We start from the raw sequence: 226,120 nt of genomic DNA on the forward strand, positions 1-226,120 counted from the left end.
CACCCGCAGCGGAAAGCCCTCGACCTCGTGGACGAACGCCACGTCCAGCTGTCCGGCGGCCACCATCCGCAGCAGCGCGTTGGCCGAAACGTCGACGACCAGCGAGGTCTCCGTGTCCGGCGCGCGCCGGTGCAGCCGCCGCAGCCACCCCGGCAGGGCGCGGCTCGCGGTCGAACCGAGCCTCAGGCGGGGCCCGTGCGCCGCCGCGTGGGCCTCGGCGACCAGCGCGGCCATCTCCGCGAGCAGGGGCCGGGCCCGGCCGAGCACCGTACGCCCGAACGGCGTCGGCCGGCAGCCGGTGCGCTCCCGCAGGAACAGCTCGCCGTCCAGGGCCCGTTCGATCCGGCGCAGCTGGGTCGTCAGCGAGGGCTGGCTCACGCCGAGCTGCCGCGCCGCCTTGTGCAGGCTGCCGGCGTCGGCGATGGCGCAGAGCGCCCTCAGGTGCCTGACCTCAAGCTCCATGTCCCGAGGGTAGGGGGCGGCCGACGGACCGCACCAGTCACCTATAGCCCCCCGAATCCCGCCATTCTCACGCCAGTTGCCCTGTCGAAATCTTCCCGATAGGCCGGCGCTATCGGGTGCTGACATCATCCCCGGGCCCCTTCGGCTCCCGCAGACTCCGGTACCGGATGACCCATCCACCCCCCACCGCACCGGCTGAGTAGGAGCCCCCCACATGCGCCACTCCCGCAGGATCACGCTGTCCGCGACCATCGGCCTCGGCATCGCCGCGGCCCTCGGCGGCGTGGTCCCCACGGCCACGGCGGCGAACGCCCCGGCCGGCAACCCGGCCAGCTACGCCGCGTACGAGCGTTCCGCGGAGAACCAGGCCGCCAACAGCGCCTTCTTCGAGGCCGTGAAGCGCTCGGTGGCCGAGCAGCGCGCGGCCAACCCCGGCCTGGCGGCCGTCACCGTCACCTACAACACCCGCAACGCGCCGAGCTTCCGCAGCGTGATCGCCCGTTCCACCCAGATATGGAACAGCTCGGTGTCCAACGTGAAGCTCCAGGAGGTGTCCTCCGGCGGGAACTTCTCGTACTACGAGGGCAACGACTCCCGCGGGTCGTACGCGAGCACCGACGGGCACGGCCGGGGTTACATCTTCCTCGACTACGCCCAGAACCAGCAGTACAACTCGACCCGCGTGACGGCGCACGAGACGGGTCACGTGCTGGGCCTGCCGGACCACTACTCGGGGCCGTGCAGCGAGCTGATGTCGGGCGGCGGTCCGGGCACCTCGTGCACGAACCCCAACCCGAACAGCGCCGAGCGCTCGCGCGTGAACCAGCTGTGGGCCAACGGCCTGGTCGCCTCGGGCATGGACACCAAGGGCTAGCCTCCGGCGTACCGCGTGCAGTCCGGGTTCCGGCAGGGACCCGGGCTCCACTCCGGCACGAAGATGCCGAGGGACTTGCGCCGTCTGAGCAGGGTGTCGACGGCGCGCCCGCAGGCCGGGCACGTCTGCTGCTCGTGCCCGGCCCGCGGGGCCACCGTCCCGCGCGCCCGCTGTTGCTGTTCACCGGCCATACCTCCACGGTAGGCCGGTTCGGCGCGGGCGGCGCGGTTCAGCGCCTGACGTCGTACGAGGTGATGATCTGGCCGCCGCCGAGGACGGTGCAGCCGGTCAGCTCCAGCGGACGCACCCCGAAGCCCGCCCGGGACATCGGCATGCCGGTCCCCACGGCGACCGGGTAGGTCTTGACGATGTACTCGTCGATCTCATCGGCCAGCTGCCCCGCGAGGTCGGCGCCGCCGCAGAGCCAGATGTCGAGCCCGTCCTGCGCCTTGAGCTCGCGGACCCTGGCGGCGACGTCCCCGGAGATCAGCCGGACCTCGGGGTCCGGCGGGACCGTGAGGGAGCGCGAGACGACGTACTGCTCGCGCATGTGGCCGTAGGGGCTGGTCATGCCCACCTTCAGGCCCGGCTCGTAGGTGCCCCGGCCCATGAGGACCGTGTCGAACCGCTTCGGGGCGGCGTCCTCGATCCCGAGCTGGGCCCGGCCGACGGCGGCGATCGTCTCGGGGTACTCGGCCGTCAGGTGGCCGATGAACTCCGGGTCGAGGTGGGCGTAGATGAAATCGGCGTCGCCGTCGGGGGCTCCGATGAAACCGTCGACCGTGGCGGCGATGAAGTACGTGAGCTTGCGCAAGCGATTCTCTTCCGTCAGGCAGTGCCACCGCTCCAGGGCACGACGACGAAAGTACTTCACCTGAAGTACTTCAACAACCCCCTTTTCCGGGGCTCCTCCGGAAGCCCCCGGAAGCCCCCGGTATCCCGCCGGCGGCTCAGCCCAGCGGCTTGCGCCACATCGGCCACATCAGCGGCCCGTCCGGCAGTCGCACCGCCTCGCCCGTGAACTCCCAGCCGAGCCGCTCGTAGAGGGCGCGGCTGCGCTCGCTGCTCGCCTCCAGGTACGCCGGGACGCCCTCGCGGTCGCAGCGCTCCAGGACCGGCCGGATCAGCTCGGTGCCCAGCCCCTCGCCCTGCCGGCCCGGAGCCACCGCGATCATCAGCAGGTACTCGTGCTCCTCCGCGGTGGGGTGCACCGCGCCCGTGAGCCGGCCCACCAGCTCGCAGCGCTCGTTGCCGGGATCGGCGACCGCCCGCATCTTCGCCGGGACCTCGTCCTCGACGGGCTCCGCCTCCGGATCGCCCGCCGGGATCCGCAGCCACAGCGCCGCCGCCGAGCCGTCCGCCGCGTAGTCGATCCGCCCCTCCGCCAGCGCCACGTCCACGAAGACGCCGAGGAAGCGGCCGTGCACGGCGGCCCGGTGCTCCGGATCGGGGAAGACCCAGCAGCTCACCGGGTCGCTGCGGAAGGCCTCGTCCAGCAGCCGCGCCACCGCGTCCCGGTCCGACTGATCCGCCTGACGTATGTCCAGCACCACAGGTCACACCCTCCACTCAGGTCTCAACAACACTGAGTGATCCTAGAGTTGGGCCACCTGCGCGGTAAGGCCCGTTCCGGCACCTCCCGGTGCCGGAACGGGCCTTGCCCGTACGCCCCCGCCCCACGCGCTCACCTCGTACGGCGCGTCACGAACTCCGCCAGGGCCAGCAGCCCGCCCGCCGCCCCGAGGTCCGGGACGGCCCGGGACAGCTCCTGCACCGCCCGGCCCATCCGGTCGGCGGCATGGGCCTGCGCCCAGTCCCGCCCGCCCGCCCGCTCCACCGCGCGGGCCGCGGCGCGCACGTCGTCCCCGGCCATCGGGCCCGCGTACAGCTCTGCCAGCTCCGCCCCGGCGCGGGTGCCCGAGGTGAGGGCGGCCACGACCGGGAGGGACTTCTTGCGGGCCAGCAGATCGGCCCCGGCGGGCTTCCCGGTGTGCGCCGGATCCCCCCAGATGCCGATCAGGTCGTCGATCAGCTGGAAGGCCAGCCCGGCCTCGCGGCCGAAGGCGTCCATCGCCTCGACCTCCTCCGGCCCGGCCCCCGCGTAGAGCGCGCCCAGGGCGCACGCGCAGCCCAGCAGGGCCCCGGTCTTCGCCGTCGCCATGGTCAGGCACTCGTCGAGCGCGACGTCCGGACGGCTTTCGAAGGCGCAGTCCGCCTGCTGTCCGGCGCACAGCTCGATGACGCAGGCCGCGAGCCGGGCGGAGGCGGCCGCCGCGGCCGGGTGCGGGTCCTCGGCGAACAGCCGCAGCGCGAGCGCCATCACGGCGTCGCCGGTGATGATCGCGTCCGGTGTCCCGAAGACGGCCCAGGCCGTGGGACGCCCGCGCCGGCGGACGTCCTTGTCGATGACGTCGTCGTGCAGCAGCGTGAAGTTGTGCGCCAGCTCCACGGCCACCGCCGCCCGTACGACCCCCCGCTCACCGGACCCGCCGGGCCCGCCGAGCGGACCGCCCAGGGCCTGCGCGGAGGCGAGGACGAGCGCGGGCCGGATGGCCTTGCCCGCGCCCCCCTCCGTCGGGCGGCCCTCCTCGTCCTCCCAGCCGAAGTGGTACATCGCCACCCGCCGCATGGACCCGGGCAGGCTCTCGACGGTCCGGCGCAGTTCCGGGTTGACCGTTTCTCTGGTGCGCTCCAGCAGGGCCGCCGCCTCCTGCCCCTCGCCCGCGGCGATGGCGTTCGCGGTCATCAGCGCCAGCGGCCGATCTCGACGTTCTCCAGCACCCCGAGGGCGTCCGGCACCAGCACGGCGGCCGAGAAGTAGGCGGTGACCAGGTAGGAGATGATCGCCTGCTCGCTGATGCCCATGAAGCGCACCGACAGGCTGGGCTCGATCTCGTCCGGGATGCCGGGCTGGTGCAGGCCGATCACGCCCTGCTCGTCCTCGCCCGTGCGCATGCACAGGATGGACGTCGTACGGGCGTCGCTGACCGGGATCTTGTTGGACGGGAAGATCGGCACCCCGCGCCAGGCGGGCACCCGGTGGCCGCCCACGTCCACCGACTCCGGGTAGAGGCCGCGCTTGTTGCACTCGCGGCCGAAGGCGGCGATGGCCTTGGGGTGCGCGAGGAACATCTTGGAGCCGCGCCGCATCGCGAGGAGGGCGTCGAAGTCGTCGGGGGTGGGCGCGCCGTCGTGGGGCTGGATGCGCTGGTCGTAGTCGGCGTTGTGGAGCAGGCCGAAGTCGCGGTTGTTGAGCATCTCGTGCTCCTGGCGCTCGCGCAGCGCCTCGACCGTGAGCCGCAACTGCTGCTCGGTCTGGTTCATCGGCTGGTTGTACAGGTCTGCGACGCGGGTGTGGACGCGCAGGACCGTTTGTGCAATGGAGAGTTCGTACTCGCGCGGGCGGGCCTCGTAGTCGACGAAGGTGCCGGGCAGGACGGCTTCGCCGTGGTGGCCCGCGGAGAGGTCGATCGCGGCCTCGCCGTAGGTGTTGGTGCGCTGGGCGGGCGCGGACCGTGCCCGGTCCACGTGCGCGCGCAGCGAGTCGACCCGGTCGGCGAGGAGCTGGAAGTCCTGGCGGGAGAGGACGAGCGCGGTGCCGGAGGTGGCGGCGCGGGCGGTGTACTCCCAGATCGCCTCCTCGTCCGTGAGGGCGCCGTCGCCGAAGTAGGCGCCGTCGGCGACGGTGCGCAGGACCGCGTCCTCGCCGTAGGGGCCGGGGCCGATCTGGTCGATGCGGCCGTGGGCGAGCAGGAAGACCCGGTCGGAGGGGCTGCCGAAGGAGGTGAGTTCCTGGCCGGCTTCGAAGTCGACCTGGCGGCAGCGGGCGGCGAGTTCGGTGAGGGCCTCCTCGTCGTCGTAGTCGCGCAGCAGCGGGAGTTCGCCGAGTTCGGCGGGGATGACCTGGACCTGGGTGCCGGTCTTGATGAACTCCACGATGCCGTTGCCGACGGAGTAGCTGAGGCGGCGGTTGACGCGGTAGGCGCCGCCCTGCACCGAGACCCAGGGGAGCATCTTCAGGAGCCACCGCGAGGTGATCTCCTGCATCTGCGGCGCGGACTTGGTCGTGGTGGCCAAGTTCCGCGCGGCCGAGGTGCCGAGACTGCGCTGCGGTGTCTGGGGTTCGGTTTCGGAACCCGCCTGGACCGACATGTCTTTCCCTTTCGATCACTCCATGGATCTGCGGGACGGAACACTTCCAGCACGCAACGTGGTGAGACCATTACACAAAAGGGTGGGACTACTCCGTGTGGGTCTGGGCATCCTTCACGGTTGAACGTCTTCACAGGACCCCCTCCGCACCCCACCGGTTCCGGCCACTTCCCACGCCCCCGCCCCTTAAGTTGTATCTGTGATGCAAGTTTTCTAACCTGGGGTCATGCGGCTGACGCGATTCACCGACCTGGCGCTGCGCGTCCTGATGCGCCTGGCCGTCGAGAGCACCGAACTCCCCACCACCCGGGAGGTGGCGGCGACCATGGAGGTCCCGTACACCCACACGGCCAAGGTGGTCGCCCGCCTGCAGCACCTCGGACTGGTCGAGGCGCGGCGCGGCCGCGGCGGCGGGCTCGCGCTCACCCCGGCCGGACGCGCCGCGTCGGTCGGGGGCCTGGTGCGGGACCTGGAGGGGGACGGTGACGTCGTGGACTGCGACGGGACGGTCCCGTGCCCGCTGCGCGGGGCGTGCGTCCTGCGCGGCGCGCTGCGCCGGGCCCAGGAGGCCTTCTTCGCCGCCCTGGACCCGCTCACGGTGGACGCTCTCGTGGCGGCCCCGACGGGCCCGCTGCTACTGGGGATCTCGGGCGGGAACCGGAGCGGGTCCGAAGGTCCCGCCACCGAGGGCCGAATGGCCGATTAAGTGCGCCGCACCGCCCGCCCGGCCTGACCCCGGGGGCCCTTCCGAACGAACGTCCGCATCGCGGAGGCACCCTTCGGTGGGCTTGAATATGAATCTGAAATACCAATTATGCAAGGAGCTCCGCATGCTGTCCGAGAAGTCGGCCGCGACCGTACGCGCCACCCTGCCCGCCGTCGGAGCCGCCATCGGCGAGATAGCAGAGCTGTTCTACGAGAAGCTGTTCGCCGCCCACCCGGCCCTGCTCCGGGACCTGTTCAACCGGGGCAACCAGAACGCCGGACTCCAGAAGCAGGCCCTCGCCGGTTCCGTCGCGGCCTTCGCGACCCACCTCCTGGCACACCCGGACACCCGCCCCGACGTGATGCTGAACCGCATCGCGCACAAGCACGCCTCCCTCGGCGTCACCCGCGAGCAGTACCCCGTCGTCCGCCTGCACCTCTTCGAGGCCATCGCCGAGGTCCTCGGCGACGCCGTCACCCCCGAGGTCGCCGAGGCCTGGGACGAGGTCTACTGGCTGATGGCGAACGCCCTCATCGCCATCGAGGAGCGGCTCTATGCCGAGCAGCGGGTCACCGCCGGCGACGTCTGGCGGGAGTGGACCGTGGCCGCCCGCGTCGAGGAGACCGCGGACTGCACCACCTTCCGCCTCTCCCCCGCCGACGGCGCGCCCGCCCCCTCCTTCCGGCCCGGCCAGTACGTCTCCGTACAGGTCGAACTCCCCGACGGCGCCCGCCAGATCCGCCAGTACAGCCTCAGCGGCGCCCCCGGCTCCCCGGTCCGCTCGATCACCGTCAAGCGCGTCCACGGCCCGGCCGCCGGCGGCCCCGACGGCGAGGTGTCCAACCACCTGCACGCCCGGGTCCGCACCGGCGACGCCCTGCGCGTCTCGGCCCCGTACGGCGACCTGGTCCTGCGGGACTCCGCCGCACCGGTGCTGCTCGCCTCGGCCGGCATCGGCTGCACCCCGATGCTGTCGATGCTGGAACACCTCGCCGAGACCGGGCACGCCGCCCCCGTCACCGTCCTGCACGCCGACCGCACCCCGGCCGACCACCCGCTGCGCTCCGACCACCGCGCCCTGACCCACAAGCTCCCCGACGCCTCGGCCCGCTTCTGGTACGAGGCCGACGCCGAGGCGGGCGACGCCACCGGGCTGGTGGACCTGGAGTCCGTACCGGTCGCCCCCGGCACCCAGGCGTACCTGTGCGGCCCGCTCCCCTTCATGCGGTCGGTGCGCACGCAATTGATCGCCAAGGGGGTCCCCGCCTCGGACATCCACTACGAGGTCTTCGGCCCGGACCTCTGGCTCGCCTCGGCCTGATGTCCGCTGTCCGGATCGGATCGCACGGCGTACGAACGCCCTAGCGGCGGAACGGCCGCCTCCGCTAAACCGGTAGGTGACGAGACGAACACACAGGGTGTCCGTCGCGCACCGCCACACGAGGAGGCGGCCATGTCCGTACCCATGTCCGCGGACCGGTTCCTCGGCGCCCTGCGCGCCGAGGGCCTCACCGTTGTCCAGGTCGGGGCCTGGCGCACCCACAACCGCAACCACAAGGGCCCCTGGGGACCGGTGAACGGGGTGATGATCCACCACACCGTCACCCGGGGCACCGCCTACAGCGTGGAACTCTGCCGCGACGGCGACTCCGACCTGCCCGGCCCGCTCTGCCACGGGGTCATCGGCAAGGACGGACGCGTCCACCTGGTCGGCTACGGCCGCGCCAACCACGCCGGAGCCGGCGACTCCGACGTCCTGGCGGCCGTGATCGCCGAACGGCGGCTCCCCCCGGACAACCAGGCCGACACCGATGGCAACCGCCACTTCTACGGCTTCGAGTGCGTGAACCTCGGCGACGGCGAGGACCCCTGGCCGGCCGTCCAGCTCGACGCCATCGCCCGCGCGGCGGCCGCCGTCTGCCGGGTCCACGGCTGGGGCTCCCGCTCGGTGCTGGGCCACCTCGAATGGCAGCCCGGGAAAATCGACCCCAAGGGGTTCACCATGGACTCGATGCGCGCCCGCGTCGCCGAACGCCTCAAGTGACCAAAACCGGTTGACCCCCCACCCGTCGCCGGTATCCCCTGCACCCATGTCCACCGACCTGCGCATCCTCCCCGTGGCCGCCGACGACGAACGGGCCGTCCGCGACTGGCACGACGTCCACAACCTGATCATCCCGCCGGACGCCCTCACCCTCGACGAGGTCCGCGAACGCGCCGTGCGCAACCGCCTGGACGTCGCCTACCTCGGCGACACGCTGGTCGGCTGCGCGACCCTGCGCCCGCCCACCCCCGACAACGACGGCACGGCCACCGTGATCGCCCGGATCCTCCCCGCCCACCGCCGCCGCGGCCTGGGCACCGCCTTCTACGCCCACGTCCTGGAGCGGGCCCGCGCCCTCTCCCCGGCCGCCGTGGAGACGATCGTGCTGGAGTCCAACCAGGACGGCCTGCGCTTCGCCCTGGCCCACGGCTTCACCGAGACCGAGCGCTACCTCCTGCCCGGAGACACCGTCGCCTACCTCACCCTCCGGCTGCCCTGACCGGACAATGGACGGGTGACCCACCCCGAGCTGCTCCCCCGCCCGCCGTCCCCGCTGGTCGAAGCCGACGACGACCGCTTCGCCGCGCACGGGGTCCGGCTCCTCCTCAAGCGGGACGACCTCGTCCACCCCGAGCTGCCCGGCAACAAGTGGCGCAAGCTGGCCCCCAACCTCCGGGCGGCCCTGGACGCCGGGCACGACCGGCTCGTCACCTTCGGCGGGGCCTACTCCAACCACCTGCGGGCCACCGCCGCGGCCGGCCGGCTGCTCGGGCTCGCGACGGTCGGCATCGTCCGCGGGGACGAGCTCGCCGGCCGGCCGCTGAACGACTCCCTCGCCCGCTGCGCGGCGGACGGCATGCGGCTGCACTTCGCCACCCGCTCCGACTACCGCCGCAAGGCCGAACCCCGGACCCTGCGGCGGCTGCTGGAGTCGGCCGGGGCCTCGGACGCCTACGTGGTCCCCGAGGGCGGCAGCAACGCCCTCGCCCTGCGGGGGTGCGCCGAGCTGGGCCGCGAACTGCGCGGCGCCTGCGACGTCGTGGCGGTGGCCTGCGGCACGGGCGGCACCCTGGCCGGACTGGCGGCGGGCCTGGACCCGGGCCAGCGGGCCCTGGGCGTACCCGTCCTGGCAGGCGGCTTCCTCGCCCCGGAGATACGTTCCCTCCAACACCGGGCCTTCGGCGGCCCGGCCGGCGACTGGACCCTGGCCGAAGGCTACGACCACGGCGGCTACGCCCGGATCCCGGAACCCCTGGAGGCGTTCGCCGCCGACTTCGAGTCCCGCCACGCCTTCCCCGTCGAACGGATCTACGTGGCAAAGCTCCTCTGGGCCCTCACCACCCTCACCGGCACGGGCACCTTCCCCGAAGGCACCACCCTGACCGCCGTCATCACCGGCCGCCCCTAGCCGGGGGCGGCCCCCGACCCCGCCCCACCAGAACCGCCCGGCCAGGGCAAGGGCAAGGTCACGTCTCCTCCCGGTAAGCCGCCGCCTCCTCCAGGTCCAGCCTGCGCAGCAACCCCCGCAGCATCTCGTCGTCGATCCGGCGCCGGTCCCGCAAGGACACGAACACCTCCCGCTCGGCCTCGATCATCTCCCGCGCGAGCCTGCGGTAGACGTCGTCCGCGGACTCCCCCGTCAGCGGGTTGACCTCGCCCAGCCGCTCCCACACCGCGTTGCGCCGCCGCTCCAGCACCGTCCGCAGCCGGTCCACCAACGGCGGCGGCAGGCTGCTGTTCGCCGGGGACTCCAGCAGCTCCACCAGCCGTTCCTCCGCCGCCCGCGAGGCCTCGCTCTGCGCCTGCGCCTCCGCGAGGGTCTCCGCCTGCCGGTCCTTCGGCGGCAGCTTCAGCATCCGGATCAGCGGCGGCAGGGTCAGCCCCTGCACCACCAGGGTCCCGATCACGGTCGTGAAGGTGAGGAAGAGGATCAGGTTCCGGTGCGGCACGCCCATCGGCACCGAGAAGGCGATCGCCAGCGACACCACCCCCCGCATCCCGGCCCAGCCCACGATCACCGGCGCCTTCCAGTCGGTGTCCGGCTCGCGCAGCCGGATCCGCTCCGACACCCACCGCGGCACGAAGGTCGCCGGGAACACCCACAGGTACCGCGCCGCCACCACCGCCAGGAACACCACCAGCGCGTACCCGGCCGCGGCCGCGCCCTCGTACTCGCCGAGCCCCTTGAGCACCACCGGCAGCTGCAGCCCGATCAGCGCGAAGACCACCGACTCCAGCACGAAGGCGACGACCTTCCACACCGCCTCCTCCTGGAGCCGGGTCGCGAAGTCGACCTGCCAGTTGCGGTGACCCAGGTACAGCGCGACCACCACCACCGCCAGCACGCCCGACGCGTGCACCCGTTCGGCCGCCGCGTACGCCACGAAGGGGATCAGCAGCGACAGGGTGTTCTGCAGCAGCGGCTCCTTCAGCCGGGTGCGCAGCTGGTGGATCGGCACCATCAGCAGCAGGCCCACGCCGACCCCGCCCACCGACGCCAGCAGGAACTCCGCGACCCCGCCGGCCCAGCCCGCACCGACCCCGACCGCCGCCGCCAGGGCCACCTTGTAGGCGGTGATGGCGGTGGCGTCGTTGACCAGGGACTCCCCCTGCAGGATGGTCGTGATCCGGTTCGGCAGCCCGAGCCTGCGGGCGATGGCCGTCGCCGCGACCGCGTCCGGCGGCGCGATCACCGCGCCCAGCACCAGCGCCACCGGTGGCGTCAGCCCCGGCACCACCATGTACGTCACCCAGCCGACGGCCAGCGTCGCGAAGAGCACGTACCCCACCGACAGCAGCGCGATCGGCCGCGCGTTGGCCCGCAGGTCCAGGTACGAGCTGTCCACCGCGGCCGTGTACAGCAGCGGAGGGAGCAGCAGCGGCAGCACGATGTGCGGATCGAGCGTGTACGCGGGCAGCCCCGGCACGTACGCGGCGATCAGCCCGACGACGACCAGCAACAGCGGCGCGGGCACCGGCGTCCTGCGGGCCAGCCCGGCGACGGCGGCGCTCCCCGCGACCAGCGCCACCAGCGGCAATACCTCCATGCGCTTCCATCCCCACTCGTCGCCCCACCCGTACGCTGGCCATCATGAGCGAGTGCACCCATGTTGCCGAACTGCCGCGCCCCGAGCCCGTCCCGCATGCGCCGACCTGTCCCGAATGTGAGGTGCTCGGGAGCCATCCCGTCCAGCTGCGGATGTGCCTGGTGTGCGGGCACGTGGGGTGCTGCGATTCCTCCCCGTACCGGCACGCCACCGGGCACCACGAGGCGACCGGCCATCCCGTCATGCGCAGCTTCGAGCAGGGCGAGAGCTGGCGGTGGTGTTTTGTCGACGGTTCGATCGTGTGAAGCGGGGTAGGTCAACCCTCCGCCGGTTCCCCTTATTTGGGCCCGCAGACCCCTAGCCACTGTGCGTACCCGTGGGCTTACCATCAGTCACCGGACAGGAGCGGGGTCGGCCCTGACGTTCCAAAACGGGCGCCATGAGGGGTGCCGCGACACGATCGCCCGGATCGCGGTAGCGTCACCGGCGAACAGAGCTCGTACCACCTTGGAGGTGAGGGTGTCCCAGATCGCAGGCGAGCCCGGGACCCAGGACTTCGTGGAAGTCCGGCTGCCGGCTGCGGGTGCCTACCTGTCGGTGCTGCGAACGGCCACGGCCGGTCTCGCGGCACGTTTGGACTTCACCCTCGACGAGATCGAGGACCTCCGCATCGCGGTGGACGAGGCCTGCGCGATCCTGCTCCAGCAGGCCGTGCCCGGCTCCGTCCTCAGCTGCGTCTTCCGGCTGATCGACGATTCGCTGGAAGTGACCGTCTCGGCACCGACCACCGACGGGCGCGCACCCGAGCGCGACACGTTCGCGTGGACGGTCCTGTCGGCGCTGGCCGGCAAGGTCGAGGCCACGGTCGAGGAGAACCGGACAGTGAGCATCAGCCTCTACAAACAGCGCGGCGCGGGGCCAGGCCCGGCGTGAGCGGCGGGGAGATCCCGGTGCGGGGCGGGGATCGGCCCCGGGTACGGCACGAGGTCGACGGGGGCATCCCCGAACAGCAGCACGCCCGGCCGCACCCGGCTGACGCGGATGCGGAAGACGGCTTTTTGGACTCGGCGGAGCGACGGGCGGGCCCTATGAGCGAGAACCAGCACGAGGAACCACAACCATCACGGCCACCGGCGGCCGCCGCCGCGGCCCCGGGCGCGTCCCCCGCGCTGCCGGACCCGCGGGACCGCAGCGGTGCGCGAGCCCTGTTCTTCGAGCTGCGCGAGCTGCCCGAGGGGTCACCGGAGCGGGCGGAGCTGCGCAACCGGCTGGTGCGGATGCACCTGCCACTGGTGGAGCACCTGGCGCGGCGGTTCCGCAACCGCGGCGAGCCGCTGGACGACCTGACCCAGGTGGCCACCATCGGCCTGATCAAGTCGGTGGACCGGTTCGACCCGGACCGGGGCGTCGAGTTCTCGACGTACGCCACGCCCACCGTGGTCGGCGAGATCAAGCGGCACTTCCGTGACAAGGGCTGGGCGGTACGGGTGCCCCGGCGTCTGCAGGAGCTGCGGCTCTCGCTGACCACGGCCACGGCGGAACTGTCCCAGCAGCACGGCCGCTCCCCCACCGTGCACGAACTGGCGGAGCGGCTGGGGATCTCCGAGGAGGAGGTGCTGGAGGGGCTGGAATCGGCCAATGCCTACAGCACGCTGTCCCTGGACGTGCCGGACACCGACGACGAGTCGCCGGCGGTCGCGGACACGCTGGGCTCGGAGGACGAGGCGCTGGAGGGCGTCGAGTACCGCGAGTCCCTCAAGCCGCTGCTGGAGGGACTGCCGCCGCGGGAGAAGCGGATCCTGCTGCTGCGGTTCTTCGGCAACATGACCCAGTCGCAGATCGCGCAGGAGGTCGGCATCTCCCAGATGCACGTCTCCCGGCTGCTGGCCCGCACCCTGGCCCAGCTCCGCGAGAAGCTCCTGGTCGAGGAGTAACCGGGGGCAGCAGGGGAGCGGTACCCGGGACGGACTATCGGGCCTGGTCGCCGGGCCCGATTCCGAGGGCGCGGGTCGCCGTCGGGTTCACGAGGAGGGCCGCGACGGCCACCGCGGCCAGGGCCAGGGCGACGGCGGCGATCCGCATCGCGCCGCCGGTGTTCCACAGGGTCCAGGCCACCGGCAGCGCCATCAGCTGGGTGATCAGCGCCGGGCCGCGGCTCCAGCGGCGGCCCAGGCGCAGCCCGCGCGCCGCGATCAGCGGCAGGGCGGCGAGCCCGAGCAGGGTGATCCCCCCGGTCTCCGCCTGCTGGGGGGAATCGGGGTGGCCGGCGATGCCGACGAACAGCATGTAGAGGCCGAGCCCGGCCAGGGCCAGACCCTCCAGCGCGGTGAGCGCCGCGGCGCCGGTCAGCCGGCCGGGCAGGGTCGCGGGCCGCTCCGCGGCATCGGTGACGGGGGCGGCGGGGGTGTGGGGGGTCGGCTTTTTGCTCACCCCAGCAGGGTAGCCGCGGCCCGTGGGGCGCTGACGGTACGGTCGGTAGGGGCCGCATATGACGGGGTGGGTAGTCTGGCGCTCATGCGTGCACTTCTCGTGGCCAACCCAGCAGCGACGACCACCAGTGCGCGCACGCGCGACGTCCTGACCCATGCGCTCGCCAGCGAGATGAAGCTGGAGGCGGTGACCACCGAGTACCGGGGGCACGCCCGCGACCTGGGCCGCAAGGCCGCGCACGAGGGGGTGGACCTCGTGGTGGCGCTGGGCGGCGACGGCACCGTGAACGAGGTCGTCAACGGACTGCTGCACGAGGGCCCCGACCCCGAGCGGCTGCCGCGGCTGGCGGTGGTCCCGGGCGGTTCGACGAACGTCTTCGCCCGCGCGCTCGGGCTGCCCAACGATTCGGTGGAGGCGACCGGCGCCCTGCTGGACGCGCTGCGGGAGCAGCGCGAGCGGACGGTGGGGCTGGGGCTGGCCGCCGGCACGCCCGGCACCGAGGACGAGTCGGTCCCGGCGCGCTGGTTCACGTTCTGTGCGGGCTTCGGCTTCGACGCGGGCGTGGTGGGGCGGGTCGAGCAGCAGCGCGAACGCGGCAAGCGTTCGACACACGCCCTGTACGTGCGACAGCTCATGCGCCAGTTCTGGGAGGAGCCGAACCGCCGGCGCGGGACGATCACTCTGGAGCGGCCCGGCGCGGATCCGGTGACGGATCTGGTGCTGTCGATAGTCTGCAACACCTCGCCCTGGACGTACCTGGGCAATCGGCCCCTTTACGCCTCTCCGGAGGCGTCGTTCGATACTGCGCTTGACGTATTGGCCCTCGACCGTTTGTCAACTCCGGCCGTCGCCAGGTACGCCACGCAGCTCCTGACCTCGACTCCTGAGCGCGGTCCGCACGGCAAGCATGCGGTGTCTCTGCACGATCTGACCGACTTCACCTTGCATTCGAAGGTTCCCCTCCCGTTCCAGATGGACGGGGACCACCTCGGACTGCGCACCAGCGTTCGGTTCACAGGCGTACGCCGTGCACTGCGTGTGATTGTGTGAGTGGAAGGGCCAAAAGTCCTTCCACTCGAACGTTTACACGCCGGTCCACCCCCAAGAACTAGGGCTGTGACCTAGTAGACACCGACGAATCCAAAAAAACTTTCCGGAAGGGGTTGTATCCCCGTCCGAGGTTTGCGAATCTCTACATGGCGATCGGGACAGCCCGCAGAACCCGGCACCCACACAGAACGCCAGAACCCCTCCACGAATCTTCGGACCCCACCAGTCACCTGGGGGTCGGCCCTTCCCTCACGGGGGGATTCGTGAAAGCGTTCACATTCACAAGCAACCTGCCCGCAATACAAGGAGATGGAGCAGCCATGGACTGGCGTCACAACGCCGTTTGCCGCGAGGAAGACCCCGAGCTCTTCTTCCCCATCGGCAACACCGGTCCTGCGCTGCTGCAGATCGAGGAAGCCAAGGCCGTCTGCCGCCGCTGCCCCGTCATGGAGCAGTGCCTGCAGTGGGCGCTTGAGTCCGGTCAGGACTCCGGCGTCTGGGGTGGCCTCAGCGAGGACGAGCGCCGCGCCATGAAGCGCCGCGCCGCTCGCAACCGGGCGCGCAACGCCACCGCCTGACATCGACTTTTCGAGCCTCGACGCGCAGCGCGTAGTACCAGACAAGCGCTCAGCAACGTGCTCTTGAGCCCCGGACCGGGAACCATTCGGTCCGGGGCTCAGTGCTGTTCCCGTCACATTGCGTGACGGGTCCGCGGGTCCCCCTGCGGGTTACTTCTGCGGGCTCGCGGGCACGTCGAGGACGACCTTGGTGCCGCGCGGCTCGGCCCGGAGCATGTCGAAGGTGCCGCCGAGCTCCCCCTCCACGAGGGTCCGTACGATCTGCAGCCCGAGGTTGCCGGCCCGCTGAGGGTCGAAGCCCTCGGGCAGGCCGCACCCGTCGTCGAGCACCGTGATCAGCAGCCGGGCATCGGCGCGGCCGGTACCGGAGCGGGTCGCGGACACCTCGACCGTGCCGCCCTCCCCTTGCGTGAAGGCGTGCTCCAGGGCGTTCTGGAGGATCTCGGTCAGCACCATCGACAGCGGGGTGGCGACCTCGGCGTCCAGGATCCCGAAGCGGCCGACGCGCCGGCAGCGCACCTTTCCGGGCGAGATCTCGGCGACCATCGCGATCACGCGGTCGGCGATCTCGTCGAACTCGACGCGCTCGTCGAGGTTCTGAGACAGGGTCTCGTGCACGATCGCGATCGAACCGACGCGCCGCACCGCCTCGTTCAGCGCCTCGCGGCCGTTCTCCGAATCCATCCGGCGGGCCTGGAGGCGCAAGAGCGCGGCCACGGTCTGGAGGTTGTTCTTCACCCGGTGGTGGATCTCCCGGATGGTGGCGTCCTTGGTGATCAGTTCACGTTCGCGACGGCGCAGTTCGGTGACGTCGCGGCAGAGCACGAGGGAACCGATCCGGGTGCCCTTGGGCTTGAGCGGGATGGCGCGCAGCTGGATGACCCCGCCGTTGCCCTCAACTTCGGTCTCCCGGGGGGCCCAGCCGCTGGCCAGTTTGACGATGGCCTCGTCCACCGGGCCCCGGGTGGGGGCGAGTTCGGCGGTGGTGGTGCCCAGGTGCTGGCCGACCAGGTCGGAGGCGAGGCCCAGGCGGTGGTAGGCGGAGAGCGCGTTGGGGGACGCGTACGTCACCACGCCCTCGGCGTCGAGCCGCATCAGGCCGTCCCCGGCGCGCGGGGAGGCGTCCATGTCGACCTGCTGGCCGGGGAAGGGGAAGGAGCCCGCGGCGATCATCTGCGCGAGGTCGGAGGCGGACTGGAGGTAGGTGAGCTCCAGCCGGCTGGGTGTACGCACAGTGAGCAGATTGGTGTTCCGTGCGATCACGCCGAGGACCCGGCCCTCGCGGCGGACGGGGATCGACTCGACGCGGACCGGGACCTCCTCGCGCCACTCGGGGTCTCCCTCGCGCACGATGCGGCCCTCGTCGAGGGCGGCGTCGAGCAGCGGGCGCCGGCCGCGCGGCACCAGGTGGCCGACCATGTCGTCCTGGTACGAGGTGGGGCCGGTGTTCGGGCGCATCTGCGCGACCGAGACGTAGCGGGAGCCGTCGAGGGTGGGCACCCAGAGCACGAGGTCGGCGAAGGAGAGGTCGGAGAGCAGCTGCCACTCCGAGACCAGCAGGTGGAGCCACTCCAGGTCGGTTTCACTGAGAGCGGTGTGCTGGCGTACGAGGTCGTTCATGGAGGGCACGTGGCGAGCGTACCCCGGGTACGGGGATGACTTTCCACACGGCGAATACTCAGGAGTACCCAGGAGGGGCCCACTCCGCGTACTGTTGGAGGAAGTGACGGGATTGCAGACCCCGCCATTGGATGGACAGAACAGATTGGTCTAGTCCACAATTGTGTCAAGTTTCCGCCCTCCCCGCACAGGAGGACGGATCGAGGTAACCGCGCGCTCTGCCCTGACCGCGCAGGCACCTCCCACCGGCCGTCGGGAACCGCACACCCGGTCGGCCGTAAGTACTCCGGGCTACGGTGCCGGACGGGTTGAGGGTCCCGTCCTGCACCGTGGCCCAGAGGAAAACAACGCTGCGGAAAGCCGGCGCGACGGAAAGTGAGCGCGCCGAAGGGGCGCGGGGCGATCGAATTCGCCGCCCGGGAATTCCCCCGCCGATAGGCGCGGAAATCCTCATCGATCACCGGCGGGTCGTCGCCTGCGACGGCCAGGCGCCCAGTGCCAGCTCGGCCACCGCCTCCAGTTCCTCCCGGGTCCCCCCGTCGCGCGACTGCTGCGACATCCCCTGGAGCACGGCCGCCGCGTAGCGGGCCAGCGCCCGCGCGTCCGTACCGGCGGGCAGCTCGCCGGTGGCGATGTCGGCCCGGATACGGCTCTCGAACAGCTCCAGACTGGCCTCGCGCCGCTCGCGCAGGGCGTCCGCCACCTCCTGCGAGGTGGTGTTGACGGCGGCGCTGATCACCATGCAGCCCGGCGGGTGGGCGGGGTCGGTGTAGATCTCGGCGGCCTCGCGCAGGATCCGGCCGATGGCGGCGCGGGCGGTGGGCTCCTCGGCGAGCGCGACGCCCGCGAAGTCCGCGTACCGGCCGCCGTAGACCACCACGACCTCGTCGAAGAGCTTGCGCTTGTCGCCGAAGGCGGCGTAGAGGCTGGGCGCGCCGATGCCCAGGGCCCTGGTCAGGTCGGCGATGGACGTCGCCTCGTAGCCGTTCTCCCAGAAGGCGAGCATGGCCTTGTCGAGGGCGGCGTCCCGGTCGAAGGAGCGGGGCCTGCCGCGCTGTCCGGTCACCATGGGCCACATTCTATAGCGGCCGTTAGGGATCTGGTACGGTCCTTTCTGTAGCGACCACTAGCGAATGCTGAAGGGGGGCGCGTCATGGGCGTGCTCAAGGGGAAGACGGCACTGGTCACGGGCGGCAGCAGGGGGATCGGACGGGCGGTGGCGGAGCGCCTCGCCCGCGACGGCGCCCTGGTCGCGGTCCACTACGGACACGACGAGGCGGCCGCGAAGGAGACCGTCGGGGCGATCGGGGCGGCCGGGGGCCGGGCCTTCGCCATCGGGGCGGAGCTCGGGGTGGCCGGGGACGCCCAGGCGCTCTGGGCCGCGTACGAGGCCCATCCGCTGGCCACGGAGCGGGTGGACGTCCTGGTGAACAACGCCGGCGCGGCGACCTTCGCCGGCATCGAGGAGACGGACGAGGAGACCTTCCTGCGGATCCAGGCGCTCAACGCCCAGGCGCCCTTCTTCGTGATCAAGCACGGGCTGGAGCGGCTCACCGACGGGGGCCGGATCGTCAACGTGACCGGCACCCCGGCCATCGCACTGCCGGCGATCCTGGCCACGATCATGGCCAAGGGCGCGGTGAACGCGCTGACCGTGTCGCTGGCCGCCGCGCTCGCCCCGCGCGGGATCACCGTGAACTCGGTCGGGCCGGGCATCACCGAGACCGACCTCAACGCCGCCTGGCTCGCCGACCCGCAAGCCCGCGCGCACGCGTCCTCGCGGTCGGTCTTCGGCCGGGTGGGCACCCCGCAGGAGGTCGCCGACGTGGTCGCCTTCCTGGCCTCGCCCGACTCCCGCTGGGTCACGGGCCAGCATCTGGACGCCACGGGCGGTCTCCAACTGGCGCTGTAGCACCCCGGCGCGCGGCCGGGCGGAGGACGGGAAACGGGAACACGATGGAAGGGGCAAGGGCCCGCCATCGGCGGGCACGCTCTGCTAGATTGGTCTATACCACAAGTGTCCGCACCCCTCTCAGATCGGCAGGCCCCCGCGTGGAAGTTGTCATCGTCCCGGACGCCAAGGCAGGCGGCGAGCTCATCGCGGAGGCCATGGCCGCCCTGGTCCGCCGCAAGCCCGACGCCCTGCTCGGCGTGGCGACCGGCTCTACCCCGCTGCCCGTCTACGAAGCCCTCGCCGCCAAGGTCCGGGCCGGTGAGGTCGACGCCTCCCGGGCCCGGATCTGCCAGCTCGACGAGTACGTCGGCCTGCCGGCCGGGCACCCGGAGTCCTACCGCGCCGTCGTGCTCCGCGAGGTCGTGGAGCCGCTCGGGCTGGCCGAGGACTCCTTCATGGGTCCCGACGGCTCCGCGGCCGACGTCCAGGCCGCCTGCGTCGCCTACGACCAGGCCCTCGCGGACGCCGGCGGGGTGGACCTCCAGCTGCTGGGCATCGGCACGGACGGCCACATAGGCTTCAACGAGCCGTGTTCCTCCCTGGCCTCCCGCACCCGCATCAAGACGCTGACGGAGCAGACCCGCGTGGACAACGCGCGCTTCTTCGACGACGACATCGACCAGGTGCCCCACCACGTCATCACCCAGGGCATCGGCACCATCCTCGACGCCCGCCACCTGGTCCTGCTGGCCACGGGCGAGGGCAAGGCCGAGGCCGTCGCGCAGACCGTCGAGGGCCCGCTGTCCGCGCTGGTCCCGGCCTCCGCGCTGCAGCTGCACCGGCACGCCACCGTGGTCGTGGACGAGGCGGCCGCCTCGAAGCTGAAGCTGGCCGACTACTTCCGCCACACCTTCGCCAACAAGCCCGCCTGGCAGGGCCTGTAGCAACACCGGCACCACACGGAAAGGGCCGGGCCCCCCCTCGGGGGCCCGGCCCTTCGCGCGTGCCCGGACGCGGCGGCGCCGGACACCCCCGTGACGGGTGCCCGGCGCCGCGTCCGGCGGGGCTAGCCCCGCCGCTCCCCCGCGATGACCTCGGCGGCGGCCCGCCCGCAGACGCGGGAGGCTCCGTGCGTGGCGACGTACAGGGCCCCGCGCGGCTCGGCGAGCGGTACGCCCATCTCCACGACCACCGTGTCCGGCCGGGCCGCGACCAGGGCGTCCAGCACCTCGGTCATCCAGGGGTGCCGGTGCGCGTCGCGCACCACGGCGACGACCGTACGGTCCCCCGCCGCGGCCAGCACGTCCCCGGCGGAGCAGCCCTCGGGGTAGACGCCCGACCCGGTGCCCGGGACCAGCGCGGCCAGCTCCGCGGCCACCCCCCACGGGGTCTCGTCGCCGACCGCGATGTTCGCGACGGGCGCGAGCGTGGCCACGTACGGGGCGGACACGGTGGCCGGGGTGCCCGAGACGACCACCGCGCGGCGGGCCGCCGTCAGGCCGATGCCGGACGCGCGGCTCCCCTCCGGTCGCGCGTCCGGCCGTGCCCGGCGGGTCCATTCGGCGAGGGCCCGCACCCGGGCGGCGGCGTCGGCGAGCCGCTCCTCCGCGAGCGTGCCCTCGCGCACGGCGGCCACGAGGGCGTCCCGCAGGCTCAGGACGGTCGCCTCGTCGGCCAGTCCCCCGCCGACGCAGATCGCGTCGGCGCCGGCGGCGATGGCCAGCACCGAGCCGCGCTCGATGCCGTACGTCCCGGCGATGGCGTTCATCTCCATGCCGTCGGTGACGATGAGGCCCTCGTAGCCGAGCTCCTTGCGCAGCAGGCCGGTCAGGATCTGCGGGCTGAGCGTGGCCGGGCGGGTCGGGTCGAGGGCGGGCACCAGGATGTGCGCGCTCATCACGGCCTTGGTGCCGGCCTCGATGGCCGCCTTGAACGGGATCAGCTCGCGCACCTGGAGGGTGTCCAGGTCCACGTCGATGCGGGGCATGGCGTGGTGGGAGTCGACGTTGGTGTCGCCGTGGCCCGGGAAGTGCTTGGTGCAGGCCGCGACCCCGGAGTCCTGGAGGCCCTCCACGTAGGCGGCGGTGTGCCGGGCCGCCAGCGCGGTGTCGGCGCCGAAGGAGCGGACGCCGATGACCGGGTTGTCGGGGTTGGAGTTGACGTCCGCGGACGGCGCCCAGTTGAGGTTGACCCCGCACTCGGCGAGGCGGCGGCCCAGTTCCCGGGCGACCTCGCGGGTCAGGGCGGTGTCGTCGACGGCGCCCAGGGCCAGGTTGCCGGGGAAGGACGAGCCGCCGCGGACCTCCAGGCGGGTGACGTCCCCGCCCTCCTCGTCGATGGCGACGAGGACGTCGTCCCGTTCGGCGCGCAGTTGCGCGGTCAGGGCGGCGAGCTGCTCCGCGGAGGCGATGTTGCGGCCGAAGAGGCCCACGGCGGTGAGGCCTTCGCCGACCCGGCGCAGCACCCAGGCGGGGGCGGTGGTGCCCTCGAAGCCGGGCTGGAGGACGGCGAGGGCGTCGCGGGTGAGGGTGTCCGTTCGGTGCGCAAGGACAGTCATGGGCCGTTATCCCTTCACGGCGCCGGCGGTCATGCCGCCGACGGCCTTGCGCTGGAGGAAGATGAAGATCAGCAGGACCGGGACGGCGAACAGCGAGGACGCGGCCATGGTGGCGCCCCAGTCGTTGCCGAAGGCGGTCTTGAACTGGGTCAGCCACAGGGGCAGGGTCTGCGCGGTCTTGTCCTTGTTCAGGATCAGGACCATCGCGAACTCGTTCCACGCGGTGATGAAGCCGAAGAGCGAGGTGGACATCAGGCCGGGCGCCAGCAGCGGGAAGATCACCTTGCGGAAGGCCTGGCCGCGGGTGCAGCCGTCGATCTGGGCGGCTTCCTCCAGGCTCACCGGGACGGCGGCGATGAAGCCGCGCAGGGTCCAGATGGTGAAGGGGAGGACCATCACGAAGTAGATCGCGGTGAGCATCGGGAGGCTGTTCAGCATCTCGGCGTCGCGCAGGATCATGTACATCGCGATGACCATGACCTCCCAGGGGGCCATCTGCGCCATCATCACGGCCAGGACCATGCCCTTGCGGCCGCGGAACCTCATGCGGGCGATCGCGAAGCTGGCGGCGAGGGCGACGAGCAGGGCCAGCAGGACCGCGCTGACGGTGACGACGAGACTGTTCGTCACGTACGTCCAGAAGTTGTCGACCCCGGTGGCCTTCTCGAAGTTCTGCATCGTCGGGGTGAAGACGAACACCGGGTCCTTGGTGAGGATCTCGCTCGACGGCTTCAGGGCCGAGGAGAACATCCAGTAGACCGGGAAGAGGAAGAGCAGGGCCAGCAGCAGGGCGCCGAGGTTCTTGGCGACGGTCGCGGGGCGCAGCGGCCCGCGGGTGCGCAGCCGCTGGGCGGGCTGCGCGGACGGGGCGGTGGGGGCCGGCTTCGGGGCGGTGGTGGTGCTCACTGCTCCTCCTCCTGCTTCAGGATCAGGCGGAAGTAGAACGACATGATGACGATCAGGATCAGGATCGTCAGGACGGAGATGGCGGCGGCGAGACCGTAGTGGGACTGGCTCTGGCCCTCGACGAAGGCGAAGACCGGGAGGATCTCGGACGCGCGGTCGGGGCCGCCCTTGTTCATCGCGTAGACCTGGGTGAAGGCCTTGAAGACCCAGATCACCTCAAGGAAGGTGGTGATCAGGAAGAAGGGCTTGAGCTGTGGGAAGACGACCTTCCAGAAGGTCTGCCAGCCGTTGGCGCCGTCCATGCGGGCGGCCTCGTACAGTTCGGCGCCGACGGTGGTCAGCGCGGCGTACATGTTGAGGGCGACGAAGGGGATGGAGCCCCAGACCACGAGGACGGTGACGATCGTCAGGGTGGACAGGCCGGTCTCGAACCAGTTGTGCTGCTCGTAGCCGGAGAAGCCGGCGGTGCGCATCACCCAGTTCATCACGCCGAACTGCTCGTCGAACAGCCAGTAGAAGACCTGGACGGAGGCGACGATCGGCATGGCCCAGGCCATCACCAGGGCCATCGACAGGACCAGGCGCATCTTCTTGCCGAGCTTGTTCAGCAGGAGGCCTATGAGGCTGCCGATCGCCATGATCAGGACGACGTTGGCGAGGGTGAAGCCGAAGCTGCGCAGGACGACGGTCCAGAAGTTCGAGTCGCCGAGCAGCTGGGTGTAGTTGTCGAAGCCCGCGGAGGGGTACTTGCGCTGGATGAACTCGATCTTGTTGATGTCCTGGAAGGACAGGATCACGTTCTTGATCAGCGGGTACACGAGCAGGACCGCGAGGCTGAGCACGGCCGGTGCGATCAGCAGGTACGGCAGCCACCCCGTGGGGAGCTGCTTTCTGCCCCCGCGAGGAGACGGTTGGCTGGGGCCGGCCGGGGCGGCGGGTGCCTTCGGCGGCAGGCCGGCGGACTTCAGTGGTGCGTCCTGTGGAGCGCTGGTCGCCGCTCCCTGGGAGTGCACGGTCATGTCTGGGCTTCCTCGCGGTTGACTGTGGAGTCAAATGCGCGACCGGGGGCGCGGCAGGCGCTGCGGGGCGCCTGCCGCACCCCCCGGTGCGATCACACTGCTGGGTGCTGCGGGTGCTGCGGGTCGTGCGGGTGCTGCCGGTACGGCCGGGCGGTACTACTTGTTGATGCGGTTCGCGATTTCCTTGTCCGCGTCCGCGCCCGCCTTGGCGGCGTCCTCACCCTTCAGGACCTTGGTCATGAACTCCTTGATGGGGTTCGGCTCGGTCTCGACGTTCGCCCAGCCGGCCGTGACCGGGGTGATCTTGCCGGAGAGGGCGGCCTTGGCCATGGACTCCGCGAAGGAGCCGGGGGCGGCGGCGAAGTTGGCGGCGGCCTGGTTCGGGAGCAGGGCGCCCTCGGTGGCGGCGGCGTACTTGGTCATCTGCTCCTTGCCGGCGGCGAGGGCGAGCCACTCCTTGGCGAGCTCCTTGTTCTTGGAGCGCTCGGCCACGGCGAGGTTCGAGCCGCCGAGGAAGACGGAGCCCGGCTTGTCGGCCGTCTTGCCCGGGATCGGGAAGTAGCCGAAGTCGCCTTCCTTGCCCGCGTCCTTCAGGGCCTTGAGCGCGCCCTGGGCCTCCCAGCCGAGACCGATCCAGGACGAGACGCCGCCCTTGGGGATGATGTCGGTGGACTGCTGCGGGGTGGCCTCGTCCTTGTCCTTGGGGGCGGTGGAGTAGGACTGGAGCTTCTTGTAGAAGTCCATCGCGGAGGCGGCCTGCGGGGTGCTCAGCTGGCCCTTCCACTTGCCGCCGTCCTTGACGGCGAGGTCGCCGCCCTCGTCCCAGACGAAGCCGGCGAGGATGTACCAGCTCTGGCCGGGCAGGTAGATCGGCTGCGCGGACGGGTCGGAGGCCTTCAGCTTCTCCAGACCGGCGACCCACTCGTCACGGGTCTTGGGGGCGGTGATGCCGGCCTTCTCGTAGGCCTTCTTGTCGTAGATGACGACGCGGTTGGCGGCGTACCAGGGAGCGGCGTACAGCTTGCCGTCGACCTCGGCGGAGGACAGCATGCCCTTCGACCAGGCGTCGGCGCCGAGCTTGGACTTGTCGCCGGACAGGTCGGCGAGGCCGCCGGTGACCGCGTAGCCGACGGTCTGGGTGTTGCCGAGCTCCAGGACGTCCGGCGGGGTGTTCTCGGAGAGGGCGGTGGTGACCTTCTCCTGGATGCCGGTCCACTTCTGCTCTTCGACCTTCACCGTCACACCGGGGTGCTTGGCCGAGAACTGCTTGTTGACCTCTTCGAGCCAGGCCTTCGGTGCGGAGCCGTCCATCACCCAGACGGTGATCTCCTTGGCGCCACCCGACGCGTCGGCCTTCGGCTTGTCGTCGCCGCCGTTGCCGCACGCCGCGACACCGACCATCATGCCCACGACACCGACCGCCGCAATGAGCTTGCGCTTCACGCCACCCTCCTCAGGGATGCTGCCTGCAACTTCCCTCGCCCGCCGCGGTGACGTACGTACCAAGTACTGCCCGTGGGGCCGGGATCCGATCCATATTGGTGTAGACCAGTACCGGGAGCTTGGCCTAGACCTTTAGGGGTGTCAAGGGTCTAATGAGCGGGTGCTCGGTCCGTTACCGGACCGACACCTGGGGGAGGGAGGAGGCCTGCCCTCCCACCCGTGTCACCATGTGACCGCACATATCGGAGGAGCCGGTGACGGCAGCGAAACTGGAGTCGGGAAGGCGGGCGGCGATGGCCACCGAAGGGGCGACCACGGAGCCGGAAGGCGGGGCAGCCACTCGCACGGCGCGTGTGCCCAAGTACTACCGACTCAAGCGGCACTTGCTCGACATGACCGAGACGCTGCCGCCCGGCACCCCGGTGCCGCCGGAGCGCACGCTCGCGGCCGAATTCGACACCTCCCGGACCACCGTCCGGCAGGCCCTGCAGGAACTCGTGGTCGAGGGCCGGCTGGAGCGCATCCAGGGCAAGGGCACCTTCGTGGCGAAGCCCAAGGTCTCCCAGCCGCTCCAACTCTCCTCCTACACGGAGGACATGCGGGCCCAGGGGCTGGAGCCGACCTCCCAACTGCTGGACATCGGCTACGTGACCGCGGACGACACCCTTGCCGGACTCCTCAAGATCGCCACCGGCGGCCGGGTCCTGCGCATCGAGCGGCTGCGCCTGGCGAGCGGCGAGCCGATGGCCATCGAGACCACGCACCTTTCGGCCAAGCGCTTCCCCGCGCTGCGCCGCTCGCTGGCCAAGTACACCTCCCTCTACACCGCGCTCGCCGAGGTGTACGACGTCCGGCTCGCGGAGGCCGAGGAGACCATCGAGACCTCGCTGGCCACCCCGCGCGAGGCCGGGCTGCTCGGCACCGACGTCGGCCTGCCGATGCTGATGCTCTCCCGGCACTCGCTCGACGCCGACGGCGAACCGGTCGAATGGGTGCGATCGGTGTACCGCGGCGACCGTTACAAGTTCGTGGCCCGCCTTCAGCGACCCGCCTTGTAAAAGGAGGTTGACTCCCGTTCGGCCCCCGGTGGAACCTCGTACCGCTATACGGACGGGGGCTTACGTCCACCGGTCGTGCCCCCGTAGATTCCCTGCGCTCGGCAGATGATCAACGAGGGGACGAGGATCATGGCGGAACCGGAAGCAACACAGACGGATCGGGCTCCGAATCCGAGGGGCGCGGCGAGCCCCGGCGACGGGCCGGGCTCGCTCCCGCCGGCGGGAAGGCTCTCCCCCCGGTCCCTGGCGATATGGGCGGCCGTGGCCCTCGTCGGGGCCGTCGGCTGGGGCGTGCTGGCGCTCTCGCGGGGTGAGGAGATCTCGGCCGCCTGGCTGCTCGCCGCCGCACTGGGCTCGTACGCCATCGGCTACCGCTTCTACGCGCGGTTCATCGCGGACCGCGTACTGAAGGTGGACAGGACCCGGGCCACCCCGGCCGAACGCCTCGACAACGGTGTCGACTTCCACCCGACCGACCGGCGCGTGCTCTTCGGCCACCACTTCGCCGCCGTCGCCGGCGCGGGCCCGCTGGTCGGCCCGGTGCTCGCCGCGCAGATGGGCTACCTGCCGAGCACGATCTGGATCGTCGCGGGCGTCATCTTCGCCGGCGCCGTGCAGGACATGGTGACGCTGTTCTTCTCCACCCGGCGCGACGGCCGTTCGCTCGGCCAGATGGCCCGGGACGAGATCGGCCCGGTCGGCGGAGCCGCCGCCCTCCTCGCCGTGTTCGCCATCATGATCATCCTGCTGGCCGTGCTGGCGCTCGTCATCGTCAACGCCCTGGCGCACTCGCCGTGGGGCGTCTTCTCCATCGGCATGACCATCCCGATCGCCCTCTTCATGGGCGTCTACCTGCGCGTCCTGCGGCCGGGCCGGGTCACCGAGGTCTCCGTCATCGGCGTGGCGCTGCTGCTCCTCGCCATCGTCGCGGGCGGCTGGGTCGCCGAGTCCTCCTGGGCGGAGTTCTTCACCCTGGAGAAGGAGACCCTGGTCATCTGGATGATCGCCTACGGGTTCATCGCCTCGGTGCTGCCGGTGTGGCTGCTGCTCGCACCGCGCGACTACCTGTCCACCTTCATGAAGGTGGGCACGATCGCGCTGATGGCGGTCGGCGTGGTCATCGCGATGCCGACGCTGAAGATGCCCGCGGTCACCGACTTCGCCACGCGCGGCGACGGCCCGGTCTTCGCCGGCTCGATGTTCCCCTTCGTCTTCATCACCATCGCCTGCGGGGCGCTGTCCGGCTTCCACTCGCTGGTCGCCTCGGGCACCACCCCGAAGATGATCCAGAAGGAGACCCAGGTCCGGGTCATCGGCTACGGCGCGATGCTCACCGAGTCCTTCGTCGCGATCATGGCGGTGATCGCCGCCTGCATCATCGAGCCCGGCCTGTTCTTCGCGGTCAACTCCCCCGCCGGGGTCATCGGCACCACCGTCCAGACCGCCTCCGAGGCCGTCACCCACTTCGGCTTCGCCATCACCCCGGACGCCCTCGCGCAGGCCGCGAAGGACGTGGAGGAGGCGAGCCTGCTGTCCCGTACGGGTGGCGCGCCGACCTTCGCACTCGGAATGTCGGAGATCTTCTCCTCCGTCATCGGCGGATCCGGCATGAAGGCGTTCTGGTACCACTTCGCCATCATGTTCGAGGCCCTCTTCATCCTGACCACGGTCGACGCGGGCACCCGCGTCGGGCGGTTCATGCTCCAGGACACCCTGGGCAACGTGCACAAGTCCTTCAAGGACGTGAGCTGGAAGCCCGGCGTCTGGCTGGCCAGCGCGGTCGTGGTCGGCGGCTGGGGCTACTTCCTGTGGGTCGGGGTGAAGGACCCGCTGGGCGGCATCAACCAGCTCTTCCCGCTGTTCGGGATCGCGAACCAGCTGCTCGCCGCGGTGGCCCTGGCCGTCTGCACCACGCTGCTGGTGAAGTCGGGGCGGCTCAAGTGGGCCTGGATCACCGGCGTTCCGCTCGCCTGGGACGTGGCCGTCACCCTCACCGCGAGCTACCAGAAGGTCTTCTCCGACGACGTGAAGGTCGGCTTCTTCGCCCAGCGCGACAAGTACCGGACCGGCATCGACGCGGGGAAGGTGCTGCCGCCCGCCAAGAACATGGACGAGATGCACACCGTGGTCACCAACGCCACGGTCGACGGCGTCCTGTCGGTGCTGTTCGCCGTCCTGATCCTGATCGTGCTGGCCGACGCGGCCCGGACCTGCCTCAAGGCCGTCGCCGACCCGGGCTCCGTGCGGCTCTCCGAGGTGCCGTGGACCGAGTCGAAGATCGTCGCCCCGGCCGGCCTGCTGGCCTCCGCCGAGGAGAAGGCCGAGCTCGCGGCGGCCGGCCTCGACTCGGGCGGCGGCCGGGTCAAGGAGCCCGTGGCATGAGCGGGGTCCGCGCGGCCCTGGCCAGGGCGCGTTTCTACGTACGGGAGTTCTCCGGCGAGGCCGCGTACGACCGCTACGTCGCCCACGCCCGCTCCCACGACCCGGACGCCGAGGTCATGACCCGGCGCGCCTTCGAACGGGCCCGCACCGACGCCCGCGAGGCGGACCCCCGCGAGGGCTTCCGCTGCTGCTGAGTCTCACCCGAAGGGCCCGCCGGGCAGCGGGCCCTTCGGCATGCTCAGCGCACCCAGTCCTTGAGGACCTCGGTCTGGAGGGTGATGCCTACGGGGTCGGGGAGCTCGACGTCCTTGCCGTACGCAACGACGTGGACGCTCTCGTACCGCTGCCCGTTGGGCTGGCTGTAGACGGAGACCTCGCACTTGGCCCGGTCGATCAGCAGGTATACGGGGATCCGGGTCTCCGCGTAGGTACGGGGCTTCTCGACGTGGTCCCGCCGACGGGTGTCCGAGTCCCATGAGGTCACCTCGACGGCCATGAGGATCGGATCCGGATCGACCCAGTCTCCCTGTCCGACGAACGCTTTGGAGGGTGCCAACGCTGCGTCAGGAATCGCCCGGCCCGCCCGGTACTCCTGCGCCTTGATCCCCTGCCCCGGGTGCAGCCAGAGTTCCGGCCGGTACTGCATGCAGATCCGGGTGAGCCACTGGATGATCATCTGGTGGTCGCCGTCCGGCATGGCCTTGCTCCTGATAACCCCGTCGATGAACTCCAGCCGCGTCCCCACCCTCTCGCGGGCCGCTATCCGCGCCACGGCCTCGAAGTCCTCGGTCAGCATGTGGGGCCGGTCGGTCGTCACGGTCCTGCCTCGCTCACCTTCCTCGACGGTGCTGTCTCCGACGATAGCGGCGGGCACCGACACCCGCCCTGCACACTCGACCGCATGGACATCGAGATCAGGGCGGCGCTCCCCGCCGAGTACGCGGAGCTGGGCGAGATCACCGGGCAGGCCTACACCGGGGACGGGCTGCTCGACCTGAACGAGGACGACCACTACCTCAACGTCCTGCGGGACGTCGCCGGCCGGGCCGGTCACGGGGAGGTGATCGTCGCGGCCCGGGACGGCGAGGTGCTCGGAGGAGTGACGTTCGCCGCACCCGGGAGCCCCCTCGCCGACATCGCGGGCCCCGGCGAGGCCGAGTTCCGGATGCTGGCCGTGGCCTCCGCCGCGCGCGGCAAGGGGGTCGGCGAGGCCCTCGTACGCGCCTGCGTCGACCGTGCCCGGGCCCTGGGGGTCCCGGCACTGGTGCTGTCGACCCAGCCCGCCATGCTCGGCGCCCAACGCCTCTACGGGCGCCTCGGCTTCGTCCGTACGCCGGAGCTGGACTGGTCCCCGATCCCGGCTCTGAGGCTCCTCACGTACCGACTGGAACTGTGAGGCCACGCTGAGCGAACGGCGCGCCGACACAACATGTGGGGGGTCACGCATCGGGGCGCCCCCACATGTATGCTCATCCTCGCTGTCGCCGCAGGGGAATCCGGTGGGAATCCGGAACTGTCCCGCAACGGTATGACGTGCACCCATTGGTGCATTCCGCAAGTCCGAGGACCTGCCGGCAGCGCGCCCGGATCGACCGAACCGGGTGGAGACACGTCCGGGCCTCGCGGTTGGGCCGGTGGACGCCATGCGGCACGTCGCGCCTTCCCGCGCGCCCGCATGCGCCCGCCCGCGCCCCGCCGATGCACCGGGCCGAGCGAGGGAGAGCTCCCGCCGTGACCATCGCGCCTTCCGCACCGCGCGCCGAGTCCACTTCTGGCGACACCACCGAAGGCCCGGGGGCCGCGCTGCTGCGTACTCTCACCGAGCTGACCGTCGACCTCCCCGACACCGACCCCGGCCGGGTCGCCGCCGCCGCCCTGCGCGGGCGCAGCGCCGTCGCGGACGAGGCCGAGCTGCGGGGGCTGGCCACCGAGGCCGCCGCGGGCCTGATCTCCGAGGACCCGGCGTACTCCCGCCTCGCCGCCCGCCTGCTCACGCTGGCCGTGGCCGACGAGGCCGCGGGCCAGGGTTCGGCCTCCTTCGCCGAGTCCGTCGCCGTCGGCCACCGCGAGGGCCTGATCGCCGACCGCACCGCCGAGTTCGTCGCCCAGCACGCGGCCCGCCTGAACTCCCTGGTCGAGCACGCGCTCGCCGAGGGCGCGGACGACCGCTTCGGCTTCTTCGGCCTGCGCACCCTGCACAGCCGCTACCTGCTGCGCCACCCGATCACCCGTCAGGTGATCGAGACCCCGCAGTACTTCATGCTGCGCGTGGCCTGCGGCCTCGCCGAGAACGACACCGTCCAGGCCGTCGAGGAGGTCGCCTCCCTCTACCGGCTGATGAGCCGCCTGGACTACCTGCCGTCCTCCCCCACGCTCTTCAACTCCGGCACCCGTCACCCGCAGATGTCCTCCTGCTACCTGCTGGACTCCCCGCTGGACGAGCTGGACTCGATCTACGACCGCTACCACCAGGTCGCGCGCCTGTCCAAGCACGCCGGCGGCATCGGCCTCTCGTACTCGCGCATCCGCGCCCGCGGCTCCCTGATCCGCGGCACCAACGGCCACTCCAACGGCATCGTGCCGTTCCTGAAGACCCTCGACGCCTCCGTCGCCGCCGTGAACCAGGGCGGCCGCCGCAAGGGTGCCGCGGCCGTGTACCTGGAGACCTGGCACGCGGACATCGAGGAGTTCCTGGAGCTCCGCGACAACACGGGCGAGGACCAGCGCCGCACGCACAACCTGAACCTGGCCCACTGGGTGCCGGACGAGTTCATGCGCCGCGTGAACGCCGACGCCGACTGGTCGCTGTTCTCCCCGGCCGACGTCCCCGAGCTGGTGGACCTGTGGGGCGACGAGTTCGACGCCGCCTACCGCAAGGCCGAGGCGGACGGCCTGGCCCGCAAGACCATGCCCGCCCGCGACCTGTACGGCCGGATGATGCGCACCCTCGCGCAGACCGGCCAGGGCTGGATGACCTTCAAGGACGCCTCCAACCGCACGGCGAACCAGACCGCCGAGCCGGGCACCGTCGTCCACTCCTCCAACCTCTGCACCGAGATCATCGAGGTCACCAACGACGGCGAGACGGCCGTCTGCAACCTCGGCTCCGTCAACATGGGCGCCTTCGTGGTGGACGGGGAGATCGACTGGGAGCGCCTGGACGAGACCGTCCGCACCGCGGTCACCTTCCTCGACCGCGTCGTGGACATCAACTTCTACCCGACCGAGCAGGCGGGCCGCTCCAACTCCCGCTGGCGTCCGGTGGGCCTGGGCGCGATGGGCCTCCAGGACGTCTTCTTCAAGCTGAAGATGCCCTTCGACTCCCCCGAGGCGAAGGCCCTGTCCACCAAGCTCTCCGAGCGCATCATGCTGGCCGCCTACGAGGCCTCCTGCGACCTCGCCGAGCGCAGCGGCCCCCTCCCGGCCTGGGAGCAGACCCGCACCGCCCGCGGCGTGCTGCACCCCGACCACTTCGACGTCGAGCTGAACTGGCCGGAGCGCTGGGACGCCCTGCGCGCCCGCATCGCGAAGTCCGGCATGCGCAACTCGCTGCTGCTGGCCATCGCCCCGACGGCGACCATCGCCTCCATCGCGGGCGTGTACGAGTGCATCGAGCCGCAGGTCTCCAACCTCTTCAAGCGCGAGACCCTGTCGGGCGAGTTCCTCCAGGTCAACGGCTACCTGGTGGAGGAGCTCAAGAAGCTCGGCGTGTGGGACGCGCAGACCCGCGAGGCGCTGCGCGAGTCCAGCGGCTCCGTGCAGGGCTTCGGCTGGATCCCGGCCGAGGTGCGCGAGCTGTACCGCACGGCGTGGGAGATCCCGCAGCGCGGCCTGATCGACATGGCGGCGGCCCGTACGCCGTTCCTCGACCAGGCGCAGTCGCTGAACCTGTTCCTGGAGACGCCCACCATCGGCAAGCTCAGCTCGATGTACGCGTACGCCTGGAAGCAGGGTCTGAAGACCACGTACTACCTGCGGTCCCGCCCGGCGACGAAGATCGCCCGCGCCGCCTCCGGCAGCGCCGTCCCGGCCACCGCCACCCCCCTCCCGCAGGCCGTCGACGCCGAGGCGCTGGCCTGCTCCCTTGAGAACCCCGAGTCCTGCGAGGCCTGCCAGTAATGAGCACCACCGACAAGAAGAAGAACCTGCTCGACCCGGGCTTCGAACTGACCCTGCGCCCCATGCGCTACCCGGACTTCTACGAGCGCTACCGGGACGCGATCAAGAACACGTGGACGGTCGAGGAGGTCGACCTGCACTCGGACGTCGCCGACCTCGCGAAGCTGACGCCGGCCGAGCAGCACATGATCGGCCGTCTGGTCGCGTTCTTCGCGACCGGTGACTCGATCGTCTCGAACAACCTGGTGCTGACGCTCTACAAGCACATCAACTCCCCGGAGGCGCGCCTGTACCTGTCGCGCCAGCTGTTCGAGGAGGCCGTGCACGTCCAGTTCTACCTGACGCTGCTCGACACCTACCTGCCCGACCCGGACGACCGCGCGGCCGCCTTCGACGCCGTCGAGGAGATCCCGTCGATCCGCGAGAAGGCGCAGTTCTGCTTCAAGTGGATGGACTCGGTCGAGAAGATCGACCGGCTGGAGACGCAGGCCGACCGCCGTCGCTTCCTGCTGAACCTCATCTGCTTCGCCGCGTGCATCGAGGGCCTGTTCTTCTACGGCGCCTTCGCGTACGTGTACTGGTTCCGCTCCCGCGGCCTGCTGCACGGTCTGGCCACCGGCACCAACTGGGTCTTCCGCGACGAAAGCGCCCACATGAGCTTCGCTTTCGAGGTCATCGACACCGTCCGCAAGGAGGAGCCGGAGCTCTTCGACGCCGAGCTCCAGCAGCAGGTCACCGACATGCTGAAGGAGGCCGTCGAGGCGGAGCTGCAGTTCGGCCGCGACCTGTGCGGTGACGGCCTGCCGGGCATGAACACCGAGTCGATGCGCGAGTACCTGGAGTGCGTCGCGGACCAGCGCCTGATCCGCCTCGGCTTCCCGGCGGTGTACGGCTCGCAGAACCCGTTCTCGTTCATGGAGCTCCAGGGCGTCCAGGAGCTGACGAACTTCTTCGAGCGCCGTCCGTCGGCCTACCAGGTCGCGGTCGAGGGCACGGTCGACCTGGACGAGGACTTCTAGTCCCCGCTCACGAAGGCCCCGCCCCGGATTCCGGGGCGGGGCCTTCGGCGTGGGCGCGTCGCGTACGGGATCAGTCGTTCGGGACGACCGGGTAGCGGGGGGTGCCCTCTTCCATCTGGCGCAGGGCGTCCTTGCGCTCGCGCTTGGAGAGGCGGTCGATGTACAGGTACCCGTACAGGTGGTCGGTCTCGTGCTGGAGGCAGCGGGCGAAGTAGCCGGTGCCGCGGACCTTGACCGGGTTGCCCTGGGCATCCTGGCCGGTCACCTCGGCGTAGTCCGGGCGGGCGAGGGGGGCGTAGGCGGTCGGGACCGAGAGGCAGCCCTCGTTGGAGTCGTCCAGGACGCGGCCGGCGGCCGGCAGTTCCACCAGCTTCGGGTTGACCACGTAGCCGGTGTGGCGCTTGCCGTCGTCGTCCGGGCAGTCGTAGACGAAGACCTTGGCGTCCACGCCGATCTGGTTCGCGGCCAGGCCCACGCCCTCGGCGGTCTTCTGGCTGGCGAACATGTCGTCGATCAGCTGCGCGAGCTCTTCGCCGAACTCGGTGACGTCCTTGCACTCGCGGTGCAGCACCGGGTTGCCGACCACGGTGATGGGGCGGGAGGTACCGCGCTCGCGGTGGGCGAGCTCGCGCGCCTCACAGTCCTCGGTGTCCACGACGTAGCCCTCGTCGTCGATCGGGGTCACCTGGTTCTCCTGCTGCGCCATGTCCGCCGTACGCCTTCCCTCAAGTCCGTGGTGTGCCCGTACAGCCTACGGCCCGGGGTCAGCAGACTTCTTCGAGATCCCGCCACTCGCGGCTGTCGGGGCTGTCGGCGACCCATCCGTCGAGCAGTCCGCGCACCAGACCGGCGGGTGCCGCGATGCCGCATTCACGCTCGGGCACCCACAGGGAGCCGGAACCGGCCGTGCGGTGGCCGAGCGGGCCCGGATGGCCCGGTTCGCTGTGGTCGTGCGGGTCCAGGTGGTCCCCCTCGCCCTCCCCGCTGGGCATCGCGCTCTCCGAGCAGGTCCGGCACAGCAGCCGGACGGACGAGGACCAGTCCTCGGCGGCGAAACCGGCGTCGGAGGCCAGCTGTTCCAGGGCGTCGCGGTCGGCCTCGGTGGCCGCCTCCAGCAGCACCACCCAGGTCGGCACCGGGGAGGGGGCCCACAGCTCGATCTCGTCGAAGACCGGGTACGAGGGGCCGGCGGCGGTGATCCGCTCGCCGTGCGGCACGCCGTCGTGCAGGACGACCTCGCCCCAGCGCCGCCCGGAGGAGGGAAGCGGAATGGACAGGACCTCCATCCGGGCCGGATCGAGCCTGCGGCCCCACACGACCTCGGCCTCGCCCTCCGGCGACAGCCGTACGGCCGCGCTGCCGAGCTCCATGCCGACCGGCTCGCCCGTCCCGGCGGTGCTGTGCGGGTCTCCGGGCACCCTCAGCCCGTACGCCTGCCAGGCCCGGCGGGCCAGCGGCCAGTCCTGGAGGGCGGTCGCGGCGATGCCCACGTTCCACCAGTCCGGGGCGCCGGTCTCGCGGTCCAGCAGGGCCACGGCCCGCAGCCCGGCGGCCCGCGCCTGCTCCCAGTCGTGCCGGAACTTGTGCAGCAGGGCCAGGTTGAACCAGGACTCGGACAGCCAGGGCTCCAGATCCGCCGCCCTGGTCAGCAGCGCGCCCGCGTCCTCGTACCGACCGTCGCCGATCAGCGTGAACGCGCGGTCGGTGGCCTGCCGCCACGAGGCGGAGGGCCGATGCCGTACCTTCCCGAAGATCCTCACGATTCCCGCCTGCCGGTCCAACGGTGCAGCCTTGCGGACACCCTCACGGACACTCCTACTGCATCCAACCATGCCCGCTCGGACGGCCGCTCATTACCCATGGGTTACCCCGGTGGAACGGGGACGACTCCGGACCGCCCGCCCCTGGCCAGAACCCTCGCCAAGGACTCCACGACCTCCGGCTGGTAATCGCGCCCGGTGCCCAGCCGGAGCTGCTCCAGGGCCGCCAGTGAGCCGCCCGGGTGACGGTTCCCGCCCACCAGGTCGTCGTACGCGTTCACCGCGCGCACGATCCGGGCGGCGACGGGCTGGTCCCGGTACGGGTCCGCCTGCCGCTCCACGATCACCGCGACCTCGGACGGCACCCCGGTCTGGCGGGCCACCTCGCCGCCCAGCCCGGCGATCCGGCGGGCCTCGTCGGCGGGCAGGGCGGCGGTGGCCCCGGAGGGGACCGGGTCGACCAGCGAGAGCTGCCCGATGTCGTGCATGAGGGCCGCGTACTCCAGCACCGTGAGCTCCCGCTCCGAGAGCCCCAGCTCCCGGCCGACGGCGCAGCTGAGGGCCGCGACCCGGCGGGAGTGCCCCGGTGGGGTGTAGCCCGCGATCTCGGTGGCCCGGGCCAGGGAGGTGATGGTCTGGCGGTAGGTGGTGCGGATCGCGTTGATCCGGTGGAAGGAGGTCTGGGTCAGCAGCAACGGCACGCTGAAGACGGGCAGGGCCCACAGACCCGCCACGGCCACGCCGAGGGCCATGACGACCCCGGTGGCGCAGATCGCGGCGCCGATGCCGAGCCGGGCGCGCAGCTCGTCGCGCAACAGCGGCCCATAGGGCCATCCGGTGCGGGACCGGGCCGAGACGGCGGCGAGCACGGCGTCGCACAGGGCGGTCAGGCCGAGCAGGAGCAGCAGGAACAGGACGAGGTACGGGCCCTGCCCGAGCCAGCGCTCCAGCCGCCCGGAGTGGTGCAGGGGCTGGAAGCAGGAGGCGGCGAAGGCGACGGTCAGGACCCGGCGGGCCACGTGGTCCAGGGCCGGCCCGCGGCCCCGGGCAACGTGCGGAACCACCCCGGCCAGGGCCGCCGCGACGACGACGGCGACGGTCTGCAGGACCCCGTGCTGGGTGGGGTGCCCGGCGTTCTGGCCGAGCAGGGCGTACGCGAGGGCCGCGGCGAAACCGAGCGGCGCGGGCCGGCGCTCCTCACCCGGAACGTGCCCGGCGGGGTCGCGGTGGTCGTGCCGGGCCAGTTCCCCCACGGTGATCAGGATGCCGAAGGCGAGGGCCACGCCGGGGTCGGCGACTCCGGTCCACAGGGTGTGGCCCAGCCCCGCCAGCGTGAGCAGGGCGGCGGCCCCCCGCACGCCCCACGCGGACGGGGCCCTCACCGGGAACCCGGCGCGGGCCGCTCGGGCGCCGGTCCGCCCCCGCCGCGCGGGCGGTCGGCCGCGAGCCCCGGCGGCTGGGCCGGCACCGCGGGCAGCGCGGCGGCGGCCGTACCCGCGGGGCCGGCGGCGGCCGTACCCGCGGCGGCGCCGGCGGGTGTACCCGAGGCAGTGGCCGTAACCGCGGCGGCGCCCGCGCCGATCACCTGGAGGTCGTCGTCGGAGGTGACCACGGGGTGCCAGCCGTGCCGCCCGATGGCGGTGACCAGCGCCCGCACCATGGCCGGGTCGAACTGGGCCCCGGCGCAGCGCTCCAGCTCCGTCAGGGCGACCTCCACCGGCCGGGCCCGGCTGTAGGAGCGGGTCGAGGTCATCGCGTCGAAGGAGTCGGCCACCGCCACCACCCGGGCCAGCACCGGGATCTGCTCCCCGCTCAGCCCGTACGGGTACCCGGAGCCGTCGACCCGCTCGTGGTGGTGCAGGATCGCGGACCGGGCCTCCCCCAGGAAGCCGATGCCCCGGACCATCTCGTGCCCGTACTCGGGGTGCAGCTCGATGACGCGGCGCTCCTCGGGGGTCAGCGGCCCGTCCTTGCGCAGCAGCCGGGTCGGTACGCCGAGCTTGCCGACGTCGTGCAGGATCCCGGCGATGCGGACGACCTCCAGGCGGTCGTCGGCCATGCCCAGCTCGCGGGCGATCATCGCGGAGGCCTGGCCGACGCGTTCGCTGTGGCCGCGCGTGTAGCGGTCCTTGATGTCGACGGCCTGGACCAGGGCGCGGATCGTGGCCCGGTGGGCGGCGCGCTCGCGGTGGTACTGGGCGAAGACCCAGCAGGAGACGTACATCGGCAGGAGGACGAGGAGGGCGGCCGGGATCCCGTAGGAGCTGCGCCACATCACGGCCATCATCAGCCCTGCGAGGCCGTGCACGCAGTGCGGGGCGAGGGACCGGGTGAGGAGTCCGTGCCGGGCGTCGGCGGCCGGCCGGCCTTCGGCGGCGGCCAGGATCCCGGTGTCGAGAGCGGTGAGCACCAGGCAGAAGACGACGGCGGCGGCCGCGGCGGGGAGCAGCACGGAGGGGAAGTCGGCCACCCAGGGGGAGGGGTCCGCGCCGTGGCCGGTCCCGCCCGGCGCCCCGGATCCGGGTCCGGCGGTCGCTCCCCGGCCGCCGAGGAGCCCGTGGACCCGGCCTGCCAGGTGGGCGGCCACCGCCTGCTGCGCCGCGTGCCACACCCGGCGGACCCCGGCGGGCCGCTGGACGACGGTCTGGGCGAGCGCGCCCGGCACGGCCACGAGCGCGGCGGCCGCGGGCGGCAGCAGGAAGACGGCCGCCATCACGACGGGGAAGAAGCAGCCGAGGCCGTCGGGCGCCCGGCGGTCCGTCGGCGCGAGCACCCGGACCAGTTCGCAGCCCAGGTAGAGCGCGGCGAGCACGACGACGGCCGTCCAGGGCGTGGCGGGGTCCGTCAGGGCGGGTGCGGCACAGGCGGCGGCCGCGAGCACGGCGGCCAGCACGAACGCGCGCGCCGTCGGCGGAAGTGCCCGCATGGCGCTCGCCTCCCCCCTGTGCCGCGCACATCGGGTGCCGAAGGGAACCGGCACCGCGAGGGGAGAATAGGCGCGCCCTCGGGGAAAGCAGGGCACATTTTCGCATTGCGCCGTACGGGCGCCCCCGGATTAGCACCTTCGAGTGAACGAAGTGGGCTTCCGGGGGCGGTTGTTCGGCGCGGCCGTTTCAGCGCGGCCGTTCGGCGCGGCCGCTCAGCCGGTCGCCGGACCGGCGGTGACGTCGTGGTCGGGCACGGCCTGGCCCGAGCGGATCAGCTCGATCCGTCCCATGACCTTGGAGCGCAGATCGCTCGGTACGTCGTCCGAACCGCAGCAGCGCTTCACCAGCTTCTTCACGGCCTGCTCCAGGCCGTACTTCTCAAGACAGGGATTGCACTCGCCGAAGTGCGTCTCGAACTTCGTGCAGTCACTGTCGGGCATCTCGTGGTCCAGGAACTCATAGAGATGGTCCAGAACCTCGGCGCACTCCGTCTCGTGCGGCTCTCCGCAGCTCATGAGCCCGAGCCTTTCAGGTCGTTCGACTCTCCCGCGCCCGCGGGGACCAGCCCGCGCTCACGGGCATAGTCCTCCAGCATTCCGCGGAGTTGACGGCGGCCACGGTGCAGTCGCGACATGACCGTACCGATGGGTGTACCCATGATGTCCGCGATCTCCTTGTACGCAAAGCCCTCTACGTCGGCAAGATAGACCGCGATGCGGAACTCCTCCGGAATGGCCTGCAGGGCTTCCTTCACGTCGGAATCGGGCAGGTGGTCGAGCGCCTGCGATTCCGCGGAACGCAATCCGGTCGACATGTGCGACTCGGCGCGCGCCAGCTGCCAGTCCTCGATCTCCTCCGCCGCGCTGCGCTGCGGCTCGCGCTGCTTCTTGCGGTAGGAGTTGATGAACGTGTTGGTCAGAATGCGGTACAGCCACGCCTTGAGATTGGTGCCCTCGCGGAACTGGTGGAAGGACGCGTACGCCTTCGCGTACGTCTCCTGGACCAGGTCCTCGGCGTCGGCCGGGTTGCGCGTCATGCGCAGCGCGGCGGAATACATCTGGTCGAGGTAGCCGAGGGCGTCCCGCTCGAAACGCGCGTTGCGTTCCGCCGTTGTCTCCTGCGCCTGGCCTTCGTCGGTCCCAGCGACAGGACCCACCTCCTCCGACAGCGTGGCGGCTCCGAAAGCGGACCCGCTCGAATCGGAGAATAGTCGACCATCCCGGCCTTCCGCCGCCCGAAGCGAGGCACGCTTGGGGGCAGGCAGCACCGTCCAGTCCAGGTCAGCGGCCTGCGGACGGTTCTGGCTGATGACCTGGGTCATGCGCTCCCTCTCCTCCGACGAATTCCCCTACGTTCCGACACTCCGCACAACAGGCGGGCCGTGCAGGGCATTCCCGGGCCCGCCAAGGGCTTTCGGCCGTTTTCCGGCCCGTCCGGGGGCGGGTGACCGGGATCACTCCGGAATCCGTCAGGTCGGGAGCGCGGCCGCCCTCATCCGATGCGCCGGTCGAGCCACGGGCCCACCGCCCCGGTGATCACGGCGAGGGTCTCCTCCTGCGTCGGGCCCGCCTTCTTCGGCACGGCGAAGCCGTGGTCGGCGTGGGCCACCTCCACCAGCTCGTACGGGTGCGCCCCGGCCGGCGGCGGGAACTCCCCGGGCCGCCCGAAGGGGTCCCGGCCGCCCTGGACCACCAGGACCGGCCTCCCGGCGCCCAGCAGCTCCGCCTCCCGGGACTTCTCGGGCCGGCCCGGCGGGTGCAGCGGGAACGCCAGCGCGAGCACCCCGGCGGCGTCCAGCTCCACGGCGGTCCGGCAGGCCACCCGGGCCCCCGCGCTGCGTCCGCCGGCCACCACGGGCAGGCCCGGCCGGCGCAGCACGGGCCACACGGCCCGCCAGCCCGCGTCGAGCGTCCCGGGGGCGGCGGCGACCTTCTTGCCCGCGACCCGCCAGGGCTGCTCGACCAGGGCGACGGTGACCCCGCGCGCGGGCAGGGCGGCGGCCAGGGCGGCGAGGTCCCGGGCCTCGATGCCGCCGCCGGCACCGTGGCCGAGGGCCAGGACGAGCCGCGCGGAGCGGGCGGGGTGCCAGGTGACGCGGGCCTCGCCCGCCGGGGTGTCGACGCTCTCGGTGGTCATCCCCCGATCATGCCGGTCACCGGGTCAGAAGAGGGTGCCCTCCTCCGGCGCGGCCAGCTCGCCGAGCAGCTCGGGCCCGTTGTTGCGGACGTTGCTGACGGCGGTGGACACCGGGTAGGCGCGCATCAGCCCGCCGGGCGGCGGGGCGAGGAGGCCGCGCAGCTCGTCCTCGTCGGTGCGGGCCGGGTCCAGCCAGGCGTCCCAGCGGTCGGGGGTGAGCATGAGCGGCATCCGGGGGTGGATGTCGGACAGCGAGCGCGGGCCCTCGGCGGGGGCGGTGCCCAGCGGCCCGGTCTCGGCCTCGGCGGTGATCACCGAGCAGGTGGCCCACCAGGCCTGCGGGTGCTCGGGCGGCAGGGTCCCGTCGCGCCAGAACTCGTAGATCCCGGCCATCGCGAAGACGGAGCCGTCGGTGGGCAGGACGAAGTACGGCTGCTTGCGGGCCCGCTTCTTCTTCCCCTCGACCTCCAGCTGCCGCTCGTCGTGGGCGGTGACCCACTCGTAGTAGCCGTCGGCGGGGACGATGCAGCGGCGCTGGGCGAAGGGGCGGCGGAACGACGGCTTCTCGTGCAGGGTCTCGGACCGGGCGTTGATCATCCGGGCGGCGCCCTCGGGGCTCTTGGCCCAGGAGGGGACCAGGCCCCACTTCAGCACCCGCAGTTGGCGAACCGGACGCGGGTCCCCCGCGTCCTTGAGGGGACGGTCGAGGACCACGTGGACCTCCTTCGTCGGCGCCACGTTCCAGTCGGGGGCCAGGGTCTCCTGCGGCTCCCAGCGCTCGACACCGAATATCGCCGCCAGCTCCCGGGGCGTCCGACTCGCCGCAAACCTTCCGCACATGGCTGACACACTGCCATGGCACCCGCCCTCCACCGCAAGGAGTCCGCCACTCCATGGACAGCACCACGACGGCCGGTCTCTGGGACCGGCTGACCGGCATACAGCCCGAGCCCTCCTGGTGGCTGGTGGTCCTGACGGGCCTGGCCGCCCTGGCGGCGGTGGTGCCGCGGCCGGTGTGGCTGCTCTCGCGCAACGCGATCACCATCGCCCACGAGGGCGGGCACGGGCTGCTGGCCCTGCTGACCGGCCGGCGGCTCGACGGGATCCGGCTGCACTCGGACACCAGCGGGGTCACCGTCAGCAGCGGCAAGCCCACCGGGCTCGGGATGATCCTCACGGCCGCCGCCGGGTACACGGCGCCGTCGCTGCTGGGCCTGGGCGGGGCCGCCCTGCTGTCGGCGCACCGGATCACGCTGCTGCTGTGGGCGGCGACCGCGCTGCTGCTCGCGATGCTGGTGATGATCCGCAACGCGTACGGACTGCTGACGGTGGTGCTGACCGGCGCCGCGTTCGTCCTGGTGTCCTGGCTGGCGCCGTCCGGGGTGCAGGCGGTGTTCGCGTACGCGGTGGTGTGGTTCCTGCTGCTGGGCGGCGTGCGGCCGGTGTTCGAGCTCCAGGCCAAGCGTCGGCACGGCGGAGCCCCCGATTCGGACGCCGACCAGCTGGGGCGGCTCACCCATGTGCCCGCACTCGCCTGGCTGCTGCTCTTCCACGCCGTCGCCCTGTGCTCGCTGATCGGCGGCGGTCGCTGGCTTCTCGGCCTCTGAGACGGGCCCGCGATCAAGATCTGGGCCCGGGGGAAGCCACTAAAGTGGTGGCCATGACCGAGACCCCCGCGCTCCACGCCCTCTGGCCCGCCCCCCTCGCCGACGGGGCCGTCCACGCCACCGTCACCGTGCCGGGGTCCAAATCGGTCACCAACCGCGCCCTCGTCCTGGCCGCGCTCGCCGCCGAGCCGGGCTGGGTGCGCCGCCCGCTGCGTTCGCGCGACTCCCAGCTGATGTCGGACGCGCTGCGCGCGCTGGGCGTCGGCATCGAGGAGACCGTCTCCTCCAGCTCCGGCGACGGCGCGGGCGGCGAGGCCTGGCGGATCATCCCGGCGGCCCTGCACGGCCCGGCCACCGTGGACGTCGGCAACGCGGGCACGGTCATGCGCTTCCTGCCGCCCGTCGCGACCCTGGCCGCCGGCGACATCCGCTTCGACGGCGACCCGCGGTCCTACGAGCGCCCCCTCGGCGAGGTCATCAACGCCCTGCGCGTCCTCGGCGCCCGGATCGACGACGACGGCCGCGGCGCGCTGCCGATGACCGTCCAGGGCGGTGGGGCCCTGGAGGGCGGCACGGTCGAGATCGACGCCTCCAACTCCTCGCAGTTCGTCTCGGCGCTGCTGCTCTCCGCACCCCGCTTCAACCAGGGCGTCGAGGTCCGCCACACCGGCGCGAGCCTGCCGTCGATGCCGCACATCCGGATGACGGTGGAGATGCTGCGCGCGGCGGGCGCCCAGGTCGACACCCCCGAGGCCGGCGGCGAGAAGAACGTGTGGCGCGTCGCGCCCGGCGCGCTGCTCGGCCGCGACATGGTCGTGGAGCCGGACCTGTCCAACGCCCAGCCGTTCATGGCCGCGGCCCTGATCACCGGCGGCACGGTGACCGTCCCCGACTGGCCGCGCCGCACCACCCAGCCCGGTGACGCGCTGCGCCGGATCTTCACCGAGATGGGCGGCTCCTGCGAGCTGACCGACGCGGGCCTGGTCTTCACCGGCACCGGCAAGATCCACGGCATCGACGTGGACCTGAGCGAGGTCGGCGAGCTGACCCCCGGCATCGCGGCGGTCGCGGCGCTGGCCGACTCGGAGTCGGTGCTGCGCGGTGTCCAGCACCTGCGCCTGCACGAGACGGACCGGCTGGCGGCCCTCACCGCGGAGATCAACGGGCTCGGCGGCGACGTCACCGAGACCGCCGACGGCCTGCACATCCGCCCGCGCCCGCTGCACGGCGGTGTCTTCCACACCTACGACGACCACCGGATGGCCACGGCCGGCGCGGTGATCGGCCTGGCCGTCAAGGGCGTGGAGATCGAGAACGTGGCGACGACCGCGAAGACCCTGCCGGACTTCCCGAAGATGTGGACAGACATGCTCGCGGGCACGGGAGCGGGAGCGTAGGGCCCGTCATGCGCAGGTACGGCAAGCACACCGACGAGGACGACATCCGCCAGCGCCCGAACCCCAAGGGCAACCGGGCGCGGACGAACATCCGGCCCAAGCACGAGGACGCCTCCGAGGGCTTCGTGCTGACCGTGGACCGCGGCCGGCTGACCTGCCTGGTCGGGGACCGCACGATCACCGCGATGAAGGCCCGCGAGCTGGGCCGCAAGGCGGCGGTGGTCGGCGACCGGGTCTGGATCGTCGGTGACCTGTCCGGCAAGAAGGACACCCTCGCGCGGATCGTGCGCATCGAGGAGCGCAAGTCCGTCCTGCGGCGCACCGCCGACGACGACGACCCGTACGAGCGGGTGGTCGTCGCCAACGCCGACCAGCTGGCCATCGTCACGGCGCTGGCCGATCCGGAGCCCCGGCCCCGCATGATCGACCGCTGTCTGGTGGCCGCGTACGACGCCGGGCTGGAGCCCCTGCTGGTGCTCACCAAGTCCGACCTGACCTCCGCGGACAAGATCCTGGAGATCTACTCCACCTTCGGCCTGAACTACGTGGTGACCAACCGCGAGGAGCTGGCGACCGGCGGCGCCGCCGACCGGGTGCGCGAGCGGCTCAACGGCCGGATCACCGCCTTCGTCGGCCATTCCGGCGTCGGCAAGACCACCCTGGTGAACTCGCTGGTCGCCGAGGGCCGCCAGCGGGCCACCGGGCACGTCAACGCGGTGACCGGCCGCGGCCGCCACACCACCACCTCGGCGCTCGCCCTGCCGCTGCCCGCCGGGGACGGCTGGGTCATCGACACCCCGGGCGTGCGCTCCTTCGGCCTGCACCACGTGGACCCGTCCCGGGTGATCCTGGCCTTCCCGGAGCTGGTGCCGGGGACGGAGGGCTGCCCGCGGGCGTGCAGCCACGACGAGCCGGACTGCGCGCTGGACCAGTGGGTGGAGGACGGCCACGCGGACCCGGCCCGGCTGTACTCGCTGCGCCGGCTGCTGCAGACGCGGGAGCGTCGCGAGGGCGACTGACCCGGGGGCGGGGTTTGCAGGGCGTCCTGTCTGGTAAATGCATCATCGCACCAAGTGACGCGACGTCACGCGAGGCGGGGAGGCAATCGACATGGCGTGGCTGCTGGTGGTGGTCGCGGGAATCCTGGAGACCGGTTTCGCGGTCTGCCTCAAGCTGTCCCACGGTTTCACCCGGCTGTGGCCGACGATCGCCTTCGCCTGTTTCGCTCTGGGCAGCTTCGGGCTGCTGACGCTGGCGCTGAAGAAGCTGGACGTGGGTCCCGCCTACGCGGTCTGGACGGGCATCGGGGCCGCCGGGACCGCGATCTACGGGATGGTCTTCCTCGGCGACCTGGTCTCCACCCTCAAACTCGTCTCGATCTCGCTGGTGATCCTGGGGGTCATCGGGCTCCAGCTGTCCGGTTCGGCGCACTGAGGCGCGGGCCGGGCGGCGCCTGCGCCGGCGGCCGGGCCGACGGTCCGGCCGGCACTCCGAGCAGCCGCAGCAGCTCGGCGGCGGCCCCGTCCCCGATGGCGTCCTCGCCCGGGGCGATCACGTAGGACAGCGCGAGCCGGACGGCGAGCTCGCAGCGCCAGGCCGGTTCCGGGCTCAGCGCGGCCGCGGCCCGGTCCCGTACCGTCCGGGCCAGGTCCCCCGGCGCGAGTGCCTGCCGGGTCCCCGGCGGGGGCGGGGCGGGCAGCGCCGGCTCCCAGCCGCCGGTCAGCAGGGCCCGTACGAGGGGCCGGGTGCGGGCGGCGCGTACGGTCCACTCCGCGACGGCGGCGAGCCGCCCGGCGGCGTCCGCGTCCGGTAGGGAGAGGGGTCCGGGGGCCAGCGCGCGGTCGACGCCGTCGAGGTACTCCTCGGCCGCCCGGCGGACCAGGGCGCGGCCCAGGCCGTCCTTGCCGCCGAACTCGTTGTAGAGGGTCTGCCGCGAGACCCCGGCCGCGGCCGCGACCTCCACCATCCGCACGGCCGGCCAGGGGCGCGCGGACAGTGCCGCTCCGGCCGCTCGCAGCAAGGACTCCCGGCCCGCCGGCATCGTCGCCTCCCCGCTGTCGGTCTCCCGCTGGGCTCCCCCGCCAGAGTTGACGGGCCGACAGATCCTGTCAAGGGCGCCTCCCGGCCGCACTGTGGACCCCGTTCGCCGGGCCGCCTCCGTGTCGATACTGTTCGGGCATGTCCACGTATGCCGATGATCTGCGCCTTGCCCTCGAACTCGCCGACGCGGCGGACGCCGCCACGATGCAGCGGTTCCGCGCCCTCGACCTCCAGGTCGAGACGAAGCCGGACATGACCCCGGTCAGCGAGGCCGACAAGGCCGCCGAGGAGATCGTCCGGGCGGGGATCCTGGCGGCCCGGCCCGCCGACGCGATCCTGGGCGAGGAGTACGGGCTCCGGGGCGAGGGCCCGCGCCGCTGGGTCGTGGACCCGATCGACGGCACGAAGAACTACGTGCGCGGGGTCCCCGTCTGGGCGACGCTGATCTCCCTCATGACGGAGGGCGACGACGGGGTGTTCCGCCCGGTCGTGGGCGTGGTCTCGGCCCCGGCGCTGGGCCGCCGCTGGTGGGCGGCGCAGGGCGCGGGGGCCTTCTCCGGCGGGGCGCTGGGCGAGCCGACGCCCCTGGGGGTCTCGAAGGTCGCGGGCCTGGGCGACGCCTCCTTCGCGTACTCCTCGCTGGGCGGCTGGGAGGAGCAGGGCCGGCTCCCCGGGTTCCTGGACCTGACCCGCGCCTGCTGGCGCACGCGGGGCTACGGCGACTTCTGGCCGTACATGATGGTCGCGGAGGGTTCGCTGGACCTGTGCGCCGAGCCCGAGCTGAACCTGTGGGACATGGCGGCGATCGCGGTCGTGGTCCAGGAGGCGGGCGGCCGGTTCACCGACCTCGACGGTGTCGAGGGCGTCCACGGCGGCAACGCGGCGGCGTCCAACGGCCTGCTGCACGAGGAGATGCTCGCGCACCTGCGCCCCCGGGCCTGACCCCGCTGCGCGGGTGAGTGCGCTCAGCGCGCCCTCTTGATGACTCTCCGTACTCGTGGGAATCTGAGACTCCCCCGCTTGTGCACTTGTGAAGCGATTCTCGAAAGGGGCGCCCGCGGGTGCACCCACCCAAGCGGGGGACTCACCCAGGAGGTGGCTCCTTTCATGCTCGTCCGTGACGCCATGAGCACCGTGATCCTCACCCTCGGACCCGCGCACACCCTTCGTCAGGCGGCCTGCCTGATGTCCGGCCGGCGCGTCGGCGCGGCCGTCGTCCTCGACCCCGACCACAGCGGCATCGGCATCCTCACCGAGCGCGACATCCTCAACTCGATCGGCGCGGGCCACGATCCCGACCGGGAGTCGGTAGGCGCGCACACCACGAACAACGTCGTCTTCTGCACCCCGGAGGCCACCGTGCAGGAGGCCGCCGAGGCCATGGCGCTCGGCGGCTTCCGGCACCTGATCGTGCTGGAGGACGGCGGCCCGGTGGGCATCGTCTCCGTCCGCGACGTCATCCGCTGCTGGGTACGGGCACGCAGCAGCCTCGCCGCATAGGCCGAAGGGCCGGACCCCCGAGGGGGTCCGGCCCTTCTGCCTCTCGGCGGGGGCGTCAGCCGCGCAGGGCCTGGACCGCAGCTTCCAGCCGCTTGCCGAAGTCGCCGTCCGCCTGGCGGAAGTTGTCGATCGCCCGCTCGGCGATGTCGTCACGGGAGACCTTGGCGATGAAGCCGGACAGGTTCTCGATCAGACGGGACTTCTCGTCCTCCGACATCAGGCGGTAGAGGTCGCCCGCCTGGACGAAGTCGGTGTCCTCGGAGTGCGACGGGGTGGCGTGGTTGCCCGTGCCGCCGGTCACCGCGGAGGACTGCCACAGCGGGCGGTCCGTCTGGAAGGGACCGCCGAAGCTGTTCGGCTCGTAGTTCTTCGCGCCCTTGTGGCGGCCGTCGTACAGGAAGCCGTCACGGGAGTTGGTGCGCGCCTCGGTGGCGTGCGGACGGTTCACCGGCAGGTGGTCGGCGTTGATGCCGACGCGGTAGCGGTGGGCGTCGCCGTACGCGAAGAGACGGCCCTGGAGCATCTTGTCCGGGGACGGACCGATGCCGGGGACGAAGTGCGCCGGGGAGAAGATGGACTGCTCGACCTCGGCGAAGATGTTCTCCGGGTTGCGGTTGAGCTCCAGCTTGCCGATCTCGATCGGCGGGTAGTCCTCGTGCGGCCACACCTTGGTGAGGTCGAACGGGTTGAAGCGGTAGTTCGCCGCGTCGGCGTCCGGCATGATCTGGACCTGCACGGTCCAGGTCGGGAACTCGCCGCGCTCGATGGACTCGCGCAGGTCGCGCTGGTGCGAGTCGGGGTCCTCGCCGGCCAGGGTGTTGGCCTCGGCCTGGGTGAGGTTCTTGATGCCCTGGTCGGTCTTGAAGTGGTACTTGACCCAGAAGACCTCGCCGGCCTCGTTGTTCCACTGGAACGTGTGCGAGCCGTAGCCGTTCATGTGGCGGTAGGACGCCGGTATGCCGCGGTCGCCGAAGGGCCAGGTCACCTGGTGGGTGGACTCGGGCGACAGACCCCAGAAGTCCCAGACGTTGTCCGCCTCCTGCGAGCCCGTGTACGGGTCGCGCTTCTGGGTGTGGATGAAGTCGGGGAACTTGATCGCGTCCCGGATGAAGAAGACCGGGGTGTTGTTGCCGACGAGGTCGTAGTTGCCCTCTTCGGTGTAGAACTTGAGCGCCCAGCCGCGGGGGTCGCGGCGGGCGTCGGCGCCGCCGAGGCTGTCCGCGACGGTGGAGAAGCGCAGAAACGTTTCCGTCTGCTTGCCGACCTCGGAGAGGAACTTCGCCCGGGTCCACTGCGTCACGTCACGGGTGACGGTGAAGGTGCCGTAGGCGCCGGCGCCGCGGGCGTGCACCACGCGCTCCGGGATGCGCTCGCGGTTGAAGTGGGCGAGCTTCTCCAGGAGGAGCTGGTCCTGGACGAGAACGGGCCCGCCGACGCCAGCGGTCTCGCTGTTCTGGTTGTCGGCGACCGGAGCCCCGGCCTCCGTGGTGAGCGGTCCCTGCTGCGTCACGTGCGCCTCCTGCGTCATTCCTGCATGTCCTGTCCTTGGCGTTTGCCGTTCCCGATCCTACGATGGACTTTGTCTAAGTCAAGTAAGCATCCAAGTCCACACCGGTTCGGGATCTGCACCGAATCCCCACTGTTAGGCTGGCGTGTATGAGTGACCTGCTGGAACGACTTCGCGGACGCGGCTGGCGCATGACGGCCCAGCGGCGCGTCGTGGCCGAAGTGCTCGACGGCGACCACGTCCACTTGACGGCCGACGAGGTCCACGCACGAGCCGTCACCAAACTGCCCGAGATCAGTCGAGCGACGGTCTACAACACCTTGGGCGAGCTGGTCACACTCGGCGAAGTGCTGGAGGTCTCCACGGACCGGCGGGCCAAGCGGTACGACCCGAACGCCCACCGCCCCCACCAGCACCTGGTGTGCGCACAGTGCGGAGCCATCCGCGACGTCCACCCGGCGGGGGACCCGCTGGCCGACCTGCCCGCCGACGAGCGCTTCGGCTTCGTGGTCTCGGCGGTCGAGGTGACGTACCGCGGCGTCTGCCCGAACTGCGCGGGCGCGTAGCCGCGGCGGCGGCGGCGCGAACGAGCGAACGGAAAAGGCCGGGGCCTGTGGCCCCGGCCTTTTCGCCCGTTCACGATCAGAAACGACTCAAGGCCCGGATCCATGGGATCCGGGCCTTGGGCCTTCAGTAGCGGGGACAGGATTTGAACCTGCGACCTCTGGGTTATGAGCCCAGCGAGCTACCGAGCTGCTCCACCCCGCGTCGGTAAACCCGACTGTACGTGAGGCCACCCGGCAGATGCAAATCAGTTAACCGGCAGTTCAGGCCGACAGCTCCTCCGCCAGCGCGTCGCGCAGCCGGGCCGCGCGCTCCGAGACCTCCGCCGGGCCCAGTTCCATGGCCCGGACGCACCACTTCTGCCCCTCGGCCAGGTCTCCGTGCCGGGCCGCGAGCAGACCGAGCCGCAGCGCCGCCCTGCCGTGCCCCGCCACCGCGGCGCGGGTCCACCACAGGGCCGCCTCGGGTTCGTTGCCCTCGCGGGCCAGCAGCAGCCCGAGGTTGAACGCGCCGTTGCGGGAGCCGGCCTCTGCAGCCTCCCGGTACCAGCGCGCGGCGACCGTCAGGTCGCCCCGGGCTGCGGCCAGCATCCCGACCCGGACCTGGGCCCGCCGGTGGCCCTGCTCGGCGGCGCGCTCGTACCACTCCTCGCTCTCGGTCCGCGCGGCCCCGCCGACCGGCTCGCCCAGCGCCACCGGCTCCGGCGGCGGGGCCAGCGACTCCAGCAGGGAGGCCAGCCGGAACGCCGCCTCGGCGCTGCCGCCGCCCGCCGCGCAGCGCAGGTGCCGCTCGGCGGCCCGCTCGGCCCCGTCGCGCACCAGGGCGATCCCGACCTGGAGCGCCGCGTCGGTGTGCCCGGCCGCGGCGGCCCGCTCGTACCACTTCAGCGCCGTGCGGTCCTCGTCGCGGCTGGCGAAGAGGATGCCGAGGTTGAAGGCGGCGTCCACGCTGCCGGCCTCGGCCGCTTTGGAGAACCAGGGCTCGGCCCCGGCCGCGTCGCCGCCCTGGAGGAGCAGGATGGCGAGCGCGTTGGCGGCCTCGCGGTGGCCCGCGTAGGCGGCCCGGCGGTACCACTGCTCGGCCTGGGCGGTGCGTTCCTGCGCGGCGCAGAGCAGGGCGAGGTTGTAGGCGCCGTTCTGGTCGCCCGCGTCCATCGCGGCCCGGTACCACTTCTCGGCCGTCTGGGTCTCGCCGCGGGCGGCGTGCAGCGCGCCCAGGGCGTTGGCCGCGTTCCCGTCGCCGTCCTGGGCGGCCCGCAGCCACCACGAGGCCGCGCTCTCCTCGTCCCCCGCGTCGCGCAGCAGGAAGCCGAGGGCGCACGCCGCCCGGGCCTCGCCCTGCTTCGCCGAGCTGAGGTACCAGCGCCCGGCCTCCTTGAGCTCGCCGCGCGCCTCCAGCAGGGCGCCCAGGTGCAGCCCGGCGCGGCGGTGCCCGCGCGCGGCGGCCTGGCGGTACCACTGCTCGGCCTCGGTGGGGTCGCCCTTGCGCAGGTGCCGTGCCAGGCGGTACGCCGCCTCGCGGTGCCCCTGCTCGGCGGCGGCGCGGAACCAGCGCTCGACGCCCTTGTCCCCGCGGTGCTCCAGCAGGTCGGCCAGGCCGTAGGCGCCCAGGGCGTGGCCGGATTCGGCCGCCTGGCGCAGCCAGTACTCGGCGGCGGGCTCGTCCCCGCGCTCGCGGTAGTGGCGGCCCAGGGCGTGCGCGGCCGGGGCCGATCCGGCGACGGCCGCGACCCGCCACCAGCCGGCGGCGTCGTCGGGGTAGCCGCGCTGGTGCAGGAGGACGCCGAGGTTGTTCGCGGCGGCGCGGTCGCCCGCCGCGGTGGCTCCGCGCAGGTACGGTTCGGCACCGGCCAGGTCGCCGCGGCGCAGCAGGAGGGCCCCGAGCACGCTCATGGCGCCGGAGTCGCCCTTGTCGGCGGCGACCCGGTGGCGGGCCTCCAGCTCGGCCTCGGTCGCGCCTTCGGCCTCGCCGAAGGCTTCTTCCGCGAACACCGCATCGGTCAGTGCGGTCTGCGCGTTGACAGACTGAGCCGCCTCACCGGACTCCGTACCCGACTCGGCCTCCGCCCTCACAAACCGCCCTGTCTCCAGCAGAGTTGACCTGTCCCCCATAAATCCCATCGTCGCATCACCTGCTACCCGCGTACACCTGGTATGTCGCAGCCAGTGAGGTCACTACAGCGTTTTGTCGACATGCCCACAGAGAGACAAGTCAAACACGCTCATACCCCAACTCACCCGCCCCAGTGACCCCGTGTCTTCCGGCTTCTTCTTCCGGCTTCTTCTTCCGGCCCCCGCCCGGACATGACGAAGGCCCGGATCCCATTGGATCCGGGCCTTCGTTTTCAGTAGCGGGGACAGGATTTGAACCTGCGACCTCTGGGTTATGAGCCCAGCGAGCTACCGAGCTGCTCCACCCCGCGTCGGTGAAACCACAGTATCACGATGCGGGGCGGGGCCTTGACCACGTGGTGCCTAGCCGCCCGTCTTGGGCGCCGTCAGCTTCGCCTCGGCGTCGATCGCCCGCTTCAGCGCGGCCTTGATGTCGTCCTGCGCCTTGCCGTAGGCCGTCCAGTCGCCGGACTGCCGGGCCTTCTCCGCCGCCTCGACGGCCTTCTGGGCGTCGTCCAGGGCGGCCTTGACGGTCGGGTCCTGGGCGGTGGGCGGAGTGACGGTGCCCTCGCCCGGCGGGGTCGTCGTCGGAGGCGTCGGCGTGGTGGGCGTGGTGGGGGCCTCGGCCCCGAAGACCACGTTCAGCGCCTTCTCCAGGGTGTCCTCGAAGGCCGTCTGGCCGCCGTAGGTCACGAGCACCTTGCGCAGCAGCGGGTACTTGAGCCCGGAGCTGCGGACGTACACCGGCTCCACGTAGAGCATGCCGCCGTCCAGCGGGACCGTGAGCAGGTTCCCGTACTCGACCTCGGAGTCACCGCCGCGCAGCAGACGGATCGACTCCGCGATCTTCGGCTCGGAGTTGAACTTGCTCTGGACCTGCTTGGGGCCGTCGACCGGGCTGCTGGTCGGCAGCTTCAGGAGTCTGATCTTGCCGTAGTCCGGGGTGCCCGGATCCGCGTTGACCGCCATGAAGGCGCTCAGGTTGTCGCGGCCGTTGGGCGTGAAGGTCGTCGTGAGGGAGAAGACCTGGTCCTTCTCCTTCTGCGCCGGCATCTTCATCGACAGGTAGTACGGCGGGACCGCCGTGCCGGCCTTGGTCGTCGGGTCGTCCGGGACCTGCCAGGCCTCGCTGCCGCTGAGGAAGGTCTGCGGGTCGGTGACGTGGTATCGGGTGAGCAGTTCGCGCTGGACCTTGAAGAGGTCCTGCGGGTAGCGCAGGTGGTCCATGAGCGCCTTGTCGATCGCGCTCTTGGGCTTCACCGTGCCCGGGAAGGCCTTCATCCAGGTCTTCAGGACCGGGTCCTCGGTGTCCCACTGGTAGAGGCTGACCGTGCCGTCGTACGCGTCGACGGTGGCCTTCACCGAGTTGCGGATGTAGTTGACCTGGCTCTCCTGGGCCACCACCGCGCGCTGGCTGTTGGTCAGCGAGTCGGCAGTGCTGTCGCCCAGCGTGGTGCGCGAGGCGTACGGGTAGCCGTTCGTCGTCGTGTAGGCGTCGACGATCCACTTGATCCGGCCGTCGACGACCGCCGGGTACGGGGCCCCGTCGATGGTCAGCCAGGGCGCGACGGCCTCGACGCGCTCCTTGGGGGTGCGGTTGTAGAGGATCCGCGAGCCCTCGCCGATGGCGCCCGAATACAGGATCTGCGGCTCGCTGAAGGCGAGCGCGTACGCGGCCCGGTTGACCGGGTTGTCGAGGTTGACGCCGGAGTCGCCCTTGTAGCTCGTCTCCTTCTCGCCCTCCTTGTCGTCCGAGTAGTCGAGCTCCTTCTGCGGACCGCCGACGATCGAGTACTGCTTCGTCTGCTCGCCGTAGTAGATGCGCTGCTCGAAGTCCGTGCCGAACATGCCCTTGGAGGGGAGGTCGGCCTGGGTGAAGTCGGGGGCGCCCTTGTCGGTGGCGGTGTTGCCCTTGGCGGCGACCACGCCGAAGCCGTGCGTGTAGCGGAAGTGGTCGTTGATCCAGTTGTTCTTCGGGATGCCGCCGATGTTCAGCTCGCGGAGCCCGATGACCGTGTCCTGGCCGCTGTAGCGGTCCACGGCGAGCGTGGACGGGAAGGCGTAGTAGCCCTTGACCTGCTGGAGCTGCTGGAAGGCCGGGGAGACGATGTTCGGGTCGAGGAGCCGGATGCTGGCGGTGGTGTCCGCCGTCTTGCGCAGCTGGTCCTTGTTCGTGCCGGCGTTGGGCACGCCCGGGTAGTCCTTGACGTCGCTGCCGGCGATCCCGTAGGCGTCGCGCGTGGCCTCGATGTTCTTCTCGACGTACGGGGATTCCTTGGCCTGCTCGTTCGGCTGGACCTGGAACTTCTGCACGATCGCCGGATAGAGCCCGCCGATGAGGATCGCCGAGAGGACCATCAGGCCGAAGCCGATGACCGGCAGCTGCCAGGTGCGGCGCCACAGGGTGGCGAAGAAGAGCAGTGCGCAGATGGCCGCGATGGCGACGAGGATCGTCTTCGCGGGCAGGTAGGCGTTGGCGTCGACGTAGCGCAGGCCGGTCCAGTTGTCGGCGGCCTTGAAGTCGCTGGACTTCACGGCGAGGCCGTACCGGTCGAGCCAGTAGGCGACGGCCTTGAAGGTCACGAAGAGGCCGAGCAGCACCGACAGGTGCCCGGTCGCCGCGGCGGTGGCCCGGGCGCCAGGGCTCGTCACGCGCAGGCCGCCGTACAGGTAGTGCACGACGACGGCGGCGATCACCGAGAGCACGACGGCGGCGAAGCCGAAGCCGAGCAGGAAGCGGTACCAGGGCAGGTCGAAGGTGTAGAAGGACACGTCCAGACCGAACTGGGGGTCCTTGCGCCCGAAGGGCACCCCGTTCACGTACATCAGCCAGGTCTTCCACTGGCCGGCCGCCGAGGCGCCCGCGATCAGTCCGACGACCGCGGCGATGCCCAGGAGCAGCCACTTCTTATACGGGGCGACGCTCATCCGGTAGCGGTCGAGGCTCTGCTGCTCCATCGACATCGCGCTGAGCGGCGGCCGCAGCCGGTGCGCCAGCCAGATGTTGAACCCGACGGCACCCGCCATCAGCAGGCCGAAGACGGCGAAGAGGCCGATCTTGGTCCACAGGGTGGTGGTGAAGACCGTGGAGTACTTGACGGAGCGGAACCAGAGCCAGTCCGTCCAGAACCCGGCGAACATGATGAACGCCATGGCCAGGACGGCCAGGACGCCCAGGGTCATCAGAAGAGTCCGGGCGCGCCGGGACGGGCGGCCGACTCTCATCCGTGGCCCGGAGGGGCCTCCGCCGCGGTCCGGCATCTGGAAAGCCAAGGTGCGCACCTCGAAAGTCGCTGTGGTCTGGTCGGTCTCTGGCGTACTGGAAAAGTGTCCAAAGCTGGGCCCCCGATCGTAGGGCCCACTCATGCAACTTACTGAGGCTTTAGTCAGTTCCCGCTATCGGGGAGAAAGGAGGCAGGATGTTGTCCATGTCCAACCTTTCTCCCTCCCCCGGCACCCCGATGGCGGCCGGTCCGCTGACCCGCGCCGTCCTCGAAATCGACGAGTACGCCTCCACCCTCGGCTGGGACAAGCCCGCGCGGCTGTTCGCGCTGGTCGACACGGCCCGCCTGCGCCGCTCGGAGCCCGGCCTCGCGAACCAGCTGGGCCTGGACCGGGACGACGCCGGCAAGAGCCAGCTGACCCCGATCGAGCAGGACCAGGTCCCGGCCGGGATGCCGCTGGACAAGTTCCTGGGAACCATCGCGTGGCCCGATGCGATCGTCGGCTGCGCCCTGACCGTGGAGCGGCTGATGCTGCCGCCGTCCGCGGAGGCCTCCGTACCGGAGGGGCTCAGCGACAAGCAGCTGGCCAAGTGGGTCGCCGGGCACCCCGACCGGCAGGAGGTCCGCCTGACGGTGGGCGTGCTGCGCGACGGCTCGCGGGAGTCGGCCGTGCGGCTGCGGGAGAAGGACTCCTCCAGCGAGGTGCTGACCGGGGCGAGCCTGGTGCCGGGCCTGGCCGAGGCCCTGGCCGCGACCTTCCTGGACTAGCCGGACAGGCCGGGGCGGCTCGACCGGCCGGCGCGTCCCGCCCTGCCGGACCGGCCGGGCGGGACGCGGCGGGGCCGGGTGCGGCGGGGTCCTGCGGTCAGGACTTCGTGCACCGCGGCAGCCCCGCCGTGTCCCCCTTGCCGATCTTCTCCAGGGCCTTGGTGGCGTCGTCGATGGTGGAGACCTTCACCAGGGTGAGGCCGTCGGGGGTGTGCGCCGACGCGGAGGCGCAGTTCTCGGCCGGGGTGAGGAAGTACTCGGCGCCGGCCTGGCGGGCGCCGATGGTCTTCATCTGGATGCCGCCGATGGGGCCGACCTTGCCGGTGTCGTCGATGGTGCCGGTGCCCGCGATGAACTTCCCGCCGGTCAGGCTCTGCGGGGTGAGCTTGTCGACGATGCCGAGCGCGAACATCAGGCCGGCGCTGGGGCCGCCGACGTCGGCGAGCTTGATGTCGATCGGGAACGGGAAGGCGTGGTCGTTCCCGGCCCGGATGCCGACGATGGCGTGGCCGTCGTCGGGCGCCTTGCCCGCGGTGATGGTGATCTTGGTGCTGCCGGTGGGCTCGCGGTTCTCCTTCTCGGCCGCGGCGGCATCGGCGGCCGGGACGACGGTGAACTCCACCGGCTCCCCGGGCTGGTGCTTGGTGACCAGCTTCGCCACGTCGCCCGGCTCGTTGACCGGCGCGCCGTCCACGTCCTTGATCACGTCCCCGGCGTGCAGCTTCCCCTCGGAGGGGCTGCCCTTGACGACGGTGGAGACGATGACGCGGGCGGTGACCGGGATGCCGAGCTGCTTGAGGGCGGCCACCTTGGCGCTCTCCTGCGACTGGCTGAACTCCTCGGCGTTCTCCTGCGTCGACTCCTTGTCCGTCTTGCCGTTCGGGTAGAGGTTCTCGTGGGGCACGACGATGTTGTCGCCGGCCAGCCAGCCGTAGACCGCTTCCAGCAGGTTCATGTCGTAGTCGGCGCCGGTGACGCGGACCGTGGTCATGTTGAGGTGACCGCTGGTCGGGTACGTCTTGTGGCCCGAGATGTTCAGGACCGGCTCGCCGCGCGAGTCGCCGAGCGTGTTCACGGTGGGGCCCGGGCTCATCTCCGAGTACGGGACCTTGATGAACACCCCTGCGCAGAGCAGCGCGAACAGCACGAGGAAGGAGGCGAGCATCGTCGCGGTGCGGCGTGGCATGGCTCGACAGTACGTGACGGCCTCTGCGGGCGGCCCCCGGGGCCGGTCCGTACGGGGCCCCGTGCGGGAACTCTCAGGGGATTCTCAGCGGAGCCGAACCTTCCGGCGGCGGGGCCCGCGGTACTCCCCGCGGCGCTTCCCGCGGAGCCGTGCGGCGGTGCTTCCCGGCGGGACTCACGGGACGCGTCAGACGGCGTCGGAACCGGAGTGCGCCTTTTCTTTCCTGCGGGCCTGATGGGCCCGGTCCACCTCGTCCATGACCTCGCGGAACCTCGCGTAACCGGCGAGCTCGGATATGTCGCCTTGAGTGCGGTCGCGTGCCGCCCAGCTGCCCCATATCGCCGCCCCGATCGCGGCGAACAGCGGAATCAGCAACCACGCCAGTGACGCCATGGACGTGCCTCCCTGCCCCGAAAGTACGTGTCGTCTGTGGCTTCAACGCTCGTGCCCGGGAGGGGGTTACGCAAATCGAGGGCGTGTTGCGCGGCCGAACGGGTGTGAGGCTACTCCGCGGCGGGGACACCCCCGCGTCCGGGGTGCCCGTACCCGTACACTGCCCGGCCGTCCGCGTCAGCAGGCGCCGACCCACTCCTCCGTGCCGTTCGAGAAGGTCTGGTGCTTCCAGATCGGGACCTCGTGCTTGAGGTCGTCGATCAGCATCCGGCAGGCCTCGAAGGCCTCGCCGCGGTGCGGGCAGGAGACGGCGACGATCACGGCCAGGTCGCCCACGGCCAGGTCGCCGACGCGGTGGACCGCGGCCAGCGCGCGGACCGGGTACTTCTCGATGACCCGGTCGGCGACGCGCCGCATCTCGGCCTCCGCCGTGGGATGGCAGGAGTAGCCGAGCGAGTCCACGTCGGCGCCGCCGTCGTGGTTGCGCACCGTGCCGACGAAGAGGGTCGTACCGCCCGTCGCGTCGTCGCCGACGGCCCGGAAGACCTCGTCGATGGAGAGCGGGGCGTCACGGATTTCGAGCAGCCGAATCGGGTCCGGAGCGGCCTGCTCGCCGGGGTGGTCGAAGTGCGGTGCCATGCCTTCCATCGTGCCCTAGCGGCCGGGGCGGTGGAATAGCCGATTCGCCCGGGCCCGGCCCGCCCGCTTGGGAGCCTCCTACAGGAGCCCCGCCCGGCCGGGCCGGGCGGCGCCGCGGTTCAGATGCCCCGGCGCCTGCGGGCCCGGCGGACCGCGGCGGCGGCGCCCAGGAGGGCAACCGTCGCACCGGCGGCGCCCGCGGCGGTGGCGGCGTCCTTGCGGCCCAGCCGGCGGCCCGCGACGGTGTGCCGGCCCGCCACCTCCTGGAGCAGCTCGGCGAGGACCTCCTCGTTGGTCCAGCGGGGCCGCCAGCCCGCCGCGTGCAGCCCGCTGACGCTGACCACCCACGGGTGCATCGTGTACGCGAGGTCCCCGGCCGGGGACGGGGTCAGGCCGATCCGGTGCAGCCGGGCGGCCGCGCCCAGGGCGACCGCCGAGGGCAGCTCCATGCGGCGGATGCCGCTCAGCTCCTCGACCTCCTCCTGCTCCAGCCAGCCCTCGCAGCCGACGGCCAGCTCGCCCTCGGCCTTCTCCAGCGCCGCGTACTCCAGGGCGCTGACCAGGTCCTCCACGTGGCAGAACTGCCAGGTGGGCCGGGATCCGGCGACGACGAGCAGGCGCGGGGACTCGAAGTAGCGGGTCAGGGCGGTGTCGGTGCCGCCGACCAGGACCGCCGGGCGGACCACGGTCACGTTCAGCCCGGGGTGCGCCCGCGGGGCCCGGCGGCCCAGGCGCTCGATCTCCAGCAGGTCGCCGACACCGGTCGCCTCGGCGGTGGCGCGCAGCTCGGAGTCCTCCGAGAGCGGGATGTCGTTGTCCGGGAGGGCCCCGTAGACCATCGCGGAGGTGCACAGCACGACCCGGTGCACGCCGGCCGCCGCCGCGGCGGTCAGGACGGTCTGGGTCCCGCGTACGTTGTACGCGGTACGGGCCGCGGGGTCGGTCTCCAGGTCGAGGTCCAGCGCGAGGTGGACGACGACGTCCGCGCCGCGCAGCTTCTCCGCGATCGCGGGGTCCCGTACGTCCAGGACGTGCCACTGCGCGGAGGCGCAGTCCCCGCGCCGCTCGTCGATGGCGACGACCTGCTTGACCTCGTCGGACTCGGCGAGGCGGGCGACCAGGGCCGCGCCGACCCCGGAGGCCGCGCCGGTCACCGCGATCACGGGGCTGCGCCGTCGCGGTTCGGCCTGGTTTCGCGACTGGCGAACGCCGGGGGCGCTGTCGCCGTGCTCGGGGCGGTTTTCGGCGTCGTGCGGCGCGCGAGCCTGCGGATCTGGGGAACTCACCGGGCGTCTCCAGCGGTTGTCTTCAGTAGGGACGCGTCGTGACGCGTACCCACCAGGTGATGTCCATCCTGCCGCAGCCCAGGAGTCGGCGGAGCACCGAGCCCGGAAGCGGGAGTGGTGTCTACGCTGGGTGTGTTGTCGGACCATTGCCCGTCGGCTCCCGCCGACGGCCCTACGAGCCGAGGAAACCCGTGAGCGACACCCCATTCGGATTCGGCCTTCCGCCGGAGGAGCCGGAGAACGGCGACGAGGGCAAGAAGGGCGGGCAGGGCGGTCCCGCGAATCCGTTCGGGTTCGGCCCTGGCGGCCTCCCCGGCGGTGCGGACAACCCCTTCGCCGCGATGTTCGGCTCGATGAACCCGAACGACCTCGGCGCCGCCTTCCAGCAGCTCGGCCAGATGCTGAGCTACGAGGGCGGTCCGGTCAACTGGGACATGGCCAAGGACATCGCCCGCCAGACCGTCGCCCAGGGCACCGCGGACGGTGTGAAGGACGTGAGCGTCGGCGTCGCCGAGAAGTCGGCCGTCGAGGAGGCCGTGCGCCTGGCCGACCTGTGGCTGGACGGGGTGACCTCCCTGCCGTCCGGCGCCAACGCGGCCGTGGCGTGGAGCCGCGCCGAGTGGGTCGAGGCGACCCTGCCGGTGTGGAAGGAGCTCGTCGACCCGGTCGCCGAACGCGTCGGCGCGGCCATGGGCAGCGTGCTGCCCGAGGAGATGCAGGCCATGGCGGGCCCGCTGCTCGGGATGATGCGCTCCATGGGCGGGGCCATGTTCGGCCAGCAGATCGGCCAGGCCGTGGGCACCCTCGCCGGCGAGGTCGTCGGATCCACCGACATCGGGCTGCCGCTCGGTCCGGCCGGGCGGGCGGCGCTGCTGCCGCTGAACATCGAGGCCTTCGGCAAGGACCTCGGCGTCCCCTCGGACGAGGTCCGGCTGTACCTGGCCCTGCGCGAGGCGGCCCACGCCCGTCTGTTCGCGCACGTGCCGTGGCTGCGTTCGCACCTGTTCGGCGCGGTCGAGGGCTACGCGCGCGGCATCAAGGTGGACACCTCGAAGCTGGAGGACGTGGTCGGCCAGCTCGACCCGTCGAACCCGGAGCAGCTCCAGGAGGCGCTCCAGGGCGGCATGTTCCAGCCGCAGGACACCCCGGAGCAGAAGGCCGCGCTGGCCCGCCTGGAGACGGCGCTCGCGCTGGTCGAGGGCTGGGTGGACGCCGTCGTGCACGAGGCGGCCAAGCCCCGCCTGACCTCGGCCGACGCGATGCGCGAGACCATGCGCCGGCGCCGTGCCTCGGGCGGCCCGGCGGAGCAGACCTTCGCGACGCTGATCGGGCTGGAGCTGCGCCCGCGGCGGCTGCGCGACGCCTCGCGGCTGTGGGCCTCGCTCACCGACGCGCGCGGTGTGGACGGCCGCGACGGGCTGTGGGAGCACCCGGACATGCTGCCGACCGCCTCCGACCTGGACGACCCGGACGGTTTCGTGCACCGCGAGCAGCTGGACTTCTCCGAGATCGACAAGATGCTCGGCGAGGCGGCCCGCAAGCACGACGAGGGCGGCGCCCGCGGCGACGACCAGAACGGCGACGACCAGGACGGCGACGAGAAGAAGTGAGCCTGCACGAAGACGCGGTCCTCGTCCTGAAGCGGTACGAGGCCCAGCCCGAGCTCCGCGACCTTTACCTGGAGCACCTGGCCGCCCACCCGGACGGGGTCTACAAGCCCTGCACCGCCGGACACGTCACCGGCAGTGCGCTGGTCGTCGACCCGCAGCGCGGGCGCGTCCTGCTGACCCTGCACAAGAAGCTCGGCATGTGGCTCCAGATGGGCGGGCACTGCGAGCCGGGCGACACCACGCTGGCCGAGGTGGCGCTGCGCGAGGCCGCCGAGGAGTCGGGGATCGCCTCCGGGCTGACGCTGCTGCCGGGCGGGCCGGTGCGCCTGGACCGGCATCCGATCCCGGCGCCGTGCAACTGGCACCTGGACGTGCAGTACGCGGCGCTGGCCCCGGCCGGTGCGGTGGCGGAGATCAGCGAGGAGTCGCTGGACCTGCGCTGGTTCCCGTACGAGGAGGTGGCGGCGGTGGCCGACACCTCGGTGGTGCTGCTGCTGGAGGCGACCCGGGCGCGCCTGGGCGCGTAGGGACGCCGGTACGGCGGAGGGGGCCGGTCCGGGCGGACCGGCCCCCTCCGCCGTCGCGCGGGGCGCGGTGGCTCAGTTCCAGGCGTTGTTCTGGTTCTGGGCGTGGGCACCGTGCTGGCCCATGCCGAACTGGGCGGCCATGCCCTGTCCGAGCTGGGCGTTCTGCGGCGGGAGCAGCTCGCTGGGCTGGACCAGGGCGAAGCCGGTGCCGAGGAAGCTGAGCTCCCAGCCCTCTCCGGTGTTGCCGCGGCGCCGCCACACGCCGGTGGAGTGCGTCTGGGCCTGCATCTGCACACGCAGCGAGGTGGACCAGGCGACGATGGCGTCGGCGTCGGCGTTGACGTACTTGTCGGGGGTGACCTGCATCATCAGCGGCTGGCCGGAGGTCATCAGCGCGACCTTGCCGCGGCCGGAGATGTTGAGCTGGTACTTGCCGGAGCCGGAGATGCCGTACTGGCTGTCGACGGCGATGGCCTCGGTGTGCAGGGTGGAGTCCAGGGCCAGCACGTAGCTGCTGTCGACGGTGAGGCCGTCCTGGTCCACGTCCACGACGTGCACGTACTGGGCGAGGTTGGCCAGGTAGACCGTGCCCTGCCCGGAGCAGCGCATCAGGTCCAGGCCCTCGCCGGTGCGGGCGCGGGCGGTGCGCTGGGTGGTGCTCTGGTACTCGCCGTCGAAGTCGACGATGCCCTGGTAGGCGACCATCGCGCCCTTGCGGGCGAGGACGTCGTCGGAGCCGGTCAGCGAGACCCGCAGGAGCTGCGGGTTCTGGACGGTGTACCGCTCCTGGGACTGCGCTTCCGCGTAGCCGAAAAGTGAGCTCTGCATGATGTGTCCGCTCCCCCTCAGCCCCGGGTCCGGAGCCGGTCGGTGCTGTCCTCGCTGGGCTGTACGACGACGATGCCCTGGCCGGAGAAGGCCATCTGGTAGGCCTCCCCGCTGCCCCGGCCGATCATCGACGAGGCCTTGAAGCTGCGCTTGCCCTTGACCTTGAGGTTCGGGGACCAGGCGACGAGCGCGTCCGGGTCCACGTAGGTCTCGTCCTCGCCGCGGCCGCAGTCGACGACGATCGGGGTGCCGCGGGAGGTGATGGCGACCCATCCGGTTCCGGACACCTGGACGTTGAACAGGCCCTGGCCGGCGAACTTCGCCATGCCCTTGACCCGCTCGACGCCCCACTGGAGGTGGGCGTCGAAGGCGAGGAGGTTGGTGCCGTTGACGGAGAGGGCGTCGTTGTTGAGGTTGACGCAGACGACGTCGGCGCCGTAGTCGGCGAGGTAGAGCAGGCCGTCGCCGGTGCACTTCATCAGCGGGGCGCCCTCGCCGGTCAGCCACTGCGAGGCCATCTGGCGCACGGCCGGGGGGTTGGGCTCGTACTGGACGAAGCCCTCGTAGGCGACCATCGAGCCGGTGCGGGCGAAGAGGTCCTGGCCGCTCTGCATGGCGACCTTGAGCATGGCGCGGCCGTGGTTCTCCATGCGGGCCGTGACGGGGGTGGGGGCGTAGCCCGCGAGCTGCTGGTTCATTGCGTTCATGGCGTTCATGTGGGGCTCCCTCAGACCTCGTACGGCTGGACGACGATGAAGTTGCCGGGAGCGCCGCGGAACTGGAGGTTCACGGTCTCCCCGCTGTGGCCGGGGTAGGCGTTGCGCCGCAGGCGCACCTGGCTGGAAATGATCACCTGGGAGGCGGCCGACCACGCGACGATGGCGTTGCTGTCCGCGAAGGTGGTCGGGGTGACGGGGAGGACGACGGGGGCGCCGTGCGTCTTGACGATCACCGTGCCGGAGCCCTGGAAGAGCATGGTGAACAGGGCGCCGCCGGGGATGCCGTGGCCCTCGATCCGGCGGACCTCGTGCTGGAGGGACTCGTCGAAGGCGAGGACGGACTCGGCGGAGACGCAGATGCCGTCGCCCTGGAGCTCGATGGCGTGCAGGTGGGCGCCGTTCTCGGCGAGGAAGACCTGGCCGCGGCCGCTGCAGCGCATCAGCTGCATCTCCTGGCCGGTGGCGTTGCCGACGATGCGGCCGGCGAAGCCCGCGCCCTTGTAGCTGAAGTCGACCTTGCCCTGGTAGAGGACCATGCTGCCCTGGCGGGCGAGGACGGGCTGGCCGCCCATCGCCAGGTCGACCCGCATGAGCTGCTGGTTCTGCGGGGTCCAGCGGGCGCCCGTGGGGGCTTCCTTGTACGGCTGGAGGGCGGCGGCGAGGCCGTGGCCGGCGGCCTGCGGGGCCTGGCCGTAGGGCGCCGGGGGCTGCTGGCCGTACGCCGGCTGCTGCTGGCCGTAGCCGGGCTGCTGACCGTACTGCTGGCCCGGGACCTGGCCGTACGGGGCCTGCGGCTGCTGGCCGTAGGGCGCGGGGGCCGGGGCCGGCGGGGGGACCTGTGCGCCGTACGAGGAGTGCGGCTGCTGCTGGCCGCCGTAGGAGGGCGGGCCGGGCTGCTGCGGCGGGTGGGGCGGCTGGCCGTACGGGGCCGCGGGCGGGGCCAGCGGGGCGATCATGGTCGGCTGGGAGTGCACGGGCGCGGGGGCCGGGGGCTGCTGCTGCGGCGCCGCGTAGGGCGCGGGCTGGGGCGGCTGGGGCTGCTGCGGCTGGGCGGGGGCGGCGAAGGCCGGGGCCGGGGCGGCCGTCTGCGGCGGCGGGGCGAAACCGGGCGCGGCGCTCTGCGGCGGGGCCTGGGCCGGCACCTGCTGCTGCGCCGGCTGCTGCTCCTCGTCCTCGGCGACCTCGCCGCCGAAGTGCTTCAGCAGGGCGGCGAGTCCGCCGTCGAAGCCCTGGCCCACGGCGGCGAAGCGCCACGCGTCCTTGAAGTAGAGGTCGCCGATCATCAGCGCGCGTTCGGTGCTGAACTCGGAGCCGGTGAAGGAGTACCGGACGACCTCCTCGCCGCCGGCCACGATCCGGATGTAGCCGGGGCCGATCTGCGACATCTGGCCGGCACCGTCGAGCGTGGCGCTGAAGGACAGCTTGCGGACGGCCGTCGGCACGCGGTCGAGGGTCACCCGGAAGGATTCCGTGTCACCGGCCTGCGGTCCGAGTTGCTGGATGGACTCCTCGGGCGATGCGGGCTGGTTGTAGAAGACGAAGTAACGGTCGTCCGAGAGCTGCTCGTTGGCGTCGAGGCCGAAGCAGCTGATGTCGAAGGTGAGCCCGGGCCCGGCGATCTGGACGCCCACGTACAGATCGGTGCCCGCCGTCAGATCACTGATCTTGGCCTTGTGGCCGCGTTGGAATTCCCTGGCCATACGTCCGACCGTCCCCCATCCCGACTGTGAATGCGTACCGCTGAATGCGTGCCGCTCAGGCTAACGGCTCCTGCGGACATCCGGCCAAGCCGGTACCGACCCGGTACACAAATCGCGTTCTGTGACAGAAGGTCATTCCTCGCGCGCGCCCGGAATCCGGGGGAGGCGTTCCGCGGCGACCACGCCTTCGAGGAATCCGCGGGCCCGCTCCGTCTTCGGGTAGGCGTCCAGCAGCTCCCAGAAGCGGGGGCCGTGGCCGGGCACCAGGAGGTGCGCCAGCTCGTGGAGCAGCACGTAGTCGACGACGTACTCGGGCATGCCCTGGAGGCGGTGGGAGAGGCGGATGCTGCCCTCGGACGGGGTGCAGGAGCCCCAGCGGGTGTTCTGGTTGGTGACCCAGCGGACCGAGCGGGGGCGGGCGCGGCCGTCGAGGTACTGCTCCGACAGGTGCCCGGCGCGTTCGGTCAGTTCCGTGTCGCCCAGGGTGCGTTTGCTCTCCTGGGCGGCGAGCTTGTCGAGCATGACGCCCACCCAGCGCCGCTCCTCGGCCTCGGACATCCGGGCAGGGATCAGCACGACCGTCCGGTCACCCTCGCGGTAGGCGGACACGGTCCTGCGGCGGCGCGCGCTCCGGCGGACTTCCACGGCGCGCTGGGGTGGGTCGGCGGACACGCCTCGAAGGTACCCGGTCGTCGTGGCGGAAGTCCCGCGCGTCCGCCGTTGGAACGTGAGCGGGGCGCGGGCGGCGGCGGAAGGGTCCTGAAGAAGGGTCCTGAAGGGGGCGCCGGGGACACCTCGTTATCCCTCTCATATGCCTAATACCCCTTGCCTGTGGACAAAATCCCGCACGTCCGGCGGAAGACGGGCATGGTGACGGAAGGAGAGAAGAGCGGGCGAGGCGGGGGCGGTGGTCCCCGGCCGCGCACCGGGACGCACCACGACGAGGGGGAAGCCGTGTATCCGAAGGTGAAGCCGGCCCTGGCACGGGCCTGGAGGGATCTGCAGACGGTCCAGTTCGGTGTGACGCCCGCGCACGCGGTGGTGCTCGGGCCGGTCGACACGGCCACGGGCGCGCTGATCGACCGGATCGACGGTACGCGGGGCATGGACCTGCTGCGGACCGAGGCCCGGGGGATGGGGCTGCCGGAGGGGCAGGTGGACGAGCTGGTGCGGCGGCTCGCGCGCGCCGGGCTGCTCGACGACGTCACCGCGGGAGGGCCGCGGGCCCAGGCGGTGCGGCGCCGCCCCGAGACCCTGGAGCGGCTCGGGCCCGATCTGGGTTCGCTCTCGCTGGTGCGCCGTGAACCGGGCGGTGATCTACGGGGCCTCGCGGCGCGGCGGGCGATACGGGTCCAGGTGCGCGGGAGCGGGCGGGTGGGGGCGGTGGTCGCCGCCGTCCTGGCGTCGGCCGGGGTCGGACGGGTCGATGTGCTCGACGGGGGCCGGGTGACCGCGGCCGACGTGGCGCCGGGCGGGCTCGGTCCGGCCGATGTGGGCCGGCTGCGGGCCGAGGCCGCGCGGGCCCTGGTACGGGGGTCGGCGCCGGGGCGGCCTCCGCGCACCGGGGATCCCGAGGGGCCGGAGCCCGGACCGGCGCTGGTGGTGGTCGCGCCCCGGGACGGGCTGCAGGCGTGGGCTCCCGATCCGGCCGCCGCGGCCGACTGGGTGGCCGCGGGCACCCCGCACCTGTACGCGGGGGTGCTGGAGGGGACGGGGCTGGTCGGCCCGCTGGTGCTGCCGGGCGCCACGGCCTGCGCCGGGTGCATGGAGCGCGAGCGCGTCGACCGGGATCCGGCCTGGCCGAGGATGCTGGTCCAGTGGCGGTCGGCGCACCGCCGCCGGGACTCGGGGGCCTGCGACGTGGGGCTGTCCACGGCGGTGGCGGGGCTGGCCGCGGCGCACGCCCTGGCCTTCCTCGACGGGGAGCTGCCCGCCTCGACGGCCGCCCGCTGGGAGGCCGCGCTTCCGGGGGCCCACTGGGAGCGGTCCCCGCTGCACCCCCATCCGGACTGCCCCTGCGCGGCGGCGCCCGCCGTGGCCGCCCCGGCGGTGCGCTCGTGAACGGCCGGAGTCGCGGCGGACCGGGGGCGGGTGCCCGGGTCCGCGGGCCGGGGGGCTCGTGACAGGATGCGTCGGGGGCCGAGGGGCCGTCCCGGATCCGCCGCTCGCGGCGCAGCCGTCTGGGAACAGGAGGGGCGTATGTCTGATCTTCCCCGGAAGGCGGTCACCCGTACCGTCAAGCTGGCCGCGCTGCCGCTCGGCATAGCGGGCCGGGCGACCTGGGGGCTGGGCAAGCGGATCGGCGGGAAGTCTGCCGAGATCGTCGCCCGGGAGCTCCAGCAGCGCACCGCCGAGCAGTTGTTCCGCACGCTCGGCGAGCTGAAGGGCGGCGCCATGAAGTTCGGGCAGGCCCTGTCGGTGTTCGAGTCGGCGCTTCCCGAGGAGGTCGCGGGTCCGTACCGGGCGGCGCTGACCAAGCTTCAGGAGGCGGCCCCGCCGCTGCCGGCGGCGCGGGTGCACCAGGTGCTGGCGGAGCGGCTCGGCGAGGACTGGCGGGAGCTCTTCGAGGAGTTCGAGGACAAGCCCGCCGCGGCCGCCTCCATCGGGCAGGTGCACCGGGCGGTGTGGCACGACGGCCGGCAGGTGGCGGTCAAGGTCCAGTACCCGGGGGCCGGAGAGGCACTGCTGTCGGACCTCAAGCAGCTGAGCCGCTTCGCCGGACTGCTCGGGCCGCTGATCCCCGGCATGGACATGAAGCCGCTGATCAACGAGCTGCGCGACCGGGTCGCGGAGGAGCTGGACTACGAGCTGGAGGCCGAGGCGCAGCGCGCGCACGCGGACGCCTTCGACGCCGACCCGGACGTGGTGGTTCCGGACGTGGTGTACCAGGGCGACCAGGTGCTGGTGACGGAGTGGATGGAGGGCGTCCCGCTGTCGGAGGTGATCGCCGACGGCACTCAGGAGGAGCGCGACCGCGCCGGGCAGCTGCTGGCCCGGTTCCTCTTCTCCGGGCCCGCGCGCACGGGGCTGCTGCACGCCGATCCGCATCCGGGCAACTTCCGGCTGATCGAGGGGGCGGACGGCCGGATGCGGCTGGGCGTGCTCGACTTCGGCACTGTCGACCGGCTGCCGGGCGGCTGGCCCAAGCCCATAGGCCGGTCCCTGCGGTTGACCCTGGACGGGGACGCCGAGGGGGTATACGGACACCTGCGTGCCGAGGGGTTCGTGAAGGAGTCCATCGAACTCGACCCGGAGGCGGTGCTCGACTACCTCAAGCCGATCATCGAGCCCGCCGAGGCGGAGGAGTTCACCTTCACCAGGCCGTGGCTGCGCGGTCAGGCGGCCCGGATCGCCGATCCCCGCTCCCCCGCGCACCAGTTGGGGCGGCAGATCAACCTGCCGCCCTCGTACCTGCTGATCCACCGGGTGACGCTGAGCACCATCGGGGTGCTGTGTCAGCTGGGTTCGACGGTGCGGCTGCGCGACGAGCTGGAGTCCTGGCTGCCGGGGTTCCTGCCCGAGGACTGAGTTCCGGGGGCGGGACCGGCGGCGGCCGGGGTCACCACCAGGCGGAGTCGAGGCGGCCCTCGATGGCCCGGAGGTTGGCCCGCGCGCAGTCCACGCAGAAGTACTGTCTGGTGCCGTTCTCCACCGAACAGGTCCAGGTCGGCGGGGCTCCGTCCGGGGAGCGTGCGCCGCAGCGCGCGCAGACGACGGGCCGGGCCCCGGATCCCGGCGGGTCGGGGTGGGGAGTCTGCTGGTCCACCTCCAGACGATATCCCCGCGGGGGGCGTCCGGGCTCCGCAACGCACCGGGGGGACCGGTCCGTTCGGACCGGTCCCCCCGGGGGCCGGGTCACCCGCTGGGTGACCCGGTGGCTCGGTGAGCCTCAGTGCATGACGGCCATGGCGAGCGCGCGCCGGGCGCGCATGGAGACGCGCTCGGCCCGGCGCTGCATGCGCCGCGCGGCGACCAGGCGCAGGGCGTGACGCTCGGCGTCCGCCTCACGCATGCGGTCGTCCATATGGGCACGGGCCAGGGCTTCTGGGATGAGTTGCATTTCGCGGGTCCTGTTCTGACGCGAGGTGATCGCGCCGGCGGTGATGAAGTCTGCGGTGGCGGAGCCGTGCGGCTGCTCGCTCGTGGTGGCGTAGGGGGACATGGGGGCCTGCTTCAGGGGGTCGCGCGTCAGGGGGCGGTCGATGGTTCCGATGGCGGTCATGCCGCTGCAACCGGGTTCTTGCGCGGACGGCCACGGGGACGCTTGCGCGCCACGACGACGCCCTGGACGAAGAGCTCTCCGCCCCAGACGCCCCAGGGCTCGCGGCGCTCCTGGGCGCCGGCGAGGCAGGCCTCGACCAGCGGGCAGGTGCCGCAGAGGGACTTGGCGTACTCGACGTCGGCCGGGGACTCGGCGAAGAAGACCTCGGGGTCGAAGGTGCGGCAGGGAACCGGGACGCCGAGGTTCTCGATGGCGTCGTCGAGCGCGGTGAGCGCGGTGAGGGGGGTCAAGGTGGAGTCCTCCGGGACTGCGGGCGGGGAGATCGTTCGGTTCTGCGGTACGGACGGGGCGTGCGCTTCGAGTTGCACGGTGTTTTCTTCCTCGTCTTGTTCGACTAGTCGTTCCGGCCGGTTGGCCGGTCGCGGCTTGGTACCTGGTCTTGCCAGTCCCGAGGCCCCTTCGCTCCGTCGTCCCCGTTCGGGGACAAACAGAAGGGCCGCGGATCCCGGGTGGGGTTCCGCGGCCCTGAAGGCGCCGGCCTGATCATGAGATCAGGCTGGATCACTCCAGGGTTCGAGCCCGCGGAAGGCCCACATCAGGTGGTGCTGCTGCTTCTTCGTCTGCGTCTGGGATCCGGCACCGGCTGCGGCCGCGAAGCCATAGGCGCCATGCGCCTGGGCTTCCAGTACTGCCACCGGTGCCTGGGTCGGTCGCTCATTGCGCTCGCTGACCGCAAGGGTCGCCAGCAGGGCGGGCCGGTCAGCGGAAATCGCGGACAGACCGGTACCCAGGAGGGAGACGGAACCGAGCAGGCAGGAAGCGTCGACCGAGCGATCGGTCATTTTGGTGAAGGTCATGAAGCTGGTCACTGGTCTCGCCTCCTCTCGGCGTCTCGGGGACTCGGCCCGAAGGCCCGTCCCATGCGTATTCGGATAAGTACAGCACGGATCCTGGGCTTCGGAGAAGCCACCGTTTCCGTTGCTAAGAACCTATGGGGATTCGCTGGGCATGTGCAAACTATTTTTCCGACGAGTTTCTACGCGTCGTCAGGATCCGCGCCCGCAGGCTCCTGGCCTGCGCAGATGGCCAGGACATCGGCTCCGTACCGCTCAAGCTTGCGACCACCCACGCCGGAGATCATCGAGAGCTGCCCCGCCTCGCCCGGCGCGGCCTCGGCGATGGCCATCAGGGTCTTGTCCGTGAACACGCAGTACGCGGGCATCCCCTGGAGCTTCGACTGGCCGGCGCGCCAGTCGCGCAGCCGCTCGTAGAGGCCCTCGTCCATGTCCGACGGGCAGTCCTCGCAGCGCATCAGCTTGATCTCGCCGGCCTCGGTGAGGGTCCTGCCGCAGACCCGGCACAGCGCCGGTCCGCGGCGGCCGCGCTTGCGGGCCGCTCCCGCCTCGGGCCCGCCCGGCCGGCTGCCGAGGGCCGCCGAGCCCGGCCGCAGGCCGTTCAGGAAGCGGCTGGGGCGACGGGAGGCCCGGCCGCCCGGAGCCCGGGAGAGCGCCCAGGAGAGGGTCAGGTGGTGCCGCGCGCGGGTGACCCCGACGTACAGGAGCCGGCGCTCCTCCTCGACCTGCTCGTCGGTCTTGGCGTAGGTGATCGGCATCATGCCGTCGGTGAGGCCGACCAGGAACACGGCGTCCCACTCCAGGCCCTTGGCGGCGTGCAGCGAGGCGAGGGTGACGCCCTGGACGGTCGGCGCGTGCTGGGCGGCCCTGCGCTCGTCGAGCTCGACGACGAGGTCGGCCAGGGTCACGCCGGGCCGGCTGCGGGCGAAGTCCTCGGCGAGGCGGACCAGCGCGGCCAGGGACTCCCACTGGTCGCGCACGGCTCCGGAACCCGTGGGCGGCTCGGTGGTCCAGCCGGTGGAGCTGAGCACGGCCCGGACCTGGGAGGGCAGTTCCACCACGTCCTGCAGGAGGGGGTCGTCGCTGCCGCCGGACCGTGCGGATCCGCGCAGGGCGAGGACGGCCTTCTGGACCTCGGCCCGCTCGAAGAACCGCTCGGCCCCGCGCAGCTGGTACGGGACCCCGGCGTCGGCCAGGGCCTGCTCGTACACCTCGGACTGGGCGTTGATCCGGTAGAGGACGGCGATCTCCCCGGCCGGGACGCCGGCCGCGATCAGGTCCCGGACCCGGCCGGCCACGCCCTCGGCCTCGGCGGGCTCGTCGGGGTACTCGGCGTAGACCGGGTCGGGGCCGGGCTCGCGCTGGGAGACCAGTTCCAGGCGGTGCTCCGCGGCCCGGCCCCTGGCCTGGCCCAGCAGGCCGTTGGCCAGGTGGACCACCTGGGGGGTGGAACGGTAGTCGCGGACCAGCTTGACGACGGTGGCCTGCGGGTAGCGGGTGCGGAAGTCGAGCAGGTGGTCGGGGGTGGCCCCGGTGAAGGAGTAGATGGTCTGGCTGGCGTCGCCGACGACGCAGAGGCTGTCGCGGTCGCCGAGCCAGAGTTCGAGCAGGCGCTGCTGGAGCGGGCTGACGTCCTGGTACTCGTCCACCACGAAGTGCTGGTACTGGGCGCGGATCTGCTCGGCGATGTCGTGGCGGTCCTGGAGGACGCCGACGGTGAGGAGCAGCACGTCCTCGAAGTCGATCATCCCGCGGTCGCGCTTGAGTTGCTCGTACGTGCCGTAGATCTGGGCGATCTCGGCCAGGTCCCGGGGTGCCTCGCGGCCGGCCTTGAGGGCGGCGGCGGGGTAGTCGGCGGGGACGGTCTGGGTGACCTTGGCCCATTCGATCTCGCCGGTGACGTCGCGCAGCTCGTTGCGGTCGAGGCGGATGCGGCAGCGGGCGCCGGCCTCGGCCACGAACTGGATCTTGCGCTCCAGGAGCCGGGGCAGCTCGCCCCCGACGGCCCGGGGCCAGAAGTACTGGAGCTGGCGCAGGGCCGCGGAGTGGAAGGTGCGGGCCTGGACCCCTCCTGCGCCGAGGGTGCGCAGGCGGCCGCGCATCTCTCCGGCGGCGCGGTTGGTGAAGGTGACGGCGAGCACGCTGGCGGGCATGAGCATGCCCGAGCGGACCCCGTACGCGATGCGGTGCGTGATCGCGCGGGTCTTGCCGGTGCCGGCGCCGGCCAGTACGCACACCGGGCCGCGCAGGGTCGTGGCGACCTCGCGCTGCTCCGGGTCCAGGCCCAGGAGCACGGCGTCCGCGGCGTCTGCGTCGGCCGGGGAGACTGAGGAGTGCGTTGCTGCTGTCACCCCGCCATGCTGCCAGGTCCCGAGGGGCGGGCGGGAAAACCGTCCACAGGCGAGGGGCGTCCTTCATACCGTCACACCGGCCCCACCAGCCGGAGCGTCCGCGGCAGTCGGATCCGTCACACCGGCCGTCCCGGCACCCGGACCGGGAATGGGCCGGGGACGGGGGACGTTCGATTACTCGGACCGATCACCGAGACCCGGTCCACCGAGACCTCCCAGAGGAGCGAGCATGCAGGACACGGGCACCGTCACGATGTACAGCACCACCTGGTGCGGCTACTGCAACCGGCTGAAGAAGCAGCTGGACCGCGAGGGCATCGCGTACAACGAGATCAACATCGAGCTCGACCCGGAGTCCGCGAAGTTCGTGGAGCAGGCGAACGGCGGCAACCAGACCGTCCCCACCGTGCTCGTGAAGTCTTCCGGCGGCAACGAGTCCGTCATGACGAACCCGAGCCTGGCCCAGGTCAAGCAGGCCCTCGCCGTCTGACCGGTCCCGGCCCCGCAATGGCCCCCGCCCCGGCGGGGGCCTGCTGCGTCCGGCCCGGCGTCATGGTGCCGCGCCGGGACCCGGGCGGTGCGTGGGGCGGTCGGGCCGTGATGCCGGGCGTCCTTCGCCGGAACCCCGGGCAGGTGCCCCCGTACGCGGCGGGCCGCCGCGTACGGGGTCGGCCGTCAGAGGGTCGTGGCCGGCTTCGGGAGGGGCTGGCCGTACCAGAGCTCGACGAGGCGGGCCGCGATGGAGATGCCCGAGGGCGGCAGGACCTCGCCGGCCTCGATGGCGGCGCGCAGGTCCTCCCGGGAGAACCAGCGGGCCTCCTGGATCTCCTCGCCGTCGACCGTGATCTCCGAGCTGACGGCCCGGGCGTTGAAGCCCAGCATCAGGCTGTACGGGAACGGCCAGGGCTGGCTGGCCACGTACTCGACCGTGCCGACCTTGACGCCCGCCTCCTCCCACACCTCGCGGATCACCGACTGCTCGATGGACTCGCCCGGCTCCACGAACCCGGCCAGCGTCGAGAAGCGGCCCTCGGGCCAGTGCACCTGGCGGCCCAGCAGCGCGCGGTCCTGCTCGTCCGTGACCAGCATGATCACGGCCGGGTCGGTGCGCGGGTAGTGCTCGGCGCCGCAGCCCGGGCAGCGGCGGATGTGCCCGGCGGCCGCGACCACCGTGCGCTCGCCGCAGCGGGAGCAGAAGCGGTGCATGCGCTGCCAGTTCTCCAGCGCCACCGCGTGGACCATCAGCCCGGCGTCGCGGGGGCAGAGCAGCAGCCCGGCCTCGCGCAGTCCGGCCGGGCGGGCCGACTGGTCCATCCGGCCCGGCAGGGAGTCCTTCTGCAGCGCGAAGTACCGTACGCCGTCCTCGTCCGTCCCCAGGAAGTAGCGGTGGGTCTCGGTGACCGGGGCCTCGAAGGCCGGGGTCATCACGATGGCGGTGCCGCCGTCGGGGGTGTCGTCGATCAGGACCTGGCCGCCGGAGACGACGAAGACGCGGGTCGTCGGGTGGCTCCAGGCCGCGGCGAGCCACGCCTCGTCGAGGCGGTGGTGCGCGGCGCGGTCGATTCCGCTGGGCGCGGCGAGCGAGAGAGGGCGCTCGGGCTCGGTATGGGTGCTCACAGGTACTTCCAACTCCCCCGGTGTGTGGGACAAGGCAGGCTGCTCGGGTGGCGGTGCGGCGCGGGTGGCCGGTGTGGCCGGTGTGGCGGTTGTGTCAGGCGGTCGCGGGCTTCCAGTGCTCGGCGAGGTCGCCCCACAGGTAGGCGGTGGTCTCCACGCCCTTGAGGAGGAGGTCGAGCTCGACCTTCTCGTTCGGGGAGTGCCAGCCGTCGGACGGCACGGAGATCCCGAGAAAGAGGACGGGGGCTTCCAGCACGTCCTGGAGGTCGGCCGCCGGGCCCGAGCCGCCCTCGCGGGTGAAGCGGACCCGCTGCCCGAAGGCGCGGCCCATGGCGCGGACCACGGACTGCAGCGCGGGGTGGTCCAGCGGGGTCAGGCAGGGCCGGGTGGGGGCGCCGAAGACGATGGAGTGCCGGATCCCGGCGGGCACACGGGCGGCGACCCAGTCCCGGACGGCTGCCTCGACCTCGTACGGCTCCTGCCCCGAGACCAGGCGGAACGAGAGCTTCAGGTGCGCCGAGGCGGGCACGATGGTCTTGCCGCCGGGGCCCTGGTAACCGCCGCCGATGCCGTTGACCTCGGCTGTCGGGCGGGCCCAGACGCGCTCCAGGGTGGAGTAGCCGGCCTCGCCCGCGGCCGCGTGGGACTTGGCCGTACGGAGCCACTCGGCCTCGTCGAAGGGCAGCTCGGCGATCAGCGCGCGCTCGGCGTCACTGAGCTCGGCGATGCCGTCGTAGAAGCCCGGGATCGTGACCCGGCCGTCCTCGTCGTGCAGGGCCGCGACGAGGCGGGCTGCGGCGGTGGCCGGATTGGGCACGGCACCGCCGAAGGCGCCCGAGTGGATGTCCTGGTCGGGGCCGTGGAAGTCGATCTCGCAGTCGGCGACGCCGCGCATGCCGGTGCAGACGGTGGGGGTGGTCTCGGACCACATGCCGGTGTCGGAGACGATCACGACGTCCGCGGCGAGGCGCTCGGCGCGCTCCTCGACGAGGGCGCGGAAGTTCGGGGAGCCGGACTCCTCCTCGCCCTCGATCAGCAGCTTGAGGTGCACCGCGGGGGCGGCGGCGCCGGTGGCGGCGAGGTGGGCGCGCACGCCGAGGGTGTGGAAGAAGACCTGGCCCTTGTCGTCGGCCGCGCCGCGGCCGTACATGCGGCCGTCGCGGACCACCGGCTCGAAGGGCTCGGTGTGCCAGCCGTCCGCGAGGGCGGCGGGCTGGACGTCGTGGTGGCCGTAGACGAGGACGGTCGGGGCCGACGGGTCCTCGCTGGGCCACTCCGCGAAGACCGCGGGCGCGCCGGGGGTCGGCCAGATCTCGGTGACCGGGAAGCCGGTCTCCTTGAGCTTCGCCGCGAGCCATTCAGCGCTGCGGCGCACGTCGCCCGCGTGCTCGGGCTGGGCCGAGACGGACGGGATGCGCAGCCACTCGGCGAGGTCGTCGAGGAAGGCCGTGCGGTGGGTGTCGATGTACGTGCGGACGACGCTGTCCGGCTGGGTTTCGCTCATGGCCCCGAGCCTATCCGTCCGCCTGAGCGTCACCGTCCGTGCCCGTTTCGCCTTGGAGGATCCGCTCAAGACGGGCCCGTCCGGGCAGGTCACGGGGGCGGATCACGCGGCCGCTGCGGACGTGGAGGAAGGCGGCGGAGACCCGGTCGAGGGGGGTGCCGGTGGCTTCCGCCCAGGCGAGGCGGTACACGGCGAGCTGGAGGGGGTCGGCCTGGGTGGTGCGGCCGGTCTTCCAGTCGACCACCTCGTACGAGCCGTCGGGGTTCTTGTACACGGCGTCGATCCGGCCGCGGATCACCCGGCCGGCGAGCGTGAGCTGCACCGGGGCCTCCATCCGGTACGGGGTCCGCTCGGCGTACTCGCTGCGCTCGAAGGCGGCCTTGAGGGCGTCGAGGTCGGCCTCGTCGGCGACCTCCTGGTCGGAGCCGGGCAGTTCGGTGGCGGGGTCGAGGAGGTCGAGGAGCGGCAGGGGCAGCTCCTCGAAGCGGGACTCCACCCAGGCGTGGAAGCGGGTGCCCTGGCGGGCGGCCGGCTGCGGAGGCCTGGGCATGGGGCGGGCGAGATCGCGTACGAAGCCCTGCTCGTCGGCGGCGAGGCGCATGAGCTGGCTCGCGGAGAGGGCGGAGGGCAACTCGACCTCGCGCACGGCCGCCCGTGCGCGGCGGAGCTCGCCTTCGAGGGCGTCGAGATCACGGTCCCAGGAGGCGATGGCGCGGGCCTCTTCGGGGGTCGGCGGGGCAGTGCCCCCTGGCTGCGACGGGCCGGCGGGGGCGCCCTCTGCCTCCGGCCGGTACGGGCCGGCGGGGGCGCCGTGCCGGCGGGGTCCGGGCAGCCGGGCGGGATCCCCGGCGCGGGGCGCACCGACGGGCCGCGCGGCCTCCCCGGCCCACAGGTCATCGGCCTGCGCGGCCGCCCGGGACCGGAGGCCGCCGGGTTCACCGGGCCCGGCGGGCTCGGCCGGCGCGGCGGCCCAGGAAGCGTCGGCGGCGTCGGCGGGTTCGGTCGCCCAGGGGTCGTCGGCCCAGGGCTCGGTCGCCCAGGGGTCGTCGGCGGGGCCGGGCGGAAGATGAAGGTCCCCCACCCCGCCCCTTCCCGGAACCGGGGCTCCGCCCCGAACCCCGCCGCGGCCGTCAGCCGGCGCGGGCACGCCGGAGCCGCCCGGCCGGGCCTCGCCAGGCCAGAGGTCGTCGGATTCGGGGGGCAGGGGCCACGGGGGGTCGTCGTAGGACGGGTCCTCGCAGTGCGGGGGCCACAGGTACGGGTCGGGGGCGGGGGGCGGGGTGAGGGCGGTCAGGAGGTGGGATTCGACCAGGGCGGCCGCCTCGCGGCGGAGGGCGAGGGAGGCGGGGTCCAGGGGGAGGGGCCAGGAGTGGTCGGGGTCGGCCGCAGAGGTCAGGGCCGGGTTCTCGGCGTCTTCGGCGGGCTCGGCCGCCCAGGCCTCGATCTCCCCGAACCCGGCCTCGCAGTGCGCGCGCAGGGCGTCCAGGAACGCCGACGGGCCGCGGCGGCGCTTCTGCGTCGGCCCCCACCAGTGGCCGGAGGCCAGCAGCAGGGAGCGCGGCCGGGTGAAGGTGACGTACCCGAGGCGGAGTTCCTCGGTCTGCTTGTGGGTCTTGAGGGCGGCCTTGAAGGACTTCAGGCCCGCCGAGGTCCACTCCGGGTCGGCGGGAAGGGTGGGGGCGTCGCCGCGCAGCCCGTACGGGAGGACCTTCGCGTACGAGGTCCAGGCCTCCGGTGGCTTCTCCTTCGGGAAGGAGCCGGCGCACAGGTCGGGGACGACGACCACGTCCCACTCCAGCCCCTTGGACTTGTGGGCGGTCAGCACCTTGACGGTGTTCTCCCCGCCCGGCAGGGCGTGGTCCAGGCCCTTCTCGTACTGGGCGGCCGTGCGCAGGAAGCCCAGGAAGGCGAGGAGGGTCGCCTCCCCGTCGAGCGCGGCGAAGCCGGCCGCGACGTCCATGAAGTTCGACAGGGTCTCGCGGCGGCGGGCGGCCAGCGCGTGCGGGGACGCGGAGAGCTCGACCTCCAGGCCCGTGGTGGCCAGCACCCGGTGCAGCACGTCCATCAGCGGATCGGCGAGCGAACGCCGCAGGTCGCGCAGCTCCTGCGCGAGGTGCGCGAAGCGCACCCGGGCGGCGGCGGAGAAGGGCAGGTCGTCGGGGGCGGACTGGCCGGCGCCGTCGAGGAAGGTTTCCAGCGCGTCGGCCAGGGAGACGATCTCCGCCGGGTCCACGCCCTCGACAGCCGCCGCGAGCCGCCCGTCGGGGCCGTCGGCGGCGGAGGCGCGGGCCACCAGCTGCCGGGCCCGGCGGCCGAGCAGGGCGAGGTCGCGGGCGCCGATCCGCCAGCGCGGGCCGATGAGGAGCCGGACGAGGGCGGCATTGGCCCCCGGGTCCTGGAGCACCTCGCAGACCGAGACCAGGTCGGCGACCTCGGGGAGGTGGAGGAGCCCGGACAGGCCGACGACCTCCACGGGGACGTCACGGGCCACCAGCACGGCCTGGATCCGCGCGAAGTCCGCGGCGGAACGGCACAGCACCGCGATCTCGCCCGGTTCGGTACCCGTCCGCACCAGGTGGGCGACGGAGTCCGCGAGCCACTCCAGCTCCTCGGCGTGCGTCTCCAGCAGGGCGCAGCGCACCACGCCGTCGCGTTCGGCCCCGGGGGCGGGGCGCAGCGCCTCGACCCCCTCGTGCATCGCGCGCAGCGGGGCGGCGAGGCCGTTGGCCAGGTCGAGGAGGCGGCCGCCGCTGCGCCGGTTCTCGCTGAGGGAGAGCCGGGTGGCGGGGCTCCCGTCGGCGTGCGGGAAGTGGGCGGGGAAGTCGTCGAGGTTGGCGACGGAGGCTCCGCGCCAGCCGTAGATGGCCTGGCAGGGGTCGCCCACGGCGGTCACGGCGTGCCCGGTGCCCCCGCCGAAGAGCCCGGAGAGCAGCAGGCGCTGGGCGACGGAGGTGTCCTGGTACTCGTCGAGGAGGACCACGCGGAACTCCTCGCGCAGCAGCGCGCCGACCTCGGGGCGGGTGGTGGCGAGCCGGGCGGAGAGGGCTATCTGGTCGCCGAAGTCGAAGAGGTCGCGGGAGCGTTTGGCCGTGCGGTAGCGGGCGACCAGTTCGAGCAGCTCCAGGCGGCCGCGGACGGCCTCGGGGACCTTGCGCAGGTCCTCGTTGGTCAGTCTGACGTCGGCGAGGGAGTCGAGCAGCCGTGTGTCGTACGCGCGCAGCCCGTCCGGTTCGACGAGGTGCTCGGAGAGCTCCCCGTCGAGCGCGAGGAGGTCGCTGACCAGGTCGGGGACGGACTTGGTGAGGGAGGGGTAGGGGCCGGGGGCCTCGCGGATCACCTTCGCGGCGAGCTGGAAGCGGGTGGCGTCGGCGAGGAGGCGGGCGCTGGGCTCCAGCCCGATGCGCAGGCCGTGGTCCTTCAGGAGCTGTCCGGCGAAGGCGTGGTACGTGGCGATCCGCGGCTCGCCGCCGGCCGCTTCGGCCTCGGCCGGGGAGGGGTCGGGGTCGGTGACTCCGGCCCGGGCGAGGGCCTTGCGGACGCGTTCGGCGAGCTCGCCTGCGGCCTTGTTGGTGAAGGTGAGGCCGAGGACCTGCTCGGGGGCGACCGCTCCGGTGCCGACGAGCCAGACCACGCGGGCGGCCATGACGGTGGTCTTGCCGGAGCCGGCTCCGGCGACGATCACCTGGGGGGCGGGCGGGGCGGTGACGCAGGCCAGCTGTTCGGGCGTGAAGGGGATCCCGAGGAGCTCCTTGAGCTGCTCGGGATCGGTGAGTGCGGGCGCGCGCCCGGACCCGTACGCGGTCACGGCGGTCACATCGAAAGGCTAGCCGCCGCCACCGACATCACGCTGCGGCGTCTCATTCGACGGTCTGCCGGCCCTCGGGACGGGCACTGCACGCGCTGCGGAAGGAGCAGCGCGCGCAGTGTTCGCCGGTGGCGGGGGCGAAGCGTTCGTCCAGGACCCGGCCGGCGGCGGTGGCGAGCAGGTCGCCGACCCACGCGCCGGACGGGCCGCCGTCGAGGGGCTGCTGCGCCTGGACCTTCGGGACCTCGTCGCCGCCCTCCTTCTTCGCGGCGCCCTGGCGCAGCTGGACGAGTTCGGCGCCGCCGGTGCCGGGGCGCAGGCCGTCGAAGACCTCGTCGACGGCGCCCTCGCGGACGGCGAGCTGGTAGACGGCGAGCTGGGGGTGGCGGGCGACCTCGTCCCGGGTGGGCGCGCCCTTGCCGGTCTTGAAGTCGACGACGTAGGCGCGGCCCTGCGGGTCGGCCTCGACGCGGTCCATGGAGCCGCGGATGCGGACGGCGTACTCGCCGGCGTCGAGGGTGACGTCGAAGTCGTGCTCGGTGGCCACGGGGGTCCGGCCGCCGCGGTCGGTGGTGTGCCAGCGCAGGAAGCGTTCCAGGGCGGCACGGGCGTTGTCCTTCTCCTGGCGGGACTTCCAGGGGGCGTCGAAGGCGAGGGCGTCCCAGACGGAGTCGAGGCGTTCCATCAGGACGGCGAGGTCGGCGGGGGTGCGGCCGGAGGCGACCTCGTCGGCGAGGACGTGGACGACGTTGCCGAAGCCCTGGGCGGCGGTGGAGGGGGCGTCGGCCTTGACCTCGCGGCCCAGGAACCACTGGAGGGAGCAGGTGTTGGCGAGCTGGTCCAGGGCGCTGCCGGAGAGGGCCACGGGACGGTCGCGGTCGCGCAGGGGGACGGTGGAGGCGGTGGGCTCGTACAGGCCCCACCAGCGCTGGGGGTGCGCGGCGGGCACCAGGGGGCGGTCCTCGTCGTCGGTGAGCGCGGCGAGGCGGGCCAGGCGCCGGGCGGCGGCGTCGCGCAGGGCGGGCGAGGCGTCGGGGTCGACGGTGGTGGCGCGGAGTTCGGCGACGAGGGCCGGGACGGCGAGGGGGCGGCGGGGGCGGCCGGTGACGTCCTTGGGGGTGACGCCGAGTTCGGTGAGGAAGCGGGAGGGCTGGTCGCCGTCCTCGGCGGGGGCCTTGACGGCGGTGACGACGAGGCGGTGGCGGGCGCGGGTGGCGGCGACGTAGAACAGCCGGCGCTCCTCGGCGAGGAGGGCGCCGGGGGTGAGGGGTTCGGCGAGGCCGTCGTGTCCGATGCGGTCGGCTTCGAGGAGGGAGCCGCGGCGGCGCAGGTCGGGCCAGAGGCCCTCCTGGACGCCGGCGACCACGACGAGGCCCCACTCCAGGCCCTTGGAGCGGTGCGCGGTCATGAGGCGTACGGCGTCGGTGCGGACGGCGCGGGTGGTGAGGGTGTCGGCGGCGATGTCCTCGGCTTCGAGCTGTTCGAGGAAGTTGAGGGCGCCGCGGCCGCCGGTGCGTTCTTCCGCGCGGGCGGCGTTGTCGAAGAGGGCGCAGACGGCATCGAGGTCGCGGTCGGCGTTGCGGCCGGAGGTGCCGCCGCGGCGGGCGCGGCGCTCCAGGCGCTGCGGCCAGGGGGTGCCGTCCCACAGGGTCCACAGGGCCTCTTCGGCGGTGCCGCCGCCCTGGAGGAGCTCGCGGGCCTTGCGCAGGAGCAGGCCGAGGCGCTGCGCTCCGCGGGCGTACGCGGGGTCGTGCGCGGTGAGCCGTTCGGGCTCGGCGAGGGCGCGGGCGAGGAGTACGTCGGAGGGCGCGGGGACGGTGACCCCGGCGGCCCGCTCCTCGTCGCGCAGGGCCCGGCCGAGGCGGCGCAGGTCGGCGGCGTCCATCCCGCCGAGCGGGGAGGAGAGCAGCTCGATGGCCGCCTCGACCCCGACCCACCCGTCGCCTCCGGCGGGCTCGTCCGCAGCCCCCTCCGGCCCGCCGGCGGCGTCCGCCCCGGGCCCGGGGACCGCCACGCCGGATGCCGATCCGTCGGGGTCGGGCAGCGCGACGGGATCGGCGGGGCCGCCCGGCACGGGATGACCGGCCGGCTCGGCGTCGTCCGACGGCGCGGCGGGAGCCGCCGCATCGGCAGGGACGGACAGCACGGCGGAGTCGGACGGCACGACGGGAGCCGCCGCATCGGCGTCGTCCGACGGCGCGGCGGGGGCGGACGACGCCGATGCGGGGGCGGGCGGACCGGACGGGTCGGACGGGGTGGTTGGGGGCTTGGGGGTGGGTTGGGTGGCTGTGGCGGTGATGCGGAGGGCTGTCAGGAGGGGGGCCACGGCCGGTTCGTGGCGGAGGGGGGTCGCCGAGGCGTCCGTCTCCGCCGGGACGCCCGCCGCGATCAGGGCGCGCCGCATCGCCGGGAGGGTGCGGCCACCGGAGCGGACCAGGACGGCCATGTCCCGCCAGGGCACGCCGTCCTCCAGGTGGGCCCGCCGCAGGATGTCGGCGATGTTGTCGAGCTCGGAGCCGGCCGTCGGGTACGTGTACACCTCCACGCGGCCGCCTTCCCGTACCGGCTCCAGCGCCCGGTGGGCCCGTACCGCGGCGGCGGGCAGGCGCGGGACGGCCATGCGGGTGGTGAGCAGCCGGGTGGCGGCCAGCAGGGCGGAGCCGGAGCGGCGGCCGACGGTCAGCGCGCGCACGGCCGCACCGGGGAAGGAGGTCTCGAAGCCGAGGATGTTGTTGAGGTCGGCGCCCCGGAAGGCGTAGATCGACTGGTCGGGGTCGCCGAAGGCGACCAGGGTCCCGCCCGGGCCGTTCAGGGCGCGCAGCAGCCGCAGCTGGGAGGCGTCGGTGTCCTGGTACTCGTCCACGAGGATCACGTCGTAGGCGGAGGACAGCGACGGGGTGCTCTCGGCCAGCAGGACGGCCCGGTGGAGGAGCTCCGCGTAGTCCAGCGCCCCCTGGAGGTCGAGGACGTCGAGGTACTCGGAGAGGAAGGCCGCGGCGGCCTTCCAGTCCGGGCGGCCGATCCGCTCGGCGAAGTCGGCCAGGGCGCGGGGGCCGAGGCCCAGCTCGCGGGCGCGGGCCAGGACGGCGCGCACCTCGTCGGCGAACCCGCGGGTGGTCAGCGCGGCCCGCAGGTCGTCCGGCCAGCGGATCGAACGGAGCCGGCGCTGGCCCTCCAGCAGGGTGCGGACCATCACGTCCTGCTCCGGGCCGGAGAGCAGCCGCAGCGGGTCCGCGAAGAGTTCGTGGTCCTGGTGGGCGCGGACCAGTCCGTAACAGAAGGAGTGGAAGGTGGTGGCCTGCGGGGCGCGGGCGCCGCCGAGCCGCAGGGCCGCGCGGTCGCGGAGTTCCACGGCGGCCTTGCGGCTGAAGGTGAGGATGAGGACGCGGGCGGGGTCGACCCCCGCCTCGACCCGGGCGGCGGCCGCCTCGATCAGGGTGGTGGTCTTGCCGGTGCCCGGTCCTGCGAGGACCAGCAGGGGGCCGCGGGTGTGATCAACCACCGCACGCTGCGCTGCGTCCAGCACAGGGGGAGCCACCCGTCCCGGCCCGGTACGCACCAGCCGGTACGCGTCAGGGGTCCGCGTACGCCGCTCTGAGCGGTCGGAAGGAGAGGTGATCACGTGGGGTGCCGGTCCTGGTGGGTCTGCGGTCGCCGCGGTTGCCGCGCTGGCGGTTTCGGGGTCGGTGACGGCGGCGGCCGTGGTGGCCGTCGCGCGCGCCGAAGAGGCAACGCTACGCCAACCGCGTCGGCCGCCGCAGTCCGTGCCGGCGGGCCGGGACGTCGTCCCGGAGGCCTTCCGGGTCGTCCCCCGTACGCGCCTTCGAGCCCGTGCCGGTGCCCGGCACGGCCGAAGCCGTCAGATGTGAGCCTCGTCGCCTCCGTCCCTCTCGTCACGACCGTCCCAGCGGGCCCGTCGCATCGCGATCCGCGGCTCGCCGGAGGGCGTCTCGCGCAGCGGAGTACCCTCGGTCCGGTAGTGCTCCAGGGCCCGCCGCTCGCTGCCGGGCAGGGGTACGCCGTCCGCCCGCACCACGCGCCACCAGGGCACGGCTCCTCCGTACAGGGCCATGACGCGGCCGACTTGGCGGGGTCCGCCCTCGCCGAGCCACTCCGCGACGTCCCCGTAGGTCATCACCCGGCCGGGCGGAATCCGCTCGGTCACCTCCAGCACCCGCTCCGCGTACGCGGGAAGCTCTTCGCTCATTCGGGACATGGTGCCGGACGGCACGGACACCTCGGCGGAAGCTTTCCTTCCGAACCGGCGCGCACCCTGGTGCCCCCTTCGGCCGCCGGTCCGTGCCACCATCTTCCGGGCGGTGACTGGTGATACGTGATCAAGAAGAGACGGATGTGACGGCGAAGGAGCAGGGTGTGAGCCCTCCGGACGGTGCGACGAGAGACGAGGGCGCGCGGCCGAACAACGGCGCGCCCGCGGGCTCCGGCGCGCCTGCGGAAGGCGACGCGCGCCCTGACGCGCCCCTCCCCGACGCGACCCTCCCCGACGCGGCGCTCCCGGAGCGCGCGCGCCCGGAACCCGCGGCCTCCGAGCCGACGCGCTCCGGCCGGCCACGCCCCGAGCCCGCGCACCCCGAGCCCGCGCGCTCCGGGCAGCCGCGGCCCGGCGCCGGGCCCGAGGTGCCCGTCTGCGATCCGCACCCCGACGACCCGCCCGGCCACACGCCGACGGCGGCCGACCGGGTGGAGGTCGACGAGCCGCTGCTCGCCGCGCGCGTGCACCGGCCCTCCGACCTCGTACGGCTCCTCGTCGGCGTCCTCGGCATCGCCGTCGTCCTGTGCATCGCCGCCTTCGCCCACGGCACCACCGCGGGTCTGGAGCAGGACATCAGCGCCGGCACGGGCCAGGCGCCCGACCTGCTGATCAAGGTCGCCGGGCTGGTGTCCTCCATCGCCGTCCTCCTGGTGCCGGTCGCCTTCGCGATCGAGCGGCTGATCAAACGCGACGGGCTGCGCATCGCGGACGGCGTGCTCGCCGCGGTCCTCGCGCACGGCGTCACCCTCGCCACCGACCTGTGGGTCTCCCAGGCCGCCCCCGGGACCATCCAGGAGGCGCTGACCCGGACCACGGGAACCACCGGGACCCTCACCGACCCGGTGCACGGCTACCTCGCGCCCGTGATCGCGTACATGACCGCCGTCGGGATGACGCGCCGGCCCCGCTGGCGGGTGGCGCTGTGGGTGGTCCTGCTCCTGGACGCCTTCGCCATGCTGGTCGGCGGGTACACGACACCGTTCTCGATCATCCTGACGGTGCTGATCGGCTGGAGCGTCGCGTACGGCACCCTGTACGCGGTCGGCTCCCCGAACGTTCGCCCGACCGGGCAGAACCTCCTCGCGGGCCTGCGCCGCGTCGGCTTCCAGCCGGTCAGCGCGATGCGCGCGGAGGCTCCCGAGGGCGAGGGCGCGGAGGCCAACGACCGGGGCCGCCGCTACCACGTCACGCTGGAGGACGGGCCGCCGCTGGACGTCACCGTCGTGGACCGCGAACAGCAGGCGCACGGATTCTTCTACCGGGTGTGGCGCCGGATGACCCTGCGCGGGATCACCACCCGGCGCAGCCTGCAGTCCCTGCGCCAGGCCCTGGAGCAGGAGGCCCTGCTCGCCTACGCGGCCATCGCGGCCGGGGCCAACGCCCCCCGGCTGATCGCCACCTCCGAGCTCGGCCCCGACGCCGTGATGCTGGTCTACGAGCACCTGGGCGGCCGGACCCTCGACGCGCTGCCGGACGAGGAGATCACCGACGACCTGAGCCGCAACGCGTGGGAGCAGGTGCGGGCCCTCCAGTCGCGCCGGATCGCGCACCGCCGGCTCACCGGGGACGCGCTGGTGGTGGATCGTTCCGGCAACGTCATCCTCACCGACCTGCGGGGCGGCGAGATCGCGGCCGGCGACCTGGTGCTCCGCATGGACATCGCCCAGCTGCTCACCACCCTCGGCCTGCGGGTCGGCGCCGAACGCTCGGTGGCCTCGGCGGTGTCGGTGCTGGGCCCGGACGCGGTGGCGGACTGTCTGCCGCTGCTCCAGCCGATCGCCCTGAGCCGCTCCACCCGCGCCACCCTGCGCAGGCTGGCCCGCGAGCGGGCCGACCGGCAGCGCGAGGCCGTACTGGAGTCCTCGCGGGCGGCGAAGGCGGCCCGCGAGGCGCAGGCCGCGACGGGCGCGCGGGACGGCGCCGCCAGCGCGGCCGCCGACCGCAAGGCGGAGAAGCGGGCGCTGGACGACGCGCTCGAAGGGGCGCGCGAGGAGGACCTGCTCAGCCAGATCCGCCGCCAGGTCCTGCTGATCCGTCCGCAGGCCCCGGTGGAGCCGGCCCGGCTGGAGCGGATCCGTCCGCGCACCCTGGTGTCCTTCATCGCGGGCGCGTTCGGCGCGTACTTCCTGCTCACGCAGCTGGCCCACGTGGACTTCGCGACCATCGTCGAGCAGGCGCAGTGGAGCTGGGTCGGGGCGGCGCTCGCCTTCTCGGCGCTCAGCTACTTCGCGGCGGCGATGAGCCTGCTGGGCTTCGTACCGGAACGGGTGCCCTTCCTGCGGACGGTGCTCGCGCAGGTGGCGGGGTCCTTCGTGAAGCTGGTCGCCCCGGCGGCGGTCGGCGGTGTCGCGCTGAACACCCGCTTCCTCCAGCGGGCCGGCATCCGCCCCGGCCTGGCCGTGGCCAGCGTCGGCGCCTCCCAGCTCTTCGGCCTGGCCAGCCACATCCTGCTGCTGCTGTCCTTCGGCTACCTGACGGGCACCGAGAAGACGCCGGAGATGACCCCCTCGCGGACGGTCATCGCGGGCCTGCTCACGGTCGCCGTACTGGTCCTCGTCGTGACGGCGGTGCCCTTCCTGCGGAAGTTCGTCGTCACCCGGGTGCGGGCCCTGTTCGCGGGTGTCGTCCCGCGCATGCTGGACGTGCTCCAGCGCCCGCAGAAGCTGATGACCGGCATCGGCGGCATGCTGCTGCTGACCGGCTGCTTCGTGATGTGCCTGGACGCCTCGATCCGTGCCTTCGGCGGCGGGCAGGCCATCAGCTACGCGAGCATCGCGGTGGTCTTCCTGGCGGGCAACGCCCTGGGCTCGGCGGCCCCGACCCCGGGCGGCATCGGCGCGGTGGAGACGACCCTGACGCTGGGGCTGATCGCGGCGGGCCTGGAGAAGGAGGTCGCCATCTCGGCGGTCCTGCTCTTCCGTCTGATGACCTTCTGGCTGCCGGTCCTGCCGGGCTGGATCTCGTTCAACTTCCTGACCCGCAAGGAAGCGATCTAGCCCCCTCGGGCTCGAACCGGGAAGGCCCCGCCGGGACACCACGCGTGTCCCGGCGGGGCCTTCGCGTGTCCCGTACCGGGCGGAGCTGCGGGCTCTGACCGAAAGCACGATGTGCCGGCCCGGGCCCCTCCCCTACCTTCACAAAGGGGATATACCGTTACAGGAGATGACCATGCGTTCAGTGATCGTCGTGGGCGGCGGCATCAGCGGCCTCGCGGCCGCCTGGCAGCTGCGCGGCCAGGCGGACGTCACCGTGCTGGAGGGCCAGGCCGTGGAGCTGGCGACCGCCGTCGGACTCGGCGACGCCCTGCGCGAGCCGACCCCGTCCGCCACCGCCATCTGGACCCACGGCGGACTGCGTACGCTGCCGCCCGGCCACGTGATGGGCGTCCCGGCCGACCCCGCCGCACTGGCCGGCACGGGCCTGCTCTCGGCGGAGGGCATCGCCCGGATCGCGGCCGAGGAGAGCCTGCCCGCCGCACCGCTCACCGAGGACTGCTCGGTGAGCGCCTACCTCGGCGCCCGCTTCGGCCAGGAGGCCGTGGACCGGCTGGTCGAACCGATGCTGGGCGGGGTCTACGCGGGCCGCGCCGACCGGCTCTCGCTGCGCGCGACCCTGCCCCGGATCGCCGCCCTGGCCGAACGCGGCGGCCCGCTGCTGCCCGCGCTGCGCCGGATGAAGGCCGCGGGCGCCCCGCGCCCGGCGGCGGGCGCCGTCCGGGGCGTGGCCGGCGGTACCGGCCGCTTCCCGAAGGCGGTCGCCCGCGCCTGCGGGGCGCGGATCCTCACCGGGACCACGGCCCGCTCCCTGCAACGGCTCCCCGGCGACCGGTGGCGGGTACGGGCCGTGACGTCCGACGGCCCGCTGACCGTGGACGCGGACGCGGTGGTCCTGGCCCTGCCGGCCTTCGCGGCGGCGGAACTGCTGCGCGCGCACTCCCCGCGGGCGGAGGCCGAACTGTCGGCGATCCCGCACGCCTCCACCGCGGTCGTCACCATGGCCTTCTCGCGGAGCCGGGCGCACCGCCTCCCGGAGGGCAACGGCTTCCTGGTCCCGGCGGTGGACGGGCACGCCCTCAAGGCCGCGTCCTTCCTCTCCACCAAGTGGTCCTGGATGCACGAGGCGGCGCCCGACACCTTCGTGCTGCGCGCGTCGATCGGGCGGATCGGCGAGGAGGAGCTGCTGGACCGCCCGGACCGGCACCTGATCCGCACCGCCGTCGCCGAACTCCACCGGGCGGTGGGCCCGATGGGCGAGCCCCTCGCCGCCCGCGTGACCCGCTGGGACCGGGGCCTGCCGCAGTACGGCGTCGGGCACGCGGAACGCGTGGCCCGCATCCGCGAGGCGGTCGCTCAGCTGCCGTCGCTGGCGCTGTGCGGAGCGGCGTACGAGGGCGTGGGCGTGGCCGCCTGCGTGGCCACGGGCCTCGCCGCGGCCCGCCAGGCCCTGACCCCGGCACCGGCACCGGCACCGGCACCGGCACCGGCGGCTCCTGCCCCGGCCGTGGCGCCGGTCCCCGCCCCGGCCGCGGCCTGACGCCGCCCGGCCGGGCCCGGCGGGGCGCCTGATGCGGCCCGGCCGGATCCCCCGGACGGGTCAGCGCGGGGGCGGGCCACGGGGTGGGGGCAGAGGATGGAGGCATGCCCAGAAACGTCGTTCGGACAGCCGCCGCCGCAACCCTCACCGCCGCGCTGCTCACCACCGGCGCCTGCGCCGGAGGCGGCTCCGGTACGGCGGGAAGACCCCAGGGCGGCAGCACCCGGGAGCCCAAGCCCCTCAAGTGGGGCGAGTGTTCCGCCCCCACCCCCGCCGAAGGCGGCGGGCAGGTGCCCGGCAAGGACTGGCAGTGTGCCACCCTCGATGTGCCGCTCGACTACGCCGACCCCGAGGGCAAGACCATCCCGATCGCCCTGATCCGCGCGAAGGCCCGGGACCAGAAGCACCGCCTCGGCTCGCTCGTCTTCAACTTCGGCGGCCCCGGGGGCTCCGGGATCAGCACCCTCCCCGGCGCCGCCCAGGAGTACACGGCCCTGCGCGCCCGCTACGACCTGGTGAGCTTCGACCCGCGCGGGGTCGGCCGCAGCGCGCCCGTGCGCTGCGAGGACGACAAGCAGCTGGACGCGTACTACGCGCAGGACTCCTCCCCCGCCACCCCGGCGCAGGAGAAGGCCTACCTCGACGGCCTCAGGAAGTACCAGGAGGCGTGCAAGAAGAACTCCGGCGCCGTCCTGCCCCACGTGGGCACCGAGAACGCCGCCCGCGACCTGGACCGCATCCGCCAGGCCCTGGGCGACGAGAAGCTGAACTACTTCGGGATCTCCTACGGCACCGAGCTCGGCGGGGTCTACGCCCACCTCTTCCCGAAGAACGTCGGCCGGGCGGTGTTCGACGCCGTCGTCGACCCGACCCAGAACGCCGAACAGGGCGCGCTCGGCCAGGCGAAGGGCTTCCAGCTCGCCCTCGGCAACTTCGCCCAGGACTGCGTGGACCGCGGCGACGCCTGCCGGCTCCAGGGCAGCACCGCCAAGGAGATCGAGGCGAACGTCATCAAGCTCCAGAAGGCGCTCGCGGCCAAGCCCATCCCCGGCATCGGCGACCGGATGCTCGGCGAGTCCGCCGCGACCAACGGCATCGCCCAGGCCCTGTACTCCAAGGAGCTGTGGCCGCTGCTGGAGCAGGGGCTGGACGAGGCCGAGGGCGGCCAGGGCCAGCTGCTGATGGCCCTGTCGGACGCCCTCAACGGCCGGGACCAGCAGGGCCGGTACAGCAACCTCGGCGCGGCCAACGCCGCCATCAACTGCGCCGACTCCAAGGACCGGTACAGCCTCGCGCAGACCAAGGCCAAGCTCCCCGAGTTCCGCAAGGCCTCGCCGGTCTTCGGCGACTTCCTCGGCTGGGCCATGCTGAGCTGCACGGACTGGCCGGTCCCGGGCTCCTGGAACACCCCGGACGTCTCGGCCCCCGGCGCCGCCCCCATCCTGGTGATCGGCAACACCGGCGACCCGGCGACCCCGTACGAGGGCGCGCGGAAGATGGCCGAGCGGCTCGGCAAGGGCGTGGGCGTGGAGCTCACGTACAAGGGCGAGGGGCACGGCGCGTACAACAGCGGCGACGCGTGCGTGCAGCAGGCCGTGAACACGTACCTGCTGGACGGGAAGGTGCCGACGGCCGGCACCGTGTGCACCCCGGCCGCCAGCCCCAGTCCCGCCGCCAGTCCCGGCCCCGCCTAGGACGCGCCGAAGGGGCCGTACCCGCGCCGGGTACGGCCCCTTCGGACGTCGCCTTCGGACGTCGCCTTCGGACGTCGCTTTCGGACGTCGCCGCCTAGTAGACCGGCTTCTCGGGCTCGATCTGGTGGACCCAGCCGATGACGCCGCCGCCGACGTGCACCGCGTCCGCGAAGCCCGCGGACTTCAGGACCGCGAGGACTTCCGCACTGCGGACACCCGTCTTGCAGTGCAAGACGATGCGCCTGTCCTGCGGCAGGTCCTGGAGGGCGGTGCCCATCAGGAACTCGCCCTTGGGGATCAGCTTCGCGCCGGGGATCGAGACGATCTCGTACTCGTTCTTCTCGCGGACGTCGATGATCTCGATGGGCTCGTCGGCGTCGATCCACTCCTTGAGCTGCTTGGGAGTGATCGTCGAACCGAGGGCGGCCTCCTGGGCCTCCTCCGACACGACGCCGCAGAAGGCCTCGTAGTCGATGAGCTCGGTGACGGTCGCGTTCGGACCGCAGACCGCGCAGTCGGGGTCCTTGCGGACCTTGACCTGGCGGTACTGCATCTCCAGGGCGTCGTAGATCATCAGACGGCCGACCAGCGGCTCGCCGACGCCCGTGAGGACCTTGATGGCCTCGGTGACCTGGATGGACCCGATGGACGCGCAGAGCACGCCCAGCACGCCGCCCTCGGCGCAGCTCGGGACCATGCCCGGCGGCGGGGGCTCCGGGTAGAGGCAGCGGTAGCACGGGCCGTGCTCGGACCAGAAGACCGAGGCCTGGCCGTCGAAGCGGTAGATCGAGCCCCACACGTACGGCTTGTTCAGCAGCACGCAGGCGTCGTTGACCAGGTAGCGCGTGGCGAAGTTGTCCGTGCCGTCGACGATGAGGTCGTACTGGCTGAAGATCTCCATCACGTTCTCGGCTTCGAGCCGCTCTTCGTGAAGGACCACGTTGACGTACGGATTGATGCCCAGCACGCTGTCGCGGGCCGACTCGGCCTTGGAACGGCCGATGTCCGCCTGGCTGTGGATGATCTGGCGCTGCAGGTTCGACTCGTCGACCTCGTCGAACTCCACGATGCCCAGCGTGCCCACGCCGGCCGCGGCCAGGTACATGAGGGCGGGGGAGCCGAGGCCGCCCGCGCCCACGGCCAGCACCTTGGCGTTCTTCAGGCGCTTCTGGCCGTCCATCCCGACATCCGGGATGATCAGGTGGCGGGAGTACCGACGGACCTCGTCAACGGTGAGCTCAGCAGCTGGCTCTACCAGGGGTGGCAGCGACACGGGGACTCCGTAGATGGGTATGTCTGAACGGTGGTTCTCCCCGTAACACTGCCACGCCCTTCTTCATTCCGAGACACCCGGTCCGATCCGCGAGACGATTTCGTCCCAGTACCCGGGCATCGAGGCCCACGGGTCCCGGTCGCCCGCCGCGCGCCGGTCCGTGAACCAGATCGTGCCGGCGCCCTGCCAGCGGGCGATCCGCAGCGCCTCCTCCAGGTGGGTCCGCGGCACGCCGTGGACGAGGTGACAGAACGTCTCGGGCGGGTGGTCGGCCGTCCACTCGGCCACCTGCGACCAGCGGTAGTCGGCCCAGGCCCCGGAGAAGGTGACCAGCTGGTCGGCGGCCTCCGTGTAGCCCTCGCACGGGTGCGTGCCGTGTCCGAGGACGATCCGCAGCCCCTCGCCGAGCCCGCGCAGGGTGTCGGTGAGCCGGCGGACCCCGGCGAGGCCGTCCCGGTCACAGGGGGCTCCGGCGAGGTAGAAGCCGCCGACCCCGTACCAGTCGCGGAAGCGGTGGGCGTCGGAGACGAGCTCCCCGAAGGACCGGCTCCCGTCCCGCATGGCGAGATGCCCGAGGACCGTGCCGTCCGCCCGGCCGAGCTTCGCGGCGGCCTCGGTGCAGTGCGGGTCGGGGCGTCCCCCGGGGCCGTCGGAGACGTTGAGCACCGCCCAGTGCAGCGGGGTCCCCGGGCGGGTCAGCTCGGCCCACTCCACCGGGGCGAGCAGCGGGTGCGCGTAACCGGGGATGCCCAGGCCCAGCCGGCCGGCCTCGGTCGCGGCCGCCGCCGTGGCCCCCGGCGGAGTGGTCAGATACGGCACGCCGCCTCCATCCAGATGTCCGCGAGGGACTCCTCCAGGTTGATCCGGGGCCGCCAGCCGAGCCGGTCCCGGGCGGTGCGCACGTCGGCCTGCTGCCAGGCGCCGCAGCCGTCGGGGTAGGGGTACGGCTGGGGAGCCGCGGAGGCGATCTGCTCCGCGGTGGCCTCGGAGCGCGGCGAACCGATGGCGGCCAGGCCCTGCGGGCGGCCGGGGTGACCGTGCGCGGGACCGCCGTGCCCGGGGCCGCCGTGCGGGACGTCCAGTTCGTGCAGGGCGCCGCCGTATCCGGCGACGCGGGCCAGGACGGCCGCCGCGTCGCGCAGCCGGACCGCCCGGCCGGTGCCGATGTTGACGACCCCCTGGGCCGCGGAGAGGGAGGCGGCGTGCACGGCCCGCGCGACGTCCCGTACGTCGACGAAGTCGCGCTGGACGCCGAGGCCGCTCAGCTTGAGCTCGCCGTCCCCGGACTGCATGGCGCGCCGCATCGCCTCGGCGAGCCGGCCCAGCGGGGAGCCCGCGGGGGTGCCGGGGCCGACGGGCGAGAACACCCGCAGGACGACGGCGTCCAGCCCGGACCCGAGCACCAGCTCGGTCGCGGCGAGCTTGCTGACGCCGTACGGTCCGCCGGGTCTCGGCACGGCGTCCTCGGCCGTGGACGAGCCGGGCTGGCTGGGCCCGTACTCGGCGGAGCAGCCGAGCTGGACCAGCCGGGCTCCGCAGCCGCTGCGGCGCAGCGACTCGCAGATGGTGGCGACGGCGACGGTGTTGTGCCGGGTCAGCTCCCGGGCCCCGCCGCGGGTGGCGCCCGCGCAGTTGATGACGACGCCGGGGTGGACGGCGTCCAGGAACCGGGTGAGGGCTCCGGGACTGCCGGTGGCGAGGTCGAAGCGGACGTCGGCGTCGTCGCCGCGGCCGAGCGCGGTGAGCTGGACCGCGGGGTCGGCGAGCAGCCGGTCCGCGACGTAGCGGCCGAGGTAACCGTTGGCTCCGATCAGCAGCACCCTCATCGCGCGGCCCCTGGGTTGGTTGGCTGGCCGGTCATCCTGTTTCTCCTTGGGTGGGTCGGTGGGTGGGGTCGGGGGTCGGTGGGCGGTAGGGCGCTCAGGGCCGCGCGTGGGCCGAGGCGCGGGACAGCGCGAGCACGGCGTGGACGAGGAGTCCCGCGGCCGCGGCGGCCACCGCCGCCGGGGCCGGGACCAGGGCGAGGGCCAGGGCCGCCGCCAGGGGGGCGCGGTGCGCGCCGTGCCGGAGCAGCAGCCGGACCAGGAACAGCAGCACCGCGAGCGGTACGGCCTCGGCCGGGTCGGCTCCGGCGAGCGCGGCCGCCCCCGCGGCGGCCGCGCCGAAGGGCAGCAGGACCCCGGCGAGCAGGGGCCGGGCCCCGGCGGCGAAGTCCTTCAGGGCCCGGCTCCCGGCGAGCCGGCGGCGGGCCCGGGCGGCGTAGTACGCGGCGGCGAGGTGTCCGGGGGCCACGGCCAGCGCGAGGGCGGCTCCGAGCGCCGCCCCGTGCCGGTGGACGGCCCATCCGACGACGGCCGCCGCGAGCAGGTGGGCGGCGTAGGGGAAGCGCCCGGCGGCCCACCGGCCGGGCCACACCAGCGCGCCGGCGGTGAGGAGCACCGTGAGGGGGCCCGTCCACGGCGTCCCGGCGGCGGCCGCGGCGAACGCGAGGGCGCCGGGCAGCAGGGCGCAGCCGAACCGGCGCACGGCCCGGGGCCCCGCCGGGGTCCGCGCGGGCGGCGGCGTAGGGGTCTCGCCGCGCGGGGTGCGGGCGTACAGCTCCTCGGCGAGGGAGAACACGTCCCGGTGCCGGAACCGTGCGGCGGTGCGGTCGGTGATGCCGTGCGCCTCCAGCCCGGCGGCGACCTCCAGGGCGTCGACGGCCCGCTCGCACAGCTCCCGGTGGCGGTGCAGCAGGGCCTTGACGGGATCCCCGCCGCCCCGGCGCCGGGCCGACTGCGCGCCCGCCGGTCCGGCCGCGCCCGCGCTCGGGGCGCGGGGGCCCGGGGACGGGGCTCCCGGCCGCGCGGTACCGGTGTCGTCGGCTGCGGGGCCGTCCGTGACGGCGTACGGGTCGACGGTCGTCATGCCGCCGCCTCCGGATCCGGTGCGGGGGTGACGGGCGGGGCCCACGTGGGGGTGGTCCAGTGCCCCGGCACCCGTGCCTCGGCGGGCCGCTCGAAGGGGACCTCCCCGTCGGGCCGTGCGGAGCCGCGGGCGAGCAGCAGCTGGTAGCCGTCCTCGAAGGCGGCCGCGTTCTGCTCGACGGTGAACAGCTCCAGCGCCCTGGCCCGTCCCGCCGCCCCCAGCCGCTGGGCCCGCTCGGGGTCCCGCAGCAGCGCGAGGCAGGCGTCGGCGAGCGCCCGCGGGTTGCGGGGCGGCACGACCAGTCCGGTGCCGCCGATGACCTCGCGGACGGCTCCGACGTCGGTGGACACGGTGGCGCGCCCGCAGAACATGGCCTCGGCGAGGGTGAGGGGGAAGCCCTCGATCACCGAGGACAGCAGCACGATCCGGCCTGCCCCGTACGCGTCGGCCGGGGCGGGCGTCTCGGGGCCGCCGATCTCCTCGAAGGAGACCGGGTTCTCCCCCACCGTCCGCGCGTCGGCGGCCTCGTCGGGGAAGAGCTGCGCGGCCAGCGACCGGCAGTCGGCCAGGTAGCCGGGCACGGCGGCGGTCGCGAAGATCCGCAGCCGGGTGTCCGGCGCGGCCCGGCGGACCTCGGCGAAGGCGTGCAGCAGGCCGATCAGGTCCTTGGCGGGTTCCACGCGGCCGATCCACACCAGGGTGTCCGGGTCGCCGCGGTCCGGGTCCTCGCCGACGGCGGCGAATCGGTCCGCCTCCATCCCCGGGTACACGGTCCGCAGCCGCTCCCGCGGGGCCCCGCAGCGCTCCTGCCAGCGGCGGGCGTGCGCGTTGCCGGGGGTGAGGAGGTCGGCGGCGGCGTAGATCTCGCCGGCGAGCCGGCCGTGGAAGGCCGCGAGCAGGGCGCGCAGGGCGGGCCGGTCGTCGCCGCCGTGCTCCAGGTAGTGGGTGCGCAGCGCGACCCCGTACTCGGTGACCAGCAGCGGGACCCCGAAGAAGCGTTTGGCCAGGAGTCCGGGGAGCGCAGCCAGCCCGCCGGCCGCGGCGTGGCAGACGTCGACGGCGCCGAGTCCGGGGTCCTCGTACCAGTCGAGGGACAGCGGCCGCAGCATCCGTTCGAGGGCGTCGACGAACTCCAGCAGGTCGGGGACCCGGGCCGTCGCCACGCTGCGGCCCGCGCCCGGGGCGCGGCAGCCGGCCTCCACGGTCCGTACGGCCGTCTCGGAGCGCAGGGCCGCGTACATCCCGCCCTGTTCCCGGGCGAGGGCGGCCAGTTCGTAGAGCCCGGCGGCGAAGGATGCGGCGGCTTCGGGCCCGTCCGCGCAGATCCCTCGGACCAGGTCCTCGAAGCCGGCGGTGAAGCGCCGCCGTTCGCGCCGCGAGTACGTGCGCCCGTCGTCGCCCGGGGCCCACGGCGCGGCGGTCCGCACCCGGATGACGTGCCCCGGGAGCGGGAGCAGGCCGCGGGCCTCCTGGCCGGCGCTGCGGCTCAGCGCGTAGAGCTCGAACTCGTGCCGCGGGAGCCCGCGCACGAGCCGGTCGCACCAGAGCCCGGTCTCTCCCGCCGCATACGGATAACCACCTTCCGTGACCAGTCCGATCCGCACGAGTGCACCCCCGATCTCCCGTTCCTGGCGGTCGCCGTCGGTCCGGCGACCCGCCGCGGAAGAACTCAAGCGGATGTGCCGGTGGCGCGACGGACGGTTGTCCGTCGCGCCACCGGAAGGGGTGAAGAGTCGTAACTTTCCCGTACGGTTCGCGTTCGAGCACGCTAAAAAGGGGGTCCGCGTCCGTGCGGGCCTACGCGAACGCCTCCTGCCGCGCGGAGCGCCGCCGTGCCGCCAGGCCCGGGTCGAGGGCCGGTACGGCGTCCAGCAGCCGCCGGGTGTAGGGGTGGGCGGGGCGGTCGTAGACCTCGTCGACCGGGCCCTCCTCGACGATCAGTCCGCCGCGCATGACCGCGACCCGGTCGCTGACCTGCCGGACCACCGCGAGGTCGTGGGCGATGAAGACGAGCGCGATCCCCAGCTCCCGCTGGAGTTCCGCCAGCAGGGCGGTGACCTGTGCCTGGGTGGTGACGTCGAGGGCGGACACCGGTTCGTCGCAGACGATCAGCGACGGTTGCGGGGCCAGGGCGCGGGCGATGCCGACGCGCTGGCGCTGGCCGCCGCTGAACTCGTGCGGGTAGCGGTCGTAGTGCCCGGGCTCCAGGCCGACGCGGGTCAGGAGTTCCTCGACGCGGGCCCGGATCGCGGCCTCGTCGCGCTGCCCGGCCGCGCGCAGCGGATCGGCGATGGACTCGCCCACGGAGCGGCGCGGGTTGAGGGAGGACACCGGGTCCTGGAACACCATCTGGGCGCCGGGCGCGATGCCCGCGGTCTCCCGGCCCTCGTGGTGGATCCGGCCGGAGCCGGGTTCCAGCAGTCCGACGAGCATCCGCCCGAGGGTGCTCTTGCCGCTGCCGGACTCCCCCACGATGCCGAGCGTCTCCCCGCGGCGCACCGCGAGCGAGACCCCTTCGGCCCGGTCGGGCCCGCCCACGGCGAGGACGCGCCGCTTCCCGCGGCCGAACTCCCGGCGCAGGCGGAAGGCTTCGACGACGGGTTCGTCCGCGTCGGTGGCCGGGCGCGGCCGGGGGGTGCGCGGCCCGTCGAGCCGCGGGACGGCCGCCAGCAGCTCGCGGGTGTACGGGGCCCGGGGGGCGGACAGCACCCGGTCCACGGGCCCCCGCTCCACGGCGGCGCCGCCGCGCATCACCAGCAGGTCGTCGACGCTGCCGGCCGCCACGCCCACGTCGTGCGTAACCAGCAGCAGCCCCAGGCCCCGCTCCTCGCGCAGGCCGTGCAGCAGGTCGAGGATCTGGGCCTGGACGGTCACGTCGAGGGCGGTGGTGGGCTCGTCCGCGATCAGCAGCCGGGGTTCGCAGGCCAGCGCCATCGCGATCAGGGCCCGTTGGCGCATGCCGCCGCTGAACTCGTGCGGCCGGGAGCGGGCGCGGCGGGCCGCGTCGGGGATGCCCACCCGGTCGAGGACCTCGACGGCGCGGGCGCGGGCGGCGCGCCTGGTGGCGGTGGTGTGGATCCGGTACACCTCGGCGATCTGGTCGCCGATGGCGTGGTACGGGTCGAGGGAGCTGAGCGGGTCCTGGAAGACCATGGCAGCGACTCCCCCGCGCAGCCGGCGCAGTTCCCCCGCGTCGGCGGAGCCCACGTCGGTGCCGCCGACGCGGACGGTGCCGCCGAGCCGGGCGCCGGTGCCGCGGTGCAGTCCGAGCAGGGCGGCGGCCACGGTGGACTTGCCGCTGCCGGACTCGCCGACGAGGGCCAGGGCGCGGCCGGGTTCCAGGGTGAAGGACAGCCCGTCCACGGCGCGCAGGTACTCCCCCGGCGCGCCGACGGGGAAGTCCACCACCAGGTCGACGGCGTCCACGAGCGGTTCGGTCATGCCAGGGCCACCCTTCGGTCCGCTACGGCGTACAGCAGGTCGGCGACGGCGCCGGCGATCACGACGGCCGTGCCGATGGTGAGGACGACGCCGACGACCACGGGCAGGTCCACGACCCGCACCCCGTCGATGAGGGTCTTGCCGAGGCCGGGGATCCCGAAGAGGGATTCGGTGAGCACGGCGCCGCCGATCATCGTGCCGAAGTCCACGGCGCTGAGCGCGATCACGGGCGCGACGGCGCCGCGCACCGCGTGCCGGGTGACCAGGGCCCGCTCCCCCACCCCGTAGGCGCGGAAGGTGCGGATGTGGTCCTCGGCGAGGGTCTCCAGGGTGGAGCTGCGGGTGAGGCGCGCGTATTTGGCGCTCTCGAAGAAGCCGAGGGTGACCCAGGGCAGCAGCAGGTTCCAGGCCCACTGCTCGGGGTCGTCGCCGAAGGGCACGTACGTCGGGAAGGGCAGCCACCGGAGGTAGGCGCAGACGGCCATGAGCAGCAGCAGTCCGAGGATGAAGACGGGGGTGCCGGTCGCGGCGAGGGTCACCACGGTCAGGAGCCGTTCGGTGAGCCCGCCGCGGCGGACCGCCGACAGGAGTCCGGTGCCGACGCCGATGACGAGCCAGATCACGAGGGCGCCGAGCGCCAGCGAGAAGGTGGCGGGCAGCCGCTCCAGGAGGAGTTCGGTGACCTGCCGGTCGTTCTGGTACGAGAAGCCGAGGCAGGGCGCGTCGCAGTGCAGCACCAGTCCGGCGCCGCCGGAGTAGTCCCGGCCGGCCAGCACCCCCTGGAGGAAGCGCAGGTACTGGGTGGGGACGGAGTCGTTCAGCCCGAGCTGTTCGCGGACCTGGGCGATCTGCTGCGGGTTGCAGCGTTCCCCGCAGGCGAGGCGGGCGGGGTCGCCGGGGGCGAGGTAGAAGAGGGCGTAGACGACGGCGGACAGGGCGAGCAGGACCAGCAGGGCCGCGCCGAGCCGTCTGAGCACGAAGCCGGTCACGTCGTGCGCTCCTTTCCGGTGCCGACCCGCAGGCGCGAGCCCTCGCGCGGGTCGAGGGCCGTACGGACGCCGTCGCCGAGGACGGTGAAGGCGAGCACGGTGACGAAGAGCAGTCCGGCGGGGAGCAGGACGTAGGCGGGGTCGGCGCGGAACCAGGTCTGCGCGCTGGAGAGCATCTGCCCCCAGGACGGGGTGGGCGGCTTCACGCCGACGCCGAGGAAGGACAGCGAGGCCTCGATCACCATGTTGGTCGGGACCTTGATGGCGGCGAGGGTGATGACGGGTGCGGCCAGGGAGGGCAGCAGTTCGCGGCGGGCGATCCGCAGGGTGCCGTTGCCCGACAGCCGGGCGGCCTCCACGAAGTCCAGGCCGCGCAGGGAGAGGGTCTGGGCGCGTACCAGCCGGGCGGTGCCGCCCCAGTCGAGGACGCCGATGACGAGGACCAGCAGCAGCGGGCGCGGGAAGTCGGGCGGGACGACGGCGGTCAGGGCGATGGCCAGCACCAGCATGGGCAGGGCGATCATCACGTCGGTGACGCCGCCGATGAACCGTCCCAGGATGCGGTGGCCGAGGGCGGCGGTGAGCCCGGCGGCGACGCCGAGGAGGACCTGGAGGGCGGTGGCGCCGAGGGCGACGAGCAGGGAGATCCGGGCGCCGTAGAGCAGCCGGACGAACAGGTCGCGGCCGCTGCCGGGTTCGACGCCGAGCCAGTGGTCGGCGGAGATCCCGCCGAAGGAGCCGAGGGGTACGCCGCCGCGGGCGGAGTCGACGAGGTCGTCGTGGTAGGCGTTCGGGTCCTGGCCGGTGAGCTGGGCGAACAGCGGTGCGGCGAGGGCGAGGAGGACGAGGAGGGCCAGGACGGCGGCGGCGGCGACGGCGGAGGGCCGCCGGCGCAGCCGCCGCCAGACCTGGCGGCCGGTGCCCGCGGCCGGGGTGGTGACCCCGGCCGCGGGCACCGGCCCGGTGGTCAGGACGCTCACTTGACGGCGACCTGGGAGATGTCGAGGACGCCGGTCCAGTCGCTGATGACGACGTTCTTGACGCCCTTGCCGACGAGCCGCTTGTAGACGGGGTGGAAGAGCGGCACGTCCAGGGCCTGCTCGCCGATCTTCTTGTCGAGGGCGCCCCAGCGCTTGCCGGCCGCCGCGAGGTCGGTGAGCTTGGCGATCTCGTCGATCTCGGCGTTCACGGCGGGGTCGTTCAGCTGGGCGTGGTTGTAGTTGGAGCCGTTGGTGACGATCTGCCGGCCGTCGAAGATCGGCGCGAGGAAGGGTCCGCCGGAGGGCCAGTCGGCGCCCCAGCGGGAGAGGAAGAAGCCGGGGGTGTTCTTGGCGTCCCAGCGCCGCTCGTTGAAGGCGTTGGTCTCCAGCCCTTCGAGCTTGACGGTGATGCCGGCGGCGGCGAGGGCCTGCTGGACGGCGGTGGCGATCTCGGGGCTGGTCTGGCGGTTCTGGGCGTTGGAGTGGGTGAGGGTGATGGTGAGCCCGTCGGCGAAGCCCGCCTCCTTGAGGAGCTCCTTGGCCTTGGCCGGGTTGCCCGTCTTCCCGGCCGGGAAGGGGTCGTACGGGGTGTACCCGAAGGCCTCGCGCTCGGGCAGGAAGGTGGTGGCCGGCTCGGCCAGCGCGGAGCCGCCGGCCGCGTTGACGACGCTGGTGCGGTTGACCGCGTAGGCGATGGCCTGGCGGACCTTCGGATTGTCGAAGGGGGCCACCTTCGGGTTGAAGGCCAGGTAGTTGACGTAGCCGAAGTGGCCGGTGCCGACGCGGGAGGCCAGCTCCTTGTTGTCGCCGATCTGGGCGAGTTCGGCGGGGCCCAGGTTGGTGTCGGTGGTGACGGCGGCGGCGTCGGGGCCGGAGCTGGTGGACAGCCGCTGGTTGATGACGGCGGCGTCGAGCCCGGAGCGGACGTCGATCCGGTCCGGATAGGCCTTGCGCTCCTCGTCGGTCTTCGGGTCCCAGTTCTCGTTGCGCTCCAGCAGCAGGGTCTCGCCGTCGCCGGTGTTCTTGGCGACCTTGTACGGGCCGGAGGACACCGGGTGCTCCTCGTACTTGACGCCGGTGTCCTTGGCCTTGGGCACGGGGGCGAACTGCGTCTGGGTGGCGAGGAAGGGGAACTCGCCCTCGGGCTTGCGGAGTTTGAAGACGATGGTCTTCGCGTCGGGCACCACGATGGAGTCGAGGCCCTTGCCGCCGTCCTTGTACGGGCCCTCGTAGGTCTCCCCGCCGACCAGCCAGTCCCGCAGGTAGGGGGCGCCGCCCGAGAGCTCGGCGGCGAAGGAGCGCTCGATGCCGTACTTGATGTCGGCGGTGGTGATCGGGCTGCCGTCCTCGTACTTCAGCCCGTCCTTGAGGGTGTACGTCCACTCGGTGGCGTCGGCGTTGGGCCTGCCGAGGTCGGTGGCCAGGTCGGGGACGACCTTGGCGCCGGCCGGACCGTCCTCGCGGTTGCGGGTGGTGAGCGTGCGGAACACCAGCGAGGGGACGTTTCCGCCGCCCGAGGTGTAGAGGCGGGCGGGGTCGAAGTCGCTCTGCGGCTCGTTGTTGAGGACGGTCAGGGTGCCGCCCTTCTGCGGGGCCGAGCCGGAGGCGCCGGGCCCGCCGCCGGCGGAGGCCTTGTCCGCGGCGTCCTCGGGCCCGCAGGCGGCGGCGCCTCCGGCCAGTACGAGGCTGACGGCGACCGCGGCCACACGGCGCGATATCTGGGACTGGCGCATGGGAAAAGGGACCTCTCGGCGTGCAGCGGCACGATGGCTGCCGGCTGCTGGATGCGGTGTACGGGATGCGGAAGCGGCCGCGCGGGAGGCGGCGTTCGGGATCACCGGTGGAAATGCGCACCGAGGAGGAGGACGCCGCGCCCGCGGGCAGGAGGGCCCGGGCGCGGCGAGACGGTTCGGAAACGGGTCGCGCGCTCAGGCAGGCGTCAGCGACAGAAGATGTCGGCCACGCTGTGCGCGGCCACACCGAGGAGCGCCAGCTCTATGGCGGCGCTCGCGGCGGTGGTGTGGCGGTGCGACATGCGGAGAACAATTACCGATCACCGGACGCGCTGTCAACGCGGCATCCGGTCGCCCATCGGTCTTCTCCGGTCAACTCCCGGGGAACACCCACGGGTTGGGCAGGCAGTGGATGTTGTCGATGTCGAGGGACTTGGTCTGCTGCTGCATGATCGGCGCGAGCGAGCCCGGGGTCTGGCAGCTCACGTGCCCGTGGCCGAGCCGGTGGCCGACCTCGTGGTTGATGAGCATCTGCCGGTACGCGAGCATCTGGTCCGGGCCGTAGGTCGGTGAGCCCTGGGCCCACCGGAAGGCGTTGATCATCACGCGTTCGGTGGCAGCGGAGTCGCAGGAGACGTTGTCCACGGTGGTGTCCAGGCCGGACTTCGCGCACCAGGTGCCGGTGGTCCCGGGGCTGGCCAGGGTGATCACGAAGTCGGCCTCGCCGGCCGGGACCCGCTCGAAGGTCATCGCACCGCCGTGGCCCCAGCTGCGCGGGTCGTTGAGGGTGCGCTGCACGGCCTCGGCGAACAGCTGCGGGTCCAGGCCCAGCCCCTGTTCCACGTCGACGCGGTAGCGCACCACCTTGCCCTTGCCCGGCGCCTTGGCAAACCCGGGGACGGTGTCGAAGGTGCCGGGACCGGCGAGCTTCGCGTCGATGGGCAGCTGCCGCGCCATCTGCTGTTCGTAGGTCTGCGGCTGCGCGGCGGCGGCGGGCGGGTTGGCCGGGGTGGCGCGGCCGTCGGAGCGGGAGGCGGCGGACTGGCCGCTCAGGGAGCGTTCGGGGGCGTCGTCCCCGGCGGCGTGCGCGTTGCCGGGGGCGGAGTCGCTGTCGGCGACCACCTGACCCGCGACGACGACGGCCAGCACGGTGGTGACGGCCGCCGCGGCCATCCCGGTGTACGTACGGATCCGCCCGCCCCGGACCGGCGCGGACGGCTCGGCGGCCCCGGAGCCCGCGGGGGTCTCGGGTGCCTGGGGCCGGCGCGGACCGGGCACCCGGCGGTGGGAGCCGGTGGAGGTCAGGGGGTCGGGCGCGGGCGGCGGGGGCGCCACCGTGACCCGGGGGAAGCCGACGGCGGGGGTGCCGAAGGCCGGGGTGTCGGTGTCCCGGGCGGGCATCCCGGCGTCGCGCACGGGGATCCGGGCGCCGCGCACGGGCGTGTCGGCGCCGCGCGCGGGCGGGGTGTGCACGGGCGGGGTGGGCGCGGCCGCGCGGGGGGCGCCGCGCCAGTCCCCGTGGACGGCGGCGGACGCGGGGGCGGGCTCCGCTCCCCAGGCCCCGCCGGGCTCGCGCTGCTCGGGGTGCCCGCCGGGGCGGGCACCGGGCGGGGCGGGACGGGCCGGCGGGGCGTAGCCCCGGTGGCTGACGGTGGCCTCGGCGCTCCGGCGCGCTCCGGGCGCGCCGTCGAACACCGGTCCGGGTGTGAAGGGCTCGGGCTCCGGCTCCGGCGGCGCGGCCTCCGGCCGCGGACGGGCAGGGGCGGAGTCCTTGCGACTATGTCGTCCCACGGTTCAGCCCTTGCTGTCTTCGGTGTTCCGGTCGGTGTCGTGCAGCAGCTCCCGGAAGGCGGCGGCCACCACCTCGGGGTACTCCATCATCGCCACGTGGCCGGCCTCGGGCAGGCTCAGCAGTCTCGATCCGCGGAAGGCCGCGGCGGCCCTGCGCGCCATCCGGTACGAGACCAGCTGGTCCCGGCCGCCGTAGACCAGCAGCGTCGGCGCGAGCACGCGCCCGGCCTGGCGCCACAGTCCGTGCTGGCCACCGAGGGTGTAGGCGTCGACGATCCCGCGCGAGGAACGCGTCATCGCCTCCCAGAAGTACGGCAGCTCCATCCGGCGTCGCATCTCCTCGACGGCGGCCCGGAAGCCTTCCTCCGTCACCCGTGAGGGGTCTCCGTAACAGAGGCCCGTCACCCCCAGGGTGCGTTGTTCGGCGCTCAGGCCCCGGGTGAGGCGGACGAGCAGGGGTGCCGCGCCCGGTACGGCGAGCAGGGCGGTGGGCACCGCCGACCACTGCACGCGCAGCTCGGGCAGCGCGGGCGAGACCAGGGTCAGGGTGCGCACCAGGTCGGGCCGGACCGCGGCGACGCGGGTGGAGACGGCGCCGCCCAGGGAGTTGCCGAAGAGGTGGACGGGGCCGCGCCCGGCGGCGTCGAGGTGGCGGATGACCGCGCGGGCGAGTCCGGTGACGGAGTAGTCCCGGTCGGCGGGCGGCGGCGACCAGCCGAAGCCGGGCAGGTCGACGGCCTCGCCGTCGACGCTGTCGGCCAGCCGCTCCATGAGCTCCGACCAGTTCTGCGAGGAACCGCCGAGTCCGTGCACGAAGAGCGCGGGCGGCAGCCCTTCCCTCGTCGGTGGCCGGAAACGTACGTTCATCTCCAGGCCCGGCAGCGCGACGGTGCGCAGCTGCTCTCCTTCGGCCACCCGCGCGGCTCCCACCTGGGGGGTCGGCTCGACGGTGGACCGCACACCCGGCAGCTCGGTCGAAGACATGGGCCAATGTTACGAGACGATCACGCTCGCCCCCGTGTCTTCGCTTGTGTTGGCGGTCACAGGATCGTCTGGCGGCCTGCCCCCGATCCTCCTAGGCTCATAGGGAGGAGGACGAGGGAAGCGAGGGGAGCGCGATGACAGTCGATCCTGCGGAACCGGAGACCTTCCGCAAGGAGCTCCGGGAAACGCTCAACACCGAGGCGCCGGAGGCGGACGCCGCAGAGCAGGACATCGAGATCCAGCCGCAGGAGGACGATTCGCTCACCGACCTGGAGCCCCTGGAAGCCCCGGAGGCGGATGCCGCGGAGCAGGCGCGAGTGGTCCCGCTGGACGAGGACGACTACCGCTGACGGGCGCTGACCAGCGTGTCAGGGGTGTGTCCGGGTGGTCCGTACCGCGAGAAAACTCGGCTTGAACCCACCAGATTCGGTTACCGAAAAGTACGATGGCGGCGCGGCGCAGAGCGCACTGTGTTCTTAGAGAAAGTGGGAGGCGGCGTGACAGCCATCGAGCAGACCGAGGCAGCGCGTCCGCGGGGCACGCGACTGCCGCGCCGTGCCCGGCGCAACCAGCTGCTGGGCGCAGCCCAGGAGGTGTTCGTCGCGCAGGGCTACCACGCCGCCGCGATGGACGACATCGCGGAGCGCGCCGGGGTCAGCAAGCCGGTGCTGTACCAGCACTTCCCCGGCAAACTCGACCTGTACCTGGCGCTGCTGGACCAGCACTGCGAGGCACTGCTGGTGGCGGTGCGCACGGCACTGGAGTCCACCAGCGACAACAAGCTGCGCGTCGCCGCGACGATGGACGCCTACTTCGCGTACGTCGAGGACGAGGGTGGCGCGTTCCGGCTGGTGTTCGAGTCCGACCTGACGAACGAGCCCGCGGTGCGCGAGCGCGTCGACCGGGTCTCGCTCCAGTGCGCGGAGGCCATCTCGGACGTCATCGCCGAGGACACGGGCCTGTCGAAGGACGAGTCGATGCTGCTGGCCGTGGGCCTGGGCGGGGTTTCCCAGGTGGTGGCCCGGTACTGGCTGTCCAGCGAGAGCCCGGTCGCCCGTGACACGGCGGTGGGGCTGCTGACCTCGCTGGCCTGGCGCGGTATCGCCGGCTTCCCGCTGCACGGCACGGAGGGCTGAGCGGGCGGGGCCGGGCGAGGGGTCCGGGCGGGCGCCGGGGCCGGGCCCTGACCGGCCGCTGTTCGCTGCGAGCGTGTCCGCCACGAGCCGATCGCATCCCCTCACCGGGCTAATGTGGACCGGGTAACGGCGCGGCTGATCGCGCGAAACGGACCGTCGGAGGGACATAGCCGTGGAGGTCAAGATCGGCGTGCAGCACGCACCCCGGGAGATCGTGCTGGAGAGCGACCTGAGCGCCGAGGAGCTGGAGAGCGCCGTCGTCGCCGCACTGTCCGGCACGGCGCCGCTGCTGAGCCTGACCGACGTCAAGGGCCGCAAGGTCCTCGTGCCGTCCGACCGCCTGTCGTACGTCGACCTGGGCGAGCCGAGCGTGCGGAAGGTCGGTTTCGGAGCTCTCTGAGGCACCGGGAACTGAGGGGAACGGCCCGGCGGTTGACACCGCCGGGCCGTTTCCGTTTCTTCCGCTTCGGGTAGGACCGCAGTGACCCGGTTTGCCCTGACGTATGGGAGTGACCTGATGCTGCTGTTGGAGGCGATCGGCTCCGGCCTGCTGGGCCTCGCCCTGGCGGGCGCCGCCGTGCGCGTACTCGCCAAGCGGCTTCCGTCCACCAGAACGGTGCTGGTCAGCGGGGTGGCGGGGGCCCTGTTCGGGGCGTACCTCACCCACACCGCGCTCGGTCCGTGGCACAACACCGTGGCCGCGACCTGCCTCGGCGGGCTGGGCGTGTCGGCCGTCGTGCTCTCGCTGCTCCTGCGGCCGGCGGCGGGTTCCGGGCGCAGGTCCCGCAGGCCTCCGTTTTCGCTCCCGTCGCGGGGTTGAGCCGCGCTGGAGTCTGACCCGCGGCGCACACGCGCGAAGGCCCCGGCCGCCGCGGGGCTGCGCGGCCGGGGCCTTCGCCCGCGTACGGACGGGCGGGGCGGGTTCAGGCCGCGAGGCCGAGAGCCGCCATCCGCTTGGTGTGGGCCTTGGTGATGCGGGTGAACATCTCGCCGACGGCCGCCAGGTCGAAGCCGGCCGCCATCCCGTCGACGCCGCCGACCAGCATGGTGGAGAGCGCGTCGCGCTCGGCGACCACGCGCTGGGCCTGCGAGAGGGCCTCGCCCATGAGACGGCGGGCCCACAGCGCGAGCCGGCCGCCGCAGCGCGGGTCGGCCTCGATCGCGGCACGGACCTTCTCGACGGCGAAGCCGCCGTGGCCCGTGTCGTCGAGGACGCCGACGACCAGGGCGCGGGTGTCGGTGTCGAGGTGGGTGGCGACCTCGCGGTAGAAGTCGCTGGCGATCGAGTCGCCGACGTAGGCCTTGACCAGACCCTCCAGCCAGTCGGAGGGCGCGGTCTGGCGGTGGAAGTCGTCCACGCCCTTGGCGAAGGGCTCCATCGCCTCGGTGGGCTCGGCGTCGATCGCCGCGAGCCGGTCGCGCAGCCGCTCGAAGTGGTGGAATTCGGCGGAGGCCATCTTCGCGAGCTCGGCCTTGTCGCCCAGGGTGGGCGCGAGCTTGGCGTCCTCGGCGAGGCGCTCGAAGGCCGCGAGTTCCCCGTACGCCAGCGCGCCGAGCAGGTCCACCACGGCGGCGCGGTACTGGGGCGAGGCCGAGGCGGTCGCCCAGTCCTGGGCGGCGATGCCCTGCGCGCCGTCGGGCGCGCCGTCGTCGGCGGGAGATGCGTTTTCTACGGTCGACATGCTCCGCACAATAGCCCGCCGAAAGGCGACACGAACCACCTGCTCAGTCCACGTAAACGCGCCTACCCGGTGAATTCACCCGACACACCTGCGCGATTCCGGGGTACAGTGGTAATGCGCCTGCCGGAATGCTCGGCGGGCCATCCGAATGAGGATGCCCGGTCGGTGGCCCGATCGGCTCCAACCCGACCGCCCTCTGTGCGGTGCGTACGTCCATGCGTACCACCTCCGCACGAGGGGCCCCCTCAGCGGCACGAGCGCTTGAGCGAAGGCTAGTGGTCCCGCGCAGCTTCGTACGACCTGCCCGAACCTGGGTGGGCGCAGTACTGCAAGCCCGGCACGGTACGACCCCCCTCGCCGCCTCGCGCCGCGTCTCACAGAAGAGGCAGCACCCTGACTACGTTCCGAGACCTCGGGATCTTTCCCGAGACGGCCGAGGCCCTTGAGGCCGTCGGCATCGTGTCCCCCTTCCCGATCCAGGAGATGACCCTCCCCGTCGCCCTCTCCGGCACGGACGTCATCGGCCAGGCCAAGACCGGCACCGGCAAGACGCTGGGCTTCGGCCTCCCCCTGCTGGAGCGGGTCGTCGTCCCCGCGGACGTCGAGGCCGGCCGGGCCACGCCCGAGCAGCTGACCGACGCGCCGCAGGCCCTCGTGGTGGTTCCCACCCGCGAGCTGTGCACCCAGGTCACCAACGACCTCCTGACCGCGGGCAAGGTCCGCAACGTCCGCGTCCTCGCCATATACGGCGGCCGCGCGTACGAGCCCCAGGTCGAGGCCCTCAAGAAGGGCGTCGACGTGATCGTCGGCACCCCGGGCCGCCTCCTGGACCTGGCCGGGCAGAAGAAGCTGGACCTCTCCCGCGTCAAGGCCCTCGTCCTGGACGAGGCCGACGAGATGCTCGACCTGGGCTTCCTGCCCGACGTCGAGAAGATCATGGGCTACCTGCCCGCGAAGCGTCAGACGATGCTGTTCTCGGCCACCATGCCGGGCGCCGTCATCGGTCTGGCCCGCCGGTACATGACCCAGCCGACGCACATCCGCGCCGTCTCCGAGGACGGCGAGGGCGCGACCGTCGCCAACATCAAGCAGCACGTCTTCCGTGCGCACAACATGGACAAGCCGGAGCTGGTCTCCCGCATCCTGCAGGCCGAGGGCCGTGGCCTGGCCATGATCTTCTGCCGCACCAAGCGCACGGCGGCCGACATCGCCGAGCAGCTGGAGAAGCGCGGCTTCGCCTCCGGCGCCGTCCACGGCGACCTGGGCCAGGGCGCGCGCGAGCAGGCCCTGCGCGCGTTCCGCAACGGCAAGGTCGACGTGCTGGTGTGCACCGACGTCGCCGCGCGCGGCATCGACGTCGAGGGCGTGACCCACGTCATCAACTACCAGACGCCCGAGGACGAGAAGACCTTCCTGCACCGCGTGGGCCGTACCGGCCGCGCGGGCAACAAGGGCACCGCCGTCACCCTGGTCGACTGGGACGACATCCCGCGCTGGCAGTTGATCAACAAGGCGCTGGAGCTCGACTTCCACGAGCCCGAGGAGACGTACTCCACGTCCCCGCACCTGTACGAGCAGCTGAACATCCCGGCCGGCACCAAGGGCATCCTGCCGCGCGCCGAGCGCGTGCGGGCCGGCCTGAAGGCCGAGGAGCTCGAAGACCTCGGCGAGACCGGCGGGCGCGGTGGCCGTGGCGGCCGCGGCGCGGCCGCTGCCGCCGTGGTGACCGAGGAGCGTCCCGCGCGTACCCGTACGCCGCGCCAGCGCCGCCGCACCCGTGGTGGCGAGGAGCTGGGCGACACGGCCGTGGCCGCCCCCGCGGCGGCTCCGGCCGCCGAGGCCCCCTCCGCCCCTGGCGCGCCCGCCGCCGACGAGCCGCGCCGCCCGCGCCGCCGCCGCACCCGGGTCGCCGCTCCGGCCGTGGTGGCCGAGGCCGCCGTGGTCGAGGCCCCCGTGGCCGTCATGGTCGAGGCGCCCGTGGCTCCGGCCGTCGTCGAGGTCCCGGCTCCGGCCGTGTCCGAGGAGACTCCGGCCAAGCCGAAGCGCACCCGGACCCGCAAGCCCACGCAGACCCCGGTCGCGCCGCTGGCCACCGCCGCCCTCGTGGTGGAGGAGGCTCCGGTGAAGGTGCGTCGTCCCCGCAAGGTCGCCGCTCCCGCCGTGGACGAGCCGGACTTCCAGATGGCCCCGCCGGTGGAGCCCGTCAAGGCCCGCCGCACCCGGGCGCCGCGCAAGGCCGCCGAGGCGCCCGTCGCCGCGGTGACCGAGGAGGCCCCCGCGAAGCCGAAGCGCACCCGGACCCGCAAGGTCGCCGAGGCCGCGCCGGTCACCGAGGCCGCCGCCGAGGCTCCCGCGAAGCCCAAGCGCACCCGGACCCGCAAGGTCGCCGAGGCCGCGCCGGAGGCGTAGGGCTCACACCCTCACGACGGCCCCGGCCCCCTTCCCAGGGGGCCGGGGCCGTCCTCGTACCCGGGCCTACGGGCCGGTAACCTCGGGGCCATGAGCAAGCCGCCGCGCCTCACCCTGCCGCCCGCCGCCCGCGCGTACCGCCTGACGACCGACCGCGGCGCCTTCGCCGTGCACGAGGCCGGTGAGCCCGTGCTCGGCACCGCCCTCCTGCTCCCGGGCTTCACCGGCAGCAAGGAGGACTTCATCGCCCTGCTGGAGCCCCTGGCCGCGGCCGGCTTCCGGGTCCTCGCCGTCGACGGGCGCGGCCAGTACCAGACCCCGGGGCCGCGCGAGGAGTCCGCGTACGGGCTCCAGGAGCTGGGCCGGGACGTCCTGGCGCAGGCCGCGGCGGCCGGCGGGGGGCCGCTGCACCTGGTCGGCCACTCCCTGGGCGGCCTGGTCGCCCGCGCGGCGGTGCTGCGCGACGCCTCCCCCTTCGCCTCCCTCACCCTGATGAGCAGCGGGCCGGGCGCGATCGCCGAGGAGCAGCGGGCGCGTACGAAGCTGCTGGTCGCGGCCTTGGAGGCGATGCGGGAGGACATGCCGGGGGTGTGGGAGGCGATGCGGGCCCACGATCCCGAGGACGCGGTTCCCGACGCGCCGGAGCTGGCGCGGTTCCTTCGCGAGCGCTGGCTGGGCACCGTACCGGAGCAGCTGATCGCCACGGGGCGGGTGCTGATCTCGGAGCCGGACCGGGTGGCGGAGCTGGCGGAGGTGCCGCTGCCGAAGCTGGTGCTGTCGGGGACGGTGGACTACGCGTGGCCGGTGCCGCTGATGGACGAGATGGCCGTCCGGCTGGGCGCGTCCCGGGTCCTGGTGGAGGCTGCCGAGCACTCGCCGAACGCCGAGAACCCGCAGGTCACAGCCGATTCTCTAGTGAGGTTTTGGCGATCCTTGAGCGCTCGGTAGTTAGCTAAGGAAAAAATTTCCTTAGCGTAGGGAATGTTTCTGGTGCACCACCCGTTGAACCCTTCGCAAGGAGAAAACCGACGAAGGGAGAAGCCATGCGCTTCGAGATTCTGCGCCTGAACGACGTCGACGGGTCCGCCGTGGACAGCACCGTCGTGGACGCGGCCTCCGTCAACCGGATCGTGCAGCAGGCCGCCGCGGTGGGCCAGCGCATTCTCATCCGGCCGGCCGAGACGGCGTCCTCCTGATGCTTTCGACGGCGCCCCCGCACCGAGGACGGTGCGGGGGCGTTCGCATGCGGTCTCAGGCGCCGTGCACGACCTGGAGCACACCGTTGATGATCTGCTGGACGGCGATGGCCGACAGCATCATGCCCGCGAGGCGGGTGACCAGGACGACGCCGCCGTCCTTGATGATCCGGATGATCACGAGCGAGTAGCGCATGGTCAGCCACAGCACCACGTGCATGGCGATGATCGCGCACCACACGGAGACCTGGCCGGTGAAGCCGTCGGCCTTCTGCACGGCCAGGATCACGGACACGATCGCACCGGGGCCGGCCAGCAGCGGCATGCCCAGCGGGACGAGGGCGACGTTGACGTCCTTGGTCTGCTTGGGCTCGTCCGTCTTGCCCGTGAGCAGGTCGAGCGCGATCAGCAGGAGCAGCAGGCCGCCCGCGATCATCAGCGCGGGGACCGAGACGTGCAGGTAGTCGAGGATCTGCTGGCCGCAGATACCGAAGACGGCGATGACGCCGAAGGCCACGCAGACGGCCTGCCAGGCCATGCGGCGCTGGACCTTGGCGGGGCGCCCCGAGGTGAGGGCGAGGAAGATCGGCGTGATCCCCGGGGGGTCCATAATCACAAAAAGCGTGAGAAAAAGGGATCCGAAGACGGCGAAATCAAACACAGTGATGCCTTGCAGGTGAGGGGTGTCGCGAAAAGAGGGGTGTGGGGAGGGCCGCGCGCCGCTCAGGCGCGGGCGGCGGATCCGCCGGCGCCCGGAACGGGGAAGGCCCCGGTGGCGCGGCGCGTGATCTCGCCGTAGATCTCGGGGTCGGTCGTGTACTCCCCGAGGCGGCAGGTCTTGCGGCTGCCGTGGTAGTCGCTGGACCCGGTGGCCAGCAGGCCGAGGTCGGCCGCGAGGCCGCGCAGCCGGTCGCGGGTAGCCGCGTCGTGGTCCATGTGGTCCACCTCGATGCCGTCCAGACCGGCGGCCGCGAGGGCGGCGATCGCCGACTCGGGCACGCACTCGCCGCGCTTGACGGCGGCGGGGTGCGCGAAGACGGTGACCCCGCCGGCCGCCTTGACCAGGCGGATGGCGTCGAAGGGGTCGAGCTCGTGCTTCTCGGCGTAGGCGCGGCCGCCGTCGGCGAGCCAGTCCGCGGTGAACGCGTCGGAGACGGTGGGCACCACGCCGAGCTCCACCATGGCGGTGGCTATGTGCGGGCGCCCCACGGAACCGGCGCCCGCGATCCGGGCCACCTGCTCCCAGGTGACGTCCACGCCGAGCGCCCGCAGCTTGCCGACCATGGCCTGCGCGCGGGGGGTGCGGTCGTCGCGCACGAGCTCGCGCTCACGGGAGAGCTCGGGCTCCTGCGGATCGAAGAGGTACGCGAGCATGTGCATCCCGACCCCGTCGAGACGGCAGGACAACTCGGCGCCGGTCACGAGCGTGAGGCCGGGCGGCAGGGCCGCGATGGCCTCGGCGTATCCCCCGACGGTGTCGTGGTCGGTCAGCGCGACGACGTCCAGCCCGGCGGCCGCGGCGTTGGCGACCAGCTCGGCGGGGGTGTCGGTGCCGTCCGAAGCCGTGGAGTGGGTGTGCAGGTCGATGCGCACAGCCGGGCTCCAGGGTTTGAACGGACGGGGACACTCCAGGGTACCTGTGCCCTGGGCGGGCGGCGTCCGTGCGCCTTGGGCGGGTCCGCCGCTGCGCGGGGCCGTCCCCTACCCGCCCTTCCACCATCCCCCAGACTCCGTCCGGGGGGACCCCCAACCGGGCTCCGCCCGGACCCCTTCGGGGGCTCCGCCCCCCACCCCCGCGCCTCAAACGCCGGCGAGGCTGGATGTGCCTGGCGGCGACTGGATTGCCCGGAGGGCAATTCCAGCCCCGCCGGCGCTTGAGGCGCGGGCGCGGAGCGCCGTGTGGTGAGCCGCGCCGGCGTCTGAGGCGGGAACGGTGGAAGGGCGGGTAGGGGACAGCCCGCGCAGCGGCACGCACCCGCAGACGACGGGCAGCGGCCCCGCCCAGCAGGCCGCCGGACGGAGTCCGGCGCAGCGGCGCGAAGCCGGAGAGGCCCGCCAGGGCCGAGCCGCGCGAGCGGCGCGTCAAGAAGGCGACAGGATGCGGGGGGTCAGTGCCCCGCAAGGGAGGAGTTCGACCTCCGAGCCCGCGTCGCGGAGATCGGTGAGGACGAGTTCGTCGTACATGAGGAGACCCGACTGCTCCGGCCAGACGATGGCCCACAGCCACAGCCCCCGCGCCTCGCCCGCGAACACCGCCCGGTCGTCCGGCGCCCCCGCGACGTGCCACAGCGGCGTCGGCCGCCCCGCCGCGACGACCTTGGCGTGCGGCGGGGCGGAGACCTTCATGTACGGGCCCGGGTCGGGGCCGTCGATGCCCGCGAAGCGGGAGCCCAGCCCCACGCCCAGTTCCTCCGCGATCAGCAGCAGCTCGCCTATGCCGCCCAGCGGCCCCGGCCCGGAGCAGGCCACGGCCGTGGCCCGGCCCCCGCTGCGGTCGTCACCGGCGGTCGCGACCCCGGTGAAGAGCCACCCCACGGGCAGTGGCCACGGCATCCAGACGGGCACCTGGGCCCGGTTCACCACCACGCCGAGACCCTCGACGCTCGGTGGGATGACAGGCTGTAGCGGATGGACGGCGCCGTGCACCGCGCACTGCCAGGAGTCGGCGAAAAGACCGGGCGCTCGGACCCGGCCACCGCACTTCGGGCAACTCGGTTCGCCCCTCATAAGAAGCACGCTCCTCCCCGCCCGGCGCGCCGTCAAGGCACGATCACCCGTCCGGATGTCATCCGTACCCGCGGGCGCGCCGGTCAGTCCAGTGCGACGGCCGTACGCAGAGGGTCCCGCAGATCGGTGCCGCGCGCGAGCCAGCGTTCCTGGAGGGCCGCCGCGCCGTGCACCCGCTTCCACGCGGCCTCGTTCGCCGTCATCGGGAGGAGGGGCAGGAAGCGGACGGGGTCCATGGGCTCGTCCAGTGCGAGGTCCTCGACGAGTCCGCCCGGCTCGGCGACGAGGACCGAGCTGAACGCGGCCCCCTCCCACAGCGGTTCGCCCACGTCCAGGGAGGCGCCGGGGGCCACGATCAGCCCCTCCACCATCGGGGAGGCCGCCAGCACCGCGAGCGGGCGCAGGAGTTTGTCGGTCGGGGCCAGGCCCGCCCGCACGGTGAGCACCAGCTCGGCGCGCGGGCCGCGCACCGGGTCGGCGACCACGGCGGTGGGGTCGGTCATCGGGTGTGCGGACATCCCGAGGGTCGCGTACCGGACGAGGTCGCCCTCGGCGAAGCGGAGTACCTCGATGCGGTCGGTGCCCAGGAAGGTGACGGCGGCACGGGCGTCGGGTTCGCCGAACGCGTTGCGCAGCCGGGCCTCGACGAGGGCCAGAATTTCTGCCATGGAGCGAGCATAGAACTCCTATCCCCCGGGTAAAGGGCGGGTCTTGACCATCCGTCGGCTGATAGTGTTGACAGCTGGTCGGGGCCGCACGCAGAAGCGATGTTTCGGTGCTCCGGCGACAGGACGTCCCTCACGGGGGACCGGCCGGAGGAGGTGGGGCTGCGATGGATCGAAGTCGATCGTGCAGTACCGATCGCTCTTCCGCTTCTGTGCAGGGTGCGTCCCGCCCCCTTTGATCTTCTGATCAGCAGAAGAGCGACGGCAGAACTTCCGTCCTCCCGTCCTGTTTCCCTCCATCCGCCCGGGTCTGCCCGCCCGCGCTCCCGGAGGGCCTCCCACCCGTACGGTCCGCAGCCGTGCGCGCGAAGGAGCCTGCCATGTCGATGCTGCCCTACCTCCGTGCCGCCGTCCGTCCGTCCCTGCGCCGGGCCACGCCCGTCCAGCCCGGCTACGACGCCACCCGCGACCCCTCCGCCAGCAGCGCGGTGGTCGACTGCGCCGTGTACCGCGACGGCCGGCGCGACCCCCTGGAGCCGGGCCGCGGCTGCCTGACGCCGCGTGAGGCGCTGCGCCGGGTCCGCGAGGGCGGCGGCTTCGCCTGGATCGGGCTGCACGAGCCCACCGAGGCGGAGTTCGCGGGGATCGCCGCCACCTTCGGCCTGCACCCCCTGGCCGTGGAGGACGCGGTGCACGCGCACCAGCGGCCGAAGCTGGAGCGCTACGACGACACGCTCTTCACCGTCTTCAAGACGATCCACTACGTGGAGCACGCCGAACTCACCGCCACCAGCGAGGTGGTGGAGACCGGCGAGGTGATGTGCTTCACCGGCCCCGACTTCGTCATCACCGTCCGCCACGGCGGCCAGGGTTCCCTGCGCAGTCTGCGCCACCGCCTCCAGGACGACCCGGAGCTGCTCTCGCGGGGCCCCTCGGCCGTGCTGCACTCGATCGCCGACCACGTGGTCGACGGCTACATCGCCGTGGCGGCGGCGGTCCAGGACGACATCGACGAGGTGGAGAGCGCGGTCTTCGCCGCCCCCGCCAAGGGCGTCAGCCGGGGCGGCGACGCGGGCCGGATCTACCAGCTCAAGCGCGAGGTGCTGGAGTTCAAGCGGGCGGTCTCCCCGCTGCTGCGGCCGATGGAGCTGCTGAGCGAGCGGCCCATGCGGCTGGTGGACCCGGACATCCAGAAGTACTTCCGCGACGTGGCCGACCACCTCGCACGGGTCCACGAGCAGGTCATCGGCTTCGACGAGCTGCTGAACTCGATCCTCCAGGCGAACCTGGCGCAGGCCTCCGTCGCCCAGAACGAGGACATGCGCAAGATCACCTCGTGGGCGGCGATCATCGCCGTGCCGACGATGATCTGCGGGGTGTACGGGATGAACTTCGAGCACATGCCGGAGCTGCACTGGCGCTACGGCTACCCGATGGTGATGGTCGCGATCGTCGGCAGCTGCTTCGCCATCCACCGGACACTCCGCCGCAACGGCTGGCTGTAGGCACCCCGGGGCGGACCCCCTAACCTGTGCGCATGACTCTCAGCGCACTCGACCTGGCCCTCGTCGAGGAGGCCTCCAAGAAGTCCGGCCTGATCTGGGTCCGCGGCGCGGGCGCCGACCGGGCCCTGTGGCACGCCTGGGTGGACGGAGCGGCGCACGTGCTCGGCGACGGCCCCGGCGAGCAGCCCTTCCCGGGCCTCACCGACGGCGCCGCGGCCGAGGTGACGGTGCGCAGCAAGGACAAGGGCGGCCGGCTCGTCGCCTGGACGGCGGCCGTACGGGAGCTCGTGCCCGGCAGTGAGTCGTGGGAGGCCGCCGTCGCCGAGCTGAAGGGCAAGCGGCTGAACGCGCCCGACTCGGAGCGGATGACCGAGCGCTGGGCCCGCGAGTGCCGGCTGCTGCGCCTGGAGCCCGTGGCGGTCGCCGACGGGCTGCCCGACGGGTCGCTGGCCGCGGCTCCGCTGCCCTCCCCGGCGGTCACGCGCCGGCCCGTACCGGCGGGGCTGCCGAAGCTGCTGCTGAAGCGGAAGAAGGCCAAGCGCTGACGCGGGCCCGGTGAGGGAGCGGGCTCAGCCGGAGCCGGGGTCGGAGCCCTGGCCCGAGCCCTGGCTCTTGGACGGGGACGGGCCGCCGGTGCCGCTCCCGGTTCCCGAGCCGGATCCCGATCCGGTGCCCTTGCCCGTACCGGTTCCCGTACCCGTACCCGTGTCCTTGCCGTCCTTGGTGGTCGGCAGCTGCGAGCCGTAGTCCACGGTCTGGTCCTGCGCCGGTGCCTCCAGCGGGAAGGGCTTCCCCCATTCGGAGAGCTCCACCCGGCCCGCGCCGCCGGCACGTTCCATCAGCAGCGGGTACGGGGTCCCCTCCAGGGACACCGTCAGCTTGCCGCTCTTGCCCGCGTCCGCCGAGATCGGCACCGCGCGGGTGTGCCCGACCGTGGTGTAGGCGCCCTTGGTGAGCTTGCCCTGGAGGCCCAGCAGCCCGTCCAGCAGCACGTGCATGTCGGTGAACCCGCGGAACTGCTTGTACGAGGGGTCGTTCTCCGGCACCTTCACGTACTTGTCGCCGAGCTTGCCCGCCGAGTCCGACTTCCCCCAAAAGGCCGCGCCGGCCTTCAGGTAGAGCTGCTCGCCGACCCGCAGCAGCTGGAAGGTGTCGTTCTGCGACTTCACCTCGCCGGAGCCGCCGTCGGCCTTCAGCCGCATGTCGAGGGTGAAGGTCTTGCCCCCGGTGACCAGGCTCCCGGACAGGTGCACCGAGCTCGCGGCGGTGGCGGCTGCCTTCGACTGGCCCTCGATCTTGTCCGCGCCGAGCTTGCCGATCCCGTTCGTGCCCTTGTCGGGGTCCTCCGCCTTGCCGCCGCAGCCCGTCGCGGTGACGGCGAGACCCGCGCACAGGACACCGGCGAAGGCGGCCCGGCGCAGCCGTGCGGCGGGGGTGTAGGGGGTCACGGGCAGGTGCCTCTCGTCGGGGGTCTGCGGGCAGCAGGCAGCGTACCCGCCGCCGCGCACACGCCCACGGGACCCCCGGGCGGACGGCCCCACCAGGACGCCTTCCCGCGGCACGGGCTAGCCTGAGGCACGGCAGGACCGGTGATGGACGCTCTAGGAGGCGCTCGGATGGCTGCAGGCGCCCCTCGGATCTTCGTCTCGCATCTGTCGGGTGTGCCCGTCTTCGATCCCAACGGCGACCAGGTGGGCCGCGTCCGCGACCTCGTCGCGATGCTGCGCGTCGGCGGCCGGCCGCCCCGGCTGCTGGGTCTGGTGGTGGAGGTCGTCAGCCGCCGCCGGATCTTCCTGCCCATGACCCGGGTGACGGGCGTCGAGTCCGGACAGGTCATCACCACCGGCGTGATCAACATGCGGCGCTTCGAACAGCGCCCGACCGAGCGGCTGGTCCTCGGCGAGCTGCTGGACCGCCGGGTGACGCTCGTGGCCACCGGCGAGGAGGCCACCGTCCTGGACGTGGCCATCCAGCAGCTCCCGGCCCGCCGCGACTGGGAGATCGACCGGATCTTCGTCCGCAAGGGCAAGGGGGGCGCGCTGCGCCGCCGCGGCGAGGCCCTCACGGTCGAGTGGTCGGCGGTGACCGGCTTCTCGCTGGAGGAGCACGGACAGGGCGCCGAGAGCCTGGTGGCGACGTTCGAGCAGATGCGTCCCGCCGACCTGGCGAACGTCCTGCACCACCTGACGCCGAAGCGGCGCGCCGAGGTGGCCAACGCCCTCGACGACGACCGCCTCGCCGACGTCCTGGAGGAGCTCCCCGAGGACGACCAGGTGGAGATCCTCGGCAAGCTGAAGGAGGAGCGCGCCGCCGACGTCCTGGAGGCCATGGACCCGGACGACGCCGCCGACCTGCTCTCCGAGCTGCCGGAGGAGGAGAAGGAGCGGCTGCTGACCCTGATGCAGCCCGACGACGCGGCCGACGTGCGGCGCCTGCTGTCGTACGAGGAGAACACCGCGGGCGGCCTGATGACGACCGAGCCGATCGTGCTGCGGCCGGACGCCACGGTCGCCGACGCGCTGGCCCGCGTACGCAAGTCGGACCTGTCGCCGGCGCTGGCGGCGCAGGTGTACGTGTGCCGTCCGCCGGACGAGACGCCGACGGGCAAGTACCTGGGGACGGTGCACTTCCAGCGGCTGCTGCGGGACCCTCCGTTCACCCTGGTCAGCTCGATCGTGGACACCGACCTGCCGCCGCTGCGGCCGGACGCCTCGCTGCCCGCCGTGACGAGCTACCTGGCCGCGTACAACATGGTCGCGGCGCCCGTCGTCGACGAGAGCGGCTCGCTGCTGGGCGCCGTCACCGTCGACGACGTCCTGGACCACCTGCTGCCGGACGACTGGCGGGAGACGGACTTCCACTCCGAGGAGGCCGTGCGTGGCCACTGAGCGGGGCCGCGGGGACGCGGCGCGCGAACGGCGCCGGGAGCGGCGCGAGCATGCCCGTGACGGGCTCTCCGAGCGGCTGGAGGAGGCGGCGGAGCGGTTGCGCACCGAGCGGCCGGAACGTTCCTCCGAGCGGGCGAAGGCCAGCGTCGCCCTGGGCGCGAGCGCGCTGGCGCGTCCGCGCGTACGGCTGGACCAGCCGCGCCCGGCGCGCCGCAGGCTGCTGCCCGAGTACGACCCGGAGGCCTTCGGGCGGCTGTCGGAGCGGGTCGCGCGGTTCCTCGGCACGGGCCGGTTCATCGTCTGGATGACCCTGGTCATCGTGGTGTGGGTGCTGTGGAACATCTTCGCGCCCGACCACCTGCGCTTCGACCAGTACCCCTTCATCTTCCTGACCCTGATGCTGTCCCTCCAGGCCTCCTACGCCGCCCCGCTGATCCTGCTCGCGCAGAACCGGCAGGACGACCGGGACCGGGTCAACCTGGAGCAGGACCGCAAGCAGAACGAGCGCTCCATCGCGGACACCGAGTACCTGACCCGCGAGATCGCGGCGCTGCGCATGGGCCTGGGCGAGGTCGCCACGCGCGACTGGATCAGGTCCGAGTTCCAGGACCTGATCAAGGAGATGGACGAGCGGCGGCTGTTCCCAGGCGAAAGTGACGAAGGCGACCGCTGACGGCCTTTCCTGAGCCGTGCTACCGAGCCGTACCATCGGGGCATGGCTACCGACACAAGCTCCGCCGCCGACGCCGCCGCGCCCGAGCAGGACGCGATCCTGGACGCGCTGTCGACGGTGAACGACCCCGAGATCCACCGTCCGATCACCGAGCTCGGCATGGTGAAATCGGTGGAGATCGGCGAGGGCGGCGCCGTCGCCGTCACGGTCTACCTGACGGTGTCGGGCTGCCCCATGCGCGAGACGATCACCAAGAACGTCACCGAGGCCGTCGAGAAGGTCGCGGGCGTCAGCTCCGTCGCCGTCACCCTCGACGTGATGAGCGACGAGCAGCGCAAGGACCTGGCGGCCACGCTGCGCGGCGGCACCGCCGAGCGCGAGGTCCCCTTCGCCAAGCCCGGCTCGCTGACCCGCGTCTACGCGGTCGCGTCCGGCAAGGGCGGCGTCGGCAAGTCCTCCGTCACCGTCAACCTCGCCGCGGCGATGGCCGCCGACGGCCTGAAGGTCGGCGTCGTCGACGCGGACATCTACGGCCACAGCGTGCCGCGCATGCTCGGCGTCGAGGGCCGCCCCACCCAGGTCGAGAACATGATCATGCCGCCGTCGGCGAACGGCGTGAAGGTCATCTCGATCGGCATGTTCACCCCGGGCAACGCCCCGGTCGTGTGGCGCGGGCCGATGCTGCACCGCGCGCTCCAGCAGTTCCTCGCCGACGTCTTCTGGGGCGACCTGGACGTGCTGCTGCTCGACCTGCCGCCGGGCACCGGCGACATCGCGATCTCCGTCGCCCAGCTGGTGCCGAACGCCGAGATCCTCGTCGTGACCACCCCGCAGCAGGCGGCGGCCGAGGTAGCCGAGCGGGCCGGCTCGATCGCCGTGCAGACCCACCAGAAGATCGTCGGCGTCGTCGAGAACATGTCGGGCCTGCCCTGCCCGCACTGCGACGAGATGGTCGACGTCTTCGGCTCCGGCGGTGGCCAGAAGGTCGCCGACGGGCTCACCAAGACGGTCGGCGCGTCCGTGCCGGTCCTCGGCAGCATCCCGATCGACGTACGGCTGCGCGAGGGCGGCGACGACGGCAAGCCGGTCGTCCTCTCGGACCCGGACTCCCCGGCCGGTGCGGCGCTGCGCGCGATCGCGGGCAAGCTGGGCGGCCGCGCCCGCGGCCTGTCGGGCATGTCGCTGGGGATCACCCCGCGCAACAAGTTCTGACGCGGGGCTCCGGTACGGAGCCCGGCACGGAAGGGCACCGCCGCCGGCGGTGCCCTTTCCCGTATCCGTCTGCCCGTACGCGTCTGGCCGTACGGGTCTACTCGTACGCGCCCAGGTCGGCGATCGCCGAGAACCCCAGCCCGTACGCGCTCATCCCGCGCCCGTACGCGCCCAGGTGGACCCCGCTCCCGGTGGAGCCGGCCAGCACCCAGCCGAACTCCGACTCGCGGTAGTGGAAGGGCGTCGGCTGCCCGTCCACCGGCAGGGACAGCGTCGACCAGTCGGGGCCCGCGAGGTCGTCGGCGAGCTCCCACGCGGCCTCGGTCTGCTGGTCCAGCCAGTCGTCGCGCAGGGTGTGGTCCATCTGCTGCGGCCAGCTGTAGGACAGCAGGCCCGAGCCGGCCAGCCAGGCGGCCGAGGAGACCGAGGTGGCCTCCAGCACGCCGGTGCCGTCACCGCTGCGGCGCAGCGGGTTGCTGGCCACGGTGATGACCACCGCGAAGCGCTCCTTCTCCCCCGTCGCGATCTCGCCGCGCACGGACGGCTCGTCGCCGTGGCCGGTCGACCCGTGCTCCACGGTGCCGTCGGCGCCCGCGGAGACCTGCATGAGCCAGCGGGGGCCGGTGAAGGCCCCGTCCAGCCCGTACCAGGGGAAGTCCGCCCTCAGGTACCCCTCCGCCGCCCGGCGGGCCGCCGGGACGGGTGCGGTGCCCTCCTGGGCCTGCCCCGGGGGCTGCTGCTCGGTCTGCGGGGGCGCGTCAAGGGCATCGGCGGGCTGCGTACCCACCCGGCTGCTGCGCGTCGTCTCCATCTGGGCGGCCTCTCGTTCCGTGGGGTCCGGAGCGGCCGGCCCCCCTCGGGCGTCCTGGGTCCGGACAGATGGAGGATAGCCATCCGACTCCGGATCGCCGGGCAGGCGGTGGCTCAGGTGGCGTCGGCGTCGAAGGGGGTACGGGCCTCGGGGGCCGGGGCGGAAGGCTTCTTCAGCAGGTCCGGACCGGTGCCCGCGGCGGGCGTGGCGGGGCCGGCGGGGGCGGCCGGAGCGGGAGCCGCCTCCTTGCTGTTGACCGCGTCGGTGACGTCGTTGAGCTCCTTGCGCAGGTCGAAGCTGCTGCGGATCTCCTTGAGGTCCTCGTTCTCGGTCAGCTGCTTACGGATGAAGGTCTTCGGGTTCAGGTCCTCGAACTCGAAGTCCTTGAACTCCGGTCCCAGCTCGGAGCGGATGTCCTGCTTGGCGCTGTCGGAGAACGAGCGGAGCTTGCGGATCATGCCGGAGACGTCCTGGATCACCTTCGGCAGCTTGTCCGGGCCGAAGATGAGGATGGCGAGCACCACGATCGTGACCAGTTCGAGTGCGCCTATGTCGTTGAACACCTTGCCGCTCCTCGGCTCTCTCCACATCGGGCCCGGACAACGGTACCCGCCGTTCCTTGCGGGCCCCTACGCCGGTGCGGTCCTCTTCCCGGATTCACCCGGGCGTCATGCGGTGTTCGGGTCAGGAACCGCTGGCCGAGCCGAGCTGCACTTCCAGCGTGCGCTCCGTGCCGTCGCGCAGCACGGTCAGGGTGAGGCGGTCGCCGGGGCGGTGGGCCCTGATCTTGATGATCAGCTCGTCCCCGCCGTGCACGCGGACCCCGTCCACCTTGGTGATCACGTCGCCCGCCCGGATCCCGGCGCGCGCCCCGGGGCCGTCGGCGGCCACCGACGGCTTCCCGTCCTCGCCCTTGGAGTCCACACGCGCTCCGTCCCCCCTGTACTGCATGTCCAGGGTGACGCCGATGACGGGGTGGGTGGCGCGACCGGTGCGGATGAGCTCCTCGGCGACCCGCTTGCCCTGGTTGACGGGGATGGCGAAGCCGAGGCCGATGCTGCCGCTCTGGCGGGTGCTGTCCTTGTCGTCGCCCTTGTCGGCGCCGCGGATCGCGCTGTTGATGCCGATGACGTGGGCGCGGGAGTCCAGGAGCGGGCCGCCGGAGTTGCCGGGGTTGATCGGGGCGTCGGTCTGGAGGGCGTCCACGTAGCTGACGTCGCTGCCGTCGCCCTTGTCGCCGCCCGCGGTGATGGGGCGGCCGGTGGCGCTGATGATGCCCGCCGTGACCGTGTTGGAGAGGTCGAAGGGGGCCCCGATGGCCACGACCGGGTCGCCGACCCGGACGTTCTCCGAGTTGCCCAGGGCCAGCGGGCGCAGGCCCCGGACCCCGGTCACCTTGACGACCGCCAGGTCGTAGCCGCCGTCGCGGCCGACCAGCTCGGCCGCGACGCTCTCGCCGGTGCTGAAGGTGACCGTTATGTTCTTGGCGTCGGCGACGACGTGGTTGTTCGTCAGGATGTGGCCCTGCTCGTCCAGGACGAAGCCGGTCCCGGTGCCGCCCCCGCCGCTGCCGCTGACGTGCAGGGTGACCACGCCGGGCAGGGCGGTGGCCGCGATGCCGGCCACGCTCTCCGGGGCCCGGTCCTTGTGGTCGGCTGCCGCCTGCGGGAGCTCCAGCCGGGTGTCGGCGCGCCGCTCGGCGAGGATGCCGAGGTAGCCGCCGACGCCACCGGCGAGGAGGGCGATCACCGAGCCGAGGACCACCAGCCGCCAGATGCCGGGGGCGCGGCGCTCCCCGCCGTGGTCCACCACGTGGAAGGGGCGGTCGGCCCAGGGGTCGTAGCGCGGTCCGGGGGCGGTGTCCGGCTCCCCGGTCCCGGGCCCCGCCGCGAAGTCCGCCCCGGAGGCCGTCCCGGAGTCCGGGACCTGCGGCGCGGTGCCGTCCGCCGGAGCGGAGGGCGCCGGATCGGCGGGCCGGCTCCACCAGGACGGAGCCGGACCGCTCCGCTGACTGTCGCGACTGTCGGACATGGACGCTCCCCGCAGGCCTGGCGCACCGCACGGCGGCGCATCTGCCGGAGATTCAACCAGGTGCCGCGCGCCGGCGGAGCCCCGGCTCCCGCCGGGGCTCCGCCGCGCGCCCTCAGCGGGCCAGCGAGGCCGGGACGGCGGTCGCCGGGACCGCGGTCGCCGCGGTGGGGGTCGGCGTGGGGAACTGCCCGGCCGGGACCGGGCCGGGGACGACGCCGGGGCTGGGCAGCCGCTCGCGCACGAAGGCGTCGGTCAGCGGGACCGAGGGGCCGGGCCGGGTGGCGGGGGCGTCGCCCCGCAGGTTCGGCTCGACCGGGTCCAGCGGCAGCGAACCTCCGAGCGCGATCGCGGCCAGCGACACGGCTCCCGCCGCGGCGAAGGCGAACCGGCGCCGGGGACGGCCGACGTCGTGGATGCGGAAACCCTCGCGCGGGGCGGCAGGGGCGGCGTACCCGAACGAGGCGAAGGGATCGGCACCCGGCGAACCGGCTCCCGGCGAACCGCCGGGAGCACCTCCCGGGGGCCCGGAGGCCCCGTCGGGACCTGCGCCCGGCAGACCGCCCGGCAGGCCCTGCAGGCGCGCCAGCAGTCCGGCGGACAGCGGCGGCGGGGCGCTCTCCACGAACAGGGTCTTCAGCCGGCGCTGCGCGTCGGCCTCGGCCTTGCACTTGGCGCAGGTCGCCAGGTGCGCCAGCACCCGCTCGCGCGCGTCGTGCTTCAACTCCCCGTCCACCAGGGCGGCGAGCCGGTCGCCCAGGTGCTGCTCGGCGGGGGACGGACTGACTCCGCTCACTCGGCTCCGCCCTCTCCCCCGGCGCCCGGGGCGCCCACCGCGACGCCCGCCAGGGCCCGCTGCTCGGCACGGGCCTCCGGGGACCGGTGCTTGAGCGCCTTGCGCAGGTGCGAACGGCCGCGGTGGATGCGGCTGCGGACGGTCCCGAGCTTCACGCCGAGCGTCGCGGCGATCTCCTCGTACGACAGGCCCTCGATGTCACACAGGACCACGGCCGCCCGGAACTCCGGGGCGAGGGTGTCCAGCGCCTGCTGCACGTCCGCGTCGAAGTGGGTGTCGTGGAGCACCTGCTGGGGGGACGGCTCCTTGCTCGGCAGCCGCTCGGCGGCGTCGTCGCCGAGGGCGTCGAAGCGGATCCGCTGCTTGCGGCGCACCATGTCCAGGAAGAGGTTCGTGGTGATGCGGTGCAGCCAGCCCTCGAAGGTGCCGGGGGTGTACGTGGACAGCGAGCGGAAGACGCGGACGAAGACCTCCTGCGTCAGGTCCTCCGCGTCGTGCTGGTTGCCGGTGAGGCGGTAGGCGAGGCGGTAGACCCGCGCGCTGTGCGTGCTGACGATCTCCTCCCACGTGGGAGGGGTCCACGCCTGGGAGCCCGCATCGGCGGCAAAGGTTGCGGTGGTGGCGGTGTGGAAGCGGTCAGCAATGTCGGTCACGGATTTCGGCTCACCCGCCGACCAGAAGAGACGTCTCAGTACGCCTCCACGATCCACAGGCGCAGCCGCACCTCCCCTATCGGCTCTGGTGGTGTCCAGTGGAGCCCCTACCATAGCCACCCCTCCCGTCAGCTCTGGATAAGCATTTTTGCAGTAACTTTGCACGGGTCTTGGGTCCCGGGCCGCCGATCTGCCCGCTGCCGTCCCCTCTATCCCGCCTCTGTTACTCCCAACGCCCGGTCCCATCTGCGGGTTCCCGACGTCAGCGGATACAGTCACCGTTGCGCCAACTATGGGGACAGGAGAGGGTCATTAGCGGCAACCGGCAGACGAGCTGGGCGTTCGCCGACGCGTTTGTCGCCGAGGACGACGCTCTGCGGTGGGCCCGCGACCGGTCCAGGGAAGCGGGCCTTCGGTCCGTCTCCCCCGGGACCGGGGCCGCGCTGCGCCTGCTGGCCGCCACCGCGGACGCCAAGGCGGTCGCCGAGATCGGCACCGGCACCGGGGTCTCCGGCATCCACCTGCTCCACGGGATGCGCCCGGACGGCGTCCTGACCACGGTGGATCCCGAGCCCGACCGGCAGGCCTTCGCCCGCCAGGCCTTCCGCGCCGCCGGTTTCGCGGGCAACCGCGCCCGGTTCATCCCGGGCCGCGCGCTGGACGTGCTGCCGCGGCTCGCCGACGGCGGCTACGACCTCGTCTTCTGCGACGGGGACCCCTCCGAGTCCCTGGACTACCTCGCGGAATCGTTGCGGCTGCTCCGCCCCGGCGGCCTGGTCTGCTTCGAGGGCGTCTTCTCCGACGGCCGCACGGTCGACTCCGCCGCCCAGCCGGTGGAGGTCATCCGGGTGCGCGAGCTGCTGCGCAGCGTCCGGGAGAGCCCGGCCCTGGAGGCGGCGCTCCTCCCGGTCGGCGACGGCCTCCTCTGCGCGGTACGCCGCTAGGCCGTCCGGGCCGTCCGGCGGCGCCCCGGGCCCGCCGCCGGGCGGTGCGGACGGCGCCCGCGGGAGGGTGCACGCAACACCGCCCCGGACGCGGGCAGCGGCCGGGGCGGTGCAGAGATCAGATGGTGCCGACGCTTCAGCCGACGACCTTCTTCAGGGCGTCACCCAGGGCGTCCGCTTCGTCGGGAGTCAGCTCGACGACGAGCCGACCGCCGCCCTCAAGCGGTACGCGCATGACGATGCCCCGCCCCTCCTTGGTGACCTCGAGCGGGCCGTCGCCCGTCCGCGGCTTCATGGCCGCCATGCTCGTTCCCCTTCCTGAAACCAGCTCATCGTCAGCCGACGGCCCCGTTCAGGCGCCTAGTACCCGGCATCGAACACATTGCTTCCCAGCCATTATCCCGCATGTCAGGACCCGATGACCAACATCGGCCGGGAACGCTTGCGCAACGCGCTCGACCAAAACCACTCATTTCGGGGAGCCGCCTGCGATACTTCGCCGCTGCTCCCCCCGGACGGGCTCCGCTTTGTTTGACGCACATCACACGCCCGCCCGCGGCCGAGTCCGCCATGCTGACCCTTGGACCGGCAGTACCGGCCGGTAGCCAAGCCCGCGACGAAGGGGGACCCCCGCCATGGCCGACAGCGTGCTCTACGAAGTGACCGACGGACTCGCGACCGTCACGATCAACCGGCCCGACGCGATGAACGCCATGAACACGGAGACGAAGGTCGCCCTGCGCGACGCGCTCCGGGCGGCCGGCGCCGACACCGCGGTACGGGCGGTCCTGCTGACCGCCGCCGGGACCCGGGCCTTCTGCGTGGGGCAGGACCTCAAGGAGCACGTCGGGAACCTGGCGGCGGACCGCGAGAGCGGCTCGAAGCTCACGATGAGCACCGTCTCCGAGCACTACAACCCGATCGTGCGGGCCCTGACGGAGATGCCGAAGCCCGTCGTGGCCGGGGTGAACGGCGTCGCTGCCGGAGCGGGCTTCGGCTTCGCGCTCGCCGCGGACTTCCGCGTCGTCGCCGACACCGCCTCCTTCAACACCTCCTTCGCGGGCGTCGCGCTGACCGCCGACTCCGGGGTGTCCTGGACCCTGCCCCGCCTGATCGGCGCCTCCCGGGCGTCCGACCTGCTGCTGTTCCCCCGCTCCGTCAAGGCGCAGGAGGCGTACGACCTCGGCATCGCCAACCGCCTGGTCCCCGCGGAGTCCCTGCACGCGGAGGCCGAGGCCGTGGCCCGCGCCCTCGCCGCCGGCCCGACCGTGGCCTACGCGGCCCTGAAGGAGTCCCTGGCGTACGGGGCCTCGCACTCCCTCTCCGAGGCCCTGGAGCGGGAGGACGTGCTCCAGACCCGTGCGGGTGCCTCCGAGGACCACTCCATCGCCGTCCAGGCCTTCCTCTCGAAGCAGCCGCCGCGCTACCTCGGCCGCTGACGCCTCACCCCTCGCGGGAGACGCAGCCCGCGAGGTGGTCGTTGACCAGGCCGCACGCCTGCATCAGGGCGTAGGCCGTGGTCGGCCCGACGAAGCGGATGCCCGCCTTCTTCAGGGCCTTGGCCAGGGCCGTGGACTCCGGGGTCACCGCCGGCACGTCGGCGGTGGTCCTCGGGGCCCGGCCCGGCTTCTTCGGGGCGTGGGACCAGACCAGCGCGTCCAGCTCCCCCGCCTCCCAGCCGGCCAGCACCTTCGCGTTGGTGAGGGTGGCCTCGATCTTGGCCCGGTTGCGGATGATCCCCTCGTCGGCCATCAGCCGTTCGGCGTCGGCCGGGCCGAACTCCGCGACGGAGGCGATCCGGAAGTCCGAGAAGGCCTTGCGGAACCCCTCGCGCCTGCGCAGGATCGTCAGCCACGACAGCCCCGACTGGAAGGCCTCCAGGCACAGCCGCTCGTAGAGGGCGTCGTCCCCGTGGACCGGCTTGCCCCACTCGGTGTCGTGGTAGGCCACGTAGTCCTCCGTGGAGAGCCCCCACGGGCAGCGCAGCCCGCCGTCCGGGCCGGCCACCGGCCCCGCGCCGCTCACCGCTCGTCCTTGTGGAGGTCGACCCGGTCCGCCGGGGCGGCCGGGGCGGCCGGCGCCTGGGCGCGCGCAGCGGTCAGCTCGGCGATCCGCGCGTCCCGCTCGGCGAGCTCCGCTCCGAGCCGGTCCAGCACGTCGTCCACCTCGGCCATCCGGTAGCCGCGCGGCGCGACCGGCAGCCGCAGGGCGTCGATGTCGTCCCGCACCACCGGCCGGCTCTCGGGCAGCGCGTCGGCCACCCGGTCCGGCTCCGCCTCGGGCAGTACGGCTTCCGCGCCTCCGCCGACCACCGCGAGGGTGACCGCGGTCACGACCACGACCAGCGCGATCAGCAAGAACCAGAACACGATCAACTCCCCTGAGAGACTCCGGCCACCAGGTTAAGGTCGCAGACGAGGCGCGAGGGTCGCCGAAGGAGGAAAGAGCAGGATGCTGCGACTGGGCAGGCGCGAGTTCGACCCCCACGAGCCGGTGATCATGGCCATCGTGAACCGGACCCCGGACTCCTTCTACGACCAGGGCGCGACCTTCCGCGACGAGCCCGCGCTGGACCGGGTGGAGCAGGCGGTCGCCGAGGGCGCCGCGATCATCGACATCGGCGGGGTCAAGGCCGGTCCCGGCGAGCACGTGGACGCGGCGGAGGAGGCCCGGCGCACGGTCGGCTTCGTCGCGGAGGTGCGCCGCCGCCACCCGGGCGTGGTGATCAGCGTGGACACCTGGCGGCACGAGGTCGGCGAGGCCGTGTGCGAGGCCGGGGCGGACGTGCTGAACGACGCGTGGGGCGGGGTGGACCCCCGGCTGGCGGAGGTCGCCGCGCGCCACGGGGCGGGCATCGTCTGCACCCACGCGGGCGGGGTGGAGCCCCGGACCCGGCCGCACCGGACCTCGTACGAGGACGTCATGGAGGACATCCTGCGCGTCACGGTCGGGCTCGCGGAGCGGGCGGCGGCGCTGGGCGTCCCCCGGGAGTCGATCATGATCGACCCGGGTCACGACTTCGGGAAGAACACCCGGCACTCGCTGGAGGCGACCCGCCGGCTTTCGGAGATGACGGACACCGGCTGGCCGGTGCTGGTCTCCCTGTCGAACAAGGACTTCGTCGGCGAGACCCTCGACAAGCCGGTCAAGGAGCGCCTGCTGGGAACGCTGGCCACCACGGCCGTCTCGGCCTGGCTCGGGGCCCAGGTCTACCGGGTCCACGAGGTGGCGGAGACCAGGCAGATCCTCGACATGGTGGCCTCGATCAAGGGCCACCGCCCCCCGGCCGTCGCCCGCCGCGGCCTGGCCTGAGGGCCCGCGCGGCCCGGGGGCCGCCGCGGCCGGTCCGTCCCCGTGCGGTCTCCCGCCCGGGGACGGTTCGGGAGCTACTTCCCGACTTCCTTCGTCACCAGCGCGATCGCCTCGTCCACGTCGTCCGTGACGTGGAAGAGGTAGAGGTCCTTCTCCGAGGCCTTGCCCTGCGCGATGACCGTGTTGCGCAGCCAGTCGATCAGGCCGCTCCAGTACTCCGTGCCGAACAGCACGATCGGGAACCGGGTGATCTTCTGGGTCTGCACCAGGGTCAGGGCCTCGAACATCTCGTCCAGCGTGCCGAGACCGCCCGGCAGCACCACGAACCCCTGGCTGTACTTCACGAACATCGTCTTGCGGACGAAGAAGTACCGGAAGTTCAGGCCGAGATCGACGTGCTGGTTGAGCCCCTGTTCGAAGGGGAGCTCGATGCCCAGGCCGACGGAGATGCCGTTCGCCTCGCGGGCGCCCTTGTTGGCCGCCTCCATCGCGCCGGGGCCGCCGCCGGTGATGACGGCGAAGCCGGCGTCCACCAGCGCGTGCCCGATCCGTACGCCCGCCTCGTACTCCGGCGAGTCCACCGGAGTACGGGCCGACCCGAACACGCTGATCGCGGGCGGCAGCTCGGCGAGCGTGCCGAAGCCCTCGATGAACTCCGACTGGATGCGCAGGACCCGCCAGGGATCGGTGTGCACCCACTCGGAGGGTCCGGCCGAGTCCAGCAGCCGCTGGTCCGTCGTGCTGCCCGCCTGGACCTGTCCCCGCCTGCGCAGCACCGGCCCGAGCTGCTGCTCCTCCGGCTTGCGACGGGACGAACCTTCAGGGTTGCCCATGATGTGCTCCCTCCTGCTGATCGTTGGATCAGGTTAGGCGCACGAAGGTGACGGCAGGTGGAATTCAGGAGGTCAGCCAGGCGCGGAGTCGTTCCTCGCAGTGCAGGATCGCCTTCGTCTCGACGCGTTCGTCGACCTTGTGGGCCAGCAGGGCGTCGCCCGGACCGTAGTTCACCGCGGGGACGCCCAGCGCGCTGAAGCGGGACACGTCCGTCCAGCCGAACTTGGGCATGGCGTGGCCGCCGACGGCCTCCATGAAGGCCGCGGCGGCCGGGTGGGAGAGGCCGGGGAGGGCGCCGGGGGACGAGTCGTCGACGACGAACTCGTCGATGTCGCAGTCGGCGAAGACCTCGCGCACGTGGGCCAGCGCGTCGGCCTCGCTGCGGTCGGGGGCGTAGCGGAAGTTCACCGTGACCGTGCAGCGGTCGGGGATGACGTTGTTGGCGACGCCGCCCTCGATCCGGACCGCGTTGAGGCCCTCGTGGAACTCCAGGCCGTCGATGACCGGCCTGCGGGGCTCGTACGCGGCCAGCTTCGCCAGGATCGGGCTCGCGGCGTGGATGGCGTTGGCGCCCATCCAGCTGCGGGCGGAGTGGGCACGCTCGCCCTTGGTGCGCAGCAGGACGCGCAGGGTGCCCTGGCAGCCGCCCTCGACTTCGGCGTCGGAGGGCTCCAGCAGGACGGCGAAGTCGCCGGTCAGCCAGTCGGGATGGGCCGCGGCGACCTTGCCGAGGCCGTTGAGGTCGGCGGCGACCTCCTCCTGGTCGTAGAAGACGAAGGTGAGGTCGCGGTTGGGCTCGGGGACGGTGGCCGCGATCCTCAGCTGCACGGCGACCCCGGACTTCATGTCCGTGGTGCCGCAGCCCCACAGGACGTCGTTCTCGTCCAGGCGGGAGGGCACGTTGTCGGCGATCGGCACGGTGTCGAGGTGGCCGGCGAGTACGACGCGCTCGGCGCGGCCGAGGTGCGTACGGGCGACGACGTTGTTGCCGTGGCGGTCGACGGTCAGGTGTGCGAGGCCGCGCAGCGCGTTCTCCACGAGGTCGGCGAGTGCCTTCTCGTCGCCGCTCACGGATGGGATGTCGACGAGCCGGGCGGTCAGCTCGGCAGCGTCCAGGGTGAGGTCCAGCTCGGATTCGGACATGGACCCGACCCTAACGCCCCGGGATGCGCCGGAACGGGGTCCGTCCGGTCACTGGACGCGTCGAACGCCTCAAGTACGGTGGGCCGCGTGTCCGAGACCGATCGCTCCCGTCCCCGCCGCCGCAGGCCGCTCCGCGTGGCCCTGGGTCTGGCCGTCCTGCTCGCGGTGGCCGGCTACTTCGCCGTGCAGCGGTCCTCCACCGGTGGTGGCGCCCCGTATTGCACGGTCACGGCGACCGGGGCCGGCGGCACTTCACCCGGCACCGTGCAGACGTACGAGATGACTCCCGAACAGGCCGCCAACGCGGCGACGATAGCCGCCGTCGGGATCTCCAAGGGGCTCCCGGACCGGGCGGTGACCATCGCGCTGGCGACGGCGATGCAGGAGTCGGCGCTGCGCAACCTCGACCATGGCGACCGGGACTCGCTGGGCCTGTTCCAGCAGCGGCCCTCGCAGGGCTGGGGCACCCCGGAGCAGATCATGGACCCGGTGTACTCGGCGGGGATCTTCTACGACCGGCTCGCCGAGATCAAGGGGTACACGCGGCTGCCGCTGACGGTGGCCGCGCAGAAGGTGCAGCTCAGCGGCTTCCCGCAGGCCTACGCGAAGCACGAGCCGGACGCGACGGTGCTGACGGCCGCCTTCGGCGAGAGCGCCACGCCGGCCACGCTGACCTGCTCGGGCCCGGCCCCGCAGCCGGGCGACCCGGAGAAGGTCCGCTCGGAACTGACCCGGGCCTTCGGCAAGGAGGCCCTCGGCGGTGCCCACGCCCCGGCCGCGGCGGGCCGCGCGAAGCCGGGCGCGGTCCCGGAGGCCGAGGTCTCCCTGCGGCTGCGCAAGGACGGCGGGCCGGGCGAGGCGCGCCGGGGCCGGGCGATGGCCCACTGGGCGGTGGCCCGTTCGAACGAACTGGGGGTCGCCCGGGTCTCGTACGGCACCTCGCGCTGGACCGCGGGCGACGACGGGGGTGCCTGGCGGCCGCGGAGCGCGGGCGGGACGGACCCGTACGACCCGGCACCGGACGAGGTGCGGATCTTCGTCGCCCGCCGGGGCTGACGCGGGAACCGGCCGTGCGTACGGGGCCTCACCCGTGCGGGGGTGTCCGGACGGCCGGGCCGGACGGGCCGTGAGCGGACGGAAGGCCTGGTGGGCGCGCATCCGATGCGTTTGTCGCGGAAGCCGATTAAACGATGCGTTACTGATCCTTTACCCGCCGGGTCCGCAACTCCACCCACCCCGGCAGCGGTTGTACACGGCGTACTCAGCCGCTACCGCTTAGGAGCATCATGTCCCTCCCCCTGACCAGCCGGATCGCCCGCGCCGCGCTTCTCCTCGCAGCCGGAACCGCTCCCGTGGTCGGTGCGGCCGGCGCGGCCAGCGCCGCGGGCCTGGAGTCCGTGCCGCAGCTGGGCTCGCTGACCGCGCCGGACGCCTCCGCCGCCACGCAGGCCGCGGACACCGTGGCCGGTGCCGTCCCGGCCGCCGCCCCCGCCGCCGCCGTGGCGGACGGTGCGGGCGGGATGCTGGGCGGGCTGCCGGTCGCCGGTCAGCTGCCGGTGAAGGACCTGCCGGTGAAGGACCTGCCGGTGAAGGACCTGCCCGTCGGCCAGCTGCCGGTGAGCACCCTCCCGCTGGGCGGGCTCCCGCTCGGGGGCTGACCCGCGGGGAACGCCGAAGGGGCCGGGAGTACGCACTCCCGGCCCCTTCGGGTTGCCGCGGGGCGGCGGGGCCTCAGCCCAGGCGCTTGACGGCGGCCTCGACCCGCTCGTCGGTGGCGGTGAAGGCCACGCGGACGAAGTTCGCGCCGGCCTCGCCGTAGAAGTCGCCCGGCGCGACCAGGATGCCCAGGTCGGCGAGGTGGGCGACGGTGTCCCAGCAGGGCTCGTCGCGGGTCACCCACAGGTAGAGGCTGGCCTCGCTGTGCTCGACGCGGAAGCCGTGCGCCTCCAGGGCCGTGCGCAGGGCCTCGCGGCGGGCGGCGTAGCGGCCGCGCTGCTCCTCGACGTGGGCGTCGTCGCCGAGCGCCGCGACGACGGCGGCCTGGACGGGGGCGGCGGTCATCATGCCTCCGTGCTTGCGGATCTCCAGCAGTTCGCCGAGGACGGCGGCGTCACCGGCGATGAACGCGGCCCGGTACCCGGCCAGGTTGGAGCGCTTGGAGAGCGAGTGGACGGCCACGATGCCCTCGTAGGAGCCTCCGCAGACCTCGTCGTGCAGGACGGAGACGGGCTCGGCCTCCCAGCCCAGTTCCAGGTAGCACTCGTCGCTGAAGAGCAGGATGCCGTGCTCGCGCGCCCAGGCGACGATCCGGATCAGCTCCTCCTTGGAGAGGACCTTCCCGGTGGGGTTGGACGGGGAGTTGAGCCACAGGAGCTTCACGCCGGCCGGGTCGAGCTCGGTCGGGTCGTCGTAGACCACCGCCTCGGCGCCGCACAGCCGCGCGCCGACCTCGTAGGTCGGGTAGGCGAGGCGCGGGTAGGCCACCTTGTCGCCGGCGCCGAGGCCCAGCTGGGTCGGCAGCCAGGCGACCAGTTCCTTGGAGCCCACCACGGGCAGGACGTTGCGGTGCCCGGCGGCGCTCGCGCCGAGCCGGCCGCGGAGCCAGCCGGTGATGGCGTCGCGCAGGGCGGGCGTCCCCCACACCGTCGGGTAGCCCGGGGAGTCCGCGGCGCCGACCAGGGCGCGCTGGATCAGCTCCGGGACCGGGTCCACGGGCGTGCCGACGGAGAGGTCGACGATGCCGTCCGCATGGGCCGCCGCCGTGGCCTTGTACGGCTCCAGCTTGTCCCAGGGGAAGGCGGGAAGACGGTCGGAAACTGCGGCCACGGTGGTCTCTGCTCTCTCTGAGGTGCGGGAAAACGGCTCGGTCCCGTGCGGCGGGAGTGCCGTACGGGACCGAGGGGCGCGTCTGCCGTGAACGGTCAGTGCTCGCCGTTGATGTCGGCGGGCAGTGCGGCGACGAAGGGGTGGTCCCGCTCGATCAGACCGAGCTTGGAGGCACCACCGGGCGAACCGAGCTCGTCGAAGAACTCGACGTTCGCCTTGTAGTAGTCCTTCCACTCCTCCGGGGTGTCATCCTCGTAGAAGATGGCCTCGACCGGACAGACCGGCTCACACGCGCCACAGTCGACGCACTCGTCCGGGTGGATGTACAAGGACCGCTGGCCCTCGTAGATGCAGTCGACGGGGCACTCTTCGATGCATGCCTTGTCCTTGACGTCGACACAAGGCTCCGCGATGACGTAGGTCACGCTCTCGTTCCTCCTCGGTAGGGCTTTCCATTCGCGCGGGAGCGCGGCGTCGTCGATGCCCGCACCTAGTATCTCCGTTCCCGGGCACGATCCGAACAGGAGGGGCGGACAGAGCTGTGGAAATCACTGCCGGTGGGCTGCTGGAGATCCGTATCACCCCGGCTGACGTGGGTAAACGAGTCTCTGTACGACGGGTGGAGGGCGAGGCCGGGGTACCCCCTGTCTTCTCCGACGCCGTCGGGGTTCTCACATCCTGGAACCAGGGTGTGCTGACGATCACACGCAAGGACGGCGTGTCCGTCCACATTTCGGAATCCTCGCTGGTAGCGGGCAAGGTCGTGCCCCCCGCACCGGCCCGTCGGCGGGGTCCGGCGGCCTCCTTCGAGGAGCTCGCGCGGGTCACGGCGCGGGCCTGGCGGCCGCTGGAGAGCGAGGCGCTGGGCGAGTGGACCCTGCGGGCCGCCGGGGGGTTCACCCGGCGGGCCAACTCGGTGCTCCCGCTCGGCGATCCCGGGATACCCCTGGACGGAGCACTCGCGCGGGTGAGCGCGTGGTACGCGGAACGCGGACTTCCGGCGTACGTGCAGGCGGCGACGGGCGCGGCCGGCACGCAGGAGCTGCTCTGCGCGGAGCTGGAGCGGCGCGGCTGGGTCAACGAGGTCTCCGCGGAGGTGCGGATCGGGGCGCTCGCGCCGGTCGGCGAGGCGGACGCGGACGAGTCGGTCTCGGCCGCCGTGACGCTGACCCGGACCCCGGACGAGGACTGGCTGGGCCGCTACGGCAAGGTCCGGGACCCGGAGCTGGCCCGGCGGATGCTGGTCGAGGGGCCGTCGGTGTGGTTCGCCTCCCTCGGCGGCGGGCGGGCCGTGGGGCGCATGGTGGTGGACGGGCGCTGGGCGGGCTTCGGCGCCGTGACGGTCGACCCCGGGTACCGGCGCCGGGGGCTCGCGACGGCCGTGATGGCGGTGCTGGCGCGGCGGGCGCTGGAGGAGGGCGCGTCGGCCGCGTGGCTGCAGGTGGAGACCGACAACCCGGGGGCCCGCGCCCTCTACGACGGGCTGGGTTTCGCCACCCACCACGCCTACCACCACTTCCGGGAGGGGGCCCGGTGAGCGCGGCGACGCGGGAGCAGTTCGCGGCGGAGGCCCGCGCCGAGCGGCCGGACCTGGCGCAGCTGTGCCTGCTGCTGGCGGCGGAGGCCGACCCGGCGCTCGACGAACGGGCCATGGACTGGGCGCAGATCGAGCTGGACCGGCTCGCGGGGATGCTTCCGTACGGGCTGCGGGGGGCGCGGGCGTGGGCCTCGGCGGTGACGGAGCTGCTCGGGGGCCGGATGGGCTTCCACGGCACCCCGGCCGACTACGACCGGCTGTCGTCCTCGCTGCTGCACGAGGTGCTGCGGCGTCGGCGGGGGCTGCCGATCCTGCTGTCGGTGGTGTGGCTGGAGGTCGCCCGGCGGGCCGGGGCGCCGGTCTACGGGCTGGGGCTGCCGGGCCACTTCGTGATCGGCTTCGGGGATCCGGAGGAGGGGGTCGTCGCGGACCCGTTCGCGGGCGGGGCCTCGCTGGGCGCGGGCCCGGCGGAGCTGGCCGCGGGGCCGCGGACGCCGGCCCGGACCCTGGACATCGTGCTGCGGATCCTGAACAACATCCGGGCGTGGGCCTCCTCGCGGCCCGAGCAGTCGGGGGTGGCGCTGTGGGCGCTGGACCTGGCGCTCCTGCTGCCGTCGCATCCGGCGAAGCTGCGGTACGAGCGGGCGCGGCTGCTGGTGGAGCGGGGGGCGTTCCGGGAGGGGGCGGGTGAGCTGGAGGCGTACGCGGAGGTGATGGACGCGGTGGACGCCGATGCGGCGGTCCGCATCCGAGCGGAAGCCGTCTCCGCCCGCGCCCTCCTGAACTGACCCTCCCCGCGGGCGGGAGCGGGGGCGAAGACGCCGCTGCGCGGGCTGTCCCCCACCCGCCCTTCCTCCGTTCCCGCCTCAGTCGCCGGCGCGGCTGGAAGATCCAGCCCCGCCGGCGTTCGAGGCGCGGGGGTCCGGGGGCGGAGCCCCCGCTAGAGCCAGCCCTTCTCGCGGGCCACGCGTACCGCTTCGGCGCGGTTGCGGGCCGCCAGTTTCTGGATGGCCGTCGAGAGGTAGTTGCGGACCGTGCCCTGCGAGAGGTTCAGGCGGGCCGCCAGTTCGGCGTTGGTCGCGCCGGAGTCCGCCTCCCGCAGGACCTCCCGTTCGCGGTCCGTCAGCGGGTTCGCGCCCTCCGCCAGGGCCGCCGCCGCGAGGGTGGGGTCGATGACGCGCTCCCCCGCCAGGACCCTGCGCACCGCGTCGGCGAGCTGCGCCGCCGGGGCGTCCTTGACCAGGAAGGCGGAGGCGCCCGCCTCCATCGCGCCGCGGAGGTAGCCGGGCCGGCCGAAGGTGGTCAGGACGACGATCTTGAGGGAGGGGAGGGAGCGTCGGAGTTCCGCCGCGGCCTCGATGCCGGTCATGCCGGGCATCTCTATGTCGAGGAGCGCGACGTTCACGTCGTGGCTCCGGGCCGCGGCGACCACCTCGTCGCCCCGCGCCACCTGGGCCAGCACCTCGATGTCCGGCTCCAGCCCCAGGAGGGCGGCGAGGGCCTCGCGGACCATCGACTGGTCCTCGGCCAGCAGGATGCGGATCGGTGCGGCTGGGGTCATGAGGAGGATCCTAGGGGGACCCGGGCGCACAGCCGGAAGCCGGTCTTGCCCGCGGGGCCCGCGGCCAGGCTGCCGCCGACCGCCTCCAGCCGTTCCGTCAGCCCGGTCAGGCCGTTGCCGTGGTTGCCGGGGCCGCCCGCGCCGTCGTCGCGGACGGTCAGTTCCATGACGGGGCCCGCGAGGGTCTGGCAGGCCTCCAGGGTGACGGTGCACCGCTTGGCCCCGCTGTGCCGGACGACGTTGGTGACGGCCTCGCGCAGCGACCAGGCCAGGGCCGACTCCGTCTCCTCCGGGAGTTCCCCCGGGGCGTCGGTCGGCAGGTCGGCCGTCACCCCCGCGGCCGTCAGGGCCGTGCGGGCCCCGGCCAGTTCCCCGGGGAGCGTGGGGCGCCGGTAGCCGCTGACGGCCTCCCGTACGTCGACCAGCGCCTGCCGGCAGACCTGCTCGATGTCCGCGACCTGCCGGGCGGCCCGGTCGGGGTGGTCCGGCAGCATCCGGCCCGCGAGTTCGCTCTTCAGCGTGATCAGCGACAGCGAGTGGCCCAGCAGGTCGTGCAGGTCGCGGGCCATCCGCAGGCGTTCCTCGTTGGCCGCGAGCTGGGCCACGGTGGCCCGGGCCTCCCTCAGCTGCGTGGTGGTGCGGAGCATCGCCTGGACGCCGACCATCGCGAATCCGCCCATCAGGGCCGGGAGCAGCAGCCCCACCAGGTAGTGGTCGCCGTCGGGCACCAGGAAGGCCGTCGCGGTGAGCAGGGCGGTGGCGGCGGGGACGGTCCAGCGGGAGTACTCCCCGGGCAGGGCGGCGCCCGAGGAGATGGCCACGTAGACGAAGAGGACGAGCCATTCGCGGCCCAGGGCCAGCGACAGGACGACGGCCAGGGCCGCGAGGACGCCGAGCGTGACCAGGACCCGGCCGAGGAAGACCCGGGGCCCGGCCCGCAGGGCGAGGATCAGGTACGCGGCGGCGAACGCGGCGAGGCCGAGGACCCCGAGGGTCCGGGCCCCGGCGCTGTGTCCGCCGCGGACCAGGTCGAGGACGGGGGCGCTGAGGTAGAAGAGCCACAGCCCCGTCCAGAACAGCTTCACGGCGTGCTGGCGGCGGTTCTCGGGCGGGATCCCGATGCGGACGCCGTCCCTCGTCCGCGTCGCGTCCCCGTGGTCGTCGACCGTCACTGCCATCTCTGCGTCACGCCTTCAGCGAGTCCTTGCGGTACAGCCAGGCGGCCGCACCGGTGAAGAGTACGAAGTACCCGGCGAGGATCGCCACGTCCTTGACGTGCGGTGCGCCGCCCAGCTCGATCGCCTGGCCCAGGCCCGCGTAGGCGTGGGTGGGCAGCCACTCGCAGATGTTCCGGAGCCACTGCGGGAAGGCCGCGGTGGGCATCCACAGGCCGCCGAGGATCGAGAGGCCGAAGTAGAGGAGCATCGTGATGGGGCGGACGTTGTCCCCGCTGGCGCAGTAGCCGATGGCCACGCCCAGCGCGGCGAAGACCAGGCTGCCGGCCCAGATCGCGAGGGTGAGGGCGAACCACTGCCAGACCTCGAACCGGACGCCCTTGGCCGCGGCGGCCACCCCGAAGACGACCAGGATGGCGGGCAGGGAGAGCACGCCCGCGCTGGCGGTCTTGGCGAGGACGTAGCCGCGGCCGGGCAGGGCGGTCAGGCGCAGCTGGCGGACCCAGCCCTTCTCCCGCTCCTTGGCGATGCGTTCGCTGTTGCCCACCAGGACGGCGGTCAGCGCGCCGAAGGAGGCCATGGCGACCATGTAGAAGGCGGGCATCGTCAGTTCGGTGCCCATGACCTTGGTGGTGCCGCTCAGGGTGCCGCCGAGCATCAGGAAGAGGGCGGCGGGGTACATCACGGTGAAGAACAGGTACTTCTTGTTGCGCAGGGCGCGGATCACTTCCAGCTTGATCAGCTGGTACGTTCCGGCGTTCATCGGGTGGCCTCCTCGGCCTCGGTGAGGGCGATGAAGGCCTGCTCCAGGCCGAGGCCCGCGACCTCCAGGTTCCGGGGGTAGAGACCGAGCGCGTACACGGCGTGCACGGTCGCGTCGGCGTCGCTCGACTGGAGCTTGACGGTGGTGCCGTGCCGCTCGAAGGCCGTCAGGGCGGGCAGGGCGCGCAGCACCTGCTCGTCGACGGTGCCGTCGAGGTCGAAGGCGACCCGGCGGGCGCCGGCCTTCGCCTTGATCTCGGCGGCGCTGCCGTCGGCGAGGAGCCGGCCCTTGTTGAGGACCAGTACCCGGTCGGCGATGGCGTCCGCCTCTTCCAGGTAGTGGGTGGCGAACAGGACCGTGCGGCCCTGGGCCGCCTGTTCCCGCATGGTGGCCCAGAAGGCCTGGCGGGCGGTGACGTCCATGCCGGTGGTGGGCTCGTCGAGGACGATCAGGTCGTTGTGGCCCGCGGTGGCGAGGGCGAAGCGCACGCGCTGCTCCTGGCCGCCGGAGAGCTTGTTGACCATGCGGGAGGCGATCTCGGTGATGCCCGCGCGGTGCAGGACCTCGTCCACGGGGTGCGGGCGGGGGTGCAGGGAGCAGCCGAGGGCGACGAGTTCGCGTACGGACACCTCCTCCATCAGGCCGCCGCTCTGGAGCATCGCGCCGACCCGGCCGGCGGCGACGGCCTCGCGGGCGGTGCCGCCGAAGAGCCGGACCTCGCCGGAGTCCGCGGGGCGCAGCCCGAGGAGGAGGTCGAGGGTGGAGGACTTGCCGGCCCCGTTGGGGCCGAGGAGTGCGACGGTCTCGCCCGGGTGGAGTTCCAGGGAGAGGCCGTCGACCGCGCGTACCTGGCCGTAGCTCTTGGTCACGTTCTGGAAGCTCACCACGGGGCCGGCCGTGGTGGCCGGTCCTGCGGAGTGCGCCGGGGTCGTCGTCGTCATGGATCGAGGATCGCCCGTACGGGGGTGCGCCCGGCAGTGTCGGCGGTCGTGACTGTGACATGACGGATGTCATGCGGTCGGTGTGACGCGGGCGGGCGCGGAGGAGGTGCGGAGGAGGTGCGGACACCACGGTGCGGACACGGCGCGGCCCCTTCCCGGGGACCGGGAAGGGGCCGCGCGTCATGCGTGCCGTGCGTGCGGGGGCGTCAGTTGGCGTTGGTCTCGATGGTGACGATCCGCTCGGCGGGGGTCTTGCCCACGAGCGCCTTGCCGAGGGCGCCCGCGACGTCCTGCGGGGTGACGGCGGTCTTCGCGCCGGTCCCCCGAGTGATCATGACCCCGTCGAAGGTGTTCCCGTAGGTCGCCTTCAGGGCCTCCAGGTCGTACTTCTCGACGAGGTGGCCGTCCACGGCGGTCATGCTGAGGATCTTGGGCAGGGACTTGGAGCCGAAGGGCAGGCTCTTGCCGCCCGCCTTGACGGTCGCGGGAGCGGACATCGCCGGCTCCGCGAACTCCTTCATCGCCCGGTTCAGTTCCGCCTCGTTGACGGTGGGTTCCTTGGTGGCGGTGGGGAGTTGGACGGCGCCGGCCTTGCCGGTGCCGACCAGCTCGCGGAAGGCCTTGGTGACCTTGTCCACGGAGCCGTCGACGTCGAGGCTGGTGCCCGACTTGCCGGGGACCGCGACGGCCTTGCCCGTGTCGAACTTGATGGTGCCCTCGGTGGCCGAGCCGGCGGTGCCGGCGAGCTCCTGCAGGGCGACCCGCAGCTTCTCCTCGTCGACGGGCATGACCGCCTCGGCGGTGCGCTCGACGCCGAAGAGCGAGCCGATGACCGTGACGGGGTTGTAGTCGCTGCCCGCCGCGTTGCGGACCGTGGTCTGGCTGTCGAGGGTCAGACCGGCCTTCTCGGGCTTCAGCTCGACCTGCTTGCCGCCCACGCTGAGCTGCAGCGGGGCCGCGGCGCGGGTGCCGAAGGCGGTCTGGAGCTTGGTGACGGCGTCGTCGCGGCTGCCGCTGATGTCGACGCCGAGGACGGTGGTGCCCTTGGGGACGTCCGAGTGGTTCAGCAGCAGTCCGGCGCCGTAGACCGCGCCCGCGAGGACGACGACGGCGCCGCCGAGGAGGGCCACCTTGGAGCGGCCCTTCTTGGCGGGCGCGGCCGGGGCGGCGGACTTGGCCGCCTTGCCCGCCTTGGCGGGCTTCGCCGGCTTGCCGGGCTTGCCGGGCTTGCCGGGCTTCTTGCCCGCCGGGGCGGGCGGGGGCACCGGGGTGGTCTGCCGCGGCGGCTGCGGACCGGGCGGCGGCGGGGTGATGGGGCCGGGCGTCGGGACCGGGGCCGGGAAGTCCATGGCCTCGGGGCCGGGCCAGCGCGGGGACTCCTCGGCCCCCACGGGTACGGTGCCCAGCGCGGGCCCGCCCGTCGGTCCGTCGGGCGCTTCGTAGACCGGGAAGGCCTCCGTGCCGGGACCGTCGAACTCCGGGTACGCGGGCGTGGGGGCGCCGACCCCGGGGCCGCCGACGGCGGGGGCGGGGGCGAACCCGGCGCCGCTGCCGTGCGGGGCCTGAGGCGGGACCTGGCGCTGGCCCTGCGGGCGCGAGGGGAGCGGCGGGGGCGCGAAGCCCTCACCGGCGGACGGGGCGGCCGGGGGCGCGGCGGAACCGTAGCTGGCGGCCGGCGGCACGGGGGCCGGGGCGGCCGGCGGGGCCACGGGGCCCTTGCGCGGGGCGAACCAGTTGCTGGACTCCTCCGCGGCGGGCGCGGGCGGTGCGGCCGGGGCGGGTGCGGCCCGGTCGGGCGCGGGCCGGCCCGCGGGACCGCCGGGCGGCAGGGCGCGGGCGGCCGGTGCCGGTCCGGCGGCGGGCGTCTGCGGCCCGCCGCGCGACGGGGCCTGGGCCGGCGTCTGGCCCTGGGCCTGGTCGGCCCCGGTCCGCTCCGGGGCGGAGCCGCCCGAGGCGGGCCCCTTCACCGGCTTGCGTACGACCACCGGCGGGATCGGCCGCGAACCCGGGATGTTGATCCGGATCCGGGTCGTCAGGGTGGTCTCGGTCTTCGGCCCGTCGGTGTCGGGCGTGGACGGGTTCGACGTCACAGGGTTCTCCTCCGGGGCGCTCGTCGCGCCGGGCCCGAATGGCACAGTCGTGTTCGGGTGCTGGCCGGTTCCGTACGGCGGCGTACCCGAGGGGTAGGCGGCTCCACCGTGCCCCTGGGGCCCGGGGGACGAACTGTCAGTTTCACGACTCAAGGCAGGTTCTCCCGGTTGGCTCCGCCGCCCGTCTTTACCGTGCGCGGGCAGCTCGGCGGCCCGTCCACCATACTGGCCGCCGCCCGCGCGCAACTGTCCCCCGGGAATCCCAGGTTCCTCTTCGCTCCCCGCACGCCCCCTGCCGAGGGCCCGTCAAACCCCCTCAACCCGTCCCCGATCGGCGAGCGGCGGAGTTCGGCGGCCCGTCAGCCGCGCGGCCGGGAGGCCGAAACGGGCCCCTCCACGGGGCCGCGCATCGTGGCACAGATCACAGCGATCACACTTCCCCCCAAAAGGTATGCGTACATACCGATTCCGGAGGAACCCAACAGGAAGTCCCCTTCGGGGCGGGGGAGGCTGAGCAGGACGTACGACAGGAACCAGCCGGCCGCCGCGGCGCCCACTCCGGCCCCCGCGCCGATCGCGATCCGGGCGCCGAGGAACAGGCCGAGCAGGGCCAGCAGGGCCAGCAGCAGCCCGGCCGGGAACCACAGGTCCAGCACGAGCCAGCCGGCCGCGCCGGTGAGCGCGCCCGCGAGGAGCAGGCCGAGCAGGGCGGCGATCCGTCCGGGGGTCCAGGGCGTGGTCATGCGCGCACCCCCGCGAAGAGGTCCCGCTCGCGCGTGCCGGCCGGGGCTCCCGGCTCGCCCGCGGCGAGTTCGTAGTACTCCCGGACGAACAGCGGCTGGGCCAGGTCGTTGGAGAGGGCGAAGAAGGGACCGTCCAGGGCGATCTGGGTGACGTGCGCGCGCATCGCGGCCGCCTTGGCCGCCGCCCACGGCCGCCCGCCGCCGCCACCGGTGTCGTCATCGTCGTCGCCGATCTCGGCGGTGATCCGCTCGTCGTCGACGACCCCGGGGACGTCCTGCGGGCCCGCCACACCGGGGAAGGAGGCCCCGGTGGCGCGCAGCCGGGCGAAGCCCTCGTCGACGACCGAGCGCGGGACCCGGTTCCAGTACAGCTTGGCCACCGCGTGCGCGGGGCCGAGGTCCGGCCGCCAGGCGGGGTCGGCGGCCAGCTCCGCGGCGCGCGTGGCGACGCGGTGGGCCTGGATGTGGTCGGGGTGGCCGTAGCCGCCGTCGGGGTCGTAGGTGACGAGGACCTGCGGCCGCAGCTCCCGGATCACCTCCACGAGGTAGCCGGCCGCCTCGTCCGGGTCGGCGGACCAGAAGGCGCCGGGGCGGGTGTTCTGCGGGGCGCCCATCATCCCGGAGTCCCGGTAGCGGCCGGCGCCGCCGAGGAAGCGGTGGTCGGTGACCCCGAGTTCCTTCATGGCCGCGGCGAGCTCGCCGACCCGGAAGGGGCCGAGGGTGTCGTCGCGGTCCGGCGCGAGGTGGGCGAGGTCCGCCGGGATGACCTCGCCCTCCTCGCCGAGCGTGCAGGTCACCAGGGCGACGTGGGCGCCCTCGGCCGCGTACTTGGCCATGGTGACGCCGTTGTTGATCGACTCGTCGTCCGGGTGCGCGTGCACGAGGAGCAGACGACGGGCGGGAAGACCGTTCATGGGGCCAGCCTACGAGCAGGACCGCCCGGCCGCGTCCCTACAGCTTGAGGCCGCTGATCATGCTCGCCACGTTGGACGTGAGCTGGCTGAGCGTCGGAGCGATCGTCGAGCTCGCCAGGTAGAACCCGAGCAGCACGCACACAAAGGCGTGCCCCGCCTTCAGTCCCGACCTCCGGACCAGAAGGAAGACGACGATCGCCAGCAGCACCACGGCCGAGATCGAGAGTGCCACGGCGTTTCACCTCCACGTCGAGCGGACATCGGTACGCGTACTCGTGCTCGGCGAAGTCATACCCACCGTGCGCTACGGATCATAACTATCCGTACCAGCGCATCGATCGAATTCCGGCAGCACGAGGGGCGCATGGCGCGCACGCCCCGGGGCACACGGGGGCCGGACGGGAGGGTGTCGTGGCACCCCCGGCGCCCCCCGGGGTGCGAACGGCCACATCCCACCCGCACGCACGGTCCGGAACTCGGGGCAGAAACGGTCAAGTCGCCCATGTGCAGCGCGTGTTGTCATGGCCGGAACCCGACGGCGACCCCGTATGCACGGTGGCGAAAAATAATCGCTCGAAAGGCCGGGGGCCGCCGGACGGCCCGGCCGGACGCTACCCGTCGGCGTCTCCCGGGGTCGGCGGCGCGGGCGGCACCACCCGCTTCTCGGCCGCGAAGTGACAGGCCGACGGATGGGCGGCCGGCCCGGACGGGAAGGCCTGCGGGACCGCCAGCAGCGGGACCTCCGCGGCGCAGCGCGCCTCGGCCTTCCAGCAGCGGGTGCGGAAGGTGCAGCCCGAGGGCGGGTTGGCCGGGGAGGGCACGTCACCGGTGAGGATGATGCGCTCGCGGCGTTCGCGGGCCCCGGGGTCGGGGACGGGCACGGCGGAGAGCAGGGCCTGGGTGTACGGATGGGTGGGGTGGTCGTAGATCTGCGTGTCGGTGCCGGTCTCGGCGATCCGGCCGAGGTACATGACGGCGACCCGGTCCGAGATGTGCCGCACGATCGAGAGGTCGTGCGCGATGAACACGTACGAGAGCCCGAACTCGCCCTGGAGGCGCTCCAGCAGGTTGACGACCTGGGCCTGGACGGAGACGTCGAGCGCGGAGACGGGCTCGTCCGCGACGATGACCTCGGGCCTCAGCGCGAGGCCGCGGGCGATGCCGATGCGCTGGCGCTGGCCGCCGGAGAACTGGTGCGGGTAGCGGTTGATGTACTCGGGGTTGAGGCCCACGACGTCCAGGAGTTCCTGGACCCTGCGGCGGCGGTCGCCCTTGGGGGCCACCTCGGGGTGGATCTCGTAGGGCTCCCCGATGATGTCGCCGACCGTCATGCGCGGGTTCAGCGAGGTGTACGGGTCCTGGAAGACCATCTGGATGTTGCGGCGGACGGCCTTCAGGGCGCGGCCGGACAGCTTGGTGATGTCCTGGCCCTTGTACGAGATCGCGCCCGCGGTCGGGCGTTCCAGGTTGACCAGCATCTTGGCGACGGTGGACTTCCCGCAGCCGGACTCGCCGACGATGCCGAGGGTCTCGCCGGCCGCCAGGCCGAAGGAGACCCCGTCGACGGCCTTGACCGCGCCGATCTGCTTCCTGAAGAGGATGCCCTGGGTGAGCGGGTAGTGCTTGACGAGGCCGCGGACCTCCAGGATGGGCTCAGCCACCGAGGCACTCCTTCCAGAAGAAGCAGGCGCTGGCCCTGCCCGGGGCGACGTCGGCCAGCGGCGGGACCTCCGCCCGGCAGGCGGCGCGGGCCATCGGGCAGCGGGGGTTGAAGGCACAGCCGGCCGGGATGGCGAGCAGGTTGGGCGGCAGGCCCTTGATGGCGTAGAGGTCCTGGCCCTTCTGGTCCAGGCGCGGGATCGAGTCGAGCAGGCCGCGGGTGTAGGGGTGGGCGGGGGCCGCGTAGAGGTCGTGGACGGGGGCGTTCTCGACGATCCGGCCCGCGTACATGACGGCGATCCTGTCGGCGACGTCGGCGACGACGCCGAGGTCGTGGGTGATCAGGATCAGGCCCATGCTCATCTCGCGCTGGAGCTCCGCGAGCAGGTCCATGACCTGGGCCTGGACCGTCACGTCGAGGGCCGTGGTCGGCTCGTCGGCGATGATCAGGGAAGGGTCCAGGGCCAGCGCCATGGCGATCATGATGCGCTGGCGCATACCGCCGGAGAACTGGTGCGGGTAGTCCCCCACCCGCTGCCTCGCCGCCGGGATCCTGACCCGGTCCATCAGCTCCACGGCCTTGGTCCTGGCGTCCTTGCGGGACATCCCGCGGTGGACCTCGTACATCTCGCCGAGCTGGGCGCCCACGCTGAGCACGGGGTTGAGGGAGGACAGGGCGTCCTGGAAGATCATCGCCATTCCGGCGCCGCGCACCCTGCGCCGCTCCTCCTCCTTCATCGTGAGGAGGTTCTTGCCCTTGAAGAGGATCTCGCCGCCGGCGATGCGGCCCGGCGGCACGTCGAGGATCCCCATCACGGCCTGCGCGGTGACGGATTTGCCGGAGCCGGACTCGCCGAGCACGGCGAGCGTCTCGCCCTCGTCGACCGAGTAGTTCACCCCGTTGACCGCCTTCGCGACGCCGTCGCGGGTCTTGAACTCCACGTGCAGGTCGCGGACTTCGAGCAGCATCTGGCGACTCACTCCTCAGCGCAGCTTGGGGTCGAGGGCGTCGCGCACCGCGTCGCCGAGCATGATGAAGGCGAGCACGGTCAGGCTCAGGGCGCCCGCCGGCCAGAGCAGCATGTGCGGGGCGTTGCGGATCTGGGGGGCGGCGTTGGAGATGTCGATGCCCCAGGAGACGGTGGGCGGCCGCAGCCCGACGCCGAGGAACGACAGGGTGGCTTCGAGGGCGATGTAGGTGCCCAGCGCGATGGTGGCGACGACGATGACGGGGGCGACGGCGTTGGGGGCCACGTGCCGCAGCAGCATCCGGCCGTTGCCGGCGCCGAGGGCGCGGGCCGCCTGCACGTAGTCGTTCTGTTTGGCGGTGATGACCGAGCCGCGGGCGATGCGGGCGATCTGCGGCCAGCCCAGCAGCACGATGAAGCCGACGACGGGCCAGACGGTGGTGCTGGTGACCACGGAGAGGAACACCAGGCCGCCGAGGACGACGGGAATCCCGAAGAAGACGTCGGCGACTCGGGAGAGCACGGCGTCGCCCCAGCTGCCGAAGAAACCGGCGAGCCCGCCGAGCGCGGAGCCCAGCAGGGCGGCGCCGAGGGTGGCGCAGACGCCGACGGTGATGGAGGCGCGGGCTCCGTAGACGGTACGGGTGTACACGTCGCAGCCCTGGGTGTCGTACCCGAAGGGGTGTCCGGGCTCGGGGCCCTGCTGGGACTTGGACAGCTGGCAGTACAGGGGGTCGCCGCTCGCGATGAGCTGGGGCCAGATCGCGATGACCACCAGGAAGAGGATCATCAGGGAGGAGATGACGAAGACGGGGTTGCGGCGCAGCTGGTGCCAGGCGTCGGACCAGAGGGAGCGGGCCTTCTCCCGCGGGCCGGTGTCGGGTCCGGGGGGCCGCTCCAGGCTCTCGCCCCCCTCCACGGCGAGGTCCATGGGCCCGCCCTGACCGGTGGGCGAGACCGCCTCGCGCGGACGTGGGCCCACGGGGTCGTACATGGCGGGGCCTTCCGGGCGCTCGGGGTCAGGCATACCGGATCCTCGGGTCCAGGACCGCGTAGAGCAGGTCCACGAGCAGGTTCGCCAGCAGGAAGACGATCACGAGGATGGTGACGAAGCCGACCACGGTGGGTGAGTTGTTGCGCAGGATGCCCTGGTAGAGCTGGTAGCCGACGCCGTGGATGTTGAAGATCCGCTCGGTGACGATGGCGCCGCCCATCAGGGCGCCGATGTCGGTGCCGATGAAGGTGACGACGGGGATCAGGGAGTTGCGCAGCAGGTGGCGGGTGACGACGCGGTGGCGCGGCAGGCCCTTGGCGGTGGCGGTGCGGACGTAGTCGGCCTTGGCGTTCTCGGCGATGGAGGTCCGTGAGAGCCGGGTGACGTAGGCGAGCGAGACGAGGGCGAGGACGATGCCCGGCAGGATCAGCTCGTTGAAGGGGGCGTCAGGGGAGACGGTGGGCCGTACCCAGCCCCATTTGACGCCGAAGACGTACTGGAGCAGGTAGCCGGTGACGAAGGTGGGCACCGAGATGACGACGAGGGTGAGCACCAGGACCGAGGTGTCGATGGACTTGCCCCGGCGCAGCCCGGTGATCACGCCGAGGGTGATGCCGATGACGATCTCGAAGAAGATCGCGACGATGGTCAGGCGCAGGGTGACGGGGAAGGCCGAGGCCATCAGGTCGGTCACGCTCTGCCCGTTGAAGGCGGTGCCGAAGTCGCCCTGGAAGATCTGGCCCATGTAGTGCAGGTACTGCTTCCACAGGGGCTGGTCGAGGTAGAGGTCCTTGCGGATCCGCGCGGCGGTGGCGGGGTCGGGGGCCTTGTCGCCGAAGAGGGCCGCCACCGGGTCGCCGAGCGCGTACACCATGAAGAAGATCAGGAACGTGCTGCCGATGAACACCGGGATCATCTGGAGCAGTCGCCGGATCACGTAACGTCCCATGGACTGCTCCAGGATCGATCCGAGGGGTGGGTCAGCTGACCGTGATCTGGTTGTAGACCGGGACGCTGAACTGGTTCAGGGCGACGTCGGAGATCCGCTCGGAGTGCCCGGCGCTGCCGTTCTGATACCAGAGGGGGATGGACGGCATCTGCTCCGCGAGGATCTTCTCCGCGTCCTGGAACTTGGCGATCGCCTTGGGGGCGTCGCTCTCCTGGTTGGCCTCGTCGACGAGCTTGTCGAAGTCCGGGTTGCTGAACTTGCCGTAGTTGGAGGAGGCCCCGGTGTAGTAGAGCGGCTGGAGGAAGTTCTGGATCAGCGGGTAGTCGGCCTGCCAGCCGGAGCGGAAGGGGCCGGTCAGCTTGTAGGCGCTCTGCTGGTTCCTGAAGTCGGCGAAGGTGCCGATCGGGTTGACCGTGCAGACCGGGCCCTCACCGATCGCGTTGTTGATGCTGTTGCAGACCGCGTCCATCCACTCGCGGTGCGAGCCGGTGTCGACGTTGGAGGTCAGCGTGACCTTCCCGCCGGGCAGGCCGCCGCCCTCCTGGATGAGCTTCTTGGCCGCGGCGGGGTCGTACTTGCAGGCGTCGCCGCAGAGGGTGGCGTTGAAGCCGCCCTTGGCCCCGAGGGCCGGGGAGGTCCAGTCCTTGCCGGGCGTACGGGTCTCGCGGAAGATCTGCTGGGTGATCTCGTCGCGGTTGATCGCCATCGAGATGCCCCGGCGGACCTTCTCCATGCCCTCCTTGCCCCACTGGGGGTCGTAGAGCGGGAAGGTGAGGGTCTGGATGATGAGCGCGGGCTGGTTGATGTAGCGGTCGCCGAGGTCGTTCTTGACGTTCTTGAGCTGCTGGGCCGGGATGTCGTCGACCAGGTCGAGGTTGCCGGAGATCAGGTCCGTGTAGGCGGTGTTGCTGTCGGTGTAGACCTTGAGGTCCACGCCGCCGTTCAGCGCCTTGTCCGCGCCCGTGTAGCCGTCCCACTTGCGCAGCTTCATGCCGGTGCCCTTGGTGTACGAGTCCACCGTGTACGGGCCGTTGCCCACCGGCTTGTCGAGCCAGCCGGCGTGGTCGGTGAAGAAGGCCTTGGGCAGCGGGGAGAAGGCCTGGTAGCCGAGGGTCTCGGGCCAGGTGGAGAACTTGTGCTTCAGGGCGACGGTGAAGGTCTTGGGGTCCTTGACGACCAGCCCGGACATGGTCTTCGCCTTGGGCTCCCCGGTCGCGGGGTGCACGTCCTCGTAGCCGACGATGTCGGAGAAGAAGGGCGAGTTGTTCTGCTTGTTGCGCACGTCCGCGCCGTAGTTCCAGGCGTCGACGAAGGACTGGGCGGTGACGGGCTCGTCGTTGCTGAACTTCCAGCCGTCCTTCAGCGTGATCGTGAAGTTCTGACTGTCCGTGGTGTCGATCTTCTCGGCGAGCATGTTCACGGCCTCGCCGGTCTTCGGGTCGTAGCGCTTGAGACCGCGGAAGAGCATGTCGAGGACCTTGCCGCCCTGCACCTCGTTGGTGTTGGCGGGTTCCAGGGGGTTCTGCGGGTCGCCCCAGGAGGAACTGACGATCCCTCCGGCACCGCCACCGCCACCCCCGCCGCTGTCGCTGCCGCCGCCGCAGGCCGTCGCCGTGAGGGCGACGGCCACCGCACATGCGGCCCACTTGGCGTGGGTGGCTCCGCGCATGGAGTGCCTCCTAGGGGTACCAAGACTCGCTTCGGGGCCAATGTCACCCCATGTGGGTCCCTGCACACCCGTGGTTGGACCGATTGCACCCCCGCGTCCCCCGGCTGTCACCCCTGCGAGTGCAAAGCCAGCTCCCAGGTGTCCACCGCGTAGTGCGGTCGCATGCCGTGCGCCGCGTACAGCCCGAGGGCGCCGGTTTCGTTGGCGGTGTCCACGCCGAGGCCCACGGTGCGCCGGCCCCGGGTGGCGTACGCGGCGAATCCGTGGCGGAGCAGGAAGCCGCCGACGCCCCGGCCCCGCAGCCCCTCGCGCACGCCGATGTGGCTGACCCAGCCCATGCGGGTGCGGTCGTCCCGGGTGAGCAGCACGGCCGCGTCGCCCGCCCCGGGCAGGCTCGCGATCCACACCAGGGACCAGTCGAGGGCGCGGGCGTCGAGGTGGTCCAGCCAGGGCTCGTACGCGCGCGGGACGTGTCCGAAGTGGCCGGCGAAGGTCTCCTCCACCAGGGCGTGCGCCCGGCGGCGGTCGGCCCGGTCGGCCCCGCAGTCGCGCAGGGTCAGCCCCGGGGGCGCGGTGGGCGGGACGGCGTCGGCGGCGGTGAGCCGACGGGTCATCACCTGGTGGCGGCGCACGACGCGGTAGCCGCGGCCGACGAGGAGGGCCGGGTCCAGGGTGGATGCGGCGCCCAGTTGCAGGCGCAGGCGGGGGCGGGCGGCCCCGGCGGCCATCTCGCGGGCGCGGGCCTCCATCAGCTCCAGCAGCATGCGGGCGGCCCGGGGCTCGCCCGGCAGCACGTAGTGGTCGCCGTCGATCCGGCCCGGGCCGGAGTCGTTCCAGACGAGGGCGTAGGCGACGGGCCGGCCGCCCCGCAGGGCCAGCCAGGAGTCGGTGGCCAGGTCGACCCCGGGGTGGTTGAGGTCGGCCAGGGCCGTGCCCAGGTCGGTCTCGGGTCTGCCGATCTCGATGACGTCGACGGCGTTGAGCAGGGCGCAGAGGTCGGAGGCGTCCCCGGGGCCGGCGGGCCGGACGGTCAGCGTGTCGCGCATCCGCCCACTGTCGGCGCACCCCGTGCCCGGCCGCAACCGGCTTCCCGCGCTACGGACGGGAACGCGCCGGAGCGCCCGGGGCCGGAAGGTTCCGGCCCCGGGCGCCCCGGGACGAGCGTGCGGAGGGGGTCAGACGGCCAGGACGGCCTTCTCCTCCGCGAAGTGGCACGCCGACTCGTGGGCGGCCGGGGTGTTCACGCTCTTGAAGCGCGTCGGGATCGCCAGCAGCGGCTCCTCCGTGGCGCACTTCTCCTCGGCCTTCCAGCAGCGGGTGCGGAAGCGGCAGCCCGAGGGCGGGTTGGCCGGGGAGGGCACGTCACCGGTGAGGATGATGCGCTCGCGGGCCTCGCGGACCTCGGGGTCCGGCACCGGCACCGCGGACAGCAGGGCCTGCGTGTACGGGTGGGTGGGGTGCTCGTAGATCTCGGCGTCGGAGCCGATCTCGGCCATCTTGCCCAGGTACATGACGCCCACGCGGTCCGAGATGTGCCGGACGATCGAGAGGTCGTGCGCGATGAAGACGTAGGAGAGGTCGAACTCGTCCTGCAGCTTCCCCATCAGGTTGATGACCTGCGCCTGCACCGACACGTCGAGCGCGGAGACCGGCTCGTCGCAGATGATGATCTCCGGGTTGAGCGCGAGGCCGCGGGCGATGCCGATGCGCTGGCGCTGGCCGCCGGAGAACTGGTGCGGGTAGCGGTTGATGTACTCGGGGTTGAGGCCCACGACGTCCAGGAGCTCCTGGACCTTGCGGCGCCGGTCGCCCTTGGGAGCCACCTCGGGGTGGATCTCGAAGGGCTCCCCGATGATGTCGCCGACCGTCATGCGCGGGTTCAGCGAGGTGTACGGGTCCTGGAAGACCATCTGGATGTTGCGGCGCACGGTCTTCAGGGCGCGGCCGGACAGCTTGGTGATGTCCTGGCCCTTGTAGAAGACCTCGCCGGCGGTGGCCCGCTCCAGGTTCATCAGCAGCTTGGCGACGGTGGACTTGCCACAGCCGGACTCGCCGACGATGCCGAGGGTCTCGCCCCGGTACAGGTCGAAGGAGATCCCGTCGACGGCCTTGACCGCGCCGACCTGCTTCTTGAACAGGATGCCCTGGGTCAGCGGGAAGTGCTTGACCAGGTTGCGGACCTGGAGGATCGGCTCGCGCTCGGGGGCGTTCCCGGTGGGCTCAGCCATGGATCTGCTCCTTCCAGAAGTGGCACGCGCTGCCGCGGCCGGGCAGCTCGCTGCCGTCGCGCTCGGTCACCTGGTGCAGGACGGGCACGTCGGTGCGGCAGATGTCCTGCGCCTTGGGGCAGCGCGGGTTGAAGGCGCAGCCCGAGGGGATGTTGAGCAGGTTGGGCGGCAGGCCCTTGATCGCGTAGAGCTCCTGGCCCTTCTGGTCCAGGCGCGGGATCGAGTCCAGCAGGCCGCGGGTGTACGGGTGCGCCGGGCGCTTGTAGATCTCGTGGACCGGGGCGTTCTCGACGATCCGGCCGCCGTACATGACGGCGATCTTGTCCGCGACGTCGGCGACGACGCCGAGGTCGTGGGTGATCAGGATCAGGCCCATGTTCATCTCGCGCTGGAGCTCCGCGAGCAGGTCCATGACCTGGGCCTGGACCGTCACGTCGAGGGCCGTGGTCGGCTCGTCGGCGATGATCAGGTCGGGCTCCAGGGCCATCGCCATGGCGATCATGATGCGCTGGCGCATACCGCCGGAGAACTGGTGCGGGTAGTCACCCACGCGCGCCTTGGCGGCGGGGATCTTCACCCGGTCCATGAGCTCGACGGCCTTGGCCGTGGCGTCCTTCTTCGACATGCCGCGGTGCACGCGGAACATCTCGCCGAGCTGGGCGCCGACCGTGTGCACGGGGTTCAGCGAGGACAGCGCGTCCTGGAAGATCATGGCGATCTTCTGGCCGCGGATCTTGCGGAAGTCCTCGGCCGGGAGCTTGAGCAGGTCCTGGCCCTGGAACAGGATCTCGCCGTGCGGGATCTTGCCCGGGGGCATGTCGAGGATGCCCATGATGGCCTGCGCCGTCACGGACTTGCCCGAGCCGGACTCGCCGAGGACGGCGAGGGTCTCGCCGGCGTTCACGGAGTACGAGACACCGTTGACGGCCTTGGCGACACCGTCGCGGGTGTGGAACTCGACGTGCAGGTCGCGCACTTCGAGCAGGGGGGTCCCCTCCGGCGCCGAACGGGGCGCGGGGACGTTCGAGGTCTTGCTGATAGTGGTCAACGTACGCCCTTCCTCAGCGCAGCTTCGGGTCGAGGGCGTCGCGCACCGCGTCGCCGACCATGATGAACGCGAGCACGGTGATGCTCAGCGCGGCGGCCGGGAAGAGGAGCACGTGCGGTGCCTGGAGCCAGCGGACGGAGGCGTCGCTGACCATCAGGCCCCAGGAGATGCCGGGCGGCTGGACGCCGATGCCGAGGTAGGACAGCGCCGCCTCCGCACCGATGTACACGCCGAGGCTGATCGCACCGACCACGATGACGGGGGCGATGGCGTTCGGCAGGATGTGGCGCATCGTGATGCGCCACGTGCCGGCGCCGAGGGCGCGGGCCGCGACCACGTAGTCGTTGTTCTTGTTCTGCAGCACCGAGGACCGCATGATGCGGAAGATCTGCGGCCAGCCCAGGGTGGCGAGCACGATGGACACGGTCCAGGCGTTGCCCTTGCCGAGGCCGGACATGATCAGCATTCCGCCGAGGAGCAGCGGGATGGCGAAGAAGATCTCGGTGAAGCGGGACAGCAGGCTGTCGACGAGGCCGCCGACCCAGCCGGCCAGCAGGCCCAGCGCACCGCCGACGACGATCACCAGGGCGGTGGTGACGATGCCGACGATGATCGAGTTGCGGGCCGCCCACACGGTGCGCGTGTAGACGTCGCAGCCCTGGACGTCGAAGCCGAACCAGTGGTCGGCGCTCGGCTTCTTCAGGGAGTCCTGGAGCTGGCAGGCGCCCGCGGTGAACGGGCTGTCCGGCGTGAACCACTGCGGGACCGCGGAGAGCACGACCAGCAGCAGGACCAGCGCGGAGCCGATCAGGAAGATGGGGTTGCGGCGGAGGTCGGAGACGGCGTCGGACCAGAGGCTGGCCTCGCGCTCCTTCTTCGCCTTCTTGCCGGGGGTGTTGCCGACCGTGCCGCTCGTGGAGGGCGCGCCGGCGGTCTTGGTGTCGGTCAACTCGTCCCCCACCGTAGTTGTCTCACGCATAGCGGATCCTCGGGTCGAGCACGGCGTACAGCAGGTCCACGATCAGGTTGGCAACGAGGTACACGATGATCAGGAGCGAGACGACGCCCACGATCACGGTGCCTTCCTTGCGGTAGACCGACTCGGCCAGCAGGCCGCCGATCCCGTGGATGTTGAAGATCTTCTCCGTGATGACCGCGCCACCCATGAGCGAGCCGAGGTCGGCGCCGAGGAAGGTGACGATCGGGATGAGCGCGTTGCGCAGCGCGTGACGGCCCACGACACGGCGGCGGGGCAGGCCCTTCGCCGTGGCGGTGCGGACGTAGTCGGCGCGCATCGTCTCCATCAGGCTGGTACGGGTCAGTCGGGCCACGTACGCGAGCGAGGTCGAGGCGAGCACCAGGGCCGGGAGCAGGTAGGCGCGGATGCCGTCGTTCTCGTTGAAGGAGACGGGGAAGAAGTCGATGCCCCAGCTGTTCTTCAGCTGGACGCCGAGCGTCAGCTGAAGGATGAAGCCGCTCACGAAGACCGGGATCGAAATGACCAGGAGCGTGGACAGGAGCACGAGCTGGTCGAGGAACTTGCCGCGGCGCAGGGCGGCCATGATGCCGGCCAGGACGCCGACGACGGCCTCGATCAGGAAGGCCACGATCGCCAGGTTCATCGTGTAGGGGAAGGCTTCGGTGATCTTGTCCCAGACGGATCGTCCGGTCAGGGTCTCGCCGAAGTTGCCCTGGAACAGGTTGGAAATGTAGTTCCAGTACTGCGACAGGAACGAGTCGTTGAGGTGGTACTTCTCGCGAAGCATCGCCGCGACGAGCGGGTCTGCCTTCTTCTCTCCGGCCAGTGCCTGAATAGGGTCACCGGGGAGCTTGAAGGACAGCCAGTAGATCAGGAACGTGGCACCGATCAGAACAGGGATCGCCTGTATGAGTCGGCGGATGAGGTAGCGGCCCATCAGACCTCCAGCAAAGAACAGGGGGAAAGGGCAGGCAGACGGAAACCTGATTCCGCCTGCCCGCCCCCGGGTTCCCCTACGTGAAGAGGGGTGTTAGTTGAGCTCGACGTTCGCCAGGTCCATGCGGCCCTGGGCGTCGACCTCGACGTTCTTCACGGACTTGGAGTAGGCCGAAGAAGACATGTAGGTGAAGATCGGGATGTACGGAAGGTCCTTGATGACGATGTCGTCGGCCTTCTGGTACAGCTTCAGACCCTCGGCGGGGTCGGTGGCCTTGTCGGCCTCCGCCATGGTCTTCTCGAACTCTTCGTTCTTGTAGTGGCCGTAGTTGGAGCCGTTCTCGATGGCGACCTTCGAGAACACCGGACGGAGGTAGTTCTCCGCCGCCGGGTAGTCCATGGACCACGCCATACGGAACGCGCCCTTGTACTTCGAGGCGCCCAGGTCGTCCAGCAGCTCGCCGAACTTGGCGAACGGCTTGGCGGTGACCTCGATGCCGAGGTTCGCCTTCAGCTGGTTGGCGACGGCCTCGATCCACTCCTTGTGGCCACCGTCGGCGTTGTAGCCGAGCTCCATCTTGTTGCCGGGGACACCGCCGGCCTTGTCGAAGAGCTCCTTGGCCTTGGTCGGGTTGTAGGTGCCGACCTCGCCCAGCGCGCCCTTGCGGTAGCCCGGGATGATGGGGCTGATGAAGTCGTCGGCCGGCTTGCGGGTGCCGTTGAAGATGGTCTTCGTGATGGCGTCCCGGTCGATGGCCATGGAGAGGGCCTGACGGATCTCCACCTTGCCGAACGCCTCGGGGTTCTGCTCCAGCGGGAGACCGATGTAGCCGACGGCCGACTCGGGCTTGTAGATGTAACGGTCGCCGAACTCCTGGGAGACGGTGGCCATCGCCGAGATCGGGAGCTTGTCGACGATCTGGATGTTGTCCGAACGCAGGTCGTTGTACGCCGTGTCCAGGTTGTCGTAGATCTTGAAGGTGACGCCCGCGAGCTTGGCGCGACCCTCGGCCGGGTACTTGTCGTACCGCTTGACCTTGATCTGCTTGTTGTGGTCCCAGGCACCGTCCATCTGGAAGGGGCCGTTGCCGATCGGGTTCTCGCCGAACTTCTTGGCGCCGTCGGTCTCGAAGGCCTTCGGCAGCGGGTAGAAGGCGTTGTAGCCCAGCATCGTCTTGAACTGGGAGAACGGCTCCTTCAGCGTGACGGTGAAGGTGCGCTCGTCAACGACCTTGAGGCCCTTGAGCTCCTTGGAGGTGGGCTTCTTGTCCTTGCCCGGCGCGAGCTCCTCGGAGCCCTCGATCTTCGAGAAGAACGGCATGCCCTCGGCGGCGTTGTCCTGGTTGGCGCCCCAGTTCCAGGCGCGGACGAAGGACTGGGCGTCGACCTTCTCACCGTTGTGGAAGGTGAGGCCGTCCTTGACCTTGATGGTCCAGGTCTTCGAGTCGGTCGTGTTGATGGACTCGGCGGCGGCCAGCTTCGGCTCGTTGGTCTTGTTGTCGTAGTCGACCAGACCGGTGAAGAGCGCGTGGAGAACCTCGGCGCCCTCGGACTCGGCGGTGTTCTGACCGACCAGGCCGTGCTGCGGCTCGCCGAGCACCACCGTGATGTTGCCGCCCTTGCCGCCGGCCTCGTCCTTGCTGGTGCTGCAAGCCGTGGCAGCCATCGCCACGATGACGGCACCCGCGACCCACTTGGCGCTCGTTGCTCCGCGCATGGGTATTTGCCTCCTCAGGAGTCACTGTCGATTCGTGAAGGACCCGGGTTCCGCTGACACCCCTGACAGCGAAATCCGGTCCCATCGTGTGTGCTCGTGAGTCGACGCTCCCCACAGCGTGTGACCCATTGACCCGAGCTCAATGGAGCCATCCTCAGGGACTGCCAGACCGTAAACCACACTTAAGTGGTCTCGTTTTCACAACATCACCGCATGGCGAAAACCCGAAATCCGGACAAACGGATAGGAGACAGACACGTGCGAAACGGACGGTTAGCTCACCTTCCGGAGTGTCACGCTCGGAATGCGGACACCAGAACGCAACAATCCGCTTGACAAAAGCGAACAGCCCCTCCCCGCACCGGTCCGGTGCGGGGAGGGGCTGTTTCAAGCCGTACGCCTGTCGGTCAGTGTCCGGCTGGAGTACGGCCGGGGTACGACTCGCCTGCTACTTGGCCGACTTGGCGCGCGAAGCGGTGCGCGAGCGCTCCTTCTGGTCCAGGACGACCTTGCGGATGCGCACGGCCTCCGGGGTCACCTCGACGCACTCGTCGTCGCGGCAGAACTCCAGGGACTGCTCCAGGGAGAGCTTGCGCGGCGGAATCACGTTCTCCGTGTTGTCCGCGGAAGCCGCACGCATGTTGGTGAGCTTCTTCTCCTTGGTGATGTTCACGTCCATGTCGTCGGAGCGCGAGTTCTCGCCGACGATCATGCCCTCGTACACCTCGGTGCCGGGGTCGGTGAACAGGACACCGCGCTCCTGCAGGTTGATCATGGCGAACGGGGTGACCGCGCCCGCGCGGTCCGCGACGAGCGAACCGTTGTTGCGGGTGACCAGCGGGCCGAACCACGGCTCGTGGCCCTCGTGGATCGAGTGGGCGATGCCCGTACCGCGGGTGTTGGTCAGGAACTCCGTGCGGAAGCCGATGAGACCGCGCGACGGGACGACGAACTCCATGCGGACCCAGCCGGAACCGTGGTTCGACATGTTGTCCATGCGGCCCTTGCGGACGCCCATGAGCTGCGTGACCGCGCCCATGTGCTCCTCGGGGACGTCGATCGTCATGCGCTCGACCGGCTCGTGGGTCTTGCCGTCGATCTCCTGGGTGACGACCTGCGGCTTGCCGATCGTCAGCTCGAAGCCCTCGCGGCGCATCTGCTCGACCAGGATGGCGAGCGCAAGCTCACCGCGGCCCTGGACCTCCCAGGCGTCGGGACGCTCGGTCTCCAGCACGCGCAGCGAGACGTTACCGATGAGCTCGCGGTCGAGGCGGTCCTTGACCTGGCGGGCGGTGACCTTGCGGTCCTTGACCGCGGACTTGGCGTCCGCGCCCTTGCCGGTGCCGCCGCGGCCGACCATCGGGGAGGTGTTCGTACCGATGGTCATGGAGATCGCCGGCTCGTCGACCGAGATCAGCGGCAGCGCGATCGGGTTCTCCGGGTCGGCCAGGGTCTCACCGATCATGATGTCGGGGATACCGGCGACGGCGCAGATGTCACCGGGGCCCGCCACCTCGGCCGGCTTGCGGGTGAGCGCCTCGGTCATCATCAGCTCGGTGATGCGGACGTTGGAGACCGTGCCGTCACGCTTGATCCACGCGACCGTCTGGCCCTTGCGCAGCTCGCCCTGCTCGACGCGCAGGAGCGCGATGCGGCCGAGGAAGTTGTCGGCGTCCAGGTTGGTGACGTGGGCCTGGAGGGGGGCCTCTTCGTCGTACACCGGGGCGGGGACGTGCTCCAGGATGGCGGAGAAGAACGGCTCCAGGTTGTCGCTGTCCGCGGGGACGGTGCCGTCCTCCGGCTTGGTCAGCGAGGCGACGCCGTCACGGCCGCAGGCGTAGACGATCGGGAACTCGATCTGGTCCTCGTCCGCGTCCAGGTCCAGGAACAGGTCGTAGGTCTCGTTGACGACCTCGTCGATCCGGGAGTCCGGGCGGTCCGTCTTGTTGATGCAGAGGATGACCGGCTTCCGCTGCTGGAGGGCCTTGCGGAGCACGAAGCGGGTCTGGGGCAGCGGACCCTCGGAGGCGTCCACCAGCAGGACGACCGCGTCCACCATCGACAGACCGCGCTCGACCTCACCACCGAAGTCGGCGTGGCCGGGGGTGTCGATGATGTTGATCGTGATCGGGGCCCCGCCGTCCTTGGGGTGATACTTCACCGCCGTGTTCTTGGCGAGGATCGTGATGCCCTTCTCACGCTCCAGGTCGTTCGAGTCCATCATGCGGTCGTCGAGCTGCTGGTGGGCGGCGAAGGCACCGGCCTGCTTGAGCATGGCATCGACGATGGTCGTCTTGCCATGGTCGACGTGGGCGACGATGGCGACGTTACGGATGTCGTGGCGCGTGGGCACTTCGGCGCTTCTCCCGGGATCGTGGATGGCGTCGCGTACGGTCCGGCACGCGCGCCTCGACCGGGCGGAAAACCTGCCACGGCCTTACCCCATCCTACGTCGGTTGGCGGGAACCGCCTGCCGGGGGGTCTGTCAAGAGGCCGGACGACTGAGCGGGGCCGGGTTCGGGGTGGGGAGTCCCGGCCGTGGGAGAAGCCTGTGTTCCTGCGGGTCAATGGGTATCCACGACCTTGCCCGCCGGGGATCCGGCGGGCAAGGGAATTGAGTCACATCTGAGCTAGTGACCCGTGGGTCAACCTCCCAGGCCCCGCTTTTTCACCACTTGTTCGGCGCGGCTCCTTCTTCTACTTCTTCTTCGCGTCCTTCTCGGTGGGCGGCTTCATCCAGCCGATGTCCTGGTACCGCGGCGCCCCGAGACCGAACGCCCCGGCGTTGGCCAGGCCCGGCTTCACGGCGACCAGCTCGGGGCGCTGGTAGAGCGGGATGGAACCGGCCGCGGCCCAGATCCGGGCGTCCGCCTTGCGCATCAGCTCCCGGGCCTGCTCCTCGTCCAGCTCACCGGCCGCCTGGTCGAAGAGCTGGTCGATGTGGTCGGTGCCCACCCGGGTGTAGTTCTGTTCGACGACGAGCGAGCCGTCGGCGGCCGGCTCCGGCTTGGCGAAGATGGGCCGGGCGTCGGTGGCGGGGTAGGCCGTCGCGGGCCAGGAGTAGAGCGCCAGGTCGTACTGGCCCGAGGCCACGTGGTCCTTGAAGAAGCTCTCGTCCGCGACCTTCTTCATCTCGGTGGCGACACCGATCGTCTGGAGCATCCGGGAGATCCGGTCGCCGACCGTGCGCAGGGCCTCCGAGCCGGGCCCCGCCGGGAGGACGAAGCGCAGGGTGAGGGGCTTGCCGTCCTTGGCGAGGACGGCGCCGGAGGTGCGGGCGGCCTGCTTGGCCGGGGCGGGGGCCGGGGTGGCCCGCGCGGGTTCCTTGTCGTCGGCGCCGTTCTCGGCCTGCCCCTCCGCGTCGGCCGCCGTGCGCTTGCCGTCGTCCAGGGTGCGGGCCTGGGTCAGCAGCGCCTCCTCCTGCTGGGCGGCGAGGGAGCCGGGGGCGAGCACCGGGGAGGGCTGCTCGCGGCGGGCGCCCGGCGCGAACCGGTCCGCGTCGGCGATCTCCCCGTCGAAGTCCTGCGCGGGGCCTTCGGGGAGACCGGCGGCCGCGTGCCCGCCGTGGGCGGCGGCGCGGCGGGCAGCGCCGCCCCGCCCGTCGTCCTGGCCGACGATGTAGAGGCCGTCGTTGCCGGTACCCGGGCCCGAGGGGGTCTTGGAGTCGTCCTTCGTGCCGCTGCCGTCGCTCTCCGAGCCGGCCTTGGCGCCCGCCGGGTCGGTGATCTTGCCGTTCTTGCGCCAGCCCGCGTCCGAGAGGAGGGCCTGGGCCGCCTGGGGGTCCAGGCCGCCGAGGGCGTCGCTGTTGTCCGCGTACGCCTGCTGCCCGGCCAGGGCCAGGTGGCTGCCGACCGGCTTCGCGGGCAGGCCCAGCGGCTTCAGGACGATCTCGGCGAGTTCCTTGCGGTCCAGGGCGCGGGCCACCGCCCGCCGGACCCGCTCGTCGGACAGCGGACCGGAGGCGCCGTTCATGGCCAGCTGCGTGTAGGCGGGCTCCAGCGACTTGCGGACGGTGAAGGAACGCAGCGCCGTCTGCTCGTCGGCGTACTTCTTGACGGCCTCCGCGTTCTTCTCGCGGCTCTCCTGCTCCTCCTTCGCCTTGGTCTCGTCGGAGCCGTGGGCGAGCGCCCAGGAGAGGGTGGCCTGCGCCGGGGTGAGGGCGGCGGCGGGACCGTGCGCCCCGTTCACCTGGCCGCCGTCGCGGTGGGCGAGGGCGATCCGGTCGGCGCCCGCGCGGTCGATCTCGGCCAGGTCGACCTTGCCCGAGGCGAGCGCGGCCGGGCGGCCCGCCCGGGGCACGGCCGTCAGGACGAGGGTGTCCAGCTTCGCGGCCCGGCCCCACCAGCGCGGGTTGCGGGTCAGGGCCGCGGTGCCGGTCTTCTTGTCGATGGCCCCGAGGTTGAAGGGTCCGGCGGTGACCTTCAGGGCGCCGCGCGCGCCCTCGTTGAAGGCCTCCGGGGTGCCCATGACCTGCTTCGGGTACAGCGGGCCGAACAGGGAACGCCAGTCGCCGTACGGCTTGGCGAAGGTGACCTTGACCTCCAGGTCGTTCTTCCCGCGCTCGATCTTCTCGATCCGGTCGTAGCCGGCGTTGCGGGCCGTCCAGTACGCCGAGTCCTTGCCGTTCAGCGCCCGCCACTGGGCGACGAAGTCGGGGGCGCCGATCTCGCGGCCGTCGCTCCACACCGCCTTCTGGTTCAGCCGGTACAGGACGACCTGCTTCGGCTCGCGCTCGACGACCTCGGCCTTCTCCAGGTAGTCGGGGTTGGCCACCGGCCGGCCCTTGGCGTCCAGGACGAAGAGCTGCGGCAGGACCGCCCCCGCGATCCGGGTGGTGGTGGCGTCGGCATCGGCCTGGAAGGTGTTGAGGGTGTCCGGCAGGGAGTCCACCGCCCAGCGCAGGACGCCGCCGTCGACGACCCGGTCGCGGGCGGTCACCGCGATGTCCGGTCCCGCGGCGGCCGTCCCGCCCTCCTCCTCGGCCGCCCCGCAGCCCGCGAGGAGCGGCAGCGCAAGGACTCCCGAGGTGAGGAGCGCCAAGGACCTGCGCGTTCTCTGGGTCATGGGTGGTACCTCCGGGGCGGGGCGCGGGTGGCCGTGAAAGAGGGGTGTCCTGATCACGTTCGGCGGTATATGGAGCTGATCACACTGGTGCCGGATCCCACTGAAATAGACGGCCGCCCGGCTCTTCAGGAGCGGCCCCTCGCCACGCCGCGAACCCCACCCGTGCGGACCAATCCGAGTTGCGGGCGGGCGCGCGTTCCCCCGGACGAGGGATGAAAATGGGGGGCAGGGAGGGGCGCACGGTTCGCGCCTGCGCGCCCGGAATCGCTGCACGTCCCTTCACAACCGGGGACGGGAGGCGCGACACTCGCAGGCGCCCGTGAGCGTTGCCACCGCACCCGCGGAAGTGAGGTCACGTCATGTCCCTGCAAGATGATCTGACGGCCGTACGACGCAATCTGAACGAGCTGGTCCGCTCCGTGGAGCGGCTGGAGCAGGACGTCGCACGACAGTCGCCGGCCGCTCCCAAGGCCCCCGAGGCGGGCCGGATGGTGTCCGTCCCGGACACCCCGTACGACAGCACGCTGTGGACGGACACCGACGACGAGGGCCTCGGCGCCCGCGACCGCCGCGCCCCCTGACCCGCCCCGTCCGTCCGTCCGCGCACTCCCCATCTGGCCCGGCCGCCCCGGCCGGGCCTCCTGGGCCACCCCTCATCACTCCACCCGGAGTCCCCTTTGGCCACAGGCACGGAACCACACCCACAGCGGCCCGGCGGGGTCCACGACCCCTCCCGGGCCGCCATCGCGGCCCGGCACCTGCGCACGGACCGGTGGTGGCTCTCGCCCGCCGGCACCGCGGCGGGGCTGCTCGCCTTCATCGTCTACTCGACCTGGCGGGCCTTCTCGAACGCCGACTACTACGCGGCCCCGTACGTGTCGCCGTTCTACTCGCCCTGTCTGGCGGAGAACTGCGTCCCGATGCGCGGCGGCCCCAACCTTGACCTCTTCGGCAGCTGGTGGGCCCTGTCCCCCGCCCTGCTGATCCTGATCTTCCCGCTCGGCTTCCGGCTGACCTGCTACTACTACCGCAAGGCGTACTACCGGGGCTTCTGGGCCTCGCCGCCCGCCTGCGCCGTCGCCGAGCCGCACGCCTCGTACACGGGCGAGACCCGTTTCCCGCTGATCCTGCAGAACGCGCACCGGTACTTCTTCTACGCCGCGGTGCCGGTCGCCGGGATCCTCACGTACGACACGGTGCTGACCTTCCGCGACGGGCACTACGCGTGGGGCCACATGGGCCTGGGAACCCTGCTGTTCCTGGTCAACATCGTGCTGATCTGGGCCTACACGCTGTCCTGCCACTCCTGCCGGCACATCATGGGCGGCCGCCTGAAGCACTTCTCCAAACACCCGGTGCGCTACCGGCTGTGGGGCTGGGTGAGCCGGCTCAACGCCCGGCACATGCAGCTGGCCTGGGCCTCCCTGATCAGCGTCGCCCTGTGCGACTTCTACGTGTACCTGCTGGCCAGCGGCACCGTCACCGACCCGAGGATCTTCTGAGATGGCACAGGTGGAACGGCAGCAGTGGGACGTGGTCGTGGTCGGCGCGGGCGGCGCCGGGCTGCGGGCCGCGATCGAGGCGCGCGAGCGGGGCGCCCGTACGGCCGTGATCTGCAAGTCCCTGTTCGGCAAGGCCCACACGGTGATGGCGGAGGGCGGGATCGCCGCCTCCATGGGCAACGTCAACGACCACGACAACTGGCAGGTGCACTTCCGCGACACCATGCGCGGCGGCAAGTTCCTCAACCAGTGGCGGATGGCCGAACTGCACGCGAAGGAGGCCCCCGACCGGGTCTGGGAGCTGGAGACCTGGGGCGCGCTCTTCGACCGCACGCCCGACGGCAGGATCTCCCAGCGCAACTTCGGCGGGCACGAGTACCCGCGCCTGGCGCACGTCGGCGACCGGACGGGGCTGGAGCTGATCCGCACCCTCCAGCAGAAGATCGTCCAACTGCAGCAGGAGGACTTCAAGGAGTACGGGGACCACGAGGCCCGGCTCAAGGTCTTCCAGGAGTGCACGGTGACGCGGGTGCTGAAGGACGGCGCCCGGGTCTCGGGGACCTTCTGCTACGAGCGCGAGAGCGGCCGGTTCTTCGTCCTGGAGGCCCCGGCGGTGGTCCTGGCCACCGGCGGGATCGGCAAGTCCTTCAAGACCACCTCCAACTCCTGGGAGTACACGGGGGACGGCCACGCGCTGGCCCTGCTCGCCGGGGCCCCGCTGCTGAACATGGAGTTCGTGCAGTTCCACCCGACGGGCATGGTCTGGCCGCCCTCGGTGAAGGGGATCCTCGTCACCGAGTCCGTGCGCGGCGACGGCGGGGTGCTGCGCAACAGCGAGGGCGAGCGGTTCATGTTCGACTACGTGCCGGACGTGTTCAAGGAGAAGTACGCGGAGTCCGAGGAGGAGGGCGACCGCTGGTACGAGGACCCGGACCACAACCGGCGCCCGCCCGAACTGCTGCCCCGCGACGAGGTGGCGCGGGCCATCAACTCCGAGGTGAAGGCGGGCCGCGGCTCCCCGCACGGCGGGGTCTTCCTCGACGTGTCGACCCGGATGCCGGCCGAGAGGATCAAGCGGCGGCTGCCCTCCATGTACCACCAGTTCAAGGAGCTGGCGGACGTGGACATCACCGCCGAGCCGATGGAGGTCGGCCCGACCTGCCACTACGTGATGGGCGGGATCGCCGTCGACTCGGACACCGCCGCCACCGTCGGCGTGCCGGGGCTGTTCGCGGCCGGCGAGGTGGCGGGCGGCATGCACGGCTCGAACCGGCTCGGCGGCAACTCCCTGTCCGACCTGCTGGTCTTCGGCCGCCGGGCGGGACTGCACGCGGCCGGATACGCGTCGGAGGGCGGGGCGCGGCCGGTGGTCTCCCAGGAGCAGATCGACGCGGCGGCCGCCGAGGCGCTGGCCCCCTTCCACGCGGCGGAGGGCGCGGAGAACCCGTACACGCTCCACCAGGAGCTGCAGACGACCATGAACGACCTGGTCGGCATCATCCGCCGGGAGGCCGAGATGGCCGAGGCCCTGGAGCGGCTCGCCGCGCTGCGCGTGCGGGCCGCCCGCGCCGGGGTCGAGGGGCACCGGCAGTTCAACCCCGGCTGGCACCTGGCGCTGGACCTGCGCAACATGCTGCTGGTCAGCGAGTGCGTGGCCCGCGCCGCCCTGGAGCGCACCGAGAGCCGGGGCGGGCACACCCGGGAGGACCGCCCCGCGATGGAGCGGGAGTGGCGTCCGGTCAACCTGCTGTGCCGGCCGGTGGACCCCCCTCCCGCCGATCCGGCCGCCGACCGGATCGTCCTCGTCCGTACCCGGACCGAGCCCATCCGCCCCGACCTGCTGGCCCTGTTCGAGAAGGAAGAGCTGGCCAAGTACCTCGCCGAAGAGGAGCTCTGCGAATGACTGCCTACGACGCACGCTTCCGGGTCTGGCGGGGTGACGCGGAGGGCGGATCGCTCAGGGACTTCACCGTCGAGGTGCACGACGGTGAGGTGGTCCTGGACATCGTCCACCGGATCCAGGCGACGCAGGCGTCCGACCTCGCGGTGCGCTGGAACTGCAAGGCGGGCAAGTGCGGTTCGTGCAGCGCGGAGGTCAACGGGCGACCCCGGCTGATGTGCATGACGCGGATGTCCGTCTTCGCGCGGGACGAGACGGTCACGATCACCCCGCTGCGCGCCTTCCCGGTGGTGCGGGACCTGGTCACGGACGTGTCCTTCAACTACGCCAAGGCGCGGGAGGTCCCGGCCTTCGTGCCGCCGGAGGGGGTCGCGGCGGGCGCGTACCGGATGCAGCAGGTGGACGTGGAGCGCTCGCAGGAGTTCCGCAAGTGCATCGAGTGCTTCCTGTGCCAGGACACCTGTCACGTGGTGCGCGACCACGAGGAGAACAAGGCGGCCTTCGCCGGTCCGCGCTTCCTGATGCGGGTCGCCGAGCTGGACATGCACCCGCTGGACGCGGCGGCGGAGGCGGGCCTGGACCGCAAGCGCGCGGCGCAGGAGGAGCACGGGCTGGGCTACTGCAACATCACCAAGTGCTGTACGGAGGTCTGCCCCGAGGGCATCAGGATCACCGACAACGCCCTGATCCCGCTGAAGGAGCGGGCCGTGGACCGCAAGTACGACCCCCTGGTGTGGCTGGGGAGCAGGATCCGGCGCCGTTCGGATTCCGACCCCCGTTAGTTCACTTCGCGGTTGGACAATGCCCCCTGGGTGACCGTCGGATGACGTGACGTCAGGGGGCTTCGCGGTGCGGGTGGGGGATCGACTGGCGGACCGGTACCGGCTGGACCGGCGGCTGGGTGCGGGGGGCATGGGCGAGGTGTGGCGGGGCCACGACCTGGCGCTCGACCGTGCGGTGGCCGTGAAGGTGCTGCTGGAGGCGGCGACGAACGAGGAGCTGATCGCCCGGTTCCGGCGGGAGGCGACCATCGGGGCGAGGCTCCAGCATCCGGGCATCACCGTCGTGCACGACGTGGGGCAGCACGAGGGCCGGCTGTTCATCGTGATGGAGCTGCTGTCGGGCGAGGACCTGGGGGCGGTGCTGGCCCGGGAGCGGGGCGGGCTGCCGGTCTCCGTCGCGGTGGACCTGGCGGCGCAGACGGCGGAGGCGCTGGCCGCCGCGCACGAACGGGCGGTGGTCCACCGGGACCTGAAGCCGGGGAACCTCTTCCTGCTGCCGGGCGGCCGGCTCAAGATCTGCGACTTCGGCATCGCGCACTCCGCGGACGCGACGGCGGGCTGGACGGTCACGGGGCGGATGTTCGGCACGCCGCCGTACATGGCGCCCGAGCAGTGGCGGGGCGAGCACGTGGACGCCCGGTGCGACCTGTACGCGCTGGGGTGCGTGCTGTACGCGCTGCTGAGCGGGGAGCCGCCGTTCGGCTCGGCCGAGCCGATGTACGTCCTGATGCGGCGGCACGTGGAGGACGCCCCGCTGTCGCTGCGCGAGGCGGGGGTGGCGGTGGCCCGGGAGCTGGACCGGCTGGTGCTGGCGCTGCTGGCGAAGGCCCCGGCGGACCGGCCGGAGTCGGCGGAGGCGGTGGCGAAGGCCCTGCGGGACCTACCGGTGGCCCCTGGCGGGGCCGGCCCGGGAACCACGCCGCCGACCGGCGCCCCGGCCCGTGCCGGGACCCGTGCCGGTACCGAGGCCGGGGCGCACTCGGGGGCGCGGCCCCCGGGCGACGACCACGCCGGGCCGGAGGCCGGAAGACGGGCGGGGGCCGATGGCGAACCGGGCCCACACGGGACAGCGGGCGCACCCCGGGCCGCAGACCGGCCCGAAGCGGATGGGACCGCCGGAGGGCCGGAGGCCCTGGAAGGGCTGGCAGCGGACGCGGCGGCAGGCCGGCCGGAGGCGGACGGGACCGCAGGCCGGTCGGAGGCCCTGGACGAGCCGGAGGCGGACGGGACCGCAGGCCGGTCGGAGGCTCCGGGCGGGCCGGAGGCCGGGGGCTTTGGGTGGGGGGAGGGGGTGTGGGAGGTCGTGCGGGAGTTGTTGGTGGAGGCGGAGGAGACGCTGGTCTCCCTGCCGCCCGGTGCCGGTGAGGTCCGTACCGAGGGGCTCGCCCTGGCGGCGGAGGCCGCGGCCCGCTTCGACGCGGGTCTGGCGGGCCGGCTGCTGGACGACGCCGAGCTGTGGGCCTGGACCGACGGCGACGGCGACGGCGCCCGCGTGGCCGCCCTGCTGACCGGGCTGGCCCGGCGGATCTCCCGGGACGCCCCCCGCCGCACCGAACGGATACTGACCGCCGCGCAGCAGGCGCTGTTCACGGTGTCGGGCCCCGCCCGCGCGTCCCGGCTGCGCAAGGTCGCGGAGGAGCTGGCGGCGGTGGCCCCGGAGCGCGGTGTCCGGCTGGCCGAACGGCATTTCGCGGGGAGCCCCGCCGAGGAGGCCGTACTGGCCCGCGCGGTCCTCGCGAGCGCCCCCACCGACCCCGCCCGCGCCGAGCGCTACCTGGCCCGGATCAGGAGCGCCGCGGTGCGCGCGGCCACCGAGTCGAAGTCCGTCACGGCCGTGGCCCGGCACGACCTGGCGGCCGCGCTGCGCCTGGCCGGCCGGGTCCCGGCGGGCGGGGCCCGGGTGCGGGCGCTGTGCCGGGTGGCCGGCGAACGTTCCGCCGTCGGGGACCGGGCGGGCGCGGCGGAGGCCCTCGGCGCGGCGGAGCGGGCCCTCGCGGAGCTGCCGGCCGGCACCGGCGACGAGGAGGTGGAGGCGGCCCGTGCGGCCTTGGAGGCCGCCCGCGAGCTGGACGAGCGGGGCCACGGCTCCGTGCTCCGGCCGGCCGGTGCCCGGGAGCGGGCGGCCGCCGCGCGCGGGCTGACCGGGGCCGCCGAGCGGGGGCGGGAGCTGGCCTGGATCGCCCGGGACAGCACGGCGGGCGCGCCCTGGCTGGCCGGGGCCGCGTCCGATCCCGGTACCCCGCCGCCGCACTCGGTGGCGGTGACCTTGAGCCCGGAGTCCCGGCTGCCGGTCCGGCCCGCGCCGCCGGCCGGACCGGGGGCGGAGCGGTGGCGGGCGCCGGTCCGCCCGGAGTCGGTGCACGCGGCCGGGGAGGCCGTGGTGTGGGCGGCGGGAGCCGAGGTGGGCGTCGTGGGGGCGGCGACCGGGGCGGCGCGCTGGACGGCCTGGTCCGACGAGGGGGTCGCGGCGCCGCCGCTGCCGGAGCCGGAGCGGGTGTGGTGCGCGGCCGACGCGGACACCGTCTGCGTGGTGGTGGAGTCGGGCGGCGCGCCCGGGGGGCGGCTCGTGGTGCGGGAGCCCTCGGACGGGCGGGTGCGCTGGTGGCGGGAGCTGGACCGGGCCCGCCCGGGTACGCCCCTGACCCTGACGGGGGCGCTGGTGCTGTGGGCGTCGGAGGGCGGGCTGACCGCCCTGCGCAAGGCGACCGGTGAACCGGCCTGGCGGCATCCGCTGGCGGGCGACGGCCCGCGGACGGTGACGGTGGCGGGCGAGTGCCTGGTCGTGGGCGACGGCCGGCAGCTGCGGGCGCTGCACCTGCCGAGCGGGGTGCCCCTGTGGTCCTGGCCCCGCGGGTACGGGGCCGGGGGCGGGGACCGGGCGGTGCCGGACGTACCGGCGGGGGCGGTGCCCGTGCTGGACGGGGGCGTCGTGCGCGCACTGGACCGGCGCAGGGGCTACGAGCTGTGGCGCTTCGACCCGGGCGCGCCGGCGGCCCGGCTGCTGTCCGCGGACGGGGTGGTGTACGTGGCCGCGTACCGCGCGGAGCAGGGCTGGGACGTGGTGTTCGCGCTGGACGCGGGGACGGGCGCGGTGCGCTGGCAGCGGCCGGTGACCCGGCACGACGGGCCGGACTGCGCGCTCGAACTGCTAGGCGTGCGGCGGGGCGTGCTCCACGTGAGGTCAGTGCGCGGCGGACGGCGCGGCCTGCTGGGCCGTACGCCGCCTCCGTTCGTGACGGGCCTGGAGCTGGACGGGGGGAAGCCCCGCTGGCAGTGGGAGCACGCCGCGCTCGCCGTCCACCGCCCGGCCCTGACCCCCGGAACTCTGGCCCTGCCGCTGCCGGAGTTGACGGGCATCGCCCTCCCGTAGCCTCCGGGTGCGTGGCCGGAAAAGCCCCCATACCCTCCCAAATGTGACTGCGTCGAGAACACGGGCAACCGCCGGGATATCCGTACGGACCGGGCTGGCCCTCGCCGCCGCGCTGCTGGCGTTCGGCGGGTGGGGGGTCGCCGGGGCGCCGCCCGCGCGGGCGGAGGATCCCGTCACCCTGTCGGCGCAGGGGCAGATCACCGACCGCGTGGGGGCGCTGGGCGACCGGAAGCCCGCCGTCACGGCGGCGCTGGACAAGCTGTACGCCGACCACCGGATCCAGCTGTTCGTCACGTACGTGCACGACTTCTCCGGCCGTTCCCCGCAGAGCTGGGCGGACGCCACCGCGCAGAAGAACGGCCTCGGCCGGGACGACGTGCTGCTGGCGGTGGCGACGGGCGCCCGTCAGTACGCCTATTCGGCCGATGTGGACTCCGGTTTCACGCCGGAGCAGCTAGCGACCGTCGCCCGCACCGCGATCGAGCCCGCCCTGCGGCAGAACGACTGGGCGGGCGCGGCCATCGGTGCCGCCAACGGCTACGGCGCGGTGCGCGCCGGGCAGCCCGTCCCGGCGCCGACGATCACGCCCGGTGAGCCCGACCCCGGCGGCGGGCAGGGCGGCGAGAGCGGGGCCGGGGACTACGTGCTGCCGGTGGTCGTGGTCGGCGCGGCCGGGGCCCTGGGGGCGTACGCGTACGCGCGCCGCAAGCGCGGCCGGGGCGGCGGGGGCGGCGGACGCGGTACCGCTACGGCCCATCCGGGCTGGGACGGCAGCAGGGCGGAGCCGATGCCGCTGCCGGAGCTGGACGGCCGGGCCAGGGCGCTGCTGGTGGAGACCGATGACGCGGTCCGCACCAGCACCGAGGAACTGGGCTTCGCGACGGCCCAGTTCGGCGACGAGGCGGTGGCGGCGTTCACGGCGGCCGTCGAGTACGCCGGGAACGAGCTGACCCACGCCTTCCGGCTGCGCCAGCAGCTGGACGACGCCTACCCGGAGGACGACGCCACGCGGCGCCGGATGCTGGACGAGATCGTGGCGCGCTGCACGGAGGCGAACCGGCGGCTCGACGCGGAGTCGGCGGACTTCGACCGGCTGCGGGACCTGGAGAAGAACGCCCCGCAGGCCCTGGCCGCGGTGGAGGCGCGCTTCCGTGCGCTGGACGGGCGGACGACGACCGCCGGGGCGACCCTGACGGCGCTGGCGGGCCGGTACGCGGACTCCGCGTCGGCGCCGGTCGCCGCCAACGCCGCGCAGGCCGAGGACCGGCTGCTGTTCGCGACCACCCATCTCGGCGAGGCCCGTACGGCGGTCGGCGCCGGGGACAACGGCAGGGCGGCCGTGCACGTGCGGGCGGCGGAGGGCGCGGTGGACCAGGCGGCGACCCTGGTGGACGCGGTGGAGCGCAGGGCCAGGGAGCTGGCGGAGGCGGCCGGAAAGCTGCCGGTCGCCCTGAGCGAGACGGAGGGCGACCTCGCCGACGCCCGCGGGCTGCTCACGGGTACCGCGGAGGGCGCATCCACCGGTGACCTGCGGGGCCGGATCGGCCGGGCCGAGTCCGTCCTGGCCGACGTGCGCCGGGAGGAGGCGGCCGGCCGGTACGACCCGATCGACGCCCTGCGCCGGATCGAGGAGGCCGACGCGGCCCTGGACGAGGCGCTGGCCGGGGCGCGCGAGCGGGAGAGCGGGCGGCAGCGGGCGGCGGCCCTGCTGGACCAGGCCCTGCTGTCGGCCCGCAGCGCGATCGGCGCGGCGACGGACTACGTCACCACCAGCCGGGGCGCGGTCGGCAGCCAGGCCCGCACCCGGCTGGCGGAGGCGCAGCGGCACCTGGAGCGGTCGGCGTCGCTGGCCGGCCAGGACCCGGCGGGCGCCCTGGCCGAGGCGCAGCGGGCGGACTCCCTGGCGCGGGAGGCGCAGCAGCTGGCGGAGCAGGACGTACGGGCGTACCAGAACCCGTACGCCGGCCGGCGCTCCGGCGGCGGGCGGGGCGGTGCGGTGCTCGGCGGGATCATCCTGGGCGAGATCCTGCGCGGCGGCGGGGGCGGCGGCAGCGGCCCGGGGTCGTTCGGCGGGGGCGGCACCCGGGGCCGGATGGGCGGTGGCGGCCGCTTCTGAACCCGCATGGCGGCGGACCCAGGACACAGACCCCACCGAGACCCGCGCAGCCCCACCCAGACCCCCGCAAGGACCCCGCGCAGACCCCCTCAGGAGACCCGTCATGAGCAAGCAGACCATCCTCGGCCGCGTCACCCAGCTCGCCAGGGCCAACATCAACGCGCTGCTGGACCAGGCGGAGGATCCGCAGAAGATGCTCGACCAGCTGATCCGCGACTACACGAACAACATCTCGGAGGCCGAACAGGCGGTGGCGACCACCATCGGCAACCTGCGGATGCTGGAGGCCGACCACAAGGAGGACGTGGACGCCGCGGCCGAGTGGGGCGGCAAGGCCCTCGCGGCCAGCCGGAAGGCGGACGAACTGAGGGCGGCGGGGTCCGCGGCGGACGCCGACAGGTTCGACAACCTGGCGAAGGTGGCCCTCGGCCGGCAGTTGCAGTCGGAGAAGGAGGCGCGGACGGCGGAGCCGGTGATCGCCGCCCAGACGGAGGTGGTGGACAAGCTCAAGGCGGGCCTCGACTCGATGAAGGGCAAGCTGACGGAGCTCCAGGCCAAACGGGACGAGCTGGTGGCGCGCGCCAGGACCGCCCGGGCGCAGAACACGATGCTGGACGCGGTCAAGAACATCGACGTCATGGACCCGACCAGCGACCTCAGCCGTTTCGAGGAGAAGGTCCGCCGCGAGGAGGCGATGGCGATGGGCAAGCAGGAGCTGGCCGCCTCCTCCCTGGACGCCCAGTTCGAGTCGCTGGAGGACCTGGGCAGGACCTCGGAGATCGAGGCCCGCCTCGCCGCGCTCAAGGCCGGCCGGGCGGCGTAGGACAGCCGGGGCGGGCCCCGCCCCGGACCCCGCCGGGGCGCGGGGCGCGGGGCGCGGGTCACCCGTACATGCTCAGCAGCTGCTCCGCGGAGAGTTCGGTGACCGTCTCACCCGCCCCTCCGGGCATGGGCAGGGGGAGTTCGAACCAGACCGTCTTGCCGCGGTGGGTGCGGCGGGTGCCCCAGCCCGCGGAGAGGAGGCCGACGAGCTGGAGGCCGCGGCCGCCCTCGTCGGTGTCCCGGGCCCGGCGGCGGCGGGGCTGGGCCAGGTTGGCGTCCCACACCTCGCACACCAGGGTCCGGTCCAGCAGCAGGCGGAGGCGGATCTCCCCCTCCCCGTACCGCAGGGCGTTCGTCACCAGCTCGCTGACCAGCAGCTCCGTGGTGTCGAGCAGGCCCTCCAGGCCCCAGGCCGGCAGCTTGGCGCGGGCCAGCTCCCGGGCCCGGCCCACCGAGCGGGCCTCGCGCGGCAGCTGCCAGTCGCCGACCGCGTCCACCGGCAGCCCCTGCACCCGCGCCATCAGCAGGGCGATGTCGTCCTCCCCGTGCCGGGTGTGCAGGGTGTCCAGGACGTGGTCGCAGATCTCCTCCAGCGGCCGGGCCGGATCCGCGACCGCCTCCCGCAGTCCGCGCAGCCCCTCCTCCAGGGGGTGGTCGCGGGACTCCACGAGCCCGTCCGTGTACAGGGCGAGCAGCGCCCCCTCGGGGATCTCCACCTCGACCTCCTCGAAGGGTTCGCCGCCCACCCCGAGCGGCATCCCGGTCGGGATCTCCAGCAGCAGGCCGGGGTGCGGCCGCCCGCCCTCCTCGGCCGGTTCGACCAGCACGGGCGGCATGTGGCCCGCGTTGGCGATGGTGCAGCGCCGGGTCACCGGGTCGTAGACGGCGTACACGCAGGTGGCGAGGTACACCTCGGAGCGGTCGGCGTCGCGTGAGTGCAGGGCCGCGCGCGAGGCCTGCTGGGAGCCGCCTCCCGGTCCTCCGGCGCCCAGGCCCCGGGCCACCTCGTCGAGGGCGGTGAGCACCTCCGCCGGTTCCAGGTCCAGCAGCGCCAGGGTCCGTACGGCGGTGCGCAGTTCGCCCATGGCGACGGCGGCCCGCAGACCACGCCCCATCACGTCGCCGACGACCAGTGCCGTGCGGTGCCCGGGGAGCTCGATGACGTCGAACCAGTCGCCGCCGACCTCGGTGGCCGCGTTCCCCGGCAGGTAGCGGCAGGCGATGTCCAGTCCGGCCGCCTCCGGGTCGCCGGGGGGCAGCAGGCTGCGCTGGAGGATCAGGGCCCGCTCGTGCTCGCGCCGGTAGAGGCGGGCGTTGTCGATGCAGACGGCGGCGCGGGCGGCCAGTTCCACCGCGACGGCCCGGTCCCGTTCGCCGAAGGGTTCGCTGCCCTTCGTGCGGGAGAACTGGGCGAGGCCGACCACCGTGTCGTGGGCGACCATCGGGACGATCAGCGTGGACTGCACGAGCGCGTCCGGCGCGCCCCCCTCGATCAGCCGGGGCCGTGCCGTGCGCAGGGCCAGCGCCCCGGGCGAGGCCGCCGGATAGCGGTGGGTCTCCCCTACGGAGACCAGCGCGCCGGGCCCCGACAGCGGGGCGTCGGACACGGCGGAGGCGAAGGCCACCCGCCGCAGCGGCGCGGACGGGGCCCGGCCGGCCCCCTGCCCGGGCAGCGAGGGCATCCCGGGGCCCTGCGGGCGGGCGGGCCGGTCGTCGTCGCCGAGCAGGAGCCCTTCGTAGAGGTCGACGGCGGCCAGGTCGCAGAAGCCGGGGACGGTGACGTCGAGGAGTTCGCGGGCGGTGGTCTCCAGGTCGAGGGAGTTCCCGATCCGGTGCCCGGCCTCGTTGAGCAGGGCGAGGTTGCGCCGCACCCCGGCGGCCTCGCGGGCGGCGAGGTGGCGGCGGGTGACGTCGGTGCCGAGGCCGGCGATACCGATCGGACGGCCGGTGCCGCCGTGCACGCGGTAGAGGTTGATGGACCAGTGCCGGTGGTCCCGGCTGCCCGGGGCCGCGCCGGTGATCCGCAGGTCGGTCACGGACTCGCCGGTCTCCAGCACCCGGCGCAGGGCCTCGGTCATCTTGTCGGCCTCGTGCGGCGGCAGGTAGTCGTGCACGGTCCGGCCGCGGTGCTCCTCCACCGCCCCGCCGAAGACGGTCGCGAAGCGGCGGTTGGCGCGCTGCACGGTCAGGTCCGTGCCGAAGAGCAGGAACCCGAAGGGAGATTGGCCGAATATGGCCTGCGAGGCGGCGAGATCGGACTCGATGCGCCGCAGTGCGCGCACGTCGACGACGACGCACAGCGCGGCCCGCTCGGCGGTCTCGGTCTGGGTCGGCATCACATAGATCTCGGCCACGCCGTGCTCGCCGTCACCACCCGGGATACGGAAGGGGACCAGGCCGGTCCACTCCTTGCCGTCGAGGATCTCGGCGACCTTGCGGTGCCCGCCGGCGCGCAGCTCCGGCGGCATGAAGGCGTCCACCGGATCGCGCCCCACCGCCTGGGCCGCGGTGAGCCCGAACAGCTCTTCCGCGCGCAGACTCCACTGGTCGATGAGCCCGTCGGGCCCGATCGAGAAAGAAGCGACCTTTATGTAGTCATATATCGAGCCAGGCGGGCTGCTGTGCCACAGGGAGTCGTGCCACGTCTCCCCGGGCACGCGGGCCTGATGTGCCTGCGCAGGTATCTCGCTCACGCGACCGTCCCCTCCAGCTCACCGCAACCGGACCGGCCATGACCGAAGTATTCAGCACCACGGCCCCGTACGGCACGGCGTTCACGATCACAAAAGGGTCCCGTTGTTTTCCGGCCACGCCCGGCGGTCTCCACCGGACGTCCTCCGGGAGACCCCCTGCCACCCTTCACCTTGTTACTCACCAGGAAGAGCCAACTCGAACCACACGGTTTTGCCCGACTTTCCGTGACGGGTCCCCCAGCGCTGTGCCGAGACGGCGACCAGATGCAGTCCGCGCCCGCCCTCGTCGTCCGGCTGCGCGACCCGTTCGCGGGGTGGATCCGGAAGCGGATCGGAAACCTCCACCAGCAGTGCGGGGCCTCCGGCCAGACCGGGTGTGTCGGGGCCGCGCCGCACCAGGCGGACCCCGATGGGACCGGAGGCGTAGCGCAGGGAGTTGGTGACCAGCTCGCTGACCAGCAGGACCGTCACGTCGCCCACGGATTCCAGCCCCCACGAGCGAAGGGTGCCGCGCACGGCGTGGCGGGCGGTGCGGACGGCACCGGGCTCGGCGGGAAAGGCCCACTCGGCGCATTCACCGTCTGTGTCGATCACGCCGATCACTTCCCGGGCCACCAGCGACCCCAGTCCGGTTCGTCGGGGACGAAAGGGGGACGAGATAGGGACTAATAGCGACATACCCCCTATTTGGGGCGTCGTACCACCCGATCCCGCCCGATCCCCCCGGCACCGGCGCACTGTGGCGCAGACGGCCTACAGCGTGCGCTTCATGCGCCCCGGTGCGCCCCGTCGCGCAGCCGCCGGCCCGCCTCGGCGACGGCCGGACGGTCCTGGTCGAGCCAGTCCACCGAGTCCAGCTCGTGCGGCCCGAGCCAGCGCAGCTCGTCGTGGTCCTCCAGCGGCTCGGGCTCCCCCGAGAGCAGCCGGGCCGTCCACACGTGCAGGACGAGCCCCGGCCGCACCGGCCACTCCCCCGGGATCCGCTCCAACACCTCGGTCTCGACGCCGAGCTCCTCGCGCAGTTCGCGCACCAGTGCCTCGGGCACGGACTCACCGGGCTCGGCCTTCCCGCCCGGGAGCTCCCACCGGCCCGCCACCTCGGGGGGCGCACTGCGCCGGGCGGCCAGCAGCCGCCCGTCATGACAAAGGGCTCCGCCCACAACCACACGTACGGTCATGGGCGGAGCCTATGCCAGCGCCGACTGTCAGTTCATCGTGGCAGTACGGCTGCCCTGTTCGATCCGCTCGACCCAGTAGAGCTGCTTGTGTCCCCGGTCGTCGAGGCTGTCGACGACCTTCTGGGCCTCGGCCCGGGTGGGGTACCGGCCCACCCGGTAGCGGTTGCCGTTGTCGTCCTGACGTATGACCAGCCACGGGAGCAGGGCACCGCTGTCGTTCATCGCGCTTCACCCTCCGCCGATGTACATGCCCAGGAAACCGCATTGCGCATATGCCGGAGCTTACGCCCGACCTTTACTCAGCGGATACGGTTTTTCACAAAGAGGTACCTAGGGGGCGTACGCATCCGGCCAGGCGTACGAGCGGGCCGTGCGCGCCGGTTCAGACCGGGCGCACCGAGGGTGTCGGCAGGGCCACCGGACCGGCCCCCGGCGTCTTGCGGCAGACGTCACCGCAGGTCGCGTCGAGGGAACAGCACAGTGAACAGACCGGCCCCGACCACGCGGGGCAGTCGGCGATGTCCGGGAGCTCGTACGCCGTCTCGCACACGGCGCAGGTGTGGGTGGCGGTGACGTCCGCGACCTCCGCGTCCGGGCCGCTCACGGTGTTCGGCCTGGCCAGGTAGTACTTCCCGCCCGTCGCCCAGGCGATCAACGGGCACAGGAGCAGGGCGAGTCCGGCGGCGATGAAGGTGGAGAAGGCCTCGGCGTACGTGCCGAAGAGGCCGGAGAAGGCGAGGATCGAGACGGTGGAGGCGATCACCATCGCGCCGAAACCCGCCGGGTTGACGGCGTACAGATAGGCCCGCTTGAACTCGATGTAGGGCGGGCTGAGTCCGAGCCGCTTGTTGATCACGAGGTCGGCGGCGACGGCGGCGATCCAGGCGATGCCCACGTTGGAGTAGAAGCCCAGGAGCCTGCCGAGCATCGCGAACATGTCCAGCTCCATCAGCGTGAGCGCGATGGCGAGGTTGAGGAAGATGTACCAGACCCGGCCCGGGTGGCGGTGGGTCACGCGGGAGAAGAAGTTGGACCAGGACAGGGACCCGCTGTAGGCGTTGGTGACGTTGATCTTGATCTGGGACACGATGACGAAGAGGGCGGCGGCGGGCAGCGCGAAGCCGCCGAGCCACGGGCGCAGCGCCTCGACCTGCGGGGCGATCGGCTCCAGGGCGTGGGTCTTGCCGACGGCCTCCAGGGCCGCGAACGCCAGGAAGGCCCCGCCGAGCTGCTTGGCGGCCCCGATGACCACCCACCCGGGTCCGGCGGCGAGGACCGCGAGCCGTCGGCGGCGCCGGTTGGCGGGGGTCTCGGCGGGCATGAACCTCAGGTAGTCGGCCTGTTCGCCGATCTGCGCGATGAGGGACAGGGCGATGCCCGTCCCGAAGCCGAAGCCGATCCAGGAGAACCCGGAGCCCGCCCCGTCGGTGCCGCCGAAGCGGGTGAAGTCGCCCCAGGCGCCGGGCGCCTCGAAGGCCAGGACCAGGAAGGGCAGCGCGAGCCCGACGAGCCAGACGGGCTGGGTCCAGGCCTGCACCTTGGCGAGGGCACCCATGCCCCGGAAGACGACGGGGATCACGATCAGCGTGGTGAGGAGGTACCCGAGCTGGACCGGGAGCCCGAAGGCCTGGTGCATGGCCTGGGCCATGATCGAACCTTCGAGCGCGAAGAAGATGAAGGTGAAGGAGGCGTAGATCAGGGAGGTCAGCGTCGACCCGAAGTACCCGAATCCGGCGCCGCGGGTCACCAGGTCCATGTCCAGCCCGTACGTGGCGCACGCGCGGGCGATGGGGATGCCGGTCAGGAAGATCACCACGGCGGCGGCCAGGATCGCGGCCGCGCCGCTCGTGAAGCCGTAGGCGAAGACGATGGAGGCGCCGATCGCGAAGTCGGCGAGGTAGGCGATCCCGCCCAGTGCGGTCCCGGCGACGGAGCCGGGGCTCCAGCGGCGGAACGCGTGCGGGGCGTACCTCAGCGAGTAGTCCTCGCGGCTCTCGTCGGCGGCGAGCCGGGCGTAGCTGCGGCGCGGTTCCTTCGGGGGCGTGGACGTGAGGGCGGTGTCGGTCATACCGCGGGAAGGTAGGCCCGATACGTGACGCCCCGTCACACCCGGGCGTTGCCCGCGCGTTACGCGGCCCCGCCCGGCGTCACCACGGCGTTAACGGATCTCCCGGCCCCGCGGCCCCGCCGGGGGTCCCGGGGAGGAACCCGGCCGGGGCAGGGGTCAGCGGACGGGCAGGTGGTAGGAGAGGCGGTAGCGGTCCGCCGGGACGACCACGTCGGCCGTCTCCACCGGCCGCCCCGACGCGAAGTACGTCCGGCTCACGACCAGGACCACGTGCCCCGGGACGCCGCCCAGCGACATGATCTCCTCGGCCAGGCCGGGCCGGGCGCCGACCTCCTCGACCACGTTGTCCACGACCACGTCGATCGCGGCCATCCGGTCCACCACCCCCGAGCCCCCGAGCGGCCCCTCCTCGGGCAGCATCACCGGGGTGCGGCCCGTCACGGACAGCGGCTCCCAGGAGGTGGACAGCATCATCGCCTCGCCCGCGTCGCGGAAGACGTAACGGGTGCGCATGACGCGGTCGCCCGCTTCGATGCCCAGCCGCTTCGCGATCTCCGCCGGCGCGCCGGTCTGCTCGCTGCTGGACTCCCACGTGCCGCGCGCCCCCGCCTCGGCCTGCTCCTGCCGGAACGGGGTCGAGGCGCCGCCCGTGCGGTAGCCGGAGCGGGCGACCCGCCGCGGGACCGGCTGCTCGCGCACGTACGTGCCGGACCCGGAGCGGCCTTCGACCAGCCCCTCCGCCATGAGGACCTTGCGGGCCTCCAGCGCGACCGTGTCCGAGACCCCGTACTCCTCGCGGATCCGGGCCTGCGAGGGGAGCCGGGCGTGCGGGGGCAGGGACCCATCGACGATCTTCCGCCGCAGATCCCCGGCGACGCGCAGATAGGCCGGCTGCTCACCGAAAGTCACGGGCCACTCCCATCAGGTTGACAGACAGCTACACCCTGGCAACCCACCGTTGAACTGCGCAAGCACGGGCCAGAGTTTCACTCGAAGTGATGAAGCCTGGTCACTCAAACCCGTTACCGCGCGTTACCCACGGTGTATCCGACGGATTCCGACCGGGATCCGCTCCCCGAACCCCCGTCCGAGTCTCCCGGGAACTCCTCAAGCCAGTCCGGAACCCGGGTGGACAGCCCGTACGCACCCCGCAGCGACTTCTCCGTGTCGATCGTCGTGGCCCCCAGCGCCGCGTCCCACGCCCGCCGGAACTCCTCCGGCTTCCCCGCCCGCGCGGCCCGCTGCCACTGCTCGCGCGCCGCCTCGACCTCCTTCAGCAGGGCCTGCGCCGCCGGACCCACGCCCGGCCGGGAGACGACGCCCCGGAGCAGCCCGGCCTCCGCGCCCAGCGCCCCGTCGACCTCGCGCGCCCACGAGCGGTACTCCGCCAGCGCCACGCCGAGCTCGCGCCGGGGGCCGTCGCCCAGCACCTGGTCGGTCCCGTTCAGCACGCCCAGCAGGGCCACCTGGTCGGCCGTCAGCGTCCCGGAGTCCTTGCGCAGACTGCCCCGGTGCTCCCGGTCCGGCGTGCCGATCACGCACAGCAGCCCGTGGTCGCCGTCGCGCCAGGTCTCGCCGGTGGGCGCGAAGTAGAACATCTCCGCGTACGGGGGCAGTGCCCAGGTGTCCATCGCGTACGCGTCCTGCGCCTTCCAGCAGGCCTGCGCCGCCGCCTCCTTGAGCTTCGTCGTGCCGGGGGAACCCGTGAGCGCGAGCGGGCTCGTGGAGGTCACCTCGGCGTCGTGCACCCGCCCGCAGTCGATGCGGTAGATGAAGGGGTCCTCTTCGAGGAGGTCGCCGCCGGGGACGTTGAAGCAGTCGCCCGCGCGCAGTTCGTCGATGCCCGTCAGCTCCCCCTCGACGCGCACCGGCTCCCGCGCCGGGCCCAGCCGTCCGAGGACCGTCCCGCCGTAGCGGCCCGCGCCGAGGACGAGCACCGCGGTCATCGCGACGGAGACCACCAGGCCCACGACGGCGAGGGCCCTGCCGCGCTCCCCCTTGCGCGCGATCTGCACCAGGGCCACGACGCCGAAGACGATCCCCAGCGGCGGCAGGCACAGCAGCCCGACCAGCAGGGAGGCGAGGGCGAACCCGTTGAGGGCCGGCCGGAACGGCCCCTGACCCATGGGCGGCCGGTACGGGGGCGGGGTGCTCACGGGGCGGGGTGCTCCATCAAGGGGGGATGCGGGGGGGCGTGCGAACGAACGCGCGAAATAGTACGCAGCGGGGGCGACCGACCAGTCGGTCACCCCCGCCGTTCACCGCGCGGTCCGGCCCGGAGCCGCGCCCTTCACCACCCGGCCGCCCGGCCGGAGTTCAGCTCAGAACTGCAGGGCCCAGGAGTCGATCTTCCCGGTGTCCGCACCGGCGAGGTCGGCGACCCGCAGCTTCCAGACCCCGTTGGCCACCTCGGAGGAGGCGTTCACCGTGAAGGTCTGGACGATGTCGTCGGCGCTGCCGCCGGTCCGGTTGCGGAGGTTGTAGACCGTGCCGTCGGGGGCGACGAGGTCGACCTTGAGGTCACCGACGTACGTGTGCTTGATGTCGACGGGCACGCTCAGCGTCGCCGGGGCGTTGCCGGAGATCCCGCTGACGGTGATCGGCGACTCGACGGTGGAGTTGTCGTTGATCGCGTAGTCGGCGGTGTTCTCGAAGCGGGTGCCCGGGTTCGGCGGGGTGGTGCCGGCGCCCACGTTCAGCAGACGGTTCGGGGAGCCCGTGCCGGGGCCGGTCACCACGTTCGGGGTGGCCGCCGCGACCAGGCCGTCACGGACCTGCGCCGGGGTGCTGGCCGGGTTCTGGGACAGGTAGAGGGCCGCCGCGCCGACGACGTGCGGGGTGGCCATCGAGGTGCCCGAGATGGTGTTCGTGGCGGTGTCGCCGGTGCCCCACGAGGAGGTGATGGAGGAGCCCGGGGCGAAGATGTCCAGGACGCTGCCGTAGTTGGAGTAACTGGCCTTGGCGTCCGTGTTGGTGGTGGCGCCGACGGTGATGGCCTCGGCGACGCGCGCCGGGGACTTGGTGGAGGCGTCGGTCGACTCGTTGCCCGCGGCGACGCCGTAGGTGATGCCGGAGGCGATCGAGTTGCGCACGGCGGTGTCGAGCGCGGAGTCGGCACCGCCGCCGAGCGACATGTTGGCCACGGCGGGCTTGACCGCGTTGCGGGTCACCCAGTCGATGCCGGCGACGACCTGGGCGGTGGTGCCGGAGCCGTTGTTGTCGAGCACGCGGACGCCGACGATCTTCGCCTTCTTCGCCACGCCGTACGTGCTGCCCGCGACGGTGCCCGCCACGTGGGTGCCGTGGCCGTGGCCGTCCTGGGCGGTGTTGTCGTTGTCGATGGCGTCGTAGCCGTAGGAGGCGCGCCCGCCGAGGTCCTGGTGGGTGATCCGGACGCCGGTGTCGATGATGTACGCCGTCACCCCCTCGCCGGCCTTGTCCGGGTAGGTGTAGCTCTGGTCGAGGGGGAGCGCGCGCTGGTCGATGCGGTCCAGTCCCCAGGACGGCGGGTTCGGCTGGGTGGCGTCGACGGTGAAGACGCGGTTCTGCACGACCGACTTGACGGCCGGGTCGGCGGCGAGCTTCCTGGCCTGCGCCTCGGAGACCTCGACCGCGTAGCCGTTGAGGGCGGCGCTGTAGGTCCGGTCGATCCTCGCCCCGTACCGCTTGGCGACGGCCTTGCCGCTGTCGGCGGTGGAGCGCGCCGCGGAGTCGTCCAGGGTCACGATGTAGCTGCCGGGGACGGACCCGGCGGCCCCCGCGTTCTCGATGACGCCCTGCGCGCCGCGGTCGGCCGCCGAGGCGGGTAACGCGGCGGCGGCGCCGAGCACGAGGGCCACGACGGCTATCGCGCTGACGCCGGCGGTCTTCCGGCGGGTGTGACGCATCACGGACATGTGAGGGTTCCTCCTCATAGGCGGTGCGCTGCGGGGGGGTGCGGAGGTCGTACGGGGTCGGTGCGGAGGTCGGTGCCGAGGTCGGTGCGGAGATCTCTGCGGGGGGTCGAGCGGGAATCCGCGGGGCCTGCCCGAGCCGTCATTTCGACATGCGCATGACAATGCATGGAGCCCAACGGGCCGTCGCCTCCGAAAGGTTGACCCACCCGTGCGCCATCCCACAAGAGGACAACGGACGCGTAACATCCGTGCCATACGACGGCCATGAACGAGCAAAGGTGGTCCGCACATGACGCACGCACTCCCTGGTTACCTTTGCCCCGAGGACGGCACGCGCGGGGACGTGCGGACCGCGCCGTGGTGCTGCCCCCTGTGCGGCGGCCCCTGGGACCTCGACTTCGCACCCGATCCGGCCGCCCCCCTGGAACCGGCGGCCGGGCCCCCTTCCCTGTGGCGGTACGCGCCCGCACTGCCGCTGCCGGGGGCGTTCTCCGTCTCCCTCGCGGAGGGGCACACTCCGATGGTCCCGCTCGCGGAGCGGATTCACGCCAAACTCGACTACCTGATGCCGACGTTGTCCTTCAAGGACCGGGGCGCGGTGATGCTCGCCGAACTGGCCCGGCGACTGGGCCCCGAGCGGGTGATCGCGGACAGCAGCGGCAACGCGGGCACCTCGGTGGCGGCGTACTGCGCGCGGGCCGGGCTGAGTTGTGAAGTTTTCGTGCCCGAGGGCACCTCGGTGAAGAAGACGGAACAGATGCGGGCCCACGGGGCGGCCGTACGGATCGTGCCCGGCGGCCGCGAGGCCACCGCGGAGGCCGCCCGCGCCGCGGCGGACGCCCCCGGGGTCTTCTACGCGAGCCACGTCTTCAACCCCTACTTCCTGCACGGGACGAAGACCTACGTCTACGAGATCTGGGAGGCGCTCGGCGGCCGGCTCCCCGACGCCCTCGTCGTCCCCGTCGGCAACGGCACCCTGCTGCTCGGCGCGGCGCTGGCCGTGGAGGAGCTGGCCCGGCGCGGGGTGCGGGCGCCCGCGCTGATCGCGGTGCAGGCGCAGGCGGTGTCCCCGCTGGCGGCCGCGTTCGCGGCGGGCGCGGAGGACGCGGAGCCGGTGGCGCAGCTGCCCACCCTGGCGGAGGGCATCGCGATCCCGGCGCCGCCGCGGGCCCGGCAGATCCTGGCGGCGGTCCGCAAGTCCGGCGGAACCTTCCTGACGGTCCCGGACGACCGGCTGCGCGAAGCCCAGCGGGACCTGGCCCGGCGCGGGCTGTTCGTCGAGCCGACGGCGGCGGCCTGCTGGGCCGCGGTCGGCCCCGACGCCCCGGGCGACCCGCTCCAGGGCCGCACGGCGGTCCTCCCCCTGTGCGGCGCGGGGGCGAAGACGGGCCTGGCCTGAGGTCCCGGCCCGGGTCCCCGTCGGAAATCCGCCAGCCCCGGGGCCGCCGCTCTGGTGGACTGGCGCCATGACCCACTCCGTTGACCTCACCGCGAAGGCCACCGCGTTCGCGGCCCTGCACACCCCCGCGGCGCCCCTCGCCCTCGCCAACGTCTGGGACGTCGCCGGCGCCCGCGTCGCCGAGGCCGCCGGCGCGCCCGCGGTGGCCACCACCAGCGCCGGCGTCGCCTGGTCCCTCGGGGCGCCCGACGGGGACGCCCTCGCCCGGGACCGGGCCCTGGACCTGATCGCCCGCGTCGCCGCAGCCGTCCGCGTCCCCGTCACCGCCGACATCGAGGGCGGCTTCGGCGCGGACGCCGCCGCCGTCGGGGAGACCGTCACCGGGGTGCTGGCCGCCGGTGCGGTCGGCGTGAACATCGAGGACGGCGACCGCAGCCCCGCCGAGCACGCGGAGCGCCTGGCGGCGGCGCGCGCCGCCGCCGAGGCCGCCGGGGTCCCGCTGTACGTCAACGCCCGGGTGGACACCTACCTGCGCGGGCTGGGCGCACCGGAGGGCCGTCTGGACGAGACCCTGGCGCGGGCCGCCGCCTACCTCGGCGCCGGCGCCTCCGGCATCTTCGTCCCCGGCGTCACCGACCCCGCGGTCCTCGCGGAACTGGCCAAGGGCATCGACGCCCCGCTCAACGTGCTCGCCGGTCCCGGCGCCCCGCCGGTGGCCGCGCTCGGCTCCCTCGGCGTGGCCCGGGTCAGCCTGGGCTCCTGGGTGGCGGAGGCCGCGTACGCCCTCGTCCGGCGCGCCACCGAGGAGCTGCTCGCCGGCGGCACCTACGGCTCCCTGGCGCGGGCGCTCCCGTACGGCGAGGTGAACGCCCTGCTCAAGGGGTGAGAAACCGGGAAGCGTGCAGAGGGCAACGACCATAGGATCCGGCCATGAGCACCCCGGCCCCGCTGACGGGCAGACCCGCGACCGCGCCGCGCCTCCGGATCACCGGCGCGGTGTGGACCGCCCTCGGCCTCGTCTACGTCGTCTGGGGCTCGACGTACCTCGGCATCCGGATCGTCGTGCAGACCATGCCGCCGTTCCTGTCCGCCGGGGTGCGCTTCCTCGCGGCCGCGCTGGTGCTGGCCGTCGTGGTCGCCTGCGCGTACGGGCCGGGCGCGCTGCGGGCGACGCGCGCGCAGATCGGCTCGGCGTTCCTGGTGGGCCTGCTGCTGGTGCTGGGCGGCAACGGCCTGGTGGTGCTGGCCGAGACCTCGCTGCCGTCGGGACTGGCCGCCCTGCTGGTGGCGGCGGTGCCGATGTGGCTGGTGGTGCTGCGGGCGGCCACCGGGGACCGGCCGCCGGCCCGGACCCTGGCCGGGGTGCTGGTGGGGTTCGCGGGGCTGGCGGTGCTGACCAGCCCGGGGCTCAGCGGTGATGTCCGGCTGTCGGGGGTGCTGCTGGTGCTGGCGGCCTCCGTACTGTGGTCGCTCGGCTCCTTCTCGGGCTCGAAGCTCCCGGCGCCGGGCAACCCCTTCACCGGCAGCGTCTACCAGATGCTCGCGGGCGGCACGGGCGGGATCCTGGTGGGGCTGCTGCGCGGGGAGCAGCACGGCCTCGACCCGGGCTCCTTCTCCACCGCCTCCTGGCTGGCGCTGGGCTACCTCGTGCTGATCGGGTCGGTCGTCGGTTTCACCGCGTACACGTGGCTGCTGCGGTCGGCGCCGCTCTCGCTGGTGTCCACGTACGCCTACGTCAATCCGGTCGTCGCGGTCGCGCTCGGTGCGCTGATCCTCGACGAGGCCCTGACCTGGCCGATCGTGCTCGGCGGGGCGATCGTGGTGGCGGGGGTCGTCGTGATCGTCAGCACGGAACGCAGGGGGTAGCGGCGGTAGCGGGGTAGCGGCGGGCCGGGAGGGGACCCGCGTCAGCCGCGGGCCGCCTTCTCGAAGAGGGCCTTGGCCTTCTCGTCGTAGAGCGCGGCGGTGGAGTCCACGTCCGTGTCGCCGCCGCTGAGCACCCCGATCAGCCGGCCCGGCTGCCCGGTGCCGCCCCGGTCGGCGATCCAGGGGCTGCCGCTGGTGCCCGTCCAGAAGCCCGCGCAGCTGATGTACAGCATGTCGGGGTCGTTCGCGTCGTGCCGGGTCTGGGTGGTGCAGGAGACGGGCTTGTTCTGCGGGTTGTGCTCCGACTCCGGGTAGCCGATCACGGTGACGTCCCGCTCGTACCCGGAGGTCCAGTCGGGTTTCGGCGCCTCGCCCGCGCCGACCCGCTGCTGCAGGCTCCGGCCGTCCCCGTCGGGCTCGATGGTGAGGAAGGCGAAGTCGGCGGTCTCGTCGCCCCACTTCGTCCAGCGGTCGTCCACGTGGATCGAACGGACCTTCCACACCCCGAGGGGCTGGGTGCCCGCGCCCTCCCCGGAGAAGGCGGGGGCGAAGGAGAGCTCGCCGATGGCGAGGCCGTCGTGGGCCACCTCTCCGGGGTGCCCGTCCTCCCCGGCGGGGGCGACGCAGTGCGCCGCGGTCGCCACGACGTTGCCCCGGGGGCTGTCGACCACGCTCGCCGTGCACCAGTGCTCCCCGTTGGCCATGAGCACGCCGACGGTGGGGAAGGGATGCACGGACTGGTCGCCCGACGCCTTGAGGAACACGACGGCGCACAGCGCCGCGATCCCGGCCGCGGCGGCCGCCGACGCCCCCTTCACCACCGGGCTCATCGCACGGCGGGATCGGGCGTAGGTCCCTGCATCACCTTGCTGATCCACGCCAGGGAGCCCTCCCTCATGCCACGTACGTACGACTTCCCATTGTGCTCACCATCCTGGATCACCTGGAGGCGGGTGTGCACGGGGCCCTTCCCGTAGGTGCGCATGAAGCCCTCGGCCAGTTCCCGGCCGCTCTCCTTGGTCCCGATCTGGAAGTTCACGTACACGTCCGGGCCGCCCTCCCTGATCAGCTTCTCGGCGAGCTTCTCGGGGTTGTTCGCGTCCATGGCCTGCCGGTTCCCCTTCCACAGCGGGGAATCGGGGACGATGTCGACCCCGCTGGCGATGACCGCCTTGAAGCGTTCGGGGTACTTGAGCACGTCCTTGAAGGCGCCGAAGCCGCCCGAGGAGGAGCCCATGAAGGCCCAGCCGTCGCGGGAGGTGAAGGTGCGGAAATTGGCCTTCGTGAAATCGGGGATGTCCTCGGCCATCCAGGTGCCCATCTTGGGCTCTCCCGGGATGTCGGAGCCGTCGAAGTGGTGCTTGGTGTCGGCGTTGATCACCGGCATGATCAGGATGAAGGGCAGGCTGGTGCCGGCCTTGACCCCGTCGATCACGGCCTGCTGGAGGCCGAGCCCCGGGCCGGTGCCCCAGTAGTTCTTGGGGTAGCCGCGCCCGCCCGGCAGGGAGATCAGCACGGGGAAGCCGCTCTTGGCGTAGCGCGGGTCGTCGTACTCCTTGGGCGCCCACACCCACACGTCGCCGGTGAAGCCCGACTTCGCCCCGGTCAGGGTGGTCATGCCGATCTGCGTGCCGTCCGGCAGCCTGCTGGTGCGCACGAACGTGGCCTTGGGGCCGGTCGGCATCAGCACCCCCTCCCGGATGTCCTCGGCCGCGGCCGACTCCTGGATCTTCCCGAAGGACACCGGGTCGCCCAGGTCCGAGAAGAGCCCGAAGGCGTACGCCGCGCCGCCCCCGACGGCGAGGGCGAGCGCGACCGCACCGCCGATGAGGGCCCGGCGCAGGCGCTGGGGGCGACGGCCGCCCTTGGTCGTGGGGCCGCCGTCGCCTTGATGGTCATACTGCACGGATTTGTTCCCGTTCCTTCTCCGGCGCCCTGGTTGGGCGCGGGTCGGACCGATAGGTCCCCCTTACACACCTGTACAGAGGTGTGAACGACCGTAGGGGTTGCCTGGGACCGGTGCGACGTGGCGAGGGCCACGTGGTGGACGGGCGTTCGGGTGGGACGGGTCAGCCGGCCTCGGGCTTCGGGCCCTTCAGCACCTTGCTGACCCACTCCAGCGAGCCTTCCTTCATGCCGCGCACGTAGTGCCAGCCGTTGTGCTCGCCGTTCTGGATGTCGCGGATGGTGGTCTTGACGGGGCCCTTGCCGTAGTCGCGCACGAACTTCGACATCCGGTCCTTGCCGGTCTCCTTGGTGCCGACCTGGAAGTTGATGTAGACCTCGGGGCCACCCGAGTCGATCAGCTTCTGGGCGAGCTTCTCCGGGTTGTTCGCGTCCATCTCGGCCTGGTGGCCCTTCCAGAGCGGGGAGTCCGGGGTGATCTCGCCGCCGCTGGCGATGACGGCCTTGAAGCGGTCCGGGTACTGCAGGACGGTCTTCATGCCGACGAAGGCGCCGGAGGAGGAGCCCATGAAGGCCCAGCCGTCGCGGGACTTGTACGTACGGAAGTTCGCGCGGGCGAAGTCGGGGACGTCCTCGGCGATCCAGGTGCCCATCTTGGGCTGGCCGGGTATGTCGGCCCCGTCGTAGTAATACTTGTTGTCCGGGTTGAGCACCGGCATGATCAGGATGAACGGCAGGCTGGTCCCGGCCTGGACGCCCTCGGTTATGGCCTTCTGGAGGCCGAGGCTGCGGTCGGCCCAGTAGTTCGTCGGGAAGCCGTTGCCGCCGGGGAGCGCGATCAGGACCGGGAAGGCGCTCTTGGCGTACTTCGGGTCGTCGTACTCCTTGGGGGCCCACACCCAGACGTCACCCTCGAAGCCGGACTTGGCGCCCGCCAGGCGGGTCTTGGCTATGACGGTGCCGTCGTCGAGCTTGGCGGTCTGCTTGAAGTCGGACTTCGGGCCGGACGGCAGCAGCACGTCCGGGTCGCCGGTGGGCTTGGGCGGGGCCGCCGGGGCGCTCGGGGACTGCTGCCCGGAACCGCCGGAGCCGCCGGGCGCGCCGGACTGCCGGGCGGCCCGGTCGGCCGCCGGGCCGAAGCTGACGGCCTCGCCGTTGCCGGAGAACCACTCGTTCTTCCAGGCGGCGAAACCCCCGCCGCCGAGGAGCAGCGCTACGGCCACGCCCGCGCCGATCCAGATCGCGCGCCGGGACCGGCCCCGGCCCGTCCCCGGCTCGGGGTCGGCGCCGGACGGCTGCTGCGGGTACTCGTGCACGGACTTCGCTCCGAACGGTCGGGACTGCCCCGGGCGGGGCAGAACGGCTGGACACGGTGGGACACACATCCACTGGTCCTGATGTGCGAGTGTCCTGGAAAGTTCCGAATCCGCGCAAAAAACGAGCGGAACTCCCGATGACCGACACCGGGCCCTCCGGTCACTTCAGGGTGTCGAGCACCTCGGCGCAGCGCCCGAGCAGCTCCACGAGCCGCTCCCGGTCCTCGGCGGAGAGGGCCGCGGCGAGCGCCCGCTCGACCCGGACCGCACCCGCGTCCGCCCGCTCCATCACGGCGCGCCCCTCCTCGGTGAGCCGGGTCTCCAGCACGTTGCGGTGCCACTCGTGGGGAGTCCGGTCGATCAACCCGCGCTCCTGGAGGTTCTTCAGGACCGTGTTCATCGTCGGCGGCGTGACCCCGCAGAGCCGGGAGAGGGCGGCGGCGGAGATGCCGGGCTTCTCGGCGAGCCAGAGCAGGGCCGCGTACTGCGGCACCGTCACGGCGGCCGGCTTGCACGCGGTGTTCTTCGCCGCGAGGAGGGCCTGCTCGGCGCGCTTGATGTGCGAGCCGATCCGCTCCTCGGGGGGCATGGACGTCATGGCCGAATCCTACGACCCTTGCCAATCATTAGAACTCTAATTACTCTTCGGGCACAATCAACAAGAAGGACTCACTCATGCCCAAGCTGTCGAAGCTCCTGGCCGCAACCCTTGCCTTGTCGGCCGCCTTCACGGCGGCCGCCGCCGCTCCCGCCGCCGCCGCTCCCGCGCCGGCTCCCCCGTCGGCTCCCCCGTCGCCCGTTCCCCGGATCTCGACGGCGTTCACCCTGCCCGGGGCGAAGGTCTACCCGGAGGGCATCGCCTCCGACCCCCGTACGGGCACCGTCTACGTCGGCTCGTACGCGGACGGCACCGTCTACCGCGCCCGGCCCGGCGTCCGCACCGCCGAGGTCTTCCTCCCCGCCGGCGCCGACGGCCGGCACACGGCGAACGGCCTGCGCGTCGACGCCCGGGGCCGGCTCTGGGTCACCGACTCCACCACCGGGGTCGCGGTGTACGACACCCGCACCGGAGCGCGCCTGGCCCACTTCGAGGTCCCGGGCACCGGCCCGCGCTTCATCAACGACCTCACCATCACCCCGGACGGCACGGCCTACCTCACCGACAGCGCCCGCCCGGTGATCTACCGGGTCACCCCGGCCCAGCTGCGCGCGGGCTCCGGCGCCCTGACCGTCGCCCACGACCTGACCGGGCACCTCACCCCGGCACCCGCCGGCAGCTTCGCCCTCAACGGCATCGTCTCCGACCCGGCGGGCCGCTACCTGCTGGCCGTCGACATGACCGCGGGCGACCTCCACCGCGTGGACCTGCGCACCGGCGCCATCAGCCGCGTCGCGCTGACCGGCGGCGACCTCAAGGCCGCCGACGGCCTCGACCTCTCCCCCGACGGCACCCTGCGCGTGGCCCACAACCTCCCCAACACCCTGACCCGCTGGCAGCTCGGGGCAGACGGCACCCGCGCCCGCCTGATCCACACCCTGACGGACCCCTCGCTCCAGGTCCCCACCACCCTCACCCGCACCCGGGGCCGCATCCTGGTGGTCCGCTCCCAGTTCGACCGGGGCGGCCCCATGAACCCCTCCGGCGGCACACCGACCACCTTCACGATCGCCGCCGTGCGGGGCCTCTGACCGGGGCCCCGGCGGGCCGGGCGGACAATGCGACAGCTACCCGGAACGGCCTAAACTGACCTAAAAGCAGTCACGGCATGTCCGGCGGCTCCAGGGCGTCCCCACGGGCTGCCCGGCCGGCTCAGGAGGCGTGATGACCGTATCCCCCGACCCGGCGACCCAGTACGTGCACAGCGACCCCGAGGACGTCCTCAAGCAACTCGGAAGCTCATGGCGCTGGGCACTCGGATTCGCCCTCGCGACCCTGATCCCGGGCATCCTGATCCTCGTCTGGCCCGACGAGACCCTGCACGTCCTGGCCGTGATCATCGGCCTGCAGCTCCTGGTGGCGGGCGGCTTCCGCTTCGTCTCGGCCTTCTCCCACAGCGGCGACCGGGGCGGCAGCCGGCTGGCGGGCGTCCTGATCGCCATGCTGGCGTTCCTGGCGGGCGTCTTGGTGCTGCGGCACCCGATGCAGACGATCGGCGCGCTGTCCCTGATCCTCGGGGTGTTCTGGCTCCTGAGCGGAGTCCTCACGGCGTACGCCGCGATCGCCGACCGCACGCTCGTGCACCGCGGCATGCTCCTCGGCCTGGGCGCCCTCGGCGTCATCGCCGGAATCGTCGTGCTCTGCTTCCCGGTGAACTCCGCGGTCGCCCTGACCCGCCTGCTGGGCCTCTGGCTCGTCCTGCTCGGCGTCTTCGAAGTGGTGATGGCCTTCGTCCTCCGCTCCGCCACCCGCCGCGCCATCCGGACACCGCCGGGCTGAGCGCTCGACAGCAGCGCCGGACGGACCGGTGATGGCCCATGCCCGAATGCCGGGCACGGTGCGGATGTTCGCCGGGAATCCTCCGGCCGACGTCATTGCCCCTCCGGCGTGGGCTGTGGCCCGCTACCGTGAAGCCATGACCGCACTGCCCGACTGGATGCGCCCGCCGCGCGCGGAAGGCTGGTTCGCGGAAGAGGCCGGCATCCCGCACTACTGGTGCATCGAGGACGAGGACGGGGCACCCGTCGTCCACGTCTACGAGCTCGACGAACCGACCGGCGCCTACGCGCCCGCCGGGATCTTCCGGGGCACCCTCCAGCGCCCGGTGCCCTTCGAGGTCAGCCTGGACCTCGACAAGCTGACGCCGCCCCGCAGCATCTGACAGTCGGCAGGGGCATGCGGAAGGGGCCGGACTCGGGTGAGTCCGGCCCCTTCCGGTCTGCACGTTCAGTGAGGAGCCCGGCCGCGCCCACACCGCCTGAGCGGTCAGTAGTGGTATCGAGCCCGCAAGGACGACGATCTCCTCGTCCGTCACCAAGTGAGTGAGCAGGGGCGATGAGGGGTGGCGCGGGGTCACATTTCCCGGCACCATCCCAGCGCGGGAAACAGTCAGGGGTCCGACTCCGAAGAGCCGAACCCCTTCGACCTGCATGTTTGCTAGATCATCTGCGTTCCGGTACCCAGCTGGCCACACGTTGAAGCGGACCGCTCAGCGCAGCGCTCCCACCTGCGAAAACACGGTTCTGGAAGTGCCATCCAGCACGCATCCAGCACGGTGCGGCTTCCAGCACCGAAGAAGTGGTGTACACATGGCACACTCGGTACGCTTGAGCGCATGACGCAGCCGCTGCCCATAGAGTCCATCCGCGACGTGCGCGCCCACCTGGCGGAAGTAGTGGAGCGCGCTGACCGTGACGACGTACCCACAGTCATCACCCGCCGAGGTAAGGAAGTCGCCGCTGTCGTCTCTATCGAGGTGCTGCGCAAGTACCAGGAATGGGAAGAGCGCGAGATCAACCGGATCATCGACGAGCGCATGGCCAACCCGGCTCCCGGCATCCCGATCGAGGACATCATGAGGGAGACGCTGGCGCGCGGTGAGTGAGTACCGCACCGTCTTCCGACCCGAGGCGCAGGCCGAGCTTCGGAAGATCCCTCGCGACATGGCACTGCGCATCCTCGCCAAGCTGACCGAGCTGGAGAGCGACCCCCTCGGCTTCAACACCACCGCACTCGTGTCCCAGCCCGAACGTCGTCGCCTACGAGTGGGCGACTATCGCGTCCTCTACACCATCGACAACGGCGAGCTGGTGGTCTGGGTGGTTCACGTCGGACACCGCTCCACCGTTTACGACACCTGATCCTGCGCCAGCAGCGCGCGCAGCCCGTCGGAATCCGCAGGAGGCGACTGCACCACAGTTCGGTCCGGCCGCGTCGGACTGTCAGTGGCTGCTGCTTCCATGCCGCCATGAGCACTGTGTACGAGACCGCCGCCCTTCTCCCTGACCCGCCCCAACTCCGTGCCCATCTGCGCGCACTGGCCGTCCTGGACGCCACGATCGGGGACGATCCACGGTTCTCCCAGTACACCTTCGACAACACCTGGAGCCCCGGCGTGGAGGCGGCCCTGATGGAGAACGGTTCGGGGGACGACTTCTCCGTCCTCTTCACCCCGGCCGGCGTGCTCATACGCGGCTTCGACCACGAGTCGGCGATGAGCCCGTACGGGACGGACGACGAGCAGGTCTGGCCCGGTGTCATCGACGACGTGCCCGCCACACTGCGCCCGATGCTGGACGAGCCCGCCTTCCGTGATGAAGGGATCGATACGCCTCGGGTCACCGCATGCCTGTGGCGGGAGACCTGCGACACCGCCTGGCGCACCGGCCCGACCATCCCCTTCCCCGCCGGCAGCGAGGACCCGGACGGCTCAGGCTTCCTCTTCCATCTCCTCACAGACCGCTCCCCCGAGGCCGTCCAGGCCCACTTCGAGGACTACTACGAGCGACCCGTCCCCCTCGATGCCATCCGCCACGTCCTCGCCGGACGCCCCCTCACCCCAGCGATCGCCCGGGCCCTCAACCCGGCCGCCCTCTCGGACAGCGCACTGCTCCGCAGAATCGCGGCACATCCCGAGGTCTCCTCGTACCTGTCCCGCGACGGCGAGTTCGACTTGGCCCGCACCGACCCGATCGAGTCGATCGCCCTGCCCAACGGTCTCCCGGTGGAGCCCGTCGCCGGCTGCAACGCGGGCGGCACCCACTACCTGTGCGGCCCGGCCGTCCCAGCCGGCCCCCGCCCCGTCCTCTACACCGACTCCGAGGGCCGGGCCTCCCTCATCGCCGAGTGCCTCGCCGAGGCCCTGACCCTCACCATCGTCCTGCCGCCCTGGCACGACGCCCTGGCCGGCTTCCGCCCTCCGGCCCTCAACGCCGACTACCTCGACAACCACCCGGACCACCCCGCCGTCCGCGACCGTCTCCTCGCCGCGCTTCGGCTTCCCGCGGCCACCGACCGGGAAGTCCTGGACCGCCTGCGCACCACCGCCGCCCGCACCGTCCCCGACGGATTCCTCCCGCACGTTCCCGATGAGGAGGAGTCCGCCTTCGAGCCGATGCTCGAACGGTCTACCGAGTAGGGCCGGGCCGACCGCCTGATTCAACGTCGGTCCACGGTTCTTCCCGACCAGTGGCACCTCCCATTCCGGGTACCCGGAAGTACGCACTTGGTAGGCGTTGTCCGGATCGCTCGGTCCTCCACCGCCAGCGAAACCACCAGGCGTGAGCGAGTTCATCCACGTACGGAAGCGCTGCTGCTCAGAGGGAGTGAGCAGCTTCGTAGTACCCGGAACCGGAGCAAGGGGATCAGCAAACGGGATGCCGGGGAGTCCGGGGGCCGCAGGACCTGCTGAGTCGGGGAGCGTGACTCGGGCTGCGGATGAGTCGAGCGGCAAGAGGCCCACCCACAGCCCGTGCCAGCCGACTACCGGTCCTGGTGGTGGCCACCCCGCACACCCGGTGCTAGTACCGGCTGACAGGGAACGCCGCTCTGTACTCCAAAAAAACTGGTTCCACCACGAAGATCACGGCCTACGACTGCCACGACCGGATCTGCGGCCGGAAACCTCCCTAGTAGGGTCGGAACGTGGCCACTCCTCCGTTCATCGACACCGACCCGCACAAGCTTCCCAGCCTCCCTGTGGAGGCTGTGGAACACGGTGAGGTCTTCACGCGACGCTGGGTGGTCGACCTCGTCCTCGACCTCCTCGGCTACACCCCGGACAAGGACCTCACCGAGGTAAGGATTGTCGAGCCCGCCTGTGGCGCTGGCGCATTCCTGGTCGCGATCGCTTCGAGGATCAGTTCGTCCTGCCGCGCGCACAACCGCCCCATCACGGATTCACTCTCCGCAGTCCGCGCCCTGGACCTGCTGGACCGCCACGTGTTGCGGAGCCGCGCGACTGTCGAGGCGCAGCTGGTGGCCGAGGGATGGTCGGCAGAGGAGTCGAGACAGGTGGCGGCAGCCTGGGTCGAGCAAGGTGACTACCTACTGCAAGCCGACGCTGGCCATCGAGCTGACTACGTGGTCGGCAACCCTCCATACATTCGTCTCGAAGACGTTCCCGATGCCCGGATGGCTGCATACCGTCAAGCCTGCTCCACGATGGGTGGCCGGGCAGATATCTACATCGGCTTCTACGAAGTAGCGCTACGGAGCCTCACCCCAGGGGGACGGCTCGGCTTCATCTGTGCGGACCGCTGGATGCGGAACCAGTACGGTCGTCGACTCCGGCAGATGGTAAGCAGCCGCTTCTGCATGGACGTGGCGCTTGTCATGCATGACGTAGACGCCTTCGATGATCAGGTTTCGGCCTACCCGGCCATCACGATCATCTCCAACCAGGCTCAGGGCAGCGCAGTGGCAGCAGACACCACCAGGGAGTTCGGCAGCGCGCAGGCCCGAGGCTTTGTGTCCTGGTATGCACAGGACTCCCCGGAGTCGATCACCACAACGGCATTCCAAGCAGCCCGCATGCCTAACTGGTTCCCGGATGAGGATTCCTGGCCAGCCGCTTCCCCCGCCAGGCTGGCGGTACTCGAGGAACTCACCGAACGCTTCCGGCTGCTGGAAGATGACGAGACGGGCACTCGGGTCGGCATCGGCGTTGCCACCGGCGCCGACAAGGTCTTCCTCACGGAAGACAAGCGACTCGTCGAGGGCGACCGACTCCTCCCCATGGCCATGGTCCGCGATACGGCCAGCGGCTCCCTTGACTGGCACGGCACATATCTGGTCAACCCATGGACAGCCGAGGGCCGCCTCGTCGATCTTGCCGCGTATCCCCGCCTAGCCTCGTACTTCGAGGAGCATGGGGCCGCACTAAGAAAGCGCTACATCGCGACCAAGCAGCCTGATCGCTGGTACAAGACGATCGACAAGGTCGATCACCGTCTGACTGGTCGGCCGAAGCTGCTGCTTCCGGACATGAAGCTGACGATCCATCCGGTCCTCGATGAGGGCGGACTGTACCCTCACCACAACCTGTACTTCATCGTCTCGGAAGACTGGGACATGCGCGTTCTCGGCGGCCTGTTGCTGTCGAAAGTCGCCGAGGCTTTCGTAGAGGCGTACGCGGTCAAGATGCGAGGGGGAACGATCCGCTTCCAGGCGCAGTACCTCCGCAAGATCCGCGTGCCCGATCCGCAGGCGATCAGCGAGAGCGACCAGGTCGCACTCAGGGAAGCTTTCGACAAGCGCGATGTGCAGGCTGCCACTGAAGCAGCTCTGCGTGTCTATGGACTCGCCGAACTACCCGACTAGAAAGGAACGGATCTTGACGGTTACCCGCCAAGACTTCGAGGACGCCATAGCTGCGTACTGGGACGCTAAGAACACTCAGCGCGAGCTCTCCATCATCAAGGACGCCGTGGGAGCGGGAACGGCTGGCTCAGTACGAGGAGGAAAGCACTTCGACCACATTGCTGCACTGCTTGCCAAATTCTTCCTCGATGCCGGCTACGCACCGGAAGATATTCGGGTAAACAAGCAGCAAGGACTGGAGCTTCCTGGGTACTACCGGCCCCAAAAGCAGTGGGACCTCGTAGTGACCCGTGGCAACACCTTGGTTGCCGCCTTCGAGCTCAAGGCCCTGGGTGGGCCTTCGTTCGGAAACAACTACAACAACCGGGTCGAGGAAGCACTAGGCAGCGCCATGGACCTGCGACGTGCTGCACTCGCCGATGCTTTCCCCGGCGAGAAGCCGTGGCTCGGGTATTTCTTCATAATGGAAGATCACCCCAAGTCCCGCAGTCCAGTGTCGGTCCGGAAGGGCCCCTTCCCAGTCGAGCGGATTTGGCTGGGGAAGTCCTATCAAGACAGGTTCGCCATCTTCTGCGAGCGCCTGATGGACGAGGGACTTTACGACTCTGTCTGCTATATCACGTCCTCGAAGGAGGATACGAAGCCTATCGAGCTTGTCACAAGCCTGGACTGGCGCCACTTCTCGGCAGCGATCAACGCTCGCATCAAGTACCTAGAGGGCCTAGGGTTGCCCGGCCCTGATCAAGGCACGCTGCCGCTGTAACAGCCTCGCGGCGCCACTAGTTTTGGCGCCGCGATCTGCTTCCGTCGGCCTTCCGGGAACCATCACCCCGATCTGGTGATGTGGCCGCCTAAACCTGCAGACCAGATTCCTGTGCATCCACGATCGAGGAACAGGGCTGAAAACCCTCACCGAGTGCGCCGAGGAGTATTCGCAGCTCGCGCGGACCTCCGCCGCAGACCGCCTCCGCTGATTTAATCAGCTCCCTTAGGCCTTCCAGGGAGGATTCGCTGCGGACGTGCTCCACTATTCCAACCCAGTAGCCAATCGCTTCCGGAGCACCTCCGACATAAATCTCTTCGGGCAACTTTGCGCTGTGCAAGAACTCGTACGCCTTGGTCTTTACGGGAAAAAGGGACAAAAGTACAGCAGCTATAGCCAACTCTGCAATATCAAGCCAAACTGCACCATCGCGCCCTGAGGTAGCCGTCACTGCGTCAGAGTCATCCTGCGGGCTGCCCCTTCGAGACAGCAGCACCCATGAACCATCCCAGCCATGAGGCTCCCACGCTCCAGGTGGTGCGCCCCCGGGCGTTGCCTCAAGCGGCTGCTCTTCGCCGCCCCTCACAACGGCATGCTCCCGGGCAGCAGAAACCCACAACTCGTGGAACCGAGACACCACTTCTTCCGGGTTCCGACCAGCCAGACCGGCAAGTTGGTGTGCTAGCTGGCGAACGAGTTCCAGCGCGGGCAGGTCCGGCCTGCGGAAGGCGGCATGGATGGCGCTCTTGGAGTAGGTGGCTGGCAGTCGCGCCATCTCCGGAGAACTAGGCCACCCAGCCAGCAAGTGCAGTTCGTGTAGAGCTTCGTTAAGTTCCCTGAGGGCACCCGGGCGAAGTTCCGGCTTCTGCAAGGCCCTAGCCACGACTTACCCCCGACCGTCCGGCACCGTCCAGAAACGTCCAGCAATACTCGCACGACGTCCAAACGTGTGCTCGGGCGCCCCAAAGCGTCGAAAGGCGGCCTCACGCATCCTGGCCCGTCAGGGAGCGGCGACTCTAGGTGCAGGGCGCCCAGCCAAGGGTGCACGACCAGAAGGATCTCGAAAGCATGTCGAAGAAGTCCACTTCCGAGAAGTCCACCTTCGAGCGGCTGATCCGTACCGCGCTGTTCGCATCCGTCCGCGGGGCGGCGTACACCGCAGGCGCTGTCATGGTGACGGCGACCGTCTGGTGGCTGCAGAGTCTGTAGCCACCTACCCGGTTAACAAACACGGATGTCGGGCTCTTCTGCGCTGGACCACGGACGCTCACGGCGAGCACCCCGAGGGGTCACTGCCATTCACTACACGGCGAGACGACGATCCACGCACGGACGATCGCTACCTCTCCCTGCACGCAGAGGAACCCACACCGCCAGCGCTTGGCAGCAGGCCCACGCCGTCAGCGGGCCGCCGGCCATCAGCCAGATATCCGGCGGCCCGCTGTCCTGGTGACCGTACGTCAGATTGTCCGGTCTTCGACAGACGCGTCGACACCGCCACGACTGACGAACCTCCGCATGTCACAAGGCGTTCGGAACGACCAGCCCTGGTCGTCGGCTCCTACCGAGGACTCGTTCTGCGGCCGAGCGGCCCCAGCAATTCGCGCGTCCTCCAACATCCACGGCTCCGGAAGCGCGGGAGCGGAGGGCTGATGACGGATCCGACAGTGCAGTGTGGGCCGTACCTCCGGGAGCACGGTCGTGGCGCATGGCGAGCCGAAGTCGCATCCAGTTGCCGATGACAGATCGCGCCGCACAGCATGCCGGGCGCACCGTCACCCGCCGACAACCTGCTCAAGCTCAGCGAACACCCCAGCGTCTCGATCTACGTCATCCCGTTCGACGCCGGAGGCCATCCCGGATCGGGACAGCCCATCTACTACATCCACGGCCCCGTGCCCGAGCTCGACAACTGGCAGAAGTCCATCTACTGCGGCGAGGGCGAATCGTGCCTACACGTCGCCACCACCGCCGCCCGCTTCCACGTAACCGAATCCGGCGCCCCCAACGCAGCCATACTCACCGCCGCCCTCGACGCCTTCGCCGCCCTCCTCACCCACGTAAAGCAGAAGGCCCCGCACCGTGGCTGACCCCACCTCGGCCGACATTCCCGGCGACCTCGCCTGACCACGAGCCGCCCCGGACGACGCCGCCGGGCCTGGCCCCTGGATCGAAATCACCTTCGGCGACGCCGAGTTGGTGCACCTGCGCGAGACATCCGCGCCTGACATCGTCGTCACCACGACACACACCAAGTGGGATGCCTTCGCGCTCGGCGTCCAGGCCGGGCAGTTCGACCGCTTCATAAAAGTACGGCCCACCTGACTCGCCATTCAGCCCGGCCCAGCCAACATCCAGCCAGCCATACGCGAATGGGGCCGCCCCGGAAGCAGAACGACCCCACCTGACCTGGCAGTTTGCTAAACAGCCCCATCCGCGATGATGCGTGGCCTATACATTGAAGCGGAATGCCTGAACCCCGACCCTGACCTGCGACGGAGCCCCAACCGAGCCTCTGACCAGGGATTTCTCCGTTCGGCTGCGTTGGCTTCCGATGGATGCTTACGGGTGTCCTGCGGACTGTCTGCGGACTGACCTACGGGGTGTCGACGGAGTCGAGGTGCCTGCGGAGTTCCACCGCGAGCTCATCATCTCCCCCCTCAGCCGGCAGTGGCCACGGGTCCTGCTCGCCGTTCGCCATGGCGAGGCTGCTCGCGAACCAGACCAGGTCCGGTGCGGGCACGAAGAAGTCCCGGAGCCACCGCGCGAAGACAGCAGCTTCGCCCGCGGTCACGTCGGTCAGGGCGATGTAGGCATAGTCAGGCTTCGGCAGCGCCGCTGTCCCGTCAATCCACACACCCGGAGCCAGCTCGATCTCGAAATCGAGAACCGGGACGTTGTGGATCCCCGAGATCCGATACTCCACAGTCGGCTCGGGAAATGCCTCCCGCAGAGCCCTCTCCAAAGCTTCGACCGTTGCGCGCCAGGCTCCACCATCGCCCTGGGGCGGGTAGAAGGCGAAATTGGTGCGGATGTTCCGTTCAGTGGGCACGGTCTTCCTCTGTCTCACGGCACGTATCGCGTCGAGCCCGGCGTACCCGACATCGCCATCATGGACTGCCACTAGGCTGCGTTGTCCTTGCCGTTCGTGACGATCTCCAGTCCACGTATCTCACTGTTCGCGGGGTTCGCCATCGCGTCCTTGTATCGGACGAGCTCCTTCTCATCACCCGCGTACATGGAGTCGATGACAGGATCCCAAGCGATCTTTCCGTGCGAGTCCACCTTGACGGGCTTGACCAGCGTCTCTTCCAGGCGGTCAAGGGACCGGAAGCTCTTCTTCTTGCAGTCGGGGTCCCGCACGTGCTTCGCCTCGACGAGGTACCCGTCGTCGGGCCGTATGCCGTCCACCATGAGCCCACGGTTCTTCCCGGCGAGCGGCACTTCCCGTTCCGGGTACCCGGAAACGCGTAGCTGGTAGGCGTTATCCGGGTCGTTCGCTCCGCCGCCTCCGGCGAAGCCACCAGGGGTCAGCGAGTTCATCCACATATGGAACTGCTGCTGCTCAGGGGCCGTGAGCAGCTTCGTATACCAGGAACCGGGGCAATGGGGTCAGCGAACGGGATGCCGGGGTCGACAGAGTTGACCATCGGCAGAATGGCAGGAGTGCCCGCGTACGACGCGAGCCTGATCGGCACGGGTACGGGCATGCGGATGAGCGGGGGCAGGAACGGCACCCCGGGGAGGCCGGGGGATGACCCTCCGCGTCGGGAAGAGCGACTCGTGCAGCAGAGGAGTCGAGCGCGTGCGCGACCTCGCCCAGGTCGTGTATCCAGGAGTCGCCAAGCACCGCGTTGTGCGGTCCACCGTCGTAGCCGTTGGCTCCGAACATGGGCGTGTCCCAAGGCATGTCCACTTCGAACAGGCTGTTTTTGCGGTCTTGGATCTTCGCCTTGGCAGCCTCCACGTGATCGGCCTACCGCGCACATGCCTTTGCGAGCTGAGAGCAGGCGGCCACCAGATTCGTCACCAGCGGCTCATCCTGCTGCGCCTTTGCTGGAGGACACGTAAGGCCCACACTGTGCTTGAAGTACGACTGGAAGGCATCAGCCGCCTCCCCCGAGTGCGCCTTGCTGGCGGTGGAGGCATAGACCTGGGCATCCTTGAGGAACCGCTGCAAGAGGGATCCGGCGTGCTGCCATCACCGGCCGGCGTCGCGGATCTTCTCGGGTGAACCACGGAACCGGTCGCTACGTCCGCCTGGCGCGTACTGGTCGTACCAAGCGGTTTCCCCCACCACTCCCGGGAGCTCCTGCCCGAGGCCGAGATAGTTCTCCGTGCAGTCGGCGCCCGGGTCACCCATGCCTACGGTCAGATCGACCTGCTCCCCCAGGAACGCGGACACCGTGCGGCTCTCCTGAGCCATGAATTCACGGGCATTGCGCATCAGACCTCGGCTCGTGGCCCCGAGGATGTACGAACTGAAACCCATCTTGTCCAGAGTCGTGGACGCCGCCGACGCGTAAACCTTGGCGAACGAGCGGCCCGCGTCGTCATCGCCGGCCATCCCTTGCTGCCGTGCCAGCTCGTGTCCCAGCGCGATGGCCGTATCCCGAGCCCCACGCATCGTCTCGATCAACCCCGTGGAACCGCGGATCATGCCCTCCGCGATGAACTCCAAGTCAGGCGCGAGCCCGCTCACGGCGCCCCTCCCCACTGCAGACGTGAACGATCAAGCTAACGCACTAATACGGTGACTTCTGCGCGAGATTGCGCCTACCAGTTCGAACGATCGCAGTGAGGGCGAAACAGCACCTGCGTGCCCAGAGACAGCGGCGTCCCGCATCCCCGGAGTGGAAGCGTTCTGCGGACTGCTGCGGACAGCACAACGGCCTGACCCGCGTTCTCGCAGGTCAGGCCGTCTCTAGCTATCCGCTCACACGTTGAAGCGGAACTCCACCACGTCGCCGTCCTGCATGACGTACTCCTTGCCCTCCATGCGGGCCTTGCCCTTGGCGCGGGCTTCTGCGACCGAGCCGCATTCGACCAGGTCCGCGAAGGAGATGACCTCGGCCTTGATGAAGCCGCGCTGGAAGTCGGTGTGGATGACGCCCGCCGCCTCGGGGGCGGTGGCGCCCTGCTTGATGGTCCAGGCGCGGGTTTCCTTCGGGCCTGCCGTCAGGTAGGTCTGGAGGCCCAGGGTGGCGAAGCCGACGCGGCCGAGGGTGGCGAGGCCGGGCTCGTCCTGGCCGACCGACTGCAGGAGCTCCAGGGCTTCCTCGTCGTCCAGCTCCGAGAGGTCCTGCTCCAGCTTCGCGTTCAGGAAGATGGCCTCGGCCGGGGCGACCAGCGCGGACTGCTCCGCCTTGAAGGCCTCGTCCGTCAGCTCGTCCTCGTCCACGTTGAAGACGTAGAGGAAGGGCTTGGTGGTGAGCAGGTGCAGCTCGTGGAGGAGGTCGCCCTGCTCCGTGCCCTTGGTGATGCCCTTCGAGAAGAGGGTGTCGCCCGCTTCGAGGATCTTCTTCGCCTCGACGACGGCCGCCAGGACCGCGACCTTCTCCTTCTGGAGGCGGGACTCCTTCGTCAGGCGCGGCTCCGCCTTCTCGATGGACTGGAGGTCCGCGAGGATCAGCTCGGTGTTGATCGTCTCGATGTCGTCCTTGGGCGAGACCTTGCCGTCGACGTGGACGACGTTCTCGTCCTTGAAGGCGCGGATGACCTGGCAGATCGCGTCCGACTCGCGGATGTTCGCGAGGAACTTGTTGCCGAGGCCCTCGCCCTCCGAGGCGCCGCGCACGATGCCCGCGATGTCGACGAAGTCGACCGTGGCGGGGAGGACCTTCTGGGAGCCGAAGATGCCGGCCAGGACCGCCAGGCGCGGGTCCGGGACGCCGACGACGCCGACGTTCGGCTCGATGGTGGCGAACGGGTAGTTGGCCGCCAGCACGTCGTTCTTGGTCAGGGCGTTGAAAAGGGTCGACTTGCCGACATTCGGCAGGCCGACGATTCCGATCGTGAGCGACACGTTGGCGACTTCCCGTAGCTGGAGGGGGCGGCGGCCCGGAGTGGGCCGTCGGACAGTTTACTTTCCGATGAGCGCCGGTGGATGTACGCGTGTCCGGGGGGCGATCCGGGGGGCCTCCCGCCTAGGTTGGTGCGGTGGAGCAATACAGGATGCGTTCGACAGGTCACCCTCAGGTGCGCGCTCCCCGGCCCCCCGCGGCCCGGGGCGGGCGGCGGCTGCCCCGGCCCCGGCTGACCGGGCTCGGCGGCGGGCTGTTCGCCTGCGTCGCGATGCTCCTGGCCGCCGGGATCTCCTGGCTGCTCTTCGACTCCTCGCTCTTCGCGTACGGGCTGCTCTTCCTGCCCGTGGCCGCCGCGACCGCCGCGTGGGTGCGGCCGGCCGACCTGATCACCGCGCCCGTGGCCGTGCCGATCGCCTTCGCCGCCGGGGTCTGGCCCGTGTCGGGCGGCTCCGGCGGCGTCGGCGGGCAGCTGATGGGGGTGGTATCGGCGCTGTCCCTGCACGCCGGCTGGCTCTACGCGGGCACGCTGGTCGCCGCCCTGATCGCCCTGGTGCGGCGGGCCGCGCTGAGCGGGCGGCGGCGCGCCGCCCGCCGCAGCAGTAGCAGCACCGCCTGACCCGCCCGGCCCGCCTACCCCGCCCGCCGCGCCAGGTCGCGGGCGGCCATCGCCGCGCCGACGATGCCCGCGTCGTTCTGGAGCTTCGCCGGGACGATCTCCGCCCTGATGCCCTGGATCAGCGGGAGGAACTTCTCCGGCTTGCGGCTGACGCCGCCGCCGAGGATGAACAGGTCCGGGGAGAAGAGCATCTCGACGTGGGCCAGGTACTTCTGCAGCCGGTGCGCCCAGCGCTCCCAGGTGAGCTCGCCGTCCTCCTTGGCCTTCACCGACGCCCGGGTCTCCGCGTCATGGCCCTTGAGCTCCAGGTGGCCCAGCTCCGAGTTCGGGACCAGCTGCCCGTCGGTGAACAGGGCGCTGCCGATGCCGGTGCCCAGGGTGAGCAGGATGACGGTGCCGCCCCGGCCGCGCCCGGCCCCGTACGTCATCTCCGCGACGCCCGCCGCGTCCGCGTCGTTGAGGACGGCGACGGGCAGGCCGTCGAGCTCCCGCGAGAGCAGGGCGGCGGCGTCCGTGCCCACCCACGCCTTGTCGACGTTGGCCGCCGACCGGGTGACGCCCCCGGTGACCACGCCCGGGAAGGTGACCCCCACCGGGCCCTTCCAGGAGAACGCCCCGATCACCTCCGCAACGCAGCCGGCCACCCCCTCGGGGGTGGCCGGATGTGGTGTCAGTACCTTGTGGCGCTCCTGCGCCAGCTCGCCGCGGTCCAGGTCCACGGGAGCGCCCTTGATCCCGGAACCGCCGATGTCCACACCGAAGATCTGCATGGGTTCACCGTACGAACGCCGGGCCCGGCGGGCTACTCGTCCGCGCCCCCGGCAACCAGTTCGGCGGCCTCCGCGCGCAGGTCGCGGCGCAGCTCCTTGGGGAGGGAGAAGACGATGGACTCCTCGGCGGTCTTGACGATCTCCACGTCGGCGTAGCCGCGGGCGGCCAGCCACTCCAGGACCTCTTCGACCAGGACCTCCGGCACCGAGGCGCCCGAGGTCAGGCCGATGGTGGTGACGCCCTCCAGCCAGCCCTCGTCGATCTCGCTCGCGAAGTCGACCAGGTACGCGGCGCCCGCGCCGGCGTCGAGGGCGACCTCGACCAGCCGGATCGAGTTCGAGGAGTTCTTCGACCCGACCACGATGACCAGGTCGGAGTCGGCGCCCATGACCTTGACCGCGGCCTGCCGGTTGGAGGTGGCGTAGCAGATGTCGTCGCTGGGAGGGGAGACGAGCAGGGGGAACTTCGTCTTCAGGGCGTCGACCGTCTCCATCGTCTCGTCGACCGAGAGCGTGGTCTGCGAGAGCCAGACGACCTTGGACTCGTCGCGCACCTCGACCTTCGCGACGTCGTCCGGGCCGTCGACGATGGTGATGTGGTCGGGGGCCTCGCCGGAGGTGCCGATGACCTCCTCGTGGCCCTCGTGGCCGATGAGGAGGATGTCGAAGTCCTCGTTGGCGTAGCGGATCGCTTCCTTGTGCACCTTGGTGACCAGCGGGCAGGTCGCGTCGATCGTCGCGAGCCTGCCGCGGGCGGCCTCCTCGTGCACCACCGGCGCCACGCCGTGCGCGGAGAACATCACGATGGAGCCGGGCGGGACCTCCTCCGTCCGCTCGACGAAGATGGCGCCCTTCTTCTCCAGGGTCTGGACGACGTACTTGTTGTGCACGATCTCGTGGCGGACGTAGACCGGCGCACCGTACTGCTGGAGGGCCGTCTCGACAGCGATCACGGCGCGGTCCACTCCCGCGCAATAGCCGCGCGGGGCGGCGAGCAGGACGCGGCGGGATGCGGAAGCGGGGGCGGGAGCACTCATACGCTCCATCGTACGGGGGTCTCCAGCAGGCCGGACGTCCCCCGTTCGGCACACACTTGGTCGAACGTCCATACCGGCGATCCCTCGGAGGAACGATGGCGTCCGCCACGGATTCCACCACCGTCCCGTCCACCGCCCTGCGCCGGAGCCTCGGATTCCGGGACCTGGTCGTCTACGGCCTCCTCTTCATCGCCCCCATGGCCCCCGTGGGGGTCTTCGGCGCCCTGGACGCCAGGTCGCACGGCGCCGTCGCGCTCGTCTACCTCGTCGCGACGGCCGCGATGGCCCTCACGGCCCTCTCGTACGCGCAGATGGTGCGGGTGGCCCCGCAGGCGGGCTCGGTGTTCACCTACGCCCGCAAGGCCCTGGGCGAGGGGCCGGGGCTGATCGCCGGCTGGATGGCGATGCTGGACTACCTGCTGATCCCGGCGGTCGCCTACCTCTTCTCCGGGATCGCGATGAACGCGCTGGTCCCGGAGGTCTCCCGCTGGGTGTGGACGGCGCTGGCGGTGGTGGTCACCACCCTGCTGAACCTGTGGGGCGTACGGGCCGCCGCACGCGTGGGCTTCGCGGTGCTCGCCATGGAGGTCCTGGTCCTGCTCGTCTTCCTCGTCTCGGCGGTGACCGTGCTGGTGCGCGACGGGGCCCGGCGCGGCTGGCTGTCGCCGCTGACCGGCGACGGCTCGCTGGGCTTCTCGACGGCCGCCGTGCTGGGCGCGGTATCGGTCGCGGTCCTGTCCTACCTGGGTTTCGACGCCATCGTCTCCTTCGCGGAGGAGGTGACCGGGGGCTCGGCCCGGGTGGCACGGGCGGTGCTGTTCTGCCTGGCGCTGACCGGGGTGCTGTTCCTGGCCCAGACCTACCTGGCGTCGCTGCTCACCCCGGTGTCCTCGGCGGAGCTGGCCGCCGACCCGGCCCGGCAGGGGCCGGCCTTCTACGACGCCGTCGAGGCCTCGGTCGGGGGGTGGCTGCACGACCTGGTGGCGGCGAGCAAGGCCATCGGGGCGGCCTTCGCGGCGCTGGCCGGGCAGGCCGCGGCCGGGCGGCTGCTGTTCGCGATGGCCCGGGAGCGGCGGCTGCCGGGCGTGCTGGCGCGCACCTCGGGCGGCACCCCGAGGGCGGCGCTGCTGGTCGCGGCCACGGTGACGCTGGTGGCGGCGGTGTGGGCGGCCCGCCGCGACGACGGTCTCGACCATCTGGTCTCCGTGGTGGACATCGGGGCGCTGACGGCCTTCACGCTGCTGCACGCCTCGGTGGTGGGCTGGTTCGTGGTGCGGCGGATGGAGGGCCCGCCGAACTGGTGGAAGCACCTGGTGGTTCCCGTGCTGGGCGCCGCCGTGACCGTGGCCGTGATCGTCGAGGCCTCCTGGACGGCGCAACTCGTGGGGGCGGTGTGGCTGCTGGTGGGGCTGTGCGTGCTGGTGGCCCAGCGCGGCCGACGCGCCGGGACCCCGGCCGACGGGCCCGGTACGGGTGTCGGCCCCGGCGGCTAGCCTGCGTGCATGGGTCTGAATACGTCGGCTGATGCGCCGCTGCCGGTCGGTCAGGTGTCCCGGCTCATCGGGGGCTGGATCGACCGGCTGGGTCAGGTGTGGGTGGAGGGGCAGATCACGCAGCTGTCCCGGCGGCCGGGGGCGGGGGTGGTGTTCCTGACGCTGCGGGACCCCTCGCACGACATCTCCGTCAGCGTGACCTGCTTCCGGCAGGTCTGGGAGGAGGTCGCGGACGCGGTGTCGGAGGGCGCGCGGGTCGTCGTCCTGGCCAAGCCGGAGTGGTACGCCCCGCGCGGGCAGCTGTCCCTGCGGGTCACCGAGATCCGCCCGGTCGGCATCGGGGAGCTGCTGGCCCGGCTGGAGCGGCTGAAGCGGTCGCTGGCCGCCGAGGGCCTGTTCGCGCTGGACCGCAAGAAGCCGCTGCCGTTCCTGCCGCAGCTGATCGGGCTGGTGGTGGGGCGGGCCTCGGCGGCCGAGCGGGACGTGCTGGAGAACGCCCGGCGGCGCTGGCCGGCGGTGCGCTTCGAGGTGCGCAACGTGGCCGTGCAGGGGGTGCACGCGGTGCCGCAGGTGGTGCAGGCGGTCAAGGAGCTGGACGCCCGGCCCGATGTGGACGTGATCATCGTGGCGCGCGGCGGCGGCAGCGTGGAGGACCTGCTGCCCTTCTCCGACGAGGAGGTCGTACGGACGGTCGCGGCGGCCCGTACGCCGGTGGTCTCGGCGATCGGGCACGAGCCGGACTCGCCGCTGCTGGACCTGGTCGCGGACCTGCGGGCCTCCACGCCGACGGACGCCGCCAAGAAGGTGGTCCCGGACGTCGGGGAGGAGCTGGAGCGGGTGCGCCAGCTGCAGGGCCGGGGACTCCGGGCGCTGCGCGGGCTGCTGGACCGGGAGGAACGGGGACTCGCGCACGCGCTGGCCCGGCCGGTGTTCGTACACCCGCAGCGGATGGTGGAGACCCGGGAGGCCGAGCTGGACGCGCTGCTGGGCCGCAGCCGGCGCACGCTGGGGCACCTGCTGGACCGGGCCGACTCCGAGCTGGAGCACACCCGCGCCCGGGTCCTCGCGCTGTCCCCGGCGGCCACCCTGGAGCGCGGGTACGCGGTGCTCCAGCGGGCGGACGGGCACGTGGTGCGGTCGCCCGGCGAGGTCGGGCCGGGGCAGGTGCTGCGGGCGCGGGTGGCGGCGGGCGAGTTCGCGGTGGAGGTCACGGCGGAGAGCACGGCGGAGAGCGCGGCAGAAATCACGGCCGAGGTCACGGCGGAGAGCGCCTCGAAGACCGCTCAAGGATGACAAGTTCCGGCAACAAACTGGTTGTAGTACGCAGATACGATGGGAAACGGGAATGACTGAGAGCGATACCGCGCTGGGGTACGAGCAGGCCCGCGACGAACTCGTCGAGGTCGTCCGCAGGCTGGAGGCCGGCGGCACCTCCCTGGAGGAGTCCCTCGCGCTCTGGGAGCGCGGCGAGGAGCTGGCGCAGGTCTGCCGGCACTGGCTGGAGGGGGCCCGCGCCCGGCTGGACTCGGCGCTGGCGGCCCGGGAGGCGGCCGGGGACGGCGACGGCCGCGAGGGCGGCCGCGAGGAGTGATCCAGGTCACCCCACACCGATTTAGTTGAAATTTCATCTACTTTCGTCGTAGAGTCGGAGACATCGCGCTTCACCTCATTACAGAAGAAGGCTTTCCGATGTCTCTCGTGCTCGACGCCGCTGCTCAGGACCTGCTGTTCCGCGAGGCCCGTACCGCCAACTCGTTCTCCGACGAGCCGGTCACCGAGGAGCAGGTCCAGGCCATCTACGACCTGGTGAAGTTCGGCCCCACCGCCTTCAACCAGACCCCGCTGCGCATCACGCTGGTCCGCTCCCCCGAGGCCCGCGAGCGCCTCGTGAAGCACATGGCCGAGGGCAACCAGGCCAAGACCGCCGCCGCCCCGCTGGTCGCGATCCTCTCCGCGGACAACGAGTTCCACGAGGAGCTCCCCCAGCTGCTGCCGCACTTCCCGCAGGCCAAGGACGCCTTCTTCTCCGAGCGCCCGGTCCGCGAGCAGTCCGCCCTGGTCAACGCCTCCCTCCAGGCCGCCTACTTCATCGTCGGCGTCCGCGCCGCCGGCCTGGCCGCCGGCCCGATGACCGGCCTGGACTTCGCCGGTGTCCAGAAGGAGTTCCTGGACGCCGACCACACCCCGCTGATGGTCGTCAACATCGGCAAGCCGGGCGAGAACGCCTGGTTCCCGCGCTCCCCGCGCCTGGACTTCGACCAGGTCGTCACCACCGTCTGAGTCCCGCCCCGCGGACAAGCGCACAGACGAAGAAGGCCGCCCGCCCCGGTTTCCCCGGGACGGGCGGCCTTCTTCGTGTTCCCTCGGGAAACGCGGGGGCCCTACGACTCCTGCGCCCCCTGCTTGAACTCCAGCGCGGCGGCCATCGAGCCCAGCTGCTCGAAGGAGGCCGTCCCGGTCACCACGGTGACGTAGCCCTGCTGCCGGAGCACCAGGGCGTCGTACTTCTCGCCGTCCCAGCGCTCCCAGGCGCGGTCGCCGACCTGCTGGGTCTGCCCGGTGGCCTTCGCCCCCCGGGTGACGCCCTCCACGTACTTCACCGAGGCGTCGCTGGACTGCTCCACGGACACGTACTGCTTGTCCGGGTCCAGGAAGCCCAGGTGCCAGGCGTTGGCGTCCTTGCGCTCGTACGTCACCGAGGTCGCCCGCCACTCCTTCGGCAGCCCCACCGGGGCCGCCACGGGGTACGGCGCGGCACGCCGGGCCGTGATGGTCTCCACCCGGTAGTCCACCGTGCGCGTCGGGTCGGCCGAGTCGTCATGGGGGAGGAAGATGTAGATGCCCGCCACGACGACGCCGATCACCGCCAGCGACCGCACCATGTCCCAGACCGTCTGCTTGCCTTTCATACCTGCCACACCCCCATCGTCCCGCATGCCCGGGGACGATCGGCGCCGGGGTCGGCGTGGCGGACGCGGCGCACGTCCCGCACGGGACGGGAGGGACGGGGGACGTGTCCGCTCAGCCCGACCCGTTGACCGATATTCCGCTCATAAGTGACCCGCTCTGCTCAATATGTCGACGTACCGATAGAGTTCCAGCACCCTCACATCCCGGCCGTCGTCGTACAGAAAGGTGCGCTCCGATGACCGAGCACAACCTGCCGCCCCAGCTCGAAGTCTCTCCCGAAGCTCCCGACCGCAACCTCGCCCTGGAACTCGTCCGGGTCACCGAGGCCGCCGCCCTCGCCGCGGGCCGGTGGGTCGGCCGCGGCGACAAGATCGGCGCCGACGGCGCCGCGGTCAACGCGATGCGCACCCTGATCTCCACCGTCTCGATGAACGGCGTCGTCGTCATCGGCGAGGGCGAGAAGGACGAAGCCCCGATGCTGTACAACGGCGAGCGGGTCGGCGACGGCACCGGTGCCGAGGTCGACATCGCCGTGGACCCGATCGACGGCACCACCCTGAACGCCAAGGGCATGCCCAACGCCATCGCCGTCCTGGCGGCCGCCGACCGCGGCACGATGTTCGACCCGTCCGCGGTCTTCTACATGGACAAGCTCGTCACCGGCCCCGAGGCCGCCGACTTCGTCGACATCAACGCCCCCGTCTCGGTCAACATCCGCCGGGTCGCCAAGGCCAAGGGCATGGCCGTCGAGGACGTCACGGTCGTCATCCTGGACCGCCCCCGCCACGAGGGCATCGTCAAGGAGATCCGCGAGACCGGCGCCCGCATCAAGTTCATCTCCGACGGCGATGTCGCGGGCTCGGTCATGGCGGTGCGCGAGGGCACCGGCGTCGACCTGCTCCTGGGCATCGGCGGCACCCCCGAGGGCATCATCTCGGCCTGCGCCATCAAGTGCCTCGGCGGCACGATCCAGGGCAAGCTGTGGCCCAAGGACGACGCCGAGCGCCAGAAGGCCCTCGACGCGGGCCACGACCTGGACCGGGTCCTGCACACCAACGACCTCGTGTCCGGCGAGAACGTCTTCTTCGTCGCCACCGGCATCACCGACGGCGAGCTGCTGCGCGGCGTCCACTACCGCGCGGAGACCGCGACCACGTCCTCGCTGGTCATGCGCTCGAAGTCGGGCACGATCCGGCAGATCGACTCCACCCACCGCCTCTCGAAGCTGCGCGCCTACAGCGCGATCGACTTCGACCGGGCGCAGTAGGAGCGGCCGGGCCGGCGACGGCACGGCGAAAGGGGCGGTCCCGGTGTGGGGGGACCGCCCCTTCGTCGTACGGGGCTTCGGATGGGGGCACGGGGAGACCCACCGGCGTGTACGGGGACCCGCTCGCGCGTACGGGACCGGCCCGCGCGGACGGGGCTCAGCCCGCGGCGGCGATGGGCGGCGTACCCGCCCCGGGGAGCAGTTCGGCGGCCCGGCGGCGCCTGCGCCCCAGGACCACCCGCCGCTCGGCGGCGGTGAGGCCGCCCCAGACCCCGTAGGGCTCGGGCTGGAGCAGGGCGTGCTCGCGGCAGGCGACCATCACGGGGCAGCGCGCGCAGACCCGCTTGGCGGCTTCCTCACGCGCGAGCCGGGCCGCGGTCGGCTCCTTGGAGGGTGCGAAGAAGAGGCCCGCCTCGTCCCGCCGGCACACCGCTTCCGCATGCCATGGGCCGTCCTCTTCCCTCGCCGGCACCCGTGGCTTCGGCACCGCGGCCGGACGCGCCTGAAGACTCTGGACGGCGGCTGCCTGCAGGGACTGATGCGGCGGATGCGGCACGGGTCTACTCCTGACGACGTATACGCGAGCGAGAGACGATGCACCAGTCCCTACCCGCTGTGCGTGCCACTAAGCACTGTGCACCGTCACCGATGGGAGGTTCGACCGAAATACGCCGCAGGCACGCGCCGGCCGCGCCGGACCCCCGGGACTCGCTCCGGGCCCCGGTCCGGGGCCCCCGCGGCGACTCAGCCGTCCAGCCGCTTGCGGAACTTCTGCGCCAGGTCGACCAGGCGGGAGCCGGCCTTGGGGTGGGCTTCGATGTTCCCGAGCAGCGCGAACCCGCGGACGATGACCACCGGCGCCTGGGGGTCGCTCTCGACACCCTCGCCGCGCACCTCGAAGTTGCCGAGGACCCCGCCGCCGTAGCCGCGCAGCGTGACGTTCTCCGGCACCAGCACCTCGACGTTGCCGAGGACGGAGGTCACGTTGATCTCGGTGACCTGCTGCTCGAAGACGGCTTCGGTGAGGTCGATGGTGATGTCGCCGAGGACCGAGACCGCGCGGGTGCGGGCCCCGGGGCGCCAGCGGCCCTTGCGGGCGGAGCTGCTGAACACGGCGACCACCGTCTCGGCCGGGCCGGGCGCGGCGGCGGCCGGCAGGCCGGCCGGCCCGGGGGCGGGGACGGCCGCGGCCGCGGCGCCGGCCGGGAGGTCGCCCACCAGCACCTCCAGCTCCCCCACCGACTTCAGGGCGTAGAGGGAGTCCAGGCGCTCGGAGTGCTCTTCGGCGGTCAGCCGGCCCTCGGCGACGGCGTGGGAGAGGATCTCGGCGATCCGGTCCCGATCGGCGTCGGAGGCGCGCAGCGCGGCGGGGGCGGCGGCCACGGGGGCGGGGGCTGCGGGGTGCTTTTCCAGGTCCACGCCGGCCAGCATAGCGAGACACGATAGATCGCGATACTCCCCCGCGGGGGCCGACTGAGCCTTACCTCACAGACAAAGCCCCCGGGGGAGGTCCTACGCTGGTTAACCGCGCTGCCAAATTGGTCGCCAGCGCCGTCTGCCGAGTGAGGAATGACTGCCGTCATGCCAGAGTTTGCGTACACCGATCTGCTCCCCCTGGGCGAGGACACCACCCCGTACAGGCTGGTGACCTCGGAGGGCGTCTCGACCTTCGAGGCCGACGGCCGTACGTTCCTCAAGGTCGAGCCGGAGGCGCTGCGCAAGCTCGCCGAAGAGGCCATCCACGACATCCAGCACTTCCTGCGCCCGGCCCACCTCGCGCAGCTGCGCCGCATCATCGACGACCCGGAGGCGAGCGCGAACGACAAGTTCGTCGCGCTCGACCTGCTCAAGAACGCGAACATCGCGGCGGCCGGCGTCCTGCCGATGTGCCAGGACACGGGCACGGCGATCGTGATGGGCAAGCGCGGCCAGAACGTGCTGACCGAGGGCGCGGACGAGGCCGCCCTCTCCCGCGGCATCTACGACGCGTACACCCGCCTGAACCTGCGCTACTCGCAGATGGCCCCCCTGACCATGTGGGAGGAGAAGAACACCGGCTCGAACCTGCCCGCGCAGATCGAGCTGTACGCGACCGACGGCGGCGCGTACAAGTTCCTCTTCATGGCCAAGGGCGGCGGCTCGGCCAACAAGTCGTTCCTCTACCAGGAAACCAAGGCGGTCCTCAACGAGGCCTCCATGATGAAGTTCCTGGAGGAGAAGATCCGCTCCCTGGGTACGGCGGCCTGCCCGCCCTACCACCTGGCGATCGTCGTCGGCGGCACCTCCGCCGAGCACGCGCTGAAGACGGCCAAGTACGCCTCCGCCCACTACCTGGACGAGCTGCCCCGCGAGGGCTCCCCGCTGGGCCACGGCTTCCGCGACGAGGCCCTGGAGCAGCAGGTCTTCGAGCTGACGCAGAAGATCGGCATCGGCGCGCAGTTCGGCGGCAAGTACTTCTGCCACGACGTCCGCGTCGTGCGCCTGCCCCGCCACGGCGCGTCCCTCCCGGTCGCCATCGCCGTGTCCTGCTCGGCCGACCGCCAGGCCACTGCGAAGATCACCGCCGAGGGCGTCTTCCTGGAGCAGCTGGAGCGCGACCCGGCCCGCTTCCTGCCGGACACCACGGACGAGCACCTCTCCGAGTCCTCGGACGTCGTCTCCATCGACCTGAACCAGCCGATGGACGACATCCTGGCGACCCTGACCGCGCACCCGGTCAAGACCCGGCTGAGCCTGACCGGACCGCTGGTCGTGGCCCGCGACATCGCGCACGCCAAGATCAAGGAACTGCTGGACTCGGGCGCGGAGATGCCGCAGTACCTCAAGGACCACCCGGTCTACTACGCGGGCCCCGCGAAGACCCCCGAGGGCTACGCGTCCGGCTCCTTCGGCCCGACCACGGCCGGGCGCATGGACTCCTACGTCGAGCAGTTCCAGGCGGCGGGCGGCTCCAAGGTCATGCTGGCCAAGGGCAACCGCTCGCAGCAGGTGACCGACGCGTGCGCCTCGCACGGCGGCTTCTACCTCGGCTCGATCGGCGGCCCGGCCGCGCGTCTGGCCCAGGACTGCATCAAGAAGGTCGAGGTCCTGGAGTACGAGGAGCTCGGCATGGAGGCGGTCTGGAAGATCGAGGTCGAGGACTTCCCGGCGTTCATCGTCGTGGACGACAAGGGCAACGACTTCTTCCAGAACCCGGCCCCGGAGCCGACGTTCACCCACATCCCGGTCCGTGGCCCCGGCCTGGCGTAACCACCGGGGCGAAGCCGCCCCGACACCGGGACGGGCCCCGGGGGTGATCACCCCCGGGGCCCGCTCCGCGTCCAGCGCAGCAGGCCGGCCTCCACCGGGGTGGCGTGCAGACCGTTCGCCCGCGCCTCGCGCAGCTGGGGCAGGGTGAGCCCGTACATCGCGCGGACGGCCTTCAGGGGCACCCCGTCCGGCCCGCCGACGGCGAGGCGGACGGTGCCCTCCGCGGCGACGATCCGCTCGCGGACCCACGGCGGGGGCGGGCCCCAGCCGCCGTCGCAGGATTGGAACGCCGTCAGGGGGGCGGTGCAGTACGACTGTTCCTCCCAGCGCAGCCGGCCCTCCACGACGTGCTGCCACGCCTCGGAGCGGCACGCGTCGCAGGGCTCGCAGTGGAGCGTCACGAACTGTTCAACCATCGGTGGAGCATCCCGTAACGGGTCGGACCGCGCATCCGGATAACGTCTGCGGCATGACCGATCTGTCCTCCCCCACCGACCGCGGCGTGCGCGTCGTCGCGCATCGCGGGGCCTCGTACGCGCACCCCGAGCACACCATCGAGGCCTACCGGCGGGCCATCGCCGACGGCGCGGACGCACTGGAGTGCGATGTGCGGCTGAGCGCCGACGGGCGGCTGGTGTGCGTGCACGACCGGACGGTGGAGCGGACCTCCGACGGCCGCGGGGTCGTCTCCGAGATGACGTACGAGGAGCTGTCCGCGCTCGACTTCGGCCGGTGGAAGGGCGACGCGCACCGCGGGGCGCGGGTGCTGCTCTTCGAGGACCTGCTCAAGGAGGCGCTGGCCGCGGACCGGCCCGTGGGGCTGGCGGTCGAGACCAAGCACCCCACCCGGGCCGGCGGGCGCCTGGAGGCCGAGCTGGTGCGGGTGCTGCGCGACCACGGCCTGGCCGACGGGGCGTCCGGGCTCGTCGAGGTGATGAGCTTCTCGCGGACCGCGCTGACGCGGATGCACCGGCTCGCGCCCGGGCTGCCGGCCGTGTACCTGATCGAGCGCCGGGTCAGGCCGGTCCGTCCCCCGTTCGCGACGCACGCGGGCCCCGGCATCGACCTGGTGCGCAAGGACCCCGCACTGGTGGGGCGCCTGAAGGCGAAGGGGCTGGCGGTGCGGGTGTGGACCGTGGACGAGCGCGAGGACGTGGAGCTGTGCGTCCGGCTCGGGGTGGACACCCTGATCACCAACCGGCCGCGCGAGGTGCGCGAGCAACTCGGTGCACGGGCCCGCTGAGGGCGGCCGTTCAGTACGCCGGGTGCCCGCCGCCCGGTGCGCCGCGCGGGGCGGCCGAGGCGGCCCGTACGAAGCCGGCCACGCATCCGGCGGCACCGACCAGCGACAGCGCGAGCAGTGGGTTCACCCAGGCCGGGACGAGTTCCACGCGGGTGCCGCCGGAGAAATCGCAGCGCACCGAGAGGGGCACCAGCGTCCGGCTGACGGTGATGTCGGCGTCGGGGGTGCGGTACCCGCCGCCCCCCTGTCCGGCGAGCGCCTCCACGCAGGGCCGCACGGGGTGGGCGGGGTTGAGGCCCGTGAGGCCGCCGACGGCCGCCAGGAGGGCCGCCGCGCTCAGGCACAGTCCCACCGCTTCCGCCCACCGGCCTACCGGGCTCGTGCTCAGGGCCGGTCTGCGGGTCGCCAGCAGATGGACGCCCTTGCCCAGGAGGAAGAGGAGGGCGAGGAGGCCGAGGGCGGCCGTGAGGAGGGCGGTGAGGAGGATCGGACTGCTCCCTTGCTGCGGTCTGCGCGCGCCGGTGCCTGGTGCCGCGGCGAGCCTGCCGGAGGCTACGGACGTACGTCCGGGGCGCCCGGTTGCAGAGCGGGTGGCACCCGGCCGGGCGGGCCGGCCGGGTGTGGGGGGTCCGAGGGGATGGCGGGGTTACGCGAAGCGCTGGTTCGCCGAGCCGTTGCAGGGCTGGAGGCGGACCTGTTCGTGGGCGGCGGCCACGGTCAGGCACATGCCGGTGGCCGCGGCCGGGCGCAGGGTGGCGCCGTCGCGGACGAACTTCTGGTTGGCGCCGCCGTGGCAGTTCCACAGGATCAGGCCGGTGCCCGCCCCGTAGTTCGCGCCGGGGACGTCCAGGCAGCGGTCCTGGGTGAGTTCGGTGTGGACGGCCCCGCGGGCGGGGTCGTACCACCAGCCCTGGTTGCGGCCGCCGTGGCAGTCCCAGCCGACGACCTTGGTGTCGTTGGCGCTGGAGCCGCCGAAGTCGTCGAGGCAGTTGCCGGTGGCCTCGTTCCTGAGGGGCTTGTAGAGGTCGTCCCAGGCGCCGGCCTGCAGGACGGGCGTGCCGGTGCTGGCGGGGTCGGCGCAGGAGGCCTCGCGCAGGCCAGAGTCGTAGAGCTGGGTCAGGCAGGACGCGAAGGCGCCGTGGCCGCGGTAGTTGGGGTGGAAGGACTGCCGGGCGGTGTTCTCGTCCCACGGGAAGTGGTCCCCGAGGTCGAGGTAGAGGCCGCGGGCCCAGGTGTCCTCCATGCACACCTCGTGGCCCTGGAAGAGGCGCGAGTTGTCCAGGTAGAGGGCGCCGGAGGCGCGGGCGGCCTCGCGCATGCCCTTCTCGAAGGTGGGCACGGCGTAGTTGCGGCCCCAGGCGGCGTCGGAGTCGTAGCCGGCGCAGCCTCCGGGGAGCTTGCCGGGGAAGTCGGGGTTGTCGTTGAAGTCGGGGCCGATGGGGCTGGGGTAGCCCATCACGACGAGCTTGTAGTCGGAGTCGGCGTAACCGGCTTCGCGCATGACCGTCTTGAGGTCGGCGACGGTGGCCTCCACCTTGGGCTTGAGGCCGTCGACGCGTGCCTGCCAGCCGGGGCCGTACTTGGGCTCGCAGGTGCCCTGGCTGAGCACCCAGCGGGTGACGCAGTCGGTCATGACGGGGCCGAACTGGAGGTCGTCGTTGGCCCCGGCGACCAGCAGCACCATCTTGATCTTCGTGTTGCGCGCCTTGACGGCGAGGCTGTCGCTCTGGACCAGCTCGTCGGCGTACTGCTTGCTGCCGCCGATCCTGATGTTCCCGGTGTAGCCGCCGGAGCAGGCCACGTTGAAGGTCAGGTCGGCCGGGATGCCGGTGCGGTGGATCGCCGAGTCCGGCGAGCGGTGGCACTGGTTGGCGGAGGTGTTGGTCGCGGGGTCGTAGTTGCCGACGCCCTCGCCCGAGATCTCGCTGTCGCCGAGCGAGATGAGCCCGGTCTTGCGCTCGTTCAGCGGGCGGATCGCCGGGTCTCCGTAGATCTTGGTGGCCTCGGCGGCCCGGACCGCTTCGAGTTCCGGCGACAGGGGCGTGATCGAGCCGCCGGCGGCGGGGGCCGCCTGGGCCATGGGGGTGATGGCGGTGACGCCCCCGAGGGCGGCCGCGATCGCCGCGATGGCGGCGAAGGTAGATCTGAGCCTGGGTTTCGTACGCGCACGTGCCATGAACGCCTCCCCGATTGCAGTGTTACCCGTGGTGTTACCCACGGTATTTACTGGCCGGTAGGGGAGTTGGGAACACTTCGAACAAGACAATTGCTCAACTTTTTCAGGAGGCAACGAACATGACAGACGATCAGCGGTCCGAAGCGTTCCGTACCGAGCACGACTCCATGGGCGAGGTACGGGTCCCCGCGGACGCCAAGTGGCGCGCCCAGACCCAGCGCGCCGTGGAGAACTTCCCGCTCTCGGGGCAGCGCCTCGAACGCGCCCACATCGAAGCCCTGGCCCGCATCAAGGCAGCCGCGGCCACGGTGAACGAGAAGCTCGGCGTGCTGGACGCCGACACGGCCGAGGCCGTCCGCTCCGCCGCGGCCGAGGTCGCCGACGGCCGCTGGGACGCCCACTTCCCGGTCGACGTCTTCCAGACCGGGTCCGGGACCTCGTCCAACATGAACGCCAACGAGGTCATCGCCACCCTGGCCACCGAACGGCTCGGCCGCGACGTGCACCCCAACGACCACGTCAACGCCTCGCAGAGCTCCAACGACGTCTTCCCCTCCTCCATCCACATCGCCGCCACCGCCGCCGTCTCCCGCGAGCTGATCCCGGCCCTGGAGCACCTCGCCGCCGCCCTGGAGCGCAAGGAGGCCGCGTTCGCCGAGGTGGTCAAGGCCGGCCGCACGCACCTGATGGACGCCACCCCGGTCACCCTGGGCCAGGAGTTCGGCGGGTACGCCGTCCAGGTGCGCTACGGCGTCGAGCGGCTGCGCGCCGTGCTGCCCCGGCTGGCCGAACTGCCCCTGGGCGGCACGGCGGTCGGCACCGGCATCAACACCCCTCCCGGCTTCTCCGCCGCAGTGATCGCCGAGGTGGCCGCGGCGACCGGACTGCCGCTGACCGAGGCCCGCAACCACTTCGAGGCCCAGGGGGCGCGGGACGCGCTGGTGGAGACCTCCGGGATGCTCCGCACCATCGCCGTCTCGCTCACCAAGATCTGCAACGATCTGCGCTGGATGGCCTCCGGCCCGCGCACCGGATTGGCCGAAATCAATCTGCCGGATCTGCAACCGGGGTCCTCGATCATGCCCGGAAAGGTCAATCCGGTGGTCCCGGAGGCGGTCCTGATGATCGCCGCGCAGGTGACGGGGAACGACACCGCGGTCGCCGTGGCGGGCGCGGCCGGCAACTTCGAGCTCAATGTGATGCTCCCGGTGATGGCCAGGAACCTCCTCGAATCGATCCGCCTGCTCGGCAACGGCAGCCGGCTGCTGGCCGACCGCACGGTGGACGGGATCACCGCCAATTCCGAGCGGGCCAGGGAGTACGCCGAGTCCTCGCCCTCCGTGGTGACGCCGCTGAACCGCTACATCGGCTACGAGGAGGCGGCCAAGGTCGCCAAGCGGGCCCTCGCCGAGCGGAAGACGATCAGGGAGGTCGTCCTGGAGTCCGGCTACGTCGAACGGGGCGCGCTCACCCTGGAACAGCTGGACGAGGCCCTCGACGTCCTGCGGATGACCCGGCCCTGAACGGCCCCCTCCCAGGGGCCGAATCCGGTCGTTTACCGTCCCCGCACCCCTCCGTGACCTGCAACGCAGCCAGTTCGGGGGCAGCCGCCCTAAGATCTGCGCATGACAGGTACCCACAGGTCCGTGAGCGGTGCGGGGCACCGCCCCGCGCAGGACGCGCACTGGGCGCCCGGGGACCGGATCCTCTGGCGCTACCGCGACCACGCCCCGGGGCTCAAGGGGCAGGTCCACATCGCCCGCCCGGTGACCGTGGTGCGGGACACCGACGAGCTGCTGGCGGTGTGGATGGCCCCCGGCACCGAATGCGTCAAGCCGGTGCTCGCGGACGGCACCCCCGTGCACGAGGAACCGCTCGCCACCCGTTACACCGCGCCGCGGACCACCGTGCGCTCGCGCTGGTTCGGGGCGGGCGTGCTCAAGCTGGCCCGCCCCGGCGAGCCGTGGTCGGTGTGGCTGTTCTGGGACCACGGCTGGCGCTTCAAGAACTGGTACGTGAACCTTGAGGAGCCCCTCGTCCGCTGGTCCGGCGGAGTGGATTCGGTGGACCACTTCCTCGACATCTCCGTCTACCCCGACCGCACCTGGAACTGGCGGGACGAGGACGAGTTCGCGCAGGCCCGGAACATCGGGCTGATGGACCCGGAACAGGCCCGGGGGGTCGAGGAGGCCGGGCGCGCGGCGGTCGGTGTGATCGAGGCCTGGGGGTCTCCGTTCCGCGATGGCTGGCAGGACTGGCGGCCCGATCCGGCCTGGGGTGTTCCGGCCCTGCCCGAGGACTGGGACCGCACCCCGGCGCATATGACCTCATGAGACCCTTGATGCGCCCCCGGGGTTCAAACGTAGGATCGTCCTCCGCCGGTCGTGCGCGGGGGGCCGACCCGTCCCCGTAACCGCAAATGACCTGCGGCGACCGGGACTTGACCGGAGGTCGACGCCGAACGAGAGGTAACGAGCGGGACGCGGATCCCGGGGGTGATGGTGCCCCCGCCGCTGAGCGGGTATACCGCGACTGACCGAGTTGAGTGCAGCGCACATCGAGCGCAAACGGACGGAATTCCACGCGTGACGGAGTACCCCACCTCCCAGGAGGGCCCGCAGCCCGCCGTCGCCTCAGGCGGAGGTACGGACGAGCCCGGCCACGGCAAGGCCCCCATCGCGGCCGCCGAGGCCGTACGCACGCATGCGCAGACTCCGGCCGCCGACCTCCCGCGCCCGCGCGGCGCCGCCGGGAGCGGCGGACCGCAGGGCGCCCGGACCTCCGGCCACGACGCGGCGGACACCGGCCCGGCCGGCGCCCGCGCGCGCGACGGCGAGGCCGCGCGCAACGCGGGACGCCGGGACGCGGGCGACGGCGAGCCGCTGCCGGGCGCCCCGGTGACGGCCGTCGCCGGAGCCCCGGGCACGGATCCCGCGGCGGCGGCCCCGGTCACCGGCGCGCCCCCGGCGGCGGGGGCCGGCTCCGGGACGGGTGCCACCGGTACCGGTGAGGTCGGCGTGGCGCGCCGCGAGGGCGACCGGCTGCGCTTCGTCGGCGCCGCCACCCGGCGGATCGCGCGCGGCATCGACCTCGACGAGATCGTGCTGGGCCTGTGCCGGGCGACCGTGCCCACTTTTTCCGACGCCATCCTCGTCTACCTGCGCGACCCGCTGCCCGTCGGCGACGAGCGGCCCGTCGGCCCGGTCGTTTTAAGGCTGCGGCGCACCGACCGGCTCCGGCCGATCGACGACCTGGGGCTGGCCGAGGGCGAGGGCGCGGGGGCGGCGGGAGCCGCCGGGGAGCTCGACTTCAGCCAGCTGCCGCTGGTCGGCCCGCAGGGTGACCTGCCCGCGGCCGAGCTCTGCGAGATCCGCCCCGGCGGGGCCCTCGCCGAAGTGCTGCGCGGCGTACGGCCCGTCTTCGGATCGGCCCTGGGAGCCCGCGACGCGCTCCCGGAGCTGCTGGGGTCCGACCACCCGGTGCCGCGCGGCCAGCGGGCCATCCTGGCCCCGCTGCGGGGCCGCCGGCGCGTCATCGGCGCGGCGGTGTTCCTGCGCACCCCGGACCGGGACGCCTTCGAGCAGAACGACCTGCTCGTCGCCGCCCAGCTGGCCACGCACACCGCGCTCGGCATCGACAAGGCGGTGCTCTACGGCCGCGAGGCCTACATCGCCGACGAGTTGCAGCGCACCATGCTGCCGGACGGCCTCCCCCAGCCCACCGGGGTGCGGCTCGCCTCGCGCTACCTGCCCGCCGCCGAGACGGCCCGGGTGGGCGGCGACTGGTACGACGCCATACCGCTGCCCGGCAGCCGGGTCGCGCTGGTCGTCGGCGACGTCATGGGCCACTCCATGACCTCCGCCGCGATCATGGGCCAGCTGCGCACCACGGCGCAGACCCTGGCCCAGCTGGACCTGCCGCCCGCCGAGGTGCTGCACCACCTGGACGAGCAGGCGCAGCGGCTGGGCTCCGACCGGATGGCCACCTGCCTGTACGCGGTCTACGACCCCGTCTCGCACCGGATCACCATCGCCAACGCCGGCCACCCGCCGCCGGTGCTGCTGCACCTGGGCGGCCGGGCCGAGGTGCTGCGCGTCCCGCCGGGCGCCCCCATCGGGGTCGGCGGCGTGGACTTCGAGGCCGTCGAGCTGGACGCCCCGGCCGGGGCCACCCTGCTGCTGTACACGGACGGGCTGGTGGAGTCCCGGCTGCGGGACGTGTGGACCGGCATCGAACAGCTGCGCGAGCGGCTCGCGACCACCGCGCAGCTGACGGGGCTGGACCACTCCCCGCCGCTGGAGGCCCTCTGCGACGACGTGCTGGACATGCTCGGCCCGGGTGACCGGGACGACGACATCGCCCTGCTCGCGGCCCGTTTCGAGGGCATCGCGCCGAGCGACGTCGCGTACTGGTTCCTGGACCCGGAGGAGACCGCTCCGGGCCGGGCCCGCCGCTTCGCCCGGCGCGCGCTGGCCCGCTGGGGCCTGGAGGAGCTGAGCGACTCGCTGGAGCTGCTGGTCAGCGAGGTGGTCACCAACGCCGTCCGGTACGCCGAGCGGCCCGTGACGCTGCGCCTGCTGCGCACGGACGTGCTGCGCTGCGAGGTCGGCGACGACTCCCCGCAGCTGCCGCGCCAGCGGCGGGCGCGGGAGACCGACGAGGGCGGGCGCGGCCTGTTCCTGGTCAACCGCCTGGCCCGGCGCTGGGGTGCCACCCGGCTGAGCAGCGGGAAGGTCGTCTGGTTCGAGCTCCCGCTGCCGGGGCCGCACGGCCGACGCTGAGGGCCCGTACGCACGGCACACCGCCGCCCCGCAGCGTGATCGCTGCGGGGCGGCGGTGTGTCGCGGTGCCCGGTGGCTAACGGCCCAGGAGCGGGTTCGGCGGGCCGGGGGGCGTCGGGTCCTTCGTCGGCGGCGTCGGGTCCTTCGTCGGGGGCGTCGGGTTCTTCGTCGTCGGCGTCGGGTTCTTCGTCGGCCCGGTCGGGTCCGGCTTGCCGGAGCTGCCCGTGGGGTCCGGGGTGCCGGTGGGACGGGTGCCGGCGGAGCCGGTCGGCGTCGGGGCGACCGTCTGGTTCGACGCGCTGGGCGAGGGGCTGCGGGTCGGCGCCGGCGGGGTGCCCATCTCGGCGTCCTCCAGGTCGAACTGGCCGGTGCTCTGGCCCTTGAGCGCGGCCGTGGTGTACGCCTGCCAGATCTGGGCCGGGAAGCTGGAACCGCCCGCGCGGCCCTTGCCCGCGGTACCGGTCAGGGTGACCTGGTTGTGCGAGTTCGGGTCCTCGCCGAACATCGCGACGACGGTGACGAGCTCCGGGGTGTAGCCGGTGAACCAGGCGGCCACGTTCTTCTCGGTGGTGCCCGTCTTGCCCGCGGCCTCGTAGGCGGAACTGCGCACGGCCTTGCCGGAACCGTCCTCGACCACGCCGGTGAGGACCTTGGTGACGGTGTCGGCGGTCTTGCTGGTCAGGACCTGGGCCCCGATCGGGTTGACCGGCTTGAACTGGGCGTCGACGTGCTCGGCCTTCTTGACGATGGTCGGGGTGACCTTCTTGCCGTGGTTGCCGAAGGTCGCGTAGACGGCGGCCATCTCCACGGTGTTGGCGCTCATGGTGCCGAGCGTCATGGCGGGCCTGTCGCCGGGCCAGCCGTCGCGGTCGCGCATGCCGAGGGCGAGGGCGGTCTCCTTCACCTTCTCCGGCTTGGCATCGACGATCATCTGCGCGTACACGGAGTTCACGGAGGAGTTGGTGGCCTCCTGGACCGTGAGCATCGGGTCGCCGTAGTTGATGTCGTCCTGGTTCTGCGGGGCGAAGGCGGTCGCGCTGCCGACCACGGGGCGCTTGCTGGTGCCGTCGTAGAGGGTGTTCGGGGTGATCGGACGGCCGTCCTGGGTCTTCGCGCCGTTCTCCAGGGCGCTGGCCAGCACGATCGGCTTGAAGGTCGAGCCCGGCTGGTAGTCCGTGCGCAGGGCGTTGCTCTCGGCCTTCTCCGTCAGGCCCACGCCGCCGTACATCGCGACGATCTGGCCGGTCTTGGCGTCGACGGAGGTGGCGCCGGCCTGGACGCTCTGGTCCTGGGGGCGGTCCTTGGTGTTCTTGCGGTCGAGCTTGGACTCCAGCTCGTCGTCGACGGCCTTCTCCAGCGCGGCCTGCTTCTTCTTGTCGATGTTGAGGGTGATGGTCCAGCCGCCGGCGGAGATGTCGGCGTCCTTGATGTTTTGGCGGCTCAGCTCCTGCTTGGCGGCCTGGACCAGGTAGCCCTTCTGCCCGTCCATGCCCGGGAGGGGCTTGGGCTTGATGGGCTCCTGGAACTTCAGGGTCGCGCGCTTGGCCTGGTCCAGCTTGCCCATCTCGACCATGTTGTCGAGGACGGCGTTGAAGCGGATCATGACCAGCCGCTTGCCGTTGGGACCGGCGATCGCCCAGTCGTACTGGCTGGGGGCCTGGATGACGGCGGCGAGGTAGGCGGCCTGCTCCAGGTTCAGCTTCTCGGCGTCGATGCCGTAGTAGGCCTGGGCCGCGGCCTGGATGCCGTAGGCGTTGCGGCCGTAGAAGTTGGTGTTCAGGTAACCGGCGAGGATCTCGTTCTTCTTCATGCGCTGGTCGACCTTGATGGAGATCACCAGCTCACGGAGCTTGCGGGTCGCCGACTGGTCCTGGGTCAGGTAGTAGTTCTTGACGTACTGCTGGGTGATCGTCGATCCGCCGGCCTTGCCGCGGCCGAGGGCCGTGTTGACGACGCCCCGGGCGACACCGATGACGTCGACGCCGCTGTCCTTGTAGAAGGACTTGTTCTCGATGGCGATGAAGGCGGTCCGCACGTCCTCGGGGATCTTGTCGATCGGGAGGATCTCGCGGTTCATCTGGCCGGTGCGGGCCATGATCGAACCGTCGGCGTACTTGTAGGTGTTGCTCTGGAGGATCGCGTTCTTGTTCGGGTCCGGCGGATCCACGGAGAAGTAGAGGGCGACCGCTCCGATGATGAGGAGCAGGGCACCTCCGAGGAAAGTCCCCAGGATCGTCTTCCAGTTGAGGAAGCGACGTATGCCGCTGCGCTTCTTCCCGGTCTTCCCGGTCGACTTGCCCGCACGCCCGCTCGGCGCTTTCCGCGCACCGCGCTGCTGCTGCGCCCGTCGCGCCTCTGCTCGGCCCATCGCTCCCGCTCCGCTCGATTACCCCCCCGACGTCAGCTCAGAAAACTAACACCGCAGGCTGTGACAAAGGACGGCTAACCCTGATCAATACCGGTCAATTCGGACGTGAGAATCAGCACCCACTCCGATGGAACCGACGCCCATGAGACCTGAAGGGTTGCGGTGAACGCAAAAAGTGCTATCACTTTGATAGGCGCTCCGGCCGATCGCGGCCGGACGCCCCACATCAAACGGGGGTAATCCATGACAACCGCAGCCGACCGGCGACCGAGCGAGATCCGGGAGTTCGCGGCGCACAGCGTCGGAGGCGGACTGGCCCTGCTGCTGGGCCTGTTGGGCACCGCGGCCGGGGTGGGCCTGATCGCCTGCGGCGCGGCGGCGACCGCGACGGGACCCAAGGCCGCCATGATCACGGCCGGCGTCCTGCTGGTCCTCGGTTCGCTGTTCGCCATGATGGGACTGAACACCGTGGCCCCCGGTGAGGCCCGCGTGGTCCAGCTCTTCGGCCGCTACCGCGGCACGATCCGGGCGGACGGACTGCGCTGGGTCAACCCGCTGACCTCCCGCAGGAAGATCTCCACCCGGGTCCGCAACCACGAGACGGCCGTCCTGAAGGTCAACGACGCCTACGGCAACCCGATCGAGCTCGCCGCCGTCGTGGTCTGGCGGGTCTCCGAGACCGCGCGCGCGGTGTTCGAGGTCGAGGACTTCACGGAGTTCGTCGAGACGCAGACCGAGACGGCCGTGCGGCACATCGCGATCGAGTACCCCTACGACGCCCACGACGAGGGCGGGCTCTCGCTGCGCGGCAACGCGGAGGAGATCACCGAGAAGCTCTCGGCGGAGCTCTCCACCCGGGTGGAGACCGCGGGCGTGGAGATCATCGAGTCCCGCTTCACCCATCTCGCGTACGCTCCGGAGATCGCCTCCGCGATGCTCCAGCGCCAGCAGGCCGGCGCGGTCGTGGCGGCCCGCAAGCAGATCGTCGAGGGCGCGGTGGGCATGGTGGAACTGGCCCTGACGCGACTGGCCGAGGAGGAGATCGTGGACCTGGACCCGGAACGCAAGGCCTCCATGGTGTCGAACCTGATGGTGGTGCTCTGCGGCGACCGCGCGGCCCAGCCCGTCATCAACACCGGGACCCTCTACCAGTGACCCCCGGCCCCGAGGACCCGGGGGCGGGGCGGCCCGCCCCCCGGACCGCACGGCAGGCGCGCAAGCAGGTGCTCCTGCGCCTGGACCCGCAGGTCTACGACGCGCTCGCGCGCTGGGCCGGCGAGGAGCTGCGCAGCGCCAACGCGCAGATCGAGTTCCTGCTGCGCCGGGCCCTGTCGGAGACGGGCCGCCTCCCCGGAGGCGCCGCCCCCATCCCGCCACGCGGCCGCCCCCGCATCAACCCGGACGCCTGAACCGACTCCCCACCGGCGCCCCGGGCGGCCGTCTCAGTCGGTGGGCCATACCGGGAGCGGGCGCACCGCCTCGCGCAGTGCGGCGGCGACGGCGCGGAACTCCTCCTGCCGGGCCGTCCCGGTGCGCATGGCCAGCGCGATCCGCCGTGAGGGGGCAGGCTCGGCGAAGCAGCCGGTGGCCAGGTGCTCGTTGCGGGCGGTCTCCAGGCGCAGGGCGGTGCGGGGCAGCAGGGTGACCCCGAGTCCGCCCGCGACCAGCTGGACGAGCGTGGACAGTCCGGCGGCGGTGGTGGTGACGTCCGCCCCCGCGCTGCGGCCCGCCTCGCGGCAGATGTCCAGGGCCTGGTCGCGCAGGCAGTGACCCTCGTCGAGCAACAGCAGCTGGAGGCCGCGCAGTTCCTCGCGCGGGATGTCGCGCCGCCCGGCCAGCGGGTGCTCGCGCGGGGCCAGCAGGACGAAGTCCTCGTCGAAGAGCGGCAGTTCGGTGACGCCCGGCATGCCCAGCGGCACCGCTAGCAGCAGCAGGTCCAGGCGTCCGCCGGCCAGCCCCTCCAGCAGTGAGGCCGTCTGCTCCTCGTGCACCTGGAGGTCCATGCGCGGGTAGCGCCGCTGGAAGAGCCCGAGCACGGTCGGCAGCAGGTACGGGGCCACGGTGGGGATCACCCCGAGCCGCAGCACCCCGGTGAAGGGGGCCCGGACCGCCTCGGCCTCCTCCAGCAGCCCGCCCATCGCATCGAGCACGCCGCGCGCGCGGGCGGCGATCCGCTCGCCCGCCGGGGAGAGCAGCACCTTGCGGGTGGTGCGCTCCAGCAACTGCACCCCGAGGGCCTCCTCCAGCGCGGAGACGGCGCCCGAGAGCGCGGGCTGGCTCATGCCGATCGCCGCGGCGGCGTCCCGGAAGTGCAGGTGCTCGGCGACCGCCGCGAAGGCGCGCAGCTGGGCCAGCGTCGGCTGCCTGCTCTGCCTCGCCTGCTTCATCTGCTGGGGTCCCCTCTTACCGACAGCCACTGATAGGTACCTCCGATCACCCGGCACAAGAGTAGCTATTTCCGTAATCAATGCAGCTGTGCCAGCATGTGAGATCCGTCCAACCCCTTCGGAAAGCCCCCAAAAGGGTCACTTTCCCGTTCGCAAGGAGAGTTCGTGCTCACTGTCGGTGACAAGTTCCCCAGCTACGACCTGACCGCCTGCGTCTCCCTCGAAGCCGGCAGCGAGTTCGCCCAGATCGACCACAAGACCTACGAGGGCAAGTGGAAGGTCGTCTTCGCGTGGCCGCTGGACTTCACCTTCGTGTGCCCGACGGAGATCGCCGCCTTCGGCAAGCTGAACGAGGAGTTCGCCGACCGCGACGCGCAGGTCCTCGGCTTCTCCCTCGACTCCGAGTACGTCCACCACGCCTGGCGCAAGGACCACGCCGACCTGCGTGACCTGCCCTTCCCGATGATGTCCGACATCAAGCGCGAGCTGTCGACCGAGCTGGGCATCCTCGGCGAGGACGGCCTGCCGATGCGCGCCGTCTTCATCGTGGACCCGAACAACGAGATCCAGTTCTCGATGGTGACCGCCGGTTCCGTGGGCCGTAACCCCAAGGAGGTCCTGCGGGTCCTCGACGCCCTGCAGACCGACGAGCTGTGCCCCTGCAACTGGAACAAGGGCGACGACACCATCAACGCGGGCGCCCTGCTGGCCGGTGAGTGACGGATGTCCCTCGACTCCCTCAAGTCCGCCATACCGGACTTCGCCAAGGACCTGAAGCTGAACCTCGGTTCGGTCATCGGCAATCAGGACACCCTCTCGCAGCAGCAGCTGTGGGGCACCGTCCTGTC

General features: G+C 72.2%; 210 protein-coding genes, 2 tRNA genes, 2 pseudogenes and 1 riboswitch (2 of these 215 cut by a window edge). Of the genes and pseudogenes, 90 read left to right on the top strand and 124 right to left on the bottom strand.

Going from position 1 to position 226,120, the window contains the following annotated elements:
• On the bottom strand, positions 1 to 462 hold the beginning of the coding sequence (locus tag SLAV_RS13180) for a LysR family transcriptional regulator (RefSeq protein ID WP_030225753.1). It extends 471 nt beyond the left edge of the window; 462 of the gene's 933 nt are visible here — the first part of the coding sequence; the start codon lies at positions 460 to 462; its stop codon lies off the left edge, out of view.
• A gap of 214 nt (positions 463 to 676) precedes the next feature.
• On the opposite strand from SLAV_RS13180, the gene snpA reads away from it, so the two are divergent.
• The gene (snpA, locus tag SLAV_RS13185) at positions 677 to 1,336 is read left to right on the top strand and encodes a snapalysin (RefSeq protein ID WP_030225754.1); all 660 of its coding nucleotides are present in this window, start codon (positions 677 to 679) and stop codon (positions 1,334 to 1,336) included.
• Here the strand turns inward: snpA and SLAV_RS13190 are convergent.
• The 5 genes from SLAV_RS13190 to SLAV_RS13210 all read right to left on the bottom strand — a co-directional run bounded on the left by SLAV_RS13190 (position 1,333) and on the right by SLAV_RS13210 (position 5,488).
• The gene (locus SLAV_RS13190) at positions 1,333 to 1,527 is read right to left on the bottom strand and encodes a hypothetical protein (RefSeq protein ID WP_030225755.1); all 195 of its coding nucleotides are present in this window, start codon (positions 1,525 to 1,527) and stop codon (positions 1,333 to 1,335) included. The genes snpA and SLAV_RS13190 overlap by 4 nt on opposite strands.
• Positions 1,528 to 1,565: 38 nt before the next feature.
• Entirely contained in the window at positions 1,566 to 2,150 is a 585-nt protein-coding gene (locus tag SLAV_RS13195; protein ID WP_030225756.1) for a dihydrofolate reductase family protein, read from the bottom strand.
• A gap of 136 nt (positions 2,151 to 2,286) precedes the next feature.
• Positions 2,287 to 2,889: a GNAT family N-acetyltransferase gene (locus SLAV_RS13200; protein WP_030225757.1), complete on the bottom strand. Its 603-nt coding sequence runs from the start codon at positions 2,887 to 2,889 to the stop codon at positions 2,287 to 2,289.
• Between the two features lie 131 nt (positions 2,890 to 3,020).
• Positions 3,021 to 4,082: a family 2 encapsulin nanocompartment cargo protein polyprenyl transferase gene (locus tag SLAV_RS13205; RefSeq protein WP_030225760.1), complete on the bottom strand. Its 1,062-nt coding sequence runs from the start codon at positions 4,080 to 4,082 to the stop codon at positions 3,021 to 3,023.
• On the bottom strand, positions 4,082 to 5,488 hold the full coding sequence (locus SLAV_RS13210; protein ID WP_030225762.1) for a family 2B encapsulin nanocompartment shell protein: 1,407 nt from the start codon (positions 5,486 to 5,488) through the stop codon (positions 4,082 to 4,084). Before SLAV_RS13210 ends, SLAV_RS13205 begins: the two co-directional genes overlap by 1 nt.
• A 226-nt stretch (positions 5,489 to 5,714) precedes the next feature.
• On the opposite strand from SLAV_RS13210, the gene SLAV_RS13215 reads away from it, so the two are divergent.
• The 5 genes from SLAV_RS13215 (at position 5,715) to SLAV_RS13235 (ending at position 9,646) form a co-directional block, all read left to right on the top strand.
• Complete coding sequence (locus SLAV_RS13215; RefSeq protein WP_051840312.1) at positions 5,715 to 6,194, top strand: RrF2 family transcriptional regulator; 480 nt, start codon at positions 5,715 to 5,717, stop codon at positions 6,192 to 6,194.
• 124 nt (positions 6,195 to 6,318) lie between these two features.
• On the top strand, positions 6,319 to 7,515 hold the full coding sequence (locus SLAV_RS13220) for a globin domain-containing protein (protein ID WP_030225767.1): 1,197 nt from the start codon (positions 6,319 to 6,321) through the stop codon (positions 7,513 to 7,515).
• 132 nt (positions 7,516 to 7,647) lie between these two features.
• Positions 7,648 to 8,238 carry an N-acetylmuramoyl-L-alanine amidase gene (locus SLAV_RS13225; protein ID WP_030225772.1) on the top strand — a complete coding sequence of 197 codons (591 nt, stop codon included), beginning with the start codon at positions 7,648 to 7,650 and terminating at the stop codon, positions 8,236 to 8,238.
• A gap of 46 nt (positions 8,239 to 8,284) precedes the next feature.
• Positions 8,285 to 8,737, top strand: coding sequence for a GNAT family N-acetyltransferase (locus tag SLAV_RS13230; RefSeq protein ID WP_030225773.1), 453 nt, complete (start codon positions 8,285 to 8,287; stop codon positions 8,735 to 8,737).
• A 15-nt stretch (positions 8,738 to 8,752) separates the two neighbouring features.
• Positions 8,753 to 9,646 (top strand): 1-aminocyclopropane-1-carboxylate deaminase/D-cysteine desulfhydrase, encoded by an 894-nt coding sequence (locus SLAV_RS13235; protein ID WP_030225775.1) that lies wholly within the window; start codon positions 8,753 to 8,755, stop codon positions 9,644 to 9,646.
• Between the two features lie 58 nt (positions 9,647 to 9,704).
• Here the strand turns inward: SLAV_RS13235 and SLAV_RS13240 are convergent, their stop codons facing one another.
• Entirely contained in the window at positions 9,705 to 11,285 is a 1,581-nt protein-coding gene (locus SLAV_RS13240) for a Na+/H+ antiporter (RefSeq protein WP_030225776.1), read from the bottom strand.
• A gap of 44 nt (positions 11,286 to 11,329) precedes the next feature.
• On the opposite strand from SLAV_RS13240, the gene SLAV_RS13245 reads away from it, so the two are divergent.
• From SLAV_RS13245 to SLAV_RS13255, 3 genes are all read left to right on the top strand, one after another.
• On the top strand, positions 11,330 to 11,590 hold the full coding sequence (locus SLAV_RS13245) for a UBP-type zinc finger domain-containing protein (protein WP_030225778.1): 261 nt from the start codon (positions 11,330 to 11,332) through the stop codon (positions 11,588 to 11,590).
• Positions 11,591 to 11,804: 214 nt separating this feature from the next.
• Positions 11,805 to 12,218 carry an ATP-binding protein gene (locus tag SLAV_RS13250; protein ID WP_030012703.1) on the top strand — a complete coding sequence of 138 codons (414 nt, stop codon included), beginning with the start codon at positions 11,805 to 11,807 and terminating at the stop codon, positions 12,216 to 12,218.
• Between the two features lie 17 nt (positions 12,219 to 12,235).
• Positions 12,236 to 13,219: an RNA polymerase sigma factor SigF gene (locus SLAV_RS13255; RefSeq protein ID WP_063760240.1), complete on the top strand. Its 984-nt coding sequence runs from the start codon at positions 12,236 to 12,238 to the stop codon at positions 13,217 to 13,219.
• Between the two features lie 34 nt (positions 13,220 to 13,253).
• Here the strand turns inward: SLAV_RS13255 and SLAV_RS13260 are convergent, their stop codons facing one another.
• A complete protein-coding gene (locus tag SLAV_RS13260) occupies positions 13,254 to 13,715 on the bottom strand; it encodes a hypothetical protein (protein WP_030225782.1) in 462 nt (153 codons plus the stop codon).
• Between the two features lie 84 nt (positions 13,716 to 13,799).
• Here SLAV_RS13260 and SLAV_RS13265 point away from each other — a divergent pair, with 84 nt between their 5' ends.
• Positions 13,800 to 14,765 carry a diacylglycerol/lipid kinase family protein gene (locus SLAV_RS13265; RefSeq protein ID WP_030225783.1) on the top strand — a complete coding sequence of 322 codons (966 nt, stop codon included), beginning with the start codon at positions 13,800 to 13,802 and terminating at the stop codon, positions 14,763 to 14,765.
• A 320-nt stretch (positions 14,766 to 15,085) separates the two neighbouring features.
• Complete coding sequence (locus SLAV_RS13270) at positions 15,086 to 15,343, top strand: WhiB family transcriptional regulator (RefSeq protein WP_004937597.1); 258 nt, start codon at positions 15,086 to 15,088, stop codon at positions 15,341 to 15,343.
• Between the two features lie 150 nt (positions 15,344 to 15,493).
• On the opposite strand, the gene SLAV_RS13275 is transcribed toward SLAV_RS13270, so the two are convergent.
• Both SLAV_RS13275 and SLAV_RS13280 read right to left on the bottom strand, forming a co-directional pair.
• On the bottom strand, positions 15,494 to 16,963 hold the full coding sequence (locus SLAV_RS13275; RefSeq protein WP_030225784.1) for a sensor histidine kinase: 1,470 nt from the start codon (positions 16,961 to 16,963) through the stop codon (positions 15,494 to 15,496).
• Positions 16,964 to 17,420: 457 nt separating this feature from the next.
• Positions 17,421 to 18,032, bottom strand: a complete 612-nt coding sequence (locus SLAV_RS13280; RefSeq protein WP_030225785.1) for a TetR/AcrR family transcriptional regulator — start codon at positions 18,030 to 18,032, stop codon at positions 17,421 to 17,423.
• 84 nt (positions 18,033 to 18,116) lie between these two features.
• Here SLAV_RS13280 and SLAV_RS13285 point away from each other — a divergent pair, with 84 nt between their 5' ends.
• A complete protein-coding gene (locus SLAV_RS13285; protein ID WP_030225786.1) occupies positions 18,117 to 18,875 on the top strand; it encodes an SDR family oxidoreductase in 759 nt (252 codons plus the stop codon).
• Between the two features lie 140 nt (positions 18,876 to 19,015).
• A complete protein-coding gene (gene nagB / locus SLAV_RS13290) occupies positions 19,016 to 19,801 on the top strand; it encodes a glucosamine-6-phosphate deaminase (protein ID WP_030225787.1) in 786 nt (261 codons plus the stop codon).
• A 122-nt stretch (positions 19,802 to 19,923) separates the two neighbouring features.
• On the opposite strand, the gene SLAV_RS13295 is transcribed toward nagB, so the two are convergent.
• The 4 genes from SLAV_RS13295 to SLAV_RS13310 all read right to left on the bottom strand — a co-directional run bounded on the left by SLAV_RS13295 (position 19,924) and on the right by SLAV_RS13310 (position 24,782).
• Positions 19,924 to 21,414 carry a glycoside hydrolase family 3 protein gene (locus tag SLAV_RS13295; protein ID WP_030225788.1) on the bottom strand — a complete coding sequence of 497 codons (1,491 nt, stop codon included), beginning with the start codon at positions 21,412 to 21,414 and terminating at the stop codon, positions 19,924 to 19,926.
• A 6-nt stretch (positions 21,415 to 21,420) separates the two neighbouring features.
• Positions 21,421 to 22,257 carry a carbohydrate ABC transporter permease gene (locus SLAV_RS13300; protein WP_199922127.1) on the bottom strand — a complete coding sequence of 279 codons (837 nt, stop codon included), beginning with the start codon at positions 22,255 to 22,257 and terminating at the stop codon, positions 21,421 to 21,423.
• A gap of 59 nt (positions 22,258 to 22,316) precedes the next feature.
• Positions 22,317 to 23,339: a carbohydrate ABC transporter permease gene (locus SLAV_RS13305; RefSeq protein WP_030225790.1), complete on the bottom strand. Its 1,023-nt coding sequence runs from the start codon at positions 23,337 to 23,339 to the stop codon at positions 22,317 to 22,319.
• Positions 23,340 to 23,495: 156 nt separating this feature from the next.
• Positions 23,496 to 24,782 carry an extracellular solute-binding protein gene (locus tag SLAV_RS13310; protein WP_030225791.1) on the bottom strand — a complete coding sequence of 429 codons (1,287 nt, stop codon included), beginning with the start codon at positions 24,780 to 24,782 and terminating at the stop codon, positions 23,496 to 23,498.
• A 293-nt stretch (positions 24,783 to 25,075) separates the two neighbouring features.
• On the opposite strand from SLAV_RS13310, the gene SLAV_RS13315 reads away from it, so the two are divergent.
• The 3 genes from SLAV_RS13315 (at position 25,076) to SLAV_RS13325 (ending at position 28,416) form a co-directional block, all read left to right on the top strand.
• Complete coding sequence (locus SLAV_RS13315; protein ID WP_030225792.1) at positions 25,076 to 25,840, top strand: GntR family transcriptional regulator; 765 nt, start codon at positions 25,076 to 25,078, stop codon at positions 25,838 to 25,840.
• Positions 25,841 to 25,969: 129 nt separating this feature from the next.
• Complete coding sequence (locus SLAV_RS13320; protein WP_234333396.1) at positions 25,970 to 28,222, top strand: carbon starvation CstA family protein; 2,253 nt, start codon at positions 25,970 to 25,972, stop codon at positions 28,220 to 28,222.
• Positions 28,219 to 28,416: a CstA-like transporter-associated (seleno)protein gene (locus SLAV_RS13325; RefSeq protein WP_030225795.1), complete on the top strand. Its 198-nt coding sequence runs from the start codon at positions 28,219 to 28,221 to the stop codon at positions 28,414 to 28,416. The genes SLAV_RS13320 and SLAV_RS13325 overlap by 4 nt, the downstream gene beginning before the upstream one ends.
• A 44-nt stretch (positions 28,417 to 28,460) precedes the next feature.
• Here SLAV_RS13325 and SLAV_RS13330 read toward each other — a convergent pair whose 3' ends face one another.
• A complete protein-coding gene (locus SLAV_RS13330) occupies positions 28,461 to 29,018 on the bottom strand; it encodes a Uma2 family endonuclease (RefSeq protein WP_030225797.1) in 558 nt (185 codons plus the stop codon).
• A gap of 105 nt (positions 29,019 to 29,123) precedes the next feature.
• Between SLAV_RS13330 and SLAV_RS13335 the strand changes: the two genes are divergently transcribed.
• The 3 genes from SLAV_RS13335 to SLAV_RS13345 all read left to right on the top strand — a co-directional run bounded on the left by SLAV_RS13335 (position 29,124) and on the right by SLAV_RS13345 (position 33,360).
• Positions 29,124 to 29,618, top strand: a complete 495-nt coding sequence (locus tag SLAV_RS13335) for a GNAT family N-acetyltransferase (RefSeq protein ID WP_030225811.1) — start codon at positions 29,124 to 29,126, stop codon at positions 29,616 to 29,618.
• A 69-nt stretch (positions 29,619 to 29,687) separates the two neighbouring features.
• A riboswitch (cobalamin riboswitch) is annotated at positions 29,688 to 29,812 on the top strand.
• Positions 29,813 to 29,953: 141 nt separating this feature from the next.
• A complete protein-coding gene (locus tag SLAV_RS13340; RefSeq protein ID WP_030225812.1) occupies positions 29,954 to 32,341 on the top strand; it encodes a ribonucleoside-diphosphate reductase subunit alpha in 2,388 nt (795 codons plus the stop codon).
• Positions 32,341 to 33,360 (top strand): ribonucleotide-diphosphate reductase subunit beta, encoded by a 1,020-nt coding sequence (locus SLAV_RS13345; RefSeq protein WP_030225818.1) that lies wholly within the window; start codon positions 32,341 to 32,343, stop codon positions 33,358 to 33,360. Before SLAV_RS13340 ends, SLAV_RS13345 begins: the two co-directional genes overlap by 1 nt.
• 70 nt (positions 33,361 to 33,430) lie before the next feature.
• Here SLAV_RS13345 and def read toward each other — a convergent pair whose 3' ends face one another.
• The 8 genes from def to SLAV_RS13385 all read right to left on the bottom strand — a co-directional run bounded on the left by def (position 33,431) and on the right by SLAV_RS13385 (position 41,023).
• The gene (gene def / locus SLAV_RS13350; RefSeq protein ID WP_030225822.1) at positions 33,431 to 34,066 is read right to left on the bottom strand and encodes a peptide deformylase; all 636 of its coding nucleotides are present in this window, start codon (positions 34,064 to 34,066) and stop codon (positions 33,431 to 33,433) included.
• 58 nt (positions 34,067 to 34,124) lie between these two features.
• Complete coding sequence (locus SLAV_RS13355; protein ID WP_030225829.1) at positions 34,125 to 35,120, bottom strand: tetratricopeptide repeat protein; 996 nt, start codon at positions 35,118 to 35,120, stop codon at positions 34,125 to 34,127.
• A 104-nt stretch (positions 35,121 to 35,224) separates the two neighbouring features.
• On the bottom strand, positions 35,225 to 36,502 hold the full coding sequence (locus tag SLAV_RS13360; RefSeq protein ID WP_030225830.1) for an HD-GYP domain-containing protein: 1,278 nt from the start codon (positions 36,500 to 36,502) through the stop codon (positions 35,225 to 35,227).
• Positions 36,499 to 38,046 carry an HD-GYP domain-containing protein gene (locus SLAV_RS13365; RefSeq protein WP_030225832.1) on the bottom strand — a complete coding sequence of 516 codons (1,548 nt, stop codon included), beginning with the start codon at positions 38,044 to 38,046 and terminating at the stop codon, positions 36,499 to 36,501. Before SLAV_RS13365 ends, SLAV_RS13360 begins: the two co-directional genes overlap by 4 nt.
• A gap of 213 nt (positions 38,047 to 38,259) precedes the next feature.
• Complete coding sequence (gene rsrA / locus SLAV_RS13370) at positions 38,260 to 38,562, bottom strand: mycothiol system anti-sigma-R factor (protein ID WP_030225838.1); 303 nt, start codon at positions 38,560 to 38,562, stop codon at positions 38,260 to 38,262.
• On the bottom strand, positions 38,559 to 39,203 hold the full coding sequence (locus SLAV_RS13375) for a sigma-70 family RNA polymerase sigma factor (RefSeq protein ID WP_007266438.1): 645 nt from the start codon (positions 39,201 to 39,203) through the stop codon (positions 38,559 to 38,561). Before SLAV_RS13375 ends, rsrA begins: the two co-directional genes overlap by 4 nt.
• Positions 39,204 to 39,538: 335 nt before the next feature.
• Positions 39,539 to 40,183, bottom strand: coding sequence for an alpha/beta hydrolase family protein (locus tag SLAV_RS13380; protein ID WP_030225847.1), 645 nt, complete (start codon positions 40,181 to 40,183; stop codon positions 39,539 to 39,541).
• A gap of 24 nt (positions 40,184 to 40,207) precedes the next feature.
• Entirely contained in the window at positions 40,208 to 41,023 is an 816-nt protein-coding gene (locus tag SLAV_RS13385) for an SOS response-associated peptidase (protein WP_030225849.1), read from the bottom strand.
• Between the two features lie 53 nt (positions 41,024 to 41,076).
• Here SLAV_RS13385 and SLAV_RS13390 point away from each other — a divergent pair, with 53 nt between their 5' ends.
• From SLAV_RS13390 to SLAV_RS13405, 4 genes are all read left to right on the top strand, one after another.
• Positions 41,077 to 41,790 carry a M50 family metallopeptidase gene (locus SLAV_RS13390; protein WP_030225852.1) on the top strand — a complete coding sequence of 238 codons (714 nt, stop codon included), beginning with the start codon at positions 41,077 to 41,079 and terminating at the stop codon, positions 41,788 to 41,790.
• Between the two features lie 53 nt (positions 41,791 to 41,843).
• Positions 41,844 to 43,187 carry a 3-phosphoshikimate 1-carboxyvinyltransferase gene (aroA, locus tag SLAV_RS13395; RefSeq protein WP_030225855.1) on the top strand — a complete coding sequence of 448 codons (1,344 nt, stop codon included), beginning with the start codon at positions 41,844 to 41,846 and terminating at the stop codon, positions 43,185 to 43,187.
• Between the two features lie 8 nt (positions 43,188 to 43,195).
• The gene (gene rsgA / locus SLAV_RS13400; RefSeq protein ID WP_030225857.1) at positions 43,196 to 44,206 is read left to right on the top strand and encodes a ribosome small subunit-dependent GTPase A; all 1,011 of its coding nucleotides are present in this window, start codon (positions 43,196 to 43,198) and stop codon (positions 44,204 to 44,206) included.
• Between the two features lie 91 nt (positions 44,207 to 44,297).
• On the top strand, positions 44,298 to 44,621 hold the full coding sequence (locus SLAV_RS13405) for a DMT family transporter (RefSeq protein ID WP_030225858.1): 324 nt from the start codon (positions 44,298 to 44,300) through the stop codon (positions 44,619 to 44,621).
• Here the strand turns inward: SLAV_RS13405 and SLAV_RS13410 are convergent.
• Positions 44,587 to 45,228, bottom strand: a complete 642-nt coding sequence (locus tag SLAV_RS13410; protein ID WP_063760241.1) for a TetR/AcrR family transcriptional regulator — start codon at positions 45,226 to 45,228, stop codon at positions 44,587 to 44,589. The genes SLAV_RS13405 and SLAV_RS13410 overlap by 35 nt on opposite strands.
• A 137-nt stretch (positions 45,229 to 45,365) precedes the next feature.
• On the opposite strand from SLAV_RS13410, the gene hisN reads away from it, so the two are divergent.
• Both hisN and SLAV_RS13420 read left to right on the top strand, forming a co-directional pair.
• A complete protein-coding gene (gene hisN / locus SLAV_RS13415) occupies positions 45,366 to 46,169 on the top strand; it encodes a histidinol-phosphatase (RefSeq protein WP_030225861.1) in 804 nt (267 codons plus the stop codon).
• 165 nt (positions 46,170 to 46,334) lie between these two features.
• A complete protein-coding gene (locus tag SLAV_RS13420; RefSeq protein WP_030225863.1) occupies positions 46,335 to 46,727 on the top strand; it encodes a CBS domain-containing protein in 393 nt (130 codons plus the stop codon).
• Between the two features lie 55 nt (positions 46,728 to 46,782).
• On the opposite strand, the gene SLAV_RS13425 is transcribed toward SLAV_RS13420, so the two are convergent.
• The gene (locus SLAV_RS13425; protein WP_030225865.1) at positions 46,783 to 48,255 is read right to left on the bottom strand and encodes a catalase; all 1,473 of its coding nucleotides are present in this window, start codon (positions 48,253 to 48,255) and stop codon (positions 46,783 to 46,785) included.
• Between the two features lie 128 nt (positions 48,256 to 48,383).
• On the opposite strand from SLAV_RS13425, the gene SLAV_RS13430 reads away from it, so the two are divergent.
• Positions 48,384 to 48,800: a Fur family transcriptional regulator gene (locus SLAV_RS13430; protein WP_063760242.1), complete on the top strand. Its 417-nt coding sequence runs from the start codon at positions 48,384 to 48,386 to the stop codon at positions 48,798 to 48,800.
• Between the two features lie 128 nt (positions 48,801 to 48,928).
• Here SLAV_RS13430 and SLAV_RS13435 read toward each other — a convergent pair.
• From SLAV_RS13435 to SLAV_RS13450, 4 genes are all read right to left on the bottom strand, one after another.
• Positions 48,929 to 49,002: transfer RNA gene (locus SLAV_RS13435), tRNA-Met, on the bottom strand.
• Between the two features lie 59 nt (positions 49,003 to 49,061).
• Entirely contained in the window at positions 49,062 to 50,909 is a 1,848-nt protein-coding gene (locus SLAV_RS13440; protein WP_030225869.1) for a tetratricopeptide repeat protein, read from the bottom strand.
• A 237-nt stretch (positions 50,910 to 51,146) separates the two neighbouring features.
• A tRNA-Met gene (locus SLAV_RS13445) sits at positions 51,147 to 51,220 on the bottom strand.
• Positions 51,221 to 51,272: 52 nt separating this feature from the next.
• On the bottom strand, positions 51,273 to 54,170 hold the full coding sequence (locus SLAV_RS13450; RefSeq protein WP_037686350.1) for a UPF0182 family membrane protein: 2,898 nt from the start codon (positions 54,168 to 54,170) through the stop codon (positions 51,273 to 51,275).
• 158 nt (positions 54,171 to 54,328) lie between these two features.
• Here SLAV_RS13450 and SLAV_RS13455 point away from each other — a divergent pair, with 158 nt between their 5' ends.
• The gene (locus SLAV_RS13455) at positions 54,329 to 54,901 is read left to right on the top strand and encodes a PPA1309 family protein (protein ID WP_030225873.1); all 573 of its coding nucleotides are present in this window, start codon (positions 54,329 to 54,331) and stop codon (positions 54,899 to 54,901) included.
• Between the two features lie 97 nt (positions 54,902 to 54,998).
• On the opposite strand, the gene SLAV_RS13460 is transcribed toward SLAV_RS13455, so the two are convergent.
• From SLAV_RS13460 to SLAV_RS13475, 4 genes are all read right to left on the bottom strand, one after another.
• Positions 54,999 to 56,087 (bottom strand): YlbL family protein, encoded by a 1,089-nt coding sequence (locus SLAV_RS13460; protein WP_030225875.1) that lies wholly within the window; start codon positions 56,085 to 56,087, stop codon positions 54,999 to 55,001.
• A gap of 186 nt (positions 56,088 to 56,273) precedes the next feature.
• A complete protein-coding gene (locus SLAV_RS13465; protein ID WP_030225878.1) occupies positions 56,274 to 56,480 on the bottom strand; it encodes a hypothetical protein in 207 nt (68 codons plus the stop codon).
• Positions 56,481 to 56,657: 177 nt separating this feature from the next.
• Positions 56,658 to 57,119 (bottom strand): molybdenum cofactor biosynthesis protein MoaE, encoded by a 462-nt coding sequence (locus SLAV_RS13470; protein WP_030225880.1) that lies wholly within the window; start codon positions 57,117 to 57,119, stop codon positions 56,658 to 56,660.
• Positions 57,120 to 57,238: 119 nt separating this feature from the next.
• Positions 57,239 to 58,405, bottom strand: coding sequence for an SDR family oxidoreductase (locus SLAV_RS13475; protein ID WP_030225883.1), 1,167 nt, complete (start codon positions 58,403 to 58,405; stop codon positions 57,239 to 57,241).
• A 191-nt stretch (positions 58,406 to 58,596) separates the two neighbouring features.
• Between SLAV_RS13475 and SLAV_RS13480 the strand changes: the two genes are divergently transcribed.
• The gene (locus tag SLAV_RS13480; RefSeq protein WP_037686293.1) at positions 58,597 to 60,015 is read left to right on the top strand and encodes a zinc-dependent metalloprotease; all 1,419 of its coding nucleotides are present in this window, start codon (positions 58,597 to 58,599) and stop codon (positions 60,013 to 60,015) included.
• The gene (locus SLAV_RS13485; RefSeq protein ID WP_030225895.1) at positions 60,012 to 60,542 is read left to right on the top strand and encodes an NUDIX hydrolase; all 531 of its coding nucleotides are present in this window, start codon (positions 60,012 to 60,014) and stop codon (positions 60,540 to 60,542) included. The genes SLAV_RS13480 and SLAV_RS13485 overlap by 4 nt, the downstream gene beginning before the upstream one ends.
• Before the next feature lie 72 nt (positions 60,543 to 60,614).
• Here the strand turns inward: SLAV_RS13485 and SLAV_RS13490 are convergent, their stop codons facing one another.
• The 4 genes from SLAV_RS13490 to SLAV_RS13505 all read right to left on the bottom strand — a co-directional run bounded on the left by SLAV_RS13490 (position 60,615) and on the right by SLAV_RS13505 (position 64,461).
• A complete protein-coding gene (locus tag SLAV_RS13490) occupies positions 60,615 to 61,370 on the bottom strand; it encodes an AIM24 family protein (protein WP_030225897.1) in 756 nt (251 codons plus the stop codon).
• 17 nt (positions 61,371 to 61,387) lie between these two features.
• Positions 61,388 to 62,068, bottom strand: coding sequence for an AIM24 family protein (locus SLAV_RS13495; RefSeq protein WP_030225900.1), 681 nt, complete (start codon positions 62,066 to 62,068; stop codon positions 61,388 to 61,390).
• Between the two features lie 29 nt (positions 62,069 to 62,097).
• Positions 62,098 to 63,789 carry a TerD family protein gene (locus tag SLAV_RS13500; RefSeq protein WP_030225902.1) on the bottom strand — a complete coding sequence of 564 codons (1,692 nt, stop codon included), beginning with the start codon at positions 63,787 to 63,789 and terminating at the stop codon, positions 62,098 to 62,100.
• Between the two features lie 132 nt (positions 63,790 to 63,921).
• A complete protein-coding gene (locus SLAV_RS13505; RefSeq protein ID WP_030225904.1) occupies positions 63,922 to 64,461 on the bottom strand; it encodes a M48 metallopeptidase family protein in 540 nt (179 codons plus the stop codon).
• Between the two features lie 282 nt (positions 64,462 to 64,743).
• On the opposite strand from SLAV_RS13505, the gene SLAV_RS13510 reads away from it, so the two are divergent.
• Together SLAV_RS13510 and SLAV_RS13515 are read left to right on the top strand one after the other, a co-directional pair.
• Positions 64,744 to 65,850 (top strand): ThiF family adenylyltransferase, encoded by a 1,107-nt coding sequence (locus tag SLAV_RS13510; protein ID WP_030225906.1) that lies wholly within the window; start codon positions 64,744 to 64,746, stop codon positions 65,848 to 65,850.
• A 138-nt stretch (positions 65,851 to 65,988) separates the two neighbouring features.
• Positions 65,989 to 67,317, top strand: coding sequence for an ABC1 kinase family protein (locus SLAV_RS13515; RefSeq protein ID WP_030225909.1), 1,329 nt, complete (start codon positions 65,989 to 65,991; stop codon positions 67,315 to 67,317).
• A gap of 31 nt (positions 67,318 to 67,348) precedes the next feature.
• On the opposite strand, the gene SLAV_RS13520 is transcribed toward SLAV_RS13515, so the two are convergent.
• The 5 genes from SLAV_RS13520 to SLAV_RS13540 form a co-directional block, all read right to left on the bottom strand.
• Positions 67,349 to 67,555, bottom strand: coding sequence for an ADP-ribosylation factor GTPase-activating family protein (locus SLAV_RS13520; protein ID WP_030225911.1), 207 nt, complete (start codon positions 67,553 to 67,555; stop codon positions 67,349 to 67,351).
• A gap of 123 nt (positions 67,556 to 67,678) precedes the next feature.
• Positions 67,679 to 68,011, bottom strand: coding sequence for a putative WhiB-interacting protein (locus SLAV_RS13525; protein ID WP_030225914.1), 333 nt, complete (start codon positions 68,009 to 68,011; stop codon positions 67,679 to 67,681).
• Positions 68,008 to 68,379 carry a WhiB family transcriptional regulator gene (locus tag SLAV_RS13530; RefSeq protein WP_030225917.1) on the bottom strand — a complete coding sequence of 124 codons (372 nt, stop codon included), beginning with the start codon at positions 68,377 to 68,379 and terminating at the stop codon, positions 68,008 to 68,010. Before SLAV_RS13530 ends, SLAV_RS13525 begins: the two co-directional genes overlap by 4 nt.
• Positions 68,380 to 68,562: 183 nt before the next feature.
• Positions 68,563 to 68,880 (bottom strand): hypothetical protein, encoded by a 318-nt coding sequence (locus SLAV_RS13535; RefSeq protein WP_373915907.1) that lies wholly within the window; start codon positions 68,878 to 68,880, stop codon positions 68,563 to 68,565.
• Positions 68,881 to 69,047: 167 nt separating this feature from the next.
• The gene (locus tag SLAV_RS13540) at positions 69,048 to 71,216 is read right to left on the bottom strand and encodes an ATP-dependent DNA helicase UvrD2 (RefSeq protein ID WP_051840314.1); all 2,169 of its coding nucleotides are present in this window, start codon (positions 71,214 to 71,216) and stop codon (positions 69,048 to 69,050) included.
• 229 nt (positions 71,217 to 71,445) lie between these two features.
• On the opposite strand from SLAV_RS13540, the gene SLAV_RS13545 reads away from it, so the two are divergent.
• Entirely contained in the window at positions 71,446 to 71,706 is a 261-nt protein-coding gene (locus SLAV_RS13545) for a mycoredoxin (RefSeq protein ID WP_030225925.1), read from the top strand.
• A 185-nt stretch (positions 71,707 to 71,891) separates the two neighbouring features.
• On the opposite strand, the gene nudC is transcribed toward SLAV_RS13545, so the two are convergent.
• The 5 genes from nudC to SLAV_RS13570 all read right to left on the bottom strand — a co-directional run bounded on the left by nudC (position 71,892) and on the right by SLAV_RS13570 (position 82,451).
• Positions 71,892 to 72,833 carry an NAD(+) diphosphatase gene (nudC, locus tag SLAV_RS13550; RefSeq protein ID WP_030225928.1) on the bottom strand — a complete coding sequence of 314 codons (942 nt, stop codon included), beginning with the start codon at positions 72,831 to 72,833 and terminating at the stop codon, positions 71,892 to 71,894.
• Between the two features lie 94 nt (positions 72,834 to 72,927).
• Positions 72,928 to 74,337, bottom strand: coding sequence for a dipeptidase (locus SLAV_RS13555; protein ID WP_030225931.1), 1,410 nt, complete (start codon positions 74,335 to 74,337; stop codon positions 72,928 to 72,930).
• Between the two features lie 10 nt (positions 74,338 to 74,347).
• Positions 74,348 to 78,151, bottom strand: coding sequence for a UvrD-helicase domain-containing protein (locus SLAV_RS13560; RefSeq protein WP_234333398.1), 3,804 nt, complete (start codon positions 78,149 to 78,151; stop codon positions 74,348 to 74,350).
• 43 nt (positions 78,152 to 78,194) lie between these two features.
• Entirely contained in the window at positions 78,195 to 81,764 is a 3,570-nt protein-coding gene (locus SLAV_RS13565; RefSeq protein ID WP_078950115.1) for an ATP-dependent helicase, read from the bottom strand.
• Positions 81,765 to 82,001: 237 nt separating this feature from the next.
• Complete coding sequence (locus SLAV_RS13570; protein ID WP_078950116.1) at positions 82,002 to 82,451, bottom strand: MGMT family protein; 450 nt, start codon at positions 82,449 to 82,451, stop codon at positions 82,002 to 82,004.
• Between the two features lie 65 nt (positions 82,452 to 82,516).
• Between SLAV_RS13570 and SLAV_RS13575 the strand changes: the two genes are divergently transcribed.
• The 3 genes from SLAV_RS13575 (at position 82,517) to SLAV_RS13585 (ending at position 88,642) form a co-directional block, all read left to right on the top strand.
• A complete protein-coding gene (locus SLAV_RS13575; RefSeq protein WP_234333400.1) occupies positions 82,517 to 85,411 on the top strand; it encodes a lysylphosphatidylglycerol synthase transmembrane domain-containing protein in 2,895 nt (964 codons plus the stop codon).
• Positions 85,412 to 85,583: 172 nt separating this feature from the next.
• A complete protein-coding gene (gene hemG, locus SLAV_RS13580) occupies positions 85,584 to 86,948 on the top strand; it encodes a protoporphyrinogen oxidase (RefSeq protein ID WP_234333401.1) in 1,365 nt (454 codons plus the stop codon).
• Between the two features lie 104 nt (positions 86,949 to 87,052).
• Positions 87,053 to 88,642, top strand: a complete 1,590-nt coding sequence (locus SLAV_RS13585; protein ID WP_051840316.1) for an alpha/beta hydrolase — start codon at positions 87,053 to 87,055, stop codon at positions 88,640 to 88,642.
• A gap of 94 nt (positions 88,643 to 88,736) precedes the next feature.
• On the opposite strand, the gene moeZ is transcribed toward SLAV_RS13585, so the two are convergent.
• The 12 genes from moeZ to SLAV_RS13640 all read right to left on the bottom strand — a co-directional run bounded on the left by moeZ (position 88,737) and on the right by SLAV_RS13640 (position 102,740).
• Positions 88,737 to 89,915 carry an adenylyltransferase/sulfurtransferase MoeZ gene (gene moeZ, locus SLAV_RS13590; RefSeq protein WP_030225950.1) on the bottom strand — a complete coding sequence of 393 codons (1,179 nt, stop codon included), beginning with the start codon at positions 89,913 to 89,915 and terminating at the stop codon, positions 88,737 to 88,739.
• 63 nt (positions 89,916 to 89,978) lie between these two features.
• The gene (locus SLAV_RS13595; RefSeq protein WP_030225951.1) at positions 89,979 to 90,734 is read right to left on the bottom strand and encodes a spherulation-specific family 4 protein; all 756 of its coding nucleotides are present in this window, start codon (positions 90,732 to 90,734) and stop codon (positions 89,979 to 89,981) included.
• Positions 90,722 to 91,741, bottom strand: a complete 1,020-nt coding sequence (locus tag SLAV_RS13600; protein ID WP_030225954.1) for an SDR family oxidoreductase — start codon at positions 91,739 to 91,741, stop codon at positions 90,722 to 90,724. Before SLAV_RS13600 ends, SLAV_RS13595 begins: the two co-directional genes overlap by 13 nt.
• A gap of 94 nt (positions 91,742 to 91,835) precedes the next feature.
• Positions 91,836 to 92,822, bottom strand: a complete 987-nt coding sequence (locus SLAV_RS13605) for a hypothetical protein (protein ID WP_078950123.1) — start codon at positions 92,820 to 92,822, stop codon at positions 91,836 to 91,838.
• Positions 92,819 to 94,426 carry a DUF3492 domain-containing protein gene (locus SLAV_RS13610; RefSeq protein WP_051840325.1) on the bottom strand — a complete coding sequence of 536 codons (1,608 nt, stop codon included), beginning with the start codon at positions 94,424 to 94,426 and terminating at the stop codon, positions 92,819 to 92,821. Before SLAV_RS13610 ends, SLAV_RS13605 begins: the two co-directional genes overlap by 4 nt.
• A 193-nt stretch (positions 94,427 to 94,619) precedes the next feature.
• Entirely contained in the window at positions 94,620 to 96,263 is a 1,644-nt protein-coding gene (locus SLAV_RS13615) for a dipeptide ABC transporter ATP-binding protein (RefSeq protein WP_030225966.1), read from the bottom strand.
• A complete protein-coding gene (locus tag SLAV_RS13620; RefSeq protein ID WP_030225968.1) occupies positions 96,260 to 97,252 on the bottom strand; it encodes an ABC transporter permease in 993 nt (330 codons plus the stop codon). The genes SLAV_RS13615 and SLAV_RS13620 overlap by 4 nt, the downstream gene beginning before the upstream one ends.
• Positions 97,249 to 98,232, bottom strand: coding sequence for an ABC transporter permease (locus tag SLAV_RS13625; RefSeq protein ID WP_030225970.1), 984 nt, complete (start codon positions 98,230 to 98,232; stop codon positions 97,249 to 97,251). Before SLAV_RS13625 ends, SLAV_RS13620 begins: the two co-directional genes overlap by 4 nt.
• A complete protein-coding gene (locus tag SLAV_RS13630; protein WP_030225972.1) occupies positions 98,229 to 99,965 on the bottom strand; it encodes an ABC transporter substrate-binding protein in 1,737 nt (578 codons plus the stop codon). Before SLAV_RS13630 ends, SLAV_RS13625 begins: the two co-directional genes overlap by 4 nt.
• A gap of 206 nt (positions 99,966 to 100,171) precedes the next feature.
• The gene (locus tag SLAV_RS43380) at positions 100,172 to 100,267 is read right to left on the bottom strand and encodes an Ms4533A family Cys-rich leader peptide (protein WP_323178900.1); all 96 of its coding nucleotides are present in this window, start codon (positions 100,265 to 100,267) and stop codon (positions 100,172 to 100,174) included.
• A gap of 70 nt (positions 100,268 to 100,337) precedes the next feature.
• Positions 100,338 to 101,756 carry a DUF3152 domain-containing protein gene (locus tag SLAV_RS13635; RefSeq protein WP_030225974.1) on the bottom strand — a complete coding sequence of 473 codons (1,419 nt, stop codon included), beginning with the start codon at positions 101,754 to 101,756 and terminating at the stop codon, positions 100,338 to 100,340.
• A gap of 3 nt (positions 101,757 to 101,759) precedes the next feature.
• Positions 101,760 to 102,740 (bottom strand): alpha/beta fold hydrolase, encoded by a 981-nt coding sequence (locus SLAV_RS13640; protein WP_030225976.1) that lies wholly within the window; start codon positions 102,738 to 102,740, stop codon positions 101,760 to 101,762.
• 134 nt (positions 102,741 to 102,874) lie between these two features.
• Here SLAV_RS13640 and SLAV_RS13645 point away from each other — a divergent pair, with 134 nt between their 5' ends.
• The 4 genes from SLAV_RS13645 to SLAV_RS13660 all read left to right on the top strand — a co-directional run bounded on the left by SLAV_RS13645 (position 102,875) and on the right by SLAV_RS13660 (position 104,696).
• Positions 102,875 to 103,090, top strand: coding sequence for an Rv3202a family protein (locus tag SLAV_RS13645; RefSeq protein WP_030225977.1), 216 nt, complete (start codon positions 102,875 to 102,877; stop codon positions 103,088 to 103,090).
• Positions 103,091 to 103,237: 147 nt separating this feature from the next.
• Positions 103,238 to 103,876, top strand: coding sequence for a TetR/AcrR family transcriptional regulator (locus tag SLAV_RS13650; RefSeq protein ID WP_030225979.1), 639 nt, complete (start codon positions 103,238 to 103,240; stop codon positions 103,874 to 103,876).
• Positions 103,877 to 104,048: 172 nt separating this feature from the next.
• On the top strand, positions 104,049 to 104,276 hold the full coding sequence (locus SLAV_RS13655) for a DUF3107 domain-containing protein (protein ID WP_030225982.1): 228 nt from the start codon (positions 104,049 to 104,051) through the stop codon (positions 104,274 to 104,276).
• Between the two features lie 117 nt (positions 104,277 to 104,393).
• Positions 104,394 to 104,696 carry a hypothetical protein gene (locus SLAV_RS13660; protein ID WP_030225985.1) on the top strand — a complete coding sequence of 101 codons (303 nt, stop codon included), beginning with the start codon at positions 104,394 to 104,396 and terminating at the stop codon, positions 104,694 to 104,696.
• 103 nt (positions 104,697 to 104,799) lie between these two features.
• Here the strand turns inward: SLAV_RS13660 and SLAV_RS13665 are convergent, their stop codons facing one another.
• Positions 104,800 to 105,558 (bottom strand): ferritin-like fold-containing protein, encoded by a 759-nt coding sequence (locus SLAV_RS13665; protein ID WP_030225987.1) that lies wholly within the window; start codon positions 105,556 to 105,558, stop codon positions 104,800 to 104,802.
• 483 nt (positions 105,559 to 106,041) lie between these two features.
• On the opposite strand from SLAV_RS13665, the gene SLAV_RS13670 reads away from it, so the two are divergent.
• From SLAV_RS13670 to SLAV_RS41520, 3 genes are all read left to right on the top strand, one after another.
• Positions 106,042 to 107,967, top strand: a complete 1,926-nt coding sequence (locus SLAV_RS13670; protein WP_037686364.1) for a DEAD/DEAH box helicase — start codon at positions 106,042 to 106,044, stop codon at positions 107,965 to 107,967.
• Positions 107,968 to 108,057: 90 nt separating this feature from the next.
• Positions 108,058 to 108,915, top strand: coding sequence for an alpha/beta fold hydrolase (locus SLAV_RS13675; RefSeq protein WP_030225991.1), 858 nt, complete (start codon positions 108,058 to 108,060; stop codon positions 108,913 to 108,915).
• Positions 108,916 to 109,010: 95 nt separating this feature from the next.
• Positions 109,011 to 109,163, top strand: a complete 153-nt coding sequence (locus tag SLAV_RS41520; RefSeq protein ID WP_167456791.1) for a DUF8834 family protein — start codon at positions 109,011 to 109,013, stop codon at positions 109,161 to 109,163.
• Positions 109,164 to 109,218: 55 nt separating this feature from the next.
• Here the strand turns inward: SLAV_RS41520 and SLAV_RS13680 are convergent, their stop codons facing one another.
• From SLAV_RS13680 to SLAV_RS13695, 4 genes are all read right to left on the bottom strand, one after another.
• Entirely contained in the window at positions 109,219 to 109,824 is a 606-nt protein-coding gene (locus tag SLAV_RS13680) for a MarC family protein (RefSeq protein ID WP_030225993.1), read from the bottom strand.
• Between the two features lie 62 nt (positions 109,825 to 109,886).
• On the bottom strand, positions 109,887 to 110,756 hold the full coding sequence (locus SLAV_RS13685; protein ID WP_030225994.1) for a PHP domain-containing protein: 870 nt from the start codon (positions 110,754 to 110,756) through the stop codon (positions 109,887 to 109,889).
• Between the two features lie 489 nt (positions 110,757 to 111,245).
• Positions 111,246 to 111,890, bottom strand: coding sequence for a DUF6758 family protein (locus SLAV_RS13690; protein ID WP_030225996.1), 645 nt, complete (start codon positions 111,888 to 111,890; stop codon positions 111,246 to 111,248).
• An 83-nt stretch (positions 111,891 to 111,973) separates the two neighbouring features.
• Positions 111,974 to 112,558: a suppressor of fused domain protein gene (locus tag SLAV_RS13695; protein ID WP_030225998.1), complete on the bottom strand. Its 585-nt coding sequence runs from the start codon at positions 112,556 to 112,558 to the stop codon at positions 111,974 to 111,976.
• A gap of 377 nt (positions 112,559 to 112,935) precedes the next feature.
• Between SLAV_RS13695 and SLAV_RS13700 the strand changes: the two genes are divergently transcribed.
• Positions 112,936 to 114,060: a magnesium and cobalt transport protein CorA gene (locus tag SLAV_RS13700; protein ID WP_030226000.1), complete on the top strand. Its 1,125-nt coding sequence runs from the start codon at positions 112,936 to 112,938 to the stop codon at positions 114,058 to 114,060.
• Between the two features lie 32 nt (positions 114,061 to 114,092).
• Positions 114,093 to 114,605: a hypothetical protein gene (locus SLAV_RS13705; RefSeq protein ID WP_030226002.1), complete on the top strand. Its 513-nt coding sequence runs from the start codon at positions 114,093 to 114,095 to the stop codon at positions 114,603 to 114,605.
• A gap of 24 nt (positions 114,606 to 114,629) precedes the next feature.
• On the opposite strand, the gene SLAV_RS13710 is transcribed toward SLAV_RS13705, so the two are convergent.
• A complete protein-coding gene (locus SLAV_RS13710; protein ID WP_335341779.1) occupies positions 114,630 to 115,508 on the bottom strand; it encodes a hypothetical protein in 879 nt (292 codons plus the stop codon).
• Between the two features lie 168 nt (positions 115,509 to 115,676).
• Here SLAV_RS13710 and SLAV_RS13715 point away from each other — a divergent pair, with 168 nt between their 5' ends.
• The 3 genes from SLAV_RS13715 (at position 115,677) to SLAV_RS13725 (ending at position 118,833) form a co-directional block, all read left to right on the top strand.
• Complete coding sequence (locus tag SLAV_RS13715; RefSeq protein WP_030226006.1) at positions 115,677 to 116,948, top strand: magnesium transporter MgtE N-terminal domain-containing protein; 1,272 nt, start codon at positions 115,677 to 115,679, stop codon at positions 116,946 to 116,948.
• Positions 116,949 to 117,045: 97 nt separating this feature from the next.
• Entirely contained in the window at positions 117,046 to 117,621 is a 576-nt protein-coding gene (locus tag SLAV_RS13720; RefSeq protein ID WP_030226008.1) for a DUF1003 domain-containing protein, read from the top strand.
• Positions 117,622 to 117,663: 42 nt separating this feature from the next.
• On the top strand, positions 117,664 to 118,833 hold the full coding sequence (locus tag SLAV_RS13725; protein WP_051840327.1) for an Mrp/NBP35 family ATP-binding protein: 1,170 nt from the start codon (positions 117,664 to 117,666) through the stop codon (positions 118,831 to 118,833).
• 97 nt (positions 118,834 to 118,930) lie between these two features.
• Here SLAV_RS13725 and SLAV_RS13730 read toward each other — a convergent pair whose 3' ends face one another.
• The 5 genes and pseudogenes from SLAV_RS13730 to sigE all read right to left on the bottom strand — a co-directional run bounded on the left by SLAV_RS13730 (position 118,931) and on the right by sigE (position 123,235).
• Positions 118,931 to 119,644, bottom strand: coding sequence for a hypothetical protein (locus SLAV_RS13730; protein ID WP_030226011.1), 714 nt, complete (start codon positions 119,642 to 119,644; stop codon positions 118,931 to 118,933).
• Between the two features lie 113 nt (positions 119,645 to 119,757).
• Positions 119,758 to 120,207 (bottom strand): sec-independent translocase, encoded by a 450-nt coding sequence (locus SLAV_RS13735; RefSeq protein ID WP_030226014.1) that lies wholly within the window; start codon positions 120,205 to 120,207, stop codon positions 119,758 to 119,760.
• 121 nt (positions 120,208 to 120,328) lie between these two features.
• Positions 120,329 to 121,675 (bottom strand): S1C family serine protease, encoded by a 1,347-nt coding sequence (locus SLAV_RS13740; protein WP_030226017.1) that lies wholly within the window; start codon positions 121,673 to 121,675, stop codon positions 120,329 to 120,331.
• A gap of 295 nt (positions 121,676 to 121,970) precedes the next feature.
• Positions 121,971 to 122,468 (bottom strand): annotated as a pseudogene (locus tag SLAV_RS13745) (anti-sigma factor family protein); the annotation flags it as partial.
• On the bottom strand, positions 122,465 to 123,235 hold the full coding sequence (gene sigE / locus SLAV_RS13750; protein WP_078950119.1) for an RNA polymerase sigma factor SigE: 771 nt from the start codon (positions 123,233 to 123,235) through the stop codon (positions 122,465 to 122,467). The gene sigE and the pseudogene SLAV_RS13745, both read right to left, overlap by 4 nt.
• A gap of 167 nt (positions 123,236 to 123,402) precedes the next feature.
• On the opposite strand from sigE, the gene SLAV_RS13755 reads away from it, so the two are divergent.
• Entirely contained in the window at positions 123,403 to 124,065 is a 663-nt protein-coding gene (locus SLAV_RS13755) for an O-methyltransferase (protein ID WP_030226024.1), read from the top strand.
• Between the two features lie 136 nt (positions 124,066 to 124,201).
• Here the strand turns inward: SLAV_RS13755 and SLAV_RS13760 are convergent, their stop codons facing one another.
• Positions 124,202 to 124,369, bottom strand: coding sequence for a DUF3117 domain-containing protein (locus SLAV_RS13760; protein WP_003966491.1), 168 nt, complete (start codon positions 124,367 to 124,369; stop codon positions 124,202 to 124,204).
• Between the two features lie 331 nt (positions 124,370 to 124,700).
• Here SLAV_RS13760 and chcB point away from each other — a divergent pair, with 331 nt between their 5' ends.
• A complete protein-coding gene (chcB, locus tag SLAV_RS13765) occupies positions 124,701 to 125,504 on the top strand; it encodes a 2-cyclohexenylcarbonyl CoA isomerase (RefSeq protein ID WP_030226026.1) in 804 nt (267 codons plus the stop codon).
• A 4-nt stretch (positions 125,505 to 125,508) separates the two neighbouring features.
• Here the strand turns inward: chcB and SLAV_RS13770 are convergent, their stop codons facing one another.
• Positions 125,509 to 126,090 (bottom strand): DNA-3-methyladenine glycosylase I, encoded by a 582-nt coding sequence (locus SLAV_RS13770; RefSeq protein ID WP_030226029.1) that lies wholly within the window; start codon positions 126,088 to 126,090, stop codon positions 125,509 to 125,511.
• Positions 126,087 to 126,440, bottom strand: coding sequence for a DivIVA domain-containing protein (locus tag SLAV_RS13775; RefSeq protein WP_030226031.1), 354 nt, complete (start codon positions 126,438 to 126,440; stop codon positions 126,087 to 126,089). Before SLAV_RS13775 ends, SLAV_RS13770 begins: the two co-directional genes overlap by 4 nt.
• 76 nt (positions 126,441 to 126,516) lie before the next feature.
• On the opposite strand from SLAV_RS13775, the gene folP reads away from it, so the two are divergent.
• A complete protein-coding gene (folP, locus tag SLAV_RS13780; protein WP_030226033.1) occupies positions 126,517 to 127,377 on the top strand; it encodes a dihydropteroate synthase in 861 nt (286 codons plus the stop codon).
• A gap of 74 nt (positions 127,378 to 127,451) precedes the next feature.
• Here the strand turns inward: folP and SLAV_RS13785 are convergent, their stop codons facing one another.
• Together SLAV_RS13785 and dapE are read right to left on the bottom strand one after the other, a co-directional pair.
• A complete protein-coding gene (locus tag SLAV_RS13785; protein WP_030226035.1) occupies positions 127,452 to 128,210 on the bottom strand; it encodes an LOG family protein in 759 nt (252 codons plus the stop codon).
• Positions 128,211 to 128,274: 64 nt separating this feature from the next.
• Positions 128,275 to 129,354, bottom strand: coding sequence for a succinyl-diaminopimelate desuccinylase (gene dapE, locus SLAV_RS13790; protein ID WP_030226036.1), 1,080 nt, complete (start codon positions 129,352 to 129,354; stop codon positions 128,275 to 128,277).
• A 78-nt stretch (positions 129,355 to 129,432) separates the two neighbouring features.
• Here dapE and SLAV_RS13795 point away from each other — a divergent pair, with 78 nt between their 5' ends.
• Together SLAV_RS13795 and SLAV_RS13800 are read left to right on the top strand one after the other, a co-directional pair.
• Positions 129,433 to 130,410: a hypothetical protein gene (locus SLAV_RS13795; protein WP_037686302.1), complete on the top strand. Its 978-nt coding sequence runs from the start codon at positions 129,433 to 129,435 to the stop codon at positions 130,408 to 130,410.
• Positions 130,411 to 130,640: 230 nt separating this feature from the next.
• Positions 130,641 to 131,012 (top strand): hypothetical protein, encoded by a 372-nt coding sequence (locus SLAV_RS13800; RefSeq protein WP_030226039.1) that lies wholly within the window; start codon positions 130,641 to 130,643, stop codon positions 131,010 to 131,012.
• A gap of 73 nt (positions 131,013 to 131,085) precedes the next feature.
• Here SLAV_RS13800 and dapC read toward each other — a convergent pair whose 3' ends face one another.
• Together dapC and fdxA are read right to left on the bottom strand one after the other, a co-directional pair.
• A complete protein-coding gene (dapC, locus tag SLAV_RS13805) occupies positions 131,086 to 132,180 on the bottom strand; it encodes a succinyldiaminopimelate transaminase (protein ID WP_030226042.1) in 1,095 nt (364 codons plus the stop codon).
• 95 nt (positions 132,181 to 132,275) lie between these two features.
• On the bottom strand, positions 132,276 to 132,605 hold the full coding sequence (gene fdxA / locus SLAV_RS13810; RefSeq protein WP_030226044.1) for a ferredoxin: 330 nt from the start codon (positions 132,603 to 132,605) through the stop codon (positions 132,276 to 132,278).
• Positions 132,606 to 132,721: 116 nt separating this feature from the next.
• Between fdxA and SLAV_RS13815 the strand changes: the two genes are divergently transcribed.
• Positions 132,722 to 133,717: a GNAT family N-acetyltransferase gene (locus SLAV_RS13815; RefSeq protein WP_030226046.1), complete on the top strand. Its 996-nt coding sequence runs from the start codon at positions 132,722 to 132,724 to the stop codon at positions 133,715 to 133,717.
• Positions 133,714 to 134,505, top strand: a complete 792-nt coding sequence (locus SLAV_RS13820; RefSeq protein WP_030226053.1) for a transglutaminase-like domain-containing protein — start codon at positions 133,714 to 133,716, stop codon at positions 134,503 to 134,505. Before SLAV_RS13815 ends, SLAV_RS13820 begins: the two co-directional genes overlap by 4 nt.
• A gap of 152 nt (positions 134,506 to 134,657) precedes the next feature.
• On the opposite strand, the gene SLAV_RS13825 is transcribed toward SLAV_RS13820, so the two are convergent.
• The 21 genes from SLAV_RS13825 to SLAV_RS13930 all read right to left on the bottom strand — a co-directional run bounded on the left by SLAV_RS13825 (position 134,658) and on the right by SLAV_RS13930 (position 160,115).
• Positions 134,658 to 135,278: a response regulator transcription factor gene (locus SLAV_RS13825; RefSeq protein WP_030226054.1), complete on the bottom strand. Its 621-nt coding sequence runs from the start codon at positions 135,276 to 135,278 to the stop codon at positions 134,658 to 134,660.
• Positions 135,275 to 136,456: a sensor histidine kinase gene (locus SLAV_RS13830; protein ID WP_051840329.1), complete on the bottom strand. Its 1,182-nt coding sequence runs from the start codon at positions 136,454 to 136,456 to the stop codon at positions 135,275 to 135,277. The genes SLAV_RS13825 and SLAV_RS13830 overlap by 4 nt, the downstream gene beginning before the upstream one ends.
• Before the next feature lie 7 nt (positions 136,457 to 136,463).
• Entirely contained in the window at positions 136,464 to 137,216 is a 753-nt protein-coding gene (locus tag SLAV_RS13835) for an ABC transporter permease (protein WP_030226059.1), read from the bottom strand.
• A complete protein-coding gene (locus tag SLAV_RS13840) occupies positions 137,213 to 138,157 on the bottom strand; it encodes an ABC transporter ATP-binding protein (RefSeq protein ID WP_030226062.1) in 945 nt (314 codons plus the stop codon). The genes SLAV_RS13835 and SLAV_RS13840 overlap by 4 nt, the downstream gene beginning before the upstream one ends.
• A 206-nt stretch (positions 138,158 to 138,363) precedes the next feature.
• Positions 138,364 to 140,400, bottom strand: a complete 2,037-nt coding sequence (locus SLAV_RS42375; protein ID WP_030226065.1) for a hypothetical protein — start codon at positions 140,398 to 140,400, stop codon at positions 138,364 to 138,366.
• A gap of 206 nt (positions 140,401 to 140,606) precedes the next feature.
• Positions 140,607 to 140,990 (bottom strand): DUF6113 family protein, encoded by a 384-nt coding sequence (locus SLAV_RS13855; protein WP_030226068.1) that lies wholly within the window; start codon positions 140,988 to 140,990, stop codon positions 140,607 to 140,609.
• Entirely contained in the window at positions 140,987 to 141,904 is a 918-nt protein-coding gene (mshB, locus tag SLAV_RS13860; protein ID WP_030226070.1) for an N-acetyl-1-D-myo-inositol-2-amino-2-deoxy-alpha-D-glucopyranoside deacetylase, read from the bottom strand. Before mshB ends, SLAV_RS13855 begins: the two co-directional genes overlap by 4 nt.
• Positions 141,905 to 141,941: 37 nt before the next feature.
• The gene (locus tag SLAV_RS13865; protein ID WP_030226073.1) at positions 141,942 to 142,136 is read right to left on the bottom strand and encodes a hypothetical protein; all 195 of its coding nucleotides are present in this window, start codon (positions 142,134 to 142,136) and stop codon (positions 141,942 to 141,944) included.
• A gap of 379 nt (positions 142,137 to 142,515) precedes the next feature.
• Positions 142,516 to 143,565, bottom strand: a complete 1,050-nt coding sequence (locus SLAV_RS13870; RefSeq protein WP_100660877.1) for an ABC transporter ATP-binding protein — start codon at positions 143,563 to 143,565, stop codon at positions 142,516 to 142,518.
• The gene (locus SLAV_RS13875; RefSeq protein ID WP_030226076.1) at positions 143,558 to 144,532 is read right to left on the bottom strand and encodes an ABC transporter ATP-binding protein; all 975 of its coding nucleotides are present in this window, start codon (positions 144,530 to 144,532) and stop codon (positions 143,558 to 143,560) included. The genes SLAV_RS13870 and SLAV_RS13875 overlap by 8 nt, the downstream gene beginning before the upstream one ends.
• Positions 144,533 to 144,547: 15 nt before the next feature.
• On the bottom strand, positions 144,548 to 145,558 hold the full coding sequence (locus SLAV_RS13880) for an ABC transporter permease (protein WP_199922122.1): 1,011 nt from the start codon (positions 145,556 to 145,558) through the stop codon (positions 144,548 to 144,550).
• A complete protein-coding gene (locus SLAV_RS13885) occupies positions 145,551 to 146,474 on the bottom strand; it encodes an ABC transporter permease (RefSeq protein WP_030226080.1) in 924 nt (307 codons plus the stop codon). Before SLAV_RS13885 ends, SLAV_RS13880 begins: the two co-directional genes overlap by 8 nt.
• Positions 146,475 to 146,505: 31 nt before the next feature.
• Positions 146,506 to 148,143: a peptide ABC transporter substrate-binding protein gene (locus SLAV_RS13890; protein WP_030226081.1), complete on the bottom strand. Its 1,638-nt coding sequence runs from the start codon at positions 148,141 to 148,143 to the stop codon at positions 146,506 to 146,508.
• A 107-nt stretch (positions 148,144 to 148,250) separates the two neighbouring features.
• Positions 148,251 to 149,189, bottom strand: coding sequence for a GNAT family N-acetyltransferase (locus SLAV_RS13895; protein ID WP_030226083.1), 939 nt, complete (start codon positions 149,187 to 149,189; stop codon positions 148,251 to 148,253).
• Between the two features lie 129 nt (positions 149,190 to 149,318).
• Positions 149,319 to 150,371, bottom strand: a complete 1,053-nt coding sequence (locus SLAV_RS13900; protein ID WP_100660878.1) for an ABC transporter ATP-binding protein — start codon at positions 150,369 to 150,371, stop codon at positions 149,319 to 149,321.
• Complete coding sequence (locus SLAV_RS13905) at positions 150,364 to 151,419, bottom strand: ABC transporter ATP-binding protein (protein WP_030226088.1); 1,056 nt, start codon at positions 151,417 to 151,419, stop codon at positions 150,364 to 150,366. Before SLAV_RS13905 ends, SLAV_RS13900 begins: the two co-directional genes overlap by 8 nt.
• Positions 151,420 to 151,432: 13 nt before the next feature.
• On the bottom strand, positions 151,433 to 152,398 hold the full coding sequence (locus SLAV_RS13910; protein ID WP_030226091.1) for an ABC transporter permease: 966 nt from the start codon (positions 152,396 to 152,398) through the stop codon (positions 151,433 to 151,435).
• A complete protein-coding gene (locus SLAV_RS13915; protein ID WP_030226092.1) occupies positions 152,391 to 153,335 on the bottom strand; it encodes an ABC transporter permease in 945 nt (314 codons plus the stop codon). Before SLAV_RS13915 ends, SLAV_RS13910 begins: the two co-directional genes overlap by 8 nt.
• Before the next feature lie 93 nt (positions 153,336 to 153,428).
• Complete coding sequence (locus tag SLAV_RS13920; RefSeq protein ID WP_030226094.1) at positions 153,429 to 155,051, bottom strand: peptide ABC transporter substrate-binding protein; 1,623 nt, start codon at positions 155,049 to 155,051, stop codon at positions 153,429 to 153,431.
• 448 nt (positions 155,052 to 155,499) lie between these two features.
• On the bottom strand, positions 155,500 to 157,404 hold the full coding sequence (typA, locus tag SLAV_RS13925; RefSeq protein ID WP_030226097.1) for a translational GTPase TypA: 1,905 nt from the start codon (positions 157,402 to 157,404) through the stop codon (positions 155,500 to 155,502).
• 344 nt (positions 157,405 to 157,748) lie between these two features.
• Positions 157,749 to 160,115 carry an ABC transporter family substrate-binding protein gene (locus SLAV_RS13930; protein ID WP_030226099.1) on the bottom strand — a complete coding sequence of 789 codons (2,367 nt, stop codon included), beginning with the start codon at positions 160,113 to 160,115 and terminating at the stop codon, positions 157,749 to 157,751.
• A gap of 359 nt (positions 160,116 to 160,474) precedes the next feature.
• Here SLAV_RS13930 and SLAV_RS13935 point away from each other — a divergent pair, with 359 nt between their 5' ends.
• The 7 genes from SLAV_RS13935 to SLAV_RS13965 all read left to right on the top strand — a co-directional run bounded on the left by SLAV_RS13935 (position 160,475) and on the right by SLAV_RS13965 (position 170,608).
• Positions 160,475 to 160,696, top strand: coding sequence for an Rv0250c family protein (locus tag SLAV_RS13935; RefSeq protein WP_030226101.1), 222 nt, complete (start codon positions 160,475 to 160,477; stop codon positions 160,694 to 160,696).
• A 96-nt stretch (positions 160,697 to 160,792) separates the two neighbouring features.
• Positions 160,793 to 161,617 (top strand): succinate dehydrogenase subunit SdhC, encoded by an 825-nt coding sequence (locus SLAV_RS13940; RefSeq protein WP_030226104.1) that lies wholly within the window; start codon positions 160,793 to 160,795, stop codon positions 161,615 to 161,617.
• A 1-nt stretch (position 161,618) separates the two neighbouring features.
• A complete protein-coding gene (locus tag SLAV_RS13945) occupies positions 161,619 to 163,520 on the top strand; it encodes a fumarate reductase/succinate dehydrogenase flavoprotein subunit (protein ID WP_030226110.1) in 1,902 nt (633 codons plus the stop codon).
• Positions 163,517 to 164,299 carry a succinate dehydrogenase/fumarate reductase iron-sulfur subunit gene (locus SLAV_RS13950; protein WP_030226113.1) on the top strand — a complete coding sequence of 261 codons (783 nt, stop codon included), beginning with the start codon at positions 163,517 to 163,519 and terminating at the stop codon, positions 164,297 to 164,299. The genes SLAV_RS13945 and SLAV_RS13950 overlap by 4 nt, the downstream gene beginning before the upstream one ends.
• Before the next feature lie 46 nt (positions 164,300 to 164,345).
• The gene (locus SLAV_RS43130) at positions 164,346 to 167,669 is read left to right on the top strand and encodes a protein kinase domain-containing protein (RefSeq protein WP_158740466.1); all 3,324 of its coding nucleotides are present in this window, start codon (positions 164,346 to 164,348) and stop codon (positions 167,667 to 167,669) included.
• Positions 167,670 to 167,712: 43 nt separating this feature from the next.
• Complete coding sequence (locus tag SLAV_RS13960; protein ID WP_425276221.1) at positions 167,713 to 169,785, top strand: TPM domain-containing protein; 2,073 nt, start codon at positions 167,713 to 167,715, stop codon at positions 169,783 to 169,785.
• A 103-nt stretch (positions 169,786 to 169,888) separates the two neighbouring features.
• On the top strand, positions 169,889 to 170,608 hold the full coding sequence (locus SLAV_RS13965) for a PspA/IM30 family protein (protein ID WP_030226118.1): 720 nt from the start codon (positions 169,889 to 169,891) through the stop codon (positions 170,606 to 170,608).
• Between the two features lie 58 nt (positions 170,609 to 170,666).
• Here SLAV_RS13965 and SLAV_RS13970 read toward each other — a convergent pair whose 3' ends face one another.
• From SLAV_RS13970 to SLAV_RS14005, 8 genes are all read right to left on the bottom strand, one after another.
• Positions 170,667 to 173,237, bottom strand: coding sequence for a SpoIIE family protein phosphatase (locus tag SLAV_RS13970; RefSeq protein ID WP_051840357.1), 2,571 nt, complete (start codon positions 173,235 to 173,237; stop codon positions 170,667 to 170,669).
• A 237-nt stretch (positions 173,238 to 173,474) separates the two neighbouring features.
• Positions 173,475 to 173,903, bottom strand: a complete 429-nt coding sequence (locus SLAV_RS13975; protein WP_030226128.1) for an ATP-binding protein — start codon at positions 173,901 to 173,903, stop codon at positions 173,475 to 173,477.
• A gap of 164 nt (positions 173,904 to 174,067) precedes the next feature.
• Positions 174,068 to 174,478, bottom strand: a complete 411-nt coding sequence (locus SLAV_RS13980; RefSeq protein WP_030226130.1) for a (deoxy)nucleoside triphosphate pyrophosphohydrolase — start codon at positions 174,476 to 174,478, stop codon at positions 174,068 to 174,070.
• A 27-nt stretch (positions 174,479 to 174,505) separates the two neighbouring features.
• Entirely contained in the window at positions 174,506 to 174,700 is a 195-nt protein-coding gene (locus SLAV_RS13985; RefSeq protein WP_030226133.1) for an SPOR domain-containing protein, read from the bottom strand.
• 160 nt (positions 174,701 to 174,860) lie between these two features.
• The gene (locus tag SLAV_RS13990) at positions 174,861 to 176,546 is read right to left on the bottom strand and encodes a purine-cytosine permease family protein (RefSeq protein ID WP_030226135.1); all 1,686 of its coding nucleotides are present in this window, start codon (positions 176,544 to 176,546) and stop codon (positions 174,861 to 174,863) included.
• A gap of 156 nt (positions 176,547 to 176,702) precedes the next feature.
• Positions 176,703 to 177,455: a GntR family transcriptional regulator gene (locus tag SLAV_RS13995; protein ID WP_030226136.1), complete on the bottom strand. Its 753-nt coding sequence runs from the start codon at positions 177,453 to 177,455 to the stop codon at positions 176,703 to 176,705.
• A 113-nt stretch (positions 177,456 to 177,568) separates the two neighbouring features.
• Positions 177,569 to 178,702, bottom strand: coding sequence for a DUF4190 domain-containing protein (locus SLAV_RS14000; RefSeq protein ID WP_030226138.1), 1,134 nt, complete (start codon positions 178,700 to 178,702; stop codon positions 177,569 to 177,571).
• A 165-nt stretch (positions 178,703 to 178,867) separates the two neighbouring features.
• The gene (locus SLAV_RS14005; protein WP_030226141.1) at positions 178,868 to 180,442 is read right to left on the bottom strand and encodes a S8 family peptidase; all 1,575 of its coding nucleotides are present in this window, start codon (positions 180,440 to 180,442) and stop codon (positions 178,868 to 178,870) included.
• A 289-nt stretch (positions 180,443 to 180,731) separates the two neighbouring features.
• On the opposite strand from SLAV_RS14005, the gene SLAV_RS14010 reads away from it, so the two are divergent.
• From SLAV_RS14010 to SLAV_RS14020, 3 genes are all read left to right on the top strand, one after another.
• Positions 180,732 to 181,841 carry a threonine synthase gene (locus SLAV_RS14010; protein ID WP_030226143.1) on the top strand — a complete coding sequence of 370 codons (1,110 nt, stop codon included), beginning with the start codon at positions 180,732 to 180,734 and terminating at the stop codon, positions 181,839 to 181,841.
• A gap of 67 nt (positions 181,842 to 181,908) precedes the next feature.
• Positions 181,909 to 182,727 carry an isocitrate lyase/PEP mutase family protein gene (locus SLAV_RS14015; RefSeq protein WP_030226145.1) on the top strand — a complete coding sequence of 273 codons (819 nt, stop codon included), beginning with the start codon at positions 181,909 to 181,911 and terminating at the stop codon, positions 182,725 to 182,727.
• Between the two features lie 44 nt (positions 182,728 to 182,771).
• Positions 182,772 to 183,707 (top strand): EamA family transporter, encoded by a 936-nt coding sequence (locus SLAV_RS14020; RefSeq protein WP_051840333.1) that lies wholly within the window; start codon positions 182,772 to 182,774, stop codon positions 183,705 to 183,707.
• 41 nt (positions 183,708 to 183,748) lie between these two features.
• Here the strand turns inward: SLAV_RS14020 and SLAV_RS14025 are convergent, their stop codons facing one another.
• From SLAV_RS14025 to SLAV_RS14040, 4 genes are all read right to left on the bottom strand, one after another.
• Entirely contained in the window at positions 183,749 to 184,537 is a 789-nt protein-coding gene (locus tag SLAV_RS14025; RefSeq protein ID WP_030226150.1) for a trypsin-like serine peptidase, read from the bottom strand.
• Positions 184,534 to 185,613 carry an alpha/beta hydrolase gene (locus SLAV_RS14030; protein ID WP_030226151.1) on the bottom strand — a complete coding sequence of 360 codons (1,080 nt, stop codon included), beginning with the start codon at positions 185,611 to 185,613 and terminating at the stop codon, positions 184,534 to 184,536. The genes SLAV_RS14025 and SLAV_RS14030 overlap by 4 nt, the downstream gene beginning before the upstream one ends.
• Before the next feature lie 163 nt (positions 185,614 to 185,776).
• Entirely contained in the window at positions 185,777 to 186,928 is a 1,152-nt protein-coding gene (locus SLAV_RS14035) for an alpha/beta hydrolase (RefSeq protein ID WP_030226154.1), read from the bottom strand.
• Positions 186,929 to 187,088: 160 nt separating this feature from the next.
• Positions 187,089 to 187,526 (bottom strand): MarR family winged helix-turn-helix transcriptional regulator, encoded by a 438-nt coding sequence (locus tag SLAV_RS14040; RefSeq protein WP_199922123.1) that lies wholly within the window; start codon positions 187,524 to 187,526, stop codon positions 187,089 to 187,091.
• A gap of 77 nt (positions 187,527 to 187,603) precedes the next feature.
• Between SLAV_RS14040 and SLAV_RS14045 the strand changes: the two genes are divergently transcribed.
• The 11 genes and pseudogenes from SLAV_RS14045 to SLAV_RS43645 all read left to right on the top strand — a co-directional run bounded on the left by SLAV_RS14045 (position 187,604) and on the right by SLAV_RS43645 (position 197,274).
• Positions 187,604 to 188,617 (top strand): SMP-30/gluconolactonase/LRE family protein, encoded by a 1,014-nt coding sequence (locus tag SLAV_RS14045; RefSeq protein WP_030226158.1) that lies wholly within the window; start codon positions 187,604 to 187,606, stop codon positions 188,615 to 188,617.
• A 133-nt stretch (positions 188,618 to 188,750) separates the two neighbouring features.
• A complete protein-coding gene (locus SLAV_RS14050; protein WP_051840334.1) occupies positions 188,751 to 189,365 on the top strand; it encodes an HdeD family acid-resistance protein in 615 nt (204 codons plus the stop codon).
• A 193-nt stretch (positions 189,366 to 189,558) separates the two neighbouring features.
• A pseudogene (locus SLAV_RS14055) lies at positions 189,559 to 189,747 on the top strand (Uma2 family endonuclease); the annotation flags it as partial.
• Positions 189,748 to 190,200: 453 nt separating this feature from the next.
• Entirely contained in the window at positions 190,201 to 190,470 is a 270-nt protein-coding gene (locus SLAV_RS14060; protein WP_019434848.1) for a type II toxin-antitoxin system Phd/YefM family antitoxin, read from the top strand.
• A complete protein-coding gene (locus SLAV_RS14065; RefSeq protein WP_030226168.1) occupies positions 190,463 to 190,726 on the top strand; it encodes a type II toxin-antitoxin system RelE family toxin in 264 nt (87 codons plus the stop codon). The genes SLAV_RS14060 and SLAV_RS14065 overlap by 8 nt, the downstream gene beginning before the upstream one ends.
• A gap of 107 nt (positions 190,727 to 190,833) precedes the next feature.
• Positions 190,834 to 192,003, top strand: a complete 1,170-nt coding sequence (locus tag SLAV_RS14070; protein WP_030226170.1) for a hypothetical protein — start codon at positions 190,834 to 190,836, stop codon at positions 192,001 to 192,003.
• A gap of 506 nt (positions 192,004 to 192,509) precedes the next feature.
• Complete coding sequence (locus SLAV_RS14080) at positions 192,510 to 194,186, top strand: Eco57I restriction-modification methylase domain-containing protein (protein WP_030226173.1); 1,677 nt, start codon at positions 192,510 to 192,512, stop codon at positions 194,184 to 194,186.
• 13 nt (positions 194,187 to 194,199) lie between these two features.
• The gene (locus tag SLAV_RS14085; protein ID WP_030226176.1) at positions 194,200 to 194,949 is read left to right on the top strand and encodes a PaeR7I family type II restriction endonuclease; all 750 of its coding nucleotides are present in this window, start codon (positions 194,200 to 194,202) and stop codon (positions 194,947 to 194,949) included.
• A 1,068-nt stretch (positions 194,950 to 196,017) separates the two neighbouring features.
• The gene (locus tag SLAV_RS14090) at positions 196,018 to 196,158 is read left to right on the top strand and encodes a hypothetical protein (protein ID WP_158740469.1); all 141 of its coding nucleotides are present in this window, start codon (positions 196,018 to 196,020) and stop codon (positions 196,156 to 196,158) included.
• Positions 196,159 to 196,709: 551 nt separating this feature from the next.
• A complete protein-coding gene (locus SLAV_RS42395; protein ID WP_234333402.1) occupies positions 196,710 to 197,039 on the top strand; it encodes a DUF397 domain-containing protein in 330 nt (109 codons plus the stop codon).
• Between the two features lie 109 nt (positions 197,040 to 197,148).
• Entirely contained in the window at positions 197,149 to 197,274 is a 126-nt protein-coding gene (locus SLAV_RS43645; protein WP_391383931.1) for a hypothetical protein, read from the top strand.
• Between the two features lie 271 nt (positions 197,275 to 197,545).
• Here SLAV_RS43645 and SLAV_RS14105 read toward each other — a convergent pair whose 3' ends face one another.
• The 4 genes from SLAV_RS14105 to ychF all read right to left on the bottom strand — a co-directional run bounded on the left by SLAV_RS14105 (position 197,546) and on the right by ychF (position 200,974).
• Entirely contained in the window at positions 197,546 to 198,073 is a 528-nt protein-coding gene (locus SLAV_RS14105; RefSeq protein WP_051840336.1) for a hypothetical protein, read from the bottom strand.
• Positions 198,073 to 198,492, bottom strand: a complete 420-nt coding sequence (locus SLAV_RS42400; RefSeq protein WP_234333403.1) for a restriction endonuclease fold toxin-2 domain-containing protein — start codon at positions 198,490 to 198,492, stop codon at positions 198,073 to 198,075. The genes SLAV_RS14105 and SLAV_RS42400 overlap by 1 nt, the downstream gene beginning before the upstream one ends.
• A 658-nt stretch (positions 198,493 to 199,150) precedes the next feature.
• The gene (locus tag SLAV_RS42405; protein WP_234333404.1) at positions 199,151 to 199,651 is read right to left on the bottom strand and encodes a hypothetical protein; all 501 of its coding nucleotides are present in this window, start codon (positions 199,649 to 199,651) and stop codon (positions 199,151 to 199,153) included.
• A 234-nt stretch (positions 199,652 to 199,885) separates the two neighbouring features.
• Positions 199,886 to 200,974, bottom strand: a complete 1,089-nt coding sequence (gene ychF, locus SLAV_RS14115; RefSeq protein ID WP_030226187.1) for a redox-regulated ATPase YchF — start codon at positions 200,972 to 200,974, stop codon at positions 199,886 to 199,888.
• 149 nt (positions 200,975 to 201,123) lie between these two features.
• On the opposite strand from ychF, the gene SLAV_RS14120 reads away from it, so the two are divergent.
• Positions 201,124 to 201,591 carry a DUF6542 domain-containing protein gene (locus SLAV_RS14120; RefSeq protein ID WP_051840338.1) on the top strand — a complete coding sequence of 156 codons (468 nt, stop codon included), beginning with the start codon at positions 201,124 to 201,126 and terminating at the stop codon, positions 201,589 to 201,591.
• Positions 201,592 to 201,605: 14 nt separating this feature from the next.
• On the opposite strand, the gene ppgK is transcribed toward SLAV_RS14120, so the two are convergent.
• Together ppgK and SLAV_RS14130 are read right to left on the bottom strand one after the other, a co-directional pair.
• A complete protein-coding gene (gene ppgK / locus SLAV_RS14125; RefSeq protein WP_030226190.1) occupies positions 201,606 to 202,361 on the bottom strand; it encodes a polyphosphate--glucose phosphotransferase in 756 nt (251 codons plus the stop codon).
• A gap of 32 nt (positions 202,362 to 202,393) precedes the next feature.
• Positions 202,394 to 203,407 carry a 4-hydroxy-3-methylbut-2-enyl diphosphate reductase gene (locus SLAV_RS14130; protein ID WP_030226191.1) on the bottom strand — a complete coding sequence of 338 codons (1,014 nt, stop codon included), beginning with the start codon at positions 203,405 to 203,407 and terminating at the stop codon, positions 202,394 to 202,396.
• Between the two features lie 86 nt (positions 203,408 to 203,493).
• On the opposite strand from SLAV_RS14130, the gene SLAV_RS14135 reads away from it, so the two are divergent.
• From SLAV_RS14135 to SLAV_RS14150, 4 genes are all read left to right on the top strand, one after another.
• On the top strand, positions 203,494 to 204,891 hold the full coding sequence (locus SLAV_RS14135; RefSeq protein WP_030226193.1) for an APC family permease: 1,398 nt from the start codon (positions 203,494 to 203,496) through the stop codon (positions 204,889 to 204,891).
• Between the two features lie 9 nt (positions 204,892 to 204,900).
• Positions 204,901 to 206,184 carry an exodeoxyribonuclease VII large subunit gene (gene xseA, locus SLAV_RS14140; protein ID WP_234333406.1) on the top strand — a complete coding sequence of 428 codons (1,284 nt, stop codon included), beginning with the start codon at positions 204,901 to 204,903 and terminating at the stop codon, positions 206,182 to 206,184.
• Positions 206,185 to 206,236: 52 nt separating this feature from the next.
• The gene (locus tag SLAV_RS14145) at positions 206,237 to 206,482 is read left to right on the top strand and encodes an exodeoxyribonuclease VII small subunit (protein WP_030226198.1); all 246 of its coding nucleotides are present in this window, start codon (positions 206,237 to 206,239) and stop codon (positions 206,480 to 206,482) included.
• A 98-nt stretch (positions 206,483 to 206,580) separates the two neighbouring features.
• Positions 206,581 to 207,171 (top strand): malonic semialdehyde reductase, encoded by a 591-nt coding sequence (locus tag SLAV_RS14150; RefSeq protein ID WP_030226199.1) that lies wholly within the window; start codon positions 206,581 to 206,583, stop codon positions 207,169 to 207,171.
• Positions 207,172 to 207,272: 101 nt separating this feature from the next.
• On the opposite strand, the gene SLAV_RS14155 is transcribed toward SLAV_RS14150, so the two are convergent.
• Positions 207,273 to 207,800 carry a DUF4245 domain-containing protein gene (locus tag SLAV_RS14155; RefSeq protein ID WP_234333418.1) on the bottom strand — a complete coding sequence of 176 codons (528 nt, stop codon included), beginning with the start codon at positions 207,798 to 207,800 and terminating at the stop codon, positions 207,273 to 207,275.
• A 236-nt stretch (positions 207,801 to 208,036) separates the two neighbouring features.
• On the opposite strand from SLAV_RS14155, the gene glpX reads away from it, so the two are divergent.
• Positions 208,037 to 209,068 (top strand): class II fructose-bisphosphatase, encoded by a 1,032-nt coding sequence (gene glpX / locus SLAV_RS14160; protein ID WP_030226205.1) that lies wholly within the window; start codon positions 208,037 to 208,039, stop codon positions 209,066 to 209,068.
• Positions 209,069 to 209,225: 157 nt separating this feature from the next.
• Here the strand turns inward: glpX and SLAV_RS14165 are convergent, their stop codons facing one another.
• Positions 209,226 to 209,624 (bottom strand): WhiB family transcriptional regulator, encoded by a 399-nt coding sequence (locus SLAV_RS14165; protein ID WP_384941468.1) that lies wholly within the window; start codon positions 209,622 to 209,624, stop codon positions 209,226 to 209,228.
• A gap of 188 nt (positions 209,625 to 209,812) precedes the next feature.
• Positions 209,813 to 210,487 carry a DUF1707 SHOCT-like domain-containing protein gene (locus SLAV_RS14170; RefSeq protein WP_030226208.1) on the bottom strand — a complete coding sequence of 225 codons (675 nt, stop codon included), beginning with the start codon at positions 210,485 to 210,487 and terminating at the stop codon, positions 209,813 to 209,815.
• A 162-nt stretch (positions 210,488 to 210,649) separates the two neighbouring features.
• Between SLAV_RS14170 and SLAV_RS14175 the strand changes: the two genes are divergently transcribed.
• Complete coding sequence (locus tag SLAV_RS14175; protein WP_030226210.1) at positions 210,650 to 212,317, top strand: fumarate hydratase; 1,668 nt, start codon at positions 210,650 to 210,652, stop codon at positions 212,315 to 212,317.
• A 47-nt stretch (positions 212,318 to 212,364) separates the two neighbouring features.
• On the opposite strand, the gene SLAV_RS14180 is transcribed toward SLAV_RS14175, so the two are convergent.
• Entirely contained in the window at positions 212,365 to 212,733 is a 369-nt protein-coding gene (locus tag SLAV_RS14180) for a hypothetical protein (RefSeq protein ID WP_030226212.1), read from the bottom strand.
• A gap of 53 nt (positions 212,734 to 212,786) precedes the next feature.
• Here SLAV_RS14180 and SLAV_RS14185 point away from each other — a divergent pair, with 53 nt between their 5' ends.
• Positions 212,787 to 213,560, top strand: a complete 774-nt coding sequence (locus tag SLAV_RS14185; protein ID WP_030226215.1) for a glycerophosphodiester phosphodiesterase — start codon at positions 212,787 to 212,789, stop codon at positions 213,558 to 213,560.
• 10 nt (positions 213,561 to 213,570) lie between these two features.
• Here the strand turns inward: SLAV_RS14185 and SLAV_RS14190 are convergent, their stop codons facing one another.
• The gene (locus SLAV_RS14190; RefSeq protein ID WP_030226217.1) at positions 213,571 to 213,912 is read right to left on the bottom strand and encodes a hypothetical protein; all 342 of its coding nucleotides are present in this window, start codon (positions 213,910 to 213,912) and stop codon (positions 213,571 to 213,573) included.
• A gap of 294 nt (positions 213,913 to 214,206) precedes the next feature.
• Positions 214,207 to 215,736 (bottom strand): ricin-type beta-trefoil lectin domain protein, encoded by a 1,530-nt coding sequence (locus tag SLAV_RS14195; RefSeq protein ID WP_030226220.1) that lies wholly within the window; start codon positions 215,734 to 215,736, stop codon positions 214,207 to 214,209.
• Between the two features lie 119 nt (positions 215,737 to 215,855).
• Here SLAV_RS14195 and SLAV_RS14200 point away from each other — a divergent pair, with 119 nt between their 5' ends.
• The 3 genes from SLAV_RS14200 (at position 215,856) to SLAV_RS14210 (ending at position 220,517) form a co-directional block, all read left to right on the top strand.
• Positions 215,856 to 217,259: a class II fumarate hydratase gene (locus SLAV_RS14200; RefSeq protein ID WP_030226222.1), complete on the top strand. Its 1,404-nt coding sequence runs from the start codon at positions 215,856 to 215,858 to the stop codon at positions 217,257 to 217,259.
• A gap of 102 nt (positions 217,260 to 217,361) precedes the next feature.
• Positions 217,362 to 218,069 carry a cytidylyl-2-hydroxypropylphosphonate hydrolase gene (fomD, locus tag SLAV_RS14205; protein WP_078950120.1) on the top strand — a complete coding sequence of 236 codons (708 nt, stop codon included), beginning with the start codon at positions 217,362 to 217,364 and terminating at the stop codon, positions 218,067 to 218,069.
• A gap of 252 nt (positions 218,070 to 218,321) precedes the next feature.
• Positions 218,322 to 220,517 carry an ATP-binding SpoIIE family protein phosphatase gene (locus SLAV_RS14210; protein WP_030226227.1) on the top strand — a complete coding sequence of 732 codons (2,196 nt, stop codon included), beginning with the start codon at positions 218,322 to 218,324 and terminating at the stop codon, positions 220,515 to 220,517.
• A 76-nt stretch (positions 220,518 to 220,593) separates the two neighbouring features.
• Here SLAV_RS14210 and SLAV_RS14215 read toward each other — a convergent pair whose 3' ends face one another.
• A complete protein-coding gene (locus SLAV_RS14215; protein WP_030226229.1) occupies positions 220,594 to 222,885 on the bottom strand; it encodes a transglycosylase domain-containing protein in 2,292 nt (763 codons plus the stop codon).
• A 243-nt stretch (positions 222,886 to 223,128) separates the two neighbouring features.
• Between SLAV_RS14215 and SLAV_RS14220 the strand changes: the two genes are divergently transcribed.
• Together SLAV_RS14220 and SLAV_RS14225 are read left to right on the top strand one after the other, a co-directional pair.
• On the top strand, positions 223,129 to 224,040 hold the full coding sequence (locus tag SLAV_RS14220) for an SPFH domain-containing protein (RefSeq protein ID WP_030226231.1): 912 nt from the start codon (positions 223,129 to 223,131) through the stop codon (positions 224,038 to 224,040).
• Complete coding sequence (locus SLAV_RS14225) at positions 224,037 to 224,294, top strand: type II toxin-antitoxin system antitoxin (RefSeq protein WP_030226233.1); 258 nt, start codon at positions 224,037 to 224,039, stop codon at positions 224,292 to 224,294. Before SLAV_RS14220 ends, SLAV_RS14225 begins: the two co-directional genes overlap by 4 nt.
• Positions 224,295 to 224,327: 33 nt before the next feature.
• On the opposite strand, the gene SLAV_RS14230 is transcribed toward SLAV_RS14225, so the two are convergent.
• A complete protein-coding gene (locus SLAV_RS14230; RefSeq protein WP_030226234.1) occupies positions 224,328 to 225,272 on the bottom strand; it encodes a hydrogen peroxide-inducible genes activator in 945 nt (314 codons plus the stop codon).
• 165 nt (positions 225,273 to 225,437) lie between these two features.
• On the opposite strand from SLAV_RS14230, the gene SLAV_RS14235 reads away from it, so the two are divergent.
• Both SLAV_RS14235 and SLAV_RS14240 read left to right on the top strand, forming a co-directional pair.
• The gene (locus tag SLAV_RS14235; RefSeq protein ID WP_030226236.1) at positions 225,438 to 225,992 is read left to right on the top strand and encodes a peroxiredoxin; all 555 of its coding nucleotides are present in this window, start codon (positions 225,438 to 225,440) and stop codon (positions 225,990 to 225,992) included.
• A gap of 3 nt (positions 225,993 to 225,995) precedes the next feature.
• Positions 225,996 to 226,120, top strand: partial view of an alkyl hydroperoxide reductase gene (locus tag SLAV_RS14240; RefSeq protein WP_030226238.1) — the 5' end (the start) only. It continues 415 nt past the right edge of the window; only the first 125 of its 540 coding nucleotides appear in the window; its start codon is at positions 225,996 to 225,998; the stop codon falls past the right edge of the window.

The organism is Streptomyces lavendulae subsp. lavendulae, from assembly GCF_002803845.1.
GTDB lineage: Bacteria > Actinomycetota > Actinomycetes > Streptomycetales > Streptomycetaceae > Streptomyces > Streptomyces lavendulae.

Coding starts and splice junctions, on each gene's coding strand:
- snpA (WP_030225754.1), top strand. CDS start 677: ATGCGCCACTCCCGCAGGATCACGCTGTCCGCGACCATCGGCCTCGGC.
- SLAV_RS13190 (WP_030225755.1), bottom strand. CDS start 1,527: ATGGCCGGTGAACAGCAACAGCGGGCGCGCGGGACGGTGGCCCCGCGG.
- SLAV_RS13205 (WP_030225760.1), bottom strand. CDS start 4,082: ATGACCGCGAACGCCATCGCCGCGGGCGAGGGGCAGGAGGCGGCGGCC.
- SLAV_RS13210 (WP_030225762.1), bottom strand. CDS start 5,488: ATGTCGGTCCAGGCGGGTTCCGAAACCGAACCCCAGACACCGCAGCGC.
- SLAV_RS13215 (WP_051840312.1), top strand. CDS start 5,715: ATGCGGCTGACGCGATTCACCGACCTGGCGCTGCGCGTCCTGATGCGC.
- SLAV_RS13220 (WP_030225767.1), top strand. CDS start 6,319: ATGCTGTCCGAGAAGTCGGCCGCGACCGTACGCGCCACCCTGCCCGCC.
- SLAV_RS13225 (WP_030225772.1), top strand. CDS start 7,648: ATGTCCGTACCCATGTCCGCGGACCGGTTCCTCGGCGCCCTGCGCGCC.
- SLAV_RS13230 (WP_030225773.1), top strand. CDS start 8,285: ATGTCCACCGACCTGCGCATCCTCCCCGTGGCCGCCGACGACGAACGG.
- SLAV_RS13240 (WP_030225776.1), bottom strand. CDS start 11,285: ATGGAGGTATTGCCGCTGGTGGCGCTGGTCGCGGGGAGCGCCGCCGTC.
- SLAV_RS13245 (WP_030225778.1), top strand. CDS start 11,330: ATGAGCGAGTGCACCCATGTTGCCGAACTGCCGCGCCCCGAGCCCGTC.
- SLAV_RS13265 (WP_030225783.1), top strand. CDS start 13,800: ATGCGTGCACTTCTCGTGGCCAACCCAGCAGCGACGACCACCAGTGCG.
- SLAV_RS13270 (WP_004937597.1), top strand. CDS start 15,086: ATGGACTGGCGTCACAACGCCGTTTGCCGCGAGGAAGACCCCGAGCTC.
- SLAV_RS13275 (WP_030225784.1), bottom strand. CDS start 16,963: ATGAACGACCTCGTACGCCAGCACACCGCTCTCAGTGAAACCGACCTG.
- SLAV_RS13280 (WP_030225785.1), bottom strand. CDS start 18,032: ATGGTGACCGGACAGCGCGGCAGGCCCCGCTCCTTCGACCGGGACGCC.
- SLAV_RS13285 (WP_030225786.1), top strand. CDS start 18,117: ATGGGCGTGCTCAAGGGGAAGACGGCACTGGTCACGGGCGGCAGCAGG.
- SLAV_RS13295 (WP_030225788.1), bottom strand. CDS start 21,414: ATGACTGTCCTTGCGCACCGAACGGACACCCTCACCCGCGACGCCCTC.
- SLAV_RS13305 (WP_030225790.1), bottom strand. CDS start 23,339: ATGACCGTGCACTCCCAGGGAGCGGCGACCAGCGCTCCACAGGACGCA.
- SLAV_RS13315 (WP_030225792.1), top strand. CDS start 25,076: ATGGCCACCGAAGGGGCGACCACGGAGCCGGAAGGCGGGGCAGCCACT.
- SLAV_RS13320 (WP_234333396.1), top strand. CDS start 25,970: ATGGCGGAACCGGAAGCAACACAGACGGATCGGGCTCCGAATCCGAGG.
- SLAV_RS13325 (WP_030225795.1), top strand. CDS start 28,219: ATGAGCGGGGTCCGCGCGGCCCTGGCCAGGGCGCGTTTCTACGTACGG.
- SLAV_RS13330 (WP_030225797.1), bottom strand. CDS start 29,018: ATGCTGACCGAGGACTTCGAGGCCGTGGCGCGGATAGCGGCCCGCGAG.
- SLAV_RS13335 (WP_030225811.1), top strand. CDS start 29,124: ATGGACATCGAGATCAGGGCGGCGCTCCCCGCCGAGTACGCGGAGCTG.
- SLAV_RS13345 (WP_030225818.1), top strand. CDS start 32,341: ATGAGCACCACCGACAAGAAGAAGAACCTGCTCGACCCGGGCTTCGAA.
- def (WP_030225822.1), bottom strand. CDS start 34,066: ATGGCGCAGCAGGAGAACCAGGTGACCCCGATCGACGACGAGGGCTAC.
- SLAV_RS13365 (WP_030225832.1), bottom strand. CDS start 38,046: ATGCGGGCACTTCCGCCGACGGCGCGCGCGTTCGTGCTGGCCGCCGTG.
- rsrA (WP_030225838.1), bottom strand. CDS start 38,562: ATGAGCTGCGGAGAGCCGCACGAGACGGAGTGCGCCGAGGTTCTGGAC.
- SLAV_RS13380 (WP_030225847.1), bottom strand. CDS start 40,183: ATGACCACCGAGAGCGTCGACACCCCGGCGGGCGAGGCCCGCGTCACC.
- SLAV_RS13385 (WP_030225849.1), bottom strand. CDS start 41,023: ATGTGCGGAAGGTTTGCGGCGAGTCGGACGCCCCGGGAGCTGGCGGCG.
- SLAV_RS13390 (WP_030225852.1), top strand. CDS start 41,077: ATGGACAGCACCACGACGGCCGGTCTCTGGGACCGGCTGACCGGCATA.
- aroA (WP_030225855.1), top strand. CDS start 41,844: ATGACCGAGACCCCCGCGCTCCACGCCCTCTGGCCCGCCCCCCTCGCC.
- rsgA (WP_030225857.1), top strand. CDS start 43,196: ATGCGCAGGTACGGCAAGCACACCGACGAGGACGACATCCGCCAGCGC.
- SLAV_RS13405 (WP_030225858.1), top strand. CDS start 44,298: ATGGCGTGGCTGCTGGTGGTGGTCGCGGGAATCCTGGAGACCGGTTTC.
- SLAV_RS13410 (WP_063760241.1), bottom strand. CDS start 45,228: ATGCCGGCGGGCCGGGAGTCCTTGCTGCGAGCGGCCGGAGCGGCACTG.
- hisN (WP_030225861.1), top strand. CDS start 45,366: ATGTCCACGTATGCCGATGATCTGCGCCTTGCCCTCGAACTCGCCGAC.
- SLAV_RS13420 (WP_030225863.1), top strand. CDS start 46,335: ATGCTCGTCCGTGACGCCATGAGCACCGTGATCCTCACCCTCGGACCC.
- SLAV_RS13425 (WP_030225865.1), bottom strand. CDS start 48,255: ATGACGCAGGAGGCGCACGTGACGCAGCAGGGACCGCTCACCACGGAG.
- SLAV_RS13430 (WP_063760242.1), top strand. CDS start 48,384: ATGAGTGACCTGCTGGAACGACTTCGCGGACGCGGCTGGCGCATGACG.
- SLAV_RS13440 (WP_030225869.1), bottom strand. CDS start 50,909: ATGGGGGACAGGTCAACTCTGCTGGAGACAGGGCGGTTTGTGAGGGCG.
- SLAV_RS13450 (WP_037686350.1), bottom strand. CDS start 54,170: ATGCCGGACCGCGGCGGAGGCCCCTCCGGGCCACGGATGAGAGTCGGC.
- SLAV_RS13455 (WP_030225873.1), top strand. CDS start 54,329: ATGTTGTCCATGTCCAACCTTTCTCCCTCCCCCGGCACCCCGATGGCG.
- SLAV_RS13460 (WP_030225875.1), bottom strand. CDS start 56,087: ATGCCACGCCGCACCGCGACGATGCTCGCCTCCTTCCTCGTGCTGTTC.
- SLAV_RS13465 (WP_030225878.1), bottom strand. CDS start 56,480: ATGGCGTCACTGGCGTGGTTGCTGATTCCGCTGTTCGCCGCGATCGGG.
- SLAV_RS13470 (WP_030225880.1), bottom strand. CDS start 57,119: ATGGCACCGCACTTCGACCACCCCGGCGAGCAGGCCGCTCCGGACCCG.
- SLAV_RS13490 (WP_030225897.1), bottom strand. CDS start 61,370: ATGCAGAGCTCACTTTTCGGCTACGCGGAAGCGCAGTCCCAGGAGCGG.
- SLAV_RS13495 (WP_030225900.1), bottom strand. CDS start 62,068: ATGAACCAGCAGCTCGCGGGCTACGCCCCCACCCCCGTCACGGCCCGC.
- SLAV_RS13500 (WP_030225902.1), bottom strand. CDS start 63,789: ATGGCCAGGGAATTCCAACGCGGCCACAAGGCCAAGATCAGTGATCTG.
- SLAV_RS13515 (WP_030225909.1), top strand. CDS start 65,989: ATGTCTGATCTTCCCCGGAAGGCGGTCACCCGTACCGTCAAGCTGGCC.
- SLAV_RS13525 (WP_030225914.1), bottom strand. CDS start 68,011: ATGACCGCCATCGGAACCATCGACCGCCCCCTGACGCGCGACCCCCTG.
- SLAV_RS13545 (WP_030225925.1), top strand. CDS start 71,446: ATGCAGGACACGGGCACCGTCACGATGTACAGCACCACCTGGTGCGGC.
- SLAV_RS13555 (WP_030225931.1), bottom strand. CDS start 74,337: ATGAGCGAAACCCAGCCGGACAGCGTCGTCCGCACGTACATCGACACC.
- SLAV_RS13570 (WP_078950116.1), bottom strand. CDS start 82,451: ATGGTGGCACGGACCGGCGGCCGAAGGGGGCACCAGGGTGCGCGCCGG.
- hemG (WP_234333401.1), top strand. CDS start 85,584: ATGCGTTCAGTGATCGTCGTGGGCGGCGGCATCAGCGGCCTCGCGGCC.
- SLAV_RS13585 (WP_051840316.1), top strand. CDS start 87,053: ATGCCCAGAAACGTCGTTCGGACAGCCGCCGCCGCAACCCTCACCGCC.
- SLAV_RS13600 (WP_030225954.1), bottom strand. CDS start 91,741: ATGAGGGTGCTGCTGATCGGAGCCAACGGTTACCTCGGCCGCTACGTC.
- SLAV_RS13605 (WP_078950123.1), bottom strand. CDS start 92,822: ATGACGACCGTCGACCCGTACGCCGTCACGGACGGCCCCGCAGCCGAC.
- SLAV_RS13615 (WP_030225966.1), bottom strand. CDS start 96,263: ATGACCGAACCGCTCGTGGACGCCGTCGACCTGGTGGTGGACTTCCCC.
- SLAV_RS13630 (WP_030225972.1), bottom strand. CDS start 99,965: ATGCGCCAGTCCCAGATATCGCGCCGTGTGGCCGCGGTCGCCGTCAGC.
- SLAV_RS43380 (WP_323178900.1), bottom strand. CDS start 100,267: ATGTCGCACCGCCACACCACCGCCGCGAGCGCCGCCATAGAGCTGGCG.
- SLAV_RS13640 (WP_030225976.1), bottom strand. CDS start 102,740: ATGTCTTCGACCGAGCTGCCGGGTGTGCGGTCCACCGTCGAGCCGACC.
- SLAV_RS13645 (WP_030225977.1), top strand. CDS start 102,875: ATGACAGTCGATCCTGCGGAACCGGAGACCTTCCGCAAGGAGCTCCGG.
- SLAV_RS13660 (WP_030225985.1), top strand. CDS start 104,394: ATGCTGCTGTTGGAGGCGATCGGCTCCGGCCTGCTGGGCCTCGCCCTG.
- SLAV_RS13665 (WP_030225987.1), bottom strand. CDS start 105,558: ATGTCGACCGTAGAAAACGCATCTCCCGCCGACGACGGCGCGCCCGAC.
- SLAV_RS13670 (WP_037686364.1), top strand. CDS start 106,042: ATGACCCTCCCCGTCGCCCTCTCCGGCACGGACGTCATCGGCCAGGCC.
- SLAV_RS13675 (WP_030225991.1), top strand. CDS start 108,058: ATGAGCAAGCCGCCGCGCCTCACCCTGCCGCCCGCCGCCCGCGCGTAC.
- SLAV_RS41520 (WP_167456791.1), top strand. CDS start 109,011: ATGCGCTTCGAGATTCTGCGCCTGAACGACGTCGACGGGTCCGCCGTG.
- SLAV_RS13690 (WP_030225996.1), bottom strand. CDS start 111,890: ATGAGGGGCGAACCGAGTTGCCCGAAGTGCGGTGGCCGGGTCCGAGCG.
- SLAV_RS13695 (WP_030225998.1), bottom strand. CDS start 112,558: ATGGCAGAAATTCTGGCCCTCGTCGAGGCCCGGCTGCGCAACGCGTTC.
- SLAV_RS13700 (WP_030226000.1), top strand. CDS start 112,936: ATGTCGATGCTGCCCTACCTCCGTGCCGCCGTCCGTCCGTCCCTGCGC.
- SLAV_RS13705 (WP_030226002.1), top strand. CDS start 114,093: ATGACTCTCAGCGCACTCGACCTGGCCCTCGTCGAGGAGGCCTCCAAG.
- SLAV_RS13715 (WP_030226006.1), top strand. CDS start 115,677: ATGGCTGCAGGCGCCCCTCGGATCTTCGTCTCGCATCTGTCGGGTGTG.
- SLAV_RS13725 (WP_051840327.1), top strand. CDS start 117,664: ATGGCTACCGACACAAGCTCCGCCGCCGACGCCGCCGCGCCCGAGCAG.
- SLAV_RS13730 (WP_030226011.1), bottom strand. CDS start 119,644: ATGGAGACGACGCGCAGCAGCCGGGTGGGTACGCAGCCCGCCGATGCC.
- SLAV_RS13740 (WP_030226017.1), bottom strand. CDS start 121,675: ATGTCCGACAGTCGCGACAGTCAGCGGAGCGGTCCGGCTCCGTCCTGG.
- sigE (WP_078950119.1), bottom strand. CDS start 123,235: ATGGTAGGGGCTCCACTGGACACCACCAGAGCCGATAGGGGAGGTGCG.
- SLAV_RS13760 (WP_003966491.1), bottom strand. CDS start 124,369: ATGGCGGCCATGAAGCCGCGGACGGGCGACGGCCCGCTCGAGGTCACC.
- chcB (WP_030226026.1), top strand. CDS start 124,701: ATGGCCGACAGCGTGCTCTACGAAGTGACCGACGGACTCGCGACCGTC.
- folP (WP_030226033.1), top strand. CDS start 126,517: ATGCTGCGACTGGGCAGGCGCGAGTTCGACCCCCACGAGCCGGTGATC.
- SLAV_RS13785 (WP_030226035.1), bottom strand. CDS start 128,210: ATGGGCAACCCTGAAGGTTCGTCCCGTCGCAAGCCGGAGGAGCAGCAG.
- dapE (WP_030226036.1), bottom strand. CDS start 129,354: ATGTCCGAATCCGAGCTGGACCTCACCCTGGACGCTGCCGAGCTGACC.
- SLAV_RS13800 (WP_030226039.1), top strand. CDS start 130,641: ATGTCCCTCCCCCTGACCAGCCGGATCGCCCGCGCCGCGCTTCTCCTC.
- SLAV_RS13825 (WP_030226054.1), bottom strand. CDS start 135,278: ATGACCCCAGCCGCACCGATCCGCATCCTGCTGGCCGAGGACCAGTCG.
- SLAV_RS13830 (WP_051840329.1), bottom strand. CDS start 136,456: ATGGCAGTGACGGTCGACGACCACGGGGACGCGACGCGGACGAGGGAC.
- SLAV_RS13835 (WP_030226059.1), bottom strand. CDS start 137,216: ATGAACGCCGGAACGTACCAGCTGATCAAGCTGGAAGTGATCCGCGCC.
- SLAV_RS13840 (WP_030226062.1), bottom strand. CDS start 138,157: ATGACGACGACGACCCCGGCGCACTCCGCAGGACCGGCCACCACGGCC.
- SLAV_RS13855 (WP_030226068.1), bottom strand. CDS start 140,990: ATGACCACGCCCTGGACCCCCGGACGGATCGCCGCCCTGCTCGGCCTG.
- mshB (WP_030226070.1), bottom strand. CDS start 141,904: ATGAACGGTCTTCCCGCCCGTCGTCTGCTCCTCGTGCACGCGCACCCG.
- SLAV_RS13875 (WP_030226076.1), bottom strand. CDS start 144,532: ATGCTGCTCGAAGTCCGCGACCTGCACGTGGAGTTCAAGACCCGCGAC.
- SLAV_RS13880 (WP_199922122.1), bottom strand. CDS start 145,558: ATGCCTGACCCCGAGCGCCCGGAAGGCCCCGCCATGTACGACCCCGTG.
- SLAV_RS13885 (WP_030226080.1), bottom strand. CDS start 146,474: ATGGGACGTTACGTGATCCGGCGACTGCTCCAGATGATCCCGGTGTTC.
- SLAV_RS13890 (WP_030226081.1), bottom strand. CDS start 148,143: ATGCGCGGAGCCACCCACGCCAAGTGGGCCGCATGTGCGGTGGCCGTC.
- SLAV_RS13895 (WP_030226083.1), bottom strand. CDS start 149,189: ATGCGCGACACGCTGACCGTCCGGCCCGCCGGCCCCGGGGACGCCTCC.
- SLAV_RS13900 (WP_100660878.1), bottom strand. CDS start 150,371: ATGGCTGAGCCCACCGGGAACGCCCCCGAGCGCGAGCCGATCCTCCAG.
- SLAV_RS13910 (WP_030226091.1), bottom strand. CDS start 152,398: ATGCGTGAGACAACTACGGTGGGGGACGAGTTGACCGACACCAAGACC.
- SLAV_RS13915 (WP_030226092.1), bottom strand. CDS start 153,335: ATGGGCCGCTACCTCATCCGCCGACTCATACAGGCGATCCCTGTTCTG.
- SLAV_RS13920 (WP_030226094.1), bottom strand. CDS start 155,051: ATGCGCGGAGCAACGAGCGCCAAGTGGGTCGCGGGTGCCGTCATCGTG.
- SLAV_RS13930 (WP_030226099.1), bottom strand. CDS start 160,115: ATGACCCAGAGAACGCGCAGGTCCTTGGCGCTCCTCACCTCGGGAGTC.
- SLAV_RS13935 (WP_030226101.1), top strand. CDS start 160,475: ATGTCCCTGCAAGATGATCTGACGGCCGTACGACGCAATCTGAACGAG.
- SLAV_RS13945 (WP_030226110.1), top strand. CDS start 161,619: ATGGCACAGGTGGAACGGCAGCAGTGGGACGTGGTCGTGGTCGGCGCG.
- SLAV_RS13950 (WP_030226113.1), top strand. CDS start 163,517: ATGACTGCCTACGACGCACGCTTCCGGGTCTGGCGGGGTGACGCGGAG.
- SLAV_RS13965 (WP_030226118.1), top strand. CDS start 169,889: ATGAGCAAGCAGACCATCCTCGGCCGCGTCACCCAGCTCGCCAGGGCC.
- SLAV_RS13980 (WP_030226130.1), bottom strand. CDS start 174,478: ATGACCGTACGTGTGGTTGTGGGCGGAGCCCTTTGTCATGACGGGCGG.
- SLAV_RS13985 (WP_030226133.1), bottom strand. CDS start 174,700: ATGAACGACAGCGGTGCCCTGCTCCCGTGGCTGGTCATACGTCAGGAC.
- SLAV_RS13990 (WP_030226135.1), bottom strand. CDS start 176,546: ATGACCGACACCGCCCTCACGTCCACGCCCCCGAAGGAACCGCGCCGC.
- SLAV_RS14005 (WP_030226141.1), bottom strand. CDS start 180,442: ATGTCCGTGATGCGTCACACCCGCCGGAAGACCGCCGGCGTCAGCGCG.
- SLAV_RS14010 (WP_030226143.1), top strand. CDS start 180,732: ATGACGCACGCACTCCCTGGTTACCTTTGCCCCGAGGACGGCACGCGC.
- SLAV_RS14015 (WP_030226145.1), top strand. CDS start 181,909: ATGACCCACTCCGTTGACCTCACCGCGAAGGCCACCGCGTTCGCGGCC.
- SLAV_RS14020 (WP_051840333.1), top strand. CDS start 182,772: ATGAGCACCCCGGCCCCGCTGACGGGCAGACCCGCGACCGCGCCGCGC.
- SLAV_RS14025 (WP_030226150.1), bottom strand. CDS start 184,537: ATGAGCCCGGTGGTGAAGGGGGCGTCGGCGGCCGCCGCGGCCGGGATC.
- SLAV_RS14040 (WP_199922123.1), bottom strand. CDS start 187,526: ATGACGTCCATGCCCCCCGAGGAGCGGATCGGCTCGCACATCAAGCGC.
- SLAV_RS14045 (WP_030226158.1), top strand. CDS start 187,604: ATGCCCAAGCTGTCGAAGCTCCTGGCCGCAACCCTTGCCTTGTCGGCC.
- SLAV_RS14050 (WP_051840334.1), top strand. CDS start 188,751: ATGACCGTATCCCCCGACCCGGCGACCCAGTACGTGCACAGCGACCCC.
- SLAV_RS14060 (WP_019434848.1), top strand. CDS start 190,201: ATGACGCAGCCGCTGCCCATAGAGTCCATCCGCGACGTGCGCGCCCAC.
- SLAV_RS14070 (WP_030226170.1), top strand. CDS start 190,834: ATGAGCACTGTGTACGAGACCGCCGCCCTTCTCCCTGACCCGCCCCAA.
- SLAV_RS14090 (WP_158740469.1), top strand. CDS start 196,018: ATGTCGAAGAAGTCCACTTCCGAGAAGTCCACCTTCGAGCGGCTGATC.
- SLAV_RS42395 (WP_234333402.1), top strand. CDS start 196,710: ATGCCGGGCGCACCGTCACCCGCCGACAACCTGCTCAAGCTCAGCGAA.
- SLAV_RS42400 (WP_234333403.1), bottom strand. CDS start 198,492: ATGAACTCGCTGACCCCTGGTGGCTTCGCCGGAGGCGGCGGAGCGAAC.
- SLAV_RS14120 (WP_051840338.1), top strand. CDS start 201,124: ATGCGTTCGACAGGTCACCCTCAGGTGCGCGCTCCCCGGCCCCCCGCG.
- ppgK (WP_030226190.1), bottom strand. CDS start 202,361: ATGCAGATCTTCGGTGTGGACATCGGCGGTTCCGGGATCAAGGGCGCT.
- SLAV_RS14130 (WP_030226191.1), bottom strand. CDS start 203,407: ATGGAGCGTATGAGTGCTCCCGCCCCCGCTTCCGCATCCCGCCGCGTC.
- SLAV_RS14135 (WP_030226193.1), top strand. CDS start 203,494: ATGGCGTCCGCCACGGATTCCACCACCGTCCCGTCCACCGCCCTGCGC.
- xseA (WP_234333406.1), top strand. CDS start 204,901: ATGGGTCTGAATACGTCGGCTGATGCGCCGCTGCCGGTCGGTCAGGTG.
- SLAV_RS14145 (WP_030226198.1), top strand. CDS start 206,237: ATGACTGAGAGCGATACCGCGCTGGGGTACGAGCAGGCCCGCGACGAA.
- SLAV_RS14150 (WP_030226199.1), top strand. CDS start 206,581: ATGTCTCTCGTGCTCGACGCCGCTGCTCAGGACCTGCTGTTCCGCGAG.
- SLAV_RS14155 (WP_234333418.1), bottom strand. CDS start 207,800: ATGAAAGGCAAGCAGACGGTCTGGGACATGGTGCGGTCGCTGGCGGTG.
- glpX (WP_030226205.1), top strand. CDS start 208,037: ATGACCGAGCACAACCTGCCGCCCCAGCTCGAAGTCTCTCCCGAAGCT.
- SLAV_RS14175 (WP_030226210.1), top strand. CDS start 210,650: ATGCCAGAGTTTGCGTACACCGATCTGCTCCCCCTGGGCGAGGACACC.
- SLAV_RS14180 (WP_030226212.1), bottom strand. CDS start 212,733: ATGGTTGAACAGTTCGTGACGCTCCACTGCGAGCCCTGCGACGCGTGC.
- SLAV_RS14185 (WP_030226215.1), top strand. CDS start 212,787: ATGACCGATCTGTCCTCCCCCACCGACCGCGGCGTGCGCGTCGTCGCG.
- SLAV_RS14195 (WP_030226220.1), bottom strand. CDS start 215,736: ATGGCACGTGCGCGTACGAAACCCAGGCTCAGATCTACCTTCGCCGCC.
- SLAV_RS14200 (WP_030226222.1), top strand. CDS start 215,856: ATGACAGACGATCAGCGGTCCGAAGCGTTCCGTACCGAGCACGACTCC.
- fomD (WP_078950120.1), top strand. CDS start 217,362: ATGACAGGTACCCACAGGTCCGTGAGCGGTGCGGGGCACCGCCCCGCG.
- SLAV_RS14215 (WP_030226229.1), bottom strand. CDS start 222,885: ATGGGCCGAGCAGAGGCGCGACGGGCGCAGCAGCAGCGCGGTGCGCGG.
- SLAV_RS14220 (WP_030226231.1), top strand. CDS start 223,129: ATGACAACCGCAGCCGACCGGCGACCGAGCGAGATCCGGGAGTTCGCG.
- SLAV_RS14230 (WP_030226234.1), bottom strand. CDS start 225,272: ATGAAGCAGGCGAGGCAGAGCAGGCAGCCGACGCTGGCCCAGCTGCGC.